We start from the raw sequence: 228644 nt of genomic DNA, 5'->3' as shown, positions 1-228644 counted from the left end.
CCCGCTCCAGGGCCTTGGCGCTGTCCTTGACCCGCAGCGCAGTGGCGCACAACGACGGCCCGTGGGCTTCGAAGAAGTTGTGTGCGAAGGAATAGGGCTCGCAGTTGAGGATCAGGTTGATATCGCCCTGGCGCAGCAGGCTCACGCTCTTGGAGCGATGCTGCCCGGCCTTGACGAAGCCCAGGCGCTCAAGCCAGTGCGTGAGTTTGGCGCCGAGGCTTTCGTCCACGGCGAACTCCAGGAATTCGATGCCGTCGTACTCGCTGGCGGCTGGGGTATCAAACAGTATCTCCACCGCTTGCGCGGGAGCCTCCTGTTTCAGGCGCTCGCGGGTCTTCTCTTCCAGATACAACAGGGAGCGCAAGCCATCCGCCGCATTCGCCCGGGTGGGCGCGGCGCGAAAACCATCGTTGAAAATTTCCAGGGACAACGGCCCGGTATAGCCGCTCTTGATGATCGGTGCGAGGAACCCCGCCAAGTCAAATTCGCCCTGGCCGGGAAAGCAGCGAAAATGCCGGCTCCACTCCAACACGTCCATGGCCAGGATTGGCGCGTCGGCCATCTGCACAAAAAAGATCTTGTCGCCGGGGATCTCGGCAATGGCGCTCGGGTCGCCCTTGAGGGACAAGGTATGAAAGCTGTCCAACAGCACACCAAGGGCGGGATGATCGACCTGGCGCACCAGATTCCACACCTGTTGCCAGGTGTTCACATGCTTGCCCCAGGCCAAGGCTTCATAGCCAATGCGCAGGCCACGGCGGCCGGCGTGCTCGGCGAGCAGGCTGAGATCATCGAGCAAAACAGACTCGTCGCCCACGCAATCGGCCGACGCATTGCTGCACACCAGCACCAGGTCGGTGCCCAGTTCCTGCATCAAATCGAATTTGCGCTCGGCGCGCTCAAGGTTGCGCGCCAGGCGGTCGCGGCGGCAGCCTTCGAAGTCGCGAAACGGCTGGAACAACGTGATGGCAATGCCCAGGTCGGCGCACATCTGCTTAACTTCGCGCGGGCTGCCGTCGTAATACAACAAGTCGTTCTCGAAGATTTCAACCCCGTCGAACCCGGCGGCGGCAATGGCTTCGAGCTTTTCCGGCAGGGTGCCGCTCAAGGAAACGGTGGCAATGGAACGTTGCATGGGCGACTCCCGGCAATTGTTGTTTGCAGCAAATTATTCGCCCCCAAGCCTACACGCAGCAATTAAAATGTACGAACCGGTTAGTTTTTGGTGCGATTATCGAACACTAAGCCGGTTTGGCGAATTGACGATTTTTTAGCCACTGCGCACCATCGGTCACGCAAAGAAGACCCAAAACACACCATAAAAATTTCAAAAAACGGGTACGACCTCATGCCTCTGCAAAACTCCGTCCTGGCCGATCGCCCAGGCAACCCGCACGCCGGCATCGGCGACAAAATCCGCGGCGCCCTGGCCGTGGGTAAAACGCGCTGGGGCATGCTGGCCCTGGTGTTTTTCGCCACCACCCTGAACTACATCGACCGCGCCGCCCTGGGCGTGATGCAACCGATCCTGGCCAAGGAAATGAGCTGGACGGCGATGGACTACGCCAACATCAACTTCTGGTTCCAGGTCGGCTACGCCATCGGTTTTGTGCTGCAAGGCCGCTTGATCGACCGGGTGGGCGTGAAACGCGTGTTCTTCTGCGCCGTATTGCTGTGGAGCCTGGCGACCGGCGCCCACGGCCTGGCCACGTCGGCGGTGGGCTTTATGGTGTGTCGTTTCATCCTCGGGCTGACCGAAGCGGCCAACTACCCGGCGTGTGTCAAGACCACACGCCTGTGGTTCCCGGCGGGCGAACGTGCGGTGGCCACCGGCATCTTCAATGCCGGCACCAACGTCGGCGCAATGATGACGCCGATGCTGTTGCCCTTGATCCTGCACGTGTGGGGCTGGCAAGCGGCGTTCCTGTGCATGGCATCGCTCGGCGCGATCTGGCTGGTGTTCTGGGGGTTGAAGTACTACAACCCCGAAGAGCATCCGACGGTTAAACAATCCGAATTGGACTACGTGCAACAGCAGGTCGAGCCGGAACAACCTGGCGTACCGTTCAGCCGCATCCTGCGCATGCGCGGCACCTGGGCGTTCGCCATCGCCTACGCGCTGACCGCACCGGTGTTCTGGTTCTACCTGTATTGGCTGCCGCCGTTCCTGAACCAGCAATACAACCTGGGCATCAACGTGACCCAGATGGGTATCCCGCTGATCATCATCTACCTGACCGCGGACTTCGGCAGCGTGGGGGGCGGGATTCTGTCTTCATTTCTGATCGGTCGCGGGATGAATTCGATCAAGGCGCGGCTGCTGTCGATGCTGCTGTTTGCCTGCTGCATCGTCGGCGTGATCATGGCCGCCGGCTCCAGCCAGCTGTGGGTCGCGGTGTTTGCCATCTCCCTGGCGATTGGCGCGCACCAGGCCTGGACCGCCAACATCTGGAGCCTGGTGATGGACTACACGCCCAAGCACATGATGAGCACGGTGTTTGGTTTCGGCGGCATGTGCGCGGCCATCGGCGGCATGTTCATGACCCAGATCGTCGGTCACATCCTGACGGTGACCAACAACAACTACACGGTGTTGTTCACCCTGATCCCGGCGATGTACTTCATTGCGCTGACCTGGATGTACTTCATGGCGCCGCGCAGGATTCCCGCCGTAGACGCCTGACCTACCTGCGCCGCTGCTGCCAGGCAGCGGCCAACCCGCTCATGCAGATCACCCCGATGCCGACCACGGTGGTCATATCGGGGGTATGGCTGAACACCAGCCAGCCCAACAAGCCCGCGAATACGATCTGGCAATAGCCGAACGGCGCCAGCAAGGCCGGCGCCGCGAAGCGGAAGGCCTGGGTCAGCATCAAGTGCGCGGTCATCCCGCACGTGCCCAGCGCCAGCATCAACACGCCGTGCCACAGGCTCGGTACTTGCCAGAAGAATGGCACCATCGCACTCATCACCAGCGTATTGCACAGCCCGGCGAAGAAGTTGCTGGTGGTCGGCGTGTCGAATTTACTCAGGATGCGCGTGAGCAATTGGTAGAAGCAGAAAAACGTCGCCGAACACAGCGGCAGCAGCACCGCCGGGGTAAACAACTCGCCGCCGGGGTGGATGATGATCAGCACGCCGACAAACCCGCAGATCACCGCCAGCCATTGGCCACGCGTCACGTGCTCGCCGAGCAGCGGCACAGAGAGCGCTGTCACCAGGATCGGCGCGAGGAAGTTCACCGCCGTGGCTTCGGCCAGCGGGATGTAATGCAGCGCCGCCGTGAAAAACAGGCTGGTGCCCAACAGGCACAGCGCCCGCACCACCTGCATGCCAGGCCGTTTGCTGCGCAGTACGCGCAGGCCTGATTGCGGCAGGAAAATGCCGGCCATCAACAGGGTATGCACCATGTAACGTGCCCACACCACCATCACGATCGGGTAGAACCCGGCCAGGTATTTGGACAACGCGTCGTGGCTGGAGAACAGAAACGTCGCCAGCACAATCAGCAAAATGCCTTTGAAAGGATGGTTGACGCCGGAAAGGGGGGTGCTGAGTGTCATTGAATCCTCGTGTGGGAAGCGCGATGGCGTTCAACCCGATAATCTAGCAGTTGGGCCAGAGTCTGCCCCAAGAGCATAACCAAACACCGTGGGAACAGCGCACTAAATCACGGGATTCGAGTCCAACGCTGCACATTGATCTCCGCGCTGTACATTTTTTTAACCAAGGCCCTGCCACTATGAAAAAAATACTCTTCGCCTTGTCTGCCCTTGCCCTGCTCACCGCGTGCAATCAAGAAGCCAAGGACGCGCCTAAACCCGCGCCGGCCTCCGTGCAGGCCACCCTGGTGCCGCAAACCCCGCCCACCGACAAATGGGTCGGTAAATGGATCGGCGTCGAAGGCCTCTACCTGACCATCGCCAAGAACGACAGCGTCGGCCGCGGTCACTACCTCCTCACCATGCAATACGGCCTCGATGCCGACGACTCGGGCACCTTCAAGGGTGAGGCCGCCGAAGACGGCATCGCCTTCAATCGCCCGGACGGCCCGCAGCTCTTGCGCGCCGGTGACGGTGAAGCCACCGGGCTGAAATGGCTGGCCGACAAGAAGGACTGCCTGATTGTCGATACCGGCGAAGGCTACTGCCGCTAATAACGACCATACTCAAACACTGTCATCACCCAGAGGATTGCCCACATGCTATGGAAAAAAGGCCGACGCAGCGACAACGTGGTGGATGCCCGCGATGGCGGCAGCGGTGGCGGTGGTGGCATGCGCTTCGGTGGCGGCAAGGGCCTGAGCCTCACGGCCATTGTGCTGATCGTCGGCATCGGCTGGCTGACCGGCCAGGACCCGATGCAGATCCTCGGCCAACTGACCGGCCAGATGGAACAGGCGCCGTCGGTGAGCACACAGTCGCGCCAGGCGCCGCCGGCCAACGATGAGCAGGCTGATTTCGTCCGCGCCGTGCTGGGCGATACCGAAGACACCTGGGGCCAGGTGTTCCAGGAAAACGGGTTGGCCTACAAGAACCCCAAACTGATCCTGTTCCGTGGCCGGGTGAATTCCGCCTGCGGCGGCGCTACCTCGGCCAGCGGCCCGTTCTACTGCCCGGCTGACCAGCAGGTGTACCTGGACCTGGATTTCTTCCGGGAAATGTCGCAACGCTTCCAGGCCGCCGGCGACTTTGCCCAGGCCTACGTGATCGCTCATGAAGTCGGGCATCACGTGCAGACGCTGCTGGGCATTTCGTCGAAGATCCAGGCCGCGCGCCAACAAGGCCGGCAGATGGAAGGTGACGGCGGGCTGTTGGTACGCCAGGAACTGCAAGCCGACTGCTTCGCCGGGGTGTGGGCCAACCGCGCGCAAAAGCGCTTGAACTGGCTGGAACCCGGCGACATCGAGGAGGCCCTGAATGCGGCCAACGCCATTGGCGACGACCGTCTGCAGCAACAGGGCCAGGGCCGCGTGGTACCGGACTCGTTTACCCATGGCACCTCCGCGCAACGGGTGCGCTGGTTCAAGACCGGTTTTGCCCAGGGCCAGATCTCGCAATGCGACACCTTTGCCGCCAAGAGCCTTTAAATGAAAACACGATGGGGATGGCTGCTGGCGGTGTTATTGGCGTGTCCCACCATGGCGGCCGAGCATGGCGTGAAGGTGGTCAGCCCCGATCGCTTTCACCTGCAGGCCGGCGACCTCAGCCTGGGCATGAGCCAGGACTGGCGCCAGCCGCTGCCGAACGTCACCCGCGTGCTGATCATCGTGCATGGCCGCCTGCGTAACGCGCAGACCTATCTGCAAAGCGGTGAGGCTGCGGCTGCGCACGCGAAGGTTGGCGGCACCACGCTGGTGATTGCGCCGCAGTTTCTCAACGACGCCGACATCAAGCGCAACCACTTGGGTAACCAGGTGTTGCGCTGGAACGGCAACGACTGGATGGCCGGCGAGGCATCGACGGGGCCCGGCCATATCAGCTCCTTCGGGGCCCTGGACCAGATCATCAAGCACCTGGGCAACCGCAGCTTATTCCCGGCGCTCAAGGAAATCGTGGTGGCGGGTCATTCCGGCGGCGGCCAGGTGGTGCAACGTTTCGCCCTCATGGGTCACGACCACCCTGCCCTGCACAGCGAAGGCATCAGCCTGCGTTATGTAGTGGCCAACCCTTCGTCCTATGCCTACTTCAACCCACAACGCCCTGTAGAATTCGCCGTGGCCGATTGCCCGAGTTTCAACGACTGGAAGTACGGCATGCAGACGTTGCCAGCCTACGCCGAGGGCCACGGGCCCCAGCAGTTGGAACAGGCTTATGTGTCACGGGATATCACGTACCTGCTGGGGCAGCAGGACACCGACCCGAACCACCCGGCGCTGGATAAAGGCTGCGAAGCCGAGACCCAGGGCGCGTATCGGTTGATTCGAGGGCATAACTATTTTGACGCCCTGAAGCTGCGGCATCCGCAGTTGAGCCACAGGCTGGTGGAGGTACCGGGCGTGGGGCATGACGGGAATAAGATGTTTACATCGCCGGAGGGGCAGAAAGTACTGTTTCCTCAATAACCCCTGAAGAAACCCAATTACCCTGTGGGAGCTGGCTTGCCTGCGATGACGGTGTGTAGTGAGCGGGCTTGTCCCGCGCTGGGTGGCGAAGCCGCCCCAAACCAGGCCACTCGGTTCTACCTGGAGGTCGGCGGTGTTTTTATTGGGGCCGCTTCGCAGCCCAGCGCGGGCGGTGCGACGATTCGACAAGCCCGCTCACTACACTCTGCATTCGCAGGCAAGCCAGCTCCCACATGTGATAGTCATCGCCTGGGGTTTAGATCATCCGGCGCAATTGCGCGCAATCCTCGGCATGCCAATCCACCAATTCCGGCCACGGGTTTTCCGGCAGGTTGACCAACACCGTCCGCGCCCCCGCTGCCCGGCCGCAATCCAGGTCGAAGCGGTAATCCCCCACCATCACCATCTCGCTCGGTGCCACATCCCAGGCCGCCGCCAGTTTCAGCAAGCCGCCGGGGTCGGGTTTGGGAGGCGCATCCTCACGCCCCAGCACATCGTCGATGGCAAAACAGTCCGCCAGGCCGATTGCCTGCAGCGTGACATGCGCCAACTCCCGCGCGTTGCGCGTCAGGATCCCCAAGCGATACCCGCGCCCGGCCAGCTCGCGAACCAGCTCAACCGCGCCTTGCGCCGCGACCGAGCCCAGCGCCAGCTCACGCTCGTGCTCCAGCAACCAGGCATGCTTGGCCGCCGCGATATCCGCCGGCAATGCGGCCAGGTGCGTGAGGATGTCGTCCTCGTTCGGGATCTCCAAGGCCACGCGAATGGCGGCAAAATCATGCACAGCCACCGTGAGGGTGCCGTCCATGTCGAACACCCAATGCTTGACCGCACTCAGGCTCATGCCCAGTCCTTGCGATGGCGGACCAAGCCTTCCTGGGTCACCGAAGCCACCAGTTGCCCGGCGCGGTTGTACACGCTGCCACGGGAGAAACCCCGGGAATTGCCGGCCCATGGGCTGTCCATGGCGTAAAGCAGCCAGTCATCGGCACGCAGGTCGGCATGAAACCACAGCGCGTGGTCCAGACTGGCGACTTGCATATCTTTTTGCCACACGGTCTTGCCATGGGGCAGCAAGGACGTGGTCAGCAGGCCGAAATCCGAAGCGTAGGCCAGCAAGTACTTGTGCAGCGCCGGCGCGTCGGCCAAGGCGCCGTCGGCCCGAAACCACACGTACTTGACTGGATCGGACGGCTGCGGGTTGAACGGGTCTTTTTCGGTGACCGGGCGCACTTCGATCGGCTTGGGGCACAGCAACTTGTCACGCATGTGCTCGGGGATCAGGTGCGCGCGCTGCTTGGTCAGCTCCAGTTCCGACGGCAGGTTTTCCGGGCCGACCACCACGGGCATAGTGGTCTGGTGCTCGAAGCCTTTTTCGTCGTACTGGAACGAGGCGCTGCACGTGAAGATCGGGTGGCCCTTCTGGATCGCCGTTACCCGGCGGGTGCTGAAACTGCCACCGTCGCGCACTCGGTCCACCGAGTACACCACCGGCAACGCCGCGTCACCCGGGCGCAGGAAATAACCGTGCAGGGAATGCACGTGCCGCGCTTCTTCCACGGTCTGGCTGGCCGCCGACAGCGACTGGCCGAGCACCTGGCCGCCGAACAGTTGACGAAAGCCCAGGTCCTGGCTGCGGCCGCGAAAGAGGTTTTCCTCGATCGGCTCCAGGGTCAGCAAGTCCACCAGATCTTCCAATACTTGGCTCATAGAGCAACTCCTACAATCTACGGGGCATTCCGCGCTGCTTATCCGTGCAGCGTGTCCAACCATTGGGCGCGGGTGATGCGGTACAAAACGTGATGGCGCAGCGGGTCATCGGCTGCGACCTTGGGGTGTTCAAAATCTGCCAGCGGATCGTAATGCATACCGATGGCCTGCATGACTTTTTGTGATGGCAGATTGGCTTCGGTGGTGAAGGCAATCATTTCGTCCAACTGCAGGCGGTCGAACCCACAGCGCAGTGCGGTCCAGGCGGCCTCGCTGGCGTAACCCAGGCCCCAATGCTCACGGGCCAGGCGCCAGCCGATTTCCACCGCAGGCGTGAAGCCGGCTTCAAAGCTGACGTTCTGCAGCCCGGTCAAACCGATGAATTCGCCGGTGTCCTTGCGCTGCAAGGCCCAAAAGCCAAAGCCGTATTCGGCGAAGTGGCCGCGAATACGGCCGATCAACGCGGCGCTTTCCAGGTGGCTCAATTTGGCCGGGAAATAGCGCATCACCTGCGGGTCCGCGCACATGCGCGCAAAGTCCGGCAGGTCGCTGTCGCGCCATTGGCGCAGCACCAGGCGTGCGCTTTCCAATTGCAGTATCGGCTCCATGGGGCCCCTCTCCTTGCCATGTGCGTGAGTGTACAGCGCTGGTAAGATCCGTCGCAGGTTCCCGTCAGAAAATCCCATGCCCTTGCCTTTGATCTACCACGATGACTACAGCCCCGAGTTCCCGGCGGACCATCGCTTCCCCATGGACAAGTTCCGCCTGTTGCGCGACCACCTGATAGACAGCGGCCTGACCGAAGACAGCCAGTTGCTGCGCCCAAACCTTTGCCCGCCCGAGATTCTGGCGCTTGCCCATGACGCTGGGTATATCGAACGCTACATGGGCGGCGAGTTGTCCCGCGAAGACCAACGGCGCCTCGGCCTGCCCTGGAACGAGGCCCTGGCGCGCCGCACCGTGCGTGCGGTCGGCGGTTCCATCCTGGCGGCGGAACAGGCGCTGGAGCACGGCCTGGCGTGCCACTTGGCGGGCGGCACTCACCACGCGCACTACGACTATCCAGCGGGCTTTTGCATCTTCAATGACCTGGCCGTGATCAGCCATTACCTGCTGGCCAGCGGCCGGGTCAACCGCGTGCTGATCTTCGACTGCGACGTGCACCAGGGCGACGGCACCGCGCGCATCCTCCACGACACACCGGACGCCATCACCGTGTCGCTGCACTGCGAAAAGAACTTCCCCGCGCGCAAGGCCCAGAGCGACTGGGACATTCCGTTGCCCATGGGCATGGGCGATGCCGATTACCTCAAGGTGGTGGACGACGCGCTCAACTACCTGCTGCCACTCTATCAACCTGACCTGGTGCTGTACGACGCCGGCGTCGATGTGCATAAAGACGACGCTCTCGGCTACCTCAAGCTGACAGACCAAGGCGTCGCCGCCCGCGACGAAAGCGTGATGCGCCACTGCCTGGGCCGCGACATTCCGGTGATGGGCGTGATCGGCGGCGGTTACAGCAAGGACCGCCCGGCCCTGGCGCGCCGCCATGGCATCCTGCACCACAGTGCGCAACGGGTATGGACGTCATCAGGTTGTCATTGAGGTGTGGGCGTTACCCACAATGGCTGTGGAACGGCCTGTGGATAACTTGAGCGTAAGCGGCTGAGCGCAAGCCGCTGCAAGGCTTGTAGGAAAGTGTACATTTTTTGATCAGGCAGGCGCCGCTCTGTCCGGTAGAATGTTCGGCCTATTCACAGCACCGTAGCCCTGCCCATGCCTCAGACCCAACCTCACCGCGTCACCGTTATCGGCGGCGGCCCAGCCGGGCTGATGGCCGCCGAAGTCTTGAGCCAAGCCGGGGTACGCGTGGACCTGTATGACGGCATGCCCTCGGTGGGGCGCAAGTTTTTGCTCGCGGGCGTGGGCGGCATGAACATCACTCACTCCGAAGCCTACCCGGCGTTTGTGTCGCGCTACGCCGAGCGCGCAGCGCAGATGGCGCCGTTGCTGCGAGCGTTTGGGGCCGAGGCGTTGTGCGAATGGATCCATGGTTTGGGCATCGACACCTTTGTCGGTACCTCCGGCCGCGTTTTTCCTACCGACATGAAAGCCGCCCCGCTGCTGCGCGCCTGGCTCAAGCGCCTGCGTGACCAGGGCGTGATTATCCACACCCGGCATCGCTGGACCGGCTGGAATGCCGAGGGCGATTTAGTTATCCACAGCCCGGACGGCGAGCAGACCCTGCGCAGCGATGCGGTATTGCTGGCCCTCGGCGGTGGCAGTTGGTCGCGCCTGGGCTCCGATGGGGCCTGGCTTAACGTGTTCGAAGGCAAAGGCGTGCCCTACGTGCGTTTGCAGCCGAGCAACTGTGGCTTCGAGGTGTCGGCCTGGAGCGACCTGATGATCGACAAATTCGCCGGCGCGCCGTTGAAAAACGTCGCCATCGGGCTGGGGGATGACAAGCCCCGGCTGGGCGAATGCGTGATCACCGCCACGGGCATCGAAGGCAGCCTGATCTATGCGCTGTCGGCGCCGATACGTGAAGCGATCAATCGCGACGGCTCGGCAACGGTGCATATCGATTTGCTGCCGAGCAAGCCGCTGGACAAGGTGCAGGCGGCACTCGCCAAACCGCGTGGCTCGCGCTCGATGAGCAAACATCTGCACAGTCAGTTGGGGCTGGACGGGGTCAAGGCCGCGTTGTTGCGCGAAGTGACGCCGGCCGGACACTTTAACGACCCGGCGCAATTGGCGGTGGATATCAAGGCATTGCCGTTGACACTGGTGAAGACGCGGCCCATCGACGAAGCCATCAGCACCGCGGGCGGCGTGCCGTTTGAAGCGCTGGATGAACGGCTGATGCTCAAGCAATTGCCTGGGGTGTTTTGTGCGGGCGAGATGCTCGATTGGGAAGCGCCAACCGGGGGGTATTTGCTGACCGGGTGTTTTGCCAGTGGCAGAGCGGCTGGGCGGGGGATGTTGGAGTGGCTTAAGCGCTGAGTCTTGCGGTGAATTTAAGATCGCATCGCAGGCAAGCCAGCTCCCACATTTTGATGTGTAAACACCGTCAATGTGGGAGCTGGCTTGCCTGCGATAGCGCCCGCACAGGCGCCGAAAATCCTACTTCTTCTTACGCGGTCCCGTGTTGAACACCGGCACCTTGCGCACCGGCTTGATCGAAGGCTCCGCCGGCGCAACCTCACCGCTGTCCACCCACTTGCCCAGGTTACGCTTACCGCCCCCCCCCGACGATTTAGGCTTCTTCGGCTTTTTCGGTTTCTTCACCACCTGCCCACTGGCATCGGTGTCCGGCACGCGGTGCTCCGGTTCAAAATCCTGCTCCATGTGCCGGGCCAAGGTCTGACGCGTGAGCATCTCGATGGCCGACAGCATGTTCACCTCATCGGCGCACACCAGGGAAATCGCTTCACCGGTATTGCCCGCACGCCCGGTACGGCCGATACGGTGGATGTAGTCTTCCGCCACGATCGGCAAATCGAAATTAACCACCAGCGGCAGGTCTTCGATGTCCAGCCCGCGCGCGGCCACATCGGTGGCCACCAGGATCTGCACGTCACTGGACTTGAAGCGGTCCAGCGCACGTTGGCGCGTGGCTTGCGGCTTGTCGCCGTGAATGCCGTCGGCATTGATGCCCAGGCCCTGCAACTTATCCACCAGCGCGTCCACGCCGTTACGGGTCTTGGCGAACACCAGCACCTGCTTCCAGCGGCCTTTGCGCATCAGGTGCACAAACAGCTCCGCCTTGCGCTTCTTGTCCACGGGCACCACCCACTGCTTCACGGTGTTGGCGGCGACGTTGCGCGGGCTGACTTCGATGGTCAGCGGGTCGTTGAGCATCTGCCCGGCCAGCGAGCGGATTTCATCGGAGAAGGTCGCGGAGAACAGCAGGGTCTGGCGCTTTTTCGGCAGCATGCGGTAGATGTTCGCCAGCTCCTCGGAAAAGCCCAGGTCGAGCATGCGGTCGGCTTCATCCAGCACCAGGGTTTGCAGCTGATTGAGCTTCAAGGCGTTCTGGCGGAACAGGTCGATCAGGCGGCCAGGCGTGGCGACCAGGATGTCGACGCCCTTGCGCAGCTTCATCATTTGCGGGTTGATGCTCACGCCGCCGTACACCGCGTAGGTGGTCAGCGGCAGGTTTTGTGCGTACTCGGCGACACTGGCATGAACCTGCTCGGCCAACTCGCGGGTCGGGCACAGGATCAGCGCGCGCGCCGAATTGGCGGCGACTTTCGGCCCTTCCAGGGTCAGCAGTTGCAGGAGCGGCACGGCGAAGCCGGCGGTCTTGCCGGTGCCGGTCTGGGCCGCGGCCATCAGGTCGCGGCCGGCCAGCACCGCGGGGATGGCCTGCGCCTGCACCGGCGTCGGGGTCTGGTAGCCAAGCGTCTCAAGGGCGCGCAGCAAGGGTTCGATCAGGCCAAGGGTGGCGAAAGTCATGTGTTTACCGTAGGAAAAGTTCAGCGCACGTCGCAATTGCGCGGCAGTTTACCTTATTTCCGGTTTTGGCTTTCGCCATTGGGGCAGGCTGATCAACAGCACGGCGCTGATGATCACCAGCATGGCCAAGGCTTCTTCCAACCCAATGGTCTCGCCGACGAACACGATCCCCAGCAACACGGCTACTGCGGGGTTGACGTAGGCATAGCTGGTCGCCGCCGCCGGGCGTACGTGCTTGAGCAGGTACATGTAGGCATTAAATGCAATGATCGATCCGAACACCGTCAGGTAAGCCAGGGCCAACCAACCTTCCAGCGGCGGCATGGCCTGCAGGTGCTCGCCGGACGCCGCGCTGCCAATCAACAGCGCCACACCGGCCACGAGCATTTCCGCCGCGCTGGCCATGGCGCCCTGGGGCAACGGCAAGTGCCGGCTCCACACCGAACCGAACGCCCAGGATGCCGCCGCAAACAACAGCAACGCCGCGCCCATCGGGCTCGATTGCAGGGTGCTGCCCATGTTGAGCATGGCGATGCCGATAATCCCCAGGATCACCCCGGCCCATTCCAGGCGAGTATTGCGCGCGCCCCAGAAATACCCGCATAACAAGGTAAACAGCGGCACCGTCGCCACCGCCAGCGCCGCCACGCCGGACGACACGCCCGTGTGTTCCGCCACGCTCACGCCGCCATTGCCGAAGGTGAGCAGCAAAATACCGATCATTCCCGCCGCCTTCCATTGCGACCAGGTCGGCGCCGGCACACCGCGCCACCTCAGGTAGCCGTACATCAACGCGCCTGCCGTGCAAAACCGAATCCCCGCCAGCAACAGCGGCGGCCAGTACTCCACGCCGATACGAATCACCAGGTAGGTGGAACCCCAGATTACATACAACGCAAAAAAGGCGGCGATCAACGGTAAGGGAAAGCGACGTGGGCCAGGCATTGGGTGGCTCTTTGGCAGTAAATGGGAGGCTTATTCTAGAAACGAAGAGGAATAAACATAAGTTACAAAACCTGTTTAAACCGCCCATACACTTTTCAAAGCATGGTTGTGAAGGCTATAAACCAAGCTTTCGAAAGCCACGCGCAACCGGAACCTTATCATGGACAAATACGACCGCATGCTCCTCAGCGCCCTGCTCGAAGACGGCCGCGCCTCCTACGCGCAGCTGGCCCGCACGGTAAACCTCTCCGCCCCCGCCGTGGCCGAACGCGTGGCCAAGCTGGAGGCCAGCGGGGTGATCACCGGGTATCAGGCCAAGGTGGACCTGTCCAAGGTGGGTTTGCCGATTCAGTGTGTGATCGAACTGAGGTTGACCAATCATGGCAGCCAAAAGGTATACGACGCCCTGGCCGAGATTCCCGAACTGACCGAATGCCACCGGGTGACGGGCGATCCGTGCGTGATCATGCAAGCGGCGGTGGGCTCGATGCCGGAGCTGGAAGACTTGATCAATCGGATCGCGAAGTTCGGGTTCAGCAAGACTTCGATCATCTTGTCGAGTGCGATAGAACGGCGGGTGCCGTTGGGGCAGTTGGAGGGGAATGGGAAAAGTGCTGGCTGATCTACCTAATCAAAAGTCTATTCAGGATTTCCTCTAGTAGCTACGCTGGGCGTTGGTCAACAGGTAGACTAGGACTTTAGGCGCCGGTCTGGAGATCTCATGGGCACGCAGGAAAATATGGCGAGTGCCGGAAAAAAATCGCTTCGGCTTTCGCGGTTGCGGCTACGTGATTTCCGCTGTTTCGAAACAATGGATATAGACTTTCATCCGCGGTTGACCGTGCTGGTTGCGGCCAACGGTACGGGGAAGACGTCCATCCTCGACGCTATCGCTGTCGCCTTCGGCCCCTACGTGGGTGCGTTCGACGAGGCGGTGGGCAAACACCTTGAACCTAGCGACATCCGCCAGTTTCGTGCCAGACGAACCACAACCAACGAAATGGAATACGCGCCCCAAGGTGCGCGGATCGAGGCAACAGGAATCATTCCTGGAAGCTTGATTGATCAGTTGTCCGATGATCTGTTGCCCACCATTTGGCGCCGTCATTTATCAAGCACGACCAAGACCAAGACCTCAATCAAGGATGCCAAGGAGCTGGTGAGCTACGGCAAGCGCATGCAGGAAGCGGCGCGCACTCCGGACACTGAAGTTGTTTTGCCACTAATCGCGTACTACGGCACGGGGCGGCTCTGGCAGCAGAAGAAACTGACAGACGCAAAGAACATTCAACGCACATCCAGAACCGTGGGCTATACCGACTGCCTGGATCCGGCCTCCAGCTATAAATCGTTTGTGCAGTGGTTTCGCTACTGGAGCCTGAATGCCAAGGAGGCCCAGCTTAAAGCTCTTGAAGCTGGGGTCAGCGTTGTCAAAACTGAATTCGACGACTACATCCAGTCAGTTAGTCGCGCGGTGAATGCTTGTATCCAACCAGCAGGTTGGAGCGGCATTCAATACTCGTTTACTCGTGATGCATTGGTCGCTCGCCATGAGCAGTTTGGAGAGTTGCCGGTCGAGTGGCTTAGCGACGGCATTCGCAACATGATTGGCATGGTCGCCGATATCGCGTTTCGCGCGACCAAGCTCAACGGGCACCTTGGTGCACAGGCAGCTCAGGCGACTCCAGGCGTGTTGCTGATAGACGAAGTCGACATGCATCTGCATCCGGAATGGCAGCAAGTGGTGTTGCTCAACCTGACCGAAGCATTTCCGGCCATGCAGCTTATCGTTACCACCCACAGTCCTCAGGTGTTGAGCACAGTATCCTCGGACAGCGTTCGAATCTTGCGTACCGAAATCGATCCTGAGACCTCTAGTCGAATTACCAGTGTCAGCGAGCCACAGTGGCAGACCCGAGGGGTAGCCAGTTCCGACTTGCTCGCTCGTATAATGGGTGTGGACCCTGTTCCTGATGTGCCTGAGGCATCATGGGTTTCTGACTATCAGGCGCTGATTCAGCAAAACCTCCACGAGCAGGCTGCCGGACTCGCGTTGAGAACAAAGCTGGAATCTCATTTCGGCGCTGACCATCCAGTTATTCGCGAATGTGAGCGGCAAATTCGGTTGCAGGTCATCAAGCAGCGTCTTCCGCGCGATCTCGGCAACCGGGAGTATTGAGATGCGTCGTCTACATCGGCAGGATGAAGCGCCCTCGGGGCTGAGGCGTTACCGACACGGCCGAGATAAATGGACTCGCACATGCCCAACGCAAGAGGAACGCGACGGTATTTGGGCATCTTTAGAGCTTATGCAAGGTCCGCGGTGTGCCTACTGTGAAGGACCGACTAGCCCAGGAAACCGTCATATCGAGCACTTTCGCCAACGGGATCGGTATCCGCAAGGCACTTATGACTGGAACAATCTGTTCGGCTCATGCGAGCGCGCCAGCACCTGCGGGAAGGCTAAGGACCGATGTGGAACCTACCCACCGGAAGTTCTGATTAAACCCGACATAGAAGACCCCGACGCTTTCCTAGTGTTCACACCCGGTGGAACGGTGGAACCAAGGGCAGGCTTGAGCGCACGCGATCATCTTCGTGCAAGCGAGACGATCCGTATTCTTGGGCTGGACGGCGCGCTGAATGAAATTCGGCGCGCGGAACTTAGCGGCTACCTCCAGACCTTGGAGTATTTTGTTGAAATCGCCGACACATTTCCCGAAGAGGAATGGATACAGGAGTTGCAGCAGGAGGTGAGCAACGCTGCGCATTTACCGTACGCGACGGCGATCAGACATGTTCTTACTCGACAGAGTGAGTAATGGGAAACGCTGTGCAAATCAGAAGGGTCTGACGAAGTGACAAGACTCAACCTACGGACTGCTCTGAGCATTTGTAAACTCCCTCTAAAACACCTGACTTTTATGTGGCCAGCAAGACCCATCCCTTTCATTTGCGGGAAGTTTCCGAGAGAATCCCACGGCCTTGTTTCCGTCGGATTGGGTAGCTAGTCTCGCTGCGTCATCGAATGTTCGGTGACCGGACGTGCAAGTCCGATCAAACATAGGCTTTACAGATGCTCCGCAAATCAGCGCCCAGTCACTGCGACCAGGCCTGATCTGTTATGGCAGCTGTGCGCGGGAGATCTTCGGATCTGCTGGGTTTGCCTTTTGTCCCGGTCTTGCACACCCGCGTGCCGCTGCCACCCTAATCGCGTGCAAGCGAATAGACGCAGCTCCTGCTTTACAAGAGGAGTTTCACCATGATCAAAGTCACCCCCGATCCACCCCGTTTCCTTAGCGAAGACGCCCTGCTCAATCGCCGAGCCATTGACTACTACCTCAAGGCATCCGCCCCGGATGCGCCCACCTTTATTCTGAACGACAACCTGAGCTTTGAAGACGCCCTCGCCCATGCGGCAGATCTGCTGCACTGCGCGGTCGAGACGGCGCATTCATCCGTTGAAGCGATGAGCGTGCAGCAGCGGGCGGTGATGCATTTGGTGGAGATGGCGAAGGGGGTGGTGGATCGGGCGCTGGAGTGTGTGCAGCCTCAATAGGCACCGCATAACCCATGTGGGAGTCGGGCTTGCCCGCGATAGCGGAGGGTCAGGCGAAAAATGACTGACTGATACACCGCTATCGCAGGCAAGCCCGCTCCCACATTTGGATCTTCGATGTTTTTGGGATTGCTGAAGGCTCAGAACCCGCGATGTTTCTTCAAATGCTCATTGATCTTCGCCGCCGGCACTTTCTGCAAGGTGCACAGCAAATCGTGGGACAACTCGCGCAAGCCATGTTTCTGGCGCAGTTCATTGGCCAGGTGCGCCGTGAGGTTCGCCGCCATCTCCGCATCCGCCAGCGCCCGGTGAGCCTTGCCGGTGTGGGGCAGTTGCGCGAACGTGTTCAGCGTGCCGAGCTTGTGGTTGGGCGCCGAAGGCATCAACCGTCGCGCCAGTAATAAGGAACAGGCGAACTTCTGCAGACGGGTTCGGCGGATCAAGCCCAGCTCAAAGTCCCAGAACTTCTGGTCGAACGCGGCGTTGTGCGCCATCAGCGGCGTGGTGCCGACGAATTCATTGACTTCGTTCATCACCCGCTCCGCCGGCGGCGCGTTGCGCAGCATGGCGTTACTGATGCCGGTGAGCTGCTCGATGAAACCGGGGACGCGCACGCCGGCATTCATCAGGCTCTGGTAGCGGTCGACGATTTGCCCACGCTCAAGGATAACCACGCCGATTTCCGTGGCCCGGCAGTGGCTGCTCGGGGTGATACCGGTGGTTTCAAAGTCGATGACCGCTATACGTTCCAAACCTGTTTCAACTCCGTTTAAGCATTTATTTGAGCAACAACGCGCCTTCGATCGGCACGTAGCGGCTGGCGGCGCGTATCAGCGAGTTGGCCGTCAGCCCCGGTACGCCGTAAGCCACAGCTTCAACGCCGTGCTTGTGGATAACGCGATCGAGCAGCATGTCGAAGTCGCCGTCGCCCGAGGCCAATACGATTTCGTCGACGTGGTCGGCGGCGTCCATGATGTCGAGGGTGATGCCCACGTCCCAGTCGCCCTTGGCCGAGCCGTCGCTGCGCTGGATGTACGGCTTGAGTTTAACCGTGAAGCCCAGGTTGCGCAGGATCTGCTGGAATTGCTGCTGCTTGCTGTCGCCACGGTCGATGGCATACGCGTACGCCTCGACGATTTGCCCGCGCGCGCTGATATCAGCCCACAGGGCGGCGTAGTTGAAGTGGCAGCCATAGGCCTGGCGAACGGTGTAGTAGAGGTTTTGCACATCGGCGAACACTGCAATTTTCTTCACCGCACTTCCTCATGACAGCCAGGCGCCAGGGCCCGGAAAGGGTGCAAGTATGCCAGCCACGAGGATGTTTCCGGGAAAAAATCAGACCGGGGCGACGTTGCGCCCCGATCCGGGAAGGTCAGACGAAGGAATCATCGTCGCCGAAAGAGGAGGAGTCGTCGGAATAATCGCTGTCGGCGAAGCTGTCCGAATTGTTGCTGCCCCAGCTGTCATTGCCGGCGAATTTCTGGTCGTCATTGCCCCAGCCGCCTGTGTCGCTGGCCGGTGCCGGTTGCTCGATGATTTCCTCCACCACCTGCGGCTGCTGATTGTGGTGGAACAAACTGCTGATACCTTCGGCCAGCAAAACACCACCGGCCACGCCGGCAGCGGTTTTCATCGCGCCGCCGAGGAAGCCGCCGCCCATTGGCGCTGCGGCGGCAGCTTGTTGTGGCGGCTGCTGATAGTTCTGCTGCGGCGCAGGCTGGCCAAACGCAGGCCGCGCCGGTTCACGCCAGCCATTGTTCGACGATGCCGGTGCGTTTTGGGCCGGTTGCGGGTCACGCGAACCGCCACCGCCAAAGATGCTCGACAAAAAACCACCGCCACCCGAAGCGGCAGGCTGCGTGGCTTTGGCCCGTTGCAGCTCATCCTGCAATTGCTGGATCTGCTGCGCCTGTTGCTTGTTCTGCGCGTCGAGACTTTTGAGCGCGTGTTCCTGCACCAGGATCGACTGGGTCATGTAGTACCCGGCGGCCGGTTGGCGAGTCATGTGCTCCTTGATACGCGCTTCGGCCTGGGCGTCGCGGGGGGCTGAGTCCGTTTCGGCTTGTTGCAACCGTGAAAACAGTCCATCGATCAGGGTTTGCTCTTCGCTGTTCATGGCGACCTCGTTAGATTGCCGTTGGAAATCGTGATTTCGCCTGGTATCCAGGCGCCGTTCCAGTTATGGGGGTGTTACGAGTTGTTTCAATGGTCTTTACTCAAGGTTTACGTTTGCTCACCGCCGGTGCTGATCGGTTAAAGTGTTGCCCTTGCTCTCAGGCCTGCGATGAACTTGATGAATCCGTTAGACGTATTGCGTGACTCCTTGCGTTTCACTCGGCACAACCTGGGCGCTATCGTCCAGTTGTGTTTGCCGTTGGTGATCTTCGAAGCCCTGCTGCAACAGGTGCTCAACCACGTCGTCGGCCCGGATGCGTTTGCCGGATACAGCGTGATGGTGGGGCTGCTGGTGTACCCGCTGTACACCGGCGCCCTGATCCTGTTTCTCGACGCCCGCACCCGTGGCGAGTCGCCGCGCACCCAGGACGTGTGGGCGATGGCACTGACCCTGTGGCCGCGCTTCGCCCTGCTGACGGCCATGAGCACGCTGCTGATTTTGCTGGGGCTGTCGCTGTATTTCCTGCCGGGCCTGTGGCTGATGGTGGTGCTGGCCTTCGCCGAGTACCTGTTGGTCCTGCGCGGGATGCCGGCGCTGGAGGCGATGAAGGAAAGCTTTCGCCTGACCCGTGGGCATTTCTGGCGGATCCTGGTGTGCCTGCTGTGCGTGATGACGCCGCTGTGGTTGCTCAAGGGTGCCAGTGTGGCGGCGTATCCCACGCCTGCGCCGCTGGTCGGGTTGTTGCTCGACAGCGCTCACAGCTTTTTGCAACTGTTTACCAGCGTGGTGCTGTTCCGTTTATTCATGTTGATCGGTGGCGACGCCGACGCGCGGTGATATGCTCCGCTCCACTCCTGAAACGCCATAAGCCGAGCCGATGACCCGTTTATTGCGCATCACCTTGCTGGGCCTGTTGATCATCGCAGGCCTGCTCGCGACCCTGATCTATAGCGCGACCTGGCGCCCCGAGGCCAAGGAAACCCTGCCGGTGAGCTGCGTCGCGCCGCGTGCGCCGACGCTGTTGCCGGGCCAGGCGCTCAAGGTCATGACCTGGAACGTGCAATACCTGGCCGGCAAGAATTATGTGTTCTGGTATGACACCCCCGACGGCAGCGGCCCCGACGACCGCCCCACGGTCGAAGACATGGCCGCCAGCCTCGACGAAGTGGCGCGGGTGATTCGCGACGAACAACCGGATATCCTGCTGCTGCAGGAACTCGACGAAAACGCCAAGCCCTCCCACTACCAGGACCAGCTCGCACTGCTGCAGGAACGCCTGGTTGATCTTTACCCGTGCAGCGCACAAGCCTTCGACTGGAAAGCCGACTTCGTGCCAGACCTGCACATCTTCGGCAGCGTCGGCCGCAAACTGGCGACCCTGAGCCGCTACCAGATCGAACACGCCGAACGCCTGCAATTGCCGGCGCCCGAGGCCAACTTTGTCAGCCGTCAGTTCCAACCCAAGCCGGCCTTGCTGCTGACCTACCTGCCGCTGAGCGACGGCGGCCAACTGGCGGTGCTCAACACGCGCCTGGACGGCGATGCCCCTGGGCGCAACGCGGTACAGGAGCAGGTCAAAACCACGGTCAAGCTGCTGGATAAATTCGAAGGGCGTGGCACGCCCTGGCTGATCGGCGGGGATTTCAACCTGCTGCCCCTGGGCCAATTCCTGCGTCTGGACGCCGGCAAGCGCGGGCAGTACTCACCGGACAGCGAACTGCATTTGCTATGGGACAAATACCCGATGATCCCGAGCAATAGCCAATCCAGCGGGATTGACCGTGAAAAATGGCTGACCCACTTCCCGAATGACCCAAGCGTGGACGGGCCGGATCGTACGCTTGATTACCTGTTCTACAGCCCGCGGATCAAGCGGGTGGAGGCGAAGGTGCGGCAGGAAGATACGCTGCGCATCTCAAATCATCTGCCGGTGATTGCGCGGTTCCTGCTTCCCGCCGCGCAATAACCCACACCACAAAACCCATGTGGGAGCTGGCTTGCCTGCGATGCAGACGACGCGGTTTGTCAGTAACACCGCAGCGATATCATCGCAGGCAAGCCAGCTCCCACATTTGACCTCTGTCGCGGCTACTTGCGCGGTTTGATCCGGGCCGTCGGCTCGGCGATCAACGGATCATCCGGCCAATAATGCTTGGGGTACCGCCCCTTCAAATCCTTCTTCACCTCGGCGTAGGTACTGCGCCAGAAGTTCGCCAGGTCCTGCGTCACCTGCACCGGCCGCCGTGCCGGGGACAGCAGGTGCAGCTTGACCACCTGGCGCCCACCCGCGATGCGTGGCGTATCCGCCAGCCCGAACAGCTCCTGCAAACGCACCGCCAGGATCGGCGGCTGTTCGCTGTAATCCAGGCGCACCGACGAGCCAGACGGCACTTTCACATGCTGCGGCGCCAGTTCGTCGAGGCGCTGGGGCAGCGGCCAGGGCAGCAGGTTGTGCAGGTAGCTGGAAATATCCAGATTGGCGAAATGACTCAGCCGCGAGACTTTGCCCAGGTAGGGCATCAGCCAGTGCTCGAGGCTGGCGAGCAAGGCGCTGTCGCTGACGTCGGGCCATTCGCTGGTTTTACCGGCGTCCAGCTGGCGTAGCAGCATCACGCGCGCCTGCCATTGGCGCAGTTCGGGCGTCCACGGCAGGAGCTCCAGGCCTTTGCGGCGCACCAGGTTGACCAGCGCCTGGCTGCGCGCGGATTCGTCGAAGCCGGTCAGCGGTTCGCGGCTGAGCACCAATTCGCCGACCTTGCGCTGGCGCTCGGCGCGCAGTACGCCTTCGCGTTCATCCCAGTCCAACTGGTCGACGTTGCGCACTTGTTCAGCGAGTACCGTGTCGAACAATGCCGGATCAAATTCCGCCGCCAGGTAGATGCGTTCTTCGCGCTGGCCCTGGCGGCTGCCCAGGTCGGCGATGACCAGCCAGGCTTGCTTCATCAGGCTGTCCGCCTCGGCGAACAGCGCGGCGCGGCCGTTGGCCAGGCGGTATTCGGCGCCACCGGGGCGGCGTTGCTGGGCGACGCGGTCCGGGTACGCCAGGGCGAGCAAAGCGCCGAGCCAGCGCGGGTGGTCGGGGTCGCCAACCGGTTGCGTGGCCTGGCCTCTCAGGTAGCCGCGATATTGCCGGGCCAGCTGCTTGGCGCGCTGTACGCCGCCTTGAGTCCCGCGCGCACGTTCTTCGCCGGACAGCAGCGCCAGGCGGCTGTGCAGGTCCGCGCCGCCGCCGCGCAGGATATCGCGCTCACCCAACAGCGCGGCGACCTCGCACGCCATCGCCGCCAACCCCAGGTCCTGCCCGCGCAACAACAAATGGGCGATGCGCGGATGGGCCGACAACTCGGCCATCTTCTGCCCATGGGCGGTCAGCTTGTCTTCCTTCAATGCGCCCAGGCGCACCAGCAAATCCTCGGCCTGGGCATATGCAGCGGCCGGCGGCAGATCCAGCCACACCAACTGCATGGGCGTGACGCCCCAGCGCGCCAACTGCAAGGCCAGGCCGGCTAGATCTGCCGCGAGAATTTCGGCACTGCCATAAGCGGCCAGGCCTTCGTGCTGGTCTTCGGACCACAAGCGATAGCACACGCCCGGCTCCAGGCGCCCTGCCCGGCCGGCGCGCTGGGTGGCGCTGGCGCGGGAAATGCGCTGGGTATCGAGGCGGGTCATGCCGCTGCCCGGGTCGAAACGCGGCACACGCGCCAAGCCGGCATCGATCACCACGCGCACGCCGTTGATGGTCAGGCTGGTCTCGGCGATGTTGGTGGCCAGCACCACTTTGCGTTTACCGGCGGGCGCGGCGTCGATGGCGGCGCGTTGGGCATGGAGGTCCAGTTCGCCATGCAGCGGGCACAGCAGCACATCCGGGCGGTTACCCAGAGCGTCGGCCAGTTGCTGATTGACCCGGCGAATTTCCGCCTGGCCCGGTAGGAAAACCAGCACGCTACCGGTTTCATCATGCAGCGCTTCAAGGATGGTCTGCACCACCCGCGGCTCGATAAATTCCCCAGCCTGGTACGGCCGCCCCCAGCGCATCCGCACCGGGAACATGCGCCCTTCGCTGCGCAGGATCGGCGCGTCGTCCAGCAAACCGGAGAGGCGCTCGCCTTCCAGGGTGGCGGACATCAGCAGGATTTTCAGCGGCTGCTCATCACGAAACAGATCGCGACCGTTCAGGCTCAGGGCCAGCGCCAGGTCGGCATCGAGGCTGCGTTCGTGGTACTCGTCAAAGATCAGCAGCCCCACGCCGTCCAGCGCCGGGTCATCCTGCAGGCGGCGGGTGAGAATGCCTTCAGTGACCACTTCGATGCGGGTGTTGGGGCCGACTTTGCTGTCGAGGCGAATGCGATAGCCGACGGTTTCACCGACCTTTTCGCCCAATTCGCTGGCCAATCGCTCCGCTGCGGCGCGGGCGGCCAGGCGCCGGGGTTCGAGCATCAGGATGGTCTGCCCGGCCAGCCACGGCTCGTTCAATAAAGCCAGGGGCACGCGGGTGGTTTTACCCGCGCCGGGTGGCGCTTCCAGCACGGCTTCATGGCGGTTGGCCAAAGCGTCACGCAGGGCAGGTAAAACTTCATCAATCGGCAACGAATTCATACTGGCTCCAAAGCAGAGCGGCGAGTATAACGGCGAACTGCCGGATGCCGGTGCAGGTCTGTATAGCACCTGCGAATGCGGTCCAATGTGGGAGCTGGCTTGCCTGCGATGGCGGTGGGTCAGTCAGCTATTCATTAACTGACCCACCGCCATCGCAGGCAAGCCAGCTCTCACATGGGAACAGCGTCGCCTGATAGATCTGGCTTATAGTCACCTTTCAAACGAGTTCAGGAGAATTTTATGCGTATCGCTTCCCGTGTCATCGGCGGTGTCCTCGCCGTCACCCTGCTGAGCCAGTTGACGGCCTGCGGCTCGATCTTCTACCCCGACCGCCGCGGCCAGATCGACGGCAAGATCGACCCGGCCATCGCTGCGCTCGACGCCATCGGCCTTTTGTTCTACGTGATCCCCGGCCTGATCGCCTTTGGCGTGGACTTCGCCACCGGCGCCATTTACTTCGAACCGGGCAAGACCGCCCAGGTCGCCCCGGAAAAACTCCACGAAGCCATTGGCGCCGACGGCAAGGTCGACAACGCCAAGCTGCAAAGCATCATCCAGAAAGAAACCGGCCGTACCTTGCCGCTGGACGATCCGCGCATGATCCAGTTCAAGGGCAGCGTGCAGCAACTCGCGGCCCTGGGCCTGCAGCCCGCCGCCTAAGGACCGCTTATGACCAGCAGTGCCGAACACGCCAGGCTCTTGCGCCTGGCCACCCGCGCGTCGGTGGGCGTGGCCTGTGTGCTGATTGTCACCAAGGCCATCGCCTGGTGGTTCAGCGGCTCGGTGAGCATGCTCGCCGGGCTGACCGACTCACTGCTGGACGGCGTGACCTCGCTGCTGAACCTGGTGGCGGTGCATTACGCGCTGCGCCCGGCCGATGACGATCACCGCTATGGGCATGGCAAGGCTGAGTCGCTGTCGGGCATGGCCCAGGCGTTGTTTATCGGCGGCAGCGCGGTGCTGATCGCGTTCCAGGCCTACGGGCGCCTGCAACACCCGGAACCGGTGGGCGCGCCGTGGTTGAGCATCGGCGTGATCGTCTTCTCCCTGGTGCTGACCGTCGCGTTGTTGATGCTGCAACATCGGGTAATTCGCGAAACCGGCTCCAACGCCGTGCGCGCCGACTCGCTGCACTACCGTTCGGACCTGATGCTCAACGGCAGCATTCTGGTGGCGCTGATCCTGGCCGGCCTTGGCTACCATCAGGTGGACGCCTGGTTCGGCCTGGGCATCGCCGCCTATATCTTGTGGAGCGCGATCCAGATCGCCCGCGAAAGCTTCGCGGTGCTGATGGATGAGGAACTGCCGCCGGATGTGAGCCAGCACATGCTGGAACTGGCACGTGGCGTACCGGGGGTATTAGGTGCCCATGACTTGCGCACGCGCGTGTCGGGCAACCATTGGTTTGTGCAGTTGCACCTGGAGTTACCGGGCGAGTTGACGCTGTCCGTCGCCCACGGCATCAGCGACAAGGCCGCCGATGCCATCCACCAAGCCTACCCGCGCGCCGAAGTGCTGGTGCACGCCGACCCGCGGGAAGTGGTCACGGGCAATAAGACCTAGTACTGCACCTGATAGCCGCGGCTGCTCAGGCAGTTGCCTTGGGCCTGGCGGTAGGTGCGCACCACGGCCGGGTCGGGGGCGTAGGTGACTTGCTGGGGGTCGAAGCCGCTTTGCTGCACCGCCCAGCGATAACAGTCATTGCCGTCCTGCTGCACCTGGGCCGGTGACTGGCCGTTGGCGGGGTACGCCACCACGTCATAACCGTTGCCCTGGGGCGCGGGCGGCGGCGTGGGCACAGCCGCCGGTGGTTGCACCACCACGTACTGCTGGGTGCTTTCTTCGTAGGCGTAGTAAGCGCCGGCGGCGAGGAACAACAGCGAGCCGCCCACCCATACTTCCCGGGCATAGTCCGGCAAGTAATGCACGCGGATGCCATACGGCGGTGCTACGACGACATAGCGCGGGCCTTGCGGGCGATACCAGTAGCCACCCGAGAAAAAGTAATCCTGGCCGCGATAGGGCACGCGGTAGTTACGGTCCGGGAAGCGGTCGACGATATAGCCGGGGCGATACTGCGGGCCCGGGCCCCAGCCATTGCCGTGGCCGTCGGGACGGCCTGGCCAGCGGTTATCGTTGGGATGGCCGTTGTAGCCGGGGCGCGAACCGGGGCCGCCCGCCTCCCAGTGCCGGTTGTCGTCGTTGCGCCGGGGAATGTCGCGGTAGTAGCCCTGGCGCGGTTCCTGGGTCTGGCGCACGGTATCGGGCCGGCCCTGGATCGGCAGGTTGTTCGCCGGCTGGGGCTGCGGCGCCGGCCGAGGCTGCTCATTGTTTTGCGGACGGCTTTGCCATTGGCCGCCGCCGTCAGGGCCGCCACGTTCAAAATGCTGATTCTGCGGGCGTGGCTGATTGTTCTCGGGTCGCGGCGGATTATTTTCGGGCCGCCCGCCTTCAGGACCACGCTCATGCTGCCCACCACCGCCCTGCGGCCGCTGCCCCTGATTCGGTGAGTTATCGCGCTCATCGGCCACTACCTGCGTGCCGACACTGACCACCAGCAAACCAACACCTGCCATACGCCAGATGCGCTTCATGCTATTCCTCACTGCGGATTAGGGCCTGTCCATGAGACTGGAAAAGCGAGGCCCGGTTCTGACACAGGTTATCAGCAGGCAAAAGAAAAGGGGCGACCCGTCGGCCACCCCTTGAGAACTTCGTCCTGGCTCAACGCTTTTGGCGTTGGCTCACCTCACGCCGTCTTGTGGACAGTGTGCAGCCTGGAGGCCGGCTCAACCCTGCTGGGGTGGCGGCCGCAGCGCACCTGATTGGGCGGACTGCTGTGGACTGGTGTCCAGGCGGTGATTCTGTTGATAACGATACCCGCCCGCGCCCGACAGATGATTGCGAAGATTGCGTCAATAAACAGTGCTTGCGCAATTTTTAACCCTTCATGGATAATTCACCGCAATAGTTACTACAAAGGTTAACCCGATGAGCAAGCTTGACCGATACGACCTGAGTATTTTGGCGGAATTGCAGCGTGACGCGAGGATCTCCAACCAGGAGTTGGCCGAGCGAATCGGCCTGTCGCCTTCGCCGTGCTCGCGCCGGGTTAAGCAATTGGAAGACGACGGCTACATCGCCCGCCAGGTCGCGTTGCTCGACCGCAAAATGCTCGGCCTGAGCCTCACGGCTTATGTGCTGATCGGCATGGACCGCCACACCCCCGAGCGTTTCGAGAATTTCGAAGCGGCGATCCGCACCCTGCCCCAGGTGCTGGAGTGCAGCCTGGTGACGGGAATGGATGCCGATTACCAGTTGAAAGTAGTGGTGCCGGACATGGACCACTACCAGAAACTGCTGCTGGGGCATTTGACCCGCATTGAAGGCGTGACCAGTGTGCGTTCCAGTTTTGTGCTGAACCAGGTATTGAATAGCACCGAACTGCCACTGACCCACCTGCGTACTTAAAGGCAGCGAAGTTCAAATGTGGGAGCTGGCTTGCCTGCAATAGCCATAGGTATCTACACAACTCTCAACGACTGAAAAGTATCCCTGTAGTGAGCGGGCTTGTCCCGCGCTGGGTGGCGAAGCCGCCCCAATAAAGGCATCGCCGAACTTCAGGTAGAATCCGGTCGCCTGGTTTGGGGCTGCTTCGCAGCCCAGCGCGGGACAAGCCCGCTCACTACAAAGATGTGTAGATACCTATGCTGCGATGGCGGTCTGTCAGTCACAGTGAGGCTGACTGGTCCACCGCTATCGCAGGCAAGCCAGCTCCCACATTGACCGCGACCGACTCAGGTCAATATTGCACCTGTGACCCTGCCGTATACTGCTCGCTTGTCTTGTCGGAACAGCCTCATGAACAACATCGACCCCGTCCTGTTTGAAGAATGGATGATGACCGGCCTGGTCACCCTCCTGATCATTTTCATGGGCTTTATCGTCTGGGACCTGGCGAAGAAGTCCAAGGCCGGGCGCTTTGGCTCGTTCATCCTGTTCTTCGTGCTGGGGCTGGGCGTGGCCGCGTTCATCATCAAGAGCGTGGTGATCGGCCTGATCGAGTCCGGCGCCTTATAAACGCGCCGGTACTTCCCGCCATTGGCCTTGATCCAGGCCATCGAGTGTCCAATCGCCAATTCGCACACGCACCAGCCGCAACGTGGGCAAGCCCACGGCCGCCGTCATACGCCGAACCTGGCGGTTACGCCCTTCCCGAATCACCAGCTCCAACCAATGGGTGGGCACGCTTTTGCGAAAGCGTACCGGCGGGTTGCGTGGCCATAGCTGCGGCTCATCCAACTGCCGGGCTTCGGCGGGCAAGGTTTTACCGTCGTTGAGCGCCACGCCGTCGCGCAGGCGTTGCAGTTGTTCTTCGCTGGGCTCGCCTTCGACTTGCACCCAGTAGGTTTTCGCCAGCTTGTGCCTGGGGTCGGCAATGCGCGCCTGTAACTGGCCATCATTGGTCAGCAGCAACAGGCCTTCGCTGTCACGGTCCAGACGGCCGGCCGGGTAGATGCCGGGAATATCGATAAAGTCCTTGAGGGTCGCGCGCCCGCCTTCGTCGCTGAACTGGGTCAGTACGTCGAACGGCTTGTTGAACAGAATCAACTTCGGCTCGGCCGGCGGCGCCTTGGCGACGCGACGTGCAGCGGAATGCGGGAGCTTCACGCCAGGGCGGCGCGAATCGGGACGGGTGGGACGAGACATGGCAAAGGAACATCTAACGGTCAGGACCGACAATGCTAGTGGCCTGACCGTTAAATGACCATCCCCAACGCTTAGCGGAACGGCGGTTCGTCGAAGCTGCGCAGTTTGCGCGAGTGCAGCGAGTTGAGTTCGGTGCGCAGCAGGTCGACCGCCTCGATGCCGATCTTCAGGTGCTGGCTGACCGCGCGCTCATAAAACGCGTTGGCCGAGCCCGGCAGCTTGATCTCGCTGTGCAGCGGTTTGTCCGAGACACACAACAACGTGCCGTATGGCACGCGCAAACGATAGCCCTGCGCAGCGATGGTGCCGCTTTCCATGTCCACCGCCACGGCGCGGGAGAGGTTGATCAACGGCCGTTCCTGGGCCCAGCGCAGTTCCCAGTTGCGGTCGTCGTAAGTCAGCACGGTGCCGGTGCGCAGGCGTTTTTTCAGCTCTTCGCCCTTTTCCCCGGTCACGTGCGCCGCCGCTTGCTGCAGCGCCAGCTGCACTTCGGCCAGGGCCGGAATCGGGATGTTCGGCGGTACCACACGGTCCAGAATCCCGTCGCGACGCATGTAGGCGTGAGCCAGTACGTAGTCGCCGATGGTCTGGGATTGGCGCAGGCCGCCACAATGGCCGATCATCAGCCAGCAATGCGGACGCAGCACGGCCAGGTGGTCGGTGATGTTCTTGGCGTTGGACGGGCCGACGCCGATGTTCACCAGCGTCACGCCGTGGCCGTCAGTGGCTTGCAGGTGGTAGGCCGGCATCTGGTAGCGGTGCCAGACCACGCCGGCGGCAATCGCCGACGCTTCGCCATGGTCCATGCTCTTGTCGATGATCACATTGCCCGGCAGTACCATGCGGATGAACCGTGGGTCGCTGCGCAGTTGTTCCAGGCCATGCAGGATGAACTGGTCGACATAGCGGTGGTAGTTGGTCAGCAGGATCCACGGCTGCACATGGCGCCAATCGCTGCCGGTGTAATGCACCAGGCGGCGCAGGGAAAAGTCCACGCGCGCCGCATCGAACAACGCCAGGGGCAGCGGGTCGGTGTTTTCCCAATCATACAGGCCATCGGCGATGCCATCGGTGGCGGCCGACAGGTCGGTGCTGGGGAACACGCGGGCCAGGGTCGCGGCGGTCACGCCGGAGCCGGCCAGCTCGTCGCCCTGCTCCACTACATACGGATACGGGATGTTCTGCTGGCTGACGCCCACTTCCACCGTCACGGTGAAGTCGTGCATCAATGGCACCAATTGCTCCAGCAGGTACTTACGGAACGCCGCAGGATGGGTGACGGTAACGCTGTAGGTTCCCGGCAACTGGACCTTGGCATACGCCCGGGTGGTCTGTGGGACTTCGCCGTGGCAGTGGTAGGTCAGGCGCAGTTCCGGGTAGCGAAACAGCGCGCGTTGGTCGGCGTCGGGCTCGACGCGGTCCTTGAGGTATTGCTTGAGGGCTTGATTGAGCGCGCCGGTGGCCCGCTCATGCAGAGCCGCCAGCCGATCCACGGCTTCTTCGGCGGTTTGAACGACAACAAAAGCTTCGGTCACGGTAAGCATCCTGTGTACTGAGTTGCAGGTCTTTATCTTGCCTGTATCGAAGCTTCACTTAAACAGCGGGATTGGAATGCGGTAAATAATGTGGGAGCGGGCTTGCTCGCGAATGCTATGTATCAGCTACATATTCATCAACTGACAGACCGCATTCGCGAGCAAGCCCGCTCCCACATTGTCCGTGTTTATTCAGTCAGGTTTGGCGTAGACCTTGCGACAAGCGCCTGCACATCCAACCCGCGCGGCAAGGTGCCGTAGACCCGACCGGACGATTCTCCCAACCGGCTGGCAATAAACCCATCGCTGACCGCCGCATGCCCCGCCTCCAGCAACAATTTGGCCTGCAACGCCACGGCAATATCCTCGGTGAGCTGTCGTGCGCGGTACTGGATGTCCTGGGTGTCCATGAATGCCGACTTCAGCTGTTCAATCCGCCGCGCCAGTTGCCTGTCCCCATGGCCGTCCCCCAGCTCGACAAACAACGCCTCCAGCACGCCCGGCTCCTTCGACAACGCCCGCAGCACGTCCAGGCATTGCACGTTGCCGGAACCTTCCCACGTCGAGTTCACCGGCGCCTCACGGTACAGACGCGGCAGGATGCTGTCCTCGACATACCCAGCGCCGCCCATGCACTCGGCGGCCTCGTTGATCATCGCCGGGGCGCGCTTGCAGATCCAATATTTGCCCACCGCGGTCACCAGCCGGGCGAACTTGGCTTCCTGCTCATCGCCCAAGTGGTCCAACGCGCGGCCCATGCGCAGGCTCAAGGCCAGGGCGGCTTCGCTTTCCAGCGCCAGGTCAGCCAGCACGTTTTGCATCAGCGGTTGCTCGCTGAGCATGCGGCCGCCAACTGAACGATGGGCACAATGATGGCTGGCCTGGGTCAGCGCCTGGCGCATCAGGGCGCTTGAGCCGACCATGCAATCGAAGCGGGTCATGGCGACCATTTCGATGATGGTCGGCACCCCCCGGCCCTCTTCGCCGACCATCCAGGCCAGGGCGCCACGGAACTCTACTTCGCTGGAGGCATTGGAGCAGTTGCCGAGTTTGTTTTTCAGGCGCTGGATGTAGAACTCATTGCGTGTGTCGTCCGGCCGGTGCCGGGGCAGCAGAAAACAGGTCAGGCCCTTGTTGGTCTGGGCCAGGGTGAGAAAAGCGTCGCACATCGGTGCCGAGCAGAACCATTTGTGGCCCACCAGTTCATAGGCCTGGCCCGGACCGCCGGCGCCCACCGGATAGGCACGGGTGGTGTTGGCGCGCACATCGGTGCCGCCCTGCTTTTCGGTCATGGCCATGCCGATGGTGGCGCCGCTCTTGTGGGCGATGCCGATATTGCGCGGGTCGTAGTGGGTGCTGAGTATTTTCGGTAGCCAGGTGTCTGCCAGCTCCGGCTGCAAACGCAGGGCTGGTACGCAGGCGAAGGTCATGGTCAGCGGGCAGCCGGTGCCGGCTTCGGCCTGGCTGTGCAGGTAAGTCATGGCGGCGCGCGCCACATGGGCGCCGGGCTGCGGATGGGCCCACGGCAGCGACGGCAAGCCGTGCTCGACGGCGGTGCGCATCAGTTCGTGATAGGCCGGATGAAACTCCACCAGGTCGATGCGGTGACCGTAGCGGTCATGGCTGCTGAACACCGGTTTGTTTTGGTTCGCCAGGAACCCGGCCTCCATCAGCGGCCCGCCGGCCAGCGCGCCGTAGGCATCGATGCGCGGTTGCGCCCAGCCGGCGCCAAAGCGGCGCGACCATTCTTGCAGGGGCACATCGATACGGTACAGGTTGGTGCCGTCCAGGGACGGGGGCTGGTTGGTGACGTCGTGGGTTTCGGCGAACTGATGCAGGTTCATGACGGGCCTCCAGTAAAAGGCCAATGTCGCTCACGCCTCCTGTAGGAGCGAGCTTGCTCGCGAAGAACATCAACGATAACGCGCTCATTCTAGATGAACGCGTTATTCTCAGGTTTTTCGCGAGCAAGCTCGCTCCTACAAGGGCATGCCGAGAGGCCGGTCTTTTCAGTTAAGCACCGTCAACCCGCTTAAAAAAGTGGTAAACCTGCCGAATACGCGGCGCTTTTGCCCTCTGCTGGACACAACAAGCGGCGTTCCAACACCGCTTGCAACGCCTCGAACCGCACCGGCTTGGCCAGGCGATCAGAAACACCGACACCATGGCAACCCTCACGCTCCGACACATTCAGCGAAGTGCTCAAGGCGATCACCGGCAACTCACCACAGCCAGGCAGTGCCCGAATCTGACAGCACAATGAGAACCCGCCTTCGGGAATATCCAGTAGTACCGCGTCAAAATCCCCACCCTGCAAGGCCGCCAACGCGCTCGGGCCAGTGTCGACGGTTTTCACCCGGTAACCCAGCTTGAGCAGCATGCCACGCACCACCAACTGGCCGACGCTGTTGTCATCGACCAACAGCACCGCGCACTCCTGGGGCGAACGTTGCCGCTCTGGCGCAGGCTTCGCTTCGGGCGCAACCGGGCTGAGTGTTACGTCCAGCTGAAAGCGGCTGCCCTTGCTCGGTTCGGAATGATGGGTAAGGCGCCCGCCCAGCAACTCGATCAATTGACGGCAAATCGCCAGCCCAATACCCAGGCCGCCGTACTCGCGCGTCATGGAACCATCGAGCTGGAAGAACCGCTGATACAGCGTAGCCTCGTCGAGGGAAGCAAAGCCGATACCGGTGTCGGTGACGATAAAGCTCATGTGCAGGGCACCGTCGCTCTGGGGCACGCCGACCACACGCAGGCGCACTGAGCCCGCGTGGGTGAATTTGAAGGCGTTGTCCAGCAGGCAATCCAGGCACTGCAGCAGTTTATCGGCATCGCCCAGCACGCGGTCCGGCAGCTCGTCCGCCACGTCGACGGAAAACGCCAGGCCTCTGCCCTGGGCGATGGGGTTGAACTGCTGGCGCAAGGTGTCGAGCGTGCCGCGCAGGCTGAACTCCTGAGGCTGGGCACTCAAGCGTCCAGCCTGCAATTCGGTGAGGGTGAGGATGCCGTTGACCATGCGCATCATGTCCCGCGCCGAACCGGCGGCGGTTTGCTGGTAGCTCGCCAGGTCCGCGTCCAGCGGCATGGTTTGCATCAGTTCAAGGGAACCGATCACGCCGTTCATGGGGGTGCGCAGTTCGTGAGTCAGGGTGGCGAGGAATTCATCCTTGAGGCGGTTGCTGCGGGCCAATTGCTGATTGAGCACTTCGAGCTTCTGGCTGGCGTCGAACAGAATCTGCGCCTGTTGCTCGCGCATGGCGTTGATGCGATCGGCCAGGGCCAGGGATAACAACGCCACTTCAATCGCCGAGCCGATCTGGCTGGCGTACATGGTCAGGAACACATTGGGCAGGTAGCCCAGCACCATCAATGTATTCACCACCCCACCGAGCAGGAACGCCGACCAGGCGATGATGAAATAGCGCGCCACGCGCTGACCGCAATACCAGGCCTTGATGGCCGCCACAAAGATAGTCACGGTGAACACCAGCGCCAACCCGGTGGCCAGGCGCAGCGCCAGGGCATAGCTGGTCATCAACGACAGCAGCATCACCACGCCACCGCAGGCCACCAGTGTCAGCAGCAAGCGGTTGATCCAGCGACTGTGCTGGGCCGTGTGCAAAAAGCTGCGCGCAAACAGGCTGCCGAACAACGCCGACGCACCAATCAGAAACGGCGTCGCGGCATTCGCCCACCAGGGGTTGTTCGGCCAGAAATATTCCACCGCCGCGCCGTTGACCGACAGCTGGTACATGCCGAACGAAGCGATATAGAAGATGTAATAGAGGTAGCTGGTGTCGCGCACGCTGAGGTAGATAAACAGGTTGTAGACCAGCATCCCCAGCAACACGCCATAAATCAGCCCCAATACGTACAGGCGCAGCGGTTGCTCCTCCAGGTAGGCGGTGCTGGACCAGAGCGTCAATGGCGCCTGGATCGAGCCTTCGCTTTGCAGACGCAGATAGACGGTCTTCGCCTCCCCAGGGGCAAAGTCGACCTTGAACAGGTAGTTGTTCTGCCGGATTTCGCGGGCGGAAAACGCCAGCGCATCCCCGGTTCGCCCGACCAGGCGATAGGTGCCGGTGCTGTCGGGCAAGTAGAGGTCAAGATGATCGAGCGGCGGGTAGGCCAGTTCCAGCAACCAGGTGCGTTGCGCGTCGGAATGATCGGGCTGGTAGCGCAGATTGACCTTCAGCCAGAACACTGAGCGTGAGTAGCCCGCATTCAGGGTGTCTTTATCGTGGGGTTTGAACTGCACGGCGGCGGAAGGCGCGCTGACATCATCGATGGTCAAGGCATCGGTCGGGTCTTCGAGCACTTGCATGGCCCGGCCCAACGGCAGGCTTCGCGTGTCCTGGGTGAACTCAACGGCGCCGGCGAGCATCGGCAGCCCGCACAACAGTAACATCAGCAAATAGCGCATAGAGCCCCAGCGTGGCCTGTCCGGTTATGTCAAAAAGCCCCCCATCCTTTTGAGAAGACGTACACCGGCAATACAGTTAGTCGTTTGGATCCACTCTAGCATAGCCGCTAAAGGCAATTAGACACCATTGAAATAAAATTTCGAAAGGCTCTAGAACAGGGGTTACAGCGCGTTCTACCGCATCCGGCAAATACTAGCAAACCGCCATAAACCGCGATAAATACGTCTAACATTCAGGCATCGTCGGAAGACCCCGCCAAAAGCGTTTGGTGGTAAGCTCGCGCACCATGAATATCTACAGCTCTCGCCCCGTTGTCCTCTGTCTCTCCGGCCATGATCCCAGTGGTGGCGCCGGCTTGCAGGCAGATATCGAAGCCCTGCTCGCCCAGGGTTGCCACGCGGCCCCGGCCGTCACCGCCCTGACCGTGCAGAACACCGTCAATGTCAGCGATTTCCGCGTGCTCGACCGCGAGTGGGTACTGGCCCAGGCCAATGCCGTGCTCGGCGATTCCGAGGTGGCGGCGGTCAAGCTGGGCATGCTCGGTTCCACCGCGATGGTCGACACCGTGGTTGAACTGCTGCAGGCGCACCCGCAGCTGCCGGTGGTGTGCGACCCGGTACTGCGCGCCGGTGGTGGGGGCAGCCTGGGCAAGGACGAAGTCGGCTTCGCGATGCGCGAGCGGCTGTTGCCGTTGTCGCTGATCGCCACGCCGAACCTGCCCGAAGCGCGCATCCTCGCAGAACTGCCTGAAGGCACGGCGGATGAGTGCGCCGAGAAGCTGTTGCCGTACATCAAGCATCTGTTGATCACCGGCGGCCACGGCGACGAGCACGAAGTGCACAACCGGCTGTACAGTCGCGACGGCACGCGCCAGACCTTTACCTGCCAGCGCCTGCCCGGCAGTTATCACGGTTCGGGCTGCACGTTGGCCAGCGCGTTGGCCGGGCGAATCGCCCAGGGCGAAGGCCTGGTCAGCGCTGTGCAATCGGCGCTCAACTACACTTGGCGCACCCTGCGTGATGCCGAACAACTCGGCCAGGGCCAGTTTGTACCGCGCCGGTTACCGCTGGATTTCTGTTCGTAACGCCCAGAGGCTCGCCCGATGAAACTACGTGGCCTTTACGCCATTACCGACAGCCAATTATTGGCCGGCAAATTCCTCGCCTACGTCGAAGCGGCGCTGGACGGTGGCGTGACCCTGCTGCAATACCGCGACAAAAGCAGCGACGAAGCCCGGCGCCTGCGTGAAGCGGAAAAACTGCGGGAACTGTGCTCGCGCTACAAGACTCAACTGATCATCAACGATGACGCTGAACTGGCCGCTCGCCTCGGCGTCGGCGTGCACTTGGGCCAGACCGACGGCCCGCTGACCCCGGCCCGTGCGCTGCTCGGCTCCAAGGCGATCATCGGCGCCACCTGCCACAGCCAGATCGAACTGGCCGAACAGGCCGCCAAGGAAGGCGCCAGCTACGTCGCCTTCGGCCGCTTTTTCAATTCCAGCACCAAGCCCGGTGCACCGGCCGCCACCGTTGAGATGCTCGCCGACGCGCGCAAGCGCCTGCACCTGCCAATCTGCGTGATCGGCGGCGTCACCCTGGAGAACGCCGAACCCCTGGTGGCCCACGGTGCCGACCTACTGGCGGTGGTGCACGGCCTGTTCGGTGCCGACAGCACCCAGGAAGTCACGCGTCGCGCCCGTGCGTTCAATGCCCTTTTCAAGATTTGATTTCAGAGATCCCATCATGTCCCGTTCCGAAACCCTGTTTGCCAATGCCCAGAAACACATCCCCGGCGGTGTGAACTCCCCCGTGCGTGCGTTCAAGAGCGTGGGCGGCACGCCGTTGTTCTTCAAGCATGCCGAAGGCGCCTACGTCACCGACGAAGATGACAAACGCTACGTCGACTACGTGGGTTCCTGGGGCCCGATGATCCTCGGCCACAGCCACCCGGACGTGCTGGACGCGGTGCGTCAGCAACTGCACCACGGCCTTTCCTACGGCGCGCCGACCGCCATGGAAACCGAGATGGCTGACCTGGTGTGCAGCATTGTGCCGTCGATGGAAATGGTGCGCATGGTCAGCTCCGGCACCGAAGCCACCATGAGTGCAATCCGCCTGGCCCGTGGTTTCACCGGCCGCGACAGCATTATCAAGTTCGAAGGCTGCTATCACGGCCACTCCGACAGCCTGCTGGTAAAAGCCGGCTCCGGCGCGCTGACCCAAGGCGTACCGAGCTCGGCCGGCGTGCCGGCGGCGTTTGCCAAACACACCTTGACCCTGCCGTTCAACGACATCGGCGCCGTCGAGCAGATGCTCAGTGAAGTGGGCCAGGACGTGGCATGCATCATCGTCGAACCGGTGGCCGGCAACATGAACTGCGTACCGCCGGCGCCAGGCTTCCTCGAAGGGCTGCGCGCGCAGTGCGACAAGCACGGCGTGGTGTTGATTTTCGACGAAGTGATGACCGGTTTCCGCGTCGCCCTTGGCGGCGCCCAGGCCCACTACGGTGTGACGCCGGACCTGAGCACCTTCGGCAAGATCATCGGCGGCGGCATGCCGGTGGGCTGCTTCGGCGGCAAGCGCGAAATCATGCAGCACATCGCGCCGCTGGGCCCGGTGTATCAGGCAGGCACTTTGTCAGGCAACCCGCTGGCGATGGCCGCCGGCCTGACCACCCTGCGCCTGATCAGCCGCCCAGGCTTCCACGCCGAGTTGACCGACTACACCACTCGCCTGCTCGATGGCCTGCAACTGCGCGCCGATGCGGCCGGTATCCCGTTTGTCACCACCCAGGCGGGCGGCATGTTCGGCCTGTACTTCAGCGGTGCCGACGATATCGTCACCTTCGATGACGTAATGGGCAGCGATGCCGATCTGTTCAAGCGCTTCTTCCACCTCATGCTCGAAGGCGGTGTATACCTGGCGCCGAGCGCTTTCGAAGCCGGCTTCACCTCGATTGCCCATGGCGACGCCGAGCTGAAACTGACCCTCGACGCCGCCGAGCGGGCCTTCGCTGCACTGAAGTAATCGGCCGCAGCCAACAGGCACCGCGCAAACGGTGCCTGATGACTACTTTACTGACAGACATTTCCGATTTTTTTCGAGAAATTACCTGCAATCCGGCAGATAACTTGCCCAACCAGCAGAAAAACGAGTAAAGACTTTGTAAGCAGGGGCCTGCTTATTTCATAATGCGCGCTTATTGGATCCCTCGAGGGTCCGCGCGCCCCGTCAGAGGTAAGTCGATTCCCATGAAACGCACCGGCCGCACCCTGGTTCTGGGCTGCCTGTTGCTCCTTCAGCCGCTGCTGGCGCATGCACAAGCAGGCGGCAACTCGTTGTTAATCCCAGCGATGGGTCGCTGCACCCTCAATACCCAGCCAGACAGCCAGGCCGAGGCCCTGAGCGCGTGCCAGAAACAGGCCGACGGCGGCGATGCGCAGGCGCAATACGAGTTGGGCGAGTACTTCCACGACAGCAAAAACCCGGCGCGCGACCTGAACAAGGCCTTGAGTTACTTCGAGAAAGCTTCGTTGCAGGGCCACGCCCAGGCGCAGTTTCAGCTGGGCAGCATGTTTTTCAAAGGCGAAGGCGTGCCGGCCAACAACGTGCAGGCGTACATCGTGCTGAAAATGGCCGCAGTCAACGGCGCCGAAGACGCACTGGACACGGCCGATGAAGTGGCCGAGCACATGCAGCGCGATGAGCTGGAAGTGGCGACGCAGGTGCTGGGGCAAATCTTTCGCAATTATTTGCAGGAATTGCAGAGTGCCGATGGGCGTTCGCCTTTTTCGCCCTTGCCCTGATTTCAGCTAAACCCTTCTACCGCCATCGCAGGCAAGCCAGCTCCCACAGTTCAATGCATTCCAAAGTTGGAACTCGATCGACTGTGGGAGCTGGCTTGCCTGCGATGGACGCGACGCGGTCTAACGCCCTACTTCTCAGGCATCGGCATCGGAAACGGCATCACATTGCTGGTGCCCCGCGCCTCGCTGATCTTCGGCGTGCCCATACGCTCGACTTCGTCGATGCGCACAATCGAATGCATCGGCACAAAACTGCGCACCACGCCTTCAAACTGCGCCTTGAGCTTCTCTTCGCCCGGGTCGACGACCAACTGGGTGCGCTCGCCAAAGACGAACTCTTCCACCTCCAGGAAACCCCACAGATCGCTTTGATAGATCTGCTTGGCGTACATTTCGAACACCTGGCCCTGGTTGAGGAAAATCACCTTATAGATTGGAGCTTCACGTTTGGTCATGGTGGGCGGATAACACATCGGGGATATAAAAGAGGGCGCGAACTATAGCATGGCACCCGATGCACAGCGCTAGGAACCAATGGGCATGCCCCCTATAATGCGCGGTTCTTTACCACCAGTTGACGATTCCCATGGCCAAGAAGCTTTACATCGAAACCCACGGTTGCCAGATGAACGAGTACGACAGCTCGCGCATGGTCGACCTGCTGGGCGAACATCAGGCCCTGGAAGTCACCGCCCGCGCCGAAGATGCCGACGTGATCCTGCTCAATACCTGCTCGATCCGCGAGCGGGCCCAGGACCGCGTCTACTCGCAGCTGGGCCGCTGGCGCGAACTGAAACTGGCCAACCCGGACATGGTGATTGCCGTCGGCGGTTGCGTGGCCAGCCAGGAAGGTGCCGCGATCCGCGACCGCGCGCCCTATGTCGACGTGGTCTTCGGCCCGCAGACCCTGCACCGCCTGCCGGAAATGATCGACGCCGCGCGCCTCACCAAGCTGCCGCAGGTCGACGTGTCCTTCCCGGAGATCGAAAAATTCGACCACCTGCCCGAACCGCGCATCGACGGGCCGAGCGCCTACGTGTCGGTCATGGAAGGCTGCAGCAAGTACTGCACCTTTTGCGTGGTGCCTTACACCCGTGGCGAAGAAGTCAGCCGGCCGTTCGACGATGTCATGTCGGAAATCATCCACCTGGCCGAAAATGGCGTGCGTGAAGTGACCCTGCTGGGCCAGAACGTCAACGGTTATCGCGGCCTGACCCACGACGGCCGCCTGGCCGACCTGGCGGAGCTGATCCGCGTGGTCGCCGCCGTGGACGGGATCGAGCGCATTCGCTACACCACCTCGCACCCGTTGGAGTTTTCCGACAGTCTGATCCAGGCCCACGCCGAAGTGCCGGAGCTGGTCAAGCACCTGCACTTGCCGGTGCAATCGGGCTCGGACCGCATCCTGGCGGCCATGAAGCGCAACCACACCGCCCTGGAGTACAAATCCAAACTGCGCAAATTGCGCGCGGCGGTGCCGGGTATCTGCATCAGCTCGGACTTTATCGTCGGCTTCCCCGGCGAGACCGAGAAAGACTTCGAGCAGACCATGAAGCTGATCGAGGACGTCGGTTTCGACTTCTCCTACTCGTTCGTCTACAGCCAGCGCCCCGGCACCCCGGCGGCCGACCTGGCGGATGAAACCCCGGAAACGCTGAAAAAAGAGCGCCTGAATGCGCTGCAACATCGCCTGAACCAGCAGGGTTTCGAGATCAGCCGACAAATGGTCGGTTCGACCCAGCGCATCCTGGTCACCGACTACTCGAAAAAAGACCCCGGCGAATTGCAGGGCCGTACCGAGAACAACCGAATCGTCAACTTCCGGTGCGACAATCCGACCCTGATCGGCCAGTTTGCCGATGTGCATATCGATGCGGCGCAACCGCACTCGTTGCGGGGGTCGCTGATCGCATAAACGTGAACGCTGTAGGAGCGAGCTTGCTCGCGAGGAACCCGGGAACGCCGCGCTCATCCAGAATGACCCGCGTCATGGTTGACGTTTTTCGCGAGCAAGCTCGCTCCTACAGTATTGATGCGCTGTTTAAGTGCTTTCGCACACGGGCAGCTGGCGTTATTCTCTAATCCACCTCAACAGCCAAAGGGCGGCTAAAAGCGACCTTGAACGCACCTATAGTAGAACCCCATCGTTTCACTCTCGAGCCGTTTGAGGCTCGCCGTTTCGCCAACCTGTGCGGACAGTTCGACGAGCACCTGCGCCTGATCGAACAACGCCTGAGCATCGAGATCCGCAACCGCGGCAATCAGTTCGAGCTCATTGGTGAACCTCAACACACGACGTCTGCAGAAAACCTGCTGCGCCGCCTCTACCGCGAAACCAAGGGTAGCGAGCTGTCGCCGGAAACCGTGCACCTGTACCTGCAGGAATCGGCGGTCGAAGACCTCGCCAACAACCCCGTGGCCGAAGCCAGCGTGGCGTTGCGTACCAAAAAAGGCATGATTCGCCCGCGCGGCTTGAATCAGCAGAAGTACGTCAAGGAAATCCTCGGCAACGACATTAACTTCGGCATCGGCCCCGCCGGTACCGGTAAGACCTACCTGGCCGTGGCCTGCGCGGTCGACGCGCTGGAGCGCGAGCAGGTGCGTCGCATCCTGTTGGTGCGCCCGGCGGTCGAGGCCGGCGAGAAGCTCGGCTTCCTGCCCGGCGACCTGGCCCAGAAGATCGACCCGTACCTGCGCCCGCTCTATGACGCGCTCTACGAGATGCTCGGCTTCGAATACGTGGCCAAGCTGATCGAACGCCAGGTGATCGAGATCGCTCCGCTGGCTTACATGCGCGGACGCACCTTGAACAACAGCTTCATCATCCTCGACGAGAGCCAGAACACCACCGTCGAACAAATGAAGATGTTCCTCACCCGCATCGGTTTCGGCTCCACCGCCGTGATCACCGGGGACGTCACCCAGGTTGACCTGCCCAAGGGCACCAAATCGGGCCTGGCCCAGGTGATCGAGGTGCTCAAGGACGTGCCGGGTATCAGCTTCACGCACTTCATGCCCAAGGACGTGGTGCGCCACCCGCTGGTGCAGCGCATTGTCGAGGCCTATGAGCGCTTCGATCATCGCGACGACGCACCGGCCAAGGACGCGCGCCGCGATGCTTGAGCTTGACCTGCAGCTGGTCACCGAAGCATCCGTCCCCAGCGAAGCACAGTTTCGCCAATGGTGTGAGCTGGCCTTGCGCCAGCGCAGCGCCGATTCGGAACTGACCATCCGTCTGGTGGATGAGCCCGAAGGTCGAGCGCTGAACCACACCTGGCGTCAAAAGGATTACGCGACCAACGTGTTGTCCTTTCCCGCTGACGTACCGGACGAACTGCTGGATATCCAGCTGCTGGGCGACCTGGTGATCTGCGTCGAGGTGGTGGAACGCGAAGCGAAAGAACAGGGCAAGGCAATTGAGGCCCATTGGGCCCATCTGGTCATCCACGGCTGCTTGCATCTCTTGGGTTACGACCACATAGATGATGACGAAGCCGAGGAAATGGAAGCACTGGAACAAACGTTGCTTGCAGAACTGGGCCATCCGGACCCGTATGCAGACGACGAAGTTTAAAAACACTCAACTGTCACACTAAAGGATTCAGAGTAATCGCTATGAGCGAAGACCGATCGAGCAACGGGCAGAAGTCATGGCTGGGGAAACTGACCCAGGCTTTTGCCCACGAGCCGAAAAACCGCCAGGAGCTGCTTGAGCTGCTGCGCGAGGCCCACCAGAACAAGTTGCTGGACAGCGAAGCGCTGGCCATCGTCGAAGGCGCCATTCAGGTGGCTGACCTGCAAGTACGCGACATCATGGTCCCGCGCTCGCAGATGATCAGCATCAAGGCGACCCAGACCCCACGGGAGTTCCTCCCGGCCGTGATCGACTCGGCGCACTCGCGCTACCCGGTAATCGGTGAAAGCCATGACGACGTCATGGGTGTCCTGCTGGCCAAGGACCTGCTGCCGCTGATCCTCAAGGAGAACGGCGACAGCTTCAACATCAAGGACCTGCTGCGTCCGGCCACCTTCGTGCCCGAATCCAAGCGCCTGAACGTGCTGCTGCGTGAATTCCGCGCCAATCACAACCACATGGCGATTGTGATCGACGAATACGGCGGCGTGGCCGGCCTGGTGACGATTGAAGACGTGCTGGAGCAGATCGTCGGCGACATCGAAGACGAGCACGACGTCGAGGAAGACAGCTACATCAAGCCACTGCCCAGCGGTGATTTCCTGATCAAGGCGCTGACGCCGATCGAGAACTTCAACGAGTTTTTCGACAGCGAGTTCTCCGACGACGAGTTCGACACCGTGGGCGGCCTGGTGATGAGTGCGTTCGGGCATCTGCCAAAACGTAACGAAACCACCGAGATCGGCGCGTACCGGTTCCGCATCCTCAATGCGGACAGCCGTCGTATTCACCTGATCCGTCTGACCCCTATTGCCCGCTAAGGATTGACATGCGCCGTCTCACCACACCCGGCTGGCCCGGTAATCTGCTGGCCGTGGTGGCCGGCGCCATCACCACCCTGGCGTTGGCGCCGTTCGATCTGTGGCCGCTTGCCCTGGTGGCGGTCGGATTGTTTTATGTGGGGCTGCGGGAACTGAGCCCTCGCCAGGCCTTAGGCCGTGGCTGGTGTTTCGGTTTCGGCCTGTTTGGCGCCGGCACCAGCTGGATCTACTACAGCATTCACCACTTCGGCGGCGCTTCGGTGCTGCTGGCGGGCTTCCTGATGCTGCTGTTTACCGCCGCCATCGCCTGGTTCTTCGCCCTGCCCGCCTGGCTGTGGGCGCGCTGGCTGCGTCGCAATGAGGCACCGCTGGCGGATGCGCTGACATTCGCTGCTTTGTGGGTCGGCCAGGAAGCGTTTCGGGGCTGGTTCCTTACTGGCTTTCCGTGGTTGTACTCCGGTTACAGCCAGCTTGACGGCCCCCTCTCGGGCCTGGCGCCGGTGGGCGGCATGTGGCTGATTTCGTTTGCCCTCGCACTGACCGCCGCGCTGCTGTGCAACCTGCCGCGCCTGCTGGCAGGCAAGCGCAACGCGTTCATCGGCGCAGGCCTGGTGCTGCTGGTGGCGCCCTGGGCGATCGGCCTGGCACTCAAGCATCACGCCTGGACCAGCCCGTCTGGCGCGCCGCTCACCGTGGCCGCCCTTCAAGGCAATGTCGAACAAAGCATGAAGTGGGACCCGGAGCAGCTCAACGCGCAGCTCGCGCTGTACCGCGACATGAGCTTCGCTTCCAAGCGCGTCGACCTGTTGGTGTGGCCGGAGACCGCCGTGCCCGTTCTCAAGGAGTCCGTCGAAGGCTACCTGGACATGATGGGCAAGTTCGCCGCCGACCGGCATACGGCGCTGATTACCGGCGTGCCGATCCGCCAGGAAGTGCATCACCAGAAGCGCTACTTCAACGGCATCACCGTGGTCGGCGAAGGCGACGGCACCTACCTCAAGCAGAAGCTGGTGCCCTTCGGTGAGTACGTGCCATTGCAAGACATGCTGCGCGGCCTGATCGCCTTTTTCGATCTGCCGATGTCGGACTTCGCCCGCGGCCCCGCCGACCAGGCGATGTTGCAGGCCAAGGGCTACCAGATTGCGCCGTTCATTTGCTACGAAGTGGTGTACCCGGAATTCGCCGCCGGCCTGTCGGCCCAGAGCGACCTGTTGCTGACCATCAGCAACGACACCTGGTTCGGCCGCTCCATCGGCCCGCTGCAACACCTGCAAATGGCACAAATGCGGGCACTCGAGGCGGGCCGCTGGATGATCCGCGCCACCAACAATGGCGTGACCGGCCTGATCAACCCATTCGGGCAGATCACCGCGCAGATCCCGCAATTCGAGCGCGGCATTCTCTACGGTGAAGTGGTGCCGATGCACAACCTCACGCCGTACCTGCAATGGCGGTCGTGGCCGTTGATCATCCTGTGCCTGGCACTGTTCGGCTGGGCGCTGTTGGCGGCCCGCATGGCCAAAACCGTCTAACCGGCAAACACAAAACCTTGTGGGAGCGGGCTTGTGTGGGAGCGGGCTTGCCCCAATCGCCCTCTGTAGGAGCGAGCTTGCTCGCGAAAAACGTCAACGATAACGCGTGCATCCTGGATAAACGCGGTGCCTGTGAGTTCTTCGCGAGCAAGCTCGCTCCTACAAAAAGCCCGCGCGCACATTTTTGCCCGGCGGTGTTATCTATAGAACAATCGATACCCCACCTGCCCCACCGCTTCATTGATCAACTGCCCGCTCTGCCATACCGACTTGAACTCCGGCATCCAGCCGCCCAGCGGCCTGGCATTATCCACGCCGAGGAACCCCATCGGCGCCGGCACAACCGTGAAACCGGCCTTCTCAAAACTCCATACCGCCCGCGGCATGTGCCAGGCCTGAGTCACCACGACCACCCGCTTGATACCCTGTGGCAGTAGAATCTCGGCACTCATCTGCGCATTTTCCCAGGTAGTGCGGCTGCGCTCTTCCTTCCAGCGCACCGTTACGCCGAAATCATCGCGCATCGACACCGCCATCAACTCCGCCTCGCTGGGCGGCGTGCCGTAATGCAGGCCGCCGGTGGTCAGCACCGGCAGACCGGACGCCTTGGCCAAGCGCGCGGCATAACGCTGGCGTTCCAGGCCGATACCGGTGGGCTGGTCGGTGCCCCACGCCGGGTCCCCACGCTCGCGTCCCGACCCCAGCACCACAATGGCGTCGGCGCGCCCGGCCAGGGTCGACCAATCTTCCCGTGCCAGCGGCGGTTCGGTTTCCAGGGCCCGTGCGCCCCGCTCCACCACTGCGGGCAGGCTGATCAGCCACATCCCCCCGAACCCCAGGGCAAAACAACACGCCGCCAGGCGTGGGCGGCTGCGACGAAACCACCAGGCAAGGGCCAGCAACAGCAAGAGAATGCCGGGCGGCAGGAGCAGTTGTTTGATGAAATAACGAATAGGCATCGAGCATCTCCCTAGATGCCCGAAGCCTAAGGTGTAACGGGGTTAAGCGACAATCTTTACGGTGAAATGGCGCGGTGATGCGGTACAGGAGAGCGGTTGACTACGTATAGCGGGCGGACCGGAGTTTTTCCGGGCCACGACCGGCAGACAAGTCCTTGAGCCACACCACCTTGGCGGAGTGAGCAGGCCCCTTGGCCGGCGGTGCCGCCGACCTGGGAGGCTCGGTACGCCTATTGCGTTCCAGGTAAGCCTCTATCAGCTCCAGCTCCGCGCGGCTCAAACCGCGCAACTCCAACTCAACGGGCCGTTCATCACGCAATCGGCCCGCCGTCCTCGCTGCATCCAGTGCACGACCCAAACGGTCGATCAATCCTTCGTAGATATCCGGTTTCGATACGATTCGCTGCGATTCAACCATCCCCTCACCTCATTGAAGAAAGACTTGCTCCCCAATAAACAGCGTAGTCCCCGTTGCTGCGCCTGCCTGGCGCCGCGACAGACGGACTGGCCTGCGCAATCAGGGTTTCCCTCGATAGAGTGGGGTCATGTATGCTACGGCGCTTCCTGTCACTCCACTTCCCGCAGGGTTTGGGCACGGACGCGCCGCTTTCCGGTGTCGATCAACCTGAACGTTTGTACCGAAGAGGATTAGGCCACCCCTATCCAGTTCAAAAGTAGCCATGCACGAACACTATCAGCCCCGTGAAATAGAAAATGCCGCCCAGACATTCTGGGACGAGCAAAAGTCCTTTGAAGTCAGCGAACAGCCAGGCAAGGAGACTTTCTACTGCCTGTCGATGTTCCCTTACCCCAGCGGCAAGCTACACATGGGGCATGTGCGCAACTACACCATCGGCGACGTGATTTCCCGCTACCAGCGCATGCAAGGCAAGAACGTCCTGCAACCCATGGGTTGGGACGCCTTCGGCATGCCGGCGGAAAACGCCGCGATGAAAAACAACGTGGCGCCCGCCAAGTGGACCTACGAAAACATCGCCTACATGAAGACCCAGCTGCGCAGCCTGGGCCTGGCGGTGGACTGGTCCCGCGAAGTGACCACCTGCAAGCCGGACTACTACCGCTGGGAACAATGGCTGTTCACTCGCCTGTTCGAAAAAGGCGTGATCTACAAGAAGAGCGGTACCGTGAACTGGGACCCGATCGACCAGACCGTGCTGGCTAACGAGCAGGTGATCGACGGTCGCGGCTGGCGCTCCGGCGCGCTGATCGAGAAGCGCGAAATCCCGATGTACTACTTCAAGATCACCGCCTACGCGGATGAACTCCTGTCGAGCCTCGACGACCTGCCGGGCTGGCCTGAACAGGTCAAGACCATGCAGCGCAACTGGATCGGCAAGTCCAAGGGCATGGAAGTGCAGTTCCCGTACAACGTCGATTCGATCGGCGAAGCGGGCGCGCTCAAAGTCTTCACGACCCGTCCGGATACCCTGATGGGCGCGACCTACGTCGCCGTGGCCGCCGAACACCCGCTGGCCACCCAGGCCGCACGCAACAACCCTGAGCTTCAAGCGTTCATCGCCGAATGCAAAGGCGGCAGCGTGGCTGAAGCCGACGTCGCCACCCAGGAGAAAAAAGGCCTGCCGACCGGGCTGTTCGTCGAGCACCCGCTGACGGGCGAGAAATTGCCGGTATGGGTCGCCAACTATGTGCTGATGCACTACGGCGATGGCGCCGTAATGGCCGTGCCAGCCCACGACGAGCGCGACTTCGAATTCGCCAGCAAATACGACCTGCCGATCAAGTCTGTTGTGCGCACAAGCGCGGGCGACACTAACCCGGCCCCGTGGCAAGACGCCTACGGCGAACACGGTGAGCTGATCAATTCCGGCGAGTTCGACGGCCTGGATTTCCAGGGCGCCTTCGACGCGATTGAAGTTGCCCTGATCAAGAAAAACCTCGGCGCCTCACGCACTCAGTTCCGCCTGCGCGACTGGGGCATCAGCCGCCAGCGCTACTGGGGCTGCCCGATCCCGATCATCCACTGCGAAAGCTGTGGCGACGTGCCGGTGCCGGAAGACCATCTGCCGGTCGTCCTGCCGGAAGACGTGGTACCGGACGGTGCCGGTTCGCCACTGGCGCGCATGCCCGAGTTCTACGAATGCAGCTGCCCGAAATGCGGCCAGCCTGCCAAGCGTGAAACCGACACCATGGACACCTTCGTCGAGTCCTCGTGGTACTACGCCCGCTACGCCTCGCCGCACTATGAAGGCGGCCTGGTAGAAAAATCCGCAGCCGACCACTGGCTGCCGGTGGACCAGTACATCGGCGGTATCGAACACGCCATCCTTCACCTGCTGTACGCGCGCTTCTTCCACAAGCTGATGCGCGACGAAGGCCTGGTCAGTTCCGACGAGCCGTTCAAGAACCTGCTGACCCAGGGCATGGTGGTCGCCGAGACTTACTATCGCCGTGAAGCCAACGGCGCCTATACCTGGTTCAACCCGGCCGACGTCGAGCTCGAGCGCGACAGCAAAGCCAAGGTCATCAGCGCCAAGCTGATCGCCGATGGCCTGCCGGTGGAAATCGGCGGCACCGAGAAGATGGCCAAGTCCAAAAACAACGGCGTCGACCCTCAGTCGATGATCGATCAGTTCGGCGCCGACACCTGCCGCCTGTTCATGATGTTCGCCTCGCCGCCCGACATGAGCGCCGAATGGTCCGACTCCGGCGTCGAAGGTTCGCACCGTTTCCTCAAGCGCGTCTGGCGCCTGGCGCACGCGCACATCAGCCAGGGCCTGCCGGGCAAGCTGGACGTGGCGGCCTTGAACGACGAGCAGAAAGCCATTCGCCGCAGCACTCACCTGGCCATCAAGCAGGCCAGCCAGGATGTGGGCCAGCACCACAAGTTCAACACCGCCATCGCCCAGGTGATGACACTGATGAACGTGCTGGAAAAAGCGCCGCAAGCCACTGAACAGGATCGCGCACTGGTGCACGAAGGCCTGGAAACGGTCACCCTGCTGCTGGCCCCGATCACGCCGCACATCAGCCATGACCTGTGGAACCGTCTGGGCCACAGCGAAGCGGTCATTGATGCACGCTGGCCGGTGCAGGATGACAGCGCCCTGGTACAGGACACGCTGCAACTGGTAATCCAGGTCAACGGTAAACTGCGTGGCCAGATCGACATGCCGGCCAGCGCCAGCCGCGAAGACGTCGAAGCCGCCGCCCGCATCAACGAGAACGTGCTGCGCTTTACCGAAGGCCTGACGATCCGCAAAGTGATCGTGGTGCCTGGCAAACTGGTCAATATCGTCGCTAGCTAATCGGATCGGGCGCGGGGCTTGAGCCCTGCGCCGAACAAAGCCTTCAGGGCCTCGATAAGGCCCACATGGTTTCAAGGGGAGCAACAAAATGATCAAACGCAATTTGCTGGTTATGGGTCTTGCCGTGCTGCTGAGCGCTTGCGGCTTCCAATTGCGTGGCACCGGCACTACCGAACTGGCGATCAAGGAGCTGGACCTCAGCGCCCGCGACGCCTACAGCGAAACGCTGACCCAGCTGCGTCAGGTCTTGGAAAACAGCGGCGTTCACGTCTACACCGGCGCGACCTACAAGCTGTTCCTGGCCAACGAACGGGAAACCCAGCGCAACCTGAGCTACGCCAGCGCCGGGCGTGCGTCCGATATCGAACTGAGCACTGTGCTGAGCTTTGAAATCCAGGGCCGCGATAAACTACCGTTGATGAGCGACGACCTCCAGGTTCAGAAAGTCGTCAGCCACGACGGCAACAACCTGGTGGGTTCGGACTCCGAAATAATCCAGGTGCGCAAGGAAATGCGTCGCGAGCTGGTACAGCGCATGATGGTGCGCCTGTCGATGATTACGCCGCAACAGCTGGAGGTAATGCAGCAAAAAGCTGACGACAAAGCCAAGGCCGACGCCGATGCGCTCAAGGCTGCCCAAGAGTACGAAGACAACACGCCGAAACAATCGCCTGTTGAAGTCCCTGTCGAGTAAGCCAGACGGGGCGCGCCAAGCGCCCCGTTCGCCCTGCCTATGAAACTCGCCCCCGCCCAACTCGCCAAGCACCTGCAAGGTGGCCTTGCGCCTGTGTACATCGTCAGCGGAGATGATCCGCTGCTGTGCCAGGAAGCCGCCGACGCCATCCGCGCCGCCGTGCGTCAGCAGGGCTTCGATGAACGCCAGGTATTCAGCGCCGACGCCAGTTTCGACTGGGGCACGTTGCTGCAAGCCGGCGCGAGCATGTCGCTGTTTGCCGAAAAACGCCTGCTGGAACTGCGCCTGCCTTCAGGCAAGCCCGGCGACAAGGGTGCGGCAGCCTTGATGGAATATTGCTCACGGCCTGCCGAAGACACGGTGCTGTTGATCAGCCTGCCCAAGCTCGATGGCAGCGCGCAGAAGACCAAATGGGGCAAGGCCCTGGTGGAAGGGGCGCACACCCAGTTCATCCAGATCTGGCCGGTGGACAGCAGCCAACTGCCGCAGTGGATTCGCCAGCGCCTTTCCCAATCGGGGTTGTCGGCCACCCAGGACGCGGTGGAGTTGATCGCCGCGCGGGTCGAAGGCAACTTGCTGGCCGCAGCCCAGGAAATCGAAAAGCTCAAGCTGATGGCCGAAGACGGGCAGATTACCGTCGAAACCGTTCAGGGTGCCGTGGCTGACAGCGCGCGCTTTGACGTGTTCGGGCTGGTGGACGCGATCCTCAACGGCGAACCCGCCCACGCCCTGCGCATGCTCGAAGGCCTGCGCGGCGAAGGCGTAGAGCCCCCGGTGATTCTGTGGGCCCTGGCCCGGGAACTGCGGGTACTGGCCAATATTGCCTTGCAATACAGCCAGGGCACGCCACTGGACAAATGTTTCAGCCAGGCTCGGCCGCCGGTCTGGGACAAGCGCAAGCCCCTGATGGGCAAAGCCCTGCAACGGCACTCGGCGCAACGCTGGGCGCAGCTTTTGCTGGAAGCGCAGCGGATCGATGCGCAGATCAAGGGCCAGGCAGCCGGTTCGCCGTGGATGAGCCTGAGCCGTTTGTCGCTGTTGATGTGCGGCCAGCGCCTTACCCTCCCCGCCGAATAACCCTCACAAGAACACCGCGTTCCCCTGTGGGAGCTTGATATTGTGAAACAGCCTACACATCGCCAGGCTTTACAATTGCCAAACTTAGGCAGAAAATTTGCCCCGCTTCCCCTCACCTATCGAGCGTACGAACATGAGCAAAAAGCCATCCAAGCATGGCCCAAACAAGGCCAAATCCATCATCGCCCAGCCACTGTTCCGCAGCCGTCAGGAACGTGCCGGCAAGGGCAAAGGCAGCTACCGCCGCGAAGCCTTCCAGTCTAATAGCTGGGAGGCTTCTTACTTTCTGGCTGCCTGAAGGCAAGCGACCCTCCGGCATGATAAGGTCTGCTTCTGATTTGTAATCCCTGGACCTGTGCATGCCCTCTAGTCTTTCCCGTCGTTGGCACCTTCGCCAATTGATCGCTGCCTCCAGCCTCATTCTGCTTGTCGCCTGCGCGGAGAAACCAACCGCCGCCGACGCTCAACCACTGCCCAAACTCCAGACCGCCCCCGTGGCCGCGCCTGCCGTAGTGGCCCCGCTGGCCGTGGACAATCTTGATATCCAACCCACCCAGACCTTTGCCGAATGGCAGGCCGGCTTTCGCGCGCAAGCCCTGCAGGCCGGCATCACTGCCGCGGTGTTCGACAATGCCTTCGCCAATGTCACGCCCGACATGGCAGTGATCCGCGCCGACCGCAGCCAGCCGGAATTTTCCCGCCCGGTGTGGGAATACCTCGACGGCGCCCTCTCGCCGGTGCGCGTGCGCAATGGCCAGGCCTTGCTGGTCAAATACGCCGATATCCTGCAAAGCATCGAGCAACGCTACGGCGTCGACCGCCAAGCGCTGGTGTCGGTGTGGGGAATGGAAAGCAACTTCGGCCAGTTCCAAGGCAATAACTCGGTGATCCGCTCGCTGGCGACCTTGGCCTACGAAGGCCGTCGACCGGCGTTTGCCCAGGCACAACTGCTGGCGGCGTTGCAGATCATCCAGCACGGCGACATCCAGGCCGACCAGATGAAAGGCTCCTGGGCCGGCGCCATGGGCCAGACCCAATTTATTCCGACCACCTACAACACCCACGCCGTGGACTTCGATGGCGACGGTCGCCGTGACATCTGGAACAGCCCGGCCGACGCCCTCGCTTCCACCGCGCATTACCTGCAAAGCTCCGGCTGGCAGAAAAGCCAACCATGGGGTTTCGAGGTGAAACAACTGCCGACGAACTTTGATTACGCCCTCGCCGATGGCGGCATCCGCAAGACCGTCGCTGAATGGTTGAAACTCGGCATTCAACTGCCACCCGGCGCCAGCCTGCCGCCAAACGTCGACCAACTGTCCGCCGCGCTGCTGTTGCCGGCGGGTTACCGTGGCCCGGCGTTCCTGGTCCTGGACAACTTCCGTGCAATTCTCAAGTACAACAACTCATCGTCCTACGCGCTGGCGGTTGGCTTGTTGTCGGAACGCTTCGGCGGTGGCGGCGTGATTCGTGGCGATTGGCCAAAAGATGAGCTGCCGCTGAGCCGCTCGCAGCGTATCGATTTGCAGACGGCGCTGAGTGCCAATGGCTATGACGCAGGCAACCCGGACGGGATCATCGGCGCCAATACGCGCAAGGCGATCCGCGCGGCGCAGCAGGCACTGGGCTGGCCGGCGGATGGGTATCCGACGGTGAAGCTGCTGGAATCGTTGCAGAACCGCTGACACTGATCGTTCCCACGCTCTGCGTGGGAACGCCGCCTTGGACGCTCTGCGTCCGCTTGAAGTCGTGACGCGGAGCGTCACAGGATGCATTCCCACGCGGAGCGTGGGAACAATCAGTGCAGGACCACATCCTGCTCCAGCACCACCCGCTGCTCCCCCGCATCCAACCGTACCAGCGCACCCATGGGCAGCGTCAGGTTCGGGTCGCAATGCCCGCTGCGCCAGCCGGACAACACCGGGATGCACAGCGGCTCGAAGGTCTGCTTCAGCAGCCGCTCCAGGGCAACAGCTTCCACACCCGCCACATCCCCCACCAGCACGCCGGCAACCTGGGCCAGCTTGCCCGCTAGGCGCAAATGCGTGAGCAGGCGGTCGATGCGGTAGATCGGCTCGTTGATGTCTTCGATAAATAGGATGATGCCGTCGGCGTCGATCTCGTAAGGCGTGCCCATCACTGCCGCGATCATCGACAGATTGCCGCCCAGCAAGCGCCCACAGGCGATGCCAGGCTCAAGGGTGGTCAATGGGAAGGCGGCGGGGTGAGCCAGCACACTGTCGGCGCCAAGGTCGCCGCGCAGCAGGCTGAGCAGCGACGACTCGGTAGGCGGCTGCTTGCCGCCGAGCAAGTCGGCATTGAGCATGGGGCCGTGGAACGTCACGAAACCGGCATAGCGGTTGATCGCCAGGTGCAAGGCAGTGATGTCACTGTAGCCGACGAAGGGCTTGGGGTTGGCGCGCAGCAGTTCGAAATCCAGGCTGTCTAGCAGGCGTGGCGTGCCGTAGCCGCCGCGCAGGCAGAAGATGGCGTCGATGGCAGGGTCGGCGAAGGCGCTGTGCAGGTCGTTGAGGCGGACTTTATCGCTGCCGGCGAGGTAGCCGTCTCGCTCATACATGCCAGGGAAGATTCGCAGGTCATAGCCGCGGGCGCGCATCCATTGGCCGGCTTTTTCGACGTCCAGCGCGGCGGGGCCGGCGGGCGCGATCAGGGCGATGGTGCCTTCGGGGCGAAGAGCAGGTACGGCAATGGTCATCCACGATTCTCCCTAAATTAACGCAGAACGAACTGTGGGAGCTGGCTTGCCTGCGATGGCATCTCCTCGGTACATCTGTCGTACCGAGGCGTCTGCATCGCAGGCAAGCCAGCTCCCACATTGGATCAGCGGTGTTGTCCATCTCTGTATTAAGAGACCAAACTCGCCTTGACCAGCTTGGCCTGCTCGTCCGCATGGTACGAGGAGCGCACCAGCGGGCCGGACGCCACGTTCTTGAAGCCCATCTTGTAGCCTTCCTCGGCGAACCAGGCGAAGGTGTCCGGGTGCACGAAACGCTGCACCGGCAAGTGGCTGCGGGACGGTTGCAGGTACTGGCCCAGGGTCAGCATGTCGATATCGTGTTCGCGCATGCGCTTCATGACCTCGATCACTTCTTCGTCGGTCTCGCCCAGGCCCAGCATCAAGCCGGATTTGGTCGGAATGTGCGGCATCATTTGCTTGAATTTCTGCAGCAGGGTCAGCGACCACTGGTAATCCGAACCCGGACGCGCGGCCTTGTACAGGCGCGGCACGGTTTCCAGGTTGTGGTTGAACACATCCGGCGGCTCGGCGGCGGTGATGTCCAGCGCCACATCCATACGGCCGCGGTAGTCCGGCACCAGGGTTTCGAGCATGACGTTCGGCGACAGTTTGCGGATTTCGCGGATGCAGTCGGCGAAGTGCTGGGCGCCGCCGTCACGCAGGTCGTCGCGGTCGACCGAGGTGATCACCACGTATTTGAGTTTCAGGTCGGCGATGGCGATGGCCAGGCTTTGCGGCTCGTTGACGTCCAGAGGCTTCGGCCGGCCGTGGCCCACGTCGCAGAACGGGCAACGACGGGTGCAAATGTCGCCCATGATCATAAAGGTGGCGGTGCCGCCGGAGAAGCACTCGCCCAGGTTCGGGCAGGAGGCTTCTTCGCACACGCTGTGCAGCTTGTGCTTGCGCAGCAGGGCCTTGATACGGTCGACTTCCGGCGAAACCGGGATGCGCACGCGGATCCAGTCGGGTTTCTTCGGCAGTTCGGTGGTCGGAATGATTTTCACCGGGATGCGTGCAACCTTCTCGGCGCCGCGCAGCTTGACGCCGGCTTCCACCTTGGCACGCGGGGCCGGGGCCGGACGGTCGGTCACGTCGACCGTCGGGATCATGGTTTGCACTGCATCAGTAGTCATAGTCAGTCGATTCCGCCCGTAAGGGTCGTCTGCTCAGCATAGTCGAGGTGTTTGACGAGCTGCGCACGCAGCCGGGCACTTACCTCGGCAAATTTAATCGGTGTGGCGTGGTCACTCAGTTGCGTCATCGCCAACCCGGCATAACCGCACGGGTTGATCCGCCGGAACGGCGCCAGGTCCATATCCACGTTCAGGGCCAGGCCATGAAAGGAACAACCGTGGCGAATGCGCAAGCCGAGGGACGCGATTTTCGCGCCTTCCACATACACACCGGGCGCATCGGGCTTGGCCGCGGCGGTCACGCCGTAACTGGCCAACAGCTCGATCAGGCAAGCCTCCATGCGGCTCACCAGGTCGCGTACGCCAAACCCAAGCTTGCGCACGTCCAGCAGCAAGTAAGCCACCAGTTGACCCGGCCCATGGTAAGTCACTTGGCCACCTCGGTCGACCTGCACCACCGGAATATCCCCCGGCAGCAACAGATGCTCGGCCTTGCCGGCCTGGCCCTGGGTGAACACCGGCGGGTGTTCCACCAGCCAGATTTCATCGGCGGCGGTGCTGCCGCGCTCGTTGGTAAAGCGCTGCATGGCATGCCAGACGGGCTCGTAGGCCATCCGGCCGAGCTCGCGAAAGCCCAATACCTGTGGCATCACAGCACCATGTGCACGAAGCCGGTGGCCCGCAGTTCACTGTTGATGTCGTAGAGCTGGTCTTGCCCGATTGCAACGATATGCAATTGGATTGTGGTGTATTTGCCTGTGGAGCTGGATCGCTCGTCCACACGCTGATCATTGATCGTCGCGTGCTTACGCACAATCTCGAGGATCAAATCTTTGCGGCCTACGCCGGTATCGCTGATGATCTTGATCGGATAGTCCACCACCGGGAATTCGATCTTTGGCGCCTTTACTTCGGTATCGGTCATGGCGTAACGGCCTCGTAAGCGGTAAGCCGTGGCGACGGCAAAGCCCCGCGTCGGATCAACGCGGGGCTTTGCAGGTGCACACAATCAGTTGAACAAGCCGTAGAAGAATAGACGGATGCTATCCCACACGCGGCGGAAGATACCACCTTCGTCGACGGCGTCCAGGGCGATCAGGTCGGCGCTGTGCACCACCTTGTCGTCCAGCTTGACTTCGACTTTACCAATCACGTCGCCCTTGGCGATCGGCGCCACCAATTGCGGGTTCATGCTCATGCTGGCCGCGAGCTTTTTCAATTGGCCCTTAGGCATGGTCAGGGTCAGGTCTTCAGCCAGGCCGGCCTTGACTTGTGAGGTTGCGCCTTTCCATACCGGCGCGGTCGCGAGCTCCGCACCCTTCTGGTAGAAGGTCTGGGTTTCGAAGAAGCGGAAACCGTAGGTCAGCAGTTTTTGCGTCTCGGCCGCACGGGCCTGCTCGCTGTTGGTGCCGAAGACCACGGCGATCAGGCGCTGGCCGTCACGCACGGCGGACGACACCATGCAGTAGCCGGCTTCTTCGGTGTGGCCGGTCTTCAGACCGTCGACGGTCTTGTCGCGCCACAGCAGCAGGTTGCGGTTAGGCTGCTTGATGTTGTTCCAGAAGAATTCCTTCTGGGAGTAGATCGCATAGTGCACCGGGTCGACGCGAATGATCGCGCGCGCCAGGATTGCCATGTCGTGAGCCGACGAGTAGTGCTCAGGGTTCGGCAGACCGGTCGGGTTCATAAAGTGGCTGTTGGTCATGCCCAGGTCGGCCACGGTTTTGTTCATCATGTCGGCGAACGCGTCTTCGCTGCCGGCGATGTGCTCGGCCAGGGCCACGCTGGCGTCGTTGCCGGACTGGATGATGATGCCGTGCAGCAGGTCGCTCACCGTGACCTGCGAACCGACCTTGATGAACATCCGCGAACCGCCGGTACGCCAGGCGTTTTCGCTGACGGTCACCGGGTCGTTCTCGCCGATCTGGCCACGACGGATTTCCAGGGTCGCGATGTAGGCGGTCATCAGTTTGGTCAGGCTGGCCGGCGGCAGGCGCTGGTCACCGTTGTTCTCGACCAGCACGTTGCCGCTGGCGGCATCCATGAGGACCCAGGCCTTGGCGGCCAGTTGCGGGGAGGCCGGCACCATTTCAACCGCCCAGGCGGCCGGGGTGATGATCAGCGAAAGAAGCAGGCACGTGCGTTTGGCTAAGGTGGTGATGTTCATCCGTCTCTCGAAATTGCTTATGGAAACTTGCCCTCGCGGGCAAAACTTATTCAGACAGCCCGTTGCCAGACTGTCGCGTGTTCGGTTGCCCGCTCACCCCTTGCCCCTGGGTTTTTATTGTTCAACGAGCCAGCAACCACAGCCCAGGCCCCACGAGCCAGAGCCATCAATTCTTTATTATTCAGCCGTGACGACGCTGGGTTGCCCCAGGTTGGCCAGGCGCACGCTGTTCTGCACTTGTGCGACCTCGCTCGGCGAGCCGATCGGACCCATGCGCACCCGGTGCAGGGTCTGCTGGTTACGCACGATGGAGCTGATGAAGACCGGCGCGTTGACCATGCCGCTGAGTTTGGACCTTAACAGTTCTGCCGCGTCGGGGTTGGCGAAAGCGCCGACCTGCAGGTATTGACCACCCGCTGCCGCTGCGCCCGGCGCAGCCCTGGGCACGACGACCGTGTCCGGCGCGTGCTGCTGTGGTGGAGGCGTCCATTGCTCGATCTTGCCCGTAGAGGCGGTCACTTGCGGCTGCTGGGTCGGCGGCTCATTGAGCATTAACGGCGCCGGCTTGCCACGCTGGGCCCAATACTGCGCAGGGTCGATACCTTCGACCTTCACGCGCGCGGTACCGGTTTCGGCGTAACCGAGCTTCTTAGCGGCCGCGTAAGACAAGTCGATAATGCGGTCCGAATAGAACGGCCCACGGTCGTTGACCCGCAGGATCACGGTGCGGTTGTTGTCCAGGTTGGTCACGCGGACATAGCTGGGCAACGGCAAGGTCTTGTGCGCCGCGCTCATGCCGTACAGGTCATACACTTCGCCGTTGGCGGTGTTCTGGCCGTGGAACTTGGTGCCGTACCAGGACGCCGTACCCGATTGCACGTAGGTCTTGGAATCCTGCAGCGGAAAATAATTCTTGCCCAGCACGGTATAAGGATTGGCTTTGTACGGGCCGGTGTGCAGGGTCGGTGTGGCGTCCGGGATCTTCGACACGTCGACGTCCCACCACGGCGCGCCGTCTTTGTGCGCGCGGTTGATGTCCAGGCCCGGCTGGGCACGGACCACCGCGCCCCCGGATTTCTGCTGCACCGGCCCGCGGCTGGTGGAACAACTGACGACCAGCAGGGACAACGCGGCGAACGCCACCAGCTTGAGCGGTTGATTGAACAGCGATGCCCGCATTACTTGTTGCCCCGTGCTTGGACCAGCATGTCTGACAGCTGATGCACGGCCATGGCGTACATCACACTGCGGTTATAACGCGTGATTGCGTAGAAATTCTTCAGGCCCATCCAGTATTCCGGGCCATTTTCGCCTTCAAGGCGGAACGCCGTCACTGGCATATCGTCAGGCAGCGCATTCTGACTCGACCAGCCCAGCGCCCGCAACTCCCCGACCGTCTTCGCCGGCTCGATGCCCTGGGTCAGGCCCTCGTCGGCACGATCGCCGGCGACCTCTGCACGGGCCACCACCGGCTCGCCGGCCATCCAGCCGTGGCGCTTGAAGTAGCTGGCTACGCTGCCGATGGCGTCGTCGGGGTTGCTCCAGATATTGATATGGCCGTCACCGTCGAAATCCACCGCATAGGCGCGAAAGCTGCTCGGCATGAACTGCGGCAGGCCCATCGCACCGGCGTAGGAGCCCTTGAGGGTCAGCGGATCGACCTGTTCTTCGCGCGCCAGCAGCAGGAATTCGCGCAGCTCCTTGCGGAAGAAGTCGGCGCGCGGCGGGTAATCGAAGCCCAGGGTCGACAAGGCGTCGATCACCCGGTAGCTGCCGGTGTTGCGCCCGTAGAAGGTCTCGATGCCGATGATCGAGACAATCACCTGCGCCGGCACGCCGTATTCCTGCTCGGCGCGGGCCAGTACCGCCTCGTGCTGGCGCCAAAAGTCCACACCCCGAGCCACGCGGGCGTCGGTCAGAAACATCGGACGGTATTCCTTCCACTGCTTCACGCGTTCGGCAGGGCGGGAGATGGCGTCGAGGATCGCCTGCTTTTTCTGGGCTTCGCGGAACACGCCCATCAGCTGTTCGCCGGCGAACCCATAGTCGCGGGTCATTTCACCGACAAACTCGGCGACCTGGGGTGAACCATCATAGTCACCGGCCTGCGCCTCTTGCGTGGCGCCCAGCAGCCCGATCAGGCCCATCCAGGACGCGTGCCGAGTCGCCCAGCCGCGCATTACTTGCATTGACATCTTCACCTTATTCAAACCTGTGCGATCCATTTGCGATGCGTATGAATCGACATCAAAACCCCAAACGCTGACATCAACGTCACCAGCGAAGTTCCGCCATAGCTAATGAACGGCAACGGCACCCCCACCACCGGCAACAGGCCACTGACCATACCGATGTTGACGAAAACATAAACAAAAAAAGTCATGGTGAGCGCGCCGGCCAGCAGTTTGCCGAATAACGTCTGCGCCTGCGCGGTAATCACCAGGCCGCGACCAATCAACAGCAGGTAAATCAGCAGCAGCGCGCAGATGCCCACCAGGCCGAACTCTTCGCCCAGCACCGCAATGATGAAGTCGGTGTGGCTTTCAGGCAAAAAGTCCAGGTGCGACTGCGTTCCCAGCAGCCACCCCTTGCCGAATACGCCGCCGGAACCGATCGCGGCCTTCGACTGGATGATGTTCCAGCCGGTGCCGAGCGGGTCGCTTTCCGGGTCGAGGAAGGTCAGGATCCGCTGCTTCTGGTAGTCGTGCATGAAGAAGAACCACATGGCCACGGCCACTGGCACGGCGGCGGCCAGCACGCTGAGGATCCAGCGCCAGCGCAAGCCGCCCATGAACAGCACGAACGCACCGCCCGCCAGGATCAGCAACGAGGTACCCAGGTCGGGCTGGCGCACGATCAGGATGAACGGTATGCCAATCAGCAGCAGGCTGATGCCCACGTGCTTGAGCTGCGGCGGCAAGGTGCGCTTGGACAGGTACCAAGCAATGGTAGCCGGCATCAGTATCTTCATGAATTCCGACGGCTGGAAGCGGATCACCCCAGGAATGTTGATCCAGCGGGTCGCGCCCATGGCGTTGTGGCCCATCACGTCCACCACTACCAGCAGCAACACGCCGGCCACATAACCCAACGGCACCCAGCGCGCCATGAAGCGCGGTTCAAGTTGGGCGATGACGACCATCGACAACAGGCCCAGACCGAACGACGACGCCTGCTTGATCAGCAGGTCCCAGTTCTTGCCGCTGGCCGAATACAGCACGAACAGGCTACCGGCCGCCAGGGTCAGCAGCAGGATCAGCAACGGGCCATCGATGTGCATGCGTTGCAGCAACGTTGCACGGCGACGCATCACATCTTCACTGGAAAGGATGCGGTCAAAATTACTCTTCATCGGCCGTAACCTCAGTGCTTGTAGGGGGGCCGCCATATTCGGGCTTGAGCCGGCCGTCGCTCGCCAACAGCCAGGCGTCCATGATCTGGCGCACCACAGGGGCCGCGACGCCGGAACCGGATTCGCCGTTCTCGACCATCACTGCCACCACGATCTTGGGGTCGTCCGCCGGCGCGAAGCCGACAAACAAGGCGTGGTCGCGGTGGCGCTCCTGCACCTTGGAGCGGTCATACTTCTCGCCCTGCTTGATCGCGACCACCTGAGCCGTACCACTCTTGCCGGCGATGCGGTATTGCGCGCCGATGGCCGCCTTGCGCGCGGTACCGCGGGCGCCGTGCATCACTTGCTGCATGCCGTGATTGACCTTGTTCCAGTCGGACGGGTCGCGCAACACGATATCCGGGATCGGGTTCTCATCCACCGGCTTCTCGCCTTCGATGGTCCTGGCCAGGTGCGGACGGTTCCACACACCTTTGTTGGCCACCAGCGCCGTGGCCTGGGCCAACTGCAGTGGCGTGGCCTGCATATAGCCCTGGCCGATGCCCAGGATCAGGGTTTCGCCCGGAAACCAGGCTTGCCGGCGGGTGGCACGCTTCCATTCCCGCGACGGCATCAGGCCAGGGGACTCTTCGAACATGTCCAGGGAGACTTTCTGACCCAGGCCGAACTTGCCCATGTAGGCAGACAAGCGGTCGATGCCCAGCTTGTGGGCCAGGTCATAAAAATAGGTGTCGTTGGAACGCATGATGGCGGTGTCGAGGTCGACATAGCCGTCACCGGTGCGGTTCCAGTTACGGTATTTGTGATCGTAGTTGGGCAGCATGTAGTAACCGGGGTCGTACACGCGACTGGAGGCAGTGACCACACCGGCGTCGAGCCCGGCAATCGCGACCGCCGGCTTGATCGTCGAACCCGGCGGATACAGGCCGCGCAGCACGCGGTTGAACAACGGCCGGTCGATGGAATCGCGCAATTCGGCGTACGCCTTGAAGCTGATCCCCGTCACGAACAGGTTGGGGTCGAAGCTCGGCTGGCTGACCATCGCCAGCACTTCGCCGGTTTTCGGGTCCAGTGCTACCACCGCGCCGCGACGACCGCCCAGGGCCATCTCGGCGGCTTCCTGCAACTTGATGTCCAGGCTCAGCACGATGTCCTTGCCCGGCACCGGGTCGGTGCGCTTGAGCACCCGCAGCACACGGCCACGGGCGTTGGTCTCGACTTCTTCGTAACCCACCTGCCCGTGCAGTTCCGGCTCGTAGAACCGCTCGATGCCGGTCTTGCCGATATGGTGGGTGCCGCTGTAATTGACCGGGTCGAGGGTTTTCAGCTCTTTCTCGTTGATCCGCCCCATGTAGCCGACCGAGTGGGCAAAGTGCGGCCCCTGCGGGTAATGCCGCACCAACTGCGCCACCACTTCCACCCCCGGCAAACGGAACTGGTTCACCGCGATCCGTGCGATCTGCTCTTCGGTCAGCTCAAACAGGATCGGCACCGGCTCGAATGGCCGGCGCCCTTGCCGCATGCGCTTTTCGAAGATCACGCGGTCTTCCGGCGTCAGCTGCAGCACCTCGACGATCACGTCGAGCACCTGCTGCCAGTCGCCGGAACGTTCCCGGGTCATGCTCAGGCTGAAGCTGGGCCGGTTATCTGCCACCACCACGCCATTGCGGTCGAATATCAGCCCACGGGTCGGCGGAATCGGTTGCACATGCACCCGGTTGTTTTCCGACAGCGTGGAGTGATAGTCGTACTGGATGACCTGCAGGTAATACAGGCGCGCCACCAGCACACCGATCAAACCCACCACCATAAAGGCGCCAAACACCACGCGAGCGCGTACCAGACGTGCGTCTTTCTCGTGGTCCTTGATGCGGATCGGCTGGGTCATCGGCAGGGGCGCAGATTATTTGTGGTAAGGGTGCCCGGACAGAACTGTCCAGGCGCGATACAGCTGTTCACCGATCAGGATCCTTACCAACGGATGCGGCAGCGTCAGCGCAGACAACGACCAACGCTGGTCCGCCCGCGCACAGACTTCCGGCGCCAGCCCTTCGGGACCGCCCACCATGAAATTGACGGTACGCGAGTCCAGGCGCCAGCGATCCAGTTCCACCGCCAGTTGCTCGGTGCTCCAGGGTTTGCCGTGCACTTCAAGGGTGACGATGCGCTCGTTGGGGCCGACCTTGGCCAGCATGGCTTCGCCTTCCTGACGGATGAAGCGCGCCACATCGGCATTCTTGCCCCGGGTATTGAGCGGTATCTCTACCAGTTCCAGCGACAGCTCGGCGGGCAGACGTTTGGCATACTCGTGCCAGCCTTCTTCCACCCACTTGGGCATGCGTGAACCGACAGCAATCAGACGCAGGCGCACAGCCGTTCCTTATTCCTGGTCTTTGTTGAGCTTGTCGAAGTGCGCGTGGCCCACTTCCGGGCTGTGGTGCTTGCCATCGGCGGCACGGCTCTGTTCGGCGCCTTTCCACAGGCGCTCCAGGTCGTAGAACTGGCGAGCGTTGGAGGTCATCATGTGCACGATCACGTCGTCCATGTCCAGCAGCACCCAGTCGCTGTCGCCCTTGCCTTCTTCACCCAGCGGCTTGACGCCCTGGGCCTTGACGGCTTCGCGCACCTTGTCGAGCATCGCGCCGATCTGGCGGTTCGACGTGCCGGTAGCGATGATCATGTAGTCGGTGATGCTCTGCTTGTCGCGCACGTCCAGCACCTGGATGTCCTGGGCTTTCACGTCTTCCAGGGCCGCCACGGCGACTTTTACCAGCTCTTCGCCAGCCAGTTCAGGACCAACGTGGGCTTCAACCGGCAGCGGGGCGCTTTTGAACGTGCCTTTGCGCTTAACTTTGCTTACGTCTTTGTTCGTCATATAAAACCTGTTTTGCTCGTATGTTCGGGCGCTCGCGCTACGACTGTGCGTAGATTCAAGCGCGCCTTTTCAGTTCGACGCACGGTAAAGCCCGTGCGCATCGATGTAGGCCAGGACCGCGTCAGGCACCAGGAAACGTACCGACTTCCCGCTGGCCAGCAGTTGACGGATCTGGGTGGCGGACACCGCAAGCGGGGTCTGCCAGACGAATGCAATATTCCCGTTCGGCCCGGTCAGGGCCAAGGGGTCACTTACCGACCGCGCGGCCAGCAGGTTGCGCAAGGCATCCGGCGGTTCGCTGTCGGCATCCGGGCGTTGCAAAACCAGGATGTGGCAATGCTGGAGGAGTTCCTCCCAGCGATGCCAAGAGGGCAGGCCGCAAAATGCGTCCCAGCCCAAAAGCAGAAACAACTGGTCATCGGCACCCAACTCGGCGCGCATCAGCTCCAGGGTGTCGACAGTGTAGGACGGTTTGTCGCGCTTGAGCTCGCGATCGTCCACCACCAGCGGCGCAATGCCTTCAACCGCCAGGCGCACCATTTCCAGACGTTGTTGCGGCGCCACCTGCGGCGTGTCGCGGTGCGGCGGCCGGAAATTGGGGATCAGGCGCAGTTCGTCCAAGGCCAGCGCGTCCGCCACTTCCAGGGCACTGCGCAGATGGCCGATGTGCACGGGGTCGAAGGTACCGCCGAGCAACCCGATGCGTTTAGCCATCAAGTGCGCACATGACCGTCGCCGAACACCACGTACTTCTCGCTGGTCAGGCCTTCCAGCCCAACCGGGCCACGGGCGTGAAGCTTGTCGGTAGAGATACCGATCTCCGCCCCCAGGCCGTACTCGAAGCCGTCGGCAAAGCGCGTCGAGGCGTTGATCATCACCGAAGCGGAATCCACTTCGTTGAGGAAGCGCCGCGCATCGCTGAAATGCTCGGAAACAATGGCGTCGGTGTGCTTGGAGCCGTAAGTGTTGATGTGTTCGATGGCCTCGTCCAGGTCGTCGACAATCTTGATCGACAGGATCGGTGCCGTGTATTCGGTGTACCAGTCCAGCTCGGTCGCCTCGATCACGTCCGCGCCCAGCAATGCGCGGGTGCGCACGCATCCGCGCAGCTCCACGCCCTTGTCGCGGTAGATGGCGGCCAGCGGCGGCAGCACGCGCTCGGCAATACCGGCGTGCACCAGCAGGGTTTCCATGGTGTTGCACGGGGCGTAGCGATGCGTCTTGGCGTTGTCGGCGATGCGGATCGCCTTGTCGATGTCGGCGGCGACGTCGATGAACACGTGGCACACGCCGTCCAGGTGCTTGATCACCGGCACCTTGGCATCACGGCTGACGCGCTCGATCAGGCCCTTGCCGCCGCGCGGCACGATCACATCGACGAATTCCGGCATGGTGATCAGCGCGCCGACGGCCGCGCGGTCGGTGGTTTCCACCACCTGCACCACTTCAGCGGGCAGTTCGGCCACGGCCAGGCCTTGCTGGATACACGCAGCAATGGCTCGATTGGAATGGATGGCCTCGGAACCGCCACGCAGGATGGTGGCGTTGCCGGACTTGAGGCACAGGCTCGCGGCGTCGATGGTCACGTTGGGGCGCGACTCATAAATGATGCCGATCACGCCCAGGGGCACGCGCATCTTGCCGACCTGGATGCCGGACGGCAGGTAACGCATATCGCGGATTTCACCGATGGGGTCAGGCAGCTTGGCCACCTGACGCAGGCCTTCGATCATGTCGTCGATACGTGCCGGGGTCAGCGCCAGGCGGTCGAGCAGGGCCGGTTCCAGGCCATTGGCGCGGCCGTTGGCCAGGTCCAGCTCGTTGGCGGCCGCGAGCTCTGCGCGCGAAGCATCCAGAGCATCGGCGGCGGCCAGCAGGGCACGGTTCTTCTGCGCGGTGCTCGCACGGGCGATCAACCGCGAGGCCTGACGGGCAGCGCGACCCAGGCGGGTCATGTAGTCAAGAACGGACTCAGTCATTGGGTCGGGAAGTCTTGGCAAAGAGGAAAGCGGCAGATTATAGCTGTGACGCCGCCTGACTGACAGCGGTGAGGGGCGGATGGTCGAAATGAACTGTAAAAACCTTGTGTTCAGCCGTAATTAAGGCGGGACTTGTTATGATTCCGTCACATTTAGCCGTATTTACCCTGACCGCCATGCCCAGCTCATCGCCGCAACTCCCCGCCAGCGCCCTGCCCGACAGCTTCTTCGACCGCGATGCGCAATTGCTTGCCCAGCAATTGCTCGGAAAAGTCATCCGCCATCGTGTCGGCGAAACCTGGCTTTCGGCGCGAATTATTGAAACCGAGGCGTATTACGCGGCCGAAAAAGGCAGTCACTCTTCATTAGGCTACACAGAAAAGCGTAAGGCTTTGTTTCTGGATGGCGGCCACATCTACATGTACTACGCCCGCGGCGGCGATTCCTTGAACTTCAGCGCACACGGGCCCGGCAATGCCGTGCTGATCAAATCGGCGTATCCGTGGGTCGACGCATTGTCCGGCCCGGCCAGCCTGGCGCAAATGTTGTTGAACAACCCGAATGCCGACGGCAGCCCGCGCCCGTCCCATAAGCTGTGCGCCGGCCAGACCCTGTTGTGCAAAGCCCTGGGGCTGAAGGTGCCGATGTGGGATGCCAAGCGTTTCGATCAGGAGTTGCTCTACGTCGAGGATGTGGGCCAGACACCGGCCCAGATCATCCAGACGACGCGCCTGGGTATTCCAATCGGTCGGGATGAACACCTGATGTACCGCTTCGTCGATGCAAGCTATGCGCCTTATTGCACGCGGAACCCGTTGCGCAGGGGCCAGGTCGAAGGCCGCGACTATTTTTTGATCTGAGTGAACATTGAGCCCTGCAGCACGGCAGATCCCATGTGGGAGCCCGCTCCCACAATTGGATCTTCAGTGCTCTAAAGAATGTATTGCATTGATGGAGTGGATTGTATGGGCCAATGGCTCGATAGCATTACCGGCTGGTTGACCCAGAATCCCGAATGGCTGGCGGTGGCGGTATTTATCGTCGCCTGCGTGGAATGCCTGGCCATCGCCGGCCTGATCGTGCCGGGCACGGTATTGTTGTTCGCCATTGCGGCGCTCGCCGGCAGCGGTGCGCTGTCGCTCAGTGAAACCTTGCTACTGGGCTTCCTCGGCGGGTTGTTGGGTGATGGGGTTTCCTATTTCCTGGGCCGACATTTCCATCAGAACATCCGGCGCCTGCCCGGTCTGCGCCAGCACCCGGAATGGATGAACGGCGCCGAAACCTACTTCCACAAGTACGGCATCGCCAGCCTGCTGGTAGGCCGTTTCATCGGCCCGCTGCGGCCCATGCTGCCGATGGTGGCCGGGATGTGCGACATGCCCTTCCCACGCTTCGCGATCGTGAGCATCGTGGCGGCGGCGGGCTGGTCGGTGGCGTATCTGTTACCGGGCTGGGCGACCGGCGCCGCGTTCCGCCTGCCGCTGCCCGAAGGGTTCTGGCCCGAGGCGGCGGTGGTCGCGGGGTGCCTCGCGGTGGTGATCGGGCTGAGCCTGAACAGCAGCCTGCGCGGCCACCGGCGCGCCACCTTATGGATTGGTTGCGCCAGCCTGACGCTGTTGATCGCGCTGTTTATCGGCTATCACTCGCTGGATAACTTCGACCACGGCCTGAGCGCCCTCGTGCAGGAACACCGCAGCCCCTGGCTGGACGAAGTGATGGTGCGCATCACCCAGCTGGGCGAATTCAAGAAGATGTTTGTAGCCAGCGCCCTGTTCACCGGCTTGCTGCTGCTGGCGCGGCAATGGCGTCATGCGCTGTTTGTCGGCGTGACGCTGGCCGGGGCTGCGGTGATCAACACCGGGACCAAGCTGTTTTTCGCGCGTGGCCGACCGGAAATCCTGACAGACCCCTTGACCAGTTTCAGCATGCCCAGCGGCCATGCGTCCGGCGCGTTTGCGTTTTTCCTGGCCCTCGCGGTTCTGGCCGGGCGCGGCCAACCCACGCGGCTGCGCCTGACCTGGATGCTGCTGGGGTGTATTCCCGCGGCATTCATCGCGCTGTCGCGGGTTTACCTCGGCGCCCATTGGCCCACCGACATTCTCGCCGGCACACTGCTGGCAATGACGGTGTGCGCGTTCAGCCTGGGCATCAGCGAATACCGCAGCCCGCTGCCGGCCATGTCGCAAAAAGTTTGGTGGCTGCTGCTGCCGGCGTTGGTGGCGGTGCTGAGCTTTATCGCACTGGTCGGCACATCGCACGCGCTGCTGCGCTACGCCTACTAACTTGTAGTGAGCGGGCTTGCCCCGCGCTGGGGGGCGAAGCAGCCCCAACCCAGGCAACCTGGTTCTACCTGGAGTTCGGCGGTGCCTTTATTGGGGCGGCTTCGCCACCCAGCGCGGGCGGTGCGACGATTCGACAAGCCCGCTCACTACAAGATATCCATCAGGTAAACAGCTCGCCTTGCAGCTCATCAAGCAGCATCTGGATCGCATCCAGGCGCTGCTGCGGGTCGTCGAGTTGCAGCAGGTCGATCTTGTCGGCCTCGGAGAAGGGCAGCAGGTACGCCAGCTGATTACCGAGGGCTTGCTGCCCTTCGGCATGGGCGTCCATGTCCAGCGACGCCACCATGGGGTGCTCGGCCAACGCCTGGAGCAGTGCCAGCAGGTCGGCGTCCTCTTCGTCCAATGGCCGGTCCGGCAGCTCCTCAAGCCATTGCACCTCGGCCACCAGTAATTGATCCTTCTGCACCCCCGCATCCCGCACGCGAAACCGGCGGCCGCCTTCGACGCGAATCCCCAGCAGGCCGTTGTCCTGCTGCTTGAAGTCGCGAATCAGCGCTTCACAGCCCACCAGCGCATAGCCGTCCGGTGCCTGACCCACTTCCGTGCCGTCGAGGATGCACACCACGCCGAAGCTTTCGCCCTTTTTCATGCAGCGGCTGATCATGTCCAGGTAGCGGGCCTCGAACAATTGCAGGTCGAGGGTGCAGCCAGGGAACAGCACGGTATTGAGCGGAAACAGCGCCAGACTCATAAAGGTTTCCTTAAACCCGGTTTAAACAATCACCGACACGGCCAGCGGTAGGAACACCGCTGTGGCCACGCCCATCAGACTCATCGCCAGCGCCGCAAAGGCGCCGCACTCTTCGCTTTCCTGCAGGGCCACCGAGGTGCCGACGGCATGGGCGGTCATGCCCAGGGCCATGCCGCGCGCCTCAACGCTGTACACCCCCAGGCGCGAAAGCAGCGCCGGGCCGACCATCGCGCCCACCACCCCGGTGATCAGCACAAACACCGCCGCCAATGCCGCGACGCCACCGATCTGCTCGGCCACCAGCATGGCGATCGGCGACGTGACCGACTTGGGCGCCATGGTCATCAGCATCCTGTGTTCGGCGCCGAACCACCAGCCCAGCAACACACACAGGCCGGTAGCCAACACCCCGCCTACCGCCAGCGTAGTAAAAATCGGCCAGAACAATTGCCGAATGCGTCGAAGGTTCAGATAGAGCGGCACGGCCAGCGCCACCGTCGCCGGGCCCAGCAGGACGCCCATGATCTCGGTGCTCTTGCGGTATTCGGCATAGCTCAGGCCACAGGTGAGCAGCACGCCGATCACCAACAGCATGGAGACCAGCACCGGTTGCAGAAAGATCCAGCGGGTTTTCTCAAACCCAGCCAGCACCAGTTGATAGGCGCCGAGGGTGATGCCAATGCCGAACAACGGATGATGAATCACCGCCGTCCACGCACCCTGCCAGTCGAAGATCATTGATCACCCTCCTTGCGCTTGACCAGATGCTGCATCAGCACACCGACAAAGCCCATGGCAATCACCAGCGACAGGACCAGGGCGCCGACAATGGCCCAGAAGTCTGCGGCAATGTCCTTGGCGTACACCATCACCCCGACCGCCGGCGGCACCAGCAGCAACGGCAGGTAACGCAACAGGCTGCTGGCCGCCAGGCTCAAGGGCTCGCCGACTTCGCCCTTCCAGACCAGAAAGCCCAGCATCAATAGCAGGCCGATGATCGGCCCCGGCAATACCGGCAACAGCAAATGATTGATCGCCGTGCCGATCAGTTGAAACAGCACCAGCCAGGTCAGGCCACGTAACAGCATCCGTCATTCCCCCTCAAGACTCGCCCGCATTATAAGCACGCCCGACCTATGCATCGGCATTCGCCAAAAGCATGGTGGGTTGACCGGCCCCAATGGCCATGATGATCTACATTGGTTCTCTGTCACCCATAACAACTGATGAACCAAGGAGAGACGCAATGCCCTCTGTACCCGTAGCGCAGCTCAAAGATTACGTCGGCAAGGAACTGGGACGTTCCGAATGGCTCACCATCGACCAGGCACGCATCAACCTGTTCGCCGAAGCCACCGGCGATCATCAGTTCATCCACGTCGACCCGGTCAAGGCCGCGCAGACGCCGTTCGGCAGCACCATCGCCCACGGTTTCCTGTCGCTGTCGCTGATGCCCAAGCTGATGGAAGACATCCTTATCATGCCTGAAGGCCTGAAAATGGCGGTCAATTACGGCCTGGACAGCGTGCGCTTCATCCAGCCGGTGAAGGTTGACTCAAAGGTGCGCCTGAACGTGACGCTCACCGACGTGACCGAGAAAAAACCTGGCCAATGGCTGTTCAAGGCCACCGCCACCCTGGAGATCGAAGGCCAGGAAAAACCCGCTTACATCGCCGAGTCGTTGTCCCTCTGCTTCGTGTAGGGCCGTGCCTGTGGCGAGGCAATAAACCTTGCCACAGCGTATGTAAATTTATGTATGAAACTCGCAGCTGCGGCATACTCGGCGCTCAATTATCCGGATCCCGCTATGCGCCCACTCGCTCCCCTTGCCCTTGCCCTGTTGCTCACCGCTTGCGGAGACGGCGAATCGCTGTTGCCGCCCGATGCGCGCCTGCCTGATGGCGGGCGCTACCGGGGCGACGTGGTCGATGGCTTGCTGCAAGGCCAGGGTCGCGTGGACTATCCCAATGGCAGTTGGTACGCCGGGCAATTCGACAAGGGCCAATGGCACGGCCAGGGCGAGTGGCATGGCAGCAACGGCGAAGTCTACAAGGGCCAGTTCAAGCAGGGCCTGTTTGATGGCCAGGGCAGCCTGACCACCGCGGGCAGCCAGTATGTCGGCGGGTTCAAGAACGGGCGACGCAACGGCGAAGGCACCCTCAAAGAGGGGAAGATGACGTATCGCGGCGAGTTCAAGGACGACCAGTACTCCGGCCTCGGTCGCCTGGAACTGGCCGACGGCAGCCAGTACCAGGGCCAGTTCGCCCACGGCAAACCCAATGGCGAAGGCCAGCGCAACGACGACAGCGGCAACCAGTTCAGCGGCCATTTCGTCGATGGCCAACTGGAAGGCAACGGCACGTTCAACAGCGCCGATGGCGACATCTATGTCGGCCAGTTCAAACAGAACCAGCTCAACGGCAAAGGCCGCTATGAAAACGCCGACGGCGACGTGTGGATCGGCCAGTTCAAGGAAGGCGCGCTCAGCGGCAAGGGCGAGTTGATTGGTATCGACGGCAGCCACTATGTCGGTCAGTTCAGCGATTGGCGCTTCAGCGGCGAAGGCCGCCTGAACCTCACCGACGGCAGCTTCTATATCGGCGGCTTCGACGGCGACAGCTACCAGGGCAAAGGTACCCTTGTCCTTACCGACGGCACCGTACAGGCCGGCACCTGGGTCAACGGCATGCGCGTGCGTGACGCCGACGGCAGCTTGTTGCCCGACCCACTGGAAATCGGCGTGCTGGCCCAGGGCCGCCTGCTGGACGCGGCCCTGACCGCCGTGCCCGCGTCCACCTCTGCCGTGGAGCTGTACACCCTGGCCGTGGCCGGCGACGGCAAGCAAAGCGTGTTCCTGCGCGAGGCCGATTACGTCAGCAACCTGCTCGCCACCCGTTTCGGCGCGCGCGGGCAGGTTCGCCTGGTCAACCACCGCGACCACATCACCGACCGTCCGCTGGCCACCCGCGAAAGCCTGCGTCGCGCCGTGCAAACCCTGGCCGAACGCACCGGGCCGGAAGACTTGGTGTTTATCTACATGACCAGCCACGGCACCCACGAACACGAATTGGTGCTGGACCAACCGCGCATGGAACTGGCCGACCTGCCCGCCGATGAGCTGGCCGCCGTGCTGGCGCCGCTGAAGAACCGCGACAAGATCGTGGTGATTTCGGCCTGCTACTCCGGCGGTTTCATCCCCGCCTTGAAAGATGAGCGCACCCTGATCATGACCGCCTCCCGGGCCGATCGCGTGTCGTTCGGCTGCTCGGAGGAAGCCGATTTCACTTACTTCGGCGACGCCCTCTTCGCCCAGGCCTTCAACCAGACCGACGACTTGCAGCAAGCCTTCAAACTGGCCCAACTGCAGGTGGCCGAACGCGAACAGGCGGACAACTTCGAAGCCTCTGAACCGCAGATCTGGGCCCCCAAGGGCGTCATCGCCCACTGGCAATTATTACGCAAGCAGCAGGCACGAAAGGCGCTCGAAAGCGTCTCAATGAATAGCAAGGAAGCCAAAGGCAACTAAGCTGTAACGTGTAACGAGGGGGGAAACACCATGTACCTGACGCCTCAGCATATCCTGCTGGCCGGAGCCTCCGGCCTTACCGGCGAACACCTGCTCGATCGCCTGCTCAACGAACCCACCGTGACCCGCGTACTTGCACCGAGTCGCAAACCGCTGGCCGAACACCCGCATCTGGAAAACCCCGTCGGCGACCCGGCGGTGATCCTGCCGCAACTGAGCGGCCGGGTGGACATCGCCTTCTGCTGCCTGGGCACCACCATCAAACAAGCGGGCTCCGAAGCCGCCTTTCGCGCCGTCGACCTGGACCTGGTCGTGGCCTTCGCCAAGCGCGCACGGGACATGGGCGCGCGGCACCTGATCGTGATCAGCGCAATCGGCGCGGATCCAAAATCGTCGATCTTCTACAACCGCGTCAAAGGCGAAATGGAAGAGGCGCTCAAGGCCCAGTACTGGCCACAACTGACTATCGTACGGCCTTCGCTGTTACTGGGGGAACGGCTGGAACCGCGCTTGGCCGAGCAACTGGCCGGGCCGTTGTCACGATTGATTCCGGGCAAGTATCACGGCATTGAAGTGTGCGAGCTGGCCCGGGCCATGTGGCGCCTGGCGCTGGAAGAGCAGGATGGGGTGCGGGTGGTGGAGTCGGATGAGTTGCGCAAGCTGGGCAAATGATTTTGAGGTGGCTGTGCTGGCCTCATCGCGGCATAGGTATCTACACAACGTTCAAAGGCTGACAAATCTCCCTGTAGTGAGCGGGCTTGTCGAATCGTCGCACCGCCCGCGCTGGGTGGCGAAGCAGCCCCAAACCAGGCGAATTGGGTTTGTCTGAACTGCGCGGTGTCTTTATTGGGGCGGCTTCGCCACCCAGCGCGGGACAAGCCCGCTCACTACAAAAATGTGTAGATACCTACGCTCATCGCGGGACAAGCCCCGCTCCCACATTTGATCGGGTTCACACAGCTCCAAATGTGGGAGCTGGCTTGCCTGCGATGAAGCCAGCACAGGCAATACACTTCTATAGACCGCCAGTGGCGTTGAAGCCCACCCCAATCACCGTCAACACCGACAGTGGCAACAGCAAGGTATCGAGCAACGCACTCGCCGGCAGGTCAAGACCCGGATAGCTCGGCGCCTCGGCGCCAAACCTGTCCTTGGCGCAGCAACCGCCATTCATGGCATACAAATCCAGGCGCGTGCCGGCATACACCACTGGCGCGTTTGGCTGTGCTGCGTCCAGCGTGCGCACAGTGGCACAGCCTGTTAAATGCAACGCCAGCACCACCAACAGGACCTTATTCATCATCGCTCAAATGGTGTTCGCCCCAGCGCGGCAGCATGTCCTGAGGGATGTTCAGCAGGTTGAGAATGCGCGCCACCACAAAGTCCACCAGGTCATCGATGGTTTGCGGCTGGTGATAAAACCCAGGCGAGGCCGGCAGGATCGTCACGCCCATGTTCGACAACTTGAGCATGTGCTCAAGGTGAATGCTCGAATACGGCGCTTCACGGGGCACCAGGATCAACTGGCGGCGCTCCTTCAAGGTCACGTCCGCCGCGCGTTCGATCAAGTTGTTACAGGCTCCGATGGCAATTGCCGACAAGGTCCCGGTGGAACACGGCACCACCACCATCGCCGCCGGCGCACCGGAACCGGAGGCTACTGGCGACATCCAGTCCTCCTTGCCGTACACCTTGATCTGCCCCGCCGCCGCCCCGGTGTATTCGGTCAGAAAGGCCTGCATCATCTGCACCTTGGACGGCAGCGCCACGTCGGTCTCGGTCGCCATCACCAACTGCGCGGCCTTGGAGATCAGGAAGTGCACCTCACGGTCTTCACGCACAAGGCAATCGAGCAGGCGCAAACCATAGGGCGCGCCGGATGCACCGGTCATCGCCAGGGTGACCCGTTCCGGGCCGCTCATTTGAGCGCCTCGGCCAGCTTGCCATGCAGGCCGCCGAAGCCGCCGTTGCTCATGACCACCACATGCGTGCCGGGCGTGGCCAAGCGCTTGACGTGCTCGATGATGCCTTCGATGGAATCACACACGGTGGACGGCACCGTGCACAATGCGGCAATCGCCGGCAGATCCCAGCCGAGGTTGGCCGGCGCGTACCAGACCACTTGGTCGGCATCGTTGACGCTTTCCGGCAAGCCATCGCGGTGGGCGCCCAACTTCATGGAGTTGGAACGCGGCTCGACAATCGCAATGATGGGCGCATCGCCGACACGCTTGCGCAGGCCATCCAAGGTAGTAGCGATGGCCGTCGGGTGGTGGGCAAAGTCGTCGTAGATGGTAATCCCGTTCACGTCGGCGACTTTTTCCATGCGCCGCTTCACGCTCTTGAAGGCGCTGAGCGCGGCAATGCCCATGGACGGCACCACGCCAACATGCCGTGCGGCAGCCAACGTGACCAACGCATTGGCAACGTTGTGCTGGCCGGTCATGTCCCACTCGACAATGCCTTGGGCTTGGCCTTCGAACAGCACTTCAAACCGGGAGCCGTCCTCGCTGAGCAGGTTGACCTGCCACTGCCCGCCCACGCCGGTGGTTTGCACCGGGGTCCAGCAGCCCATCTCGATCACGCGCTGCAAGGCGGGCTCAGTGGTGGGGTGGATCACCAGGCCCTCGCTTGGAATGGTGCGCACCAAGTGGTGGAACTGACGCTCAATTGCTGGCAGATCGGGGAAAATATCAGCGTGATCGAATTCCAGGTTATTCAGGATCGCCGTGCGCGGGCGGTAGTGGACGAACTTGGAACGCTTGTCGAAAAAGGCACTGTCATACTCATCCGCCTCGATCACGAAGAACGGCGTATCGCCCAGGCGCGCCGACACCGAGAAGTTCTGCGGCACGCCGCCGATTAGGAAACCCGGAGCCATGCCCGCATGCTCCAGCACCCAGGCCAACATGCTGCTGGTGGTGGTCTTGCCGTGGGTGCCGGCAACAGCGAGCACCCAGCGGCCTTGCAACACATGGTCGGCCAGCCATTGCGGACCGCTGACATAGGGCAAGCCTTTATTGAGCACATACTCGACGGCCGGGTTGCCACGGGACATGGCGTTGCCGATCACCACCAGGTCGGGGACGGGGTCGAATTGCGCCGGGTCGTAGCCTTGGGTCAGTTCAATGCCCTGGGCCTCGAGTTGCGTGCTCATGGGCGGGTAGACATTGGCGTCGGAGCCCGTGACGTGATGGCCCAGTTCTTTGGCCAGAACCGCCATCGAGCCCATGAACGTGCCGCAAATACCGAGAATATGAATGTGCATAGTTGACCTCGTAAAACATCGAGGCAGGTTAGCGCAGGGAGGGGCAAATCGCACTCTATTATGCGTGAGCGTGCCGAGCGAAGTGCGTCGATGCAGGTCGCTCGGCAACGCTGTACTCAGGCGAGAGTTGAGGTGTGTTCTTCGCGTTCACTGTGCTTGATAGCACCCAGGATTCGCAGCTTTTCATACGACTGCGTCATGCGTTCAAGCTTCTTCTCAATCAGGTCGAGGCGCCCTTTCGCATCGTCAGGGATTTTTTCGCCAGGCTTGTAGGGTTTGAAAACAATTTCGTTCTGCCGCGCGGCTTTCTTGAAGTGCTGCTCCGAAGTGCTGAGCAACTTTTCCAGGTTATTCAAACGCCCGGCGTCATCCGTTGGCCAACTTTCATTTTTGGTGAATACACGGCTGGTATCGCCGAGCATAAACATCACCGCTGACGCCATGCCCAGTAACGTGCTTTCCACTTCGTTCAAACGCGTGCCGAGCGAGTCCGAAGCTGTTACCGCGTCTGCAGGCGTCGGCTTGGACTGAGCGGCGGCACCCGGCAAAAACGGCGGCGGCAACACCCCCGGTGCATAGTTCGCCTTGATTGACTCGCCCGTGGCCACGGAACCGGCATAGGCGGCCACATTGACCGGCGCACTCACCAGCCCGGTAATGCCGGCACTGATAAAGGCATCACGGGCCACGCGGCTGGCAGTGGGCCCCGTTGAAATGACGCCGGCCTTTACCAGGCTTTCGGCGTCGATCAGTCGCTTGGTGGCCTCGGCCACACTGATCGGCGCCTGCTTGCGCAGGTTGGCCATTATCAACTCGTCATTCGCCTTGACCTTGTTGGCGTGGATGACCGTCTGCCCGACATCTTTGAACGTGCTGCCCGACGGCGTCAGCGCTGAGCCTGGCTTGAATGAAGGGCCGGGCTTGGGCTTGGGAGCGGAAGGAATGCTGGCGGGAGGTTTGTTTCCAAACCCGAAAGACAGGCCTTTGCCCTTGCCAAACAGCCCTCGTTTGCCGCGCATCAAAGGTGGGTCTACAGGCGCCGTCTGTGCCGAGCGCTCTTGTAAATCCGCAGGTTGTTGAAAAACGAAAGAGACAGCTGAAGGACTGATGTTCATTATGTTCACCCGAGTGATTGTTGTTGTTCGAAACACCGTAGTAGTTGCGCTTAATGAGTGAACAACTACCGATAAGGGGTTCCGCCAGAACAATCCACCGCGACGCGTATGAAAGTCGCGCTATCACGCCAAGGAGCGCTGGCATGCCCTGGAATAAAAAGCGCCAGAACGTACACACTACGAGTGTGTCGACGCAGCCCTGCCGCTCGCCCCCATCGCCGCCTTTTTTGCCTGTATCTCTTTAACCGTTATGCTCACCTCGGCCATCCGTTTCTCGATTGCATTTAATCGTTCACTTAGTGAGTTTTCGCCGTCAGGATCAATCGGAGGCGAAATATGGCGGTAGAACGGTACGTGAAAGGCTGTCGAGCCTTCGGCAGCCTCTTGTTCGAGTTGATCGAGCACCTCTTCCATCTTATCCAGGCGATCGAACAGATCGCTCCCCGCCTCAGGTGCGCCGTCCGGACCTTGTGCTTCCAAGCCTTGAAGCGCCGCAAGGTCTTTCTTCAGCTGCTGGATTTCCAACCTGAGTGTCTCTGCCCGAGCGGCCTGTGCTTGATAGGCAAGCCGGCTCGCCGCGCTTTGTTGTTCCGATTCGATCTGCGCGGAATTCTGAGGTGGCTCAAACCGATGCGATAGCTGACGTGGCCGCAGGTGCCGAAACGCCAGGCCTGCGCCAAAATCAATGGCCGCATCGACCGCCGCATCGGCAGCGGCCGAGGCGATAAGCCGACCTGAATCCCACCCAGCATTAGGCGTGAAGCCTTTCAGTGGCGCGCCGTAGGCGAGCATTGTCTTTTGATCATAGGCATACCATTTACCGTTGCGTTGCACCGCCACTACGGGGACAGGTTCGGCATTTGCGCGCACAGGTCGGTAAATGCCTTCGGCGATAGGCTCGCTCCTTGCGGCATGAGGAATATCAAAACTTCCACTGCGACCACGGGCGTGACGCAACTTATCCACCATGGAAAACTGAGTGCTTCGCAACTGCTTGAAACCCTTGCGGCCCAAGCTGAATACCCCACGCCCGATATCGAAAATACCCGCGAGCGGGTTGACAGCCTCCAAACCGGCCTTGGTAAACCCCTTGAGAAAACTCAAGGCCGCGCCCAGTCCCCTAGAGCCGACTTTGATCGCCTGACTTCCGCCTTTTACACCAGGCACAACGAATCCGATCACATCAAGAACTGCATAAAGAAGGCCCATCGCTACGTTGCCTTCCTTAAAGTTTTTGATCGCGTCATAAAAGGGGATGAAACTCAGCAAAAACTGCCCGGCGGCCTTGTTAAACCGCTCATCCCTTTCCTGAGGCGTTTCACCTTTGGCGGCCGTTTTCAGGTCCTCAAGACCACGGCAATAATAAGCCCCGACTGTTTCACTCAGCTCATTGATCCTCGGCGACGGAACATCCGCTCGAGGCATCGAATGGGGCCCAGGCAATGGTGTCTCCAGTGACTTGGATGGGTAAATGGAGAGCGCTGCAAAATCGACTTTATCTTTACTGGGCCATGGAGTTCCCAGCGTCTGCCAAAGAATAGTCACCGTCTCTTCCTGTTCACCAGGGCGGCCAGGTCGTTCCATGGAAAAATATAGCCGCGACTGTGGAAACTGCAGCCCCGGCCTGCTGGGGTCGGCGTCCTTGATGATTTTCCCTTGAGACGGCGAATATAAATAGTGACAGGTCTTACCGTCCAGTTCGGCCCTGATGATAATCGCGTCGCTGTTCACATACTTGAACATCGGATGGTCGGGGCGAACCGGTCCGGCATTGCGATCCGGTATTCCGAGACTGAACGTGGTTACTTTGCCGCGCTCAATCATCAACCGATCTTCAACCGGCAATTGCGAAACCTGGTATTGAAAAAGCCCCCCCGACGCTTTTTTCAATCTGTCGACATAGGCACTGAACTGCTCATCAAACGTTGCCTTTATATCCGGTAACTTGGAGATTCCCGCACGGAAAACGGCGGTTGAAAAATCGTTGCGGGCCGATGTCCAGTCATGCTTTTCCAGCTCTCCGGACATGTAAATATCCAGTAACGAGTAGGTTCCCCGCTTGCGTGAACCGGACGGAAGATCACCGAGCAGGGTTTTGTCTTCAAAAAGATGCTCGTACTCGCTGCCGTATACACGCCTCAATTCAGCCAACGCTAACTCCCGGCGAGTCGGCATAGGCGTCGTCAGCGTTTGCGCGGCCTCAAGCACCCCGTCAGCCTGCTTTTGCAGGGCCACAGCTGCGCGGTCAATGGCCTGCGGGCTGTAGGTGTCGTCGGCGCTTTGCTCAATGACACCATTGGCAATACCCCAGTCGATCACGGCCCTCATAGCCGAGAGTTCCAATTCGCTTTGACCTTGCTCTGTGATAGGGCTCAGAACATCGTCTTGCATGATTTGCGCATAGTTACGCCCCGCCGAGCCTCCCGGACTAGCCTGCTCGATGCGCGTTACTGCCGCGCTGAACGAAGCCCATTGCTGAGAGCCATAAACCATTGAAGGCGGAACATCCTTGACCAAAAACTCAGGTGCCGACATGGCCAGCAACTGATAAGCCACCATTTTTGCTATTTGCGGGCCAAAACGTGCTTCCAAGTGTTGTTCGAAACGCCGGACAATCTCGGCCGGCGACCGGCCCCAATTGTCTTTTTGACGCAGGTCATAGCCGGCCAAATTATTGCGTTGCGCCCCACCGCCAGGGTCTGCCTCCAAACCTAAGGCGGCAAGGAGCGCCTCCCGGGCACTGTTTTGCGTAGGCAATGCGCCGATCGCTTCTTGCAGTTGCTTGCCCAAGGCCAGAGCCTGAGGCGTATTGATCAAGCGCTTGAGAAGGGCTTCGGGGGCATCGCCGACTTGCTGCCTTAGCTCGACAGGCACATAGCGCAACAGATAGTCGAAAAGACTGGCCCCCTTGGTTGGCACCTGCGATTGACGCGTTTTCCAAACGTTAACCGCCTCGATTAACTTTTTTTGACCTTCCTCGTCCAGCGGTACGTCTTTGGTTAACAGACCGCCAAAATCTGCCTCAATCGGCGCGTTCAAGGGCGGTGCAGACAGTACGCGCTCAAGGTTGATAAGGTCATCCCGAGTGAGCGGAACCTTCCATCCATGATGGGTGATGAACGCTTTAAGGCTAATGGTAACGGGTTGTTTTAAGTGCTCACGCCACAAATCCGAGTGGGGCGCGATTTGTACGACGATGGCGTCAACATCCACATTCGCGTCATTCTTCTCAATCTGCTCTCTCATGAGTATGAGCATGTTATGCAAGGTTTGAGCGTTGCCCACCCTGCGTAAAATCTGCTCGAGGTGACTATCATCTGGAAGACCACCTTGACCTTTGAAAACCGGATGATGTTTAAGCGCTTTCACTCGTTCATCCTGCTGTTCCGGCCTCAGGTGCGGCGTTTCGCCGTAGAATCGTTGGACATCATTCATCGCGACCGTGTCGTCTTTAAAGTAGCCAGGAATGCTAAGCACGCCATTGGGGGTCAGCACTTTAGCGGCGGCGATCAGAGCATCAAAAATGTCTGAACCACCGGGTATATCTGCCAACGCCACTGTCTTGTTATCCCGCGTTCCTCGATAACGGACGCTTATTTCACCTTTGACTGGGTCAACATTAATGTCTGTCAGCTCCGCACCCATTAATTCTGCCATTTGCTTGAGCACTGGAGAGTTCAATATCAACTTAAGGGCTTCAAGCCAGCGCCCCAATGTTGACGCGTGAGAAACGTGCAGGCGTACAGCCTTTGAAGAAAGTTGCTCAGCATAGGCTTTCGCCAAATCAGCATCACTTTGGCGCCGGGACATGTCCGGATCAACCGAGGGTGTTTGAGATATCTTGGCTTTAGACGCAGCCGACGTTTCAGGGAGTAATGGAGGCTGGTCACCATCCACCCTACTGCCGCGCGCAGTATTTATATAAGGCACCGATTCACCCCTATTACTATGTTAAACATGGTTGGCGCAGAACGGCCGGAGAAGACTACCTTGACTAAGCTTCACTGTAGAAAATAATGGAAGTCAACGACCGCCCCACATGACCGTTGACTGGAACAAAGAAGCTCTTAATTTTTTACAGAAGAAGACCCAAGAGTGTTTTTAATATTTCCAACTACCTTTTCTTGCGCGGTCTGTACTTCAGCAAGTCTTTTTTCGAGTATTTCTATCCGTGCTGGTAGGCCTGCGCTGCCCTCTACTGGCTCAGTCTCAGGCAAGTAACGATTAAAAAACGCCCTATGTTGTTGTGCAAGAACACCGGTGTGCTCCTCTGCTTCATCCAACATGTCTTCGAGTTGAGTCATGCGTTTAACCGGATCACTCGACCAGCCCTCACCCGGGACCAACTCGTTCTTGCTGTGCCCAAACCTCAATATCAGTGCTTCGTTGGTAGCCAAAAATATCCGGTCTTGAGCGGTATCCATTCTAGCTTTAAGTACCTGCTGCTCAGGTGAGTCAGTGGCGGACGCGCTCGTCGAAGCCAGTGGTTGAGGCACGTACTTCGCTTTGATCGCTTCCGTCGTCGACGTGGTGGCTGCAGAGCTTGCGGCATTAGTCGGTATCGCCACCACACCCCCCGCCAGAGCTGTGATTGCCGCGTCACGTGCCGTTCTAGCGGCCGAGGACTTCGGCTGGATCACCCCGCTTTCGGCCAATCGAAGAACATCGTTAGAGTTCCTGGCCACTTGTTCAGGGGTCTTTAAACTCACCGGGGCCGGCGTGGCCCCCCAGTCCGCGGTATTTCCGAGCGGTTTTTTAGTGCCCCCTATATCCTTGTGAGGTTCATTATCTCCCAGCGCGGCAGATTGCTTGGACCTTGCCACCTTCCCGTCCTTATTCAACAGCCTTCCACTGTCGTCAATACGATAGCCTTCTTTATTAACGCGTGCGCCAGTTTTATCAACATGGTTTCCTTGCGCATCTATCCGGCGCCCGTGCTTATTATAAAGTTCGGGCTGCGCAGGACTCGATGAACCTCCATTGGCACTTACCGAGGTGGATTGCCCCTGCGAAATTGGTTTTTGGCCTTTCACCGGTTTTTGCGGTGCCTGATGAGGTCCACTGCCACCCACATTATGAGAGGTGGCGTAGTGGTGATTATTAAGGGGCTTGGGAACGGGCTTATTATTACCACCCACATTAAGGGGCGCACTGTAAGGCTTGAAACTGGTAATTTTGGGCATAACTTAGAACCTGGACAATAGTTTTAATACACGATTGAGACGCCCTCCATGCTCTCTATTACTTACGTGGCCCTCATCGAATATGTAGTTCCACGCCCACCAGCGTCCACCCATACTTTATCGATTGAAAATAACTAACAGCTCAATAGCCCCACCCTATCAAGCGTATTTAACCTGTTAACTATATTCCTGCCTTTAAACTTAATGACTGCGCCCTTCCATCACAATATTATGCTTGCGCAACTTGCGGTACAGCGTATTGCGGCTGACCCCCAGTTGCTCAGCGGTCCGGGTCATGTGCCAGCGCTGCTCTTCCAGAGCGTTCAGCAACGTTTTACGCTCAGCCTCGTCCAGGGGCGAGGTACTCACGGGGATGACGGGTGTACGCACATTCGCAGGTAAATCGCTGACTGCAATGCGGCCGTCTTCCGTCAACGCGACCAATGTGCGCAACACCATGCGTAATTGCCGCACATTGCCCGGCCACGCATACGCGAGCAGGGCCTCCCGCGCTGCGGCCTCCAATGTGACGGCCTGCCCTGTGGCCTCTTGATCCAGTAAAAATTCCAGCAATTGCGCTTTATCTGTGCGCTCGCGCAGCGCAGGCAGTTGCACCTCCAACCCATTGAGCCGGTAGTACAAATCTTCACGGAAGCTGCCGGCCTGAACGCGCTCCAGCAAAAGACGGTGAGTGGCGCTGATGATTCTGACATCCACCGCCTGCGGCGCGCCGCCGATGGGTACCACCAGGCGATCTTCCAGCACCCTTAACAGACGGGTTTGCAAGGCAAAGGGCATGTCACCGATTTCATCCAGAAACAACGTACCGCCATGCGCCTGCTGTAACTTGCCGCGCATGCCTTCTTTGAGCGCGCCGGTAAAACTGCCGCCGCGATAACCGAACAGTTCACTTTCAATCAGGTTTTCGGGAATGGCGGCGCAGTTGAGGGCCACGAAGGCATTGTCGGCGCGCGAACTGGCTTGATGCACTGCCTTGGCGAAGGCCTCCTTGCCACAACCGGTTTCGCCATTGATCAGCAGCGGCACATCACGCTCGAACACTTTGAGCGCCCGTCGAAAATCGACCTGCAGCGCGGGATCGCCCAGGCAGATGCCAGGCAGGCGCGCCGGCGCGCCAACCCCCTTGGCCAGAGACACCGCCACGCTGCGCGGCTGCCCACGCAAGGCCGCGAATAGCGGCCGGCCGTCACGGGTGCGCAACGGCCAACTCGCGGAGGCCTGGGCGCTGGCGCGGCCGAGCAACTGGTCGAGGGAACTGTCGAAAAACGCCTCCACCGACTGCCCGATCAGGCCGCTCCGGACCTGCCCCAGCAGGTTCAGCGCGCTCTGGTTCACCGCGCAGATGCGTCCTTCGCCATCAAACGCCAGCAGGCCTTCGCTGAACAGGCCCACCGATTCGGCCTGCAGGTGAAAGCGCAACAGCCAGTGCTGCTCAAAATGACGCAAAAAGTAGCAACTTTCGATCATCTTCGCCGACAGGTTCACCAGCGCCATGGTGTGGAACTGGCTCTGGCGCGACACCGCTTCGCGCGCCGAGGACACGTCGAGCACTGCCAGCAATTGACCATGGGGATCGAACACCGGGCTCGCCGAGCAGGTCAACCCGGTATGGCGGCCGCGGAAGTGCTCATCGCGGTGAATGGTCACGGACTGGCGCTCCACCAGGCAGGTGCCAATGCCGTTGGTGCCCTCACAGGCTTCGCTCCAGTCAGCACCGAGCCACAACCCGGCGCGCTCGAAAATCCTGCGCTCGGAGGGCGCCGTCACACAATTGAGGATCACCCCGCGCGCGTCCGTCAGCAGCACCGCGTGACCGGCGCCCGAAAGTTGCTGATGCAGGCTGTTCATCTCATTGCCGGCAATCTGCAGCACCTGCTGCAAACGCTCGCGGCTTTCCAGCAGGCGGCCATGTTCGAGCACGGTAGGGGCGATGCTCAGTGCCGGATCAAGGTGATAATCCTGCAGGCAACGCCGCCAGGAGCGCGCGATGGACGGGTCACTGGCCGGGCCCTGGGACGGGTTCTGACCTCGGGTGACGGTCAAGACTTGCTGGGCATGGCGACTGAACTGATCGTTGTGCATGTTCTTATTATTCTCCCTGCGTGAGAACGGCCAGCATCCCCCACGCACCTGACCATTGCAACCCGGAGCGACTCGCCGGTCATGGGCTGTACCGTTTATGGCACACACTGTCACCCGCACTGTGTCAGGCGTGCTACAGCAACGCCTTGCAACAAACCCCAACCCCTTGATTTACCGAGCGCTCGACGCAGTGGCCCAACCTTTGCTCTACGCTTTATCAAGCGCTTTGCGCTGCGCTCCCAATAAACATAAAAGCCAGGAGATACCCACCATGCGTTACGCACACCCCGGCACTGAAGGCGCCATCGTTTCGTTCAAGGCCAAGTACGGCAACTTCATCGGCGGCGAATTCGTTGCGCCGGTCGATGGCAACTATTTCACCAACACTTCGCCGGTCAACGGCAAGCCAATCGCTGAATTCCCGCGCTCTACCGCCAAAGACATCGACAAGGCCCTCGACGCGGCCCATGCCGCCGCCGACGCCTGGGGCAAGACCTCGGCCCAGGACCGCTCGCTAGTGCTGCTGAAAATCGCCGACCGCATCGAACAGAACCTCGAACTGCTGGCCATCACCGAAACCTGGGACAACGGAAAGGCTGTGCGCGAAACCCTCAACGCCGACATCCCGTTGGCCGCCGACCACTTCCGCTACTTCGCAGGCTGCATCCGCGCCCAGGAAGGCACCAGCGCCGAGATCAACGAACACACCGCGTCTTACCACTTCCATGAACCGCTGGGCGTGGTTGGCCAGATCATCCCGTGGAACTTCCCGCTGCTGATGGCCGCATGGAAACTCGCCCCGGCCCTGGCCGCCGGCAACTGCGTGGTGCTCAAGCCGGCCGAGCAAACCCCGCTGGGCATCAACGTGCTGATGGAGTTGATCGGTGACCTGCTGCCACCAGGCGTGCTCAACGTGGTGCACGGTTTCGGCAAGGAAGCTGGCGAAGCGCTGGCCACCAGCAAACGCATCGCCAAGATCGCGTTCACCGGCTCGACCCCGGTGGGCTCGCACATCATGCACGCGGCGGCCGAGAATATTATTCCGTCCACCGTTGAGCTGGGCGGCAAGTCGCCGAACATCTTCTTCGCCGACATCATGAAAGCCGAACCTTCGTTTATCGAAAAGGCCGCTGAAGGACTGGTGCTGGCGTTCTTCAACCAGGGCGAAGTGTGCACCTGCCCTTCCCGCGCGCTGGTGGAAGAGTCGATCTACGACGACTTCATGAAAGTAGTCATGAAGAAAATCGAGCAGATCAAACGCGGCGACCCGCTGGACACCGACACCATGGTCGGCGCCCAGGCGTCCGAGCAGCAGTTCGACAAGATCCTGTCCTACCTGGAAATCGCCAAGGGCGAAGGCGCGCAACTGCTCACCGGCGGTAAGGTCGAGCAACTCAGCGGCGATATGGCCGGCGGCTATTACATCCAGCCGACCCTGCTCAAGGGCACCAACGAAATGCGCGTATTCCAGGAAGAAATCTTCGGCCCGGTGGTGAGTATCACCACATTCAAGGACGAAGCCGAAGCCCTGGCGATTGCCAACGACACCGAGTTCGGCCTGGGCGCCGGCGTGTGGACCCGCGACATCAACCGCGCCTACCGCATGGGCCGGGCGATCAAGGCGGGCCGCGTGTGGACCAACTGCTACCACCTGTACCCGGCGCATGCCGCGTTCGGCGGTTACAAGAAGTCTGGCGTGGGCCGTGAGACGCACAAGATGATGTTGGATCATTACCAGCAGACCAAGAACCTGCTGGTGAGTTACGACATTAATCCGTTGGGCTTTTTCTAACCAACCTCCCGTCCCACATTTGAAATGCAATTAAAAATGTGGGAGCAGGCTTGCTCGCGAAAGCGGTGTAACAGTCGCCGATTTATTAACTGATCTACCGCTTTCGCGAGCAAGCCCGCTCCCACATTTAGTTCTTCACAAGTACTTGGAAACTTCATTCGGCACACAGAGGCCGAGTTAAAAACAATAACAACGAAAGGTACTTCCCCATGCCTAGCGAACCCACTGGGTCCTCCGTCGACTTCGAAAAAGTCGATTCCCAATACTTCCAACAACGCGAATTGAAAAAAGGCGCCGCCGGCTGGGTGCTGCTGGTTGGCCTGGGTGTTGCCTACGTGATTTCCGGCGACTACGCCGGCTGGAACTTCGGCCTGGCCCAAGGCGGCTGGGGCGGGATGTTCCTCGCCACATTACTGATGGCCACCATGTACCTGTGCATGTGTTTTTCCCTGGCCGAGCTGTCTTCCATGATCCCCACCGCCGGCGGTGGCTACGGCTTTGCCCGCAGCGCCTTTGGCCCTTGGGGCGGGTTCCTCACCGGCACCGCCATCCTGATCGAATACGCCATCGCCCCCGCCGCCATCGCAGTGTTTATTGGCGCCTATTGCGAGTCGCTGTTCGGTATCGGCGGCTGGATGATTTACCTGGCGTTCTACATCATCTTTATCGGCATCCACATTTTCGGCGTCGGCGAGGCCTTGAAGCTGATGTTTGTGATCACCGCCGTGGCCGCGATTGCCCTGGGCGTATTCCTGGTGGCGATGGTGCCGCACTTCAACGTCGCCAACCTGCTGGATATTCCGGTGAGCGAAGCCAAGGGCGCCAGCAGCTTCCTGCCGTTCGGGTATGTGGGGGTGTGGGCGGCGATTCCCTATGCCATCTGGTTTTTCCTCGCGGTAGAGGGCGTGCCCCTGGCGGCTGAAGAAACCAAGAACCCGAAACGCGACCTGCCGCGCGGCTTGATCGGCGCCATTGTGGTGCTGACCAGCTTTGCCCTGCTGATCCTCGTCATCGCTCCGGGCGGCGCCGGCACGTATGCACTGGTCAAATCCGGCAACCCACTGGTGGAAGCGCTGGCCCTGGCCTACGGCGGTTCGACCTGGATGGGCAGCTTCGTCAACCTGGTCGGCCTGGCCGGGCTGATCGCCAGCTTCTTCTCGATCATCTACGCCTATTCGCGGCAGATCTTCGCGCTGTCCCGTGCCGGCTATCTGCCGCGCAAGCTGTCCCAGACCAACAAAAGCAAGGCGCCGGTACTGGCCTTGGTCATCCCCGGCATCATCGGTTTTGGCCTGTCGCTGACCGGCCAGGGTGATTTGCTGATCCTGGTGGCGGTGTTCGGCGCGACCATTTCCTATGTATTGATGATGGCCGCGCACATCACCCTGCGCATCCGCCGCCCCAAAATGGATCGCCCCTACCGCACGCCGGGCGGCATCTTCACTTCGGGCGTCGCGCTGGTACTGGCCTGCGTGGCCGTAGTGGCGGGCTTTCTGGTGGATCCGCGGGTGGTGATTGGCGCCGCGATCATCTATGGAGTATTAATTGCTTACTTTGCTTTCTACAGCCGGCATCACTTGGTAGCGGGCACGCCCGAAGAGGAATTCGCGGCGATCCAGGCCGCAGAGGCCGCCCTGCACTGAATGCCGTAAACCTCGACGCGGGCAGTTGCTCGCGTCGTCAAGGAGACACTGTATGGCAAGCTTTTCCCACGCGGTGGGCGCACAGACCTACCGCTTCGACAGCCTCAAGGACGTGATGGCCAAGGCCAGCCCTGCACGCTCCGGGGACTTTCTCGCCGGTGTCGCGGCGCAGAACGATGGTGAGCGGGTGGCGGCGCAGATGGCGCTGGCGAACATCCCGCTCAAACACTTTCTGCAGGAAGTGCTGATCCCGTATGAACGCGACGAAGTCACCCGACTGATCATCGACACCCACGATAAACGGGCGTTTACCACCGTCAGCCACCTGACCGTCGGCGGCCTGCGTGACTGGCTGCTCAGCGACGCCGCCGATGAACAATCCCTGCGCGCCTTGGCGCCGGGGCTGACACCGGAAATGGCCGCCGCCGTGTCCAAGATCATGCGCGTGCAGGACCTGGTCCTGGTGGCGCAGAAGATCCGCGTGGTCACGCAATTTCGCGGCACGATGGGCCTGCGCGGGCGTTTATCCACACGACTGCAACCCAACCATCCCACGGACGAACCGGCGGGCATCGCCGCGAGCATCCTCGACGGCCTGCTGTATGGCAACGGCGATGCCATGATCGGCATCAACCCGGCCACCGACAGCACCGCCTCGATCTGCGCCATGCTGGAGATGCTCGACGCAATCATCCAGCGCTATGAGATCCCGACCCAGGCCTGCGTGCTGACCCACGTCACTACCTCCATTGAGGCGATCAACCGTGGCGTGCCGCTGGACCTGGTGTTCCAGTCGATTGCCGGCACCGAAGCGGCCAACGCCAGTTTCGGCATCAGCCTGAGCCTGCTGCAGGAAGGCTACGAAGCGGGTTTGAGCCTCAATCGCGGCACGCTCGGCCAGAACCTGATGTATTTCGAAACCGGCCAGGGCAGCGCCTTGTCGGCCAATGCGCACTTTGGCGTCGACCAGCAAACCTGCGAAACCCGCGCCTATGCGGTGGCGCGGCACTTCAAGCCGTTTCTGGTGAACACCGTGGTGGGTTTTATCGGCCCCGAGTACCTGTACAACGGCAAGCAGATCATCCGCGCGGGCCTGGAAGACCACTTCTGCGGCAAGTTACTCGGCGTGCCCATGGGTTGCGACATCTGCTACACCAACCACGCCGAAGCCGACCAGGACGACATGGACACGCTGCTGACCCTGCTGAGCGTGGCCGGGATCAACTTCATCATGGGCATCCCCGGTTCCGACGACATCATGCTCAACTACCAGACCACCTCGTTCCACGACGCCTTGTACGCCCGCCAGACATTGGGCTTGAAACCCGCGCCGGAGTTTGAACAGTGGCTGGCGAAGATGGGCATCTTCACGCAAGCCGACGGCAAGGTGCGCTTCGGCAACAGCCTGCCGCCGGCGTTCCGCCACGCCTTGGCGCAACTGGGATGAAGGAGCCGCCCGTGCAACTCGACCTGCCTGACAACCCATGGCTGGAACTGCGCCGCCTCACCCCGGCGCGCATTGCGCTGGGCCGCACCGGCACCAGCCTTCCCACCAGCGCGCAGCTGGATTTCCAATTCGCCCACGCCCAGGCGCGCGACGCAGTGCATTTGCCGTTTGACCATGCCGGCCTCAGCCGCCAATTGGCCGAACGCGGCCGTGACAGCCTGCTGCTGCACAGTGCCGCCGCCGATCGGCACAGCTACCTGCAACGCCCGGATCTGGGGCGGCGGCTCAGTGATGAGTCGGCCCAGGCCTTGCGTGATCACGCCTGCGCCAATCCCGGCGGCGTAGACCTGGCGGTGGTGGTGGCCGATGGTTTATCGGCGCTGGCCGTGCATAAACATACCTTGCCATTTCTGACGCGCCTGGAGGAACACACCGACGCCGAGGGCTGGTCCCTGTCGCCGGTGATCCTGGTAGAGCAGGGCCGCGTAGCGGTGGCGGATGAAATCGGGCAATTGCTCGGCGCCAAAATGGTGGTGATCCTGATCGGCGAACGGCCTGGCCTCAGCTCGCCGGACAGCCTGGGGCTGTATTTCACCTATAACCCCAAGGTCGGTCTCACCGACGCCTATCGCAATTGCATCTCCAACGTGCGCCTGGAAGGCCTTAGCTACGGCATGGCAGCCCATCGCCTGCTGTACTTGATGCGAGAGGCGTGTCGCCGGCAATTGTCGGGGGTTAATCTCAAAGACGAGGCGCAGGTACAGACTATCGAATCGGATGATCCGGACCTGATGAAAGGTAACTTCCTGCTCAGCCCGCCGCAGGACTGATCGCTGCACGATTGCGCTTTTTCACGCCATTAGGCAGCATCGAGTCACGGCCGCGCGTGTGGTCATACCCATTTGGAAGTTGAGGCCTGGCATGCGGATTACTCAAGCGACCCTGGAACACTTGGACCTGCTGACCCCGTTGTTCGTCAAATACCGCGAGTTCTACGGGGCCCTTCCCTTCCCGGATTCGTCGCGGGCCTTTCTGGAAAAACGCCTGCGCCGCAAGGAATCGGTGATCTACCTGGCGCTGGCGGATGATGACGACAAACGGCTGCTGGGGTTTTGCCAGTTGTATCCGAGCTTTTCGTCGTTGTCGCTCAAGCGTGTGTGGATTCTTAACGACATCTATGTCGCCGAAGATGCGCGACGCCAGTTGGTAGCGGACAACCTGATGCGCACGGCCAAGAAGATGGCCAAGGAGACCCACGCGGTGCGGCTGCGGGTGTCGACCAGCAGCGATAACGAAGTGGCGCAGAAGACGTATGAGTCGATCGGGTTTCGCGAGGACACCGAATTCAAGAATTACACGTTGCCCATCAGCGAAGACTGACCGCACTAGCCCATACACCACAACTCCCCCTGTGGGAGCGGGCTTGCTCGCGAAAGCGGTGGGTCAGTTATAAATTGTCTGACTGAAGCACCGCTTTCGCGAGCAAGCCCGCTCCCACATTTAAACCGCGTGTGCCAAGAGAACCGAGACATCCCCCGCTACAAAACCAACACGCTTTTCACCTCTCAATCCGTATAATGCGGACCTTTCAGGGTTGTAAGAAATGCGGCATACACTTGTAGCCTTATTACCCGAGCTTCCGCACAAGGCCTGCTGAGCCGGGCCATTCACACAGGTGCCATCCATGGATTTCAACCCGCTCGACCTTATCCTGCATCTCGATGTCTACCTCGACCTGCTGGTAACCAATTACGGTCCGTGGATCTACGCCATTCTGTTCCTGGTCATTTTTTGCGAAACCGGCCTGGTGGTCATGCCGTTCCTGCCGGGTGATTCATTGCTGTTTATCGCCGGCGCCGTGGCGGCAGGTGGCGGCATGGACCCGGTCCTGCTCGGCGGCCTGTTGATGCTCGCGGCTATCCTCGGCGACAGCACCAACTACGTGATCGGGCGAACGGTGGGCGAACGCTTGTTCAACAACCCGAACTCGAAGATCTTCCGCCGCGACTACCTGCAAAAAACCCACGAGTTCTACGACAAGCACGGCGGCAAAACCGTGACCCTGGCGCGCTTCCTGCCGATCCTGCGCACTTTTGCGCCGTTCGTAGCCGGCATCGCGAAAATGCCCTACCCGCGCTTCTTCGGTTTCAGCGTGCTCGGCACCGTCCTCTGGGTCGGTGGCCTGGTGACCTTGGGCTACTTCTTCGGCAACGTGCCGTTCATCAAGAAAAACCTGTCGCTGCTGGTGGTGTTCATCATCCTGCTGTCGCTGGTGCCGATGATCATTGGCGTGTTCCGCAGCCGCTTCGGCCGTGCGTCCTCCGAAGCCAAGCAGCAGTAACCTGCGATGTGGTCCCTCAGCGCCTGGCGTCGCCAGCGCTTGCTGGCCAAGCACCCGATTGCCGATGACACGTGGCAGCGGGTGCGCCAGCACCTGACTTTTCTCGACGGCATCAGCCCCGAGCAGGACCAATGGCTGCGCGAAGCCTGCGTGCTGTTCCTCGCCGACAAACACCTCACCGCCCTGCCCGGCGTCGAACTGCACCAGGAACAACGCCTGCTGCTCGCCGCCCAGGCGCAACTGCCGCTGATGCATCTGGGCGACCTTGACTGGTACCAGGGCTTCCACGAAATCGTGCTGTACCCCGACGACTTCGTCAGCCCCCAGCGGCATCGCGACAGCAGCGGTATCGAACACGAATGGGACGGCGAACACAGCGGCGAAGCCTGGCAACAGGGCCCGGTAATCCTGGCCTGGCCCGGCGTACTGGCCAGTGGCAACTGGGAAGGCTACAACCTGGTCATCCACGAACTGGCGCACAAGCTCGACATGCTCAACGGCGACGCCAACGGCCTGCCACCGCTGCACAACGACATGCGCGTGCAGGAATGGGCCAGCGTGATGCAAAGCGCCTACGACGACCTCAATCGCCAACTGGACGCCAACCCGCACGCCGACACCGAGATCGACCCCTACGCCGCGCAAAACCCGGCGGAATTCTTCGCCGTTACCACCGAATATTTTTTCAGCGCCCCAGATCTGCTGGCCAACAGTTATCCACAGGTGTACGCCCAACTCAGCCGCTTTTATCGCCAGGATCCACTGGCCCGCCTCGCCCAACTGCAAGCCAGCGACCCGCGCTATCAGCCACAAGGCGAATGACCGTACGACGTCTGGCGCATGGCATCGGCGTCAGAATATGCCTATAATCGCCGCCACTTTTAGGCCAATCCGGCCATGTCATATGGCCAACTAACGGGGGCAACGCCCAATGAGCTACAGCAAGATTCCGGCTGGCAAAGACCTGCCGAACGACATCTACGTCGCCATCGAGATTCCGGCCAACCACGCGCCGATCAAATACGAAATCGACAAAGACAGCGACTGCCTGTTCGTTGACCGTTTCATGGCGACCCCTATGTTCTACCCGGCCAACTACGGTTTTATCCCCAACACCCTGGCTGACGACGGCGACCCCCTCGACGTGCTGGTGGTAACCCCTTACCCCGTCACCCCAGGCTCGGTCATCCGCGCCCGCCCGGTCGGCATCCTGCACATGACAGACGACGGCGGCGGCGACGCCAAGGTTATCGCGGTCCCCCACGACAAGCTGTCCCAGTTGTACGTGGACGTGAAGGAATACACTGACCTGCCGCCCCTGCTGCTGGAACAGATCAAGCACTTCTTCGAGAACTACAAAGACCTCGAAAAAGGCAAATGGGTGAAGATCGACGGTTGGGGCGACGCAGAAGCCGCCCGCGCCGAGATCATGAAGTCGGTCGCCGCCTACAAAGGCTGATACCCGCTCCTCATTGCACTCGCAATTGAAAAAGCCCCGATCATTCGGGGCTTTTTTGTGGGAAAATTTAAACACCTAGTTCAATACTTTATAAACACCGTTTAACTAGCACGTGAATCTGAAGTATCAAGCTACAACTAAGCAAAAGCCTACACGCGCAACTCAACGCATGGTTTATTTGATCTGTAAATCCCGCCAGTAAACTCTGCGTTTATGAATACATCAGGTGATCGTTTAAAAGCGTTACTGCGGGAAGTTCATCTTTCCGCCTCCGACTTCGCCAAGAACCGTGGTGTCACGCCTCAACACGTGAACAACTGGTTCAAGCGCGGTGTACCCATGGGCCGACTCAACGAGATCGCAGAATTGCTCTGCGTCTCCAGCCGTTGGCTGCGCACCGGCGAAGGCCCCAAACACCCACCGGCCAACTTCCTGCTGGAAGGCCCGGACACCCGAAAAGGACTGCCCACACTGCGCGAAGGAAGCGGCAAATACCTCACAGGCCCCGCCTGTTCTCCAGAAAAAATTGACGTGGAGATCGACCTCCACCCCTCATTCACCTCAACCGAACGCATCCGCATCTCCCTGCACACCTTCGAAACCCTCAACGTAAACCCCGACCGCGCCCTGGGCGCCTACATGGTCGACAACAGCATGATCGACATCATCCAACAAGGCGCCACCCTCGCCGTGGACCGAGGCCGCACCCAAATCATCGACGGCGAAATCTACGCCGTAGAACACGACGGCATGCTGCGCATCAAATACCTCTACAACCGACCCGGAGGTGGCTTGCGTATGCGTAGCCACAATGCTGGCGAACATCCGGATGAATACCTTACGTACGAACAACGCTTTGAGCAGAACTTCCAGATTCTGGGCTGGGTGTTCTGGTGGTCCACGCTGAACAACCGCAGGCCACCGGTGCCGCTGGATGATCACCTGTTGGGCTGGGAAGGCTCTAAATCGGATCCGGAGGTGGGCAACTGAGATGGATGTGGGTATTATGCGCCGCACATTTGGCAGGGGGTGGCTTGAAGCTATTCACCCTGCTCGGCGATGCGGAGGAGTTCCCGCGGATGCCCCTACTATTTCAGCCTGACGTGATGTGGGCTGAGCGATTTGAAGGCTGGTGAGGTTTACCAAAAATAGACTGAACCAGTCCCCGAGAAGCCGGCCACAAGCCGGCTTTTTAATACCTGTAAAAAATCCAATTCAATTTCCAAAAGCTGTTGGACAATTGAATGACCAAAAGCGGGCTGCTTGTAGCCCTTCCCGCGTCTGAGGGTGTTAGCTAGGCTGCATACACTCCACAGCCCGATCCGCCACCATCTTCGCCATCTCCACCAAGTGCATTACCGCCCTCTGCGGCGCACCCAGCGGCTCCCCGAGCATCTGCGACGTCGCCACCGCACACTGCAGGCAGCTCCGCCACACGCACCCAAGCATCCTCGAAGCTCAGTTCCTCATTGACAGCAAACGGCTTGGTCACAGCCGATGACGGCGAATTTGAAAAAACGTTATCCATAGCAAACCTCCAATCGATAATTTGGAGCTGCCACTTCACGCGACTAAACAAAAGGCGGCAGCTGTACGCAGGTTAGTCGACCGGTCGATTGGAAACCCGGCGCACCCGAAGGTGCCCTGCGCACAGCCACCATAAGATGCAGGCGAAGGGGTGCCTGACTCATGAGTTGCTTATGCGCCAATCGAATCCGGGCGACTAAACCCGATCACTGAATGTGCAGTGACAATCCGCAGCCTAGTCACCCAACCCCACTGGCGCAATGCGGTTGAGATTCTCTCGGAAACGTCCTGCAAATGAAAGGGAGAGGCCCTGCTGGCCACTCAAGATCAGGGCCCAAACCAGACAGCAAATCACTCGCTACCTAGAGTTGTGCAACAGGCTGCTGCACAAACCGCCAAATCCAATCGTCCCTTTTAAGTTGACAGTAAGACGCCTTTCAGCCGATTTATCACCCAGCGTCCACCCATTAATCTGTGCCCATGTTGAACGCAACGCCCAACCAACCTAAACAAAAAAGGATTCAACCATGAGCACTGCAACCTACAACCGCCTCAACAAAGACGACGCCGTAGTCTTGCTGGTCGACCACCAAACCGGCCTGATTTCCCTGGTGCAGGACTTCTCGCCCAACGAGTTCAAGAACAATGTGCTGGCCCTGGCCGACCTGGCCAAGTTCTTCAACTTGCCGACCATCCTCACCACCAGCTTCGAACAAGGCCCCAACGGCCCGCTGGTTCCAGAGCTCAAAGAGATGTTCCCAGACGCGCCGTACATCGCCCGCCCTGGCCAGATCAATGCGTGGGACAACGAAGACTTCGTCAAGGCAATCAAGGCCACCGGCCGCAAGCAGATCATCATTGCCGGTGTGGTCACGGATGTGTGCGTCGCGTTCCCGACCTTGTCGGCACTGGCGGAAGGGTTTGAGGTGTTTGTGGTGACCGATGCATCGGGCACGTTCAATACCACGGTGCAGCAGGCGGCGTGGAGCCGGATGACGCAAGCGGGTGCGCAGCTGATGAACTGGTTTTCGGTGGCGTGTGAGCTGCATCGCGACTGGCGCAACGATATTGAAGGGCTGGGGAATTTGCTGTCGCAGCGGATTCCTAACTATCGCAACCTGATGAATGGGTATGCCGCGCTGACGGCTCATCAGAAGTAAGTAAGCAAAGCCGTACGACAAGCCTGCCCTTAGAAGCAGGCTTTCGTCGTTATTTTGCCAGTTCTCGCTCATACCAGGGCAACTGTGCAAGCACCTCTTGCACAAATTCCGCATAAGGCCAGGCCTGCGCAAAAGCACGCATGTACTTGAGATTACGTGGCGAAACCCCTTTCATTTTGGGGAAGGCTGCACGTAAATCCTGAGCGAGGCGCTCATTTACCTTGGTACACGCCCCCCTGTTCGGCCTGGCGGATCAGAATATCGGGGCAAATGCTCGTCAATCAGTATGGTCGCTATTTGAAGTAGCTCTTCAGCGAGAGTTGGCGCTTACTTTTGCAGCCCTTTCGTAAGCCCATTCTGATTTTCCCAACCGTTCATCCAGTAGCTTTTCGCTGCGGCATGCTCCGACGCCTTGCCCCTCGTCGAGACGTCACGGATGACCCACGTTGCCCACATTGCCCTTATCGAATTTGAGCTCAATGGCTTTCATCAGAGCCTGAAGGTTTATCGCCAGCAGATGAACGCCTGGTATTCCCGTGCGCTGGATTCAGTGAGCCATGCGATGGACATGCCGTCATTGCTGGGATGGACCGGGTGTTGCGGGTGGGAGATTCGCAGCGTTCCGTGAGTATTTCCGACTCTGAATTTGCCACCGTGGCCCAGTGCCCGGTGGGCGGCGAGCTGAAGATCGAGAGCCTGTTCGAGTCGGTATATGACGTGCCGATCGGCAATATCCCGGCTGAGGTGATCGGACTGGATGACGGCAGTTCCACCCTGATCATGCTGGATGAACAGGGCAAAGGCTCGCACTACTGCGCGGCGGGCGGACGCTATCAGGTGCGGGTGCAGGGTTCAGTTTCCGAGGAGCAGGTGGACGCGCTGTTCGCCTCCTACACCGGGCTGACTTCAGACCTTGAGCAGTGGCTGCGCAAGCAATGGGCAGGTTTCAAACCGCATTGGGAGCAGTCCACCGCGAGTGCGATTGGCAGCGGCGTGCTGGCAGGCAGTTGGGCCGCGATTCGCGATGTGTGGGACAGCATCAAGCTGGTGCAGGCGATTCTTGAAGACCCGTTGAAATTCGTCGAGCAATTGGGTGATCAGGCCGCCCAGTTGGCGCGGATAGCGATTGATACGCCCAAGGTCATGGAACAGGCGATGTTGCTGGCCAGTGATGAAGCGGCGCTGTTCCTGATGGTGCGCACGGCGATGATCTGGTTGGACGCGTTGCCGCCCAGTGAGATCGCCGAGGTGGCCGCCGGTTTTTTTGTGTCGGTGCTGATTGATCTGGTAATTGGCGCGGTGCTGACCATCGCCTTGCCAGCGGCGGGTGTGGCGTATTTGAGTTTGCGGCTGGTCAAGTATGGCGCGCGGACTCTTGAGGCTGCGGTGGGCTTTGTTAAGGGTCTTTTAGGGATACTGACGCAGTTCATGCAGGCAGTGGATCGCTACAAGGCGGTCGCGGTGCGCGGGGTGGTTGGCGGGCTGAAGCAAGGCACGCTGCAGATGCGCTGGAAGGCGCGGCAGAACGCGGTGCTGAAGCAGACAGAGCATGTGGATGACGTGCCTGCTGTTGCTAAGAATCCGGCCGGGGATGCGGCGGTGGCTTCGGACAAGACCGTCACCAATGGTTGCCCGGTGTCGATGGTCACCGGGGAGGAATTGCTGACGCTGACCGATGGTGTGCTGGACGGGGTTTTGCCGTTCGAGTGGACACGGTTGTACCGCACCAGTGCCGTGGAAGTGGATGGCGGGTTGGGGTTTGGCTGGAGTCATTCTTTATCGCATCGGCTGAGTGTTTCCGGTGATTCGGTGGTGTGGGTCGATCATGAGAACCGGTCGACCATCCTGCCCTTGCCGACTATTGCTCGGCCGGCGATTACCAATAGCCTTGCCGAAGCGGCGATTTATTTGGGTTCTTTGCCGGATGAGTTGGTGCTGGCCCAGGCGTCACGGTTCTACCACTTCCGCGACGGTGTACTGACGGCGATCAGCGATGCGTATGACAACCGGTTGCGCATTTCCCGGGACTTTTTGGGGCGCATTGAGCGGGTTGATAACGGTGTCGGGCGGTCGTTGTTTTTGCGCTATGCGTCGGGCCGCATTGTGGCGGTGGATTACCAGATTCAACGCGCCGAGGACGACGGTCCTTTTGTCTGGACTACCGAGCAGAACATTGTTTCCTACGCCTATGACGACCTTGGACGGCTGGTTTCGGCGACCAATGCGGTAGGCGAAAGCGAGGTTTATCGGTACGACGAGCAGCACGTCATTCTTGAGCGTGGGTTGGCCGGTGGGGCGAGCTTCTATTGGGAGTGGGAACGGACTGGCAAGGCGGCGCGGTGTGTCCGGCATTGGGCGAGTTTTTCGCAGATGGACACGCGGTATGTCTGGGGCGATGACGGCAGCGTTGTCGTTCATAACGCCGATGGCAGTCAGGAAGTCTATGTCCATGATGATCGGGCGCGCTTGGTGCAACGCATCGATCCGGATGGCGCCCAACACTTCAAATCCTACGACGACAAAGGTCGGCTGACGGTTGAGCAGGACCCGCTCGGTGCGATCACGGCGTATCAGTACGACGAAGCCGGGCGTTTGGTTGCGTTGTTTCCAGGGGATGACGAACCGACTTCCTACGAGCACGACAACGGTTTCGTGCGGGTGGTGCGGCGTGGTGAAGCGGTCTGGAAATATGAGCGTAATGATCAGGGCGACTTAACGCGCAAGACCGATCCTGAAGGCAATTGCACCTACTACACCTACAACAAACACGGCCAACTGATTGGCGTTTGGTACCCTGATCACAGCTGTCATCGCTTGGTGTGGAATGCGCGTGGTCAGTTGCTGGAAGAGCAATTGCCAAACGGCGGGACCAAACGCTATCGCTATGACGACCTCGGGCGAAAAATCACCCAAGAGAATGAGCTCGGCGCGCTGACGCAGTATCAGTGGGATGCCGCAGGCCGTTTGCTGAAACTGACTCAGCCCGGTGGTGCCACGCGGGAATACAGCTAAAACGCTTACGGCAAAATCACCTCCGAACGCGACGAACTGGGCCACGTCACCCGCTACGAATACGCTGACGGCCTGCACCTGATCAGCCGCCGCATCAACGCCGACGGCACCCAGGTCAACTACCGCTACGACAACGCCCGGCTACTGCTGACCGAAATCGAAAACGAAGCCAGCGAAACCTACCGACTCGATTACCACAACAACGGCCTGATCCAGCAGGAAATCGGCTTTGACGGCCAGCGCACCGCCTATGCCTACGACCTCAACGGCAACCTGCAGGAAAAAACCGAACACGGCGACGACGGCAGTCAGCTAATCACCCGTTACGACCGCGATCACGCCGGGAGACTCGTACGAAAAACCCTGCCCGACGGCAACATCATCGATTACGCCTACGACCGCCGAGGCAATCTCCTCAGCGTCGACGACGGCCATTGGTTTTTAGCCTACGAATACGACCCACAAAACCGCCTCACCGCCGAACACCAAGGCTGGGGCACCTTGCGCTACGGCTACGACGCCTGCGGCCAATTAAAGAACCTGCGCCTGCCGGACAACAACCGCCTCGCCTTCAACCACAGCAAAGGCGGCCACCTCGCCACCGTCGAACTGAACGGTGAAACCCTCACCTCACACCGGTTCAAATGCGGCCAGGAACACCAACGCCAACAAGGCCTGCTCCTCAGCCACTATCACTACGACGATCAACAGCGCCTCCACACCCACGCCGTCACTCAACAGCACAACTACTTCTACCAACGCCACTACGACTACGACAAATCCGGCAACCTCACCCGGCTCAACGACACCCGCAAAGGCGAAAACCATTACCACTACGACCCACTCAACCACCTAACCCGCGCCGACCACTCCTACGGCGAACAGGAACGCTTCGCCCACGACCCGGCCGGCAACCTGTTCATGCAAGACCGCCCCGGCCCCGACATCGTCGCCGGCAACCGCCTGCTGATCCAGGGCGACCGCCATTACGACTACGATGCCTTCGGCAACCTCATCCGCGAACGACGCGGCAAAGCCCCTCCACTCGTCACCGAATACCGCTACGACTGCCAGCATCGGCTGATCAACCTCACCCAACCCAACGGAAAAACCGCCAGCTACCGCTACGACCCGTTTGGTCGCCGCATCAGCAAAACCGTCGACGGAATCACCACCGAGTTCTTCTGGCAAGGCGACAAACTCATCGCCGAACACCATGCGGAGCGGCACCGCAGTTACCTCTACGAACCGGACAGCTTCCGTCCGCTGGCCCTGCTGCAAGGTTTCGGTCCAGAAGAAACCAAGCCCTACTACTACCAGCTCGACCACTTGGGCACGCCACAGGAACTCACCGCACCGGATGGCGAAATCGTCTGGTCCGCGCAGTACCGCGCCTACGGCGAAATCACCCGCCTGGACGTCAATAAAATCGACAACCCGCTGCGCTTCCAAGGACAGTACTTCGATCAGGAAAGCGGCCTGCACTACAACCGCCATCGCTACTACAATCCGGACATTGGTCGCTACCTGACGCCGGATCCGGTGAAGTTGGCGGGTGGGATCAATTCGTACCAGTACGTGCCCAACCCGACCGGGTGGGTGGATCCCCTAGGTTTGAACTCTTGCCCTGGCGGAGACGGGTGTAAACCAGAGGCGATTGCCAAGGATCCGGCCAAATCGCCAAAAGTTAATGAAGGAGAAGCTGAACTACCAAAAACTGGAGGAGCTCAGCGAGCAGCAAAATATTCCTCAAACTGGAAAACAGCCAGCCTGGATGAAAACGTAATCAAATTTGCCAGCGCTAACCCAATCGTGACGACGACAGATAAGGGCAAGAAGATATACAAAAACCCTACCAACGGCATTGAAATTGTAGAGGACCTCAATGGAGCCTACTTCAGGATCTATGATCCATCACTGCCAGGTAAACGACGCTATTTAAGTCTTGAAGGCATAGTCACTAATAACAAAATATCTCATTCTGGAAAGCAAATAGGCAGAACGAAAAGCGAATACAATGAAGCTACCCATTTCAACAAAGGAGATTACAAAAAATGAAAATAATTTGTACACCTCTTACGTTGGAGGCCATGAATTTATTAGACATAAACGACTGCCCGGACTCCTTACTCGAAAGCGTCACCCTCACCGACGATGAGTACGAGCAGTTTCTTGAATCAGGCGCACTGGAAGCTATAAACAATACGCTTGGAAAAATGATTGATAACTACGAAGACGAAGCAATCGACAACATTGATGAGCTCAACAAAAGCTTAGCGATACTCAAAGACCATCTGACGCCTGGGAACTCCTTAACAATGAAAAAGCTGATCAACCTGAACACCCTTGCGATCAAAAACCGTACAGGCCTTTTTTTCTACTTTTAACGTATTACAAATACTCTAGTGCTCTAGCGGACACAGGAACCGTATCCTGCATAGAGCAGTAAGTTCTGGGCACAGGGTAATCCGACCTTCGTCCTTGAATACCTAAGCATGAGCGAAAAATACTCATAGGCGATGAGCCGGATAGCATACGCAATCGGCTCACAGAATGAGCCGAATACCCTGCTTAATCGGCTCACACCAAGGCAGTTCCCCAATCGACCACCCCAACCGAAGCTCGACCCATTGAGATGAATGTGCTCAATCGTCTGCTAGACGGCAGGGACAAGGACTTTGGACATGACATCAGCGCCGCGCAGTATCAAACGGTAGCAAAGGTGTCCAAGGCCACCGCGACGCGTCACCTGGACGACATGCTGGAAAAGAACCGCCTTATGCGCTTGCGCGGCGGCGGCCGCAGCACGCGTTACACGCGTTATAAGGTCAATACAGCGCGTGAGTAATGCCCCCGCTCATTTGCCCAGAATCCGCATGTCTGCTAGTGTCGCGCGGGTTTACCGTCTACCGGAATAGCCGCCATGGTCCGCAAAAAAGTTGCACTCGATTTCGAACAATCCCTCGCCGACCTGCAAACCCTGGTCGAGCGTCTGGAGAACGGCGAGTTGTCACTGGAGGACTCGCTGACCGCGTTTGAGCAAGGCATCGGCCTGACCCGTGACTGCCAGAGCGCGCTCGCGCAGGCGGAGCAGAAGGTGCAGGTGTTGCTGGAACGTGATGGGGAGTTGGCCGAAGAACCTTTCGATGCGGAACAACCCGAATGATCGACGCGTATCAGGCCAGTAGCCAAGCCCGGGTGAATGCGGCGCTGGAACCCTTGTTTGTTGCGCCAAGCCCGCAAATGCAGCGCCTTTACGACGCCATGCGCTACAGCGTGATGAACGGCGGCAAGCGTGTACGCCCGTTGCTGGCGTATGCGGCGTGTGAAGCGCTGGGCGCGCCAGCCGAAGAAGCGAATGGCGCGGCGTGCGCGGTAGAGCTGATTCACGCCTATTCCCTGGTACACGACGACTTGCCGGCGATGGACGACGACGATCTACGTCGTGGCCAGCCGACCACCCATAAAGCTTTTGATGAAGCCTACGCGATCCTGGCCGGTGATGGCCTGCAGAGCCTGGCGTTCAGCGCCTTGCTGGACCCGCGCTTGAACAGCGTCAACGCCGAGATCCGCTTGCGCATGGTCACCGCCTTGGCATTGGCCGCAGGCCCGGCGGGCATGGTCGGCGGGCAAGCCATCGACATGGGTTCGGTCAGCCTCAAGCTGGATCAACAGGCCCTGGAACACATGCACCGGCACAAGACCGGCGCACTGATCGAAGCGGCCGTGCACCTGGGCGCCTTGGCCAGTGGCCGTGCCGAAGCGGCGCAATTGGCCGCGTTGCAGGCTTATTCACGGGCCATCGGCCTGGCGTTCCAGGTGCAGGACGACATTCTCGACGTAGAAAGTGACACCGCGACCCTGGGTAAACGCCAAGGCGCCGATATCGCACGGGACAAACCGACTTATCCTGCGCTGCTCGGGCTTGCCGCGGCCAAGGCGTATGCCATTGAGCTGCGCGATCAGGCCCTGGACGCCCTGCGACTTTTCGACGCGGCAGCCGCGCCATTGCGTGACCTGGCGCGGTATATCGTCGAACGCCGACACTGATAACAGCGGCCATTAAGGCCACCTATCCGTCAAGTTCGGCGCTCGGCGTGCGCAGTTTGCGATGCTTGAGGTAAACTGCGGCCTCTTCTATACCTATAACGATTCGCCTGATGCCCACGACGTTTCAAGAGATTCCCCGCAAGCGCCCGTCCACGCCCCTGCTTGACCGTGCTGTCACGCCGGCCGGCCTGCGTCGACTGGCTGAAGCCGAGCTGGAAACCCTGGCCGATGAGTTGCGCCTGGAATTGCTCTACACGGTCGGCCAGACCGGTGGGCATTTTGGTGCCGGCTTGGGCGTCATCGAGCTGACCATCGCCCTGCATTACGTGTTCGACACCCCGGACGACCGGCTGGTGTGGGACGTGGGCCACCAGGCGTACCCGCATAAAATCCTCACCGGGCGCCGCGAGCAAATGGGCACGCTGCGCCAGAAGGACGGCATTGCCGCCTTCCCGCGCCGCGCCGAGAGCGAGTACGACACCTTTGGCGTCGGCCACTCCAGCACCTCCATCAGCGCCGCGCTGGGCATGGCGATTGCCGCCCGCCTGCAAGGCAGCGAGCGCAAGGCGATTGCCGTGATTGGCGACGGTGCGCTGACCGCCGGCATGGCCTTCGAAGCGCTGAACCATGCGCCGGAAGTGGACGCCAACATGTTGGTGATCCTCAACGACAACGACATGTCGATTTCGCGCAACGTCGGCGGCTTGTCGAATTATCTGGCAAAGATTCTTTCCAGCCGTACCTATGCCAGCATGCGCGAAGGCAGCAAGAAGGTGCTCTCGCGCCTGCCCGGCGCGTGGGAAATTGCCCGTCGTACCGAAGAATACGCCAAGGGCATGCTGGTTCCCGGCACCCTGTTCGAAGAGCTGGGCTGGAATTACATCGGCCCGATCGACGGTCACGACCTGCCCACCCTGATCGCCACGCTGCGCAACATGCGTGACCTCAAGGGCCCGCAATTCCTGCATATCGTCACCAAGAAAGGCAAGGGTTTTGCCCCAGCAGAAGTCGACCCGATTGGCTACCACGCGATTACCAAGCTCGATCCCCTGGACGCCCCGGCTCCGGCCGCCACGCCGAAACAAGCCAGCGGGCCGAAGTATTCCGGCGTGTTCGGCGAATGGCTGTGCGACATGGCCGCCGCCGATTCGCGCCTGGTAGGCATTACCCCGGCGATGAAGGAAGGCTCCGACCTGGTGGCGTTCAGCGAGCGTTTCCCGCTGCGCTACTTTGACGTGGCGATTGCCGAGCAACACGCCGTCACGTTTGCGGCCGGCATGGCCTGTGAAGGCGCCAAACCGGTGGTGGCGATCTATTCGACGTTCCTGCAACGCGGTTACGACCAGCTGGTGCATGACGTGGCGGTGCAGAACCTCGACGTGCTGTTCGCCATCGACCGCGCGGGCCTGGTGGGCGAAGACGGCCCGACCCACGCCGGCAGCTTTGATCTCTCTTACCTGCGCTGCATCCCCGGCATGTTGGTGATGACGCCGAGCGATGAAAACGAACTGCGCAAGATGCTCAGCACCGGCCACCTGTACAAAGGCCCGGCGGCCGTGCGTTATCCGCGCGGCAATGGCCCGAATGCGCTGATCGAGAAGGACCTGGAGCCTATCGAGATCGGCAAGGGTGTTGTGCGTCGCCAAGGCAGCAAGACCGCGTTTCTGGTGTTTGGCGTGCAACTGGCCGAAGCGCTGAAGGTGGCCGAGAAGATCGATGCGACCGTGGTCGACATGCGTTTCGTCAAACCCATGGATGAAGCCTTGGTTCGCGAAATCGCCGGCAGCCATGAGTTGCTGGTGACCGTCGAAGAAAACGCCATCATGGGCGGTGCCGGTGCGGCCGTCAGCGAGTTCCTGGCGCGGGAGAATATCCTCAAGTCGGTGCTGCACCTGGGCTTGCCGGATAAGTACGTCGAACACGCCAAGCCGGCGCAGATGCTGGCTGAATGCGGGCTGGATGAGGCCGGGATTGAGGCAGCTGTACGTCAACGCATGACACTGCTCGCCCTGTAGAAACCCGATCAAAATGTGGGAGCGGGCTTGCTCGCGAATGCGGTGGTTCAGTTAACTATGCATTGACTGATACACCGCATTCGCGAGCAAGCCCGCTCCCACATTGGTTTTGTGTCAACCTTGAAAGCTATGGACAGCCCATGAATCGCCTTCGCCTGGCCCTGCCCTTGCTGCTGCTGACTTCCCCGGACCTGCGCGCAGATAATCGCGACGACGCCCTCAAACTCCCCGACGTAGTCATCAGCGCCAACCGCCAGGTCCAGGCACGCAACGACAGCAGCGCCGCCAACAGCGTGTTCACACGCGACGACATTGACCGCCTGCAACCCACCAGCCTCACCGATCTGCTCAGCCGCGCTCCCGGCGTGCAAGTGGCACCAACCGGTGGCCGAGGAAGCCTGCCGGGGATCTATATCCGTGGCACTAAATCCGCCCAGAGCCTGGTGCTGGTGGACGGTCAACGCATCGCCAACACCACCTCCGGCGACAGCGGCCTGCAATACCTGAACGTCGACCAGATTGAACGGGTGGAAGTACTGCGCGGCTCACGCTCGGTGATCTACGGCAGCGATGCAATTGGCGGGGTGATCCAGGTCTTCACCCGCCGCAATGCCGAGCCAGGCCTGCAACCGCGCCTGAAACTGGGCTTTGGCAGCCACCAGGCCTGGGAGCGCAGCCTCGGCCTCTCCGGTGGCGATGAACACACGCGCTTCAACCTTGGCGTCAGTCTGGATGAAACCGCAGGCATTAACTCGACGCACACCTCATTCCCCAGCGATGGCGACCATGACGCCTATCGCAACCAGTCCCTGAGCGTGAACCTCAGCCACGCTTTCACCGATGGGCTGGAGGTGGGCTTCAACCTGTTGGATAGCCGTGGCAAGTCAGAGTACGACAACAGCTTCGGCCGCTATGACGTCGCCAGCGGGCAAACCGTCGGGCAAACCGTCGGGCAAAAGCCTTACACCGACTACACCGTCAGCAGCGCCAGCGGTTATGTCGATGCCAGGTTCAACGAGCGCTGGCAATCGCGCCTTGAGTTGGGCCACAGTGAGAACCGCGATACCAAGCGCGACACCCTCAGCGATGACTTCAGCGTGTTCAACACCTACCGCGACTCGGTCAACTGGCAGAACGAGCTGACGCTGAACGAGCGGAACAGCCTGATCCTCGGCGGCGACTGGTACGAAGACCGCTTCCACGGCTCCACGACCTTTACCGAAAACAGTCGCTGGAACCGCGCGGCGTTTGTGCAGCATCGCTTCCACGGCGACGGGTTTTCCACGGAGCTTGGGCTGCGCCGCGACCAGAACCAGCAGTTCGGCGGCCAGAACAGCTGGAGCGGCACCGTCACCTTGCCGCTCAACCCGGACAATGACCTGCTGCTGAGTTACAGCGAAGGCTTCCGCGCGCCGACCTTCAACGACCTGTATTACCCCGACACCCAGTACAGCAACCCCAACCTGCAGCCTGAAACCTCGAAGAGCTACGAGCTGCAATGGCGTAGCCAGTTGAGCGACAGCACACGCCTGGAAGCCTCGCTGTACCGCACCGATTTGAGCGACGCGATCATCCTCGACCGCGCCGGCAAGCCGCAGAACGTGGCGACCGCGCGCATCAACGGCTTCGAAGCCGCGCTCAAGCAGGAGCTGTTTGGCTGGCAAGGCAACCTGGGACTGTCGCTCATCGACCCACGCGACCGCGACAGCGGCCACACCCTGGCCCGTCGGGCACGGCGTACGCTGAGCCTGGATCTGGACCGGCAGTTCGACAAGCTGGGGGTGGGCGCAAGCTGGCAGGCGATCAGCGGCAGCTATGACGATGAAGACAATACCCACCGACTGGGCGGGTATGCGTTGCTGGGGTTGCGCAGCAGCTGGGCGCTCAGTCGGGAAGTGGCGTTGTCGTTGAAGGTCGATAACTTGCTGGGCAAGACTTATGCGCGGGCGCGTTACAGCTATGACGATCCGGCGTTCCTGAATAATCAGGATTACAGGGAAGAAGGTCGAGTGTGGATGATGGGAGTGACCTGGACACCGGAAATTTAAGGGTCGCCTGTGCTGGCCTCTTCGCGGGCAAGCCCGCTCCCACATTTGATTGGCGACCACATTCAAAAGGTGGGAGCTGGCTTGCCTGCGAAAGCGGTGTCACAGGTTCGGAGCAATCACCTGACACAACCGCGCCACCGCCTCCAACATCTGCCCGCTCGGCCGCTCCAGGCCTTTGTCCGGCACGACCCTTACCCGCGCAGCCATCGTCGGCCAGACGTTCCAGGCCTCCTTCTGCGCCTGGTCGCCTACCAGAATCATCTCGGGATCACGCTGCAACACTGCTTCGATACTCACCTGCGGCGCCGGCAACTTGAGGTCATCGAATACATTGCGCGCGCCGCACACACGCAACGCATCGCTGATGATCTGCCCACCACCTACCGTATACAGCGGCGTGTTCCACACCTGGTAGAACACCCGCAACGGCTCGGCACGCTGATAGCGCCGGCGCAGCTCGGCCAGGCGTTGGCGCAACTGCGTGGCGAGCTGACGACCGGCTTCAGCGCGGCCCAACTGCCCGGCGATGGCCTGGACCTGGGTAGCGAGTTGTTCAAGGTCGTGGGGCTCGGCGATATACACCGCAATGTTCAGGCGCTGCAATTGCTCACGCTGCGCCGGGCCCACACTGCCGGGCCACAGCAGGATCAGGTCGGGTTGGAGGCTGAGCAGGCGCTCCATGTCCAATTGGCCGTAACGCCCCACCGACGGCACTTGCGCCAGGGCGGGCGGGCGATCGCCGCCGTCGAGCAGGCCCACCAGCAAGTCGGCAGCGTCCAGTTCAACCACAATTTCAGAGAGGGACGGCGCCAGGCTGACGACCCGCTCGGCCGCCAATGCCTGGGCGCTCAATGCCAGCAGCAGGAGCGCCAGCCAGCGACGCATCATCCCAGCTGACGCGGGATGCGATAGAGGTAAAACAGCACCGTGGTCGACAGCGCCAGGAGAAACAGCGGCACCGCTTCCAGGCCGACGAACACCGCCAGCGCACCGATCCAGGCGGGGATGCCGGCCACCAGCAAGGCCGTGCGCCGACGCGCCGCCAGGGTGATCCAGGCGGCCGGTTCTTCGGGTGTATCGAGGGCTTTGGAGGTGGCGATCAACGCGTGTTTATAGCCGTTGAAGTAGCGCAGGCTGAGAAACATCGAGGCCACGCCGGCAATGAAGAACGGCATGGCCAGCACCGGCAGCAGTGATTCGCCGCGACCAAATACCAGGTTGATCACGAACAATGGCAGCAGCGCCAGCGCCAGGTATTGCCACCAACTGAAGGACAGTCGCCGTTTCACCTGGCCACGGGTCACGCGCGGTCGACCTCGCCCTGGTGCTCGTTGCCCATCATGTGGTCGAGCTTGCTGGCCTTGGTGGCCAGGTAGAGTTTGTTGTGCGGATTGTGCCCGGTGTGCAACGGCACGCGCTCGGCCACGGTGATGCCCATCTCGGTCAAGGCTTTGACCTTGCGCGGGTTGTTGGTCATCAAACGCAGGGACTTGACGCCCAGATGCTCGAGCATCGGCAGGCAGATCGCGTAGTCACGCTGGTCGGCGGCAAAGCCCAGGCGCTCGTTGGCCTCGACGGTATCGGCGCCGCCATCCTGCAGCTCGTAGGCGCGGATCTTGTTCATCAGGCCAATGCCACGGCCTTCCTGGCGCAAGTACAGCAGCACGCCACGGCCTTCGCGGGCGATGGCACGCATGGCGGCTTCCAGTTGCGAACCGCAGTCGCAACGCTGGCTGAACAGCGCGTCGCCGGTCAGGCACTCGGAGTGCACCCGCCCCAGCACCGGCGCGCCGTCAGCGATATCGCCGAGGCTGAGCACAACATGTTCACGCCCGGTGCCTTCTTCGAGAAAGCCGTGCATGGTGAACGTGGCAAAAGGGGTAGGCAGCTTGGAAGCGGCGACGAAAACGACGGGCACCGTGTGCTCCTGATTTCAGTTTTTACAAAGGCGGCCATTGTAACAGCAGGTTCCTACAGACGCTTAAGCTGAATGATCGCTGATAAAGATCAATCGGTTCGATTGGTGTTCGCTTCGGTTCTATGCAAGCCGCGTCCGGGCGCATCGCTAAAAGTGCTGGTAGCCCCGTACCGCCGGGGTGATGTCCTGGCCGTTGGCATCCAGTAACGTCACGCCCTGCCCCACCTGCACGCGGCCGACCACGTGGATTGGCCAGCCCTCGGCCAGCAACGCCGGCAATTGTGCAGCCGGCAAGGTGAAGGCCAGCACGTAATCGTCGCCACCGCTCAATGCGGCCACGCGCGCGGCGTCATCACCGACAAAGGCCAGCAAGGCTTTTGACAACGGCAGCTTGCGGTGTTCGATCAGCAGGCTGACCTGCGACGCCTTGGCGATATGCCCGCAATCGGCCAGCAGCCCGTCGGAGATATCCATGGCCGCTGTGGCCCTGCCGCGCAGCGCCAGGCCCAGGGCCAATTGCGGTTGCGGCGACCAGTAATGGGCCAGCAGCGGGTCGGCGATGGCGGCTTCGGCGCAGCGCTGGCCCAATACCAGCGGCAAGGCGCCGGCCGCATTGCCCAACTCGCCACCGACACAGAGCAGATCGCCCGGTTGTGCGCCGCTGCGCTTGAGCGCCTGCCCGGCCGGTATACGGCCGAACACTGTGAGGGTCAGGCTCAACGGCCCGCGCGTGGTATCGCCGCCCACCAGGCCGACGCCGCAGCTCTGCGCCATAAGGTTTAAACCCATGGCATAGCGCTGCAGCCAATCGGTATCGACCGTCGGCGTGGTAAGGGCAAGGGTAAACGCGAGCGGGTGGGCGCCCATGGCGGCCAAGTCGCTCACCGCCACGGCCAACGAGCGCTGGCCGAGCAGGAACGGGTCGCAGGGGTCGACAAAATGCACCCCGGCCACCAGCGTATCGGTAGAAATTGCCAGTTGCTCCCCGGCAGGGAGCGCCAGCAAGGCGCAGTCGTCGCCGATCCCCAGGGCAATGCCTTCGCCGCCTTGCGCACAGGGCGCGGCGGCAAAATATTTGCGGATCAGCTCGAACTCGCCCATTCGGGAGTCAAGCGCGGATTAGCGCTTGTACGCCTTCACTTCGGCTTCCCGCAGACGCGGGGCCAGCTTGTCGAGCACGCCGTTGACGAACTTGTGGCCGTCGGTCGAACCGTAGACTTTCGCCAGTTCGATGCCTTCGTTGATCACCACGCGATACGGCACGTCGACGCGCTTGAGCAGCTCCCAGGTGGACAGGCGCATCACGCACAGCTCGACCGGGTCCAGCTCTTCGAGGGTCAGGTCCAGGCAGGGCGCCAGCGCCGTGTCGATCTCGGTCAGGTTGGCATGCACACCGTGCAGGATGTCATGGAAGTAAGGCAGGTCAGCGAAGGTAAAGTCGTTGTCGACACGAAACTGTGCTTCGATTTCGTTCAACGACGTACCCGCCATTTGACGCTGATACAACGCCTGGGTCGCCAACTGACGAGCCGCGCGGCGCTTCTCGTTCTTGGATGGCTTGCCGGCGTCCGCCGGGCGTGGTTCGCGCGGGTTGAAGTTGTCGCTCTCGTCGGAAATCACTTGGCCTCCAGCTGCGACAGCAGGCTGACCATTTCCAGGGCGGACAGGGCAGCTTCAGCGCCTTTGTTACCAGCCTTGGTGCCGGAACGCTCGATGGCTTGCTCGATGGAATCCACGGTCAGTACGCCAAACGCGACCGGCACGCCGAACTCCATGGACACCTGGGCCAGGCCCTTGGTGCATTCGCCAGCCACGTATTCGAAATGCGGCGTACCGCCACGAATGACCGCGCCCAGGGCGATGATTGCCGCGTATTCGCCCTGTTGAGCAACTTTTTGCGCAACCAGTGGAATTTCGAAGGCGCCAGGGGCACGGATAAGGGTGATATCGCTTTCGCTCACACCGTGGCGAACCAGGGCATCCACGGCACCGCTTACCAGGCTTTCAACCACGAAACTGTTGAAGCGGCCAACTACCAAGGCGTAGCGGCCTTTGGGGGCGATGAAGGTACCTTCGATGGTCTTCAGGGTCATTCGACAAATCTCTTAAAGAGCCGGGACGCGCGTAAGACGCGCCCCTTAGTGATATTTGAACCGCGAACAAGGGCGACAATCGCCGGCCTTTATTCGGAGGGCACGTATTCTACTACTTCCAGGTCGAAACCGGATATCGCATTAAATTTCATTGGCGCACTCATCAGGCGCATTTTGCGCACGCCCAAGTCACGCAGGATCTGCGAGCCGGCACCGACGATGCTGTAGGTGGTCGGTGTCTTCACCTGGGTCTGCTCGGCGGTTTCACGGATATGCGCCAGCAGCACATCGCCATCGACCGGGTTGCCCAACAGCAGCACCACGCCACTGCCCGCCTCGGACACCGCCGCCATCGCGGCGCGCAGGCTCCAACGGCCCGGCTGCTTGACCATCAGCAGGTCGCGCAGCGGGTCCATGTTGTGCACGCGCACCAGGGTCGGTACGTCGGCACTGATGGTGCCCAGGGTCAGCGCCATGTGCACGTCGCCTTCCACCGAATCACGGTAGGTCACCAGGTTGAATTGGCCCAGTTCACTGTCCAGCGGCTGCTCGGCAATCCGCTGAACGGTACGTTCGTGGATCATCCGGTAGTGGATCAGGTCGGCGATGGTGCCGATCTTGATGCCGTGTTCGGCGGCAAAGGCTTCGAGCTCGGCGCGACGGGCCATGGTGCCGTCGTCGTTCATCACTTCGCAGATCACCCCGCTCGGCTCGAACCCGGCCATGCGCGCCAGGTCGCAGGCGGCTTCGGTGTGGCCGGCGCGGGCCAGGGTGCCGCCCGGTTGGGCCATCAGCGGGAAGATGTGGCCGGGGCTGACGATGTCTTCGGCCTTGGCGTCTTTCGCGGCGGCGGCCTGCACGGTGCGCGCGCGGTCAGCGGCGGAGATCCCGGTGGTGACACCCGTCGAGGCTTCGATGGACACGGTGAACTTGGTGCCGAAGCCCGAACCATTGCGCGGCGCCATCAACGGCAGCTTGAGCAGCTCGCAGCGCTCGCGGCTCATGGGCATGCAGATCAGCCCACGGGCGTGCTTGGCCATGAAGTTGATGTGCTCGGCCTGGCAGGCCTCGGCGGCCATGATGATGTCGCCTTCGTTCTCGCGGTCTTCGTCATCCATGAGGATGACCATCTTGCCTTGGCGGATGTCTTCAACCAGTTCTTCGATGCTATTGAGCGCCACGCGGCACCCCCTTGGTCAGGATTTGAGGTAGCCGTTGGCGGCTAGAAAACTTTCAGTGATGTTCCCTGATGCAGGCTCTGCGGCCTTATCGCCCAACAGCAGGCGCTCCAGGTAACGGGCAAGCAAGTCGACTTCCAGGTTCACCCGGCGACCTGGCTGGTACGAGGCCATGATGGTTTCGCTGAGGGTGTGGGGAATGATGGTCAGTTCGAATTCGGCGCCATTCACGGCGTTTACGGTCAGGCTGGTGCCGTCGACGGTGATCGAACCTTTGTGGGCAATGTACTTGGCCAGTTCTTTCGGCGCACGGATGCGAAATTCCACGGCGCGTGCGTTTTCGCTGCGGGCAACCACTTCACCGACGCCGTCGACGTGGCCGCTGACCAGGTGACCGCCCAGCCGTGTAGTCGGCGTCAGAGCTTTTTCCAGGTTCACTGGGCTGCCGGCCTTGAGGTCGTTCATTGCGGTGCAGTCCAGGGTTTCCCGGCTGACATCGGCGGCAAAGCCGTTGCCCGACAACTCGATGACGGTCAGGCACACGCCACTGACGGCGATGCTGTCGCCCAGCTTGACGTCGCCCAGGTCGAGCTTGCCGGTTTCAACCAGCAGGCGCACGTCGCCGCCTTTGGGGGTCATGGCGCGGATGCTGCCGATGGATTCGATAATGCCGGTGAACATTTCGTTCTCCTGAAAACGGGGGCTGACGCGCAAAGCGCAGGCCGGGAATTATACGCTCGCTGCGGGTAGCGGGATGGCAGTGACTCGCCAGTCGTCGCCCACGGCGCGCATTTCAGTGATCTTGAGTTGGGGGGCGTCGGCCAGTTTCTCAAGCGGCCAGTCCAGCAGAGGGCGGGCGGCGGAGCCGAGGAACTTGCCTGCGATGAAAATCACATATTCATCCACCAGGCCTTGTTGGGCAAATGCGCCCGCCAGGCTCGGGCCGGCTTCCACCAACACTTCGTTGACGCCACGGGCGGCCAGCGCGACCAGTGCCGAGCGCAGGTCGACCTGGCCCTCGACGCCCGGCACCACCAGGCACTCGGGCCCCCGGGGAAACTGGTTTTCCGGCGTGACGCAGGTGATCACCAGCGCCGGGCCGGCCTTGAAGAATGGCGCGTTGAGCGGCACGCGCAGACGCCCGTCGATCAGCACGCGCAACGGCGGGCGCGACATGGCCAGGGCCGTGGTGGCTTCGTCCAGGCCGAGCTCGGCGGCGCGCACGGTCAGGCGCGCACCGTCGGCCAGCACCGTGTCGGCGCCGGTCAGCACCACGCTGGCTTCGGCACGCAGGCGCTGCACGGCGGCGCGGGCGGCGGGGCCGGTGATCCACTGGCTTTCGCCGCTGGCCATTGCGGTGCGACCGTCCAGGCTCATCGCCAACTTGACCCGCACGAAAGGCAAGCCGTGTTCCATGCGTTTGAGGAAACCGGGGTTAAGCGCCCGCGCTTGGGCTTCCAGCACACCGCTGCGCACCTCGATCCCGGCTTGCGCCAGGCGCTGCATGCCGCGCCCGGCCACTTCAGGGTTCGGGTCCTGCATGCCGGCCACGACGCGGGCGACGCCGGCCGTGACCAACGCATCGGCGCAGGGCGGCGTATGCCCATGGTGACTGCACGGTTCAAGGGTCACGTACACGGTGGCACCACGGGCCTTGGCACCTGCGGCGCGCAGGGCATTGGGCTCGGCATGGGGCTGGCCGGTGCGCTCGTGCCAGCCTTCGCCGACGATCTGCCCATCGCGCACAATCACACAACCTACCCGTGGGTTGGGATGGGTGGTGTACAGGCCCTTGCGCGCCAGCTCGAGGGCGCGGGCCATGTAATGGGCGTCGAGGACAGCCAGCTCTGTCATGGAAGGTGGATTCATTCTTTGATCGGCTCACGGGCCAGGCGGTCGATCTCTTCGCGGAACTCATTGAGGTCCTGGAAGCGTCGATACACCGAAGCGAAACGGATGTAGGCGACTTCGTCGAGCTTTTGCAGCTCGCCCATCACCAGCTCTCCAACCACCAGGCTCTTGACCTCGCGCTCGCCGGTCGCACGCAGCTTGTGCTTGATATGCACCAACGCCGCCTCCAGCCGCTCGACACTCACCGGGCGTTTTTCCAGGGCGCGCTGCATACCGGCGCGCAGTTTGTCTTCGTCGAAAGGCTGGCGGCTGCCGTCGGACTTGATCAGACGTGGCAGCACCAGCTCGGCGGTTTCGAAGGTGGTGAAACGTTCACCGCAGCCAGAGGCCAGGCATTCGCGCCGGCGACGTACTTGATCGCCCTCGGCGACCAGACGTGAGTCAATGACCTTGGTGTCGTTGGCACCGCAGAAGGGACAGTGCATGGTTGGCAGGCAACAAATAAAGGGAGGGCCATGGTAGCGCATCCCTGTGGCAAGACAAGCCATAGCCTTTACGGTATATAGGCAGGCTTATATGTTTCATATTATTCAAGCCACGGATTTTGTCCTTTCTGGAGCCGTATATGCAGTTACGACCACTTGTTTTACTCACCTTGTTCAGTGTTCTGGTCGCCTGCAGCAGCGAAGCCCCCAAGCCTTCCGCGCCACAACCCACGCCCGTGCAGGAGAAAAAAGTCCCGGGCCTTGAAGACCTTGGCCCGTTGCCGGCCTACCAGCGCGAGATCAACGGCAGCCTGACCAACGTGCCGGCCGGCGCTGAAGTCGAGATGGCGTTGCTGGTGATCGACGACAGGTCGCGTCCGCAACAACTGCTCGCCAGCAGCGTACTGACCGGCAACGGCAAGCCCCTGGCCTTCCGCCTGCGCTTCAACCCCGAGGCGTTCCCGGCCGGTGCGCGGGTTGAATTGCGCGGCCGCGCCAGCCAGTCCGGCCAGTTGATCCTGCACCTGCCCGCCGTACGCATCACCCAGGCGATCACCCAGACCACCGGCCCCCTGGAACTTGTCAAGGCACCATGACGCCACCGTTGGACTTGCAGCACGCCTTGAGCGAGCTGATCGGCGACGCCCACCTGGTGCCCTGCCCGCTGCCGGGCACCGCGCTCTCGCTGTGGCTGCTGGATGCGGACAACATGGACCGCGCCTTCAGCCCCGAGGAAACCCGACGCATCTTGCACGAACCACCCTACTGGAGTTTCTGCTGGGCCAGCGGCCTGGCACTGGCGCGGTACCTGGCGGCGAACCCTGAATGGGTCGCGGGCAAGCGCGTGCTGGATTTTGGCGCTGGCTCCGGTGTCGCCGCGATTGCGGCGCTCAAAGCCGGCGCATCGGAAGTGGTCGCTTGCGACCTGGACCCGCTGGCGCTGGCAGCCTGCCGGGCCAATGCCCAACTCAATGCGGTGGAACTGGGTTATTCGGCGGACTTTTTTGCCGAAGCCGACCGCTTTGACCTGATCCTTGTCGCCGACGTGCTCTATGACCGAGCGAACCTGCCGCTGCTGGATCAATTCCTGACACGGGGCCGTGAAGCGCTGGTGGCGGACTCTCGGGTGAGGGATTTTCAACACCCGGATTATCAGCGCCTGGAGGTACTTGAGGCACTGACCTTGCCGGACCTGGCCGAGCCTCGGGAGTTTCGCAAGGTGAGCCTGTACCATTCGCGGCGCGCTTGAGGCCATCGCGGGCAAGCCCGCTCCCACATTTGACCGCGCTCCTCTTTGGAAGCGGGCTTGCCTGCGATAGCGATCTAAAGCCCGACATGCTTTCAGCCAACCGCGCCAGCCCTTATAGTTGCCCCATTCCCGCTTTATTCGAGATTCCCCATGAGTGAGCCCACGCCCTACATCTTCGACGTCACCACCGCCAACTTCGAACAGGCTGTGATCCAGAATTCTTTCGAAAAACCCGTGCTGGTGGATTTTTGGGCCGAGTGGTGCGCGCCGTGCAAGGCGTTGATGCCGATGCTGGCGCAGATCGCCGAGAGTTATCAGGGCGAGTTGCTGCTGGCCAAGGTCGATTGCGAGGCCGAGCAGGATATCGTCGCGCGCTTTGGCATCCAAAGCCTGCCGACGGTGGTGCTGTTCAAGGACGGCCAGCCGGTGGACGGGTTTGCCGGGGCGCAGCCGGAGTCGGCGGTGCGGGCGATGCTCGAACCCCATGTGCAGATGCCGCCACCGGCCGCGGCAGATCCATTGGAGCAGGCCCAGGCGTTGTTTGCCGAAGGCCGCATCAGCGATGCCGAGGCGCTGTTGGTGTCGCTGTTGGGCGAAGACAATACCAATGCCGCCGCGTTGATCCTGTACGCGCGCTGCCTGGCCGAGCGCGGTGAATTGGGTGAAGCCCAGACCGTGCTGGACGCGGTAAAAAGCGACGACCACAAAGCTGCCCTCGCCGGGGCCAAGGCGCAAATTACCTTTCTGCGTCAGGCCGCCGAGCTGCCGGACGCCGCCGACTTGAAAAGCCGCCTGGCGCAAAACCCGCAGGACGACGAAGCAGCCTACCAATTGGCGATCCAGCAACTGGCGCGCCAGCAGTACGACGCAGCGCTCGAAGGCTTGCTCAAGCTGTTTATCCGCAACCGCGGCTACAGCGAAGGCCTGCCGCACAAAACCTTGCTGCAGGTATTCGAACTGCTGGGCAACGATCACCCGCTGGTGAGCGTGTACCGTCGCAAAATGTTTGCCGCGCTGTACTAATCGCCAATCCAGCTGTACAGCGGCGTATCCCCGCCGCTGGCCACTTTCACCTGGGCGCTGTGGCGCAGGCGCACCAGCAGGCGTTTGCCCGCCGAGGCGTCACCGGTCAAGCCTTCCAGTTGGTCGAGCAGCTCAAGGCCACTGAGTTGCCCGGCCTTGCGCAGCAGGTCCTGGGCGTTCTGCCACAGGTCATCATTGTGTTTGACCGGCGCCACTGGCGCGGCGGCCGTGCCGGGCATGGGCGTTGCCTGCAATTGCGCGCCCAGCCGCGCCCAATCGCCGTCGTCCAACTCCAGGGTCAAGTCCACCGGCAGGTCGCCGACGGTTCCACGAATTCGCAACATCGTCCTACTCCTGCACTTTTTTCTGACGGGCATGCTCCCATGTGGCTTGCGCAACGCCAAGCGGGCGGTCAAACTCTCGACACCATTTGTTATAAGATCACATAACAAAACTTTCATGTCCTGGAGCTTTCCCATGCGCCGTCTGCTGCTTGCTTTGCCGTTTGCCCTGCTGCCACTGGCCATTGCCCATGCGGCCGATGAACACGACCACGATCATGACCATGAACACGGCAGCCTCGGCGCCCACGAACACGGCGTCGGTCGACTGAACGCTGTACTCGATGGCCAGGCCCTGGAGCTTGAGCTGGACAGCCCGGCGATGAACCTGGTGGGCTTTGAGCACGTAGCTACCAGCGCCGCCGACAAAGCCAAGGTCGCCACCGCGCGCAAACAGCTGGAGAACCCGGCGGCCTTGTTCAACCTGCCCAAAGCCGCCGGTTGCGTGGTCAGCTCCCAGGAACTCAACAGCCCATTGTTCGGCGACAAGCCTGAAGCCGACCATGACGATGATGATGACGCAAAAGACGCTGCCCACGAGCACCATCACGACCACAGCGAAATCCACGCTCACTACCAGTTCACCTGCGCCACGCCGACGGCCCTGAGCAATCTTGACCTGACCCAGGTGTTCAAGACCTTCCCCGCCACCCAGAAAATTCAGGTACAACTGATCGGCCCGAGCGGTCAGCAGGGTGTTGATGCGACGGCCAAAGCGGCCACCCTGAAGTTCTAAATGCGGTCAATGTGGGAGCTGGCTTGCCTGCGATACAGGCACCTCGGTGCATCAGTGATACCGAGGTGATGCTATCGCAGGCAAGCCAGCTCCCATATTGGATCGGCGCCATTTCCCATAACCAGGCGACACTGATTTCACATGACTGCCTCCCTGATCGAACTGTCTGACCTGGGCTTCAACTGGCCCGGTCACCCGCAGTTGCTGGACATTCCCGCGTTCCGCCTGGGAGCGGGCGAAACCCTGTTCCTCAAGGGCCCCAGCGGCAGCGGCAAAACCACGCTGCTGGGCCTGCTCGGCGGTGTACAGAAACCCAGCCGAGGCAGCATTCGCCTGCTGGGCCAGGAATTGACCGAACTCTCGGCCGGAGCCCGCGACCGTTTTCGCGTCGAACACACCGGCTACATCTTCCAGCAGTTCAACCTGCTGCCGTTCTTGTCGGTGCGGGAAAACGTCGAATTGCCGTGCCATTTTTCCAAGCTGCGCGCGCAACGGGCGAAGCAGCGCCACGGCAGTGTCGACCGGGCCGCCGCGACCTTGCTGGCGCATCTGGGCTTGAACGACAACAACCTGCTGGAACGCCGCGCCGACTCGCTGTCCATCGGCCAGCAACAACGGGTAGCCGCCGCCCGCGCACTCATCGGCCAACCGGAACTGGTGATCGCCGACGAACCCACCTCGGCCCTGGACTACGATGCCCGCGAAGCCTTCCTTCAGCTGTTGTTCGCCGAATGCCGCGACGCGGGCGCCAGCCTGTTGTTTGTCAGCCATGACCAAAGCCTGGCCGGCCTGTTCGACCGCAACCTGTCGCTGGCCGAACTCAATCGCGCCGCCACGCCCGCAGAGGTTTGAGATGTATCTGTTCCGTCTAGCCATGGCCAGCCTGGCTAACCGCCGCTTTACCGCGATCCTCACCGCCTTCGCCATCGCCCTGTCGGTGTGCCTGTTGCTGGCGGTGGAGCGCGTGCGCGTTGAGGCGCGCAACAGCTTTGCCAGCACCATCAGCGGCACCGACCTGATCGTCGGCGCCCGCTCAGGCTCGGTGAACCTGCTGCTGTACTCGGTGTTTCGCATCGGCAACGCCACCAACAACATCCGCTGGGACAGCTACGAGCATTTCGCCGCCAACCCTCAAGTGAAGTGGGCCATCCCGATTTCCCTCGGCGACTCCCATCGCGGCTACCGCGTCATGGGCACCAACGCGTCCTACTTCGAACACTACCAGTACGGACGCAAGCAGAACCTCGAACTGGCCAGCGGCCGCGCCTTTGCCACCGACCCGTTCGAAGTGGTGCTCGGCGCCGAAGTGGCCGACGCGCTGCACTACAAGCTCGGCGACAAACTGGTGCTGGCCCATGGCGTGGCGGTGGTCAGCCTGGTCAAACACGATGACAAACCCTTCACCGTGGTCGGGATTCTCAAGCGCACCGGCACGCCGGTGGACCGCACGCTGCATATCAGCCTGGGCGGCATGGAAGCGATCCATATCGACTGGCACAACGGCGTGCCGGCCCAGGGCAAAGGCCGGATCAGTGCCGACCAGGCGCGCAATATGGACCTCACGCCGCAGGCCATCACTGCGTTCATGCTGGGCCTGAACAACAAGATTTCCACCTTCGCCCTGCAACGAGAGATCAACGAATTCCGTGGCGAGCCGATGCTGGCGATTCTGCCCGGCGTGGCGCTGCAAGAGTTGTGGAGCATGATGGGCACCGCTGAAAAGGCGCTGTTCGTGATCTCGCTGTTCGTGGTGCTCACCGGTTTGATCGGCATGCTCACGGCGATCCTCACCAGCCTCAACGAGCGCCGCCGCGAAATGGCGATCCTGCGTTCGGTGGGCGCCCGCCCGTGGCATATCGCGACGTTGCTGATCTTCGAAGCGTTCGCCCTGGCGTTGTCGGGTGTGGTCGCGGGCGTGGGTTTGCTCTACGTGTGCATCGCCGCCTCGCGCGGGTATTTGCAGGCCAACTACGGGCTGGACCTGCCGATGTCGTGGCCCAGCGAATATGAATGGACGCTGCTCGCCGGTATCCTGGCCGCCGCGCTGTTGATGGGCAGCGTGCCCGCGTGGCGCGCCTACCGGCAGTCTTTGGCCGATGGCCTGTCCATTCGTTTATGAGGAAGGTTTCGATGCGCCGTGCCCTGTTTGCCCTGTTGCTGCTGATCGCCCTGCCCGCCTGGGCCGCCGAGCCCAAAGAGCTGACCTGGTCGGAGCTGATCCCGCCGGACGCCGAGCCGGAAGTGCCGAACATGCAGCCGCTGCACAATTTGTCCGGCATGGCCGATGCGCTGGAATCGGCGCCGGCAGCCAAGCAGGAGATGCCCCACGCGCCCGTGGTGCCGGCCCTTGACGGCAAGCACATACGCCTGCCGGGTTATATCGTGCCGTTGGAAGTCGGCGAGAACGGCCGCACCACCGAGTTTTTGCTGGTGCCGTATTTCGGCGCCTGCATCCATGTGCCGCCGCCACCTTCCAATCAGATCGTGCATGTCACCAGCGAAGTCGGCGTGAAGCTTGATGAGCTGTATCAGCCGTACTGGATCGAAGGCGCGATGCAGGTCAAGCCGTCGAGCAGCGAACTGGCCGACGCCGGTTACCAGATGGAAGCCGAGAAGATTTACATGTATGAGCTACCGGAATAGAGCTGATGAAGCTTTCATTGAGCTGAGTCAAAAGACCGGGCGGAACGATCTTTACCATTGGACGTACAACTTTTAAACGTCCTTTGGAGCTCCCATGAACAAGTCTCTGCTCGGCGCGTCCCTTTTCGCGCTCGCCCTCGTCGCCCCTGTCGCACACGCTCACGAAGCCGGCGACATTCTGGTTCGCGCCGGTGCAATCACCGTGAACCCGAAGGCGGACAGCAGCCACGTCAAAGTCGACCAGGGCCCCTTGGCGGGCACCAACCTGGGCGGCAAGGCGACCATGAGCAGCGACACCCAACTGGGCCTGAACTTCGCCTACATGCTGACCAACCACGTCGGTATCGAACTGCTGGCCGCTACACCGTTCGAGCACGATGTGAAGATCAAGGGCACCGCACTGAGCCCGGCCAACGGCAAGCTCGGCACCCTCAAACACCTGCCGCCGACCCTGAGCGTTGTCTACTACCCACTGGACAACAAGTCGGCCTTCCAACCCTATGTGGGCGCCGGTATCAACTACACCTGGATCTACGACGAACACGTCGGCAGCCGTGCCCAAGGCGCCGGTTTCAGCAACTTCAAGGCTGAAAACTCCTGGGGCTGGGCCGCGCAGATCGGCGCGGACTACATGATCAACGACAAGTGGATGATCAACGCCCAGGCACGCTACATCGACATCAGCACCAAGGCCACCGTGGAAAACAACGGCGTGGCGCCCGGCACTCGCGCCAAGGTGAATGTGGACGTGGACCCGATGGTTTACATGGTGGGGATTGGCTACAAGTTCTGACCCGGTTTTAACTGCCACTACATAACTAATGTGGGAGCGGGCTTGCTCGCGAATGCGGTGGATCAGTCATGAATCTGTTGACTGACACTCCGCCTTCGCGAGCAAGCCCGCTCCCACATTTGTTTTCAGGTGTGTCAGCTATGGCGATAGAAGCGGTCCAATAACGCCGGCAGCCCTGCCCTCCAAGCCCGTGGCTTGATGCCGAAGGTGTGGAGGATTTTCTTGCAGGCGAGCACCGCGTGTTGCGGTTCTTCACCGGCATCCGGCCGGGCCGCGTGGGCCTGGGCGGTGGGGGATTCGATTGCCAGCGGGTGAAAGGTGCGCGCTTCGGTGAGGATCGCCTGACCCAGCGCCAACGGTGTGGTCGCTTCCTGGCCGGCATAGTGATAGGTGCCCCACAACGGCGCCGCGCAATCGAGTTGCTTGAGCACCGAGATGATCACCCGCGCGGCATCGTCCACCGGCGTCGGGTTGCCGCGACGGTCGTCCGCCATCAGCAATTCGTCCGGTTTCTCGGCCCGGGCCAGGAAGCGCCCGAGCGTTCCGTCAACACTGTCATCCAGCAACCAGCCAAACCGTAGCAGCACATGTTGCGGGCACGTGGCGCGCACGCTCTGCTCGATTCGCCACAACGCCTGGCCGCGCAGGCCCAGGGGTACCGGCTCGTCCTTTTCGCTGTAGGCGGTGGCGCGGGAACCATCGAACACGCGGTAGCTGGAGGGTTGCAGCAAGGTGATGTTGTGGTGCTGGCACAGCTCGGCCAGACGCTCGATGGCGAATTCCTGGGAGGCCAGGCGCGTTTCGCTGACCGCTTCGGCCTGGAACCAGTCGAAATAGTAGGCGAGGTTGATCAAGGCATCGGGACGGGTGTCGTCGAGCAATTGGGTGAGGCTCGCGGCATCCCAGCCGTCTTGGGGCGGTTTGGGTGCGAGGAAACCGATGTCTTCCTCTGCACCCAGGCGAATCAGCGCCTGCCCGAGGGCATTCCCGCCGCCCAGTAACATAAGGCGCATTCGCATAGATTGAGCAGGCCCGGTCAGTGTGGAACGAAGGTAGTTCAGGTATTTGTCAGAATCGTTGCATTTTGCGGGTTTGTAGCGCAACCGTCACGGATAAACTGCGCGATTGCAACTTGTTGGATCGGGCAGTATCAATCACTACATGAACCGACCCGAATCCACCGACAGCGCCTTGAACGGCTTCCACCCCGCCGTCAGTGCCTGGTTTGCCAGCACCTTCCCTTCGGTAACAGGCGCCCAGGCCCAGGCCTGGCCGTTGATCCGCCAGCGTCAATCGACACTGATCGCCGCGCCTACCGGCTCCGGCAAGACGCTGACGGCCTTCCTGGCGGTGCTCGATGACCTGGTTCACCAGGGCCTGGCCAACGGCGGGCAACTGCCGGATGAAACCCTGGTGGTCTATGTGTCGCCGCTCAAGGCGCTGTCCAACGATATCCAGATCAACCTGCAAAACCCGCTCGCCGGGATCACCGAGCACTTGCAGCGCCTGGGCCTGCCGCCGCTGGCCATCCGCACCGCCGTGCGCACCGGCGACACACCGCAAAAAGACCGCGCGCAGATGCGCAAGCGAGCGCCGCACATCCTGGTGACCACTCCGGAATCGCTCTACGTGCTGCTGGGCTCGGACTCCGGCCGGCAGATGCTCGCCAGCACACGCACGATGATCGTCGACGAGATCCACGCCATCGCCGCCGGTAAACGCGGCAGCCATCTGGCGTTGAGCCTGGAGCGTCTGCAGGGGCTGTGCAGTGAACCGCTGACGCGCATCGGCCTGTCGGCCACGCAAAAGCCCATCGAGGCGGTGTCGCGGTTCCTGGTGGGCAGCGGCCGCGATTGCGCGATTGTCGACATCGGCCATGCCCGCCCGCGCGACCTGGATATCGAGGTGCCGCCGGTGCCGCTTTCGGCGGTCATGGCCAACGATGTGTGGGCGCTGGTCTATGACCGCCTCGCCGACTTGGCCCGCGAACACCGCACCACATTGGTCTTCGTCAACACCCGCCGCCTGGCCGAACGCCTGGCCCGGCATTTGAGCGAGCGTCTGGGCAAAACGGCGGTGGCCGCCCACCATGGCAGCCTGGCCAAGGAGATGCGCCTGGATGCCGAACAACGTCTCAAGGCCGGCGAGCTGCAAGTGCTGATCGCCACCGCATCCCTGGAGCTGGGGATTGATATCGGTGATGTGGACCTGGTTTGCCAGATCGGCTCGCCCGGTTCGATCAATGGTTTTTTGCAAAGAGTCGGACGTTCCGGACACCAGGTCGGCGGCACGCCCAAGGGGCGCCTGTTCGCCACCACCCGCGACGACTTGATCGAATGCGCCGCGCTGCTCGACTGCGTGCGCCGGGGCGAATTGGACACCCTGCACATACCGGTCGCGCCGCTGGACGTACTGGCCCAGCAGATCATCGCCGAAGTCAGCGCCCAGGAATGGTCGGAACAGGCGTTGCTGGATCTGATCCGCCGCGCCGCACCTTATGCAGAGCTGGATGAGCATCACTACCAGGCGTTGTTGCAGATGCTCGCCGACGGCTACAACGGGCGCCAGGGCATCCGCAGCGCCTACCTGCACCGCGACGCCCTCACCCGCACGCTGCGCGGCCGCCGAGGCGCCAAACTCACCGCCGTGACCAGCGGCGGCACCATTCCCGATAACGCCGACTACAGCGTGTTGCTCGAACCCCAGAGCCTGAACATCGGCAGCGTCAACGAAGACTTCGCGGTGGAAAGCATCGCCGGGGATATCTTCCAGCTGGGCAACACGTCGTACCGGATCCTGCGGGTCGAAGCCGGCAAAGTGCGGGTCGAAGACGCCCATGGCCAGCCACCGACCATCCCGTTCTGGCTCGGTGAAGCGCCGGGGCGTAGCAACGAATTGTCGGCGGCGGTGGCGCGTCTGCAGGGCCTGTTGGACGCACTGCTCAGCGCCACGCCCGGCGACTTGCAACCCGCATTGGACTGGCTCACCGACACCCTGCGCCTGAACCACGCCAGTGCTGAACAAATCCTCGATTACCTGGCGCGTACCCGCCTGGCCCTGAGCGCCTTGCCGTCCCAGGACACCTTGATCATGGAACGCTTCTTCGACGCGTCCGGCGGCACCCAACTGATCATCCACACGCCGTTCGGCAGCCGCGTCAACCGCGCCTGGGGCCTGGCGCTGCGCAAGCGGTTTTGCCGCACCTTCAATTTCGAATTGCAGGCGGCGGCCAGCGAAAATGCCATCGTGCTGTCGCTGTCCACCAGCCACAGTTTCGAGCTGGACGAGGTGTGGCGTTACCTCAATAGCAACAGCGCCGAACACCTCCTGATCCAGGCGGTGCTGGATGCGCCGCTGTTCGGCGTGCGCTGGCGCTGGAATGCCGCCGTGGCCCTGGCGCTGCCGCGTTATACCGGCGGACGCAAGGTGGCGCCGCAGATCCAGCGCATGAAAAGCGAAGACCTGATCGCCAGTGTGTTTCCCGACCAGATCGCCTGCCTGGAAAACCTCGCCGGCGAACGCGAAGTCCCGGACCATCCGTTGATCGAGCAGACCCTCGACGACTGCCTGCACGAAGCCATGGACAGCGACGCCTGGTTGGCCCTGCTGCTGCGCATGGAGCGCGGCGAAGTGCGCCTGATCAGCCGCGACCTGCCGGCGCCCTCGCCCATGGCCGCAGAAATTCTCAGCGCGCGACCCTACACCTTTCTCGATGACGCGCCACTGGAAGAGCGTCGCACCCAGGCGGTGTTCAACCGACGCTGGAGCGACCCGCAGAGCACCGACGACCTCGGCGCCCTGGATGCCGATGCCATCGCTGGCGTGCGCGAAGAAGCGTGGCCGGCGCCCAACGGCGTGGATGAGATGCATGAGGCGTTGATGAGCCTGGCGTGCATCGCCGACGCTGAAGTCTCGCCGCAGTGGCGCGAGTGGCTCGACGCCCTGGCCAAGGGTGGCCGCGCCTATCAATTGCACAACGGCGTGTGGGTCGCGGTCGAGCGCCTGGGTTGTTTGCAGGCGATCTACCCCAGCAACTTGCCACTGCTGCCGGGTTTCGATGAACCCTGGACCTTTGATGAGGCCGTGGTGGAAGTGCTGCGCGCGCGCCTCGGTGGGTTCGGCCCCCTGACGTTGACCGAAATCGCCACACCGCTCGCGTTACCGCTGGCGGATGTCACTCAAGCGCTGGCCCGCCTGGAGCAGGAAGGCTACGTGCTGCGCGGCCATTTCAGCCCCGACGCCACCGAAGAGCAATGGTGCGAGCGTCACCTGTTGGCGCGCATCCACCGCTACACGATCAAGCGCCTGCGCCGCGAAATCGAGCCGGTGGCGTTGCAGGATTTCATGCGTTTTCTGTTCGATTGGCAGCACCTGTCCGACGGCACGCGCGGCCAGGGCAGCGCGATGTTGGCGCAGATCGTCGGCCAGTTCGAAGGTTACGCCGCCGCCACGTCCGCGTGGGACAGTGACTTGCTCAGTGCACGGCTCAAGGATTATTCGTCCACTTGGCTGGATGACCTGTGCCGCAGTGGCAAGCTGGTGTGGACACGCTTGAGCAACAAGGCCGGCGCCATGGCCTTGCGCAGCACGCCGGTGGTGTTGTTGCCACGTAGCCAGGTGGGAGTGTGGAGCGGATTGACCGAACTCACCGACATCGCAACGCTGTCGCCCAAGGCGCAGAAGGTGTACCAAACCCTACGCGATCAAGGCGCGTTGTTTTTTGATGAGCTGGTGCACGAAGCCCACTTGCTGCGCAGCGAACTGGAAACCGCCCTGCAGGAATTGGTGGGCGCCGGGCTGGTAAACGCCGACAGCTTCGCCGGGCTGCGCGCGCTGACCACCCCAGCGAGCAAACGCCAGGCGCGCAGCAGTCGACGTGGGCGCGGTGCGTTTATCGGCGGCATGGACGACGCCGGGCGCTGGGCCCTGGTGCGGCGTTCATCAACCGCCGCCGGCCCGCATTCGGCCGAGACCCTGGAGCATGTGGCGATGACGCTGCTGCGCCGCTATGGCGTGGTGTTCTGGCGCTTGCTGGAGCGCGAGGCGGATTGGTTGCCGAGCTGGCGCGAGTTGTTGCGCACCTTCCATCGCCTGGAAGCGCGCGGGGATATTCGCGGCGGGCGCTTTGTCAGCGGCTTGGCGGGGGAACAGTTTGCGCTGCCGGAGGCGATTGCATTGCTGCGTGAAGTGCGGCGTCGGCCCCATGATGGGAGTTTGATTGCGGTGTGCGGGGCCGATCCGTTGAATCTGGTGGGCACCTTGTTGCCAGGGACCAAGGTACCTGCACTGAGTGGCAACCGGATCGTGTACAGGGATGGAGTACCTGTGGCGGTGATGGTGGCCGGCAAGCAGCAGGTGTTACTGGAGGCGGACCAGCTGGCGGCGCAGGAGAAGCTGATCAGGCACTGAACTTGGGGTGACTTTGAGGGCCTCTTCGCGAGCAGGCCCGCTCCCACAGTTTGACCGGGTACATCCTTGGAATACGGTCCAACTGTGGGAGCGGGCTTGCTCGCGAAGGCGTCAGCCCAGGCACCGCAGATCATTGGGTGCGTGGCTGCTCGGTAATCACCACAGCCTCATCCTGCGCCATCCGCTTGGGCAACAGCACCTGCTGTGGATAAGTCTGCGCAAAGTGCACCTCATCACAGTTATCCACAAGCTTCTTCAACCGCTGGTTAAACGCACGACTCACCGCGTATTGCCCGCCCGACACCGTACGGAACTGCGCCGTCAGCACCACACCGTTCAGGTCCATCTTGTCGACACCAAACACCTCCAGCGGGCCTTGCAGGTTGTACTTGAGGAACACATCATCACGAATCGATTGCCCGGCTTCCTGGATCAGTTCCACAGCCTTGTCCACGTCGGTGTCATAGGTGAACTGCACCGAGAAAAACGCGTAGGCAAACTGCCGTGACTGGTTAGTGACGGCCTTGATCTGCCCGAACGGCACCGAGTGCACAAAGCCCTTGCCGTCGCGCAGGCGCAGGGTGCGGATGGTCAGGCCTTCGACGGTGCCGGCGTGGCCGGAGTCGAGCACCACCCAGTCGCCGATCGACAGGGTGTCTTCGATGATGATGAACAGGCCGGTGATCACGTCCTGCACCAACTGCTGGGAGCCGAAACCGATCGCCAGGCCCACCACCCCGGCGCCGGCCAGCAGCGGGGCGACGTTGATGCCGAGGTTGGCCATGGTGGTGATCGCGCAGATCACCACCAGGATGATCTTCACCGCATTGCGCAGCAGCGGCAGGATGGTCTTGATTCGCGTGCTGGGCTGGCGGCTGGAGCGTTTGTTCACCGGCGGCTTCAGCGCTTCCTGGATCGCGGTGTCGAGCACCACCCAGAATAGCCAGGTCATCAGCAGGATCAGGCCGATGCTGCTGAGAGAATCGCTGATCGCCCGGCCAATGGAGTTGCGCTCGGCGAACTCAAACAGCGACACGCCCCAGATCCGCCCAAGCACTTCAATGAACGCAACGGCCATGACAATGCGCAGGATCGCATGCAACAGGCTGAGGAAGCGTTCCTTGTAGGCACTGCTGCGCTGGATCGCCACCTGGCTGCGCGACTTGAACAGGTGCTGCAGCACGGTGCTCAGGAACACAGTGCCGATCAGCAGGATGGTGGTGAACAACGCGCAACGCAGCGCCTTCTGGTTATCGTCACCGGCGCCGATCAGGTTGATCACCGAGACCAGCACCATCAACAGAATCGGCCAGTACCACAGCCCGGAAAACACACGCAGCGATTGCTGCAACGCCGGGTGTTTGAGGCGTTGGGCCAATGGCCGGTTACGGATCAGATGGGCCACCGGGCGGCGCAGGCGCACCACCAGCACGCCGAAGATCACCGCGGCGAACAGACCGGTGAACACGGCGATGCTACTGGTGATATTGCCGCCCAACTGGCGGGCGATCTGCGGGCTGGTCAGGGCATCGCTTAAGGCCGCGAGAAAGCCGATCAGGAACAGCGGTTTGGGGCAGTAGCTGCGAATGATCTGCACCGCCGGGCGCTTGTGGCCGACGTTGAACATGACGATCACGCAGAGCAGCATTGAGGTGGAAAAGATGCCGCTGCTGGTGGCGTAGGCAAAACACAGCGCCAGCGCGCGGCCCACGGAGGTCGGCAAAAAGTGGCTGACGTAAAGCGTCAACGGCAGGCACACCAGCGCAGGGATCGTGTAGGGCACCACATACCCGAGCACCGCCAGCAAGCGTTCGCGTTTTGCAAAGAAGGTTCGACGCCCCAGGCGCTGTACGATAAATCGCCCGAGCAAGGTCAACCCCACAAAAGCGCCAACCCACACGCCCGACAGCAGCAGGAAGTCGCCCGCCACGCTCCAGGGCGAACGCGCAGCGGTCTGGTCGACCAGGCGCCCCACTTCATCCGCCGCCCGATCCGCGCGCAGACGCCATTGATCAACAAGGCCCTGATTGAGATCCAGCTTTTGCTGCACGTCATCAATGCTGGAACTGATGGCCCCCAGCAATCCGCCTTCCACCAGCAATTCCGGCTTGGCCGGCGCATCCGGTTCTGGCGCGGTCGCGGCCGCTTGCAGGGCGCCACTGCCGCAAAACAGCAGCGCACCCAGCAATAATGCAGTCTTTGGATTCAGCAACACACCGAGCTCCCGCAAAAGGTTCTGTAAGGAACTGACGGGTTTGATGCCTGATCGTTCCCGAGAAAGTGCCGTCTGTAGGAAGCGCGAAACTTTCAGACGCCTACCGCAGTCATCCAAAAACGGAGGTCAACCGACCCTTTTTGACGGGAGCATTCATGGCGGCGATTCACATCGGCATTTCCGGCTGGCGCTACACGCCCTGGCGCGGGGACTTCTACCCCGAAGGGCTGACCCAGAAACGCGAGCTGCAGTTTGCGTCACGCGCCGTCAACAGCATCGAGATCAATGGCTCGTTCTATGCGCTGCAAACCCCCAAGCGTTACGCCGAGTGGTATGCCGACACGCCCGAAGGCTTCGTGTTCAGCGTCAAGGCGCCGCGCTTTATTACCCATATCCTGCGGTTAAGGGACGTGCATGCGCCGATGGCCAACTTTTTTGCCTCCGGGGTACTGGAGCTGAAGGAAAAGCTCGGCCCGATCCTTTGGCAGTTCCCGCCCAGCTTCAAGTTCGACCCGCCGCTGTTCGAAGCCTTTCTGCAGGAACTGCCCACCGACACCCAACAGGCGGCCGCCCTCGCCCGTCAGCATGAACCGCGCCTGAACGGCAAGGCGAGCATGCAAGCCCATGGCAAGCGCGCGCTGCGCCACGCGGTGGAGATCCGCCACAAAAGTTTTGCCGTTCCGGAGTTTGTGCAGATGCTGGACAAGTATGGGGTGGCGCTCGTGGTAGCGGACACCGCCAGCAAATGGCCTTACCTGGAAGATGTCACCGCCAACTTCATGTACCTGCGCCTGCACGGCGACAAGGAGCTGTACGCCAGTGGCTACAGCGACGAAGCCCTCAAGCGCTGGGGTGATCGCATCGAGCGTTGGAGCCAGGGCAAGCAACCTGCCGACGCCAAGCTGGCCGACCCGCACCACAAGCCCCGCGCCCGCAAACAGCGGGACGTGTTCTGCTTTTTCGACAATGACATCAAGGTGCGTGCGCCCTTTGATGCACGCCAATTGCTGCAGCGTTTCGGGCTGGATAAACACCTCGCCACCGAGCCCGGAAAACTGCCTGCGCCGGGGGTATTGCCGTGACCCATCCGGAATTGATGCCCACCCCGCCCACCACCGCCATCAAGCGCTTCACGGTGCTGACGGTGAATATCCATAAAGGCTTCACCGCACTGAACCGACGTTTCATCCTGCCTGAGTTACGCGAAGCGGTGCGCAGCGTGGGCGCCGATATCGTGTTCCTGCAGGAAATCCACGGTACCCACGAACGCCATCCGCAGCGCTACAGCGACTGGCCGAAAATGCCGCAGTACGAGTTCCTCGCTGACAGTATCTGGCCGCAATTCGCCTATGGGCGCAATGCCGTCTACCCCCACGGCGACCACGGCAATGCGTTGATGTCGAAATTCCAGATTGTGAGCTACGACAACCTCGACATTTCCCAAAGCGGCCACGAAAACCGTGGCCTGCTGCATTGCGTGCTGCGCCTGCCGAGCACCGGCCAGGAAGTGCACGCGATCTGCATGCACCTGGGCTTGCGCGAGGTGCATCGCCAGCAACAACTGCGCCTGCTGGAGCAACGTATCAGCGAGATCCCGGCCGATGCGCCACTGGTGGTGGCTGGCGATTTCAACGACTGGCGCCAGCGCGCCGACCTGAGCCAGAGCGGCCTGAGGGAAGTGTTTTTCGAAGCCGACGGCAAACTCGCGCGCACCTTTCCGGCGCGCTTGCCATTGCTGGCGCTGGATCGCATTTACGTACGCAATCTGACCGCGCATAACCCCAGGGTGCTGAACACGCGCCCCTGGTCCCATTTATCCGATCATGTGCCGCTGTCGGTGGAGGTCGAGTTATGAACGTCGCGGTAGAACACATTTCCACCGACCAGCCGCCGGATGAAACCAAGGCCCGTGACTTGGATTACGGCTGGCAGAGCGGCAACCAGATCGAGTTGCTGGAGAACGGCGAGGCGTACTTTCCCAGGGTGTTCGAGGCCATGCGTCAGGCCCAGCGCGAGATCCTGCTGGAGACCTTCATCCTTTTCGAAGACAAGGTTGGCTATGAGCTGCAAGGCATCTTGATCGAGGCCGCGCAGCGCGGCGTGAAGGTGGTGGCGAGCCTTGACGGTTTTGGCTGCGGCGAGCTGAGCCCGTCGTTCCTGCGTGAGTTGGCCGAGGCTGGCGTGATGGTGCAGATGTTTGACCCTGCGTCCAAGACCCTGGGCATCCGCACCAACTGGTTTCGTCGCCTGCACCGCAAGATCGTGGTGGTGGACGCCAGCGTGGGGTTTATCGGCGGGATCAATTTTTCCGCCGATCACCTGGGCGATTTTGGCCCCGAAGCCAAGCAGGATTACGCCGTGCAAGTGACAGGGCCGGTGGTGGCCGACCTGCATCATTTCGCCTTGGCACAAAGCGGGCGCCAGGTGCGCACGCGACGCGGCTGGCGGCGGCGCCAGCAACGGCCTACGGCTTGGTCGAACGAGCAAGGCGACGGTCTGGTTCGCCTGATCTATCGCGACAACCTGCAGCATCGCGACGACATCGAAGAGGCGTATATCCACGCATTGAGCAAGGCGCAAAAACGCGCGGTGATCGCCAATGCCTACTTCTTCCCCGGCTATCGCCTGCTGCGCGAGATTCGCAACGCCGCGCGCCGTGGCGTGCACGTGCAACTGATCATGCAGGGCCAGCCCGACGTGCTGCTGGCCAAACTGGCGGCACGCATGCTCTACGACTATTTGCTCAAGGATGGCGTGGTGATTCATGAATATTGCCAACGCCCGCTGCACGGCAAAGTGGCGCTGGTGGATGACGACTGGAGCACCGTGGGCTCGAGCAATCTGGACCCACTGAGCCTGGCGCTGAACCTGGAAGCTAACGTGTTGATTCGTGACCGAGGCTTCAATCAACAGCTTTATGACAGCCTGGAAGCCCTGGCCAGGAATCATTGCCAGACCATGCCGGAAAAGCGCAAGCCACGCCTGTGGCTGTGGCGTCTGACCGTGGGTTTTCTGGTGTTCCATGTGATGCGCCACTTCCCCGCGCTGACCGGCTGGCTGCCTGCGCACAAGCCACGATTGAAACCCTTTGAGGCCCAGCCCCATGACGTCTGAAACCAAAGGCTCGCGGTTCCAGCGCTGGAAGAAACCGCTGACTGTCGTCTTCTTCCTGCTGCTGATCGTACTGTTCACGATGCTCGCGCGGCGCATCGATTGGAGCGAAGTGCTGCAGACCCTGGGCGAATTCAAGGTGCGCACCCTTCTGATCGCGGGCGCACTGACGCTGTGCAGCTTTCTGGTGTACGCCAGCTTCGACTTGATCGGCCGTGCCTACATTCGCCAGAACCTGAGGTGGAAGCAGATCCTGCCGGTGGGGATCATCAGCTATGCGTTCAACCTCAACCTGAGTGCGTGGGTCGGCGGTATCGCCATGCGCTATCGGCTGTATTCTCGGCTGGGGGTGAGCACCGGCAATATCGCCAAGATCCTCGGCCTGAGCCTGGCCACCAATTGGTTCGGCTACATGGCCATCTCGGGGGTGATTTTCAGCAGCGGCCTGGTCACCATGCCGCCGGGCTGGAAGGTCAGCACCACGGCCTTGCAAGGCATCGGCGCGTTGCTGGTGCTGGCCAGCCTGGGTTACTTGGCGGCGTGCCAGTTTTCTAAAAAGCGTGCGTGGACCATTCGCGGCATGGAAATCAACCTGCCGTCGTTGCGCATGGCGTGTCTGCAGTTGATGCTGGGCGCGTTGAACTGGTCGCTGATGGCGGCGGTGATTTTCACTCTGCTGCCGTCCAAACTGGACTACCCACTGGTGCTGGGGGTGTTGCTGATCAGCGCGATTGCCGGAGTGCTCACACATATCCCGGCCGGGCTCGGCGTGCTGGAGGCGGTGTTTATTGCGTTGTTGCAGCATGAGGCGTCACGGGGCAGTTTGCTCGCCGGGTTGATCGCGTACCGGGCGATCTACTTTATTTTGCCGCTGCTGATTGCGCTGGTGATGTACCTAGGGGTGGAGGCGAAGGCCAAGGCGTTGCGGGTGAAAAAAACACCGGCTTGAGGCTGTAGGGGCTGGTCGATCGCCTTCGCGAGCAAGCCCGCTCCCACATTTAACCGTGTACATCCTTTGGAACGCGGTCGAATGTGGGAGCGGGCTTGCTCGCGAAAGCGGTCTAACAGAGCACCGAATTATCTGGACTGGATGATGCTCAACCGCTCCCCCACCACCATCTCGGTAATCCAGTCCACCAGGATCGAGGTGTAGGCCTGCTGGGACACCGGATCGCTGAGAGAGTGGTCGGCGCCGTCAATGATGCGATGGGTCAGCGAGTGCGTCTGCTGGCACGCCGCGCGGTAACTCATGATGGTGGCGTGGGGCACGTGATCGTCCGTCTCCGACTCCACGATCAGCACATCGCCGGTAAATGCCGAACAGGCGTGCAAGGCGCGATTGGTTTCGGCATGCACCAGGGTGCTGCGGTAATCCATCAGGTCCATCTTGTCCAGGTCGCGCTTGGGCTTGAGCCATTCTTCATCGCGGTACAACGCCGGCACGCGCAGCGCCAGCCAGCGCACCGGGCGCAATGAGGTGAGGATCGCCGCCAGGTAGCCGCCGTAACTGGTGCCCACCACCGCCACCGCCGAGGTGTCGATGGCCGGGTGCGCCAGTAAGCGGTCGTAGGCCGCCAGCAGGTCGCGCAGGTTGTCTTCACGGGTGACGCGGGATAACGGAATACCGGCACCCGCGTGGCCGCGCAGGTCGAAGGTCAGGCACACGCAGCCCAACCCGGCGATGCCTTTGGCTCGCTCCAGATCGCGCTCCTGGCTGCCGCCCCAGCCATGCACGAACAACACACCCGGCACTTTGGATTTGGGGCTCAGGAACGTGCCGCTCATCTGTTCGTCGTCGATGTCGATCGCAATGCTTTCGCTTCTAGCCGTCATAAGATTCAACCGTCACGTACTTGAGAAGAAAGTCGCTGTTTTCCGCCGGGCCGCGGTACACCTCAATGGCGTTGGCCGGCAGCGCCTGGTCTTGGTAGGTTTCCACCGAAGCGACCCGAATGGCCTTGAGGCCAGGGTCGTTGACAAAGCTCTGCAGCGCCGCGACCTCTGCGCTGCTGGCCCCGCCCATGCGCCAGGATTGTTCGAGCACGCCGCTGCGACGTTGCCCATCGCTGTCCAGGCCTTGGGCGATGTCGTAGTTGCGCCGCGACGCATAGAAACCGGGGTAGGCTTCATCAGCGGCGCTGTCGAATACCTGGGCTTGTCCGATGGCTTCGCGCACATCGTCGGGCAGTTCGAGCTTCAACAGATCAGCGTAGCCGCCAGGCACGACCAACAGGCTGGAACCGCCATAGACCTCAGCGCCCTGCCCGTCTTCAGTCAGGTATTGCTCGCCGCAGTAGCTGAACACATGGGCGCCGATAAAGCTCTGGCCGACACTGTGTGTGACGACATCCTTCAGGTCTTGTTCCAGCACCACGCCTTCGTTGAAGAGTGTGGCGGCATCGGGCCGAGCCAGCACGGCATCGAGTTCGTCGAGGCTGCGGATAATTTCCTGGCCGCGGCCCGCGCAGGCATGCACCGGCTTCAGGCGGATAGGCCCGCTGTAAAGCAAACGTGTGGCGGCGGCTCGTGCGTCCTCCAGGGCGAAAACGCTCAAGCCATCCAGTACGACGTCTCGCACCCGCTCGCAGAACAATGCCGACCAGCCCTCGGGCGCTTTGGCCTGCGGGCCGATCACGCCATGGGTGATGGCTTTGGTGCAGATGAAGTCGTGGTCAACGTAGCCACCCCACAGATCCTCTGGCCCTCGAACATTGAACGCCCGCGCCTGGTCCGGGCCGACCAGGGTCTGCGTGGGCAGCAGGTACAACGCTCGTCCCGCGTGCAGTTCGGGGTCGTAGCTGCCGCCGAATTTGAGCCCCAGTATCTGCGCCAGCCAGCGCGCCAAGGCTCGGTTGGTTTCGATCTCATGCGTTGGCGCGCCGACTCGCGTGGAGTGGGCGACTACCAGCTTCGTGCGCTGAGTCGGGGTCATGCATCCTCCTTGGCCATCCCGCAGTGGTGAGGCAAGAGGGTTGCAGGGATCAGGCCAAGGCCTATTCAGCACGGAGGGTTTTACAAATCAGCCGGTTGACGAAGAAGGGATGGCAGTTGGCCTGTTTTATTCTGCACGACGCCGCGTTGACGTTGCGGCGTTCTGCACGATTCAAACTCCAAATCGGCGGCGATAGTCACTTGGCGCCAAGCCGGTAATTCTCTTGAAGAGGGTGCGAAACGCGCTGGGGTCCTGATAACCCACGGTCCAGGCAATATGGTCGATAGTGCCATTGGTAAACTCCAGCATCTGCCGCGCTTTGCCCACTCGCAGGTGTTGGCAATATTCGGTGGGTTTCAAGCCCGTGGCATTGCGAAACCGCCGCAGGAAGGTGCGCTCTTCCAGGCCCGCTTCCTGCGCCATCGCCGCCAGGGAAACATCCACCGCACCGCTCGCCTGCAACCCGTGCTGGACCTTGAGGATCGCAGCGTCACCGTGGCCGAGGATCGGCGCGAAATTGCTGCCGCATTGGCTAGCGCTGTCACTGTGTTCAATCACCAGGAAGCGTGCGGTATCGGCCGCGAGGCTTGGACCCATCAGGCGGTCGACCAGGCGCAGGCCAAGTTCGGACCAGGCCATCAAGCCAGCGGTGGTGATCAGGTCGCCGTCATCTACGATGGGCTTGTCCGCCTCCAGGCGTACGGCCGGGTAACGGGCGGCGAAGGATTCGGCGGAAGACCAATGCGTGGTGGCGCTGCGCCCGTCGAGCAATCCGCTACGCGCCAGCATGACCGACCCGATGCACACGCCGCCGAGCACGGTGCCTGCAGCGTGTTGCTGGCGAAGCCACTGCAGCAACGCAGGGGGTGCTTGCTCTTCGGTGAACTCACCCATTGACGGCGGCACCAGAACGGCCATCATCGGTTGAGCCGGGCCGGGATGGCTGCTGAATACCCGCACCGGCTGGCCGGTCGCGTCCACCTGCCAATGGCTGACGCGCAGCAACGGCAGTTGTGCCGATTGATGCTCGGCGGCAATGCGGTTAGCCACGCCGAACAAATCAGTCAAACCATGCACGGCGGCCAATTGCGCGCCCTGGTAGATCAATACGCCCAGCTCAACTACGGCCATTGTCAGTTTTCCCTCTGTTATTGTCGGTGCAGCCAATCCCGGAGTCAGGCGCCAGCTAACATACTGGGCCCATCACCCCATCACGAGGCAACACACATGGCCAAGCAAGCGCTCATCCTAATCGATATCCAGAACGACTACTTCCCCCAGGGCAAGTGGCCACTCGACGGTGTGGAGGCCGCGGCAGACAAGGCCGCGCACGTGTTGCAAGCGTTTCGCCAGGCGGGCCACGCGGTGATTCACGTGCGTCACGAGTTCACTTCCGAGGACGCGCCGTTCTTCACGCCGGGCTCCGAGGGTGCGCACCTGCATGCCAAAGTGCTGAACGAAGCCAATGAACCGGTGGTGCTCAAACATTTCGTGAATGCGTTTCGTGAGACCAACCTGCGTGCGGTGCTGGAACAACGCAGCATCACGGAACTGGTCGTGGTCGGCAGCATGAGCCATATGTGCATTGATGCCGTGGCGCGAGCGGCGGCGGACCTGGGTTACACGGTGACGGTGATTCATGACGCGTGCGCGACGCGCGATCAGGAATTTAATGGGCAGGTGATTCCAGCGGCGCAGGTGCACGGGGCTTACATGGCGTCGCTGGCGTTTGGTTACGCAAGCGTGGTCTCGGCAGATGAATACCTGAAGGCGCAAGCGGCAGCCGCTTGACCCCACTCGAGTATCAACGTGCAGCGATGATGAACAAGCGCGGAAAGGGCAGCAACACGGTGCCATCGTCCAGGGCGGGATAAGCCTGGGTAATACGCGCTTGATATTCACGTAGGAAGGCGGTCTTTTCAGCCTCACTCAACGGAGCCAGAAAGGGCCGCAGCGCCGAAGCCTTGAACCATTCCACCACGGCGGCGTGATCCGCCAGCGGGTGCAGATAAGTGGTGCGCCACACATCGACGGTGCCGCAGTGTTTAGCCAGCAGCTCGTAGTAGTAGCTCGGCGTGTGGCGCTCATTGTGTTTGACCGCGCCGATTTTGGAAGACCATGGCCCATCAGCCGCCACTTCGCGGGCAAGCCGGTGAGCGGGTTCATCGAGGTTGTCAGGCGTCTGCACCGCCAGTGTGCCACCGGGGGTCAACTGATGGACCAGGTGCGGGTAAAGCGTGGCGTGATCCGGCAGCCATTGCAGGGACGCATTGGCCAGGATCACATCGAAGGTTTGCGCAGGGTTCCAGGCACCGATATCCGCCAGCTCGAAGCTGAGCGCCGGCAGGCGTTTGCGCGCGTCGGCCAGCATATCGTCGGAACTGTCCAGGCCAGTGACGTGGGCGTGCGGAAAGCGTTCGGCCAATACCTCAGTGGAATTGCCGGGGCCGCAACCCAGGTCGACGGCGTTACGCACCTCGGTGTTTGGAATGGCCGCGACCAGGTCACGGACAGGACGGGTGCGCTGCTGTTCGAACAGGATGTATTGCTGGGCTGACCAGGTCATCACGGCGCTCCTTCTTTTTGAGGTGGGCTACAGCCTAATTTTTGTTAGCCATGAGAGCAAATGCCAGGACTCGGCGGGACTTGGCGGTGCTGCGCCGGTTCGAGGATGGCGGCGGCAGCCATGCAGGACGGCTGTTGCGCAGCGTACACAGCGTTATTTCATTCGCGTCAGAACACTCATGTACGGGTCGCCATTGAGGACGAAGTCCTCGCGCAGGCTACCGCCGGGCATCGGTTCAAGACTGGTCGGGGTTTGTAGCTTGTGCCTGGGATGGGGAAATGACGCTTCATTGTCCGAGTAGGTATAACGTTGAAAGTGCAGCACATTGCCCACCCAGTGGACGTTGTTATAGAGGTAATGCCAGTTTTTGTCACTGGGCATACTCAGGTAAAAACCCCCGTGTACATCCCGGGCGATCTTGACCGTCACTACGTTGTCAGAACCCCATGTACCGATGTAGCGATCCATGTCCGGATGGTCGGGAATGCTCGGGGCCGCCACGAAATCACTGTCTTTATAGGGGGTGTTGCGGGCCCGCTCCGCCTTTAGGTCAGGGTAGCGATCACACACCGAATCGACCTTGTCGACTTTTTCGTAGTCGTATCTGACCTGCATTCCCCCGCTCCAACTGGTGAATTGCATGAACTCGGGTGAAAAAGACAAGACTTTCAGCTCGACGGTGCTGCTCGGCAATATCATATTGATTACTTGGCCATCATCGGCGACGGAATAGCTCAGCACGTCCGTGGGTTCCTGGATGGATTTCACGCAGTTGAACGAGTGCAGCAACAATTGGCCGTCGGGTCTGAATTCAGCCACATTCGTTTGACCTTCGTTCAAAGCCCGCATGGCCCAGAGCCCAACAATCAGGGTTTTGTCATCGGCCAGGGAAACCGGAGGCTTAGTGTCGGCCTGCCGCGCAGTGCAACCGCTGATCAAAATGGCGCTCAATACGCATAAGAAAACCTTGCTAGACATGATGTTCATCCCTGTTTGTGTCAGTCGCGTGCTCTTGCGAGGTCAATAAAAAGCCCCTGGAGCGTGGCTCAGGGGCTTTCAGGTGACGCTCTACAACCCAGATTCGAAATTATCCTAGAACGGAATATCGTCATCAAAGCTGTCGAAATCCGGAGCCGGCTGCGGAGCGGCCTGTTGTGGCGCTGGACGCGACTCACGCTGTGGCTGCTGGCTTGGCTGCGGACGCGACTGCTGCGGGCGCGGTGCCGAGTTGGACATGCCGCCCTGGCCTTGTTGGTCGCCCTGTGGACGGCCGCCCAGCAACTGCATGGTACCTTGCATGTCGACCACGATTTCAGTGGTGTAACGCTTGATGCCGTCTTTTTCCCACTCGCGGGTTTGCAGCTTGCCTTCGATGTACACCTGCGAACCCTTGCGCAGGTACTCACCGGCGATCTCCGCAACCTTGCCGAACATCGACACACGGTGCCATTCGGTCTTCTCGACTTTCTGGCCAGTCTGTTTGTCGGTCCATTGCTCGCTGGTCGCCAGACTCAGGTTGGTCACGGCGTTACCGTTAGGCAAGTAGCGAACTTCGGGATCCTGGCCGCACGTACCGACCAATATGACTTTGTTAACCCCACGGGCCATAACGTTCTCCTAAGCTGGGCGCGCTGTCGGCACTGGGTTGACCAGTTGCTCGAGCGTCGCGCGATCCAATAATTCGGTGTCTAGTTTGATGTAGATGGCGGCTTCTTCAGCGACAACCACGGCATCGGTAACCCCGGTAACGGCCTTCAGGCGCTCGGCCAGGCCAGCTTCGCGCATCGCGTCGGGCGATAACGGCAAGCGCAGACTCGTCACATAGGGAGGTTCGCGCATGGTAACAGCAAAGGCCAGCCAAAGTGCAGCCAGCCCGGCGCATCCCAGGAAAACAACCGACAAACCGCCATGCTGGAACATCCAGCCACCCATGATGCCGCCCAGCGCAGAGCCCAGGAACTGGCTGGTGGAATACACCCCCATCGCCGTGCCCTTGCCGCCGGCCGGTGAAACTTTACTGATCAGCGAAGGCAATGAAGCCTCCAGCAGGTTGAACGCGGTGAAAAACACCACCGTGCCGGTTACCAGCGCCCGCAGGCTGTCGCCGAACTGCCAGAAGAATAGCTCAGTGAGCATCAGCGTCGCGACGGCGCCGAGCAAAACTCGTTTCATTTTGCGTTTTTTCTCGCCATAGATGATGAACGGGATCATGGCGAAGAATGAAATCAGCAACGCGGTCAGGTACACCCACCAGTGCTGTTCCTTGGGCAGCCCGGCTTTTTCCACCAGCGCCAGTGGCAAGGCGACGAAGCTGCACATCAGCATTGCGTGCAACACGAAGATACCTAAATCCAGGCGCAGCAGATCGGGGTGCTTGAGCGTCGGCAAGAGCGCCTGGCGCGCGACGCCCGACTCGCGATGCTGCAACGTGCCGGTGGAGCGCGGCACCATGAAGGCCACTATCACGATGCCGAACAACGCCATGCCGCCGGTTGCCAGGAACAGCCCGTGCAGGCCGAACGCGCGGGTCAGCAAGGGGCCGACCACCATGGCCACGGCAAACGACAGACCGATGGTCATGCCAATCATGGCCATGGCCTTGGTGCGATGCTGTTCGCGGGTCAGGTCGGAAAGCAACGCCATGACCGCGGCGGAAATCGCACCGGCGCCTTGCAGAATGCGCCCGGCAATCACGCCCCAAATGGAATCGGATTGAGCCGCGAGCAAACTGCCCAGGGCGAAGACAATCAACCCGAGGTAGATCACCGGGCGGCGGCCGATGCGGTCGGAAATGATCCCGAACGGAATCTGGAAAATCGCCTGGGTCAGACCATAGGCGCCAATCGCCAGGCCGATCAATGCGGGGGTCGCGCCTGCGAGATCCATTCCATAGGTCGCCAGCACCGGTAACACCATGAACATGCCAAGCATACGGAAGGCAAACACCAGGGCCAGACCGCTTGCCGCTCGGGTCTCGCCGCTACTCATGCGTTCGCTGTGGGGATCGTGCATGGAAAAACCTCGTGTGAACCGGCGGCGATTCTACCAGTCCCATCGATTGAGAGGGTATATGCGGCGCTTTGCCGCGCAGCTTTCATCCAAGGCTGCAAGCGGCCTTTTGACAGTGTATATTCATCCAGTCTTTAGCCGTATACTCCGGCATTATTTAAGCCCGCCGTGCGAGGCCATCTTGGACAAGATCCTGATTCGTGGGGCTAGAACCCACAACCTGAAGAACATCGACCTGACCCTGCCCCGGGACAAACTGATCGTCATCACCGGCCTGTCCGGGTCTGGCAAGTCATCGCTGGCGTTCGACACGCTGTATGCCGAAGGCCAGCGTCGCTATGTGGAATCCCTGTCGGCCTACGCCCGCCAGTTCCTGTCGATGATGGAAAAACCCGACGTCGACACCATTGAAGGACTGTCGCCGGCGATCTCCATCGAACAGAAGTCGACCTCCCACAACCCGCGCTCCACCGTGGGCACCATTACCGAAATCTACGACTACCTGCGCCTGCTGTATGCACGGGTGGGTATTCCGCGTTGCCCGGACCACGATATTCCCCTGGAAGCCCAGACCGTCAGCCAGATGGTCGACTTGGTGCTGGCCCAGCCGGAAGGCGCCAAGCTGATGCTGCTGGCGCCGGTGATTCGTGAGCGCAAGGGTGAACACCTTTCCGTCTTCGAGGAGCTGCGTGCCCAAGGTTTTGTGCGCGCGCGGATCAACGGCAAACTCTATGAGCTGGACGAAGCACCCAAGCTCGACAAGCAGAAGAAGCACTCGATCGATGTGGTGGTCGACCGCTTCAAGGTGCGCGCCGACCTGCAGCAGCGCCTGGCCGAATCGTTCGAAACCGCGCTGAAGCTGGCCGATGGCATCGCCCTGGTGGCGCCGATGGATGACGAGCCGGGCGAAGAGATCATCTTTTCCGCGCGTTTTGCCTGCCCGATCTGCGGCCATGCCATCAGCGAGCTGGAACCCAAGCTGTTTTCCTTCAACAATCCGGCCGGCGCCTGTCCGACCTGTGACGGCCTGGGGGTGAAGCAGTTTTTTGACATCAAGCGCCTGGTCAACGGCGACCTGACGCTGGCGGAAGGGGCGATTCGTGGCTGGGACAGGCGCAACGTCTACTACTTCCAGATGCTGGGGTCGCTGGCGTCGCATTATAAGTTCAGCCTCGAAGTGCCGTTCAACCAACTGCCAGCAGACCAGCAGAAGGTCATTCTCAACGGCAGCGGTTCGCAGAACGTCGACTTCAAGTACCTGAACGACCGTGGCGATATCGTCAAGCGCTCCCACCCGTTCGAAGGCATCGTGCCGAACCTTGAGCGCCGCTACCGCGAGACCGAATCGGCCAGCGTGCGTGAAGAGCTCGCGAAATTCCTCAGCACCCAGCCTTGCCCGGATTGCCGCGGCACGCGCCTGCGTCGCGAGGCGCGGCATGTGTGGGTGGGCGAAAAGACATTGCCTGCGGTCACCAACCTGCCGATCGGCGACGCCTGCGAGTACTTTGGTGTGCTCAAGCTGACCGGCCGCCGCGGCGAAATTGCCGACAAGATCCTCAAGGAAATTCGCGAGCGACTGCAGTTCCTGGTCAACGTCGGCCTGGATTACCTGTCGCTGGATCGCAGTGCCGACACGTTGTCGGGCGGTGAGGCCCAGCGGATTCGCCTGGCCAGCCAGATCGGTGCCGGCCTTGTGGGTGTGTTGTATATCCTCGATGAGCCGTCGATTGGCTTGCATCAACGGGACAACGATCGCTTGCTGGGTACGTTGAAACACCTGCGCGATATCGGCAACACGGTGATCGTGGTCGAGCACGATGAAGACGCAATTCGCCTGGCGGATTACGTAGTCGACATCGGCCCGGGCGCGGGCGTGCATGGCGGACATATTGTCGCCCAGGGCACGCCTGCCGAAGTCATGGCGCATCCGGACTCGCTGACCGGCAAGTACCTGTCGGGCCGTGTGAAAATTGCGGTGCCGGCCAAGCGCACGCCGCGTAACAAGAAGATGGCGCTGCACCTCAAGGGCGCGCGTGGTAACAACCTGCGCAATGTCGACCTGGAGATTCCGCTGGGCCTGCTGACCTGTGTGACCGGTGTTTCCGGCTCGGGCAAATCGACGCTGATCAACAACACGTTGTTCCCCTTGAGTGCCACCGCCTTGAACGGCGCGACCACCCTTGAGGCGGCGCCCCACGACAGCATCAAAGGCCTGGAACTGCTCGATAAAGTCGTTGATATCGACCAGAGCCCAATCGGCCGTACGCCGCGTTCCAACCCGGCGACCTACACCGGGTTGTTCACACCCATCCGTGAACTGTTTGCGGGTGTTCCGGAATCCCGCTCGCGGGGTTACGGGCCAGGCCGTTTCTCGTTCAACGTCAAGGGCGGGCGCTGCGAAGCGTGCCAGGGCGATGGCTTGATCAAGGTGGAGATGCACTTTCTGCCGGATATCTACGTGCCATGCGATGTGTGCAAGAGCAAACGCTATAACCGCGAGACCCTGGAGATCAAATACAAGGGCAAGAATATCCACGAAACCTTGGAGATGACCATTGAGGAAGCGCGGGTGTTCTTCGACGCGGTTCCAGCATTGGCGCGCAAGCTGCAGACATTAATGGATGTAGGCTTGTCGTATATCAAACTGGGCCAGTCGGCGACCACGCTGTCCGGTGGTGAGGCGCAGCGGGTGAAGCTGTCCCGCGAGCTGTCCAAGCGCGATACCGGCAAGACCTTGTATATCCTCGATGAGCCGACCACCGGCCTGCACTTCGCGGATATCCAGCAACTGCTGGACGTTCTGCACCGCCTGCGTGACCACGGCAATACCGTGGTGGTCATCGAGCACAACCTGGATGTGATCAAGACCGCCGACTGGCTGGTGGACCTTGGGCCGGAAGGCGGTTCCAAGGGTGGCCAGATCATTGCGGTGGGCACACCGGAGCAGGTTTCCGAAATGCCGCAGTCACACACCGGCTACTATTTGAAGCCGCTGCTGGAGCGCGACCGGGCCTGACTTTTCCGGGCCCAATGAAAAGCCCCTGTCACTTTGCAGTGACAGGGGCTTTTTTGTCGCCGGGGATCAGAACTGCGATTGCAGGTAATTCTCCAGGCCGATCAGCTTGATCAGGCCCAACTGCTTTTCCAGCCAGTAGGTGTGATCTTCTTCAGTGTCATTCAACTGCACCCGCAGGATTTCCCGCGTGACGTAGTCATTGTGCTGCTCGCAGAGCTCGATGCCCTTGCAGAGCGCGGCACGCACCTTGTACTCCAGGCGCAAGTCGGCAGCGAGCATGTCAGGTACCGTGGTGCCCACATCCAAGTCATCCGGACGCATACGCGGCGTGCCTTCGAGCATGAGGATACGGCGCATCAGTGCGTCGGCGTGCTGTGCCTCTTCTTCCATCTCGTGGTTGATACGTTCGTAGAGCTCGGTAAAGCCCCAGTCTTCGTACATGCGCGAATGGATGAAATATTGGTCACGAGCAGCCAGTTCGCCCGTCAGCAACGTGTTGAGGTAATCGATTACGTCGGGGTGACCTTGCATCGCCCTACATCTCCCTGCTTTAAAGGCTGTAGTTTGAACCATGCCGACTCGAAGGTCACGGGACCAACGGCAGAAAAGTGAAGGTTTTCGGAGAAAAGTAGCTGAAATAACGCAAAAACCGCCCAAATGAGGGCGGTTCTGCTTATCGTTTAGAGTTAGTTAAGCGATACGCCCAGTGCCTTTGCGATTGCTTCTCCATAAGCAGGATCTGCCTTGTAGAAGTGCTGCAACTGACGCTGGACTACATCGCTGGACACTCCACTCATCGCACCGGCGATATTGCTGGTGAGCAGCGCTTTTTGCTCGTCGTTCATCAGGCGGAAGAGCGCACCGGCGTGGCTGTAGTAATCGGTGTCTTCACGGTGATCATAACGATCTGCGGCACCGCTCAAGGCCAAGGCCGGCTCTGCATACTGAGGTGCTTGCTTCGGCGCATCGGCGTAGCTGTTCGGCTCATAGTTGGGCGCCGCGCCACCGTTGCTGCCGAACGCCATCGAGCCGTCGCGCTGATAGCTGTTCACTTGATTGCGTGGGGCGTTCACCGGCAGTTGCTGGTGATTGGTGCCCACGCGGTAGCGGTGGGCATCGGCGTACGCGAACACACGACCTTGCAGCATGCGGTCCGGCGACAGGCCCACACCTGGAACCATGTTGCTCGGGCCGAAAGCCGCCTGCTCAACTTCAGCGAAGTAGTTTTGCGGGTTGCGGTTGAGTTCCAATTCACCGACTTCAATCAACGGAAATTCTTTCTGCGACCAGGTTTTGGTCACGTCGAACGGGTTCTCGTAATGAGCATTCGCCTGGGCTTCGCTCATGACCTGAATGCAGACGCGCCATTTCGGGAAATCACCACGCTCGATCGCACCGAACAGATCGCGCTGGGCGTAATCGGGATCGGTACCCGCCAGGCGCGCTGCTTCGGCCGGCGCCAGGTTCTTGATGCCTTGCTGGGTCTTGTAGTGCCACTTGACCCAGTGACGCTCGCCGTTGGCGTTGATCAGGCTGTAGGTGTGGCTGCCAAAGCCGTGCATGTGACGATAGCCGTCGGGAATGCCACGGTCCGAAAACAGAATAGTGACCTGGTGCAACGCTTCCGGGGAGTGCGACCAGAAGTCCCACATCATCTGCGCGCTTTTCAGGTTGCTTTGCGGCAGGCGCTTCTGGGTGTGGATGAAGTCCGGGAACTTCAATGGGTCGCGAATGAAGAACACAGGAGTGTTGTTACCCACGATGTCCCAGTTGCCTTCTTCGGTGTAGAACTTCAACGCAAAGCCACGTGGATCACGTTCGGTGTCCGCTGAACCGCGCTCACCACCTACGGTTGAAAACCGCAGGAAGGTCGGGGTTTGCTTGCCAACAGCTTCAAACAGCTTGGCGCTGGTGTATCGAGTGATGTCTTGGGTGACGGTGAAGGTGCCGTAAGCGCCCGACCCCTTGGCGTGCACACGACGCTCGGGGATGTTCTCGCGGTTGAAGTGCGCGAGCTTCTCGATCAGGTGGAAGTCATCGAGCAGCAATGGGCCGCGCGGGCCGGCGGAACGGGAATTCTGGTTATCCGCAACGGGGGCACCGCTGGCGGTGGTAAGGACTTTATTCTGGCTCATGCGCAATTTCCTTAGGTCGGGCTTGGAACTGCCGGCTAATCGGCTTGGGGAGGAGTATTGACCATCAACATGACGGCCACAAATTTATTAAATTGTCGGCATCAATAGAAAATAACTAACAATAATTCCACCCCCCATAGTGCCAAGCGCAACCCTGGGAAACTTGTACGCATCACGCCTTTATTGCGCACACAAAAAACCGGGCGCTAGGCCCGGTTCTTCGATACAGCTTATCGGCTTACTCGGCGCTTACAGCTTCGCCAGCAGTAGCACGATCAACCAACTCGACGTACGCCATAGGCGCGTTGTCGCCAGTGCGGAAACCGCACTTGAGGATGCGCAGGTAGCCACCCTCACGGGTAGCGTAACGCTTGCCCAGGTCGTTGAAGAGCTTACCAACGATAGCTTTCGAGCGAGTACGGTCGAAAGCCAGACGGCGGTTAGCCAGGCTGTCTGTCTTGGCCAAAGTGATCAGCGGCTCAGCAACGCGACGCAGTTCTTTAGCTTTTGGCAGTGTAGTTTTGATCAGCTCGTGCTCGAACAGCGACACCGCCATGTTTTGAAACATGGCCTTGCGGTGCGAGCTGGTACGGCTCAGGTGACGACCACTTTTACGATGACGCATGGTTCATTCCTTACCAAACTCACGTTCGGTGATTACGACGATCAGGCAGTCGCCTTGTCGTCCTTCTTAAGACTTGCAGGCGGCCAGTTGTCGAGGCGCATGCCGAGGGACAGACCGCGGGAGGCCAGAACGTCCTTGATTTCAGTCAAGGATTTCTTGCCCAGGTTCGGAGTCTTCAACAGCTCTACTTCGGTACGCTGAATCAGGTCACCGATGTAGTAGATGTTTTCCGCCTTAAGGCAGTTAGCCGAACGTACAGTCAGTTCCAGATCGTCAACCGGGCGAAGCAGGATCGGATCGATCTCGTCTTCCTGCTCGATTACCACTGGTTCGCTATCACCTTTGAGGTCGACGAACGCAGCCAACTGCTGTTGCAGAATGGTTGCAGCGCGGCGAATAGCCTCTTCAGGATCCAGGGTACCGTTGGTTTCCAGATCAATAACCAGCTTGTCCAGGTTAGTACGCTGCTCGACACGGGCGTTTTCCACCACGTATGCGATACGGCGAACCGGGCTGAACGAAGAGTCAAGCTGCAAGCGACCAATGCTGCGGCTTTCGTCTTCATCGCTCTGACGCGAGTCGGCCGGTTCATAACCACGACCACGAGCTACGGTGAGCTTCATGTTCAGGGCGCCGTTAGACGCCAGGTTAGCGATTACGTGATCGGGGTTAACGATCTCGACATCATGATCCAGCTGAATATCGGCAGCGGTAACCACCCCCGAACCCTTCTTCGACAAGGTCAGCGTAACTTCGTCACGGCCGTGCAGCTTGATAGCCAGACCTTTAAGGTTCAACAGGATTTCAATTACGTCTTCCTGTACACCTTCGATGGCGCTGTACTCGTGGAGCACACCGTCAATCTCGGCCTCGACTACTGCACAGCCGGGCATTGAGGACAACAGGATGCGGCGCAGCGCGTTGCCCAGGGTGTGGCCAAAACCACGCTCGAGAGGCTCGAGAGTGATCTTGGCGCGGGTTGGACTGACAACCTGCACATCAATGTGGCGGGGTGTCAGGAACTCATTTACCGAAATCTGCATGGATGCACCTATTTTCTAGCCCTTACTTGGAGTAGAGCTCGACAATCAGGCTTTCGTTGATGTCGGCGGACAGATCACTGCGAGCAGGAACGTTCTTGAAAACGCCCGACTTCTTCTCAGTGTCTACTTCTACCCATTCTACGCGGCCACGTTGGGCACACAGATCGAGAGCTTGGACAATGCGAAGTTGGTTTTTAGCTTTCTCGCGAACTGCAACCACGTCACCAGCACGAACCTGGTAGGACGGAACGTTTACGGTTTGACCGTTAACGCTGATCGACTTGTGCGATACCAGCTGACGGGATTCGGCACGAGTCGAACCAAAGCCCATACGGTATACAACGTTGTCCAGACGGCATTCGAGCAGTTGCAGCAGGTTTTCACCAGTTGCACCTTTCTTGCCAGCAGCTTCTTTGTAGTAGCCGCTGAATTGACGCTCGAGAACGCCGTAGATACGACGGACCTTCTGCTTTTCACGCAGTTGGGTGCCGTAATCGGACTGGCGACCGCGGCGTTGGCCGTGGATACCAGGTGCTGCTTCAATGTTGCACTTCGATTCGATCGCGCGCACGCCGCTCTTCAAGAAGAGATCGGTGCCTTCGCGACGAGCGAGTTTGCATTTTGGACCAATGTAACGAGCCATTCTTTACAATCTCCTGGATTACACGCGGCGCTTCTTCGGCGGACGGCACCCGTTGTGCGGGATTGGCGTCACGTCGGTGATGCTGGCGATCTTATAGCCACAGCCGTTCAAAGCACGGACAGCAGACTCACGACCTGGACCTGGACCTTTGACGTTAACGTCGAGGTTTTTCAGGCCGTATTCCAGCGCAGCTTGGCCAGCACGTTCAGCAGCTACTTGAGCAGCAAACGGGGTGGACTTGCGGGAACCGCGGAAACCCGAACCACCGGAGGTAGCCCAAGAAAGCGCGTTACCTTGACGGTCGGTGATGGTCACGATGGTGTTGTTAAAAGATGCATGGATGTGGGCGATGCCATCAACCACTGTCTTTTTAACTTTTTTACGAGGACGAGCAGCAGGTTTTGCCATGATAATTTTCCTGTCGATTCGCGTGGGCGATTACTTGCGGATCGGCTTACGCGGACCTTTACGGGTACGCGCGTTAGTCTTGGTACGCTGACCGCGTACTGGAAGACCACGACGATGACGCAGACCGCGGTAGCAACCGAGGTCCATCAAACGCTTGATTTTCATGTTGATTTCGCGACGCAGGTCACCTTCAGTGGTGAACTTCGCCACTTCGCCACGCAACAGCTCGATCTGCTCGTCGCTCAGATCCTTGATCTTTGCGGCTGGGTTTACCCCAGTGTCTGCGCAAATTTTCTGCGCAGTAGTGCGACCAACACCATAGATGTAGGTCAGCGAGATAACAGTGTGCTTGTTATCTGGAATGTTAACGCCTGCAATACGGGCCATTCAGTGGGACTCCAATTGACAGCTACCTACGCCCCGGAAGCCAAGAAATAGGGCGCGAGATAATATCGCTGTAATAACAAATAATCAACCCGGCAGCGCACTAGCTGCCGGGCTTCAAGCGGATCACATTCAGCCTTGGCGCTGTTTGTGACGCGGTTCCGCGCTGCAAATTACTCGAACAACACCTTCGCGGCGAATAATCTTGCAGTTACGGCACAGCTTTTTCACCGATGCACGAACTTTCATCACCAACTCCTCGAACCTTATGGGGTACTCAGCGCAACATGCCGCTGCCGTAGCCCTTCAGGTTGGCTTTCTTCATCAGGGATTCGTACTGGTGCGAAACGAGGTGCGATTGTACTTGGGACATGAAGTCCATCACAACCACGACCACGATCAGCAACGAGGTCCCGCCAAGGTAGAACGGAACGTTTGCTGCAACCACCAGGAACTGGGGAAGCAGACACACGGCCGTCATATATAGAGCACCGAACAGGGTCAAACGAGTCAGAACGCCATCAATGTAGCGCGCAGACTGCTCACCTGGACGAATACCCGGAATAAAGGCACCGGACTTCTTCAGGTTTTCCGCTACGTCTTTCGGATTGAACATCAACGCCGTATAGAAGAAGCAGAAGAAAATAATCCCTGCACTAAACAGCAGAATATTCAACGGCTGACCAGGAGCGATCGACTGAGAGAGGTCCTGCAGCCAGCCCATATTTTCAGACTGACCAAACCAGGTACCCAACGAAGCCGGAAACAGCAAAATGCTGCTCGCGAAAATTGCCGGAATAACGCCGGCCATATTCACTTTCAGCGGCAAGTGGCTGGTCTGCGCAGCAAAGACCTTACGGCCCTGCTGACGCTTGGCGTAGTGAACAGCAATACGACGCTGGCCACGCTCAATGAACACCACAAAACCGATAATCGCTACTGCCAGCAAACCGATGGCAACCAGGGCGAAGATATTGATATCACCCTGTCGTGCAGACTCGAAAGACTGCCCGATTGCTCTCGGAAGACCGGCGACGATACCTGCGAAAATCAACATCGAGATACCGTTGCCAACACCACGTTCAGTAATCTGCTCACCCAGCCACATCATGAACATCGCACCAGCCACAAAAGTGGATACTGCGACGAAATGGAAGCCAAAGTCACCAGTGAACGCAACGCCCTGCCCGGCCAGGCCAACGGACATGCCGATAGCTTGAACCAGGGCGAGGACGACAGTGCCGTAGCGGGTGTACTGGCTAATCTTGCGACGACCAGCTTCACCTTCCTTCTTCAACTGCTCCAGCTGCGGGCTGACGGCGGTCATCAATTGCATGATGATCGATGCCGAAATATACGGCATGATCCCCAGCGCAAAAATGCTCATCCGCTCCAACGCGCCGCCGGAAAACATGTTGAACAAGCTAAGAATGGTCCCCTCATTCTGTCGAAACAGGTCTGCGAGTCGGTCCGGGTTGATACCTGGAACCGGGATGTGTGCGCCTATTCGGTAGACGATAATCGCCAGGAACAGAAAACGCAGACGAGCCCAAAGTTCAGACATACCGCCTTTGCCGAGCGCTGAGAGAGCACCTTGCTTAGCCATTTATTCCTCGAACTTGCCGCCAGCTGCTTCGATAGCCGAACGCGCACCTTTGGTGGCGCCGATTCCCTTGCCGATAGTGACAGCGCGAGTCACTTCACCGGACAGCATGATTTTCACACGCTGTACGTTGACGTTGATCACGTTGGCATCTTTCAGGGTCTGCACAGTAACGATGTCGCCTTCCACTTTAGCCAGCTCGGACAGACGCACTTCTGCGCGATCCATGGCCTTCAGGGATACGAAACCGAACTTAGGCAGGCGACGATGCAGCGGCTGTTGACCGCCTTCAAAGCCTGGAGCGATGGTGCCACCGGAGCGGGAGGTTTGACCTTTGTGGCCACGGCCACCAGTCTTACCCAAACCGCTACCGATACCACGGCCCGGACGATGCTTTTCGCGACGGGAACCCGGCGCTGGACTCAGATCATTGAGTTTCATCGATTAACCCTCTACACGCAGCATGTAGTAAGCCTTGTTGATCATCCCGCGATTCTCGGGAGTATCCTGGACTTCTACAGTGTGACCGATGCGACGCAGACCCAGACCTTTAACGCACAATTTATGGTTAGGGATGCGGCCGGTCATGCTTTTGATCAGCGTTACTTTAACGGTAGCCATGATCAGAAGATCTCCTTGACAGTCAAGCCGCGCTTGGCAGCAATGGACTCAGGAGATTGCATAGCTTTCAGACCCTTGAAAGTGGCGTGAACCACGTTTACAGGGTTAGTCGAGCCGTAGCACTTGGCCAGAACGTTCTGGACGCCAGCAACTTCGAGGACAGCACGCATAGCGCCGCCAGCGATGATACCGGTACCTTCAGAAGCAGGCTGCATGTACACCTTCGAAGCGCCATGGGCGGACTTCATTGCGTACTGCAGCGTGGTGCCGTTCAGATCAACCTGGATCATGTTGCGGCGAGCAGCTTCCATTGCCTTCTGGATCGCGGCAGGCACTTCACGTGACTTGCCACGGCCGAAGCCAACACGCCCCTTACCATCACCCACCACGGTCAACGCGGTGAAAGTGAAGATACGGCCGCCTTTAACGGTTTTGGCTACGCGGTTAACTTGAACCAGCTTCTCAATGTAGCCTTCGTCGCGCTTTTGGTCGTTATTTGACATAACTTAGAACTCCAGCCCAGCTTCACGAGCAGCATCAGCCAGCGCTTTAACGCGGCCGTGATACTTGAAGCCAGAGCGGTCGAAAGCCACTTGCGAGACGCCGGCGGCCTTAGCACGCGTAGCGACCAGCTGGCCAACCTTAGTGGCCGCGTCGATGTTGCCGGTGGCACCATCACGCAGTTCTTTATCCAAAGTCGAGGCGCTTGCCAGGACCTGGTTGCCGTCGGCCGAGATGACCTGGGCGTAGATGTGCTGCGACGAGCGATACACGCAGAGACGCACGACTTCGAGTTCGTGCATTTTCAGGCGTGCTTTGCGAGCGCGGCGCAGTCGAGTAACTTTTTTGTCGGTCATTTGCTATGCCCTACTTCTTCTTGGCTTCTTTACGACGGACGACTTCGTCCGCGTAGCGCACACCTTTGCCTTTGTACGGCTCTGGTGGACGGAAGTCGCGGATCTCAGCGGCCACCTGACCTACCAGCTGCTTGTCGATGCCCTTGATCAGGATATCGGTTTGGCTAGGGGTCTCAGCGGTGATGCCTTCCGGCAGTTCGTAATCCACTGGGTGCGAGAAGCCAAGGGCAAGGTTCAGAACCGTGCCTTTTGCTTGCGCTTTGTAACCAACACCGACCAGCTGGAGCTTGCGCTCGAAGCCTTGGCTTACGCCTTGGACCATGTTGTTTACCAACGCACGCGTGGTACCGGCCATTGCGCGAGTTTGTTGATCGCCATTGCGAGCAGCGAAACGCAGCTCACCAGCTTCTTCAACGATCTCAACGGACGAATGGATGTTCAGTTCAAGAGTGCCCTTGGCACCCTTCACCGAAAGCTGTTGGCCTGCGAATTTGACTTCGACACCGGCTGGCAGCTTAACGGGGTTCTTAGCGACGCGTGACATGCTTATCCCCCCTTAGAACACAGTGCAAAGAACTTCGCCGCCGACACCGGCAGCGCGCGCAGCACGATCCGTCATCACACCTTTGTTGGTGGAGACGATAGACACGCCCAGACCGCCACGAACTTTCGGCAGATCTTCAGCGGACTTGTACTGACGCAGGCCTGGACGGCTAACGCGCTTCACTTCTTCGATGACCGAACGGCCTTCGAAGTACTTCAGCTCGATGGACAGCAGAGGTTTGATTTCGCTGCTGATCTGATAACCCGCAATGTAGCCTTCGTCTTTCAGGACTTTGGCAACAGCTACCTTCAATTTGGAAGATGGCATGCTTACGACGGACTTTTCAGCCATCTGGGCATTACGGATACGAGTTAGCATGTCCGCTAACGGGTCCTGCATACTCATGGCTAGACGCTCCTAATACAAAAAAATTAGCCTTGCGGCTACATATGTCGCCGAGAATCTCCGAGCATAAAACACACGGGCTCAGGCGAGCCGCGTATTTTAGACACACTGCGGAAATGAAACAAGCCCCAAAAGGGGCTTGTTCCAGATTCAAGGTCACCGGCGGTCAGTATCTTGCGATACCAACTGCCTTGACGCTGAAAGTACTTACCAGCTGGCTTTAACCAGACCTGGTACGTCACCACGCATTGCCGCTTCACGCAGTTTGTTACGGCCGAGGCCGAACTTGCGGTAAACGCCGTGTGGACGACCGGTCAGGCGGCAGCGGTTACGCATGCGCGAGGCGCTTGCATCACGTGGCTGCTTCTGCAGGGCAACTGTAGCTTCCCAACGTGCTTCTGGACTTGCGTTCAGATCAACGATGATCGCTTTCAGTGCTGCACGCTTCTTGGCGTACTTGGCAACCGTGAGCTGACGCTTCAGCTCGCGGTTTTTCATGCTCATCTTGGCCATGGTCCTACTCCAATCAGTTGCGGAACGGGAATTTGAAAGCACGCAACAGGGCGCGACCTTCATCATCGTTCTTGGCAGTGGTGGTCAGGGTGATGTCCAGACCGCGGAGAGCATCGATCTTGTCGTAGTCGATTTCCGGGAAGATGATCTGCTCTTTAACGCCCATGCTGTAGTTACCACGACCATCGAAGGACTTGGCATTCAGGCCGCGGAAGTCGCGAACCCGAGGCAGGGAGATCGACAGCAGACGATCCAGGAATTCGTACATACGCTCACGGCGCAGAGTCACTTTGACGCCGATCGGCCAGCCTTCGCGGACTTTAAAGCCAGCGATGGATTTCCGAGCGTAAGTCACAACGACTTTTTGACCGGTGATCTTTTCCAGGTCAGCAACAGCGTGCTCGATGACTTTTTTGTCACCGACCGCTTCGCCCAAACCCATGTTCAGGGTGATTTTGGTAACGCGTGGAACTTCCATCACGTTCGAAAGCTTAAGTTCTTCCTTAAGCTTCGGTGCGATTTCTTTCCAGTAAATCTCTTTTAGTCGTGCCATGGTCTTCTACCTAGCAGTGTTCAAGCATCAACCGCTTTTTGGGTCGACTTGAAGACACGAATTTTCTTGCCATCTTCTACTTTGAAACCAACGCGGTCAGCCTTGTTGGTTTCGCCGTTGAAAATGGCGACGTTAGAAGCGTCCAGCGGAGCTTCTTTTTCGACGATACCGCCCTGCACGCCCGACATCGGGTTCGGCTTGGTATGACGCTTGACCAGGTTCAGACCGCCGATAACCAGACGGTTATTAGCGAGAACCTTAAGCACCTTACCGCGCTTACCTTTGTCTTTGCCGGCGATCACGATGATCTCGTCGTCACGACGAATCTTTTGCATGTCGGATCTCCTTACAGCACTTCTGGGGCGAGCGAGACGATCTTCATGAACTTCTCAGTACGAAGTTCACGGGTCACTGGCCCAAAGATACGGGTGCCGATAGGCTCTTGCTTGTTGTTCAGAAGAACAGCAGCGTTGCCATCAAAGCGGATAATGGAGCCATCAGCACGACGTACGCCGTGACGAGTGCGGACTACAACAGCAGTCATCACTTGGCCTTTTTTCACTTTACCGCGAGGAATTGCTTCCTTGACAGTAACCTTGATGATGTCACCGATACCAGCGTAACGACGATGGGAGCCACCCAGCACCTTGATGCACATAACGCGGCGAGCGCCGCTGTTATCGGCCACATCGAGCATGGATTGAGTCTGAATCATATAATTTCTCCGACCCCTAGTCCTTAGACTTCCACAGCGCGTTCGAGAACATCAACCAGTGCCCAAGACTTGGTCTTGGCCAGCGGACGAGTTTCACGAATAGTGACTTTGTCGCCGATGTGGCACTGATTGGTTTCGTCGTGCGCGTGCAGCTTAGTCGAACGCTTAACATATTTACCGTAGATCGGGTGCTTAACGCGACGCTCGATCAAAACGGTGATGGTTTTGTCCATCTTGTCGCTGACAACACGGCCAGTCAGCGTACGGACAGTCTTTTCGGCTTCAGCCATGATCACTTACCTGCCTGCTGGTTGAGCACAGTCTTCACGCGAGCGATGTCACGCTTAACTTGCGAGAGCAGATGAGACTGCCCCAACTGGCCAGTTGCTTTCTGCATACGCAGATTGAACTGGTCGCGCAGCAGGCCGAGCAGTTGCTCGTTCAGCTGCTGTGCGGATTTTTCACGAAGTTCATTCGCTTTCATCACATCACCGTCCGTTTAACAAAGGCGGTGGCGAGCGGCAGCTTTGCAGCAGCCAGGGCAAAAGCCTCACGCGCCAGCTCTTCAGTTACACCCTCGATTTCATACAGGACTTTGCCTGGCTGAATCTGGGCTACCCAGTATTCCACGTTACCCTTACCTTTACCCATACGAACCTCGAGAGGTTTTTTGGAGATCGGCTTGTCCGGGAATACACGGATCCAGATCTTGCCACCACGTTTTACGTGACGGGTCAGTGCACGACGCGCTGACTCGATCTGACGAGCGGTGAGACGACCACGAGCTACAGACTTCAGCGCGAACTCGCCGAAGCTGACTTTGCTACCGCGCTGAGCCAGACCACGGTTGTGGCCTGTCATCTGCTTGCGGAACTTCGTACGCTTTGGTTGCAACATTTGGCGTACCCCTTACTTAGCAGCTTTTTTACGAGGCGCTGGTGCTTGTGGTTTCAGTTCTTCTTGGCGACCACCAATTACTTCGCCTTTGAAGATCCAAACCTTTACACCGATCACACCGTAAGTGGTGTGAGCTTCGTAGTTGGCATAGTCGATGTCGGCACGCAGGGTGTGCAGTGGCACACGACCTTCGCGATACCATTCAGTACGTGCGATTTCAGCACCGCCGAGACGACCGCTCACTTGGATTTTGATGCCTTTGGCACCAATGCGCATGGCGTTCTGTACGGCGCGCTTCATAGCGCGACGGAACATGACGCGACGCTCCAGCTGCTGAGCTACGCTCTGCGCAACCAGCATACCGTCGAGCTCCGGCTTGCGGATCTCTTCGATATTGATGTGCACAGGCACACCCATTTGCTTGGTCAGGTCCTGACGCAGTTTCTCAACATCTTCACCTTTCTTCCCGATAACAATACCTGGACGAGCGGTGTGGATGGTGATACGTGCGGTTTGCGCCGGGCGATGGATATCGATACGGCTTACGGACGCGCTTTTTAGTTTGTCTTGGAGATACTCACGCACCTTCAGATCAGCGAACAAATAGTCCGCATAAGTCCGGCCGTCTGCATACCAGACGGAGGTGTGTTCCTTGACGATTCCCAGGCGAATGCCAATGGGATGTACTTTCTGACCCATCTCTTCGACTCCGTTACTTGTCAGCAACCTTGACAGTGATATGGCAAGACCGCTTGACGATGCGATCAGCACGGCCTTTGGCACGTGGCATGATTCGCTTCAGCGAACGCCCTTCGTTGACGAAAACGGTGCTGACCTTAAGGTCATCAACGTCTGCGCCTTCGTTATGCTCGGCGTTGGCTACGGCCGACTCCAGCACTTTCTTCATGATCTCGGCGGCTTTCTTACTGCTGAAAGCCAACAGGTTGAGCGCTTCGCCCACCTTCTTCCCGCGGATCTGGTCGGCGACCAAGCGGGCTTTCTGGGCGGAGATTCGAGCGCCCGACAACTTAGCGGCTACTTCCATTTCCTAACCCCTTAACGCTTGGCTTTCTTGTCTGCCACGTGCCCACGATAAGTGCGGGTACCGGCAAACTCGCCTAGTTTGTGGCCGACCATGTCTTCGTTCACGAGAACTGGGACGTGCAAGCGACCGTTGTGTACAGCGATGGTCAAACCGACCATTTGTGGCAGGATCATCGAACGACGCGACCAGGTTTTAACTGGTTTGCGATCGTTCTTTTCCGCCGCCACTTCGATCTTCTTCAGTAGGTGAAGATCAATAAAAGGACCTTTTTTCAGAGAACGTGGCACTGTCGTATCCCTCTATTTACTTGCGACGACGGACGATCATTTTGTCGGTACGCTTATTACCACGAGTCTTCGCGCCCTTAGTCGGGAAGCCCCATGGCGATACCGGATGACGACCACCAGAGGTACGACCTTCACCACCACCGTGTGGGTGGTCAACCGGGTTCATGGCAACACCACGAACGGTTGGGCGAACGCCACGCCAGCGTTTGGCACCAGCTTTACCCAGCGAACGCAGGCTGTGCTCGGAGTTCGAGACTTCGCCCAGGGTCGCGCGGCATTCAGCCAGCACTTTACGCATCTCACCAGAACGCAGACGCAGGGTCACGTAGACACCTTCACGAGCGATCAGCTGAGCCGAAGCACCAGCGGAACGAGCGATTTGCGCGCCTTTACCTGGCTTCAATTCGATGCCGTGTACGGTGCTACCAACTGGAATGTTGCGCAGTTGCAGAGCGTTGCCCGGCTTGATCGGCGCCAAAGCACCTGCAATCAGCTGGTCACCAGCACTCACGCCTTTAGGGGCAATGATGTAGCGACGCTCGCCATCTGCGTACAGCAGCAGAGCGATGTGAGCAGTACGGTTTGGATCGTATTCAATACGCTCGACAGTGGCGGAGATGCCATCTTTGTCGTTGCGACGGAAATCGACCAGACGATAATGCTGCTTATGGCCACCACCGATGTGACGAGTGGTAATACGACCATTGTTGTTACGACCACCAGTCTTCGATTTTTTCTCGAGCAGCGGTGCGTGAGGAGCGCCTTTATGCAGCTCCTGGTTGACCACCTTGACCACAAAACGGCGGCCAGGGGAAGTCGGTTTGCATTTAACGATTGCCATGATGCACCCCTTCCTTACTCAGCACTGCTGCTGAAATCGAGATCTTGGCCTGGCTGAAGGGAGATAACTGCCTTCTTCCAGTCATTACGCTTGCCCAGACCGCGAGCAGTGCGCTTGCTCTTACCCAGAACATTCAGGGTAGTAACACGCTCTACTTTCACGCTGAACAGGCTTTCGACGGCCTTCTTGATTTCCAGCTTGGTTGCGTCAGTTGCAACCTTGAAAACGAACTGGCCTTTCTTGTCAGCCAGAACCGTAGCCTTTTCGGAAACGTGCGGGCCAAGCAGAACTTTAAATACGCGTTCCTGGTTCATCCCAGCAGCTCCTCGAATTTCTTCACGGCCGACACGGTGATCAACACCTTGTCGTATGCGATCAGACTAACTGGATCGGAACCTTGCACGTCACGTACATCGACGTGTGGCAGGTTGCGAGCAGCCAGGTACAGGTTCTGATCAACAGCTTCGGACACGATCAAAACGTCGGTCAGGCTCATGTTGGTCAGTTTGCCCAGCAGTTCTTTGGTTTTTGGACTTTCAACAGCGAAGTCCTGAACCACGACCAGACGATCGGTACGCACGAGTTCAGCAAGGATGGAGCGCAGAGCTGCGCGGTACATCTTCTTGTTGAGCTTCTGCGAGTGATCCTGTGGACGAGCTGCGAAAGTGGTACCGCCGCCGCGCCAGATTGGGCTACGGATAGTACCGGCACGAGCACGGCCAGTGCCTTTCTGACGCCAAGGGCGCTTACCGCCACCACGTACGTCGGAACGGGTCTTTTGCTGCTTGCTACCTTGACGGCCGCCGGCCATGTAGGCCACGACTGCTTGGTGAACCAGCGTCTCGTTGAATTCGCCGCCAAATGTCAGTTCGGAAACTTCGATCGCTTGAGCGTCATTTACATTTAATTGCATGTCAGCTTCCCCTTAACCGCGAGCCTTGGCCGCTGGACGTACAACCAGGTTGCCGCCAGTAGCGCCAGGAACAGCACCCTTGACCAACAACAGATTGCGTTCAGCGTCGACGCGCACTACTTCGAGGGACTGCACGGTCACGCGCTCAGCGCCCATATGACCGGACATTTTTTTGCCCTTGAATACACGACCAGGAGTCTGGCACTGGCCAATAGAGCCCGGGACGCGGTGGGAAACGGAGTTACCGTGAGTGTTGTCTTGGCCACGGAAATTCCAACGCTTGATCGTACCCTGGAAGCCTTTACCCTTGGACTGACCGGTTACATCAACCAGTTGACCAGCGGCGAAGATTTCAGCGTTGATCAGATCGCCAGCCTGGTAGTCGCCGTCTTCAAGACGGAACTCCATGACGGTGCGACCAGCTGCAACGTTTGCTTTAGCGAAGTGACCTGCTTGAGCAGCAGTCACGCGCGAAGCACGACGCTCGCCGACAGTGACTTGCACTGCACGATAGCCATCGGTTTCTTCAGTTTTGAACTGGGTGACGCGATTCGGCTCGATCTCAATGACCGTGACCGGAATGGAGACACCTTCTTCGGTGAAAATACGGGTCATACCGCATTTACGACCGACTACACCAATAGTCATGTTGTAAACCTCATGAGTGTACGGGGCTTTCACCCGCTATGGCCGCCCATTTCAGAGCGTTACACGACTAAGACCCAAGTCTTAGCCGAGGCTGATCTGTACTTCCACACCGGCCGCCAGATCGAGCTTCATAAGTGCATCAACGGTTTTATCCGTTGGCTGGACGATGTCCAGTACGCGCTTATGAGTACGGATCTCGTACTGGTCACGCGCGTCTTTGTTGACGTGCGGGGAGACCAGAACGGTGAACCGCTCTTTACGGGTAGGCAGTGGAATTGGACCACGCACTTGAGCACCAGTACGTTTCGCGGTTTCCACGATTTCCTGGGTGGATTGGTCGATCAGGCGATGGTCAAAAGCCTTCAACCTGATACGGATTTGCTGATTTTGCATTGGATTTCAGACTCCGGCTGCTATTCCCAGCGAGCGCAATACGCCCGTTAAAAGGAGGCGCAATTCTATAGACGGCCCTGATAGGTGTCAACCCAATAAAAAAGGCCCCCGCTGAGCGGGGGCCTTTTCAAAACATCAGAACTATCTCAGAAGAGATAATTACTCGATGATTTTAGCTACAACGCCAGCACCAACGGTACGGCCGCCTTCACGGATTGCGAAACGCAGACCGTCTTCCATAGCGATGGTTTTGATCAGGGTGACAACCATTTTGATGTTGTCGCCTGGCATTACCATTTCTACGCCTTCCGGCAGTTCGCAGTTACCAGTCACGTCAGTAGTACGGAAGTAGAACTGTGGACGGTAGCCTTTGAAGAACGGAGTGTGACGACCGCCTTCTTCTTTGCTCAGCACGTACACTTCAGCTTCGAACTTGGTGTGCGGCTTAACCGAACCTGGCTTAACCAGAACCTGGCCACGCTCAACGTCGTCACGCTTGGTACCACGCAGCAGAACGCCGCAGTTCTCGCCAGCACGACCTTCGTCGAGCAGCTTACGGAACATTTCAACACCGGTGCAGGTGGTGACGGTAGTGTCACGCAGACCAACGATTTCCAGTGGATCTTGAACCTTGACGATACCGCGCTCGATACGACCAGTTACAACAGTACCGCGACCGGAGATCGAGAATACGTCTTCGATTGGCATCAGGAACGGCTTGTCGATAACACGGACTGGATCTGGGATGTAGCTATCCAGAGTCTCAACCAGTTTACGAACGGACGTGGTGCCCATTTCGTTATCGTCTTTGCCTTCCAGAGCCATACGAGCAGAACCGATGATGATCGGAGTGTCGTCGCCTGGGAAGTCGTAAGTGCTCAGCAGATCGCGCACTTCCATCTCAACCAGCTCCAGCAGCTCAGCGTCGTCTACCAGGTCGGCCTTGTTCAGGTAAACCACGATGTACGGAACGCCAACCTGACGGGACAGCAGGATGTGCTCACGGGTTTGTGGCATCGGACCATCAGCGGCCGAGCAAACCAGGATCGCGCCGTCCATCTGGGCAGCACCGGTGATCATGTTCTTCACATAGTCAGCGTGACCTGGGCAGTCAACGTGAGCGTAGTGACGGATCAGCGAGTTGTATTCAACGTGCGCGGTGTTGATGGTGATACCACGAGCTTTTTCTTCTGGTGCGCTGTCGATTTTATCGAAATCAACGATTGCAGAACCGAAAACTTCGGAGCAAACGCGAGTCAGAGCAGCAGTCAGAGTGGTTTTACCGTGGTCAACGTGACCGATGGTGCCAACGTTGACGTGCGGTAGGGAACGATCAAATTTTTCTTTAGCCACGACAATTAACTCCTTGCCTAAAGGACTGAATCAGCCTTGTTTTTTGGATACAGTTTCAGCGATGTGCGCCGGAGCTGTGTTGTATTTTTTGAATTCCATAGAGTAGCTTGCGCGACCCTGAGACATGGAGCGAACGTCAGTCGCATAACCGAACATCTCACCCAACGGAACCTCGGCGCGAATCACTTTGCCGGAAACCGTGTCTTCCATACCCAGAATCATGCCGCGACGACGGTTAAGGTCGCCCATGACATCACCCATATAGTCTTCAGGTGTAACAACTTCTACCGCCATGATTGGCTCAAGCAACTCACCACCGCCCTTCTGGGCCAGTTGCTTGGTTGCCATGGAGGCAGCCACCTTAAACGCCATCTCGTTGGAGTCGACGTCGTGGTAAGAACCGTCAAAAACGGTTGCTTTCAGGCCGATCAGCGGATAGCCGGCAACAACACCGTTTTTCATCTGCTCTTCGATACCCTTCTGGATAGCAGGGATGTATTCCTTAGGAACCACACCACCTACTACTTCGTTCACGAATTGCAGACCTTCCTGACCTTCGTCAGCAGGAGCAAAACGGATCCAGCAGTGACCGAACTGACCACGACCGCCGGACTGACGAACGAACTTGCCTTCGATTTCACAGTTCTTCGTGATGCGCTCACGATAGGAAACCTGAGGCTTACCGATGTTGGCTTCGACGTTGAACTCACGGCGCATCCGGTCAACCAGGATGTCCAGGTGAAGCTCGCCCATGCCGGAGATGATCGTTTGACCAGTCTCTTCATCAGTCTTGACGCGGAAAGATGGATCTTCCTGAGCAAGCTTGCCCAGAGCGATACCCATTTTTTCCTGGTCATCCTTGGTCTTAGGCTCTACGGCAACCGAAATAACCGGCTCCGGGAAGTCCATGCGAACCAGGATGATTGGCTTGTCAGCGTTGCACAAGGTTTCACCAGTGGTGACGTCCTTCATGCCGATCAGGGCCGCGATGTCACCAGCGCGCACTTCCTTGATCTCTTCGCGGGCGTTTGCGTGCATTTGCACCATACGACCCACGCGCTCTTTCTTGCCTTTAACCGAGTTGATCACGCCGTCGCCGGAGTTCAACACGCCCGAGTAAACGCGGACGAAGGTCAAGGTACCCACGAATGGGTCAGTGGCAATTTTAAATGCCAGAGCGGAGAACGGTTCTGCGTCGTCTGCATGACGCTCCAGCTCGATAGTCTCGTCATCCGGGTCGGTACCCTTGATGGCTGGAATATCAACCGGTGCCGGCAGGTAGTCGATCACAGCATCGAGAACCAGAGGAACGCCCTTGTTCTTGAACGAGGAACCGCAAACAGCCAGGACGATTTCGCCAGCGATAGTACGCTGACGCAGAGCGGCCTTGATTTCCACGTTGGTGAGCTCTTCACCTTCGAGGTACTTGTTCATCAGCTCTTCGTTGGCTTCGGCCGCAGCTTCAACCATGTTGTTGCGCCATTCGTCAGCCAGTTCCTGCAGTTCAGCAGGGATAGGCTTGCGAACAGGAACCATACCTTTGTCGGCATCGTTCCAGTAGACAGCTTCCATGGTCAACAGATCGATCTGACCCTGGAAATTATCTTCGGAACCGATAGCCAACTGGATTGGCACCGGAGTATGACCCAGACGCTGCTTGATCTGACCGATCACGCGCAGAAAGTTCGCACCAGCACGGTCCATCTTGTTGACGTAAACAAGACGTGGAACGCCGTATTTGTTGGCTTGACGCCATACGGTTTCCGACTGCGGCTCAACACCCGAGGTGCCGCAGAACACAACGACAGCGCCGTCGAGCACGCGCAGGGAACGTTCAACTTCAATGGTGAAGTCTACGTGGCCCGGGGTATCGATTACGTTGAAGCGGTGTTCATCTTTGTACTGCTTCTCGGAACCTTTCCAGAAGGCGGTAATAGCAGCAGAAGTAATGGTAATACCACGCTCCTGCTCCTGAACCATCCAGTCTGTGGTCGCGGCGCCGTCATGCACCTCGCCCATCTTGTGACTTTTGCCGGTGTAAAACAGTACGCGCTCGGTGGTGGTGGTTTTGCCAGCATCCACGTGAGCAACGATACCGATGTTACGGTAGCGGCTAATCGGAGTAGTACGAGCCATAAAGCCCTCGCAAAATTAGTGAAGCTAAGATTAGAAGCGGTAGTGCGAGAAAGCTTTGTTGGCTTCAGCCATACGGTGCACGTCTTCACGCTTCTTAACAGCAGCACCTTTACCTTCAGCAGCGTCCAACAGTTCGCCAGCCAAACGCAGGGCCATAGACTTCTCGCCACGCTTACGGGCGAAGTCTACCAACCAGCGCATTGCCAGAGCGTTACGACGGGACGGACGAACTTCGACCGGAACCTGGTAAGTAGCACCGCCTACACGGCGCGACTTCACTTCGACCAGCGGAGCGATGGCGTCGAGAGCTTTCTCGAAGATTTCCAGGGGGTCGCTGTTCTTGCGTTCTTTAACCTTTTCCAGCGCGCCATAAACGATACGCTCGGCAACGGCTTTCTTGCCGCTTTCCATCACGTGGTTCATGAACTTGGCCAGGATTTGGCTTCCGTATTTTGGATCGTCAAGCACTTCGCGCTTGGCTGCTACGCGTCTTCTTGGCATGGATAAGCCCTCAAACGGTCTTCAGGTTCGTTCGGAATTAGCGCCCTTTCGGGACGGCTCCGACCTTACTCTTATCGACTCAGAAAATAAGATGATTCAGTTTTTACAAAAAGCCGCTACTACTTAGGCTTCTTGGTACCGTACTTCGAACGACCCTGGTTACGACCTTTAACGCCGGAAGTATCCAAGGAGCCGCGTACGGTGTGGTAACGAACACCTGGCAAGTCTTTTACACGACCGCCACGGATCAGCACCACGCTGTGCTCTTGCAGGTTGTGACCTTCACCACCGATGTACGAGGAAACCTCGAAACCGTTGGTCAGGCGCACACGGCATACTTTACGCAGTGCCGAGTTAGGTTTTTTCGGCGTGGTGGTATACACACGGGTGCATACGCCACGACGTTGCGGGCAGTTCTGCAGCGCAGGCACGTCGGATTTCTCGACGATACGCTTACGCGGCTGACGTACCAGCTGGTTGATAGTTGCCATCTACTAGCTCCACTGTTGTCTTGCGACGCTATTGTCTTGCAAGAAAAGCAAAATGGCAGGAACGAATTCCCGCCAAATTTAGGGGTACAAGAGTCTAAAGAGGATCTTGTCCCCAGTCAAGGCAAGGCCCCGACATCCCCGCTCATCGAACCGGGGCAAATTTGCCTCGATCCGACGAATGGGACTGCCAGGGCCCGGACTCATCTACTGCAGAACTCAGTTACCGCTTGAGTTCAGTGCTTCGGTCAGTGCAGCTTCCACTTCACTGGCGCTTACGCGCAGCGGCTTGTCAGCATCACGGCGGCGCTTGCGCTCGCTGTGGTAAGCCAAACCGGTACCCGCCGGGATCAAACGACCCACGACTACGTTTTCTTTCAGGCCGCGCAGGTAATCGCGCTTGCCGGTTACCGCTGCTTCGGTCAGTACGCGAGTGGTCTCCTGGAAGGAGGCCGCCGAGATGAACGACTCAGTGGACAACGACGCCTTGGTGATACCCAGCAGCACGCGAGTGAACTTGGAGACAAACTTGTCTTCCGCGCCCAGACGCTCGTTCTCTACCAGTACGTGAGTCAGTTCCATCTGGTCGCCCTTGATGAAACTGGAATCGCCGGATTCAGCGATTTCAACTTTACGCAGCATCTGACGCAGGATGGTCTCGATGTGCTTATCGTTGATCTTCACGCCTTGCAGACGGTAAACGTCCTGGATCTCGTTAACGATGTACTTGGCCAGCGCACTCACACCCAGCAGACGCAGGATGTCGTGTGGATCGCTCGGGCCGTCGGAGATAACTTCGCCGCGGTTTACCTGTTCGCCTTCGAAGACGTTCAGGTGACGCCACTTCGGAATCAGCTCTTCGTACGGATCGCTACCGTCGTTCGGGGTGATCACCAGACGACGCTTGCCTTTGGTTTCTTTACCGAACGCGATGGTGCCGCTGACTTCAGCCAGAATCGACGCTTCTTTCGGACGACGCGCTTCGAACAAGTCGGCAACACGCGGCAGACCACCGGTGATGTCACGTGTCTTCGAAGTCTCTTGCGGGATACGCGCGATAACATCACCGATCGCGATCTTCGCACCATCCGCTACACCGACCAGGGCGTTGGCTGGCAGGAAGTACTGAGCGATTACGTCAGTGCCTGGCAGCAACAAGTCCTTGCCGTTGTCGTCGACCATCTTCACGGCAGGACGGATGTCCTTACCGGCAGCTGGACGATCTTTCGCGTCGAGTACTTCAATGTTGGTCATACCGGTCAATTCGTCAGTCTGACGCTTGATCGTGATGCCTTCTTCCATGCCCACGTAGGTCACGGTACCTTTCATTTCGGTAACGATTGGGTGGGTGTGCGGATCCCACTTGGCCACGATTGCGCCAGCGTCGACCTTGTCACCTTCCTTGACCGAAATCACAGCACCGTACGGCAGCTTGTAACGCTCACGCTCACGACCGTAGTCATCAGCGATTGCCAGCTCACCGGAACGGGACACGGCAACCAGGTGGCCATCCACTCGCTCAACATGTTTCAGGTTGTGCAGGCGGACGGTACCACCATTCTTCACCTGAACACTGTCGGCTGCGGAGGTCCGGCTTGCCGCACCACCGATGTGGAACGTACGCATGGTCAGCTGGGTACCTGGCTCACCGATGGACTGGGCAGCGATAACGCCGACCGCTTCACCGATGTTCACCTGGTGGCCGCGAGCCAAGTCACGGCCGTAGCACTTGGCGCAGATGCCGTAGCGGGTTTCGCAGCTGATCGGCGAGCGAACGATCACTTCGTCGATGCTGTTGAGTTCGATGAACTCGACCCACTTCTCATCTACCAGAGTGCCGGCAGGAACGATGATTTCCTCGGTACCTGGCTTGAATACGTCACGGGCGATCACTCGACCCAGTACGCGTTCACCCAACGGCTCTACAACGTCGCCGCCTTCGATGTGCGGAGTCATCAGCAGACCGTGTTCGGTACCGCAGTCGACTTCAGTCACAACCAAGTCTTGTGCAACGTCTACCAGACGACGCGTCAGGTAACCGGAGTTGGCGGTCTTCAACGCGGTATCCGCCAGACCTTTACGAGCACCGTGAGTGGAGATGAAGTACTGAAGTACGCTCAAACCTTCACGGAAGTTCGCGGTAATCGGCGTTTCGATGATGGAACCGTCCGGCTTGGCCATCAGGCCACGCATACCGGCGAGCTGACGGATCTGCGCAGCAGAACCCCGTGCGCCCGAGTCGGCCATCATGTACATCGAGTTGAACGACTCTTGATCGACTTCCACGCCATGACGGTCGATAACCTTCTCTTTCGAGAGGTTAGCCATCATCGCCTTCGACACTTCGTCGTTGGCCTTGGACCAAAGGTCGATCACCTTGTTGTACTTCTCGCCCTGAGTTACCAGGCCGGAGGCATACTGGCTTTCGATCTCTTTCACTTCATCGGTAGCAGCGGCGATGATCTGGGCTTTTTCATCCGGGATAACGAAGTCGTTAACACCGATGGAAACGCCGGAAATGGTCGAATAGGCAAAACCTGTGTACATCAACTGGTCAGCGAAGATCACGGTCTCTTTCAGACCAACCACGCGGTAGCATTGGTTGATCAGCTTGGAGATCGCCTTTTTCTTCATCGGCAGGTTGACGACGTCGTACGACAGGCCTTTTGGCACAACTTGATACAACAGCGCACGGCCAACAGTAGTGTCGACGATACGAACGTTGCTCACGCTGCCGCCATCACGGTCGTTCACGGTTTCGTGGATCCGCACTTTGACCTTGGCGTGCAAGGCGGCTTCACCGGCACGGAACACACGGTCAACTTCCTGCAGGTCAGCGAACACACGACCTTCGCCCTTGGCGTTGATCGCTTCACGGGTCATGTAGTACAGACCCAATACAACGTCCTGCGATGGAACGATGATTGGCTCACCGTTGGCTGGCGACAGAATGTTGTTGGTCGACATCATCAACGCACGCGCTTCCAACTGGGCTTCCAGTGTCAGCGGTACGTGCACGGCCATTTGGTCGCCGTCGAAGTCGGCGTTGTACGCAGCACAGACCAGAGGGTGCAGCTGGATAGCCTTGCCTTCGATCAGTACCGGTTCAAACGCCTGGATACCCAGACGGTGAAGGGTCGGTGCACGGTTGAGGAGAACCGGGTGTTCACGGATCACTTCAGCGAGAACGTCCCAAACCTCTGGCAGTTCGCGCTCGACCATTTTCTTGGCCGCTTTGATGGTGGTCGCCAGACCGCGCATTTCCAGCTTGCCGAAGATGAATGGCTTGAACAGCTCAAGCGCCATCTTCTTGGGCAGACCGCACTGGTGCAGACGCAGGGTCGGGCCTACGGTAATTACCGAACGACCGGAGTAGTCAACACGCTTACCGAGCAAGTTCTGACGGAAACGACCTTGCTTACCCTTGATCATGTCAGCCAGGGATTTCAGAGGACGCTTGTTGGACCCTGTGATCGCGCGGCCACGACGGCCGTTGTCGAGCAAGGCATCGACCGCCTCCTGCAACATACGCTTTTCGTTGCGCACGATGATGTCCGGAGCGGACAGATCGAGCAGGCGCTTCAAGCGGTTGTTACGGTTGATCACGCGGCGGTACAGGTCGTTGAGGTCGGACGTCGCGAAACGACCACCATCCAACGGTACCAGCGGACGCAGGTCTGGCGGCAGAACCGGCAGAACGGTCAGCACCATCCACTCTGGCAAGTTGCCGGAACCCTGGAAGGCTTCCATCAACTTCAGACGCTTGGACAGCTTCTTGATTTTGGTTTCGGAGTTGGTTTGCGGAATTTCTTCACGCAGACGGCCAATCTCGTGCTCCAGGTCGATAGCGTGCAGCAGCTCGCGGACAGCTTCGGCACCCATGCGGGCATCGAAATCGTCGCCGAACTCTTCCAGCGCTTCGAAGTACTGCTCGTCATTGAGCAGCTGACCTTTTTCAAGGGTGGTCATGCCTGGATCGATAACGACATAGCTCTCGAAATAGAGAACGCGTTCGATATCACGGAGGGTCATGTCCATCAGCAAGCCGATACGGGACGGCAGCGATTTCAGAAACCAGATGTGGGCAACCGGCGAAGCCAGCTCGATGTGAGCCATGCGCTCACGACGAACCTTGGCCAGTGCGACTTCAACGCCGCACTTCTCGCAGATCACACCACGGTGCTTCAAGCGCTTGTACTTACCGCACAGGCACTCGTAATCCTTGACCGGGCCAAAGATCTTGGCGCAGAACAGGCCGTCACGCTCGGGTTTGAACGTACGGTAGTTGATGGTTTCCGGCTTTTTAACTTCACCGAACGACCACGAACGGATCATCTCAGGCGATGCCAACCCAATACGGATGGCGTCGAACTCTTCGACTTGACCCTGGTTTTTCAGCAAATTCAGTAGGTCTTTCAAGGCCTTTCCTCCTGGCGGAGCAGAGAGCGGACCAAACGGCCCCGCTCTCGATTCGCGTCACGTGTTATTCGGTTTCCAGATCGATATCGATGCCGAGGGAACGAATTTCTTTGATCAACACGTTGAAAGACTCGGGCATGCCCGGCTCCATACGGTGATCGCCGTCCACGATGTTTTTGTACATCTTGGTCCGACCGTTCACATCGTCCGACTTCACTGTGAGCATTTCTTGCAGAGTGTAAGCAGCACCGTATGCTTCCAGTGCCCAGACCTCCATCTCCCCGAAACGCTGACCACCGAACTGAGCCTTACCACCCAGCGGCTGCTGGGTAACCAGGCTGTACGAACCGGTAGAACGAGCGTGCATCTTGTCGTCTACCAAGTGGTTCAGCTTCAGCATGTACATGTAGCCAACGGTAACCGGGCGCTCGAACTTGTTGCCGGTACGGCCGTCGAACAGCTGCATCTGGCCGCTTTCCGGCAGGTCTGCCAGTTTCAGCATGGCCTTGATTTCGCTTTCCTTGGCACCGTCGAACACCGGGGTAGCCATTGGAACGCCGCCGCGCAGGTTCTTCGCCAGGTCCAGGATTTCCTGGTCGGTGAAGGTATCAAGCTCTTCGTTGCGACCGCCGATCTCGTTGTAGATCTCGTGCAGGAACTTACGCAGGTCCGCGACCTTGCGCTGCTCTTCGATCATACGGTTGATCTTCTCGCCCAGGCCTTTGGCCGCGAGGCCCAGGTGGGTTTCGAGGATCTGACCAACGTTCATACGCGAAGGTACGCCCAGCGGGTTGAGGACAACGTCGACCGGGGTGCCATTGGCATCGTGCGGCATGTCTTCAACCGGCATGATCACGGAGACCACACCTTTGTTACCGTGACGACCGGCCATCTTGTCGCCCGGCTGGATGCGACGACGGATTGCCAGGTAAACCTTGACGATTTTCAGCACGCCTGGAGCCAGGTCATCGCCCTGCTGCAGTTTGCGCTTCTTGTCTTCGAACTTGTCGTCCAGCAGACGGCGACGATCAACGATATAGGCCTGGGCCTTCTCGAGCTGCTCGTTCAGAGCATCTTCAGCCATGCGCAGTTTGAACCACTGGCCGTGCTCAAGACCGTCGAGGACTTCGTCGGTGATGTCCTGACCTTTCTTCAGACCTGCGCCGCCTTCAGCCTTGTGGCCTACCAGAGCGGAACGCAGACGTTCGAAGGTCGCGCCTTCAACGATACGGAACTCTTCGTTCAGGTCCTTGCGGATCTCGTCGAGCTGGGTCTTCTCGATGGACAGTGCACGAGCATCACGCTCAACGCCGTCACGGGTGAAGACCTGTACGTCGATGACAGTACCCTTGGTACCGGTTGGTACACGCAGGGAGGTGTCTTTAACGTCGCTGGCTTTTTCACCGAAGATGGCACGCAGCAGTTTTTCTTCCGGCGTCAGTTGGGTCTCGCCTTTCGGAGTGACCTTACCGACCAGGATGTCGCCTGCGCCAACTTCAGCACCTACGTAAACGATACCGGCTTCGTCCAGCTTGTTCAGTGCAGCTTCACCCACGTTAGGGATGTCTGCAGTGATTTCCTCTGGCCCAAGCTTGGTGTCACGTGCCACACAGGTCAGTTCCTGGATGTGGATCGTGGTAAAGCGATCTTCTTGAACAACCCGTTCCGACAGGCAGATGGAGTCTTCGAAGTTGTAACCGTTCCAGGCCATGAACGCGATGCGCATGTTCTGACCCAGCGCCAGTTCACCCATGTCGGTGGACGGGCCGTCGGCCATGATGTCGCTACGCTGAACGCGGTCACCCTTACGCACCAGCGGACGCTGGTTGATGCAGGTGTTCTGGTTCGAACGGGTGTATTTGGTCAGGTTGTAGATGTCGACGCCGGCTTCACCGGTTTCGACTTCGTCATCGGCAACACGAACCACGATACGGCTGGCATCAACGGAGTCGATCACGCCGCCACGACGAGCTACGACGCAAACGCCGGAGTCACGGGCTACGTTACGCTCCATGCCGGTACCTACCAGCGGCTTGTCAGCGCGCAGGGTTGGTACAGCTTGACGCTGCATGTTGGAACCCATCAACGCACGGTTGGCGTCATCGTGTTCCAGGAACGGGATCAGCGACGCTGCAACCGAAACTACCTGCTTGGGCGAAACGTCCATCAAGGTGACGTCTTCCGGCGCCTTGACGGTGAACTCGTTCAAGTGACGAACCGCTACCAGTTCGTCGATCAGGACTTTCTTGTCGTTCATCGTGGCCGAAGCCTGGGCGATCACGTGATCAGCTTCTTCGATGGCGGACAGGAATACGATCTCGTCGGTAACCAGACCTTCCTTCACCACACGGTACGGGCTCTCAAGGAAACCGTACTGGTTGGTGCGCGCATAAGCGGCCAGGGAGTTGATCAGGCCGATGTTCGGACCTTCCGGCGTTTCGATCGGGCAAACACGACCGTAGTGCGTCGGGTGTACGTCACGAACTTCAAAGCCGGCACGCTCACGAGTCAGACCGCCCGGGCCCAGCGCGGAAACACGGCGCTTGTGGGTGATCTCGGAGAGCGGGTTGTTCTGGTCCATGAACTGCGAGAGCTGGCTGGAACCGAAGAACTCTTTCACCGCGGCAGCCACTGGCTTGGCGTTGATCAGGTCTTGCGGCATCAGGCCTTCGCTTTCAGCCATCGACAGACGCTCTTTGACCGCACGCTCAACACGTACCAGGCCAACGCGGAACTGGTTCTCGGCCATTTCGCCTACGCAGCGAACACGACGGTTACCCAGGTGGTCGATGTCATCGACGATGCCTTTGCCGTTACGGATGTCGACCAGGGTCTTCAGTACCGCAACGATATCTTCCTTGCACAGCACGCCCGAACCCTCGATCTCGGTACGACCGATACGACGGTTGAACTTCATCCGGCCGACCGCAGACAGGTCATAGCGCTCAGGGCTGAAGAACAGGTTGTTGAACAGGGTCTCGGCAGCGTCTTTGGTTGGTGGCTCACCAGGACGCATCATGCGATAGATCTCGACCAGCGCTTCCAATTGGTTGCTGGTGGAGTCGATCTTCAATGTGTCGGAGATGAACGGGCCGCAGTCGATGTCGTTGGTGTACAGGGTCTCGATGCGAACGACCTGAGCCTTGGCGATCTTGGCGAGGATCTCGGTGTTCAGCTCGGTGTTGCACTCGGCCAGGATTTCGCCTGTCGCCGGGTGAACGATGACCTTGGCGGTAGTGCGGCCCAGAACATAGTCCAGAGGCACTTCCAACTCTTTGATACCGGCTTTTTCGATCTGGTTGATGTGGCGCGCAGTGATACGGCGGCCGGCTTCAACAATGACCTTGCCCTTCTCATCCTGGATGTCCAGGACGGCAATTTCACCACGCAGACGCGAAGCAATCAGCTCCAGCTTGAGGGTTTCATCCTTCAGGCTGAATACGTTGGTGGTGTAGAAGGCGTCCAGCACTTGCTCGGTGGTATAGCCGAGCGCGCGCAGCAGTACCGAGGCCGGCAGCTTGCGACGACGGTCGATACGCACGAACACGCAGTCTTTCGGGTCGAACTCGAAGTCCAGCCACGAACCGCGATATGGAATGATCCGCGCGGAGTACAGAAGCTTACCGGAGCTGTGCGTCTTGCCGCGGTCGTGGTCGAAGAACACGCCCGGGGAACGGTGCAGCTGGGAAACGATTACACGCTCGGTACCGTTGATAACGAAGGTACCGTTTTCAGTCATCAGTGGGATTTCGCCCATGTAGACTTCTTGCTCTTTGATGTCCTTGATCGCTTTGTTCGACGATTCTTTGTCGAAAATGATCAGGCGGACTTTTACCCGCAAAGGTACGGCGTACGTAACACCGCGCAACACGCATTCTTTGACATCAAATGCCGGTTCGCCCAGGCGATAACCGACGTACTCCAGCGCAGCATTGCCGGAGTAGCTGATGATCGGGAAAACGGATTTGAAGGCCGCATGCAGGCCCACGTCGCGGAACTGATCTTTGGTCGCTCCCGCCTGCAAGAATTCACGATACGAATCCAGCTGGATAGCCAGAAGGTACGGGACATCCATGACGTCCGGCAACTTGCTAAAGTCCTTGCGGATACGTTTTTTCTCAGTATATGAGTAAGCCATCAGCGTTCCCCAGCTTGGTCACCTGCTTGTTTGGCCCTCCCGACGGGAGCAGCCAGAAAATCTTGCAAACCCCATGGTTTGCACCACCGCATCGGGTGGCTACAGCGCGTTAATGGCGGCGACCGAGTCGACAGCCAAGAACGGAAAAAGGCCGGTGGCAAGAGCCACCAGCCATCAGCCTTCAGCTTAAAGCTTGGGCTGGAGACGCAAGGTCGATGCTTACTTCAGCTCGACTTTAGCGCCTGCTTCTTCCAGAGTAGCTTTGGCTTTGTCAGCGGCGTCTTTCGACACAGCTTCCAGAACCTGGGCAGGAGCGCCGTCAACTACAGCCTTGGCTTCTTTCAGGCCCAGACCGGTCAATTCACGTACTGCCTTGATCACGTTTACTTTCTTCTCGCCAGCTTCCAGCAGCATGACGTTGAATTCGGTTTGCTCTTCAGCAGCGACAGCAGCAACAGCTGGGCCAGCGGAAGCAGCGGCAGCGGAAACGCCGAATTTTTCTTCGAAAGCTTTGATCAGCTCAACAACCTGCAGAACCGACATTTCAGCTACGGCGTTGAGGATATCGTCTTGAGAGATAGACATTGCTGTATTTCCTGAATTGGGGGACGGCCTACGCGGCCATCGAAATAAACAAAAATACGCGAGAGAATTTGCTCAGCCTTAGGCTGCGGCAGCTTCTTTTTGCTCGCGAACTGCAGCCAGAGTACGAGCCAGCTTGCTGGTAGCGCCTTGAATCACGCTCATCAGCTGCGAAATAGCTTCGTTACGGGTCGGCAGTGTTGCCAGTACGTCGATTTGGTTAGCTGCGAGGAACTTGCCCTCGAACGCAGCTGCCTTGATCTCGAACTTGTCCTGACCCTTGGCGAACTCTTTGAACAAACGGGCAGCAGCGCCCGGATGATCGGTGGAGAACGCAATCAGGGTCGGGCCGGTGAACACGTCGTTGAGGACACTGTATTCAGTGTCAGCAACAGCGCGCTTGAGCAGGGTGTTACGTACAACACGTACGTATACGCCAGCTTCACGAGCCTCTTTACGGAGTCCGGTCATAGCGCTTACTGTCACACCACGGGCATCAGCCACGACAGCGGACAGAGCAGCTTTGGCAGCCTCGTTGACTTCAGCGACGATGGCCTTCTTGTCTTCGAGATTAATTGCCACGGGTTTAACTCCTGCTTGTTACCGTTTCATCTGGCCTAGGCCTGATGTCGTTTTGGTGTCTGATTCGGTAAGGAACCGGGAGCACCATCTGCGTAGGCTTGTGGTTTAAGACTTGCGTCGCCTACGGTCTTGGATAGCCCCCGCCAGGCAGGGACCCCAATTTTTTGATTGGCGCAATCTCTTGCGCCAATCTGTGTCTTATACGTCCAGCGAGCCTTGGTCGATGACCAGACCTGGGCCCATAGTGGTGCTCAGGGTAACGCGCTTGACGTATATACCTTTCGAGGAAGCAGGCTTGATACGCTTGAGATCAGCGATCAGGGCTTCAACGTTTTCCTTCAGCTTGACGGCATCAAAACCGACTTTGCCAACGGAGGTGTGAATGATGCCGTTTTTGTCGGTGCGATAACGAACCTGACCAGCCTTGGCGTTTTTAACCGCGGTGGCTACGTCAGGCGTTACGGTGCCGACTTTAGGGTTAGGCATCAGACCACGAGGGCCGAGGATCTGACCCAATTGACCTACAACGCGCATTGCATCCGGGGAAGCAATAACGACGTCATAGTTCAGGTCGCCGCCTTTCATTTCGGCAGCCAGGTCGTCCATGCCAACGCGATCGGCGCCGGCGGCCAGGGCAGCTTCAGCTGCAGGGCCTTGGGTGAAGACAGCTACACGTACAGTCTTGCCAGTACCGTGCGGCAGCACAGTTGCGCTACGAACGACCTGGTCGGATTTACGTGGGTCTACACCCAGGTTTACAGCAACGTCAACGGACTCGCTGAACTTGACAGTCGACAGCTCGGTCAGCAGGGCAGCAGCGTCTACAAAGTTGTAGGCCTTGCCTGCTTCGATTTTACCGGCGATAGCCTTTTGGCGCTTGGTCAGCTTAGCCATTACACACCCTCCACGTTAAGGCCCATGCTACGAGCAGAACCGGCGATGGTACGCACGGCTGCATCCATATCAGCTGCAGTCAGATCCGCGTTTTTGGTTTTCGCGATTTCTTCCAGCTGAGCACGGGTTACGGTGCCTACCTTAACGGTGTTCGGACGAGCGGAACCGCTGGTCAGACCGGCAGCCTTCTTCAGCAAAACAGAAGCCGGAGTCGACTTGGTTTCGAAGGTGAAGCTACGGTCGCTGTATACAGTGATGATCACTGGAGTCGGCAGACCAGGCTCAATACCCTGGGTACGGGCGTTGAAGGCCTTGCAGAATTCCATGATGTTCACGCCGTGCTGACCCAGAGCTGGACCGACGGGTGGGCTAGGGTTGGCCTGTGCGGCCTTCACTTGCAGTTTGATGTAAGCGGTAATCTTCTTGGCCATGAGGCACTCCAATTACGGGTTCAAACGCCTCGAAAGGCTCCCCGGCTACTTGCGCGTTTATCCCAGTGACGACAAAACCCCACAGCCTAGGGCTGCGGGGTTGGGATGCTTTCTCAGCTAGACCTTCTCGACCTGGCTGAACTCCAACTCTACCGGAGTAGAGCGACCGAAAATGAGCACCGCCACTTGGATCCGGCTCTTTTCGTAGTTAACTTCTTCGACAGTGCCGTTGAAATCAGCAAACGGACCATCTGTAACACGAACAACCTCACCCGGCTCGAAAAGGGTCTTCGGCTTAGGCTTGTCGCTACCATCAGCAACACGACGCAGAATTGCTTCCGCCTCTTTGTCGGTGATAGGAGCAGGCTTATCAGCGGTACCGCCGATGAAGCCCATCACACGAGGAGTGTCCTTGACCAAGTGCCAAGTACCTTCATTCATGTCCATCTGTACCAGCACGTAGCCAGGGAAGAACTTGCGTTCACTTTTGCGCTTCTGGCCATTGCGCATTTCAACCACTTCTTCAGTGGGAACCAGAATTTCGCCGAAGCCATCTTCCATGCCTGCGAGCTTCACGCGCTCCAGCAAAGAGCGCATAACATGCTTCTCGTAACCCGAGTAAGCATGCACAACGTACCAACGCTTAGCCACGAGACACCCTTAGCCAACAATCAAGGAAACAAGCCAGCCGAGCAGGGAATCAAGCCCCCACAACAGCAACGCCATAACCAGAACAACAGCCACAACGATCAACGTGGTCTGCGTGGTTTCTTGGCGAGTCGGCCAAACGACTTTACGTATTTCGGTGCGAGCTTCCTTCACCAGGACCGCAAAAGACTTGCCTTTGGCAGTCTGCAGGCCAACAAAGGCAGCTACAGCAGCGAGGGCGAGCAAAGCGAGGACACGGTACAGGATCGGCGAAGCAGAATAGTACTGATTGCCGACAACGCCTACGACCACCAAGGCGACTACTGCGAGCCACTTGACCAGATCGAAACGAGAGCTTTGAGCTTCAGCCTTAGGAGTCATCTATGAAGATCCTGTGAAAAGAAAGCCAGACACACCACGTGAATCTGGCAGGTCAGGAGGGAATCGAACCCCCAACCTACGGTTTTGGAGACCGTCGCTCTGCCAATTGAGCTACTGACCTAAAACAAAATCAGGCCGACCATTATGCAGGCCTGAAAAAGACTTTACAACAGCCAACCCCAAGAGACTTGATCACCCAGCAATATCAGGCAAAACACAATCAAGCCAAGGCGACCGTTAAAACAAAGGCAGATATTTTCATATCTGCCTTGTTATATGGAGCTCTTGAGCGGATTTGAACCGCTGACCTCACCCTTACCAAGGGTGTGCTCTACCAACTGAGCTACAAGAGCAAAACACACTGCACAACCTGCAAACTTGGAGCGGGTAGCGGGAATCGAACCCGCATCATCAGCTTGGAAGGCTGAGGTTCTACCACTAAACTATACCCGCGGAGCTTGCAGCTCACGCTAAAATGGTGGAGGGGGAAGGATTCGAACCTTCGAAGTCGTAGACGTCAGATTTACAGTCTGATCCCTTTGGCCGCTCGGGAACCCCTCCTAAGCGAGCCGGCATTCTACATCACGCCGACCTTCTGTCAAGCATTTTCTCATAAAAAATATGAGGTTAGCTGCGTTGACCTACGCTTTGCACCTTAGACCTTAAAGGTCTTCACTGCGAAGCGGGCGCCATTCTATGCAAACTATCCGAGAGTTGCAACGCCTTCGCACAACATTATTTTGTGTTTTAACTCGTTGAATTCCTTAGCAAGGTTTTCAAAGGACAGATCGTCAGCCAGGCGCCTGCTTTCAGGGGCTATGCGAAGCCAATAGCCGGAAGCGTCAGCAGTATTCAGCAACTGAACCTTGACCTTTATATCCAGGCTGGTAAGCCGTTGCTCAAGGACCTGCGCTTGACGCTCATCTGCAAAGCCGCCGATGTATAGGCAGGTATTTTGCGCATCAGCCCCGCGCGCGCGATCTCGACGCACCACAGCATCAGATGACTCGCTCAGCAGGCGAATATCTTGCTGGGAACCCTTGTAAAGGCTCAAAGGCGTGACATCCTTGGCGCGCAGTGGTGCTTCTTGCTGATGCCAAATGTAATAGAAGGCGTTAAGGACCAGTAAAAGCAGAAACAGCCAACGCATAATCACCTCAGGATAAAGGGCACGCCATCGCCAAACCGACGAACACCAGGTCAGGAACGAGTCGTGCCTGGGGCACTGCATCCGACACCAATTCAGCATCTCCGCCGGTAAGGAATACGGTGAAGTCACCCCCCCAGTAACTTCGGGCCAACTCCAACTGCGTCAGCACAAACCCCCTGAGCATCAGCGTACAGCCCCGCTCTACCGCCTCTACCGTCGTGCGACCCGGAGAGAGGCGCTCCAAGGCTCTTTCCGCAGACGCGTCGTCGTAGCGTATCTTACGCGTGTGCGTTCGCAGCTGGTTGCGCATGAGAGGCATACCCGGACAAATGAAGCCGCCCAAGTGCTCACCATCTGCCGCAATAAAGTCTGCAGTTGCCGCCGTACCAAAATCGAGCACCAGACAAGCACCTTGCGCCAGCTTGAATCCACCCAGCATCGCTAACCAGCGATCAAGACCCAAGCGCTCGAAGTCTTCGTAGCCGTTACGCACTCCAGCCACCTGTCGCGCCGGAGCCGCGCAGGAGACGGTCACGCCGAATGCCTCATGCAGCGCCGCCACCAGTTTGCTTGTTTCTTCCAGCGCACGAACACTTACCAACCGGCAGCGTGTCAGCAGCAATCCAGGAAGCGCGACCAGGCTTTCAATCAATGCCAGATCGGAACCTACGATGCCCTCTGCCGAGGCACTCCCCTTTTCCGAATCCAGCACACGCCATTTGATAAAGCTATTCCCACAGTCGAGCTCAAGAATCATCACGCAACCTCAGGCTTAACTCACCACCACTGTATATTTTCTCAACACCATTCACGCTCAAACGCAGTGCACCCTGATGATCTACGCCCAGCACAACCCCATCAATCTGGTTGACACCCGCAATGAGGGATACCGATCGTCCCTGCCACGCGTGGTTTTGCTCCCACTCTTCCTGGAGCGAGACAAAACCATTCGTCTTATGGCGTTCTAGATAGGCCTGCAGCTGCATGCTCAGTTTTGCCACTAAAGCATTCCGGTCAACGGGAGAACCCGTTTCAAGCTGTACCGAAGTCCATTGCTGGTCTACCTCGTCAGCCTTGCGCATATTCACGTTGATACCTATTCCGATGACAACGTGACAGATGTCAGCAGGATCTCCCACCAATTCGAGCAAAATTCCGGCAATTTTTTTCTGCCCTACCAAAACATCGTTTGGCCACTTCAGTGCCGCCCCTTGCACACCCGACTCGCGCAATGCCCGCATGACGGCCAAGCCCACGACAAGGCTCAGGCCTTCCAATTGGCTAAGACCCGATTCGATACGCAAGATGAGGCTGTAGTAGACATTCTGTGCGTAAGGACTAACCCACTTTCGTCCTCTCCTGCCTCGCCCTGCTGTTTGCTGCTCCGCAAGTACTAGAAATGGCGCTGGACATCCTGAATTCGCCAGGCGCAAGCCTTCGGTATTCGTGGAGTCAATCGAGTCAGAGATATGTATAGGCCATTCCAAGGAGGGCGCATTCAGCGCTATGTTCTCGGCATTCAAAAACACCAGCGGCGATGCCAATTGATACCCCTTGCCACGAACTTTATGGATGGGCAAATTCAATTCAGCCTCGAGATGCTGGAGCTGCTTCCAGACAGCACTGCGACTGACGCCCAAGGCGGCGCCAAGTGCTTCTCCGGAATGGAATCGGCCATCTTTCAAAAGTTTTAACAACGTCAGCATGCAAGTATCGCCTCACAATGAGGCACGCATGATAGCCATGCGCAGGGGCATTGCATAGAAAGGCCGAAGGTTAACCTCAAGACGACTGCGATGAATTCACTCATGTTTTCCGACCGCCCAAAACAAAACCCCATCTGCTTTCGCAAATGGGGTTTCGGAATTTAATCTTGACGATGACCTACTCTCACATGGGGAAACCCCACACTACCATCGGCGATGCATCGTTTCACTACTGAGTTCGGGATGGGATCAGGTGGTTCCAATGCTCTATGGTCGTCAAGAAATTCGGGTACTGAGTCGTGGCCGGATGGCCTCGCTTCAGCAAATTGGGTATGTGACAGCTTTCGGTGTTTTGTGAGCGTCGAACTTTCGGTTCATCTCGTCTTCACACACCGCAATCTGATGCTCGTTAGAGTAGTCAAATTGCTTGGGTGTTATATGGTCAAGCCTCACGGGCAATTAGTATTGGTTAGCTCAACGCCTCACAGCGCTTACACACCCAACCTATCAACGTCGTAGTCTTCGACGGCCCTTCAGGGAACTCAAGGTTCCAGTGAGATCTCATCTTGAGGCTAGTTTCCCGCTTAGATGCTTTCAGCGGTTATCTATTCCGAACATAGCTACCCGGCAATGCCACTGGCGTGACAACCGGAACACCAGAGGTTCGTCCACTCCGGTCCTCTCGTACTAGGAGCAGCCCCTCTCAAATCTCAAACGTCCACGGCAGATAGGGACCGAACTGTCTCACGACGTTCTAAACCCAGCTCGCGTACCACTTTAAATGGCGAACAGCCATACCCTTGGGACCGGCTTCAGCCCCAGGATGTGATGAGCCGACATCGAGGTGCCAAACACCGCCGTCGATATGAACTCTTGGGCGGTATCAGCCTGTTATCCCCGGAGTACCTTTTATCCGTTGAGCGATGGCCCTTCCATACAGAACCACCGGATCACTAAGACCTACTTTCGTACCTGCTCGACGTGTCTGTCTCGCAGTCAAGCGCGCTTTTGCCTTTATACTCTACGACCGATTTCCGACCGGTCTGAGCGCACCTTCGTACTCCTCCGTTACTCTTTAGGAGGAGACCGCCCCAGTCAAACTACCCACCATACACTGTCCTCGATCCGGATAACGGACCTGAGTTAGAACCTCAAAGTTGCCAGGGTGGTATTTCAAGGTTGGCTCCACGCAGACTGGCGTCCACGCTTCAAAGCCTCCCACCTATCCTACACAAGCAAATTCAAAGTCCAGTGCAAAGCTATAGTAAAGGTTCACGGGGTCTTTCCGTCTAGCCGCGGATACACTGCATCTTCACAGCGATTTCAATTTCACTGAGTCTCGGGTGGAGACAGCGCCGCCATCGTTACGCCATTCGTGCAGGTCGGAACTTACCCGACAAGGAATTTCGCTACCTTAGGACCGTTATAGTTACGGCCGCCGTTTACCGGGGCTTCGATCAAGAGCTTCGCGTTAGCTAACCCCATCAATTAACCTTCCGGCACCGGGCAGGCGTCACACCCTATACGTCCACTTTCGTGTTTGCAGAGTGCTGTGTTTTTAATAAACAGTCGCAGCGGCCTGGTATCTTCGACCGGCATGAGCTTACGGAGCAAGTCCTTCACCCTCACCGGCGCACCTTCTCCCGAAGTTACGGTGCCATTTTGCCTAGTTCCTTCACCCGAGTTCTCTCAAGCGCCTTGGTATTCTCTACCCAACCACCTGTGTCGGTTTGGGGTACGGTTCCTGGTTACCTGAAGCTTAGAAGCTTTTCTTGGAAGCATGGCATCAACCACTTCGTCGTCTAAAAGACGACTCGTCATCAGCTCTCGGCCTTAAGATCCCGGATTTACCTAAGATCTCAGCCTACCACCTTAAACTTGGACAACCAACGCCAAGCTGGCCTAGCCTTCTCCGTCCCTCCATCGCAATAACCAGAAGTACAGGAATATTAACCTGTTTTCCATCGACTACGCTTTTCAGCCTCGCCTTAGGGACCGACTAACCCTGCGTCGATTAACGTTGCGCAGGAAACCTTGGTCTTTCGGCGTGGGTGTTTTTCACACCCATTGTCGTTACTCATGTCAGCATTCGCACTTCTGATACCTCCAGCAAGCTTCTCAACTCACCTTCACAGGCTTACAGAACGCTCCTCTACCGCATCACTTACGTGATACCCGTAGCTTCGGTGTATGGTTTGAGCCCCGTTACATCTTCCGCGCAGGCCGACTCGACTAGTGAGCTATTACGCTTTCTTTAAAGGGTGGCTGCTTCTAAGCCAACCTCCTAGCTGTCTAAGCCTTCCCACATCGTTTCCCACTTAACCATAACTTTGGGACCTTAGCTGACGGTCTGGGTTGTTTCCCTTTTCACGACGGACGTTAGCACCCGCCGTGTGTCTCCCATGCTCGGCACTTGTAGGTATTCGGAGTTTGCATCGGTTTGGTAAGTCGGGATGACCCCCTAGCCGAAACAGTGCTCTACCCCCTACAGTGATACATGAGGCGCTACCTAAATAGCTTTCGAGGAGAACCAGCTATCTCCGAGCTTGATTAGCCTTTCACTCCGATCCACAGGTCATCCGCTAACTTTTCAACGGTAGTCGGTTCGGTCCTCCAGTTAGTGTTACCCAACCTTCAACCTGCCCATGGATAGATCGCCCGGTTTCGGGTCTATTCCCAGCGACTAGACGCCCTATTAAGACTCGCTTTCGCTACGCCTCCCCTATTCGGTTAAGCTCGCCACTGAAAATAAGTCGCTGACCCATTATACAAAAGGTACGCAGTCACCCAACAAAGTGGGCTCCCACTGCTTGTACGCATACGGTTTCAGGATCTATTTCACTCCCCTCTCCGGGGTTCTTTTCGCCTTTCCCTCACGGTACTAGTTCACTATCGGTCAGTCAGTAGTATTTAGCCTTGGAGGATGGTCCCCCCATATTCAGACAAAGTTTCTCGTGCTCCGTCCTACTCGATTTCATGACTAAGAGATTTTCGCGTACAGGGCTATCACCCACTATGGCCGCACTTTCCAGAGCGTTCCGCTAATCTCAAAGCCACTTAAGGGCTAGTCCCCGTTCGCTCGCCACTACTAAGGGAATCTCGGTTGATTTCTTTTCCTCAGGGTACTTAGATGTTTCAGTTCCCCTGGTTCGCTCCATACACCTATGTATTCAGTGTAAGGTAACCATCTTATGATGGCTGGGTTCCCCCATTCAGACATCTCCGGATCAAAGTCTGTTTGCCGACTCCCCGAAGCTTTTCGCAGGCTACCACGTCTTTCATCGCCTCTGACTGCCAAGGCATCCACCGTATGCGCTTCTTCACTTGACCATATAACCCCAAGCAATCTGGTTATACTGTGAAGACAACATTCGCCGAAAATTCGAATTTCTCGTTTAAGAGAACTCACAAATTTTACCTTAGCCTGAGCCGTTACCAGTGAAAGTAACGTCCAGTCTATCTTTCTATCACATACCCAAATTTTTAAAGAACGATCTAATCAAAGACTAGAAATCAACATTCACCATCATCACGATGGAATGCTCATTTCTAAGCTTTCATAACGTCAGAAGCAGTAGTGGTGGAGCCAAACGGGATCGAACCGTTGACCTCCTGCGTGCAAGGCAGGCGCTCTCCCAGCTGAGCTATGGCCCCGTATTTCTACAGGCGTTTCCCACACAAAATTGGTGGGTCTGGGCAGATTCGAACTGCCGACCTCACCCTTATCAGGGGTGCGCTCTAACCAACTGAGCTACAGACCCAATTTCGGGCTGCTTCTTTATCGTCTTCTTCAATGAATCAAGCAATTCGTGTGGGAACTTATGGAGCAGCTGATGTCGTCGATTAAGGAGGTGATCCAGCCGCAGGTTCCCCTACGGCTACCTTGTTACGACTTCACCCCAGTCATGAATCACACCGTGGTAACCGTCCTCCCGAAGGTTAGACTAGCTACTTCTGGTGCAACCCACTCCCATGGTGTGACGGGCGGTGTGTACAAGGCCCGGGAACGTATTCACCGCGACATTCTGATTCGCGATTACTAGCGATTCCGACTTCACGCAGTCGAGTTGCAGACTGCGATCCGGACTACGATCGGTTTTGTGGGATTAGCTCCACCTCGCGGCTTGGCAACCCTCTGTACCGACCATTGTAGCACGTGTGTAGCCCAGGCCGTAAGGGCCATGATGACTTGACGTCATCCCCACCTTCCTCCGGTTTGTCACCGGCAGTCTCCTTAGAGTGCCCACCATAACGTGCTGGTAACTAAGGACAAGGGTTGCGCTCGTTACGGGACTTAACCCAACATCTCACGACACGAGCTGACGACAGCCATGCAGCACCTGTCTCAATGTTCCCGAAGGCACCAATCCATCTCTGGAAAGTTCATTGGATGTCAAGGCCTGGTAAGGTTCTTCGCGTTGCTTCGAATTAAACCACATGCTCCACCGCTTGTGCGGGCCCCCGTCAATTCATTTGAGTTTTAACCTTGCGGCCGTACTCCCCAGGCGGTCAACTTAATGCGTTAGCTGCGCCACTAAGAGCTCAAGGCTCCCAACGGCTAGTTGACATCGTTTACGGCGTGGACTACCAGGGTATCTAATCCTGTTTGCTCCCCACGCTTTCGCACCTCAGTGTCAGTGTTGGTCCAGGTGGTCGCCTTCGCCACTGGTGTTCCTTCCTATATCTACGCATTTCACCGCTACACAGGAAATTCCACCACCCTCTACCACACTCTAGTCAGTCAGTTTTGAATGCAGTTCCCAGGTTGAGCCCGGGGATTTCACATCCAACTTAACAAACCACCTACGCGCGCTTTACGCCCAGTAATTCCGATTAACGCTTGCACCCTCTGTATTACCGCGGCTGCTGGCACAGAGTTAGCCGGTGCTTATTCTGTCGGTAACGTCAAAATTGCAGAGTATTAATCTACAACCCTTCCTCCCAACTTAAAGTGCTTTACAATCCGAAGACCTTCTTCACACACGCGGCATGGCTGGATCAGGCTTTCGCCCATTGTCCAATATTCCCCACTGCTGCCTCCCGTAGGAGTCTGGACCGTGTCTCAGTTCCAGTGTGACTGATCATCCTCTCAGACCAGTTACGGATCGTCGCCTTGGTGAGCCATTACCTCACCAACTAGCTAATCCGACCTAGGCTCATCTGATAGCGCAAGGCCCGAAGGTCCCCTGCTTTCTCCCGTAGGACGTATGCGGTATTAGCGTCCGTTTCCGAACGTTATCCCCCACTACCAGGCAGATTCCTAGGCATTACTCACCCGTCCGCCGCTCTCAAGAGAAGCAAGCTTCTCTCTACCGCTCGACTTGCATGTGTTAGGCCTGCCGCCAGCGTTCAATCTGAGCCATGATCAAACTCTTCAGTTCAAACATCTTTGGGTTTTTAAGAAACCCTAAACTTGGCTCAGCAATCGTTGGTTACATCTTTGATTTCTCGCGGAGTAACTTGTGATGCTGATAATCTTGTTGACTATCAGTCTGACTCCACAAGCACCCACACGAATTGCTTGATTCAGTTGTTAAAGAGCGGTTGGTTAAGATCTTTCGTCTCAACCGAGGCGCGCATTCTACAGCAGCCTCATTTGCTGTCAAGTGATTATTTTCAGAAGTTTTCGAAGAATTCTTCAACAACTTCAACCACTTGCGCTTCCGATCTCTCGTTAGCGGGAGGCGAATTCTACAGCGTTACACGCTGCTGTCAACACCTCTTTTTCTCCGCTTTCGACCGAGAAGATCGAAACGTTAATAGAGCCAAACAACACCGCCCTACCAACTCCTTCTGGGCTTCGATGAACTGAAGCAAGTCGCTGTCGAATCTCGCATAACTCTTTGTTTATCAAGGAGTTTTCCGTTTCGACTGCGCCGGAAGTGGGGCGAATTATAGACAGATATAATTCGCCGTCAACACTTAATTTCAGGTTTATTCGGGTTTGAGCGTAATACGCGCAAATGCCTTCTTCCCAGCCTGGCAAACGTGGGTAGCACCCAGCTCGTATATAAAGGTGCGATCCACCACCTCACCATCTATACGCACACCGCCAGAACCCAGAAGGTCACGCGCGACTGCAGAGTTCTTGACCAGGCCCGCCTTATTTAGGACAGCAGCGATCGGCATCGCTTCAGCAGCAGACAACTCAATCTCCGGTAGATCATCCGGCAGTTCGCCATCCTTCATACGATTACCCGCAGCACGATGGGCGCTGGCGGCAGCCTCTTCACCGTGGAAACGCGCGACGATCTCTTCCGCCAGCTTGATTTTCACGTCACGCGGGTTAGCGCCAGCCTCTACATCAGCACGCAGTGCATTGATCTCTTCCATCGAGCGGAAGCTCAGCAGCTCAAAGTAACGCCACATCAATACATCAGGAATCGAAACCAATTTGCCGTACATCACGCCCGGCGCCTCCTGGATACCTACATAGTTACCCAGGGACTTGGACATCTTCTTGACGCCATCCAGTCCCTCCAGCAACGGCATGGTCAGAATGCACTGGGCCTCCTGGCCATACGCCCGCTGCAACTCACGCCCCATCAGCAGGTTGAACTTCTGGTCGGTACCGCCCAGCTCAACATCGGCACGCAATGCAACCGAGTCATAGCCCTGAACCAGCGGATAGAGAAACTCATGAATCGCGATCGGCTGGTTAGTGGAGTAGCGTTTATCGAAGTCATCACGCTCAAGCATGCGCGCAACGGTGTACTGGGAGGTCAGGCGGATGAAATCGGCGGGCCCCATCTGATCCATCCACGTGGAGTTGAACGCCACTTCGGTCTTGGCCGGATCGAGAATCTTGAATACCTGCGTTTTGTAGGTCTCGGCGTTATCGAGAACCTGCTCTCGGGTCAGCGGCGGACGCGTGGCGCTTTTGCCACTCGGATCACCGATCATCCCGGTGAAGTCACCTATAAGGAAGATGACCTGATGGCCCAGCTCCTGGAACTGACGCAGCTTATTAATAAGCACGGTATGACCCAGGTGCAGATCCGGCGCCGTCGGATCAAAGCCGGCTTTAATACGCAGGGGTTGGCCACGCTTGAGCTTTTCGATCAGCTCGGCCTCGACCAACAGTTCTTCCGCACCACGTTTTATCAGCGCTAGCTGCTCTTCAACCGACTTCATAACAGACCCGCAAGGCTCAGATTCAAAAGGGAACCAACCATACAAGATCAGGGACTAATTACAAGTTTTGCCCTGCGAACGGACACCGTTCAGCAAGCCCAGCGTTCGCGAGCTTGCGCCACAGATGATTTGGTTATATTTTATACAGTTATTTCATCTTCATCATGTCATTCATCTTTTCCATTTCATCTTCAAAGTCAAATTACCTATGACCACTGAACCGTCTAAAGCGCCACCGCTTTACCCGAAGACCCACCTGCTCGCCGCAAGTGGTATCGCCGCCCTTCTCAGCCTGGCACTCCTGGTCTTCCCTTCCAGCGACGTAGAAGCCAAACGAACATCCCTGAGCCTCGACCTGGAAAGTCCAGTTGAACAACTGACACAAGATCAAGACGCTTCCGACGCACAACAAGCCACAAACGCTCCAGCCGATTCGCCGTTTGCCCAGATAGAAAACAGCCCGGAAGATACGCAGCAAGCCGCCCAGGCCCAGCCTGCGCCAGCTGTGGACGCGGCCAAGAGCCCCCAGCACCGCGAAGTGATCGTCGGCAAGGGCGATACGCTTTCGACCTTGTTCGAAAAAGTCGGCCTGCCCGCGGCCACCGTCAACGAAGTCCTCGCCAGCGACAAACAAGCCAAGCAATTCACCCAGCTCAAGCGCGGCCAGAAACTTGAATTTGAACTGGCGCCCGACGGCCAGCTCAACAATCTGCACAGCAATGTCAGCGATCTTGAGAGCATTGCCCTGACCAAAGGCGCCAAAGGCTTCGCCTTTAACCGCATTACCACCAAGCCGGTGATGCGCTCCGCCTACGTACACGGCGTGATCAACAGCTCCCTGTCGCAATCCGCCGCGCGCGCGGGCTTGTCCCACAGCATGACCATGGACATGGCCAGCGTATTTGGCTACGACATCGACTTCGCCCAGGACATCCGCCAAGGTGACGAATTCGACGTGATCTACGAGCAGAAAGTCGCCAATGGCAAAGTGGTCGGTACCGGCAACATCCTCTCCGCTCGCTTCACCAACCGCGGCAAGACCTACACCGCGGTGCGCTATACCAACAAGCAAGGCAACAGCAGCTATTACACGGCTGATGGCAACAGCATGCGTAAAGCCTTCATCCGTACGCCAGTGGACTTCGCCCGTATTAGCTCGCGTTTTTCCATGGGTCGCAAGCATCCAATTCTGAACAAAATCCGCGCCCACAAAGGCGTCGACTACGCCGCGCCACGTGGCACGCCGATCAAGGCCGCCGGCGACGGCAAGGTGCTGCTGGCCGGGCGTCGCGGTGGTTACGGCAACACCGTGATCATCCAGCACGGCAACACCTACCGTACGCTATATGGCCATATGCAAGGCTTCGCCAAAGGCGTGCAAACCGGCGGTACGGTGAAGCAAGGCCAAGTGATCGGTTATATCGGCACGACCGGCCTGTCCACCGGCCCGCACTTGCACTATGAATTTCAGGTCAATGGCGTGCACGTCGACCCGCTTGGCCAGAAACTGCCAATGGCCGACCCGATCGCCAAGGCCGAACGCGCGCGCTTCATGCAGCAGAGCCAGCCGTTGATGGCCCGCATGGACCAAGAGCGCTCCACCCTGCTGGCTTCGGCGAAGCGTTAAGGTATGCCGCTCTATATAGGCGTGATGTCCGGGACCAGCCTCGACGGCCTGGATATCGCCCTGATCGAACAGAGCAAGACGGTCAAACTGATCGCCACGCACTACATCCCCATGCCAAATACCCTGCGCGGCGAGTTGCTCGCACTGTGCGCCAGCGGCCCGGATGAAATCGCCCGCTCAGCCATTACCCAACAGAACTGGGTGACCCTTGCCGCACAAGGCATTCACGCTCTGCTCAACCAACAACAGCTCAAGCCCCAGGACATTCGTGCGATTGGCAGCCACGGCCAGACCATCCGCCATGAACCCGCTCGGGGCTTTACCGTACAGATCGGCAACCCGGCCTTGCTTACTGAGCTGACAGGCATCACCGTGGTCAGCGATTTCCGCAGCCGCGATGTGGCTGCAGGTGGCCAGGGCGCCCCGCTGGTACCCGCATTTCACGAAGCGTTGTTTGCTGAGCACACCGGTAACCGTGCCGTATTGAATGTGGGAGGTTTCAGCAATCTCAGCCTGATCGAGACCGGCAAACCGGTAGCCGGCTTCGACTGTGGCCCAGGCAATGTTCTGCTGGATGCCTGGATTCACCAACAACGTAGCGAACACTTTGACCGCGATGGGCAGTGGGCTGCCAGCGGCAAGGTCGAGCCGCAGCTACTCAACGCATTGCTCAGTGACCCATTCTTCGTGACCAAGGGCCCCAAGAGCACCGGCCGCGAGGTGTTTAACCTGCAATGGCTGCACCGCCATCTTGGCGGTTTACCTGCATTCGAGCCTCAGGATGTACAGGCGACGCTGCTGGAGCTGACCGCCCTGACTATCGTCGAGTCGCTGCAGTCCGCCCAACCCCAGACAGAGACCCTGCTGGTCTGCGGCGGCGGCGCTCACAATGCCACGCTGATGAGCCGACTGGCCGCCCTGCTACCATCAACCCACGTCAGCAGCACCGCCAACTACGGCGTAGACCCCGACTGGGTTGAAGCGATGGCGTTCGCGTGGCTAGCCCATTGCTGCCTCGAAGGCATTGCCGCCAACCGCCCCAGCGTCACAGGCGCACGCGGGCTTCGGGTACTCGGCGCTATCTACCCGGCCTGACAGGCCCCACCCAAGATCAGCAGACAGCAAAACGCCGCTTGGCCTATGAAAGCCAAGCGGCGTTTTGCGTTGTGACTCAGGTGTCGATCAGATCGAAAACGAAGACCCGCAACCACACGTAGTGGTGGCGTTAGGATTCTTGATCACGAAACGCGAACCTTCCAGACCTTCCTGGTAATCCACCTCGGCACCTGCCAGGTACTGGAAGCTCATCGGGTCCACGACCAGGCTAACGCCCTCGCGCTCAACGATGGTGTCATCGTCAGCTACATCTTCATCGAAGGTAAAGCCGTACTGAAACCCTGAACAACCGCCGCCCGTAACGAATACGCGCAGCTTCAAGCGATCATTACCCTCTTCAACGACCAGGCTCTTCACCTTGTGCGCAGCACCGTGGGTGAATTGCAAAGCCGTGGGGGTGAAGGATTCAACGCTCATGCTGATAATCTCCCGGCGTAGCGCCGCCATATGCGTAATGGCGGGTATTATCCGCTTCTCCTAGAAAATCGGTCAACTATTGTTACGGTATATCAATCTGCGCAGCCGTCATTAAAAAACACAAAAGGCCCGGTCAACGGGCCTTCTGCGCAATACCCTGCGAGCCTTAAGGCAGCATGCCCGCGTGCGACAGCCCCAGCTTTTCATCCAGGCCAAACAGGATGTTCATGTTCTGCACGGCCTGGCCCGATGCGCCCTTGACCAAGTTGTCGATCACCGACAGCACCACGACCAGGTCACCATCCTGCGGACGGTGCACGGCGATCCGGCACACGTTAGCGCCGCGCACGCTACGGGTTTCCGGATGGCTGCCCGCGGGCATCACGTCGACAAACGGTTCGTTGGCATAACGCTTTTCGAACAGCGCTTGCAGGTCTACGGAACGGTCAACCACGGTCGCGTAGAGCGTGGAGTGAATGCCGCGGATCATCGGGGTAAGGTGTGGCACAAAGGTCAGGCCCACCTCTTTACCGGCAGCGCGACGCAGCCCCTGACGGATTTCCGGCAAGTGCCGATGACCTTTTACCGCATAGGCCTTCATGCTTTCCGACGTCTCGGAGTACAGCGAACCCACCGCCGCACCACGACCGGCGCCGCTGACGCCCGACTTGCAGTCGGCGATCAAGCGCGAAGCATCCGCCAGCCCAGCCTCCAGCAATGGCAGGAAACCCAGTTGAGTGGCCGTCGGATAGCAACCCGGCACCGCGATCAGGCGCGCCTGTCTGATCTGATCACGGTTGACTTCCGGCAGGCCGTACACCGCCTCTTCCAGCAGTTGCGGCGCGCCGTGGGGTTGGCCGTACCACTTGGCCCACTCATCGGCGTCCTGCAAACGGAAGTCCGCCGATAGATCGATTACCTTGGTGCCCGCCGCCAGCAACTCGCCGGCCAAGGCATGGGCGACACCGTGAGGCGTGGCAAAGAACACCACGTCGCAAGCGCCCAAGGTCTTGGTGTCCGGAACACTGAACGCCAGGCCGTCGTAATGACCTCGCAGGTTCGGGTACATATCGGCCACGGCCAGCCCGGCCTCGGATCGAGAGGTGATGACCACCACCTCAGCCTGCGGATGCTGAGCCAACAGACGCAGCAATTCGACACCGGTGTAACCCGTGCCGCCGACGATACCGACCTTGACCATAAACCTGCCCTCAACGAACCCACTGGAAAGCGGTCGATAATAGGGGCCGCATCGTCCTGCGACAACCATCAAGGTGACGCGTGGACACCCGAGCCACTACTATCTTCGTTACCGTGAACCTGGGAATAACTAAAAATGCTCTATCTATGGGTCAAAGCCTTCCATATCGTCGCCATCGTCTGCTGGTTTGCCGCGCTGTTCTACCTGCCGCGACTGTTCGTCTACCATGCCCAAAGCGAGGACACCATCAGCAAGGAACGCTTCAGCGTCATGGAGCGTAAGCTGTACCGCGGCATCATGGGCCCGGCGATGATCGCCAGCTTGATATTCGGCGGCTGGCTGATCTACCTCAATCCCGCGATCTTTCAATCCGGAGGCTGGATCCACGCCAAGCTCACCCTGGTGGTGTTGCTGATTGGCTACCACCATATGTGCGGCGCGCAGGTAAAACGCTTTGCCCGTGGCGAAAACACCCGCAGCCATGTCTTTTATCGCTGGTTCAATGAAGTGCCCGTTCTGCTATTGCTGGCAATCGTAATTTTGGTCGTGGTCAAACCGTTCTAACGTCAATTACCCGGGGTTCCTTCAATGTCGCTGCCCGCTCTGCTTGAACAACGTCTGCGCCTGCCCATCGTGGCCGCGCCGATGTTCTTGATCTCCAACCCGCAATTGGTCCTGGCGTGTTGCCGCAATGGGGTGGTCGGGAGCTTCCCGGCGCTTAATCAGCGCGAGAGCAGCGGGTTCAAAACCTGGCTGGAGGAAATCGAAGCGGGCCTGGCGCAACTGCACAACCCTGCGCCCTACGCCGTTAACCTGATCGTGCACAACAGTAACCCGCGCCTGGAGGCGGACTTGGCGATTTGCGTCGAGCACAAGGTGCCGATCGTCATTACCAGCCTGGGCGCAGTTAAAGAATTGGTAGACGCCGTGCACAGCTACGGCGGCCTGGTGTTTCATGACGTCACCACCCGGCGTCATGCTGAGAAGGCCGCCGAAGCCGGCGTGGATGGCTTGATCGCCGTGGCTGCAGGCGCCGGTGGCCATGCTGGCACCTGGAGCCCATTTGCTCTGATTGCCGAAATCCGCCAGTTCTTCGACAAAACCCTGCTGCTGGCCGGCTGCCTGAACCACGGTCACGAGATTCTCGCCGCACAACTGCTCGGTGCAGACCTGGCCTATTTCGGCACGCGCTTTATCGGCACCACCGAAAGCCACGCACCGGATGCGTATAAAGAGATGCTGCTCACAGCGCGCGCCGCCGACATCGTGCACACTCCCGCTGTCTCCGGCGTACCTGCGAGCTTTATGCGCCAGAGCCTGGAAAATGCCGGTTTCGACCTCGCCGCCCTGCAAGGCAAAGGCGACGTCAACGGCGGCTCCAAGCTCAAGCCGTTGAGCGACGAGGCCAAGGCGTGGAAGACTGTATGGTCTGCCGGCCAAGGCGTCGGTGACATTGATGATTTACCCAGCGTCGATGAACTGGTGGCACGCCTGGATGCCGAATACCGCAAGGCGCGCGAACAGGCGACTCAACTACGCTGGCCACGCTGACCCAACCGCAAGGCCTGCCAAATGTGCAGGCCTGCACAACCTCCCTGAATATCTGACAAGGATGCCCGCATGAGCGACAACCGTTTCAAGATCGTGTTTGATGGAGCCTTGCTCCCGGGTGTCGAAAGCACCACGGCCAAACTGAACCTGGCCGAACTGTTCAAGAGCGAAGTCGAAGCCATCGAGAAGCTCTTCACCGGCCGCCCGGTCGCGCTCAAACGCGACCTGTCCCGGCCGGACGCAGAGACCTACCTCACCGCGTTGAAGAACGCCGGTGTCGATGCACGCATCGAAGCCGAACAACCGGTAGCCTTCAGCCTCGCCGAAACCCACGAAACAGATGCCGCCGCTTCTGATTTCTCCCACTCGGCCGCTTCGCCGTACGCACCGCCGCGCGCTGCCGTGGGTGAAAACCTGCCGGAGTACGCCACGCTCAAAGTCTTCACGATCAATGGGCGCATCGGGCGTCTGCGGTACCTGGCATGGACGCTGGTGCTGACCCTTGCAATGCTGGTGGCGGCAGGCATCATCAGTACCGTGTGCTTCGCCATTGCGACCGCCTCGCCCACGATCGCCATTATTCTTGGCTCGTTACTGGGCTTCGCACTGTTCGTCGCGCTTGTCGTCGTGAGTGTGCAAATCGGTGTGCAGCGCCTGCACGACTTGGGCTGGTCAGGCTGGCTGTACCTGCTGAACCTGGTACCGCTGGTGAACAGTATCTTCCCGCTGTTGCTGCTGGTCTTGCCAGGTAATTCGGGCGCCAACCAATACGGCGCGCCACCACCGCGCAATTCCACTGCCGTGAAGGTCCTGGCCTCGCTGTGGTTGGCGTTTATCCCATTGATGCTCATCATCGGGCTGACCCTGGGCATGAACGGTTACCTGAACCAACTCGAAGCCAACATGGACAGCAGCTACGAGAGCAGCGCCACCACCTCCGATGAAGACCTTGACCAGAGCGCGACCACGGAAGAAGACGAAGCGCAAAGTGCTGAGGACGCGGGCGAACCTGTAGACTCTCCAGAACAGTAAAAAAACGCCCCCGGCCTGTGATGCCTTTGTCACAGGCGCGGCGGTGTTGCGATGGAGAAAGGCATGACCCGTTACGCTCTGATCACCGGCGCCTCAAGCGGCATCGGCCTGGCCTTGGCCGAAGCGCTGGCCCGTCGCGGCCGCAGCTTGATTCTGGTGGCACGCCAGCGTGATCAGTTGGAAGGCATTGCAATCGAATTGACCCAACGCTTTGGCGTCGAGGTGCTGTTCCGGGCGTGCGACCTGGGCGAGCCGCTGCGCTTGTCCGGGTTTCTGCTGGAGCTTGAAGAAGGCGAGCGGCAGATCGATCTGCTGGTGAACTGCGCCGGCATCGGCACCAGCGGGCCGTTCCTGGCCCAGGACTGGATGACCGAACAAGACCTGATTGAGGTCAACATCCTTGCCCTGACCCGCATATGCCATGCGCTTGGCAATACCATGGCGCTGCAGGGCGGCGGGCAAATTCTTAACGTGGCCTCCATCGCGGCGTTCCAGCCCGGCCCTTGGATGAGTTCCTACTACGCCAGCAAAGCCTATGTACTGCACTTCTCCGAAGGCCTGCGCGAAGAGCTGAAGAGTTGCGGCATCAAGGTCTCGGTCCTCTGCCCCGGCCCAACCCGTACGGCATTCTTCGGCACCGCACAAATGGACACCGCCAAGCTCGATCGCAGCCAACAGCTGATGAGCCCCGAAGAAGTGGCGCTCTATACCGTGCGCGCCCTGGAAAAGGACAAAGCCATCATTATTCCCGGCCGGCGCAACCGCTGGATCGCCTTCGGCCCACGCCTGGGCCCGCGCTGGCTGACCCGCAAGATCGCCGGTGCCATCAACAAGGCCTATTGCCCGCGCTGACGGGCTCAGTACACTTAACCTGCCTACTCATAATGGAGAAACAGCTGTGGATACTCTGTTCACCAAGATCATCAACAGAGAAATACCCGCGAAGATTATCTACGAAGACGACCAGGTGCTGGCCTTCCACGATATCGCTCCGCAAGCCCCTGTGCATTTTCTGGTCATTCCGAAGAAACCTATCCGCACCTTGAACGATCTGACGGAAGACGATAAAGCCCTGGCCGGCCATATCCTGTTCACCGCCCAGCGCCTCGCCGTCGAGCAGGGCTGTGAAAAGGGTTTTCGTGTGGTGATGAACTGCAATGAAGACGGCGGGCAGACCGTTTATCACATTCATATGCATGTGCTGGGTCAGCGTCAGATGAATTGGCCACCGGGCTGATAAGCCCTCTGGCAAAGGTCGCGGCCCAGCTGCGAGCGCATGCCCTGACTCAACGCAAACGCTTGCCCCTCTCATGCGGTAAACTGGCCGCCGAGATTCTTTCCGGAGGTCAGCATGACTACCCAACGTCACTACTCGCCGATTGACCGTCTGTTGCTGCAAGCCGACATGGCCATGCGCACACTGCTGCCATTCAGTGGCCAGCCCTACCGCCCCTCACCCGCCATCGTGCAACCCGACGCACAGATGAGCCAGACCGAGACTCGCCACGTCGCGGGGCTGATGCGCATCAACCACACCGGCGAAGTCTGTGCCCAGGCGCTGTATCAAGGCCAGGCACTGACCGCCAAGCTGCCGCAGGTGCGTGCAGCCATGGAGCATGCCGCCGAGGAAGAAGTCGACCATCTGGCCTGGTGCGAGCAGCGCATTCACCAACTCGGCAGCCATACCAGCGTGCTGAATCCGCTGTTTTACGGCTTGTCGTTTGGGATCGGCGCCGCTGCCGGCCTGATCAGCGACAAGGTCAGCCTGGGGTTTGTCGCCGCCACCGAGCATCAAGTGTGCAAACACTTGGACGAGCATCTGGAGCAACTGCCGGTCGAGGACGAAAAGTCGCGGGCGATCCTGGAGCAAATGCGCATCGACGAAGCCCATCACGCAGAAAGCGCATTGGGTGCGGGCGGCTTCCGCTTTCCGGCACCTGTGCGGTTTGGTATGAGCGTACTGGCCAAGGTCATGACCAAAAGCACCTATCGTATCTAGATGCATCGAATCCCAAACGTAAAAAAGGGCGCTATCACAGCGCCCTTTCTTCTGCCCACCGATTGAGCGATCAGCCCAATTCGATAATCTCGTAATCATGGGTGATGGCCACACCCGCCGCGCCGAGCATGATCGACGCCGAGCAGTACTTCTCGGCCGACAGCTCGATAGCACGCTTGACCTGCGCTTCCTTCAACGCCCGGCCCTTCACCACGAAATGCATGTGGATCCTGGTGAATACCTTGGGGTCTTCAGTGGCGCGCTCCGCTTCCAGGAAGGCTTCGCAACTTTCCACGGCCTGGCGGGACTTTTTCAGGATGCTGACCACGTCGAAATTGCTGCAACCGCCTACACCCAGCAGAAGCATTTCCATCGGACGTACGCCCAGGTTGCGGCCACCAGCTTCAGGCGGTCCGTCCATGACCACCACATGGCCACTGCCCGACTCACCGAGGAACATGGCTTCGCCCGCCCATTGGATGCGTGCCTTCATCGCCCAGACTCCACTGCTAAAAAAGGGTCGCCAGCTTAGCACAGGGCCCGCCTGCGTCAGCGTTTCGCACAAAAGCGATCAATAACAGGGTTTACCGGGAAAATTGGCTAATCGAGACAGAATGTGTCTGTTAAGCTGGCGCCAAATCGATGGCGTATTGCCACCGTTCATACAACCTGTATCAGTGCCGATACCGGTGAACACAACAACTCTAACTACTTCGCGCAGTCTTTTCGGGACACAACCATGGTTGCCCTTACTCCCCTACCCAAGATCAAGAATCTCGACAAACTGTTGATGCATTGCCAGCGCCGCCGCTACCCGGCCAAGCACAACATCATCTGCGCCGGGGAACGCTCCGAAACGCTGTTCTTCATTATCAAAGGTTCGGTCACCATCCTGATCGAGGATGAAGACGGTCGAGAAATGATCATCGCCTACCTCAATACCGGGGATTTTTTTGGCGAACTGGGGCTGTTCGAGCAAGCCGGCAAGGAACAAGAGCGAAGCGCCTGGGTGCGGGCCAAGGTCGAATGCGAAGTGGCAGAGATCAGCTACACCAAGTTCCGCGAACTGGCCCAGCAAGATCCCGACATTCTCTACGCGCTCAGCGGGCAGATTGCCCAGCGCTTGCGGGACACCACGCGCAAGGTCGGCGACCTGGCCTTCTTTGATGTCACCGGCCGGGTAGCCCGTTGCCTGTTGGAATTGTGCAAACAACCCGACGCCATGACTCACCCCGATGGCATGCAGATCAAAGTCACACGCCAGGAAATCGGGCGCATTGTCGGCTGTTCACGGGAAATGGTCGGCCGCGTGCTCAAGGATCTGGAAGAGCGCAGTCTGGTGCACGTCAAGGGCAAGACGATGGTGGTGTTCGGCACTCGTTAAACCGGCAGGAAGCTGGCCAACATTTGCCGATACAAAGTGTCCAGGCGGCTGATCGCATCCGGCGCGGGGAAGGCTTCGTGCAGCGCGATATGGCTGTCGGCGCGAACGCGCTGCTGCAGGCCACAGGCCTCGTTGAAGCGATTGACCGCAGCGATCAGTTCTTCGCGATCGTTATCCAGCAGCAGCGCACCGTGCACCAGGCCTACCGGGCGGCCGCCACTTTGTCGCCAACGCTGGGCGGTGCCGACCATCTTGCGGCCGTTGAGGTTGACGTTGTAGCGACCGTCACAGAACGCCCCATCAATTTCGCCAACGGACGCATCGCCACCCAACTCGATCAGCAGGTCGCAGATTGGCTGGCATAAACGCAAGTAACCGGTTTCGATACGATTCTGGTCGCCCTCACTGCGCGGCGGCGCGTAGACCAGGGCGATATTGACCGTGGCGCTCGACTGCGGCACCGGTTCACCGCCGGTCTCCCGCAGCAACACCGGCCAACCGGCGTCGGCCGAGACCTGGCTGGCGGTTTGGAACGCCGGCAGGCGACTCAAACGACGCGGCATTACCAAGGCTTGGTCGTTGGGTTGCCAGAACAGCAGGCCATATTCCTGCTCACCGGCGCAAACGGCGGCGAGCAAGTCCTGCTCGGCGGCAAGGCCAGCCTCAACAGTCATCGACACCGGCTTAGTCATCAAACACCTGCCTATCTGAGTCACACAAAATCAAATGTGGGAGCTGGCTTGCCTGCGATGCTGGCGCCTCGGTTTTCAGTCACACCGAGGTGATGCCATCGCAGGCAAGCCAGCTCCCACAGAAGCCTGCTTTCTGCCGTGCCTTGGAATTAATCCAGGGTCGAACCACTGACCGCCACGCCACGCTCCGGGAAGAACAGGCGCTGCAGTTCCGTGCCGGGGTTTTCAGCGCGCATGAAGGCCTCGCCCACCAGGAATGAATACACGTCGCTGATTTCCATCAGTTCCACATCGGCGCGATTGAGGATGCCACTCTCGGTAATCACCAACCGGTCGCGCGGTATGCGCGGCAGCAGGTCGAGGGTGGTCTCCAGGCTGACTTCGAAGGTGTGCAGGTTACGGTTGTTGACCCCCACCAGCGGTGTATCGAGGGTTTTCAACGCGCGCTCCAGCTCATCGCCGTCGTGCACTTCCACCAGTACGTCCAGGCCGACGCTCTTGGCCACGGCGGCCAGCTCAGCCATTTTCACATCATCCAGTGCCGAGACGATCAGCAGCACGCAGTCGGCGCCCAGGGCGCGGGCTTCGATGATCTGGTACGGGTCGACCATGAAATCCTTGCGGATCACCGGCAACTTGCACGCGGCGCGGGCTTGCTGCAGGAACAGGTCGCTGCCCTGGAAATAATCGACATCGGTCAGTACCGACAGGCAGGTCGCCCCGCCCTTTTCGTAGCTGACGGCAATTTCGTGCGGCACGAAGTGCTCGCGAATCACGCCCTTGCTGGGCGAAGCCTTCTTGATTTCAGCGATGACAGCCGGCTGCTTGAGCTTGGCCTGGGCGATCAACGCATTGGCAAAACCACGCGGCGCGTCAGCCAGCTTGGCCTGGCTTTCCAGCTCGGCCAGGCTCACACGGGCGCGGCGCTCGGCCACTTCCTCAGCCTTGCGGGCCAGGATTTTTTCCAGAACGGTCGGCACACTCATCCTTCATTCTCCATCTTGAATACCGCGGTGAATGCTCCCAGCTCTTCGAGCTTCTCGCGAGCCAGACCGGTGTGCAGTGCATCGTGGGCCAAGGCGACACCCTCTTTAAGACTATAGGCATGGTCGGCCGCATAAAGTGCGGCGCCGGCATTCAAAACAATCATCTCAGCGGCTTTTTGACCGTTCTCGGTCTTGCGACGCCCCAGGGCATCGCGAATCAACTCCAGGGACGCCGCCGGGCTTTCCACCGCCAGGCCGTGCAGGCTCTGGCTCTTCATGCCCAAATCTTCCGGCTCGACCCAATACTCGGTGACCCGGTCATCCTTAAGCTCGGCCACAAACGTCGGTGCCGCCAGGCTGAATTCGTCCAGCCCGTCTTTGGAGTGCACCACCAGCACATGCTTGCTGCCCATGCGCTGCAGCACTTCGGCCAACGGCCGGCACAACGCCTGGCTGAACACGCCCACCACCTGATGCTTCACACCGGCCGGATTCGTAAGCGGGCCGAGCATGTTGAACAGGGTGCGCAGGCCGAGGTCCTTGCGCGGGCCGGCGGCGTGCTTCATCGCACCATGGTGGGATTGGGCAAACATAAAGCCGATGCCGACGTTATCGATGCAGCGCGCCACTTGCACCGGTGTCAGGTTCAGGTAGATCCCGGCCGCTTCCAGCAGATCGGCGCTGCCGCTCTTGCCGGATACCGCGCGGTTACCGTGCTTGGCCACGGTGCAACCCGCCGCCGCCACGACAAACGAAGCCGCGGTCGACACGTTGAAAATATTGGCACCGTCGCCGCCAGTGCCCACCACATCCACCACGCCGTCGAGGGTCTTGAGTTCGACCTTGTCCGCCAGCTCACGCATCACCGACACGGCGCCGACGATCTCGTCGATGCTCTCGCTCTTCATGCGCATGGCCATCATGAACGCACCGATCTGCGCGTCAGTGCATTGGCCGGTCATGATCTCGCGCATCACATCGCTCATTTCAGCGGTGCTCAGGTCCAGGTGGCCGACGATACGGCTCAGGGCAGTCTTGATATCCATGAAAAGTCCTTAGCGCGTGCCGCCGCTCTGCTTGAGAAAGTTGGCGAACAGCTCGTAGCCCTGCTCGGTCAGGATCGACTCGGGATGAAATTGCACCCCTTCGATATTCAGTGTCTTGTGGCGCAGGCCCATGACCTCGTCGACGGAGCCGTCTTCCAGTTGGGTCCAGGCCGTCAGTTCCAGGCATTGCGGCAGGGTTTCGCGCTTGACGACCAGCGAATGGTAGCGAGTCACCGTGACCGGCAGGTTAAGCCCGTGAAATACGCCCATGTCCTTGTGAAATACCGGGCTGGTCTTGCCATGCATCACCTGGCGCGCGCGCACCACGTCACCGCCAAAGGCCTGGCCGATGGACTGATGGCCCAGGCACACGCCCAGGATCGGCAACTTACCGGCGAAATACTGGATGGCTTCCAGGGAAATACCCGCCTCGGTCGGCGTGCACGGGCCGGGCGAAACCACGATGCGCTCCGGGTTCAGCGCAGCGATCTGGGCCACGGTCAGTTCGTCGTTGCGCACCACCTTGACCTCGGCACCCAGCTCGCCCAGGTACTGCACAACGTTGTAGGTAAAGGAATCGTAGTTATCAATCATCAGCAACATGGGAGCTAATACCTCTTGAACTCACTGATTTTTTTGGCGGCCTTCAAGGGAAATCCCGCTGCCATACGCACTTTCCGATTGCCGGCATCGCAGGCAAGGAACGTCAAGCAGGGGTAAAGAAGGCAAATCGGGACAGGTCCGGCCGGGCCGGTAAAGAAAAAGTCAGGCGCGCCAACGCCAACGGGCGTGTGCCTTGACTACGCGCATCAAGAGTTTGCTGATGATCAACACAGGAAGGGTCTCATTCATACGTTCAGGCACAGTAACGTAGCCTCGACAGCGGTGCAATATGGAGCAGTAAATACGGGGCAACCGCCGTCGAGCGGTTTGTAGCCGGAAGCTGTTTTGAGTTGCAGAAAAAACCCACTATTTTGTTACTGTCTCTTCCCGATACAAAAACAACGAAATGGATTTTTCTTATGCTCAGACCCGCGTTCTTCGCCCCCCTTGCCGGCTGTCTCCTCTCAGTGGCCTGCGCCCAGGCGGTGGCGGCCTCCTCGCCCTATTCCACCATGGTGGTATTTGGTGACAGCCTGGCGGATGCCGGCCAGTTCCCCGACGGCACCAACGGTTCGACCTTACGCTTTACCAACCGTACCGGCCCTGGTTTCCAGGGTGATTTCGGCCTGGTGTCGTCAACCTTGCTCGGCGCAAGGTTGGGTGTTGCCGCCGATGATTTGAATGCTTCCACCTCCCCCGTGCGTGCGGCCCAGGGCCTGCCGGACGGGAATAACTGGGCCGTGGGCGGCTACCGTACGGACAATATCCTCGACTCCATCACTACGGTTTCCGACGCGGCGATCCCACCCGGAAACCCCGGCGGCGGCACGGTGTTGCGCAGCCGCCAGGGTTATCTGCCGGCCAATGGCGGACGAGCCGACCCCAATGCGCTGTATTTCCTATCCGGCGGCGGCAATGACTTCCTGCAAGGACGCGTACTCAGCCCCGGCCAGGCAGTCGCCGCCGGCGGGCGCCTGGCCGACAGCGCCCAGGTGCTGCAGCAAGCGGGCGCGCGGTACATCATGGTGTGGATGCTGCCCGACCTCGGCCTGACGCCGGCCATCAACGGCACACCTTTGCAAGCGCCAAGCACTGCCCTGAGCAGCCTGTTCAACCAGGCGCTGGTGCAACGCCTGTCGCAGATTGACGCCCAAGTGATCCCGCTGAATATCCCGCTGCTCCTCCAGGAAACCTTCGCCGACCCCGGCCGCTTCGGCCTGGCAATCGGCCAAAACCTCACGGGAACCTGCTTCAGCGGCAACGGCTGCACCGCCAACCCGACGTATGGCATCGGCGGCACCGCCCCCGACCCCGCCCGGCTGATCTACAACGATGCGGTTCACCCCACCATCGCGGGGCAACGACTGATCGCCGACTACGCGTATTCGCTGCTGGCTGCGCCCTGGGAATTGACGTTGTTGCCGGAAATGGCCCAAGGCACCTTGCGTGCCCATCAGGATGAGTTGCGTAACCAGTGGCAAGCCGATGATGGCCACTGGCAGGCGGTCGGCCAATGGCGCGCGATCGTGGCCGGCGGCGGCCAGCGCCTGGATTTCGATGCCCGGGACAGCTCGGCAAGCGGGGACGGCCAGGGCTACAACCTGAATATCGGTGGCAGCTACCGGCTCAACGAGGCGTGGCGCGTCGGTGTGGCCGCCGGTTTGTATCGCCAGACACTTGAAGCCGGCGCCAGCGACTCAGACTACAAACTCAACAGCTACATGGGGACAGCCTTCGCACAGTATCAGCAGAATCACTGGTGGGCCGATGCGGCGTTGAGCGGCGGCAAGCTGGATTTCGACAGCCTCAAGCGCAAGTTCGCTTTGGGTGTCAGCGAAGGCTCCGAAAAAGGCGACACCGATGGCTGGCTATGGGCCTTGAGCAGCCGCGTGGGTTACGACATCGCCGCACCGGGCAGCGACTGGCACCTGTCACCGTTCCTCAGCGCCGACTATTCACGCGTAGAAGTTAAGGGCTACTCGGAAAAGGACAGCCGCTCCACCGCGCTGACCTTTGATGACCAGAAGCGCGACTCCAAACGTCTCGGCGTCGGCCTTCAGGGCAGCTACCGTGTCACACCACAGACCCAAGTGTTTGGCGAAGTGGCTCACGAACATGAATTCGAAAACGATACGCAGAAGGTGAATATCTCGCTCAACAGCGTGCAGGGGATCGATTTCAAGCTGGACGGTTATACGCCGCGCAGCAACTCGGATCGTTTGAGCCTGGGTGTCAACCACAAGCTGACGCAGGCGCTGGCGCTACGCGCGACGTATAACCTGAGGAAAGATGACAACCTGACCCAGCAAGGGGTCAGTGTCGGGGTAAGCCTGGACTTCTGATAGGGCTTCAGCCTCCATGAAACCTAATGCGGGCTTGCTCGCGAATGCGGATATCAGTCAAAACACCTGTGATTGAACTACCGTTTTCGCGAGCAAGCCCGCTTCCCACATTTTGGTCGACGTTAGCCTTCAGTCCTGCGGGGTTTGCTCGGCCAGCGCCACCGCACGGAACATCGCGCGGCGCTTGTTCAGGGTTTCTTCCCATTCGAGGGCCGGCACCGAGTCAGCAACAATCCCGCCGCCGGCCTGCACGTGCAGCTCTCCGTCCTTGATCACGGCCGTGCGGATCGCAATGGCCGTGTCCATGTTGCCGTTCCAGGCGAAATACCCCACGGCGCCGCCGTAGACACCGCGCTTGACCGGCTCCAGCTCGTCGATGATTTCCATCGCGCGGATCTTCGGCGCGCCCGACAACGTGCCCGCCGGCAGGATGGCGCGCAGGGCGTCCATCGCGGTCAAGCCGGCTTTGAGCTCGCCGGTGACGTTGGACACAATGTGCATCACGTTGGAATAGCGCTCGATCACCATCTTTTCGGTGAGTTTCACCGAACCGATTTCCGAGACACGCCCGGTATCGTTACGGCCCAGATCGATGAGCATCAGGTGTTCGGCGATTTCCTTGTCGTCGCTCAGCAGGTCTTCTTCCAGCGCCAGGTCAGCCTCTTCAGTCGCACCACGCGGACGAGTACCGGCGATCGGGCGCACCGTGATCAGGTTGTCTTCGACGCGCACCAGGACTTCCGGCGAGCTGCCCACCACGTGGAAGTCACCAAAGTTGAAGAAATACATGTACGGCGTCGGGTTGAAGCAGCGCAGCGCCCGGTACAGATCGATCGGCGCGGCCTTGAAGTCGATGGACATGCGTTGCGACGGCACCACCTGCATGCAGTCACCGGCGAGGATATATTCCTTGATGGTATCGACGGCGCGCTCGTAGTCATTCTGGGTAAAGCTGGAACGAAACACCGGATCGGCCGCCGGTGGACGGCTGAGGTCCAGGCCGCGACGCGGGGTGATCGGCTGGCGCAGTTTGTCCAGCAGGGCTTCGAGGCTCGCCCGGCCGTTGTCAAATGCGTCGGCCTGGGACGGGTCGGCGAGCACAATCGCGTGCATCTTGCCGGCGAGGTTGTCGAACACGACGACCGCGTCGGAGACCATCAGCAGAATGTCCGGCACACCCAATGGATCCGGGTTCGGGCATTTGCCCAGGCGTTTTTCCACGTAGCGCACGCAGTCGTAACCGAAATAACCCACCAGTCCGCCGTTGAAGCGTGGCAGGCCAGCAATGGTTGGCACGTTGTAGCGCGCCTTGAACGCCTCGACGAACGCCAACGGGTCTTCCACATCATGGCTTTCGATCTCGACGCCAACATGGGTGATGCTCACATGATGATCGTGAACGCGCATCACCGTGCGGCATGGCAGGCCGATGATCGAGTAACGGCCCCACTTCTCGCCGCCCTGCACCGATTCGAGCAGGTAGGAATTGGGTTTATCGGCCAGCTTCAGGTAGATCGACAGCGGCGTGTCGAAGTCGGCCAGGGTTTCGCAGGCCAGGGGAATGCGGTTATAGCCAGCAGCGGCCAAACGCAGGAATTCTTCGCGGGTCATGATGTGCCTCGTGGCTTGAGGGTCTACAGTCAGGTATGCAAACGCGCCGCGCAGCGCGGCCAGGATCAGTCAGGCGCGCCAACGCCAGCGGGCCAGGGCCTTGATGACTTTCATCCAGAGCTTGCGAGTGACCACCACGATGGGATTTCCAGAAGGGGACGGATCGATATCGGGCAACGTTATCTCAGCGCCAGCTCCCAAGCAACCGGGGATTAGCAGCCGCAGGTCATCAATGACCAGAGAAGGCGATTCTTCGGCGATCGGCCGCCCATGGTTGTAGCCGTAGCTGAGCGCCACGCACTGCACGCCCGCGGCCTTCGCCGCTTGCACATCACTGCGCGAATCGCCGACGAACAACGACTGCGAGGCCGGGATATTGGCCATTTTCATCACGAAAAACAGCGCCGCCGGGTCGGGTTTTTTCTGCGGCAGGGTATCGCCGCCGATGATCCAGCGGAAATAACGGCCGATTTTCATCTGGTCCAACAGCGGCGCGACGAAGCGCTCCGGCTTGTTGGTGATCAAGGCCATTTCCACGCCCTGCTTGTGCAGCCATTTGAGGGTGTCGCGCACGCCGGGGTAAACCACGGTCAATTCGTGGCTGTTTTCATAGGCGGCGTTGAACAACTCCAGGGCGTGCTCGGCTTCGACCTCATCGACACCCTCGGCATCGATATGATTGGCCAAGGCCCGGCGCACCAGCATCTGCGCGCCGTTGCCGACCCATTCACGCACCGACTCGATCCCGGCCGGCTTGCGCCCCAGCTTGAGCAGCATGGCGTCCACCGCCGCCGCCAGGTCAGGCACCGAGTCGATCAAGGTACCGTCCAGATCGAACATCACCAGCCGTGGCAACTTGCCGGGGAACAGCTGCTCAAAGCCGCTCATGGACGCGCCAGCGCCAATTCGGCGCGCATCTTCGCGATGACTTCCTGGTAGTCCGGCGCGTTGAAGATCGCCGAGCCGGCCACAAAGGTGTCGGCGCCGGCGGCAGCGATTTCGCGGATATTGTTGACGTTGACCCCACCGTCGATTTCCAGGCGGATATCACGGCCCGAGGCGTCGATCAGCGCACGCGCTTCGCGCAGCTTGTCGAGGGTGCCGGGGATGAACTTCTGCCCGCCGAAACCTGGGTTGACGCTCATCAGCAGGACCATGTCGACCTTGTCCATCACGTACTTGAGCACGTCCAGCGGCGTGGCCGGGTTGAACACCAGGCCCGCCTTGCAGCCGCCTTCGCGGATCAGTTGCAGGGTGCGGTCGACGTGCAGCGAGGCTTCCGGGTGAAAGGTGATGTAGGTCGCGCCGGCGTCAACGAAGTCACCGATGATGCGGTCCACCGGGCTGACCATCAGGTGCGCGTCGATCGGCGCGGTAATGCCGTACTTGCGCAGTGCCGCGCAGACCATCGGGCCGATGGTCAGGTTGGGCACGTAGTGGTTGTCCATGACATCGAAGTGCACGAAGTCGGCACCGGCGGCCAACACCTTGTCCACCTCTTCACCCAGGCGGGCGAAATCGGCGGAGAGAATCGATGGAGCAATGACGAAGGGCTGCATGACGCACCTTTTTTGAGCTAAATCACGATGGCGCGCATTGTATACCTCATGCTTTGCCGCGCGCACCGTGACCTGGCCTAATGGCTAGTAGGCTGCCCGATAGATTTTCTCGATGTCGGCCGCGCTGAGCTTGCGCGGGTTGTTGCGCATCAGCCGCTCGATACCCGCCGCTTCGATAGCCATGGCAGGGATGCCGTCTTCGGGAACCCCGAAACTGCGAAGGCCTGCCGGAATTTCGACGGCCGCACACAGCCGCGTCATCGCCTCCACAGCCTGGTCGGCGGCATCGTTGAGGCTCAAGCCGCTGACATTCACACCCATGGCCTGCGCAATGTCCTGCATGCGCTCCACACAGGCCAGCTTGTTCCAGTGCATCACATAAGGCAGCAACAGCGCGTTACTTACGCCATGAGCAATATTGAACCGTCCACCCAGCGGGTACGCCAACGCATGCACCGCACCGACCCCGGCGTTACCGAATGCCATGCCGGCCATCAGGCTGGCAGTGGCCATATCGTCGCGGGCCTGCAGGTTGGCCGGGTTGGCGTAGGCCTTGGGCAACGCATTGGCGATCAGCTTGATCGCGCCAATCGCCAAAGCGTCGGTGATCGGCGAAGCGTTCAGTGACAGGTAAGACTCGATGGCATGCACCAGCGCATCCACGCCACTGGCGGCCGTGACGCTGCGCGGGCAGGTCAGGGTCATTTGCGGGCTGATCAGCGCCACATCCGGCAGCAGGAAATCGCTGACGATGCCTTTTTTAAGCTGCGCGGCCTTGTCGGAGAGAATCGCCACGTTGGTCACCTCCGAACCGGTGCCGGCTGTGGTGGGGATGGCGATCAGCGGCGGGCCCTTGCGCGGCACCTGGTCGACGCCGAACAAATCCGCCAGGGCGCCGTGGTAGCCGGCATAGGCGGCCACGCTTTTGGCGATGTCGATGGCACTGCCGCCGCCCAGCCCGATCAGGCCGTCGTGCCCGCCCTCGCGGTAAACCCGCATGCAGTCTTCGACGATGGCGATCTCCGGGTCGGGCAGCACGCGGTCGAAGATTTCATAGGGGCGTTCCCCCAGGTATTCAAGCGCCAGCGCCACCGTGCCGGACTTGACCAGCGCTGCGTCGGTGACAATCAGCGGGTTATCCACATCCAGGCGCGTGAGCTCAGAGGCCAGTTGTTCGATGGCACCTTCGCCGGTCAGCAGTTTGTGGGCGATCTTGAATGAGGAAGTACTCATGTGCGCGGCCTCTTATTGATAGATGGGCTGGCACAAGAGTAGCTGATGCAGATGGGTTGTCTGCCATTCAGCGGCTGAATGGTTATTTCGGGTTCAACACAGCTCCCCTGTGGGAGCGGGCTTGCTCGCGAATGCGGTGGGTCAGTCAGTACATGTGTAGCTGAACCACCGCTTTCGCGAGCAAGCCCGCTCCCACATTTTGATCTCCGTTTGGCTTCAGGCCTGCGCAGTACGCAGTTTCTCGCTACGCCCGCGCAACCATTCCAGGGTCAGCAACAGCAGCACCGAGAAGGCAATCAGCAGGGTCGCCGCGGCGGCAATCGTCGGGCTGAGGTTCTCGCGGATGCCGCTGAACATCTGGCGCGGCAAGGTGGCTTGCTCGGGGCCGGCGAGGAACAGGGTCACCACCACCTCATCGAACGAGGTGGCAAAGGCAAACAGCGCCCCAGAGATTACCCCCGGCGCGATCAACGGCAAGGTCACCCGGCGAAACGCGGTCAGCGGCGAAGCACCGAGACTGGCCGCCGCCCGCACCAGGTTGTGGTTGAACCCCTGCAAGGTCGCCGACACGGTGATGATCACAAATGGCACGCCCAGCACCGCATGCACCACGATCAGCGAGAAGAAGCTGTTGCCCAGGCCCAGTGGCGCAAAGAACAGGTAACTGGCTACGCCGATGATCACCACCGGCACCACCATCGGTGATATCACCAGCGCCATTACCAACGCCTTGCCGGGGAAATCGCCGCGGGTCAGGCCGATAGCTGCCAGCGTGCCGAACACCATGGCCAGCAGCGTGGCGGCCGGCGCGACGATGATGCTGTTCTTGAGTGCACGCATCCATTCGGCGGAGGCGAAGAAATCCTGGTACCAGTGCAGCGAGAAGCCTTGCAGCGGATACACCAGGAAACTGCCGCTATTGAACGACAGCGGGATGATCACCAGCACCGGCAGAATCAAAAACAGCAGGATCAAGCCGCAGAGGATCCGCAAACTGTAGAACCACACCCGCTCAACGGGCGACATATAAGGGCTCAGCATCGCTAGGTCTCCTTAGCTCAGGCGCAGGCGACTGGCGCCTACCAGCCGGTTGTAGATCAGGTACAGCACCACGGTGGCCAGCAGCAGCAAGCCGCCCAACGCCGTTGCCATGCCCCAGTTGATGCTGGTGTTGGTATAGAACGCCACGAAGTAACTGACCATCTGGTCGTTCGGGCTGCCCAGCAATGCCGGGGTGATGTAGTAACCAATCGCCAGGATGAACACCAACAGGCAACCGGCGCCCACGCCGGCGTAGGTCTGTGGGAAATACACGCGCCAAAAGCTGGCGAACGGATGACAGCCCAGGGAAATCGCCGCGCGCATGTAAGTAGGCGAGATGCCCTTCATCACGCTGTAGATCGGCAGAATCATGAACGGCAACAGGATGTGCACCATGGAGATGTAGACCCCGGTGCGGTTGAACACCAGTTCCAGCGGTGTATCGATCAGCCCTAAGCCCATCAGTGCGCTGTTGATCAGCCCACCGGACTGCAGCAACACGATCCACGCCGCTACCCGTACCAGGATCGACGTCCAGAACGGCAATAACACCAGGATCATCAGCAAGTTGCTTTTACGCGCCGGCAGGTTGGCCAGCAGGTACGCCAGGGGATAGGCCAGCAGCAGGCAGATCGCCGTGATCACCAAGCCCATCCAGAAGGTGCGGGCGAAGATGTCCAGGTAAATCGCCTGGTCCGGCGTGGCCGGTGCGACCTCGCCGAGGTCGTCGATGCGGTGATCGACCGCCGCCAGCAGGTAGAACGGCGTCACGCTGCTGGTGTTGCGCCGGATCGCCTGCCAGTACGCCGGGTCGCCCCAGCGTTCGTCGAGGTTTTCCAGCGCTTCTTTATAGGAGCCGGGCACTTCACTGAATGGCAGCGCCCGCGCGGTTTTGGTCAACAGGCTGCGATAGCCGGCCAGTTCCATGTTCAAGCGCTTGGACAGATCGCCCAGGGTCTGGTTTTTGCGCGCTTCGCCCAAGTCTTCGGTGAGTGCCTGGTACACCGGCTCGCCCGGCAAGCCACGACCATCCCAGGCCGTCACTGCCACGACGGTACGCGGCAAACCGGCCACCACCTCCGGGTTGCCGACACTCTTGAAAAGCAGTGCAACGATCGGCACCAGGAACACCAGCAGCAAAAACAGCACCAGCGGCGCGATCAAGGCCTGGGCCTTCCAGCGATTAAGCCGTTCGGCACGCGCCAGGCGCTGCTTGAGGGTGGGAATGGCGATGGCCATGGCAAGCTCCGGATATAAAAATAAATGCAATCTGCTCGACACAGCAGATCTCATGTGGGGCGGGCTTTTTGTGGGAGCGGGCTTGCTCGCGAATGCGGTATGACAGTCAATACATAAGCAGACTGGTCCACCGCTTTCGCGAGCAAGCCCGCTCCCACAGTTACCGGTTCCCACAGATGCTCAGAGGCGCTCCCGGTTACTTGGCCGCCCACGAATTGAAGCGCTGCTCCAACTGCTCGCCGTTGTCCGCCCAGAAGCTCACGTCGATCTGCACCTGGTTGGCGATGTTTTCCGGGGTGGTCGGCATGTCCTTGAGGATGTCCTTGGCCAGCAGCGGCACGGCTTGAGTATTGGCCGGGCCGTAGGCGATATTTTCCGAGTAGGTTTTCTGCTGCTGCGGCTGCACCGAGAAGGCGATGAATTTCTTCGCCGCCTCGGCACGGTCCTTGGCCAGGCCCTTGGGAATGGCCCAGGCGTCAAAGTCGTAGATACCGCCGTTCCACACTACTTTCAGGTTGCTTTCTTTCTGCACGGCGGCGATGCGGCCGTTGTAGGCCGAGCTCATCACCACGTCACCCGAAGCGAGGTATTGCGGCGGCTGTGCACCGGCTTCCCACCACTGGATCGAGGGCTTGAGTTCGTCGAGTTTCTTGAACGCGCGGTCCTGGCCATCCTTGCCGGCCAGCACTTTGTAGACGTCCTTGGGCGCTACACCGTCCGCCATCAGCGCGAATTCCAAGGTGTACTTGGCGCCTTTACGCAGGCCGCGCTTGCCCGGGAATTTCTTGGTGTCCCAGAAATCCGCCCAGCTGGTCGGCGCGCTGGTGAGTTTGTCGGCGTTGTAGGCCAGCACCGTCGACCATACGAAGAAGCCCACGCCGCATGGCTGGATCGCGCCTTTCACATAGTCGGCGCTGTTGCCGAACAGTTTCGGGTCCAACGGCTCGAACATGTCTTCGTCACAACCACGGGACAGTTCCGGTGATTCCACTTCCACCAGGTCCCAGGACACGCTCTTGGTGTCAACCATGGCCTTGACCTTGGCCATTTCACCGTTGTACTCCCCGGCGACGATCTTGCCGTTGCCAGCGCTTTCCCACGGTGCATAGAAAGCCTTGACCTGGGCCGCCTTGTTCGCGCCGCCAAAGGACACGACCGTCAGGTCCGGGCCGGCCATGGCCTGGGTCGCGCCGATCAGGCCAAGCGCCAGCGCTGAATACTTAAGGGATCTCAACATTGTTGTGCTCTCCACGTGCAGGGTTGGTGAAGCCAGGGGGGCGATCAATTCGCCTCTAGAAGTGGGTCGAGTGCGCGAACGTGCTCGACTTGCCAGCCAATCGGTACCACGTCGCCGACCGCCAGGGCTGGATCCAACTCGGCAATCGGTTGTTTCACAAAAAAATCGGCCTTGCCGCAGACTTCCAGGCGTACGCGCACGTGGTCGCCCAGGTAGATGAACTCCGCCACACGTCCCGAAAACCGATTGACGCACGCTTCGCTCGAACCATTCAGGCTGACGCGTTCCGGGCGCACCGACAGGGTCACCGGGCCGCCGACCTGGCCGACGTTTACCGCCAGCGCCTCGACCTTCTCGCCGCGCGCCAACGCCACCACGCAGCGCTCGCCGGTGTGGCTGTGCAGGCGGCCATTGAGGCGGTTGTTCTCGCCGATAAAGTTGGCGACAAAGGTGTTTTTCGGCTCTTCGTACAAAGTGCGCGGTGCGGCGATCTGCTGGATCTCGCCCTGATGGAACACCGCCACGCGGTCGGACATGGTCAACGCTTCGCCCTGATCGTGGGTCACGTACACCACCGTCACGCCGAGGCGCTGGTGCAGGTGCTTGATCTCCATCTGCATGTGTTCGCGCAATTGCTTGTCGAGGGCGCCAAGGGGCTCGTCCATCAGTACCAGCTGCGGCTCGAACACCAGCGCCCGTGCCAGGGCCACGCGCTGTTGCTGGCCACCGGAGAGTTGCGCCGGGTAACGCTGGGCGAAGGCGTCGAGCTGGACCATGCTCAGCACGCGTTTGACCCGTTCGCTGATATCGGTCTTGCTCAAACCGCGTACCGAGAGCGGGAACGCCAGGTTCTCGGCGACGGTCATGTGCGGAAACAATGCGTAGTTCTGGAACACCATGCCGATGTCGCGTTTATGCGGCGGCACGTTGTTGATCGAGCGCCCGGCCAGCTGGATTTCCCCGGCGGTCGGCGTCTCGAAGCCGGCGAGCATCATCAGGCTGGTGGTCTTGCCCGAACCGGAAGGCCCGAGCAGGGTCAGGAACTCGCCCTTGCGAATCTCCAGGTTGAGGTCTTTGACGATCAGGTTCTCGCCGTCGTAGCTTTTTTGCACGCCACGAAAGCTGACCAGCACATCATTTGAATCCACCTCGCTCATACCCGCACCTTTGTGTTTTGGACTGCTGTGGCACAAGCGTAGCCCACGCCCAAGCCCCCGGAAATCGGGGGCCAGGAGAGAATGGCATCAGCCGGATGGAAGGTTCGGGGTAGGGATCGCCCTACACGGATGGCGGGGATGGAACAGTGCCACGAGCAAGCACATACAAACGGGCACCTATAGCAGGTCGTAAATAGATATGCCCCTTGTAGGAGCGAGCTTGCTCGCGAAAATCGTTAACGAAAACGCAGCGCGTCAGGGTTCACGCGGCGCTCTCTGGCTTTTCGCGAGCAAGCTCGCTCCTACAAGAGTTTGTGTTCCATGGCGTACTTCACCAGTTCAGCCAGGGACGTGATATGCAGCTTTTGCATCAGCCGCGCCTTGTGGGTACTGATGGTCTTGCTGCTCAGCGCCAGTTGCTGGGCGATGTCGTTGACATTGGCGCCTTGGGCCAGGCGCTCGAACACCGAGAACTCGCGCTCCGAGAGCAATGAATGCAACGGCCGGGCATCGGTGAGGCCGACTTCGAAGACCATCCGGTCGGCCAGGTCAGGGTCGATATAGCGCCCGCCCGCCGCGACCTTGCGAATCGCCGTCAGCAACAGCGCCGGATCGCTGTCCTTGGTGGCGTAGCCGGCGGCGCCGACCTTCAAGGCGCGGGCGGCCATTTGCGCTTCGTCGTGCATCGACAGCACCAGGATCGCCGGCGGGTGGCTCAGTGCACGGATCCGCGCGATGGCTTCAAGGCCGTTGACGCCGGGCATCGAGATATCCAGCAACACCACCTCGCAAGGCACGTGGCGCAGGGTCTCCAGCAGTTGCTCGCCATTGCTCGCTTCGCCGACCACTAACAGGTCTTTGGCCAGGCCTATCAATTGCTTGATGCCTTCACGAACGATGGTGTGGTCTTCGGCTACCAGTACGCGGATCACAGGGACTTCCTCTTGGTGTTATGCATCCAATGGCACCGTGACACTCAGGGTGGTGCCCTCCCCCAACTCGCTGTCCAGGCTCAACTGCCCGCCCATGATCAACACCCGCTCGCGCATGCCCACCAGGCCGAACGACACCGGACGGCCCTGGGCCGGCACAAACCCTGCGCCATCGTCGCTGATGGTCAGCCGCAGGTCCGTGCCCTCCACGGCAAGGGTCAGTTCCACAGTATGCGCCTGGGCATGACGCATCACATTGGTCAGCGCCTCCTGCAGAATCCGGAACAGGCCAATGGCCTTGGCATCGCTCAAGGCCGGCAGGTTATCCGGAACCTGCACTAGGCAGGGAATGTGCGTGCGCGCTTCGAAGCGCCGGGCCTGCCACTCGATGGCCGAGGCGATTCCGGCGTCAAGAATTGGCGGGCGCAGCGCTGTCGCCACGTCCCGCACCAATTGGAAAAGCTGGGCGATCAAGCGCTTCATGCTGTTCAAGCGTTCATGCAAGCCGGGATCAAGCTGCGCATAGGCCAGCTCGCACATTGAGGTCTCGAGCTTAAGCACCGTGAGCATTTGCCCCAGCTCGTCGTGTACCTCACGGGCGATGCGCGCCTTTTCTTCTTCACGCACAGTTTCCAGGTGGGCGGACAATTCGCGCAGTTGCGCCTCACTTTGCAGCAAGGCCGCCAGGGTGCGGCGCAACTCCGTTACGTCATTGAGGTAGACCACCAGGTATTCGGCCTCGGCAAAGCGCAGGAAGCTCAAGGACACATTGGTCGGCAGGATGCTGCCATCGGCACGCCGACAATCGGTGGCGAAGTTCTGCGGGCCGTCTTCACTGGCCCGTGCGCGTTTCCACAGGTTGAGCCAACGGTCCATGTCCAGGCTTGGGTCAAGGTCGACCAAGGGCCGTTCGATCAGCGCACCGGGCGCGTAGCCAAGCATGCTTTCAGCCGCACGATTGGCGTAGCGCACATGGCTGTCCCAGTTGACCCAGAGGATGCCGACAGTGCTTTGGTCGATGGAAAACTGCGTCAACCGCAGCGCTTCGGCCCCGGCGGCGCGGGCCGCGGTTTCTTCACGCGCGGCCAGCAGACCGTGCTCCAGCACCCGCTGCTGGCGGCGCTGCCAGAACACGACGGCCAGGCTGGCCAGCAGCAACAGGCCCAGCAACAGGCTGAGGTTTTGCCACAGGCCGGGGGATTGCGTCATGTGCGGATATTTGGGCTGCAACCAGCGGTTGTGCAGTTGGTCCAGATCGCGGGCCGGGATGGCGCGCAAGGCACTTTCCATGATGCCGGCCAGTTCCGGCCATTCGCGCCGCGTCGCCACCCGAAGCAATTGCGGCAGGCCGACATCACCCACCACCGCCAGCCCGGCAAATTCAGCTTCGCCAGACAAGCGGCTCAATTGCGCTTCATCCACCACCGCGTACCGCGCCTGCTGGCTCACCAGCAATTGCAGGGCCTGACGCTCCATCGGCACACCTTGCAGGTTGAGACCGGGATAGGTGCTGCGCAGGTAATCGGCCACGGCGCTGGGCATGCGCACAGCGACGCGCGATTGCTCATCGAGCTTATCCAGCTCCACGGCGCCGCCGCCCTCGCGGGTACCGACGATAAGTTGCGGCACGCGCATGTAAGGGTCGGTGAACGACCACAGGCGCAGGCTGGCCGGGGTCTGTTGCAGGCCGGGGGCGATATCCACCTCGCCCTCGCGCACGGCAGCTTCCAGTTGTTCCTGATTGGGGAAGTTGCGCCAGGTCAGCTCGATGCTCAGCGCCTTGGCCAACCCTTGCATCAACTCGACATTGGCCCCGGACAGGCGCTGCAAACGCCGATCGTACTGCGCGTAGGGCGCCTGCAACACCAGGCCCACCCGAAGCTCGGGGTGCCGGGCCAGCCAGTCGCGTTGCTGCGCATTGAGCTGCGCCTGGGGCGCGGCGGGCGCGGGGGCGGCATTTGCCATCAAGGCAAGGCACAAACAGCCGATAACCAGCAGACAGCGAAAACCCATGATCCACGTCTCACATCACTGACAAATACTGACCAACCCATTAGGCTGCTGGAATCACTTCTGGCCGGGAATTAACGATGCCCTTTCTCCACCGTTCAGCACTGCCAGCATTGTGCCTGTCGCTGCTTTTTACCAGTGCCTTTTCTGTACAGGCTGCTGACGCACCCGCACCTGAAGCCGAAAAACCTGTCGAGCGCCAACCCTTGCCCCAGCGCAGCCAGGAAGAAGCCAGTGCCTTGGAACGCAAAATCCCGCAACAGGAACAGCAACAATTGCAGGCCGGCAGCGACTCATTCCTCGCTCTTTGGAAGCCGGCCAACAGCGCCGAGCCCGAAGGCGTGGTGATTATCGTGCCAGGCGCCGGCGAGACGGCTGACTGGCCGCAAGCAATCAGCCCGTTGCGACATAAATTGCCGGATACCAATTGGGGCAGCCTCAGCCTGTCGTTGCCGGATGTAAGCGTTGATACCCTGCCGCCGCGCGTGATGGAAGCGCCCCAGGCCACGGTCGACACCAGCAGCAAGGAAGCCAGTACCGCCGACAAGCCCATCGAGCAGGCCGCCAGCGCCGAGGCCGAAGGGACTGACCCGGCGGTGGTGCCTGGCGCCGACGAGCAGGACAAGACCGACGCGTCGCGCATCTTTGCCCGCATCGACGCTGCGGTCGCGTTCGCCCAGACGCAGAGCGCACGCAGTGTGGTGCTGCTCGGGCACGGCACTGGCGCTTGGTGGGCGGCGCGCTATTTGAGCGAGAAGCAGCCGTCTCAGGTGCAGAAGTTCGTGATGGTCGCGGCAAAGACGCCCAACGCGCGCCATCCGGACGTGCAGCAACTGGCCCCGAGCCTGAAGGTGCCGACCGCTGACATCTACTATCAAGACGACGCTCAATCACGCAAAAGCGCCCTCGCCCGCGCTCAGGCGGCCAAGCGCTTGAAGAATGACGGTTACAAGCAGGTATCGCTGAAGACCGTGCCCGGCAACAGCGCTGCGGAGCAGGAGCAGTTGTATCGCAGGGTCCGCGGGTGGTTGAGCCCGCAGCCGAACTCGGACTAAGGGAACACCGCGAATCCCCCTTGTGGGAGCGGGCTTGCTCGCGAATGCGGTGGGTCAGTCAGCACATTTGACACTGATCCACCGCATTCGCGAGCAAGCCCGCTCCCACAGGGGAATGGGTTATCAACGTGAATAAGTGATCGCTAACGAAAATCCCGCCGTTCACGAATCAACGTATAGGCATTATGCAATTCGCGCGTGCGCTCGGTGGCGTCCCGCACTTGCGCGGGGCTGGCGCCGGTGCCGGCGATCTTGTCCGGATGATGCCGACTGAGCAGGCGGCGGTAGGCGCGCTTGATAGCCGCCGGTTCGGTGGTGGCCGTCACGCCCAGCAAGCGCAACGCGTCCTGATAGGTAACGCTGCGATTGACCAGCGGCTTGCGCTCCGGCGTGTAGTCGGCAGCCAACGCCTGCAGTTGTTGCGGCGTCCACCCCAGCCATTTGCCCCACAGGTCGATCAGGTCACGCTCGGCGTCATCGGCCCTGCCATCCGCCCAGACCATGCGCCAGCACGCGCGCAACACGCCTTCCGCCGCGTGGGGCTGAGCCTTGAGAACACGCAGGTAGTTGCGCACCCGATCGGAGCCGGACTTGCCGCGATTGAAGGCGGCAATCGCGCGGCGCTGGGCTGATTCGGTCATATCCAGCGAGCGCATTTCCTGGCGCGCCTGCTGGATATGTCCATCGACCACTCGCCCATTGCTCTTGGCCAGGCGCCCCAGCAACACAAACAGCAGTTCATCATTGCGCAACGCCGGGCGCCCGCCGAGGCGCTCGCGCAACTGCGCCCAACTTTGCAATTGCAGGCGGCGGTCCAGTGCCTGCCCCAGCAATGCCCCCAACAAAGCCCCCGGAATACTGGCTATGGCAAAGCCAGCCCCGGCGCCGATCAGCGTCCCTGGCCACAGCATGTTACTGCCCCGCTGCCAGCAGGGTTTCGACTTGCGCCAGGCGCTCCAGCGTGCCGACATCGATCCAGCGTCCCGCCATGTGTTCCCCCGTTACCAGACCTTTGGCCATGGCCGCCCGCAACAGCGGCGCCAGCTTGAAGGCACCGGCACTGCAACCCGCAAACAGCTTGGGGTCGAGTACTGAAATGCCACTGAAGGTCAGGTTATCGGCACCGGCCGCCGCATCATGAAGCAAACCGTGATCCAGGTAGAAATCGCCCCCTGAGGGGTGATGCGCCGGGTTATCGACCATCACCAGATGAGCCAGGCCCTTGAGTGGCTGCTTGAGCCGGGTGAAATCGTAGTCGGTCCAGATATCGCCGTTGACGACCAGAAAGGGTTCATCTCCCAGCAACGCCAGCGCCTGGAAAATCCCACCGCCGGTTTCCAGCGGTTCACCCTCGGGGGAGTAGCGGATGCGCACGCCAAACTGCGCGCCATCTCCCAGGTAGCCTTCGATCTGCTGGCCGAGCCAGGCATGGTTGATCACGATATCAGTGAAACCGGCCTTGGCCAGCGCTTCCAGGTGATACTCGATCAGGCGCTTGCCGCCGGCCTGCACCAGCGGCTTGGGCGTGTGCAGGGTAAGCGGGCGCATGCGCTCGCCTTTGCCGGCCGCCAGGATCATCGCCTTCATACGCTTGCCTCGACGGGTTGACGCAGGCTGGCCAGCAGTTCGCCCAACTCGCGCAACTCCGCACGGTCGGCCAGCACCGCTTCTATATAGGCAAAGAAGCGCGGCACGTCAGCCAGATAGCGTGGCTTGCCGTCGCGGTGGCAAATGCGCGCAAAGATACCGATCACCTTGAGGTGACGCTGCACGCCCATCAGGTCGCTGGCGCGCTGGAAGTCGTCAAAGTCCGCCTGCACCGGGATACCGGCTTGAACCGCACGCTCCCAATAGCCACGCTGCCATTCGCGCACACGCGCCTTCGGCCAACTGAGGAAGGCGTCCTTGAACAGGCAGGTAATGTCGTAGGTCACGGGCCCATAGACTGCATCCTGGAAATCCAGCACGCCTGGGCTCGGCTCGCTGATCATCAGGTTGCGCGGCATGTAGTCGCGGTGCACCAGCACTTGGGGCTGCGCAAGGGCGCTGTCGATCAAAAGGTCGCTGGCACGCTGCCAAAGCGCTTGTTGCTGCGCATCCAGCTGGACACCCAAGTGGCGGCGAACGTACCACTCTGGAAACAATTCGAGCTCGCGACGCAGCAAGGCGACGTCATAGCTGGGCAGTGGCGCGTCCATCGGGAGCTGCTGGAAAGCCAGCAAGGCGTCGATGGCATCGGCAAACAATTGATCGGCATTTTGCTCGTCAATCACGTCCAGATAGGTTTTTCTGCCCAGGTCATTGAGCAAAAGAAAGCCTCGCGGCAAATCTTCTGCATAAATTTTTGGCACATTTATGCCTGACTTCGCCAGCAAATGCGCGATATCGACGAAAGGTTTGCAGTTTTCCTGAGGGGGTGGAGCGTCCATCACGACGAGTGTCCGGCCACCGCCTTCCCAACGGAAATAGCGCCTGAAACTCGCGTCGCTGCTGGCCGCGGTCAATGTAGCCGGGGGTACGGAGCCCCAATCCTGAGCGTTGAAAAGAATCGGCAACTGCTCATCCAGCCAGACTTCCAGCTGTTGTAAACGTAGATCTTGCTCGGGCATTACAAGGGTCTCCGACGGCGCTAGCCGTCAAGCGGGGCATGCTTTATTATCACGCATCTTTTTCAGACCATCGAGAGGCGTGCGGCCCAAACCGCGGGCAGATGGCACGCAGGAAGCCCGGACTAATAAGATGGCATTGAAATCCCCCGCGTTTCGTAGAAAATTTCCGTTGCTGGTAACCGGCAGTCTGCTGGCCTTGCAACCCTTCGCCACCTCATTCGTGGTCGCCGCGGAACAGTATGACTGCTCAGTCTCTGCTTCGGGTGCCTGGGATTGCGCGCCGAAAACCGCCGCAGCCCCGTTGCCACCGCGCCCGGTGCATGATGGCGCGGCCGTGAGCTCCGCCAACAGCACGGCGCAAGCCGATGCCGGCGGCAAGGCCGAGGCCGTGCCGCAGACCGCATTGGTCACCGAATCCAAGGGCCGTGGCCTGCGCTCGCGCAGCGCCGACTACAGCCACCTGGACTGGGTACCGCGCGACAAGCTGACCGCCGCGCAGTTGGCCGAAACCGGCCCGTACTGCGGTGGCGCGTACATCGAGCCGATTCGTCCTGGCATGAACGACAAGACGAACAAGAGCGATGCGCCAACCTTCATCGGCGCCAAGGCCTCGCGTTACGAGCAGGAATCGCAAGTCGCGACCCTGGCCGGTGACGTCGTCATGCGCCAGGGCAGCATGCAACTTGAATCCGAAGAAGCCAGCCTGTACCAGGCCGAGAACCGTGGCGAGCTGAACGGCAAAGTCCGTCTGCGCGACAATGGCGCGCTGATCGTGGGCGACCACGCCGAAGTGCAGCTGGACACTGGCGCCGCCCAGATCGACAACGCCGAATACGTGATGCATAAGTCGCGTATCCGCGGTAACGCGCTGTACGCCAAGCGTGCCGAAAACGCGATCATCCGTCTCAAGGACGGTACGTACACCACCTGCGAGCCAGACAGCAACGCCTGGCAGCTCAAGGGCAACAACATCACGTTGAACCCGGCCACCGGTTTCGGTACGGCCACCAACGCGACGTTGCGGATCAAGAACATCCCGATCCTGTACACCCCTTACATCTATTTCCCTATCGACGACCGTCGTCAGTCCGGCTTCCTGCCGCCGAGCTTCAGCACTGGCAGCGAAACCGGCTTTACGCTGAACACGCCGTACTACTTCAACCTGGCGCCCAACTACGACGCCACGTTGTATCCGCAGTACATGACCAAGCGCGGAATGTTGATGGAAGGCGAATTCCGCTACCTCACCAAGTCCAGCGAAGGCCAGTTCGGTGGCGCGTACCTGAACGACGACAGCGACGAGCGGAAGAAGCAGACCGATTACGAGAAAACCCGCTACATGCTCAACTGGCAGCATCAGGGCGGGCTGGATTCGCGCGTAGCGACTCAGGTTGACTATACCCGGATCAGCGATCCCTATTATTTCCAGGATCTGAAGAGCAACCAAATTGGCGTGGAGTCCCGGGACTTCCTCAATCAGCAGGGTTCCGTGACCTATCGCGGCGACTCCTATCAGGCCCGTTTGAACGTCCAGGCCTACCAGCTGGCGACGATTTCCCAGATCACGCCGTATGATCGACTGCCGCAGATCACCTTCAATGGTGCGCTGCCCTATCATCCGGGCGGGTTGAACTTCACGTACGAGACGGAAGCCGTTCGCTTTGAGCGCAGCCTGGAAAAGGGCTCGTTCACGGACGAAAATGGCAATGTGTCCGCTCGATTGGATACAAACGTGAGGGGCCTGACCCGCGCGAACGGCACTCGTTTGAACGTAGCGCCCGCTGTCGATTATCCGATGAACTGGACCTACGGCTTCATTACGCCGAAGCTCAAGTACGTTTACACCAAGTACGATCTTGACCTGGATAACATAGGCAAGAACGACATTGTTGCAGCGCAAGCCGCAGCGGCGTCAGCTGGCACCCAATACGCCGGCGGCACGTTTAATAGCTCGCAAGACCGCGCAGTTCCAATCGCCAGCGTCGACAGCGGCCTGTACTTCGACCGCAACACCAACTGGTTCGGAAAAGAGTATCGCCAGACCCTCGAGCCACGTGCGTTCTACCTTTACGTTCCGAATAAAGACCAAAGCGATATCCCGGTCTTCGACACCAGCGAGTACTCGTTCAGCTATGCGTCGCTGTTTCGCGACAACCGCTTCAGCGGTGCCGACCGCATCGGCGATGAAAACAAGCTGTCCCTGGGCGTAACAAGCCGCTGGATCGAGGAAAACGGCTTTGAGCGTCAACGCGTCAGCGTCGGCCAGGCCGTGTACTTCAAGGATCGCGAAGTTCAGTTGCCGGGCATCCTGGCCGCCGACCGTGCCGATGCACAGTCCGACGTTTCGCCCGTCGCCCTGGACTACGAGTTCCGCTTCAACCGTGACTGGCGCGCCACTGCCGACTACAACTGGGACACCGAGGAACACAGCCCTCGTTCCGGCAGCGCGATGCTTCACTACCAGCCGGAAGACAACCCGAACAAGATCATCAACGTCGGTTATCGCTATCGTAACGACCAGGTGGTTTACAACCAGCTGACCGGCAGATGGCAGTTCGGCGGTGACTTTGGTCGCCCGGGCGATCCGAACTTCGTGAAGGATTACTACAAAATCCAGCAACACGATTTCTCGATGATGTGGCCGATCATCCCTCAGTGGAACCTGATCACCCGCTGGCAGTATGACTACGCTCGCAACCGTACCTTGGAAGCCTTCGGTGGTTTCGAGTACGACAACTGCTGCTGGAAACTGCGTGTCATCAACCGCTACTGGGTGGATAACGACGAATACAGCCAGCTCGCCCCGCAGAACGAAAAGGGTGACCACGGGCTCTTCCTGCAAATCGTCCTCAAAGGACTCGGCGGCCTGACCGGCGCCAAGGTAGAGAGCTTCCTCGACAAAGGCATTGAAGGTTATCGTGAACGTGAAAACCAAGCTTTCTGATTGTCTGCGCCCGTTCGTACTGGGCGCACTGTTCCTGGGCACCGTATCGGCGCACGCCGCGGTTCAACAGCTGGATAAGGTAGTGGCCATCGTCGATAACGACGTGATCATGCAGAGCCAACTGGACCAACGCGTCAAGGAAGTCCAGCAAACCATCGCCAAGCGTGGCGGTGGCGTGCCGCCTACCAGCGTCCTGGACCAACAGGTGCTGGAGCGCCTGATCGTCGAAAACCTGCAACTGCAGATCGGTGATCGCTCCGGCATCCGTATTTCGGACGAAGAACTGAACCAGGCTGTCGGCACCATTGCCCAGCGCAACAACATGAGCATTGACCAGTTCCGCGCCGCCCTGGCCCACGATGGTTTGTCCTATGAGGACGCCCGTGATCAGATCCGCCGCGAGATGATCATCAGCCGTGTGCGCCAGCGCCGTGTGGCCGAGCGGGTGCAGGTGTCCGAGCAGGAAGTGAAGAACTTCCTGGCGTCGGACCTGGGCAAGATGCAGCTGTCCGAAGAACTGCACCTGGCCAACATCCTGATTCCGACACCGGACAGCGCCAACTCCGAGCAGCTCAATGCCGCTGCGGCCAAGACCCAGGCTATCTATGAACGCCTCAAGGCCGGTGCCGACTTCGCCCAGATGGCCATTGCCCAGTCCGGCAGCGACAACGCCCTTGAAGGCGGTGACATGGGTTGGCGTAAAGCCGCTCAATTGCCGCCGCCGTTCGACCGCGAACTGAGTGCCATGGAAGTCGGTGGCATCACTCAACCCGCGCGTACACCAGGTGGCTTCATCATCCTGAAGTTGCTGGAGCGTCGCGGTGGCGAGACCTCGCTGAAAGACGAAGTGCATGTTCGCCACATCCTGGTCAAACCAAGCGAAATCCGCACCGAAGCCCAAACCAAGGAATTGGCCCAGAAGATCTACGACCGCATCGAAAGCGGAGAAGACTTCGCTACCCTGGCCAAGAGCTTCTCGGAAGACCCGGGTTCGGCCCTTAACGGCGGCGACCTGAACTGGATCGATCCGAAAGCGCTGGTGCCGGAGTTCCAGCAGGTGATGGCCGAGACCCCGCAAGGTGTGTTGTCCAAGCCGTTCAAGACTCAATATGGCTGGCATGTGCTGGAAGTCCTTGGCCGTCGTGCCACCGACAACACCAACCAGGCCCGCGAGCAACAAGCGCTGAACGTACTGCGTAACCGCAAATACGATGAAGAGCTGCAAACCTGGCTGCGTCAGATCCGCGACGAAGCCTACGTTGAGAACAAGCTGCCAGGCGCCGAGCAAACAGGCACCGACCAGGCAGTTCAGTGAAACCCAAGCGTTTCGCGGTAACACCCGGCGAGCCGGCCGGCATTGGTCCAGACCTGTGCCTGCTGCTCGCCTCGCAAGCCCAGCCACATCCCGTGATCGCCATTACCAGCCGCGACCTGCTCCTTGAGCGGGCCGCGCAGCTGGGTGTGGCCATCAACCTGCTGGACGTGGCGCCAGGCGGCTGGCCCGACCTGCCCGCCCCGGCCGGCAGCCTGTATGTATGGGACACGTCCTTACAGGCCAAGGTGGTCGCCGGGCAACTGGACAAAGCCAACGCGGCATTCGTGCTGCAAACCCTGGCGCGTGCGGGGCAAGGCTGCATCAACGGCGATTTCGCCGGCATGATCACCGCGCCCGTACACAAGGGCGTGATCAATGAATCCGGCATCGCCTTTTCCGGCCATACCGAATTCCTCGCCGAGCTGACCAACACCGCTCAAGTCGTCATGATGCTGGCCACGCGCGGCCTGCGGGTTGCATTGGTGACCACGCACCTGCCGCTGCGCGACGTTGCCGAGGCCATTACCGCTGAGCGTGTGGAGCGCGTGACGCGCATCCTCTACGCCGACCTGCAACACAAATTCGGCATCGCCCGACCGCGCATCCTGGTCTGTGGGCTCAACCCCCATGCCGGTGAAGGCGGACACCTGGGCCGTGAAGAAATCGACATCATCGAACCAACTCTGGAGCGTCTGCGCCAAGAAGGCATGGACCTGCGCGGCCCATTGCCTGCGGACACTCTGTTTACCCCCAAATATCTGGAGCACTGCGACGCAGTGCTGGCGATGTACCATGACCAGGGGCTGCCGGTGCTTAAATACAAAGGCTTCGGCGCCGCAGTCAACGTGACACTGGGCCTGCCGATCATCCGCACCTCCGTCGACCATGGCACCGCCCTGGACCTGGCCGGCAGCGGCAAGATCGACACCGGCAGCCTGCACGTGGCCCTGGAAACCGCCTATCAGATGGCCGAGACCCGTATATGACTGAGCATTACCAACACCGGGCGCGCAAGCGCTTCGGGCAAAACTTCCTGCACGACGCTGGCGTGATCGACCGCATCCTGCGCTCCATCCATGCCAAATCTTCCGACCGCCTGCTGGAAATCGGCCCGGGCCAGGGCGCCCTGACCCAAGGCCTGCTGGCCAGCGGCGGCCAGCTGGATGTGGTGGAGCTGGATAAGGACCTGATCCCGATCCTCAACCAGCAATTCGCCGATAAGCCCAACTTCAACCTGCATCAGGGTGATGCACTGAAGTTCGACTTCAACAGCCTCAACGCAGCGCCTAGCAGCCTGCGGGTGGTGGGTAACCTGCCGTACAACATTTCCACCCCGCTGATTTTCCACCTGCTGAACAACGCCGGGATCATCCGCGACATGCACTTCATGCTGCAAAAGGAAGTGGTGGAACGCCTGGCTGCCGGCCCAGGTGGCGGTGATTGGGGCCGTCTGTCGATCATGGTCCAGTACCACTGCCGCGTCGAACACCTGTTCAACGTCGGGCCTGGCGCGTTCAACCCGCCGCCGAAGGTCGACTCGGCCATCGTGCGCCTGGTGCCCCACGCCGTGCTGCCTCACCCGGCCAAAGATCATAAATTGCTCGAGCGCGTGGTGCGTGAAGCCTTCAACCAACGCCGCAAAACCTTGCGCAACACGCTCAAGGCGCTGCTGAGCAACGCCGAGATCGAAGCCGCCGGCGTCGACGGCAGCCTGCGCCCCGAGCAACTGGACCTGGCCGCATTCGTGCGCCTGGCCGACCAGCTCGCCATCCAGCCCGCGCCAACATCGGAGTAAGGCTCAACGCAACTCAAATGAGGGAGCGGGCTTGCTCGCGAATACGGTGGATCAGTTAAAACATCTGTGACTGACACACCGCATTCGCGAGCAAGCCCGCTCCCACATTCGCCGCGCCACGAGCCAGCATGTCTGGCCTAGTGCCCTCCTCTTGGCCTAGACTGATCCGCATCTGCTGTCTTCCGCTTTTGCTTTTAAGGCCTCTTGCATGTCCGATCCTCGCTACCAGATCGACGTCAGCGTCGTCACCCGCTTCCTGGCGGACCAATCGCAACCTGAACTGAACCGCTTCGCCTTCGCCTACACCATCACGGTGAAAAATAACGGGCTGGTGCCGGCCAAGTTGTTGTCACGCCACTGGATCATCACTGACGGCGACGGTCAGGTCGAAGAAGTGCGCGGTGCAGGCGTGGTAGGCCAACAACCGTTGATCGACAGCGGCGCAAGCCATACCTACAGCAGCGGCACGGTGATGACCTCCAAGGTCGGCACCATGCAAGGCTCGTATCAGATGAAAGCCACCGATGGGCACATGTTCGACGCGACGATCAAGCCCTTCCGCCTCGCGGTACCCGGAGCCCTGCACTGATGGCGACGTACGCGGTCGGTGACCTGCAGGGTTGCCTGGCGCCTCTCAAGTGCCTGCTTGAGCAGGTCGCCTTCGACCCGGAGAACGATCGCCTGTGGTTGGTCGGTGACTTGGTCAACCGCGGGCCCGAATCCCTGGCGACCCTGCGCTACCTATATGGGCTGCGTGACTCGCTGGTATGCGTCCTGGGCAACCACGACCTGCATTTGCTGGCGGCCGGCAATAACATCGAGCGTCTGAAGAAGGGCGATACCCTGCGCGAAGTCCTTGAAGCGCCGGATCGCGCCGAGTTGCTCGACTGGCTGCGCCGGCAAAAAATCATGCATTACGACGAAGCCCGCAATATGGCCCTGGTCCATGCTGGCATCCCGCCCCATTGGACCCTGAAGAAAGCCCTCAAGTGCGCCGCCGAAGTCGAAAGCGCACTGGCCGATGACAACCTGTACACCGCCTACCTAGACGGCATGTACGGCAACGAACCGGTGAAGTGGGATAACGACCTCACCGGTGTCACGCGCCTGCGGGTAATCACCAATTATTTCACGCGCATGCGCTTCTGCACCGCTGAGGGCAAGCTGGACCTCAAGAGCAAGGAAGGCACCGACACCGCGCTGCCCGGCTACAAACCGTGGTTTGCCCACAAGGAGCGCAAGGCCCGTGACACGAAGATCATCTTCGGCCACTGGGCGGCCCTGGAGGGCAAATGCGACGAGCCCGGCGTGTTCGCCCTCGACACCGGTTGCGTGTGGGGCGGCGCCATGACCCTGATGAACATCGACACCGGCGAGCGCCTGAGCTGCCGATGTGAACCTCCCGTTTCTTTGACACTGCCGGCCGCCAAGCCCTAGGAGCCCGCCATGAGCGAATTCAAACGTATCCCCCCAGAACAAGCCCAGGCACTGCGCGAGCAAGGCGCCGTGGTGGTCGACATCCGTGACCAGCCGACATACGCAGCGGCCCATATCACCGGCGCCCGGCATCTGGACAACGTCAACTTCGCTGACTTCATCCGCGCCGCCGACCTCGACGCGCCGGTGATCGTGGCGTGCTACCACGGTAATTCCAGCCAAAGCGCTGCGGCCTACCTGATCAGCCAAGGCTTCTCGGATGTCTATAGCCTGGACGGCGGCTTTGAGCTGTGGCGTACGACCTATCCTGCGGAAATTTCTTCCGACAATTCGCAATAATTTTTTTCACACCCCGCTACCCCGCGTGACGCTTGGGCTCGCGCCGATTCTGACGAACGGCGCGGCCAAACTAATTGCGCATCGCGCCTTGACCTCTCCGATTCCGAACTATCCTTAAGCGCAGGCCATCCGAATCAGGGGAGAGCCGGTACACCGGCGCGCGGGTCATCGGTAGCGTTTCAGGGTGTTTGGGGGGAAAACAGCCATTGGCATGCGTCAATGTCTGCCAGCATCGACTGATTGACCCGGCGTCGGCTCCACGTATCGAGCGAGGTGACGACGTCATGAGTATCTTTAGCCACTTCCAACAACGCTTCGCGTCCACACAGCAGGAGGAACTCACGCTTCAAGAGTACCTTGAGCTGTGCAAGCAGGACCGCAGCACCTACGCGTCTGCCGCCGAACGCCTGCTATTGGCGATTGGCGAGCCGGAGCTGGTAGACACCTCGAACAATTCGCGCCTGTCGCGTATATTTTCCAACAAAGTGATCCGTCGCTATCCGGCCTTTGAAGACTTCCATGGGATGGAGGAATGCATTGACCAGATCGTCTCCTACTTCCGCCATGCCGCCCAAGGCCTGGAAGAGAAGAAACAGATCCTCTACCTGCTCGGCCCCGTCGGCGGCGGCAAGTCGTCACTGGCCGAAAAACTCAAGCAATTGATCGAAAAGGTGCCCTTCTACGCGATCAAGGGCTCGCCGGTATTCGAGTCGCCCCTGGGCCTGTTCAACGCCACAGAAGATGGCGCAATCCTCGAAGAAGACTTCGGCATTCCGCGGCGCTACCTCAACACCATCATGTCGCCTTGGGCCACCAAGCGCCTGGCCGAATTCGGCGGTGACATCAGCCAGTTCCGCGTGGTGAAACTCTACCCATCCATCCTCAACCAGATCGGCGTGGCCAAGACCGAACCGGGCGACGAGAACAACCAGGACATCTCGGCGCTGGTGGGCAAGGTCGATATCCGCAAACTCGAGGAATTCCCGCAGAACGACGCCGATGCCTACAGCTACTCGGGTGCGCTGTGCCGGGCCAACCAGGGCCTGATGGAATTCGTGGAGATGTTCAAGGCGCCGATCAAGGTGCTGCACCCACTGCTCACCGCAACCCAGGAAGGCAACTACAACAGTACCGAAGGCTTGGGCGCGATTCCGTTCACCGGGATCCTGCTGGCTCACTCCAACGAATCGGAATGGCACACCTTCCGCAACAACAAGAACAACGAAGCCTTCATCGACCGCATCTACATCGTCAAGGTGCCGTACTGCCTGCGGGTCAGCGATGAAATCAAGATCTACGACAAACTGCTGTTCAACAGCTCCCTGGCCAAGGCCCATTGCGCGCCCGACACCTTGAAGATGCTCGCCCAGTTCACCGTACTGTCGCGTCTCAAGGAGCCGGAAAATTCGAATATCTATTCGAAGATGCGGGTGTACGACGGCGAAAACCTCAAGGACACCGACCCCAAGGCCAAGTCGATCCAGGAATACCGCGACACAGCCGGCGTGGATGAGGGCATGAACGGCCTGTCGACGCGCTTTGCGTTCAAGATCCTGTCCAAGGTCTTCAACTTCGACCCTCACGAGATCGCCGCCAACCCCGTGCACCTGCTCTATGTGCTGGAACAGCAGATCGAACAGGAGCAATTCCAGGCGGAAACCCGCGAACGCTACCTGCGTTTCCTCAAGGAATACCTGGCGCCGCGCTACATCGAGTTCATCGGCAAAGAAATCCAGACTGCGTATCTGGAGTCCTACAGCGAGTATGGCCAGAACATTTTCGATCGCTATGTGCTGTACGCCGATTTCTGGATCCAGGATCAGGAATACCGCGACCCGGAAACCGGCGAAATCCTCAACCGCGTGGCACTCAACGAGGAGCTCGAGAAAATCGAGAAACCGGCCGGCATCAGCAACCCGAAAGATTTCCGCAACGAAATCGTCAACTTTGTGTTGCGCGCGCGCGCGAACAACAACGGCAAGAACCCGACCTGGCTCAGCTACGAGAAGCTGCGGGTGGTCATCGAGAAGAAAATGTTTTCCAACACCGAGGACCTGCTGCCGGTCATCAGCTTCAATGCCAAGGCCAGCAAGGAGGATCAGCAAAAACACAACGACTTCGTCACTCGAATGGTCGAGCGCGGCTACACCGACAAACAGGTACGGCTGCTCTCCGAGTGGTATCTGCGGGTTCGTAAATCGCAGTAAGGCAGCGACAGGCATACGCTGCCGGGCCATTGGCCTGGCAGCCGACCGCTTGTCCCTAAGCTTCCAGCTCGCGGCTTGAAGCTTGTAACGTGAAGCTGCCCGGAGGGCTCCCCATGAGCTATGTGATCGACCGCCGCCTCAATGGCAAGAACAAAAGCACGGTAAACCGTCAGCGTTTCCTGCGGCGTTACCGTGGCCACATCAAAAAGGCCGTCGAAGAGGCCGTCAGCCGCCGCTCCATCACTGACATGGAGCATGGCGAACAAATCAGCATTCCCGGACGGGACATCGACGAACCGGTGCTGCACCACGGCCGGGGCGGCAAGCAGACCGTCGTGCATCCGGGTAACAAGGAATTCACCACCGGTGAGCACATCCAGCGCCCCCAAGGCGGTGGCGGCGGCAAGGGTCCGGGCAAGGCGGGCAACACCGGCGAAGGCATGGACGAGTTCGTCTTCCAGATCACCCAGGAGGAGTTTCTCGAGTTCATGTTCGAGGACTTGGAGCTGCCCAACCTGGTCAAGCGCCACCTGACCGGCACCGACACATTCAAGACCGTGCGCGCCGGGATCAGCAACGAAGGCAACCCGTCCCGCATCAATATCATCCGCACACTGCGCTCAGCCCACGCCCGGCGAATTGCCTTGTCGGGCAGCAGTCGCGCCAAACTGAAGGAAGCCAAGGAAGAGCTGGCGCGCTTGAAGCGCGAAGAGCCGGACAATTTCGGCGATATCCAGCAAATCGAGGCTGAAATCGAGAAACTCAGCGCGCGTATTCACCGCGTGCCATTCCTCGATACCTTCGACTTGAAGTACAACTTATTGGTCAAGCAACCCAACCCCAGCTCCAAGGCGGTGATGTTCTGCCTGATGGACGTATCCGGCTCCATGACCCAGGCCACCAAGGATATCGCCAAGCGCTTCTTTATCCTGCTGTACCTGTTCCTGAAGCGGAACTACGACAAGATCGACGTAGTGTTCATCCGCCATCACACCAGCGCCCGGGAAGTGGACGAAGAAGAGTTCTTCTACTCGCGGGAAACGGGGGGCACCATCGTCTCCAGCGCCCTGAAGCTGATGCAGGAGATCATGGCCGAGCGCTACCCCGCCAATGAATGGAACATCTACGCCGCCCAAGCCTCGGACGGTGACAACTGGAATGACGACTCGCCCATCTGCCGCGACATCCTGATCAACCAGGTCATGCCGTTCGTGCAGTACTACACGTACGTTGAAATCACCCCCCGTGAGCACCAGGCACTGTGGTTCGAATACGAGCGCATCGGCGAAGCCTTTACCGATACGTTCGCCCAACAGCAACTGGTCTCGGCCGGCGATATCTACCCGGTCTTCCGTGAACTCTTCCAGCGCAGGTTAGTGACATGACCGCCAAAAAAGAGCTTAAGCGCCAACCAATTTCCACAGGGTCCGAGTGGACCTTCGAACTGATCCAGGCCTATGACCGGGAAATAAGCCGCATCGCGGCGGGTTATGCCCTGGACACCTACCCCAACCAGATCGAAGTGATCACCGCCGAACAAATGATGGATGCATACGCCTCCGTAGGCATGCCACTGGGGTATCACCACTGGTCCTACGGCAAACACTTCCTCAGCACGGAGAAGTCCTACACCCGTGGCCAGATGGGCCTGGCGTACGAAATTGTGATCAACTCCGACCCGTGCATCGCCTACCTGATGGAAGAAAACACCATCTGCATGCAGGCGCTGGTGGTGGCTCACGCCTGCTATGGGCACAACAGCTTCTTCAAGGGCAACTACCTGTTCCGCACCTGGACCGATGCCAGTTCGATCATCGACTACCTGGTGTTCGCCAAGCAGTACATCATGCAATGCGAAGAACGCCACGGCATCGATGCGGTGGAAGACCTGCTCGACTCCTGCCATGCGCTGATGAACTACGGCGTTGACCGCTACAAACGCCCGTACCCGATTTCCGCCGAAGAAGAGCGCCTGCGCCAGAAGGAGCGCGAGGAGCACCTGCAGAAGCAGATCAACGACCTGTGGCGCACCATTCCCAAGCGCGCCGACAAAAACAATGAAAAGGACAATGCGCGCTTCCCCAGCGAACCGCAGGAAAACATCCTCTATTTCCTGGAAAAACACGCACCGCTGCTTGAGCCCTGGCAAAGGGAGATCGTGCGTATCGTGCGCAAGATCGCCCAGTACTTTTATCCACAGCGCCAGACCCAGGTGATGAACGAAGGCTGGGCGACGTTCTGGCACTACACGCTGATGAACGACCTTTACGACGAAGGCCTGGTCACCGACGGCTTCATGATGGAGTTCCTCACGTCCCACACCAGCGTGGTATTCCAGCCCGGCTTCGACAGCCCTTATTACAACGGCATCAACCCGTATGCGCTGGGCTTCGCCATGTACCGCGATATCCGGCGCATGTGCGAACACCCCACCGAGGAAGACCGCCGCTGGTTCCCGGAAATCGCCGGTAGCGATTGGCTGTCCACCATCAAGTTCGCCATGAGCAGCTTCAAGGACGAGAGTTTTATCCTGCAGTACCTGTCACCGCAGGTGATTCGGGACCTCAAGCTGTTCAGCATCCTCGACGACGACCTCAAGGATGACCTGGTGGTACCGGCCATTCACGATGAGCCGGGCTACCGCACCATTCGCGAAACGCTGGCGGCGCAGTACAACCTGGGCAACCGCGAGCCCAACGTGCAGATCTACAGCATCGACGTGCGTGGCGATCGCTCGCTGACCTTGCGTCACCAGCAGCATGACCGCAAACCGTTGGGCGAGTCCACCGAGGAAGTGCTCAGGCACCTGCATCGGCTGTGGGGCTTCGACAT

General features: G+C 60.0%; 214 protein-coding genes, 6 tRNA genes, 3 rRNA genes and 4 pseudogenes (2 of these 227 cut by a window edge). 88 read left to right on the top strand and 139 right to left on the bottom strand.

Translation table 11 applies throughout. The features are described 5' to 3' along the window. Window positions 1-1135, bottom strand: the 5' portion of a protein-coding gene (gene quiC, locus ACLH0H_RS12865) for a 3-dehydroshikimate dehydratase QuiC (protein WP_411382240.1). 767 nt of this gene lie to the left of the window's left edge; the window shows 1135 of its 1902 coding nt (coding positions 1-1135); its start codon is at window positions 1133-1135; its stop codon lies off the left edge, out of view. 213 nt (window positions 1136-1348) lie between these two features. Between quiC and ACLH0H_RS12860 the strand changes: the two genes are divergently transcribed. After that, window positions 1349-2683, top strand: coding sequence for an MFS transporter (locus ACLH0H_RS12860; RefSeq protein ID WP_411382239.1), 1335 nt, complete (start codon window positions 1349-1351; stop codon window positions 2681-2683). Between the two features lies 1 nt (window position 2684). Here ACLH0H_RS12860 and ACLH0H_RS12855 read toward each other — a convergent pair whose 3' ends face one another. Further along, entirely contained in the window at window positions 2685-3563 is an 879-nt protein-coding gene (locus ACLH0H_RS12855; RefSeq protein WP_411382238.1) for a DMT family transporter, read from the bottom strand. 179 nt (window positions 3564-3742) lie between these two features. Here ACLH0H_RS12855 and ACLH0H_RS12850 point away from each other — a divergent pair, with 179 nt between their 5' ends. Genes ACLH0H_RS12850 through ACLH0H_RS12840 form a run of 3 tightly spaced genes read left to right on the top strand, consistent with a single transcriptional unit; the run spans window position 3743 to window position 6064 of the window. Next, entirely contained in the window at window positions 3743-4156 is a 414-nt protein-coding gene (locus tag ACLH0H_RS12850; protein ID WP_411382237.1) for a lipoprotein, read from the top strand. Between the two features lie 45 nt (window positions 4157-4201). Further along, window positions 4202-5089, top strand: a complete 888-nt coding sequence (locus ACLH0H_RS12845) for a neutral zinc metallopeptidase (RefSeq protein WP_411382236.1) — start codon at window positions 4202-4204, stop codon at window positions 5087-5089. Next, a complete protein-coding gene (locus ACLH0H_RS12840; RefSeq protein ID WP_411382235.1) occupies window positions 5090-6064 on the top strand; it encodes an alpha/beta hydrolase in 975 nt (324 codons plus the stop codon). A 256-nt stretch (window positions 6065-6320) separates the two neighbouring features. On the opposite strand, the gene ACLH0H_RS12835 is transcribed toward ACLH0H_RS12840, so the two are convergent. The 3 genes from ACLH0H_RS12835 to ACLH0H_RS12825 are packed head-to-tail and all read right to left on the bottom strand — an operon-like array spanning window position 6321 to window position 8382. Next, on the bottom strand, window positions 6321-6908 hold the full coding sequence (locus ACLH0H_RS12835; RefSeq protein WP_411382234.1) for an HAD family hydrolase: 588 nt from the start codon (window positions 6906-6908) through the stop codon (window positions 6321-6323). Next, window positions 6905-7774: an acyl-CoA thioesterase II gene (gene tesB / locus ACLH0H_RS12830; RefSeq protein WP_076952701.1), complete on the bottom strand. Its 870-nt coding sequence runs from the start codon at window positions 7772-7774 to the stop codon at window positions 6905-6907. Before tesB ends, ACLH0H_RS12835 begins: the two co-directional genes overlap by 4 nt. 38 nt (window positions 7775-7812) lie before the next feature. Next, the gene (locus ACLH0H_RS12825; protein ID WP_076952700.1) at window positions 7813-8382 is read right to left on the bottom strand and encodes a GNAT family N-acetyltransferase; all 570 of its coding nucleotides are present in this window, start codon (window positions 8380-8382) and stop codon (window positions 7813-7815) included. Window positions 8383-8458: 76 nt separating this feature from the next. On the opposite strand from ACLH0H_RS12825, the gene ACLH0H_RS12820 reads away from it, so the two are divergent. Together ACLH0H_RS12820 and ACLH0H_RS12815 are read left to right on the top strand one after the other, a co-directional pair. Continuing rightward, window positions 8459-9379 (top strand): histone deacetylase, encoded by a 921-nt coding sequence (locus ACLH0H_RS12820; protein ID WP_411382233.1) that lies wholly within the window; start codon window positions 8459-8461, stop codon window positions 9377-9379. Between the two features lie 171 nt (window positions 9380-9550). Continuing rightward, the gene (locus ACLH0H_RS12815) at window positions 9551-10777 is read left to right on the top strand and encodes a TIGR03862 family flavoprotein (RefSeq protein ID WP_411382232.1); all 1227 of its coding nucleotides are present in this window, start codon (window positions 9551-9553) and stop codon (window positions 10775-10777) included. Window positions 10778-10897: 120 nt separating this feature from the next. Here ACLH0H_RS12815 and ACLH0H_RS12810 read toward each other — a convergent pair whose 3' ends face one another. Together ACLH0H_RS12810 and yedA are read right to left on the bottom strand one after the other, a co-directional pair. Beyond that, window positions 10898-12232 (bottom strand): DEAD/DEAH box helicase, encoded by a 1335-nt coding sequence (locus tag ACLH0H_RS12810; protein WP_411382231.1) that lies wholly within the window; start codon window positions 12230-12232, stop codon window positions 10898-10900. Between the two features lie 48 nt (window positions 12233-12280). Continuing rightward, window positions 12281-13177 carry a drug/metabolite exporter YedA gene (yedA, locus tag ACLH0H_RS12805; protein WP_186691031.1) on the bottom strand — a complete coding sequence of 299 codons (897 nt, stop codon included), beginning with the start codon at window positions 13175-13177 and terminating at the stop codon, window positions 12281-12283. 160 nt (window positions 13178-13337) lie between these two features. Here yedA and ACLH0H_RS12800 point away from each other — a divergent pair, with 160 nt between their 5' ends. The 4 genes from ACLH0H_RS12800 to ACLH0H_RS12785 all read left to right on the top strand — a co-directional run bounded on the left by ACLH0H_RS12800 (window position 13338) and on the right by ACLH0H_RS12785 (window position 16736). Then, a complete protein-coding gene (locus ACLH0H_RS12800; RefSeq protein WP_411382230.1) occupies window positions 13338-13799 on the top strand; it encodes an Lrp/AsnC family transcriptional regulator in 462 nt (153 codons plus the stop codon). Between the two features lie 99 nt (window positions 13800-13898). Next, window positions 13899-15356 (top strand): AAA family ATPase, encoded by a 1458-nt coding sequence (locus ACLH0H_RS12795; RefSeq protein WP_411382229.1) that lies wholly within the window; start codon window positions 13899-13901, stop codon window positions 15354-15356. A gap of 1 nt (window position 15357) precedes the next feature. Continuing rightward, on the top strand, window positions 15358-15999 hold the full coding sequence (ptuB, locus tag ACLH0H_RS12790; protein ID WP_411382228.1) for a retron Ec78 anti-phage system effector HNH endonuclease PtuB: 642 nt from the start codon (window positions 15358-15360) through the stop codon (window positions 15997-15999). Between the two features lie 440 nt (window positions 16000-16439). Continuing rightward, complete coding sequence (locus ACLH0H_RS12785) at window positions 16440-16736, top strand: DUF6124 family protein (RefSeq protein ID WP_411382227.1); 297 nt, start codon at window positions 16440-16442, stop codon at window positions 16734-16736. A gap of 140 nt (window positions 16737-16876) precedes the next feature. Here ACLH0H_RS12785 and ACLH0H_RS12780 read toward each other — a convergent pair whose 3' ends face one another. The 3 genes from ACLH0H_RS12780 to ACLH0H_RS12770 form a co-directional block, all read right to left on the bottom strand. Beyond that, window positions 16877-17488, bottom strand: coding sequence for a PolC-type DNA polymerase III (locus ACLH0H_RS12780; protein ID WP_076952694.1), 612 nt, complete (start codon window positions 17486-17488; stop codon window positions 16877-16879). A 25-nt stretch (window positions 17489-17513) separates the two neighbouring features. Next, window positions 17514-17990 (bottom strand): NYN domain-containing protein, encoded by a 477-nt coding sequence (locus ACLH0H_RS12775; RefSeq protein ID WP_025858209.1) that lies wholly within the window; start codon window positions 17988-17990, stop codon window positions 17514-17516. Window positions 17991-18108: 118 nt separating this feature from the next. Beyond that, window positions 18109-18852: a DUF2076 domain-containing protein gene (locus ACLH0H_RS12770; protein ID WP_411382226.1), complete on the bottom strand. Its 744-nt coding sequence runs from the start codon at window positions 18850-18852 to the stop codon at window positions 18109-18111. Window positions 18853-19029: 177 nt separating this feature from the next. On the opposite strand from ACLH0H_RS12770, the gene ACLH0H_RS12765 reads away from it, so the two are divergent. Both ACLH0H_RS12765 and ACLH0H_RS12760 read left to right on the top strand, forming a co-directional pair. Continuing rightward, the gene (locus ACLH0H_RS12765; RefSeq protein ID WP_411382225.1) at window positions 19030-19689 is read left to right on the top strand and encodes a YciC family protein; all 660 of its coding nucleotides are present in this window, start codon (window positions 19030-19032) and stop codon (window positions 19687-19689) included. 40 nt (window positions 19690-19729) lie between these two features. Next, on the top strand, window positions 19730-20818 hold the full coding sequence (locus ACLH0H_RS12760; RefSeq protein ID WP_411382224.1) for an endonuclease/exonuclease/phosphatase family protein: 1089 nt from the start codon (window positions 19730-19732) through the stop codon (window positions 20816-20818). A gap of 122 nt (window positions 20819-20940) precedes the next feature. Here the strand turns inward: ACLH0H_RS12760 and hrpB are convergent, their stop codons facing one another. After that, window positions 20941-23448: an ATP-dependent helicase HrpB gene (hrpB, locus tag ACLH0H_RS12755; RefSeq protein ID WP_411382223.1), complete on the bottom strand. Its 2508-nt coding sequence runs from the start codon at window positions 23446-23448 to the stop codon at window positions 20941-20943. A 240-nt stretch (window positions 23449-23688) separates the two neighbouring features. On the opposite strand from hrpB, the gene ACLH0H_RS12750 reads away from it, so the two are divergent. Both ACLH0H_RS12750 and ACLH0H_RS12745 read left to right on the top strand, forming a co-directional pair. After that, complete coding sequence (locus ACLH0H_RS12750) at window positions 23689-24108, top strand: polyribonucleotide nucleotidyltransferase (RefSeq protein ID WP_411382222.1); 420 nt, start codon at window positions 23689-23691, stop codon at window positions 24106-24108. 9 nt (window positions 24109-24117) lie between these two features. Beyond that, window positions 24118-25011: a cation diffusion facilitator family transporter gene (locus ACLH0H_RS12745; RefSeq protein ID WP_411382221.1), complete on the top strand. Its 894-nt coding sequence runs from the start codon at window positions 24118-24120 to the stop codon at window positions 25009-25011. Here ACLH0H_RS12745 and ACLH0H_RS12740 read toward each other — a convergent pair. Next, a complete protein-coding gene (locus ACLH0H_RS12740; RefSeq protein WP_411382220.1) occupies window positions 25008-26042 on the bottom strand; it encodes a DUF6515 family protein in 1035 nt (344 codons plus the stop codon). The genes ACLH0H_RS12745 and ACLH0H_RS12740 overlap by 4 nt on opposite strands. A gap of 397 nt (window positions 26043-26439) precedes the next feature. Between ACLH0H_RS12740 and ACLH0H_RS12735 the strand changes: the two genes are divergently transcribed. Beyond that, on the top strand, window positions 26440-26919 hold the full coding sequence (locus tag ACLH0H_RS12735) for an Lrp/AsnC family transcriptional regulator (protein ID WP_003194418.1): 480 nt from the start codon (window positions 26440-26442) through the stop codon (window positions 26917-26919). A 399-nt stretch (window positions 26920-27318) separates the two neighbouring features. Continuing rightward, entirely contained in the window at window positions 27319-27528 is a 210-nt protein-coding gene (locus ACLH0H_RS12730) for a DUF2788 domain-containing protein (protein WP_065891203.1), read from the top strand. Here the strand turns inward: ACLH0H_RS12730 and ACLH0H_RS12725 are convergent. The 4 genes from ACLH0H_RS12725 to ACLH0H_RS12710 all read right to left on the bottom strand — a co-directional run bounded on the left by ACLH0H_RS12725 (window position 27523) and on the right by ACLH0H_RS12710 (window position 34116). Continuing rightward, entirely contained in the window at window positions 27523-28158 is a 636-nt protein-coding gene (locus ACLH0H_RS12725; protein WP_411382219.1) for a pseudouridine synthase, read from the bottom strand. The two genes, ACLH0H_RS12730 and ACLH0H_RS12725, sit on opposite strands and share 6 nt — an antisense overlap. Before the next feature lie 71 nt (window positions 28159-28229). Continuing rightward, window positions 28230-29702: an AMP nucleosidase gene (gene amn / locus ACLH0H_RS12720; RefSeq protein ID WP_411382218.1), complete on the bottom strand. Its 1473-nt coding sequence runs from the start codon at window positions 29700-29702 to the stop codon at window positions 28230-28232. A 179-nt stretch (window positions 29703-29881) separates the two neighbouring features. After that, a complete protein-coding gene (locus tag ACLH0H_RS12715) occupies window positions 29882-31537 on the bottom strand; it encodes an acyl-CoA dehydrogenase family protein (RefSeq protein WP_411382217.1) in 1656 nt (551 codons plus the stop codon). 188 nt (window positions 31538-31725) lie between these two features. Next, on the bottom strand, window positions 31726-34116 hold the full coding sequence (locus ACLH0H_RS12710) for a 7TM diverse intracellular signaling domain-containing protein (protein WP_411382216.1): 2391 nt from the start codon (window positions 34114-34116) through the stop codon (window positions 31726-31728). A gap of 287 nt (window positions 34117-34403) precedes the next feature. Here ACLH0H_RS12710 and ACLH0H_RS12705 point away from each other — a divergent pair, with 287 nt between their 5' ends. From ACLH0H_RS12705 to ACLH0H_RS12690, 4 genes are all read left to right on the top strand, one after another. Next, window positions 34404-35201 carry a hydroxymethylpyrimidine/phosphomethylpyrimidine kinase gene (locus ACLH0H_RS12705; RefSeq protein ID WP_411382215.1) on the top strand — a complete coding sequence of 266 codons (798 nt, stop codon included), beginning with the start codon at window positions 34404-34406 and terminating at the stop codon, window positions 35199-35201. A gap of 18 nt (window positions 35202-35219) precedes the next feature. Further along, window positions 35220-35843, top strand: a complete 624-nt coding sequence (thiE, locus tag ACLH0H_RS12700; RefSeq protein WP_307388882.1) for a thiamine phosphate synthase — start codon at window positions 35220-35222, stop codon at window positions 35841-35843. 16 nt (window positions 35844-35859) lie between these two features. Further along, the gene (hemL, locus tag ACLH0H_RS12695; RefSeq protein ID WP_411382214.1) at window positions 35860-37143 is read left to right on the top strand and encodes a glutamate-1-semialdehyde 2,1-aminomutase; all 1284 of its coding nucleotides are present in this window, start codon (window positions 35860-35862) and stop codon (window positions 37141-37143) included. A gap of 224 nt (window positions 37144-37367) precedes the next feature. Continuing rightward, window positions 37368-37922: a tetratricopeptide repeat protein gene (locus tag ACLH0H_RS12690; protein ID WP_076952682.1), complete on the top strand. Its 555-nt coding sequence runs from the start codon at window positions 37368-37370 to the stop codon at window positions 37920-37922. 128 nt (window positions 37923-38050) lie between these two features. Here ACLH0H_RS12690 and ACLH0H_RS12685 read toward each other — a convergent pair whose 3' ends face one another. Continuing rightward, window positions 38051-38377, bottom strand: coding sequence for a DUF1820 family protein (locus ACLH0H_RS12685; protein WP_076952681.1), 327 nt, complete (start codon window positions 38375-38377; stop codon window positions 38051-38053). 131 nt (window positions 38378-38508) lie between these two features. Between ACLH0H_RS12685 and miaB the strand changes: the two genes are divergently transcribed. The 5 genes from miaB (at window position 38509) to lnt (ending at window position 43909) form a co-directional block, all read left to right on the top strand. Continuing rightward, window positions 38509-39837 (top strand): tRNA (N6-isopentenyl adenosine(37)-C2)-methylthiotransferase MiaB, encoded by a 1329-nt coding sequence (gene miaB / locus ACLH0H_RS12680; protein WP_411382213.1) that lies wholly within the window; start codon window positions 38509-38511, stop codon window positions 39835-39837. A 203-nt stretch (window positions 39838-40040) separates the two neighbouring features. After that, on the top strand, window positions 40041-41045 hold the full coding sequence (locus tag ACLH0H_RS12675; RefSeq protein WP_411382212.1) for a PhoH family protein: 1005 nt from the start codon (window positions 40041-40043) through the stop codon (window positions 41043-41045). Beyond that, entirely contained in the window at window positions 41038-41496 is a 459-nt protein-coding gene (gene ybeY / locus ACLH0H_RS12670; protein WP_411382211.1) for an rRNA maturation RNase YbeY, read from the top strand. The genes ACLH0H_RS12675 and ybeY overlap by 8 nt, the downstream gene beginning before the upstream one ends. A gap of 41 nt (window positions 41497-41537) precedes the next feature. Further along, window positions 41538-42377, top strand: a complete 840-nt coding sequence (locus tag ACLH0H_RS12665; RefSeq protein ID WP_010206772.1) for an HlyC/CorC family transporter — start codon at window positions 41538-41540, stop codon at window positions 42375-42377. 8 nt (window positions 42378-42385) lie between these two features. Then, a complete protein-coding gene (lnt, locus tag ACLH0H_RS12660; protein WP_411382210.1) occupies window positions 42386-43909 on the top strand; it encodes an apolipoprotein N-acyltransferase in 1524 nt (507 codons plus the stop codon). Between the two features lie 197 nt (window positions 43910-44106). Here lnt and ACLH0H_RS12655 read toward each other — a convergent pair whose 3' ends face one another. Next, a complete protein-coding gene (locus tag ACLH0H_RS12655; RefSeq protein WP_411382209.1) occupies window positions 44107-44868 on the bottom strand; it encodes a YdcF family protein in 762 nt (253 codons plus the stop codon). A 100-nt stretch (window positions 44869-44968) separates the two neighbouring features. Next, a complete protein-coding gene (locus ACLH0H_RS12650; RefSeq protein WP_411382208.1) occupies window positions 44969-45286 on the bottom strand; it encodes a hypothetical protein in 318 nt (105 codons plus the stop codon). A 262-nt stretch (window positions 45287-45548) separates the two neighbouring features. Between ACLH0H_RS12650 and leuS the strand changes: the two genes are divergently transcribed. The 5 genes from leuS (at window position 45549) to ACLH0H_RS12625 (ending at window position 51611) form a co-directional block, all read left to right on the top strand. Beyond that, the gene (gene leuS, locus ACLH0H_RS12645) at window positions 45549-48155 is read left to right on the top strand and encodes a leucine--tRNA ligase (RefSeq protein ID WP_411382207.1); all 2607 of its coding nucleotides are present in this window, start codon (window positions 45549-45551) and stop codon (window positions 48153-48155) included. Between the two features lie 88 nt (window positions 48156-48243). Next, window positions 48244-48849, top strand: coding sequence for an LPS assembly lipoprotein LptE (gene lptE, locus ACLH0H_RS12640; protein WP_411382206.1), 606 nt, complete (start codon window positions 48244-48246; stop codon window positions 48847-48849). A 39-nt stretch (window positions 48850-48888) separates the two neighbouring features. After that, a complete protein-coding gene (gene holA, locus ACLH0H_RS12635) occupies window positions 48889-49926 on the top strand; it encodes a DNA polymerase III subunit delta (protein ID WP_411382205.1) in 1038 nt (345 codons plus the stop codon). Window positions 49927-50059: 133 nt separating this feature from the next. Then, window positions 50060-50224 carry an alternative ribosome rescue factor ArfA gene (arfA, locus tag ACLH0H_RS12630; protein ID WP_003176285.1) on the top strand — a complete coding sequence of 55 codons (165 nt, stop codon included), beginning with the start codon at window positions 50060-50062 and terminating at the stop codon, window positions 50222-50224. 61 nt (window positions 50225-50285) lie between these two features. Beyond that, the gene (locus ACLH0H_RS12625) at window positions 50286-51611 is read left to right on the top strand and encodes a lytic murein transglycosylase (RefSeq protein WP_411382204.1); all 1326 of its coding nucleotides are present in this window, start codon (window positions 50286-50288) and stop codon (window positions 51609-51611) included. A gap of 113 nt (window positions 51612-51724) precedes the next feature. On the opposite strand, the gene ACLH0H_RS12620 is transcribed toward ACLH0H_RS12625, so the two are convergent. The 13 genes from ACLH0H_RS12620 to ACLH0H_RS12560 form a co-directional block, all read right to left on the bottom strand. Continuing rightward, window positions 51725-52642: a S66 peptidase family protein gene (locus tag ACLH0H_RS12620; protein WP_411382203.1), complete on the bottom strand. Its 918-nt coding sequence runs from the start codon at window positions 52640-52642 to the stop codon at window positions 51725-51727. 149 nt (window positions 52643-52791) lie between these two features. Further along, complete coding sequence (gene lipA / locus ACLH0H_RS12615) at window positions 52792-53793, bottom strand: lipoyl synthase (RefSeq protein WP_411382406.1); 1002 nt, start codon at window positions 53791-53793, stop codon at window positions 52792-52794. Between the two features lie 26 nt (window positions 53794-53819). Next, entirely contained in the window at window positions 53820-54467 is a 648-nt protein-coding gene (gene lipB, locus ACLH0H_RS12610) for a lipoyl(octanoyl) transferase LipB (RefSeq protein WP_411382202.1), read from the bottom strand. Then, on the bottom strand, window positions 54467-54742 hold the full coding sequence (locus ACLH0H_RS12605; protein WP_048724650.1) for a DUF493 domain-containing protein: 276 nt from the start codon (window positions 54740-54742) through the stop codon (window positions 54467-54469). The genes lipB and ACLH0H_RS12605 overlap by 1 nt, the downstream gene beginning before the upstream one ends. Before the next feature lie 84 nt (window positions 54743-54826). Beyond that, entirely contained in the window at window positions 54827-55984 is a 1158-nt protein-coding gene (locus tag ACLH0H_RS12600; protein WP_411382201.1) for a D-alanyl-D-alanine carboxypeptidase family protein, read from the bottom strand. A 177-nt stretch (window positions 55985-56161) separates the two neighbouring features. Then, window positions 56162-57163, bottom strand: a complete 1002-nt coding sequence (locus ACLH0H_RS12595) for a septal ring lytic transglycosylase RlpA family protein (RefSeq protein WP_307388853.1) — start codon at window positions 57161-57163, stop codon at window positions 56162-56164. Further along, window positions 57163-58173 carry a lytic murein transglycosylase B gene (gene mltB / locus ACLH0H_RS12590; RefSeq protein WP_411382200.1) on the bottom strand — a complete coding sequence of 337 codons (1011 nt, stop codon included), beginning with the start codon at window positions 58171-58173 and terminating at the stop codon, window positions 57163-57165. Before mltB ends, ACLH0H_RS12595 begins: the two co-directional genes overlap by 1 nt. A gap of 17 nt (window positions 58174-58190) precedes the next feature. Next, entirely contained in the window at window positions 58191-59294 is a 1104-nt protein-coding gene (rodA, locus tag ACLH0H_RS12585) for a rod shape-determining protein RodA (protein ID WP_169376807.1), read from the bottom strand. A 31-nt stretch (window positions 59295-59325) separates the two neighbouring features. Then, window positions 59326-61224, bottom strand: a complete 1899-nt coding sequence (gene mrdA / locus ACLH0H_RS12580) for a penicillin-binding protein 2 (protein ID WP_411382199.1) — start codon at window positions 61222-61224, stop codon at window positions 59326-59328. A 15-nt stretch (window positions 61225-61239) separates the two neighbouring features. Next, window positions 61240-61707, bottom strand: coding sequence for a 23S rRNA (pseudouridine(1915)-N(3))-methyltransferase RlmH (gene rlmH, locus ACLH0H_RS12575; RefSeq protein ID WP_003176297.1), 468 nt, complete (start codon window positions 61705-61707; stop codon window positions 61240-61242). 9 nt (window positions 61708-61716) lie between these two features. Further along, on the bottom strand, window positions 61717-62211 hold the full coding sequence (rsfS, locus tag ACLH0H_RS12570) for a ribosome silencing factor (protein ID WP_003237041.1): 495 nt from the start codon (window positions 62209-62211) through the stop codon (window positions 61717-61719). 69 nt (window positions 62212-62280) lie between these two features. Further along, entirely contained in the window at window positions 62281-62925 is a 645-nt protein-coding gene (gene nadD / locus ACLH0H_RS12565) for a nicotinate-nucleotide adenylyltransferase (protein WP_076952663.1), read from the bottom strand. After that, window positions 62925-64190, bottom strand: a complete 1266-nt coding sequence (locus ACLH0H_RS12560; protein ID WP_411382198.1) for a glutamate-5-semialdehyde dehydrogenase — start codon at window positions 64188-64190, stop codon at window positions 62925-62927. Before ACLH0H_RS12560 ends, nadD begins: the two co-directional genes overlap by 1 nt. A gap of 176 nt (window positions 64191-64366) precedes the next feature. On the opposite strand from ACLH0H_RS12560, the gene ACLH0H_RS12555 reads away from it, so the two are divergent. Together ACLH0H_RS12555 and ACLH0H_RS12550 are read left to right on the top strand one after the other, a co-directional pair. Next, window positions 64367-65050 carry a DNA-3-methyladenine glycosylase gene (locus ACLH0H_RS12555; protein ID WP_411382405.1) on the top strand — a complete coding sequence of 228 codons (684 nt, stop codon included), beginning with the start codon at window positions 64367-64369 and terminating at the stop codon, window positions 65048-65050. A 105-nt stretch (window positions 65051-65155) separates the two neighbouring features. Continuing rightward, a complete protein-coding gene (locus ACLH0H_RS12550; protein ID WP_411382197.1) occupies window positions 65156-66472 on the top strand; it encodes a bifunctional DedA family/phosphatase PAP2 family protein in 1317 nt (438 codons plus the stop codon). 160 nt (window positions 66473-66632) lie between these two features. Here ACLH0H_RS12550 and ACLH0H_RS12545 read toward each other — a convergent pair whose 3' ends face one another. Genes ACLH0H_RS12545 through ACLH0H_RS12535 form a run of 3 tightly spaced genes read right to left on the bottom strand, consistent with a single transcriptional unit; the run spans window position 66633 to window position 68311 of the window. Continuing rightward, complete coding sequence (locus ACLH0H_RS12545; protein WP_411382196.1) at window positions 66633-67223, bottom strand: LON peptidase substrate-binding domain-containing protein; 591 nt, start codon at window positions 67221-67223, stop codon at window positions 66633-66635. 21 nt (window positions 67224-67244) lie between these two features. Next, complete coding sequence (locus tag ACLH0H_RS12540; RefSeq protein ID WP_411382195.1) at window positions 67245-67961, bottom strand: LrgB family protein; 717 nt, start codon at window positions 67959-67961, stop codon at window positions 67245-67247. Next, window positions 67958-68311 (bottom strand): CidA/LrgA family protein, encoded by a 354-nt coding sequence (locus ACLH0H_RS12535; RefSeq protein ID WP_076952658.1) that lies wholly within the window; start codon window positions 68309-68311, stop codon window positions 67958-67960. Before ACLH0H_RS12535 ends, ACLH0H_RS12540 begins: the two co-directional genes overlap by 4 nt. Window positions 68312-68469: 158 nt before the next feature. Between ACLH0H_RS12535 and ACLH0H_RS12530 the strand changes: the two genes are divergently transcribed. From ACLH0H_RS12530 to ACLH0H_RS12520, 3 genes are all read left to right on the top strand, one after another. After that, window positions 68470-68925, top strand: coding sequence for a MaoC family dehydratase (locus ACLH0H_RS12530; protein ID WP_169376732.1), 456 nt, complete (start codon window positions 68470-68472; stop codon window positions 68923-68925). 105 nt (window positions 68926-69030) lie between these two features. Beyond that, a complete protein-coding gene (locus ACLH0H_RS12525) occupies window positions 69031-70749 on the top strand; it encodes a C13 family peptidase (RefSeq protein ID WP_411382194.1) in 1719 nt (572 codons plus the stop codon). Between the two features lie 30 nt (window positions 70750-70779). Beyond that, window positions 70780-71421, top strand: a complete 642-nt coding sequence (locus ACLH0H_RS12520; RefSeq protein WP_411382193.1) for an oxidoreductase — start codon at window positions 70780-70782, stop codon at window positions 71419-71421. Between the two features lie 343 nt (window positions 71422-71764). On the opposite strand, the gene ACLH0H_RS12515 is transcribed toward ACLH0H_RS12520, so the two are convergent. The 7 genes from ACLH0H_RS12515 to ACLH0H_RS12485 all read right to left on the bottom strand — a co-directional run bounded on the left by ACLH0H_RS12515 (window position 71765) and on the right by ACLH0H_RS12485 (window position 82418). Further along, entirely contained in the window at window positions 71765-72049 is a 285-nt protein-coding gene (locus ACLH0H_RS12515) for a YceK/YidQ family lipoprotein (protein WP_076952654.1), read from the bottom strand. Continuing rightward, the gene (gene ubiX, locus ACLH0H_RS12510) at window positions 72042-72671 is read right to left on the bottom strand and encodes a flavin prenyltransferase UbiX (RefSeq protein WP_411382192.1); all 630 of its coding nucleotides are present in this window, start codon (window positions 72669-72671) and stop codon (window positions 72042-72044) included. The genes ACLH0H_RS12515 and ubiX overlap by 8 nt, the downstream gene beginning before the upstream one ends. Then, window positions 72668-74017, bottom strand: coding sequence for a UDP-N-acetylmuramate:L-alanyl-gamma-D-glutamyl-meso-diaminopimelate ligase (gene mpl, locus ACLH0H_RS12505; RefSeq protein WP_411382191.1), 1350 nt, complete (start codon window positions 74015-74017; stop codon window positions 72668-72670). The genes ubiX and mpl overlap by 4 nt, the downstream gene beginning before the upstream one ends. Window positions 74018-74133: 116 nt before the next feature. Further along, window positions 74134-75168: a hypothetical protein gene (locus ACLH0H_RS12500; protein ID WP_411382190.1), complete on the bottom strand. Its 1035-nt coding sequence runs from the start codon at window positions 75166-75168 to the stop codon at window positions 74134-74136. 141 nt (window positions 75169-75309) lie between these two features. Further along, entirely contained in the window at window positions 75310-78942 is a 3633-nt protein-coding gene (locus ACLH0H_RS12495; RefSeq protein WP_411382189.1) for a hypothetical protein, read from the bottom strand. A gap of 257 nt (window positions 78943-79199) precedes the next feature. After that, window positions 79200-80315 (bottom strand): hypothetical protein, encoded by a 1116-nt coding sequence (locus tag ACLH0H_RS12490; protein ID WP_411382188.1) that lies wholly within the window; start codon window positions 80313-80315, stop codon window positions 79200-79202. A gap of 201 nt (window positions 80316-80516) precedes the next feature. Then, window positions 80517-82418 (bottom strand): sigma-54-dependent Fis family transcriptional regulator, encoded by a 1902-nt coding sequence (locus tag ACLH0H_RS12485; protein WP_411382187.1) that lies wholly within the window; start codon window positions 82416-82418, stop codon window positions 80517-80519. 271 nt (window positions 82419-82689) lie between these two features. On the opposite strand from ACLH0H_RS12485, the gene ACLH0H_RS12480 reads away from it, so the two are divergent. From ACLH0H_RS12480 to ACLH0H_RS12440, 9 genes are all read left to right on the top strand, one after another. After that, window positions 82690-84210, top strand: a complete 1521-nt coding sequence (locus tag ACLH0H_RS12480) for an aldehyde dehydrogenase family protein (protein ID WP_411382186.1) — start codon at window positions 82690-82692, stop codon at window positions 84208-84210. Between the two features lie 209 nt (window positions 84211-84419). Next, complete coding sequence (gene eat / locus ACLH0H_RS12475) at window positions 84420-85853, top strand: ethanolamine permease (RefSeq protein WP_076952649.1); 1434 nt, start codon at window positions 84420-84422, stop codon at window positions 85851-85853. 52 nt (window positions 85854-85905) lie between these two features. Then, window positions 85906-87300, top strand: a complete 1395-nt coding sequence (locus ACLH0H_RS12470) for an ethanolamine ammonia-lyase subunit EutB (RefSeq protein ID WP_411382185.1) — start codon at window positions 85906-85908, stop codon at window positions 87298-87300. Next, window positions 87297-88130: an ethanolamine ammonia-lyase subunit EutC gene (gene eutC / locus ACLH0H_RS12465; protein WP_411382184.1), complete on the top strand. Its 834-nt coding sequence runs from the start codon at window positions 87297-87299 to the stop codon at window positions 88128-88130. The genes ACLH0H_RS12470 and eutC overlap by 4 nt, the downstream gene beginning before the upstream one ends. A 91-nt stretch (window positions 88131-88221) precedes the next feature. Next, entirely contained in the window at window positions 88222-88680 is a 459-nt protein-coding gene (locus ACLH0H_RS12460; RefSeq protein WP_411382183.1) for a GNAT family N-acetyltransferase, read from the top strand. Window positions 88681-88984: 304 nt separating this feature from the next. Next, window positions 88985-89641, top strand: coding sequence for a DedA family protein (locus ACLH0H_RS12455; RefSeq protein WP_076952645.1), 657 nt, complete (start codon window positions 88985-88987; stop codon window positions 89639-89641). A 6-nt stretch (window positions 89642-89647) separates the two neighbouring features. Continuing rightward, window positions 89648-90463, top strand: coding sequence for a zinc-dependent peptidase (locus tag ACLH0H_RS12450; RefSeq protein ID WP_411382182.1), 816 nt, complete (start codon window positions 89648-89650; stop codon window positions 90461-90463). A 109-nt stretch (window positions 90464-90572) separates the two neighbouring features. Continuing rightward, window positions 90573-91100: an inorganic diphosphatase gene (gene ppa / locus ACLH0H_RS12445; RefSeq protein ID WP_076952643.1), complete on the top strand. Its 528-nt coding sequence runs from the start codon at window positions 90573-90575 to the stop codon at window positions 91098-91100. A gap of 213 nt (window positions 91101-91313) precedes the next feature. Beyond that, window positions 91314-92090 carry a helix-turn-helix transcriptional regulator gene (locus ACLH0H_RS12440; RefSeq protein ID WP_076952642.1) on the top strand — a complete coding sequence of 259 codons (777 nt, stop codon included), beginning with the start codon at window positions 91314-91316 and terminating at the stop codon, window positions 92088-92090. A gap of 300 nt (window positions 92091-92390) precedes the next feature. Here the strand turns inward: ACLH0H_RS12440 and ACLH0H_RS12435 are convergent. Further along, window positions 92391-92628 (bottom strand): annotated as a pseudogene (locus ACLH0H_RS12435) (hypothetical protein). A 526-nt stretch (window positions 92629-93154) separates the two neighbouring features. On the opposite strand from ACLH0H_RS12435, the gene ycaC reads away from it, so the two are divergent. Next, window positions 93155-93787, top strand: a complete 633-nt coding sequence (ycaC, locus tag ACLH0H_RS12430; protein WP_093514305.1) for an isochorismate family cysteine hydrolase YcaC — start codon at window positions 93155-93157, stop codon at window positions 93785-93787. Between the two features lie 73 nt (window positions 93788-93860). Here ycaC and ACLH0H_RS12425 read toward each other — a convergent pair. Then, window positions 93861-94050, bottom strand: a pseudogene (locus tag ACLH0H_RS12425) (DUF1016 N-terminal domain-containing protein); the annotation flags it as partial. A gap of 173 nt (window positions 94051-94223) precedes the next feature. On the opposite strand from ACLH0H_RS12425, the pseudogene ACLH0H_RS12420 reads away from it, so the two are divergent. The 7 genes and pseudogenes from ACLH0H_RS12420 (at window position 94224) to ACLH0H_RS12390 (ending at window position 104912) form a co-directional block, all read left to right on the top strand. Then, a pseudogene (locus tag ACLH0H_RS12420) lies at window positions 94224-98857 on the top strand (RHS repeat-associated core domain-containing protein). A gap of 32 nt (window positions 98858-98889) precedes the next feature. Further along, a complete protein-coding gene (locus ACLH0H_RS12415; RefSeq protein ID WP_411382181.1) occupies window positions 98890-99186 on the top strand; it encodes a hypothetical protein in 297 nt (98 codons plus the stop codon). 245 nt (window positions 99187-99431) lie between these two features. After that, window positions 99432-99647: pseudogene (locus ACLH0H_RS12410) on the top strand (DUF4172 domain-containing protein); the annotation flags it as partial. A 75-nt stretch (window positions 99648-99722) separates the two neighbouring features. Continuing rightward, entirely contained in the window at window positions 99723-99965 is a 243-nt protein-coding gene (locus ACLH0H_RS12405; protein WP_411382180.1) for an exodeoxyribonuclease VII small subunit, read from the top strand. Next, window positions 99962-100849 (top strand): polyprenyl synthetase family protein, encoded by an 888-nt coding sequence (locus tag ACLH0H_RS12400; RefSeq protein WP_411382179.1) that lies wholly within the window; start codon window positions 99962-99964, stop codon window positions 100847-100849. Before ACLH0H_RS12405 ends, ACLH0H_RS12400 begins: the two co-directional genes overlap by 4 nt. 110 nt (window positions 100850-100959) lie before the next feature. Beyond that, complete coding sequence (gene dxs, locus ACLH0H_RS12395) at window positions 100960-102864, top strand: 1-deoxy-D-xylulose-5-phosphate synthase (protein WP_411382178.1); 1905 nt, start codon at window positions 100960-100962, stop codon at window positions 102862-102864. 140 nt (window positions 102865-103004) lie between these two features. Beyond that, window positions 103005-104912 (top strand): TonB-dependent receptor domain-containing protein, encoded by a 1908-nt coding sequence (locus ACLH0H_RS12390; RefSeq protein WP_411382177.1) that lies wholly within the window; start codon window positions 103005-103007, stop codon window positions 104910-104912. A 99-nt stretch (window positions 104913-105011) separates the two neighbouring features. Here the strand turns inward: ACLH0H_RS12390 and ACLH0H_RS12385 are convergent, their stop codons facing one another. The 10 genes from ACLH0H_RS12385 to nrdR form a co-directional block, all read right to left on the bottom strand. Then, window positions 105012-105800 carry a cobalamin-binding protein gene (locus ACLH0H_RS12385; RefSeq protein WP_411382176.1) on the bottom strand — a complete coding sequence of 263 codons (789 nt, stop codon included), beginning with the start codon at window positions 105798-105800 and terminating at the stop codon, window positions 105012-105014. Then, window positions 105797-106216, bottom strand: coding sequence for a nuclear fragile X mental retardation-interacting protein 1 (locus ACLH0H_RS12380; RefSeq protein WP_186693993.1), 420 nt, complete (start codon window positions 106214-106216; stop codon window positions 105797-105799). The genes ACLH0H_RS12385 and ACLH0H_RS12380 overlap by 4 nt, the downstream gene beginning before the upstream one ends. Continuing rightward, complete coding sequence (gene ribA / locus ACLH0H_RS12375) at window positions 106213-106830, bottom strand: GTP cyclohydrolase II (RefSeq protein WP_411382175.1); 618 nt, start codon at window positions 106828-106830, stop codon at window positions 106213-106215. The genes ACLH0H_RS12380 and ribA overlap by 4 nt, the downstream gene beginning before the upstream one ends. A 147-nt stretch (window positions 106831-106977) precedes the next feature. Further along, window positions 106978-107931 (bottom strand): thiamine-phosphate kinase, encoded by a 954-nt coding sequence (gene thiL, locus ACLH0H_RS12370; protein WP_411382174.1) that lies wholly within the window; start codon window positions 107929-107931, stop codon window positions 106978-106980. An 18-nt stretch (window positions 107932-107949) separates the two neighbouring features. Further along, complete coding sequence (gene nusB, locus ACLH0H_RS12365; protein ID WP_076952631.1) at window positions 107950-108450, bottom strand: transcription antitermination factor NusB; 501 nt, start codon at window positions 108448-108450, stop codon at window positions 107950-107952. Beyond that, window positions 108447-108923, bottom strand: coding sequence for a 6,7-dimethyl-8-ribityllumazine synthase (gene ribE, locus ACLH0H_RS12360; protein WP_003194576.1), 477 nt, complete (start codon window positions 108921-108923; stop codon window positions 108447-108449). Before ribE ends, nusB begins: the two co-directional genes overlap by 4 nt. An 89-nt stretch (window positions 108924-109012) precedes the next feature. Then, a complete protein-coding gene (gene ribBA, locus ACLH0H_RS12355) occupies window positions 109013-110104 on the bottom strand; it encodes a bifunctional 3,4-dihydroxy-2-butanone-4-phosphate synthase/GTP cyclohydrolase II (RefSeq protein WP_411382173.1) in 1092 nt (363 codons plus the stop codon). Window positions 110105-110119: 15 nt separating this feature from the next. After that, entirely contained in the window at window positions 110120-110782 is a 663-nt protein-coding gene (locus tag ACLH0H_RS12350) for a riboflavin synthase (protein ID WP_411382172.1), read from the bottom strand. Between the two features lie 48 nt (window positions 110783-110830). Further along, window positions 110831-111970, bottom strand: coding sequence for a bifunctional diaminohydroxyphosphoribosylaminopyrimidine deaminase/5-amino-6-(5-phosphoribosylamino)uracil reductase RibD (gene ribD, locus ACLH0H_RS12345; protein ID WP_307388789.1), 1140 nt, complete (start codon window positions 111968-111970; stop codon window positions 110831-110833). Then, complete coding sequence (gene nrdR / locus ACLH0H_RS12340; RefSeq protein WP_076952627.1) at window positions 111967-112437, bottom strand: transcriptional regulator NrdR; 471 nt, start codon at window positions 112435-112437, stop codon at window positions 111967-111969. The genes ribD and nrdR overlap by 4 nt, the downstream gene beginning before the upstream one ends. 140 nt (window positions 112438-112577) lie before the next feature. Between nrdR and ACLH0H_RS12335 the strand changes: the two genes are divergently transcribed. From ACLH0H_RS12335 to trxA, 3 genes are all read left to right on the top strand, one after another. Beyond that, the gene (locus ACLH0H_RS12335; RefSeq protein ID WP_411382171.1) at window positions 112578-113033 is read left to right on the top strand and encodes a YbaY family lipoprotein; all 456 of its coding nucleotides are present in this window, start codon (window positions 112578-112580) and stop codon (window positions 113031-113033) included. Further along, on the top strand, window positions 113030-113686 hold the full coding sequence (locus tag ACLH0H_RS12330; protein ID WP_411382170.1) for a class I SAM-dependent methyltransferase: 657 nt from the start codon (window positions 113030-113032) through the stop codon (window positions 113684-113686). Before ACLH0H_RS12335 ends, ACLH0H_RS12330 begins: the two co-directional genes overlap by 4 nt. A gap of 150 nt (window positions 113687-113836) precedes the next feature. Beyond that, on the top strand, window positions 113837-114709 hold the full coding sequence (gene trxA / locus ACLH0H_RS12325) for a thioredoxin (RefSeq protein ID WP_411382169.1): 873 nt from the start codon (window positions 113837-113839) through the stop codon (window positions 114707-114709). On the opposite strand, the gene ACLH0H_RS12320 is transcribed toward trxA, so the two are convergent. Beyond that, window positions 114706-115053, bottom strand: coding sequence for a hypothetical protein (locus tag ACLH0H_RS12320; RefSeq protein WP_411382168.1), 348 nt, complete (start codon window positions 115051-115053; stop codon window positions 114706-114708). The two genes, trxA and ACLH0H_RS12320, sit on opposite strands and share 4 nt — an antisense overlap. A gap of 133 nt (window positions 115054-115186) precedes the next feature. On the opposite strand from ACLH0H_RS12320, the gene ACLH0H_RS12315 reads away from it, so the two are divergent. From ACLH0H_RS12315 to ACLH0H_RS12295, 5 genes are all read left to right on the top strand, one after another. Beyond that, window positions 115187-115786, top strand: coding sequence for a DUF2796 domain-containing protein (locus tag ACLH0H_RS12315; protein ID WP_411382167.1), 600 nt, complete (start codon window positions 115187-115189; stop codon window positions 115784-115786). Between the two features lie 141 nt (window positions 115787-115927). Continuing rightward, complete coding sequence (locus ACLH0H_RS12310) at window positions 115928-116638, top strand: ABC transporter ATP-binding protein (protein ID WP_411382166.1); 711 nt, start codon at window positions 115928-115930, stop codon at window positions 116636-116638. 1 nt (window position 116639) lies between these two features. Further along, window positions 116640-117905, top strand: coding sequence for an ABC transporter permease (locus ACLH0H_RS12305; RefSeq protein WP_076952619.1), 1266 nt, complete (start codon window positions 116640-116642; stop codon window positions 117903-117905). 11 nt (window positions 117906-117916) lie between these two features. Next, window positions 117917-118429: a DUF3299 domain-containing protein gene (locus ACLH0H_RS12300; protein WP_076952618.1), complete on the top strand. Its 513-nt coding sequence runs from the start codon at window positions 117917-117919 to the stop codon at window positions 118427-118429. Between the two features lie 94 nt (window positions 118430-118523). Beyond that, on the top strand, window positions 118524-119222 hold the full coding sequence (locus ACLH0H_RS12295) for an OmpW/AlkL family protein (RefSeq protein WP_411382165.1): 699 nt from the start codon (window positions 118524-118526) through the stop codon (window positions 119220-119222). 134 nt (window positions 119223-119356) lie between these two features. Here ACLH0H_RS12295 and ACLH0H_RS12290 read toward each other — a convergent pair whose 3' ends face one another. Then, a complete protein-coding gene (locus ACLH0H_RS12290; RefSeq protein WP_076952617.1) occupies window positions 119357-120241 on the bottom strand; it encodes a sugar nucleotide-binding protein in 885 nt (294 codons plus the stop codon). Between the two features lie 142 nt (window positions 120242-120383). Between ACLH0H_RS12290 and ACLH0H_RS12285 the strand changes: the two genes are divergently transcribed. Beyond that, complete coding sequence (locus tag ACLH0H_RS12285) at window positions 120384-124631, top strand: DEAD/DEAH box helicase (protein WP_411382164.1); 4248 nt, start codon at window positions 120384-120386, stop codon at window positions 124629-124631. Between the two features lie 130 nt (window positions 124632-124761). On the opposite strand, the gene ACLH0H_RS12280 is transcribed toward ACLH0H_RS12285, so the two are convergent. Then, a complete protein-coding gene (locus ACLH0H_RS12280; RefSeq protein ID WP_411382404.1) occupies window positions 124762-126843 on the bottom strand; it encodes a mechanosensitive ion channel family protein in 2082 nt (693 codons plus the stop codon). 158 nt (window positions 126844-127001) lie between these two features. On the opposite strand from ACLH0H_RS12280, the gene ACLH0H_RS12275 reads away from it, so the two are divergent. From ACLH0H_RS12275 to ACLH0H_RS12260, 4 genes are read left to right on the top strand one after another with little or no spacing between them, the layout of a single operon-like run. Continuing rightward, window positions 127002-127928, top strand: a complete 927-nt coding sequence (locus ACLH0H_RS12275; RefSeq protein WP_411382163.1) for a DUF72 domain-containing protein — start codon at window positions 127002-127004, stop codon at window positions 127926-127928. A 14-nt stretch (window positions 127929-127942) separates the two neighbouring features. Continuing rightward, window positions 127943-128701, top strand: a complete 759-nt coding sequence (locus ACLH0H_RS12270) for an endonuclease/exonuclease/phosphatase family protein (protein WP_411382403.1) — start codon at window positions 127943-127945, stop codon at window positions 128699-128701. Beyond that, window positions 128698-129960 (top strand): cardiolipin synthase ClsB, encoded by a 1263-nt coding sequence (gene clsB, locus ACLH0H_RS12265; protein WP_411382162.1) that lies wholly within the window; start codon window positions 128698-128700, stop codon window positions 129958-129960. Before ACLH0H_RS12270 ends, clsB begins: the two co-directional genes overlap by 4 nt. Beyond that, complete coding sequence (locus ACLH0H_RS12260) at window positions 129950-130906, top strand: lysylphosphatidylglycerol synthase domain-containing protein (protein WP_411382161.1); 957 nt, start codon at window positions 129950-129952, stop codon at window positions 130904-130906. Before clsB ends, ACLH0H_RS12260 begins: the two co-directional genes overlap by 11 nt. Window positions 130907-131034: 128 nt before the next feature. Here ACLH0H_RS12260 and ACLH0H_RS12255 read toward each other — a convergent pair whose 3' ends face one another. The 3 genes from ACLH0H_RS12255 to ACLH0H_RS12245 form a co-directional block, all read right to left on the bottom strand. Next, window positions 131035-131790: an alpha/beta hydrolase family protein gene (locus ACLH0H_RS12255; RefSeq protein WP_076952611.1), complete on the bottom strand. Its 756-nt coding sequence runs from the start codon at window positions 131788-131790 to the stop codon at window positions 131035-131037. Continuing rightward, a complete protein-coding gene (locus tag ACLH0H_RS12250; RefSeq protein ID WP_411382160.1) occupies window positions 131780-132889 on the bottom strand; it encodes a DUF3182 family protein in 1110 nt (369 codons plus the stop codon). The genes ACLH0H_RS12255 and ACLH0H_RS12250 overlap by 11 nt, the downstream gene beginning before the upstream one ends. Before the next feature lie 171 nt (window positions 132890-133060). Continuing rightward, window positions 133061-134020 (bottom strand): GlxA family transcriptional regulator, encoded by a 960-nt coding sequence (locus ACLH0H_RS12245; protein ID WP_411382159.1) that lies wholly within the window; start codon window positions 134018-134020, stop codon window positions 133061-133063. 96 nt (window positions 134021-134116) lie between these two features. Between ACLH0H_RS12245 and ACLH0H_RS12240 the strand changes: the two genes are divergently transcribed. Continuing rightward, window positions 134117-134680: a cysteine hydrolase family protein gene (locus ACLH0H_RS12240; protein WP_411382158.1), complete on the top strand. Its 564-nt coding sequence runs from the start codon at window positions 134117-134119 to the stop codon at window positions 134678-134680. Window positions 134681-134693: 13 nt separating this feature from the next. Here the strand turns inward: ACLH0H_RS12240 and tam are convergent, their stop codons facing one another. The 4 genes from tam to ACLH0H_RS12220 form a co-directional block, all read right to left on the bottom strand. Beyond that, a complete protein-coding gene (gene tam, locus ACLH0H_RS12235) occupies window positions 134694-135455 on the bottom strand; it encodes a trans-aconitate 2-methyltransferase (RefSeq protein ID WP_411382157.1) in 762 nt (253 codons plus the stop codon). Window positions 135456-135608: 153 nt separating this feature from the next. Continuing rightward, the gene (locus tag ACLH0H_RS12230; protein WP_411382156.1) at window positions 135609-136433 is read right to left on the bottom strand and encodes a hypothetical protein; all 825 of its coding nucleotides are present in this window, start codon (window positions 136431-136433) and stop codon (window positions 135609-135611) included. Window positions 136434-136547: 114 nt separating this feature from the next. Continuing rightward, a complete protein-coding gene (locus tag ACLH0H_RS12225) occupies window positions 136548-137063 on the bottom strand; it encodes a single-stranded DNA-binding protein (RefSeq protein WP_003232445.1) in 516 nt (171 codons plus the stop codon). A 9-nt stretch (window positions 137064-137072) separates the two neighbouring features. Beyond that, window positions 137073-138467 carry an MFS transporter gene (locus ACLH0H_RS12220; RefSeq protein WP_411382155.1) on the bottom strand — a complete coding sequence of 465 codons (1395 nt, stop codon included), beginning with the start codon at window positions 138465-138467 and terminating at the stop codon, window positions 137073-137075. 178 nt (window positions 138468-138645) lie between these two features. On the opposite strand from ACLH0H_RS12220, the gene uvrA reads away from it, so the two are divergent. After that, window positions 138646-141480 (top strand): excinuclease ABC subunit UvrA, encoded by a 2835-nt coding sequence (uvrA, locus tag ACLH0H_RS12215; RefSeq protein ID WP_411382154.1) that lies wholly within the window; start codon window positions 138646-138648, stop codon window positions 141478-141480. 66 nt (window positions 141481-141546) lie between these two features. Here uvrA and bfr read toward each other — a convergent pair whose 3' ends face one another. The 55 genes from bfr to tyrS all read right to left on the bottom strand — a co-directional run bounded on the left by bfr (window position 141547) and on the right by tyrS (window position 184096). After that, window positions 141547-142011, bottom strand: coding sequence for a bacterioferritin (bfr, locus tag ACLH0H_RS12210; protein WP_003176400.1), 465 nt, complete (start codon window positions 142009-142011; stop codon window positions 141547-141549). 155 nt (window positions 142012-142166) lie between these two features. Then, the gene (locus tag ACLH0H_RS12205; RefSeq protein ID WP_411382153.1) at window positions 142167-143615 is read right to left on the bottom strand and encodes a catalase; all 1449 of its coding nucleotides are present in this window, start codon (window positions 143613-143615) and stop codon (window positions 142167-142169) included. 238 nt (window positions 143616-143853) lie between these two features. Beyond that, the gene (gene rplQ / locus ACLH0H_RS12200) at window positions 143854-144240 is read right to left on the bottom strand and encodes a 50S ribosomal protein L17 (RefSeq protein WP_007918448.1); all 387 of its coding nucleotides are present in this window, start codon (window positions 144238-144240) and stop codon (window positions 143854-143856) included. A gap of 41 nt (window positions 144241-144281) precedes the next feature. Beyond that, window positions 144282-145283: a DNA-directed RNA polymerase subunit alpha gene (locus ACLH0H_RS12195; protein WP_003176403.1), complete on the bottom strand. Its 1002-nt coding sequence runs from the start codon at window positions 145281-145283 to the stop codon at window positions 144282-144284. A 22-nt stretch (window positions 145284-145305) separates the two neighbouring features. Then, window positions 145306-145926, bottom strand: coding sequence for a 30S ribosomal protein S4 (gene rpsD, locus ACLH0H_RS12190; protein ID WP_003176404.1), 621 nt, complete (start codon window positions 145924-145926; stop codon window positions 145306-145308). An 18-nt stretch (window positions 145927-145944) separates the two neighbouring features. Next, window positions 145945-146334 (bottom strand): 30S ribosomal protein S11, encoded by a 390-nt coding sequence (rpsK, locus tag ACLH0H_RS12185; protein WP_002555466.1) that lies wholly within the window; start codon window positions 146332-146334, stop codon window positions 145945-145947. 30 nt (window positions 146335-146364) lie between these two features. Continuing rightward, the gene (gene rpsM, locus ACLH0H_RS12180) at window positions 146365-146721 is read right to left on the bottom strand and encodes a 30S ribosomal protein S13 (RefSeq protein WP_003210063.1); all 357 of its coding nucleotides are present in this window, start codon (window positions 146719-146721) and stop codon (window positions 146365-146367) included. A gap of 129 nt (window positions 146722-146850) precedes the next feature. Further along, window positions 146851-146967 carry a 50S ribosomal protein L36 gene (gene rpmJ / locus ACLH0H_RS12175; protein ID WP_002555468.1) on the bottom strand — a complete coding sequence of 39 codons (117 nt, stop codon included), beginning with the start codon at window positions 146965-146967 and terminating at the stop codon, window positions 146851-146853. Window positions 146968-146995: 28 nt separating this feature from the next. Further along, window positions 146996-148324: a preprotein translocase subunit SecY gene (secY, locus tag ACLH0H_RS12170; RefSeq protein WP_003194637.1), complete on the bottom strand. Its 1329-nt coding sequence runs from the start codon at window positions 148322-148324 to the stop codon at window positions 146996-146998. Then, window positions 148325-148762 carry a 50S ribosomal protein L15 gene (rplO, locus tag ACLH0H_RS12165; protein WP_003176407.1) on the bottom strand — a complete coding sequence of 146 codons (438 nt, stop codon included), beginning with the start codon at window positions 148760-148762 and terminating at the stop codon, window positions 148325-148327. A gap of 3 nt (window positions 148763-148765) precedes the next feature. After that, window positions 148766-148942 carry a 50S ribosomal protein L30 gene (rpmD, locus tag ACLH0H_RS12160; protein WP_003176408.1) on the bottom strand — a complete coding sequence of 59 codons (177 nt, stop codon included), beginning with the start codon at window positions 148940-148942 and terminating at the stop codon, window positions 148766-148768. Between the two features lie 2 nt (window positions 148943-148944). After that, on the bottom strand, window positions 148945-149445 hold the full coding sequence (gene rpsE, locus ACLH0H_RS12155; protein WP_003176409.1) for a 30S ribosomal protein S5: 501 nt from the start codon (window positions 149443-149445) through the stop codon (window positions 148945-148947). A gap of 3 nt (window positions 149446-149448) precedes the next feature. Beyond that, a complete protein-coding gene (gene rplR / locus ACLH0H_RS12150; protein WP_003176410.1) occupies window positions 149449-149799 on the bottom strand; it encodes a 50S ribosomal protein L18 in 351 nt (116 codons plus the stop codon). A gap of 10 nt (window positions 149800-149809) precedes the next feature. After that, complete coding sequence (gene rplF / locus ACLH0H_RS12145; RefSeq protein ID WP_003176412.1) at window positions 149810-150343, bottom strand: 50S ribosomal protein L6; 534 nt, start codon at window positions 150341-150343, stop codon at window positions 149810-149812. A 12-nt stretch (window positions 150344-150355) separates the two neighbouring features. Beyond that, the gene (rpsH, locus tag ACLH0H_RS12140; protein ID WP_003176413.1) at window positions 150356-150748 is read right to left on the bottom strand and encodes a 30S ribosomal protein S8; all 393 of its coding nucleotides are present in this window, start codon (window positions 150746-150748) and stop codon (window positions 150356-150358) included. Between the two features lie 207 nt (window positions 150749-150955). Continuing rightward, the gene (gene rpsN, locus ACLH0H_RS12135; protein ID WP_003176414.1) at window positions 150956-151261 is read right to left on the bottom strand and encodes a 30S ribosomal protein S14; all 306 of its coding nucleotides are present in this window, start codon (window positions 151259-151261) and stop codon (window positions 150956-150958) included. A gap of 13 nt (window positions 151262-151274) precedes the next feature. Beyond that, window positions 151275-151814 (bottom strand): 50S ribosomal protein L5, encoded by a 540-nt coding sequence (gene rplE, locus ACLH0H_RS12130; RefSeq protein ID WP_003176415.1) that lies wholly within the window; start codon window positions 151812-151814, stop codon window positions 151275-151277. Between the two features lie 20 nt (window positions 151815-151834). Beyond that, complete coding sequence (gene rplX, locus ACLH0H_RS12125) at window positions 151835-152149, bottom strand: 50S ribosomal protein L24 (protein ID WP_003176416.1); 315 nt, start codon at window positions 152147-152149, stop codon at window positions 151835-151837. 11 nt (window positions 152150-152160) lie between these two features. Next, on the bottom strand, window positions 152161-152529 hold the full coding sequence (rplN, locus tag ACLH0H_RS12120; RefSeq protein WP_002555479.1) for a 50S ribosomal protein L14: 369 nt from the start codon (window positions 152527-152529) through the stop codon (window positions 152161-152163). A 23-nt stretch (window positions 152530-152552) separates the two neighbouring features. Further along, the gene (gene rpsQ, locus ACLH0H_RS12115; RefSeq protein ID WP_003176419.1) at window positions 152553-152819 is read right to left on the bottom strand and encodes a 30S ribosomal protein S17; all 267 of its coding nucleotides are present in this window, start codon (window positions 152817-152819) and stop codon (window positions 152553-152555) included. Window positions 152820-152821: 2 nt separating this feature from the next. After that, window positions 152822-153013 carry a 50S ribosomal protein L29 gene (gene rpmC, locus ACLH0H_RS12110; RefSeq protein ID WP_002555481.1) on the bottom strand — a complete coding sequence of 64 codons (192 nt, stop codon included), beginning with the start codon at window positions 153011-153013 and terminating at the stop codon, window positions 152822-152824. Further along, the gene (gene rplP, locus ACLH0H_RS12105; protein ID WP_003232424.1) at window positions 153013-153426 is read right to left on the bottom strand and encodes a 50S ribosomal protein L16; all 414 of its coding nucleotides are present in this window, start codon (window positions 153424-153426) and stop codon (window positions 153013-153015) included. The genes rpmC and rplP overlap by 1 nt, the downstream gene beginning before the upstream one ends. A 12-nt stretch (window positions 153427-153438) precedes the next feature. Continuing rightward, window positions 153439-154125 carry a 30S ribosomal protein S3 gene (gene rpsC / locus ACLH0H_RS12100; RefSeq protein ID WP_003176422.1) on the bottom strand — a complete coding sequence of 229 codons (687 nt, stop codon included), beginning with the start codon at window positions 154123-154125 and terminating at the stop codon, window positions 153439-153441. Window positions 154126-154138: 13 nt separating this feature from the next. Continuing rightward, on the bottom strand, window positions 154139-154471 hold the full coding sequence (rplV, locus tag ACLH0H_RS12095; protein WP_003103908.1) for a 50S ribosomal protein L22: 333 nt from the start codon (window positions 154469-154471) through the stop codon (window positions 154139-154141). An 11-nt stretch (window positions 154472-154482) separates the two neighbouring features. After that, complete coding sequence (rpsS, locus tag ACLH0H_RS12090; RefSeq protein WP_003232420.1) at window positions 154483-154758, bottom strand: 30S ribosomal protein S19; 276 nt, start codon at window positions 154756-154758, stop codon at window positions 154483-154485. A 16-nt stretch (window positions 154759-154774) separates the two neighbouring features. Then, complete coding sequence (rplB, locus tag ACLH0H_RS12085; RefSeq protein ID WP_003176423.1) at window positions 154775-155599, bottom strand: 50S ribosomal protein L2; 825 nt, start codon at window positions 155597-155599, stop codon at window positions 154775-154777. Between the two features lie 14 nt (window positions 155600-155613). Further along, window positions 155614-155913: a 50S ribosomal protein L23 gene (gene rplW / locus ACLH0H_RS12080; RefSeq protein WP_002555488.1), complete on the bottom strand. Its 300-nt coding sequence runs from the start codon at window positions 155911-155913 to the stop codon at window positions 155614-155616. Beyond that, window positions 155910-156512 (bottom strand): 50S ribosomal protein L4, encoded by a 603-nt coding sequence (gene rplD, locus ACLH0H_RS12075; RefSeq protein WP_057014518.1) that lies wholly within the window; start codon window positions 156510-156512, stop codon window positions 155910-155912. Before rplD ends, rplW begins: the two co-directional genes overlap by 4 nt. A gap of 12 nt (window positions 156513-156524) precedes the next feature. Further along, window positions 156525-157160: a 50S ribosomal protein L3 gene (gene rplC, locus ACLH0H_RS12070; RefSeq protein ID WP_003194649.1), complete on the bottom strand. Its 636-nt coding sequence runs from the start codon at window positions 157158-157160 to the stop codon at window positions 156525-156527. Between the two features lie 81 nt (window positions 157161-157241). Then, entirely contained in the window at window positions 157242-157553 is a 312-nt protein-coding gene (gene rpsJ / locus ACLH0H_RS12065) for a 30S ribosomal protein S10 (RefSeq protein WP_003186070.1), read from the bottom strand. A 159-nt stretch (window positions 157554-157712) separates the two neighbouring features. Further along, a complete protein-coding gene (gene tuf / locus ACLH0H_RS12060; RefSeq protein ID WP_003176426.1) occupies window positions 157713-158906 on the bottom strand; it encodes an elongation factor Tu in 1194 nt (397 codons plus the stop codon). A 30-nt stretch (window positions 158907-158936) separates the two neighbouring features. Next, window positions 158937-161042 (bottom strand): elongation factor G, encoded by a 2106-nt coding sequence (gene fusA, locus ACLH0H_RS12055; RefSeq protein ID WP_015886136.1) that lies wholly within the window; start codon window positions 161040-161042, stop codon window positions 158937-158939. A gap of 30 nt (window positions 161043-161072) precedes the next feature. Continuing rightward, window positions 161073-161543, bottom strand: coding sequence for a 30S ribosomal protein S7 (gene rpsG / locus ACLH0H_RS12050; RefSeq protein ID WP_002555493.1), 471 nt, complete (start codon window positions 161541-161543; stop codon window positions 161073-161075). Window positions 161544-161662: 119 nt separating this feature from the next. Continuing rightward, window positions 161663-162034, bottom strand: a complete 372-nt coding sequence (gene rpsL, locus ACLH0H_RS12045; RefSeq protein ID WP_002555494.1) for a 30S ribosomal protein S12 — start codon at window positions 162032-162034, stop codon at window positions 161663-161665. A gap of 216 nt (window positions 162035-162250) precedes the next feature. After that, on the bottom strand, window positions 162251-166450 hold the full coding sequence (gene rpoC, locus ACLH0H_RS12040) for a DNA-directed RNA polymerase subunit beta' (protein ID WP_411382152.1): 4200 nt from the start codon (window positions 166448-166450) through the stop codon (window positions 162251-162253). Between the two features lie 64 nt (window positions 166451-166514). After that, the gene (gene rpoB, locus ACLH0H_RS12035; RefSeq protein WP_307388741.1) at window positions 166515-170588 is read right to left on the bottom strand and encodes a DNA-directed RNA polymerase subunit beta; all 4074 of its coding nucleotides are present in this window, start codon (window positions 170586-170588) and stop codon (window positions 166515-166517) included. A 219-nt stretch (window positions 170589-170807) separates the two neighbouring features. Further along, on the bottom strand, window positions 170808-171173 hold the full coding sequence (gene rplL, locus ACLH0H_RS12030) for a 50S ribosomal protein L7/L12 (protein ID WP_003176432.1): 366 nt from the start codon (window positions 171171-171173) through the stop codon (window positions 170808-170810). 78 nt (window positions 171174-171251) lie between these two features. Then, complete coding sequence (rplJ, locus tag ACLH0H_RS12025; protein ID WP_015886139.1) at window positions 171252-171752, bottom strand: 50S ribosomal protein L10; 501 nt, start codon at window positions 171750-171752, stop codon at window positions 171252-171254. Between the two features lie 198 nt (window positions 171753-171950). Then, on the bottom strand, window positions 171951-172646 hold the full coding sequence (gene rplA, locus ACLH0H_RS12020; RefSeq protein WP_003232403.1) for a 50S ribosomal protein L1: 696 nt from the start codon (window positions 172644-172646) through the stop codon (window positions 171951-171953). Continuing rightward, window positions 172646-173077, bottom strand: coding sequence for a 50S ribosomal protein L11 (rplK, locus tag ACLH0H_RS12015; protein WP_003210097.1), 432 nt, complete (start codon window positions 173075-173077; stop codon window positions 172646-172648). Before rplK ends, rplA begins: the two co-directional genes overlap by 1 nt. Window positions 173078-173194: 117 nt before the next feature. Further along, window positions 173195-173728 (bottom strand): transcription termination/antitermination protein NusG, encoded by a 534-nt coding sequence (gene nusG / locus ACLH0H_RS12010; RefSeq protein ID WP_003176436.1) that lies wholly within the window; start codon window positions 173726-173728, stop codon window positions 173195-173197. A gap of 9 nt (window positions 173729-173737) precedes the next feature. After that, window positions 173738-174106, bottom strand: coding sequence for a preprotein translocase subunit SecE (secE, locus tag ACLH0H_RS12005; RefSeq protein WP_003194658.1), 369 nt, complete (start codon window positions 174104-174106; stop codon window positions 173738-173740). A 45-nt stretch (window positions 174107-174151) separates the two neighbouring features. Further along, window positions 174152-174227: transfer RNA gene (locus ACLH0H_RS12000), tRNA-Trp, on the bottom strand. 156 nt (window positions 174228-174383) lie between these two features. Continuing rightward, window positions 174384-174459 (bottom strand) — tRNA-Thr (locus ACLH0H_RS11995). 26 nt (window positions 174460-174485) lie between these two features. Then, window positions 174486-174559: transfer RNA gene (locus ACLH0H_RS11990), tRNA-Gly, on the bottom strand. Between the two features lie 23 nt (window positions 174560-174582). Next, window positions 174583-174667, bottom strand: a tRNA-Tyr gene (locus ACLH0H_RS11985). 142 nt (window positions 174668-174809) lie between these two features. Next, window positions 174810-175256: a hypothetical protein gene (locus ACLH0H_RS11980; protein ID WP_076952595.1), complete on the bottom strand. Its 447-nt coding sequence runs from the start codon at window positions 175254-175256 to the stop codon at window positions 174810-174812. Between the two features lie 7 nt (window positions 175257-175263). After that, complete coding sequence (locus tag ACLH0H_RS11975) at window positions 175264-176013, bottom strand: pantothenate kinase (protein WP_411382151.1); 750 nt, start codon at window positions 176011-176013, stop codon at window positions 175264-175266. Further along, window positions 176003-176962: a bifunctional biotin--[acetyl-CoA-carboxylase] ligase/biotin operon repressor BirA gene (birA, locus tag ACLH0H_RS11970; protein WP_411382150.1), complete on the bottom strand. Its 960-nt coding sequence runs from the start codon at window positions 176960-176962 to the stop codon at window positions 176003-176005. Before birA ends, ACLH0H_RS11975 begins: the two co-directional genes overlap by 11 nt. 165 nt (window positions 176963-177127) lie before the next feature. Beyond that, a 5S ribosomal RNA gene (gene rrf / locus ACLH0H_RS11965) occupies window positions 177128-177243 on the bottom strand. 157 nt (window positions 177244-177400) lie between these two features. After that, a 23S ribosomal RNA gene (locus ACLH0H_RS11960) occupies window positions 177401-180292 on the bottom strand. Window positions 180293-180540: 248 nt separating this feature from the next. Further along, a tRNA-Ala gene (locus ACLH0H_RS11955) sits at window positions 180541-180616 on the bottom strand. 30 nt (window positions 180617-180646) lie between these two features. Then, a tRNA-Ile gene (locus ACLH0H_RS11950) sits at window positions 180647-180723 on the bottom strand. An 83-nt stretch (window positions 180724-180806) separates the two neighbouring features. Then, window positions 180807-182343: ribosomal RNA gene (locus ACLH0H_RS11945) — 16S ribosomal RNA — on the bottom strand. Together the 16S, 23S and 5S rRNA genes with 2 tRNA genes alongside form the textbook arrangement of a ribosomal RNA operon. 553 nt (window positions 182344-182896) lie before the next feature. After that, window positions 182897-184096, bottom strand: coding sequence for a tyrosine--tRNA ligase (gene tyrS / locus ACLH0H_RS11940; protein WP_411382149.1), 1200 nt, complete (start codon window positions 184094-184096; stop codon window positions 182897-182899). A 208-nt stretch (window positions 184097-184304) separates the two neighbouring features. Here tyrS and ACLH0H_RS11935 point away from each other — a divergent pair, with 208 nt between their 5' ends. Both ACLH0H_RS11935 and ACLH0H_RS11930 read left to right on the top strand, forming a co-directional pair. Beyond that, window positions 184305-185723 carry a peptidoglycan DD-metalloendopeptidase family protein gene (locus ACLH0H_RS11935; protein ID WP_411382148.1) on the top strand — a complete coding sequence of 473 codons (1419 nt, stop codon included), beginning with the start codon at window positions 184305-184307 and terminating at the stop codon, window positions 185721-185723. Window positions 185724-185726: 3 nt separating this feature from the next. Further along, window positions 185727-186818 (top strand): anhydro-N-acetylmuramic acid kinase, encoded by a 1092-nt coding sequence (locus ACLH0H_RS11930; RefSeq protein WP_411382147.1) that lies wholly within the window; start codon window positions 185727-185729, stop codon window positions 186816-186818. Window positions 186819-186905: 87 nt separating this feature from the next. Here the strand turns inward: ACLH0H_RS11930 and erpA are convergent, their stop codons facing one another. Together erpA and argC are read right to left on the bottom strand one after the other, a co-directional pair. After that, entirely contained in the window at window positions 186906-187256 is a 351-nt protein-coding gene (erpA, locus tag ACLH0H_RS11925) for an iron-sulfur cluster insertion protein ErpA (RefSeq protein ID WP_411382146.1), read from the bottom strand. A 166-nt stretch (window positions 187257-187422) separates the two neighbouring features. Continuing rightward, window positions 187423-188457 (bottom strand): N-acetyl-gamma-glutamyl-phosphate reductase, encoded by a 1035-nt coding sequence (gene argC, locus ACLH0H_RS11920; RefSeq protein ID WP_411382145.1) that lies wholly within the window; start codon window positions 188455-188457, stop codon window positions 187423-187425. A gap of 135 nt (window positions 188458-188592) precedes the next feature. On the opposite strand from argC, the gene hemJ reads away from it, so the two are divergent. From hemJ to coq7, 6 genes are all read left to right on the top strand, one after another. Next, window positions 188593-189021 carry a protoporphyrinogen oxidase HemJ gene (gene hemJ / locus ACLH0H_RS11915; protein WP_411382144.1) on the top strand — a complete coding sequence of 143 codons (429 nt, stop codon included), beginning with the start codon at window positions 188593-188595 and terminating at the stop codon, window positions 189019-189021. A 24-nt stretch (window positions 189022-189045) separates the two neighbouring features. Continuing rightward, window positions 189046-190008 (top strand): NAD(P)H-dependent flavin oxidoreductase, encoded by a 963-nt coding sequence (locus tag ACLH0H_RS11910; RefSeq protein WP_411382143.1) that lies wholly within the window; start codon window positions 189046-189048, stop codon window positions 190006-190008. 69 nt (window positions 190009-190077) lie between these two features. Continuing rightward, the gene (locus ACLH0H_RS11905; protein WP_411382142.1) at window positions 190078-191040 is read left to right on the top strand and encodes a DUF805 domain-containing protein; all 963 of its coding nucleotides are present in this window, start codon (window positions 190078-190080) and stop codon (window positions 191038-191040) included. 63 nt (window positions 191041-191103) lie between these two features. Then, window positions 191104-191892 (top strand): SDR family NAD(P)-dependent oxidoreductase, encoded by a 789-nt coding sequence (locus ACLH0H_RS11900; protein ID WP_411382141.1) that lies wholly within the window; start codon window positions 191104-191106, stop codon window positions 191890-191892. A 46-nt stretch (window positions 191893-191938) separates the two neighbouring features. Then, complete coding sequence (locus ACLH0H_RS11895; RefSeq protein ID WP_003194682.1) at window positions 191939-192277, top strand: histidine triad nucleotide-binding protein; 339 nt, start codon at window positions 191939-191941, stop codon at window positions 192275-192277. A gap of 114 nt (window positions 192278-192391) precedes the next feature. Then, window positions 192392-193039 carry a 2-polyprenyl-3-methyl-6-methoxy-1,4-benzoquinone monooxygenase gene (gene coq7 / locus ACLH0H_RS11890; RefSeq protein ID WP_411382140.1) on the top strand — a complete coding sequence of 216 codons (648 nt, stop codon included), beginning with the start codon at window positions 192392-192394 and terminating at the stop codon, window positions 193037-193039. A gap of 70 nt (window positions 193040-193109) precedes the next feature. On the opposite strand, the gene ACLH0H_RS11885 is transcribed toward coq7, so the two are convergent. Beyond that, window positions 193110-193532 carry an OsmC family protein gene (locus tag ACLH0H_RS11885; RefSeq protein ID WP_003210947.1) on the bottom strand — a complete coding sequence of 141 codons (423 nt, stop codon included), beginning with the start codon at window positions 193530-193532 and terminating at the stop codon, window positions 193110-193112. 246 nt (window positions 193533-193778) lie between these two features. On the opposite strand from ACLH0H_RS11885, the gene crp reads away from it, so the two are divergent. After that, on the top strand, window positions 193779-194423 hold the full coding sequence (crp, locus tag ACLH0H_RS11880) for a cAMP-activated global transcriptional regulator CRP (protein ID WP_411382139.1): 645 nt from the start codon (window positions 193779-193781) through the stop codon (window positions 194421-194423). Here crp and ACLH0H_RS11875 read toward each other — a convergent pair. The 4 genes from ACLH0H_RS11875 to ACLH0H_RS11860 all read right to left on the bottom strand — a co-directional run bounded on the left by ACLH0H_RS11875 (window position 194420) and on the right by ACLH0H_RS11860 (window position 197750). Then, window positions 194420-195115 (bottom strand): biotin/lipoate A/B protein ligase family protein, encoded by a 696-nt coding sequence (locus ACLH0H_RS11875; protein WP_411382138.1) that lies wholly within the window; start codon window positions 195113-195115, stop codon window positions 194420-194422. The genes crp and ACLH0H_RS11875 overlap by 4 nt on opposite strands. 149 nt (window positions 195116-195264) lie before the next feature. After that, window positions 195265-196101 (bottom strand): indole-3-glycerol phosphate synthase TrpC, encoded by an 837-nt coding sequence (trpC, locus tag ACLH0H_RS11870; protein ID WP_076953339.1) that lies wholly within the window; start codon window positions 196099-196101, stop codon window positions 195265-195267. Further along, window positions 196098-197147 (bottom strand): anthranilate phosphoribosyltransferase, encoded by a 1050-nt coding sequence (gene trpD, locus ACLH0H_RS11865; protein ID WP_314568943.1) that lies wholly within the window; start codon window positions 197145-197147, stop codon window positions 196098-196100. The genes trpC and trpD overlap by 4 nt, the downstream gene beginning before the upstream one ends. Window positions 197148-197156: 9 nt before the next feature. After that, complete coding sequence (locus ACLH0H_RS11860; protein ID WP_411382137.1) at window positions 197157-197750, bottom strand: aminodeoxychorismate/anthranilate synthase component II; 594 nt, start codon at window positions 197748-197750, stop codon at window positions 197157-197159. A 419-nt stretch (window positions 197751-198169) separates the two neighbouring features. Between ACLH0H_RS11860 and estP the strand changes: the two genes are divergently transcribed. Further along, complete coding sequence (gene estP, locus ACLH0H_RS11855) at window positions 198170-200092, top strand: esterase EstP (protein ID WP_411382136.1); 1923 nt, start codon at window positions 198170-198172, stop codon at window positions 200090-200092. 129 nt (window positions 200093-200221) lie between these two features. Here estP and trpE read toward each other — a convergent pair whose 3' ends face one another. The 10 genes from trpE to ACLH0H_RS11805 form a co-directional block, all read right to left on the bottom strand. Further along, entirely contained in the window at window positions 200222-201703 is a 1482-nt protein-coding gene (gene trpE, locus ACLH0H_RS11850; RefSeq protein ID WP_411382135.1) for an anthranilate synthase component I, read from the bottom strand. 69 nt (window positions 201704-201772) lie between these two features. Beyond that, a complete protein-coding gene (locus tag ACLH0H_RS11845; RefSeq protein ID WP_411382134.1) occupies window positions 201773-202591 on the bottom strand; it encodes a phosphoglycolate phosphatase in 819 nt (272 codons plus the stop codon). Beyond that, entirely contained in the window at window positions 202588-203262 is a 675-nt protein-coding gene (gene rpe, locus ACLH0H_RS11840) for a ribulose-phosphate 3-epimerase (protein WP_024077703.1), read from the bottom strand. The genes ACLH0H_RS11845 and rpe overlap by 4 nt, the downstream gene beginning before the upstream one ends. An 84-nt stretch (window positions 203263-203346) precedes the next feature. Then, entirely contained in the window at window positions 203347-204495 is a 1149-nt protein-coding gene (locus tag ACLH0H_RS11835) for an iron-containing alcohol dehydrogenase (protein ID WP_411382133.1), read from the bottom strand. 216 nt (window positions 204496-204711) lie between these two features. Then, window positions 204712-205536: an ABC transporter permease gene (locus tag ACLH0H_RS11830; protein WP_411382132.1), complete on the bottom strand. Its 825-nt coding sequence runs from the start codon at window positions 205534-205536 to the stop codon at window positions 204712-204714. 12 nt (window positions 205537-205548) lie between these two features. After that, window positions 205549-206775 carry an ABC transporter permease gene (locus ACLH0H_RS11825; RefSeq protein ID WP_411382131.1) on the bottom strand — a complete coding sequence of 409 codons (1227 nt, stop codon included), beginning with the start codon at window positions 206773-206775 and terminating at the stop codon, window positions 205549-205551. Between the two features lie 196 nt (window positions 206776-206971). Then, window positions 206972-208012 carry an ABC transporter substrate-binding protein gene (locus ACLH0H_RS11820; RefSeq protein WP_411382130.1) on the bottom strand — a complete coding sequence of 347 codons (1041 nt, stop codon included), beginning with the start codon at window positions 208010-208012 and terminating at the stop codon, window positions 206972-206974. A 44-nt stretch (window positions 208013-208056) separates the two neighbouring features. Further along, entirely contained in the window at window positions 208057-209169 is a 1113-nt protein-coding gene (locus ACLH0H_RS11815; RefSeq protein ID WP_411382129.1) for an ABC transporter ATP-binding protein, read from the bottom strand. Between the two features lie 302 nt (window positions 209170-209471). After that, window positions 209472-210101 carry a response regulator transcription factor gene (locus tag ACLH0H_RS11810; protein ID WP_076953320.1) on the bottom strand — a complete coding sequence of 210 codons (630 nt, stop codon included), beginning with the start codon at window positions 210099-210101 and terminating at the stop codon, window positions 209472-209474. Window positions 210102-210119: 18 nt separating this feature from the next. Beyond that, window positions 210120-212114, bottom strand: a complete 1995-nt coding sequence (locus ACLH0H_RS11805) for a histidine kinase (RefSeq protein ID WP_411382128.1) — start codon at window positions 212112-212114, stop codon at window positions 210120-210122. 77 nt (window positions 212115-212191) lie between these two features. Here ACLH0H_RS11805 and ACLH0H_RS11800 point away from each other — a divergent pair, with 77 nt between their 5' ends. Beyond that, entirely contained in the window at window positions 212192-213166 is a 975-nt protein-coding gene (locus ACLH0H_RS11800; RefSeq protein ID WP_411382127.1) for an alpha/beta hydrolase family protein, read from the top strand. A 143-nt stretch (window positions 213167-213309) separates the two neighbouring features. Here ACLH0H_RS11800 and ACLH0H_RS11795 read toward each other — a convergent pair whose 3' ends face one another. From ACLH0H_RS11795 to ACLH0H_RS11785, 3 genes are read right to left on the bottom strand one after another with little or no spacing between them, the layout of a single operon-like run. Continuing rightward, window positions 213310-214077, bottom strand: coding sequence for a TerB family tellurite resistance protein (locus tag ACLH0H_RS11795; RefSeq protein ID WP_411382402.1), 768 nt, complete (start codon window positions 214075-214077; stop codon window positions 213310-213312). Window position 214078: 1 nt separating this feature from the next. Then, window positions 214079-214753 (bottom strand): N-acetylmuramate alpha-1-phosphate uridylyltransferase MurU, encoded by a 675-nt coding sequence (gene murU / locus ACLH0H_RS11790; RefSeq protein ID WP_307388694.1) that lies wholly within the window; start codon window positions 214751-214753, stop codon window positions 214079-214081. Next, the gene (locus ACLH0H_RS11785) at window positions 214750-215775 is read right to left on the bottom strand and encodes an aminoglycoside phosphotransferase family protein (RefSeq protein WP_411382126.1); all 1026 of its coding nucleotides are present in this window, start codon (window positions 215773-215775) and stop codon (window positions 214750-214752) included. Before ACLH0H_RS11785 ends, murU begins: the two co-directional genes overlap by 4 nt. A 130-nt stretch (window positions 215776-215905) precedes the next feature. On the opposite strand from ACLH0H_RS11785, the gene ACLH0H_RS11780 reads away from it, so the two are divergent. The 10 genes from ACLH0H_RS11780 to ACLH0H_RS11735 form a co-directional block, all read left to right on the top strand. Continuing rightward, window positions 215906-218719, top strand: coding sequence for an LPS-assembly protein LptD (locus ACLH0H_RS11780; RefSeq protein WP_411382125.1), 2814 nt, complete (start codon window positions 215906-215908; stop codon window positions 218717-218719). Further along, on the top strand, window positions 218694-220034 hold the full coding sequence (locus ACLH0H_RS11775) for a peptidylprolyl isomerase (RefSeq protein WP_307388689.1): 1341 nt from the start codon (window positions 218694-218696) through the stop codon (window positions 220032-220034). The genes ACLH0H_RS11780 and ACLH0H_RS11775 overlap by 26 nt, the downstream gene beginning before the upstream one ends. Continuing rightward, window positions 220031-221020 carry a 4-hydroxythreonine-4-phosphate dehydrogenase PdxA gene (gene pdxA, locus ACLH0H_RS11770; protein ID WP_411382124.1) on the top strand — a complete coding sequence of 330 codons (990 nt, stop codon included), beginning with the start codon at window positions 220031-220033 and terminating at the stop codon, window positions 221018-221020. Before ACLH0H_RS11775 ends, pdxA begins: the two co-directional genes overlap by 4 nt. Further along, window positions 221017-221829, top strand: a complete 813-nt coding sequence (gene rsmA / locus ACLH0H_RS11765; RefSeq protein WP_076953305.1) for a 16S rRNA (adenine(1518)-N(6)/adenine(1519)-N(6))-dimethyltransferase RsmA — start codon at window positions 221017-221019, stop codon at window positions 221827-221829. Before pdxA ends, rsmA begins: the two co-directional genes overlap by 4 nt. A 208-nt stretch (window positions 221830-222037) precedes the next feature. Continuing rightward, complete coding sequence (gene apaG / locus ACLH0H_RS11760; protein WP_411382123.1) at window positions 222038-222418, top strand: Co2+/Mg2+ efflux protein ApaG; 381 nt, start codon at window positions 222038-222040, stop codon at window positions 222416-222418. Next, entirely contained in the window at window positions 222418-223266 is an 849-nt protein-coding gene (locus tag ACLH0H_RS11755; protein WP_411382122.1) for a symmetrical bis(5'-nucleosyl)-tetraphosphatase, read from the top strand. The genes apaG and ACLH0H_RS11755 overlap by 1 nt, the downstream gene beginning before the upstream one ends. A 9-nt stretch (window positions 223267-223275) precedes the next feature. Continuing rightward, a complete protein-coding gene (glpE, locus tag ACLH0H_RS11750) occupies window positions 223276-223605 on the top strand; it encodes a thiosulfate sulfurtransferase GlpE (RefSeq protein WP_411382121.1) in 330 nt (109 codons plus the stop codon). A 284-nt stretch (window positions 223606-223889) separates the two neighbouring features. Beyond that, window positions 223890-225812, top strand: coding sequence for a PrkA family serine protein kinase (locus ACLH0H_RS11745; RefSeq protein ID WP_024077722.1), 1923 nt, complete (start codon window positions 223890-223892; stop codon window positions 225810-225812). Between the two features lie 113 nt (window positions 225813-225925). Next, window positions 225926-227197 (top strand): YeaH/YhbH family protein, encoded by a 1272-nt coding sequence (locus ACLH0H_RS11740; RefSeq protein WP_411382120.1) that lies wholly within the window; start codon window positions 225926-225928, stop codon window positions 227195-227197. Further along, window positions 227194-228644 carry the 5' portion of a SpoVR family protein gene (locus ACLH0H_RS11735; protein WP_411382119.1) on the top strand. The gene runs 112 nt beyond the window's last position, so only the first 1451 of its 1563 coding nucleotides appear in the window; it begins with the start codon at window positions 227194-227196; the stop codon falls past the right edge of the window. Before ACLH0H_RS11740 ends, ACLH0H_RS11735 begins: the two co-directional genes overlap by 4 nt.

The sequence above is a fragment of the Pseudomonas sp. MPB26 genome (assembly GCF_046605355.1).
Lineage (GTDB): Bacteria > Pseudomonadota > Gammaproteobacteria > Pseudomonadales > Pseudomonadaceae > Aquipseudomonas > Aquipseudomonas cedrina.
This window is presented reverse-complemented; position numbering and strand designations above follow the sequence as displayed.

Coding starts and splice junctions, on each gene's coding strand:
- ACLH0H_RS12860 (WP_411382239.1), top strand. CDS start 1,349: ATGCCTCTGCAAAACTCCGTCCTGGCCGATCGCCCAGGCAACCCGCAC.
- ACLH0H_RS12855 (WP_411382238.1), bottom strand. CDS start 3,563: ATGACACTCAGCACCCCCCTTTCCGGCGTCAACCATCCTTTCAAAGGC.
- ACLH0H_RS12850 (WP_411382237.1), top strand. CDS start 3,743: ATGAAAAAAATACTCTTCGCCTTGTCTGCCCTTGCCCTGCTCACCGCG.
- ACLH0H_RS12845 (WP_411382236.1), top strand. CDS start 4,202: ATGCTATGGAAAAAAGGCCGACGCAGCGACAACGTGGTGGATGCCCGC.
- ACLH0H_RS12840 (WP_411382235.1), top strand. CDS start 5,090: ATGAAAACACGATGGGGATGGCTGCTGGCGGTGTTATTGGCGTGTCCC.
- ACLH0H_RS12835 (WP_411382234.1), bottom strand. CDS start 6,908: ATGAGCCTGAGTGCGGTCAAGCATTGGGTGTTCGACATGGACGGCACC.
- tesB (WP_076952701.1), bottom strand. CDS start 7,774: ATGAGCCAAGTATTGGAAGATCTGGTGGACTTGCTGACCCTGGAGCCG.
- ACLH0H_RS12825 (WP_076952700.1), bottom strand. CDS start 8,382: ATGGAGCCGATACTGCAATTGGAAAGCGCACGCCTGGTGCTGCGCCAA.
- ACLH0H_RS12820 (WP_411382233.1), top strand. CDS start 8,459: ATGCCCTTGCCTTTGATCTACCACGATGACTACAGCCCCGAGTTCCCG.
- ACLH0H_RS12815 (WP_411382232.1), top strand. CDS start 9,551: ATGCCTCAGACCCAACCTCACCGCGTCACCGTTATCGGCGGCGGCCCA.
- ACLH0H_RS12810 (WP_411382231.1), bottom strand. CDS start 12,232: ATGACTTTCGCCACCCTTGGCCTGATCGAACCCTTGCTGCGCGCCCTT.
- yedA (WP_186691031.1), bottom strand. CDS start 13,177: ATGCCTGGCCCACGTCGCTTTCCCTTACCGTTGATCGCCGCCTTTTTT.
- ACLH0H_RS12800 (WP_411382230.1), top strand. CDS start 13,338: ATGGACAAATACGACCGCATGCTCCTCAGCGCCCTGCTCGAAGACGGC.
- ACLH0H_RS12795 (WP_411382229.1), top strand. CDS start 13,899: ATGGGCACGCAGGAAAATATGGCGAGTGCCGGAAAAAAATCGCTTCGG.
- ptuB (WP_411382228.1), top strand. CDS start 15,358: ATGCGTCGTCTACATCGGCAGGATGAAGCGCCCTCGGGGCTGAGGCGT.
- ACLH0H_RS12785 (WP_411382227.1), top strand. CDS start 16,440: ATGATCAAAGTCACCCCCGATCCACCCCGTTTCCTTAGCGAAGACGCC.
- ACLH0H_RS12770 (WP_411382226.1), bottom strand. CDS start 18,852: ATGAACAGCGAAGAGCAAACCCTGATCGATGGACTGTTTTCACGGTTG.
- ACLH0H_RS12765 (WP_411382225.1), top strand. CDS start 19,030: ATGAATCCGTTAGACGTATTGCGTGACTCCTTGCGTTTCACTCGGCAC.
- ACLH0H_RS12760 (WP_411382224.1), top strand. CDS start 19,730: ATGACCCGTTTATTGCGCATCACCTTGCTGGGCCTGTTGATCATCGCA.
- hrpB (WP_411382223.1), bottom strand. CDS start 23,448: ATGAATTCGTTGCCGATTGATGAAGTTTTACCTGCCCTGCGTGACGCT.
- ACLH0H_RS12750 (WP_411382222.1), top strand. CDS start 23,689: ATGCGTATCGCTTCCCGTGTCATCGGCGGTGTCCTCGCCGTCACCCTG.
- ACLH0H_RS12745 (WP_411382221.1), top strand. CDS start 24,118: ATGACCAGCAGTGCCGAACACGCCAGGCTCTTGCGCCTGGCCACCCGC.
- ACLH0H_RS12740 (WP_411382220.1), bottom strand. CDS start 26,042: ATGAAGCGCATCTGGCGTATGGCAGGTGTTGGTTTGCTGGTGGTCAGT.
- ACLH0H_RS12735 (WP_003194418.1), top strand. CDS start 26,440: ATGAGCAAGCTTGACCGATACGACCTGAGTATTTTGGCGGAATTGCAG.
- ACLH0H_RS12725 (WP_411382219.1), bottom strand. CDS start 28,158: ATGTCTCGTCCCACCCGTCCCGATTCGCGCCGCCCTGGCGTGAAGCTC.
- amn (WP_411382218.1), bottom strand. CDS start 29,702: ATGCTTACCGTGACCGAAGCTTTTGTTGTCGTTCAAACCGCCGAAGAA.
- ACLH0H_RS12715 (WP_411382217.1), bottom strand. CDS start 31,537: ATGAACCTGCATCAGTTCGCCGAAACCCACGACGTCACCAACCAGCCC.
- ACLH0H_RS12710 (WP_411382216.1), bottom strand. CDS start 34,116: ATGCGCTATTTGCTGATGTTACTGTTGTGCGGGCTGCCGATGCTCGCC.
- ACLH0H_RS12705 (WP_411382215.1), top strand. CDS start 34,404: ATGAATATCTACAGCTCTCGCCCCGTTGTCCTCTGTCTCTCCGGCCAT.
- thiE (WP_307388882.1), top strand. CDS start 35,220: ATGAAACTACGTGGCCTTTACGCCATTACCGACAGCCAATTATTGGCC.
- hemL (WP_411382214.1), top strand. CDS start 35,860: ATGTCCCGTTCCGAAACCCTGTTTGCCAATGCCCAGAAACACATCCCC.
- ACLH0H_RS12690 (WP_076952682.1), top strand. CDS start 37,368: ATGAAACGCACCGGCCGCACCCTGGTTCTGGGCTGCCTGTTGCTCCTT.
- ACLH0H_RS12685 (WP_076952681.1), bottom strand. CDS start 38,377: ATGACCAAACGTGAAGCTCCAATCTATAAGGTGATTTTCCTCAACCAG.
- miaB (WP_411382213.1), top strand. CDS start 38,509: ATGGCCAAGAAGCTTTACATCGAAACCCACGGTTGCCAGATGAACGAG.
- ybeY (WP_411382211.1), top strand. CDS start 41,038: ATGCTTGAGCTTGACCTGCAGCTGGTCACCGAAGCATCCGTCCCCAGC.
- ACLH0H_RS12665 (WP_010206772.1), top strand. CDS start 41,538: ATGAGCGAAGACCGATCGAGCAACGGGCAGAAGTCATGGCTGGGGAAA.
- lnt (WP_411382210.1), top strand. CDS start 42,386: ATGCGCCGTCTCACCACACCCGGCTGGCCCGGTAATCTGCTGGCCGTG.
- ACLH0H_RS12655 (WP_411382209.1), bottom strand. CDS start 44,868: ATGCCTATTCGTTATTTCATCAAACAACTGCTCCTGCCGCCCGGCATT.
- ACLH0H_RS12650 (WP_411382208.1), bottom strand. CDS start 45,286: ATGGTTGAATCGCAGCGAATCGTATCGAAACCGGATATCTACGAAGGA.
- leuS (WP_411382207.1), top strand. CDS start 45,549: ATGCACGAACACTATCAGCCCCGTGAAATAGAAAATGCCGCCCAGACA.
- lptE (WP_411382206.1), top strand. CDS start 48,244: ATGATCAAACGCAATTTGCTGGTTATGGGTCTTGCCGTGCTGCTGAGC.
- holA (WP_411382205.1), top strand. CDS start 48,889: ATGAAACTCGCCCCCGCCCAACTCGCCAAGCACCTGCAAGGTGGCCTT.
- arfA (WP_003176285.1), top strand. CDS start 50,060: ATGAGCAAAAAGCCATCCAAGCATGGCCCAAACAAGGCCAAATCCATC.
- ACLH0H_RS12625 (WP_411382204.1), top strand. CDS start 50,286: ATGCCCTCTAGTCTTTCCCGTCGTTGGCACCTTCGCCAATTGATCGCT.
- ACLH0H_RS12620 (WP_411382203.1), bottom strand. CDS start 52,642: ATGACCATTGCCGTACCTGCTCTTCGCCCCGAAGGCACCATCGCCCTG.
- lipA (WP_411382406.1), bottom strand. CDS start 53,793: ATGATCCCGACGGTCGACGTGACCGACCGTCCGGCCCCGGCCCCGCGT.
- lipB (WP_411382202.1), bottom strand. CDS start 54,467: ATGCCACAGGTATTGGGCTTTCGCGAGCTCGGCCGGATGGCCTACGAG.
- ACLH0H_RS12605 (WP_048724650.1), bottom strand. CDS start 54,742: ATGACCGATACCGAAGTAAAGGCGCCAAAGATCGAATTCCCGGTGGTG.
- ACLH0H_RS12600 (WP_411382201.1), bottom strand. CDS start 55,984: ATGAACATCACCACCTTAGCCAAACGCACGTGCCTGCTTCTTTCGCTG.
- ACLH0H_RS12595 (WP_307388853.1), bottom strand. CDS start 57,163: ATGCGGGCATCGCTGTTCAATCAACCGCTCAAGCTGGTGGCGTTCGCC.
- mltB (WP_411382200.1), bottom strand. CDS start 58,173: ATGCAAGTAATGCGCGGCTGGGCGACTCGGCACGCGTCCTGGATGGGC.
- rodA (WP_169376807.1), bottom strand. CDS start 59,294: ATGCGTCGCCGTGCAACGTTGCTGCAACGCATGCACATCGATGGCCCG.
- mrdA (WP_411382199.1), bottom strand. CDS start 61,224: ATGACCCAGCCGATCCGCATCAAGGACCACGAGAAAGACGCACGTCTG.
- rsfS (WP_003237041.1), bottom strand. CDS start 62,211: ATGACGAACAAAGACGTAAGCAAAGTTAAGCGCAAAGGCACGTTCAAA.
- nadD (WP_076952663.1), bottom strand. CDS start 62,925: ATGGCTAAACGCATCGGGTTGCTCGGCGGTACCTTCGACCCCGTGCAC.
- ACLH0H_RS12560 (WP_411382198.1), bottom strand. CDS start 64,190: ATGACTGAGTCCGTTCTTGACTACATGACCCGCCTGGGTCGCGCTGCC.
- ACLH0H_RS12555 (WP_411382405.1), top strand. CDS start 64,367: ATGCCCAGCTCATCGCCGCAACTCCCCGCCAGCGCCCTGCCCGACAGC.
- ACLH0H_RS12550 (WP_411382197.1), top strand. CDS start 65,156: ATGGGCCAATGGCTCGATAGCATTACCGGCTGGTTGACCCAGAATCCC.
- ACLH0H_RS12545 (WP_411382196.1), bottom strand. CDS start 67,223: ATGAGTCTGGCGCTGTTTCCGCTCAATACCGTGCTGTTCCCTGGCTGC.
- ACLH0H_RS12540 (WP_411382195.1), bottom strand. CDS start 67,961: ATGATCTTCGACTGGCAGGGTGCGTGGACGGCGGTGATTCATCATCCG.
- ACLH0H_RS12535 (WP_076952658.1), bottom strand. CDS start 68,311: ATGCTGTTACGTGGCCTGACCTGGCTGGTGCTGTTTCAACTGATCGGC.
- ACLH0H_RS12530 (WP_169376732.1), top strand. CDS start 68,470: ATGCCCTCTGTACCCGTAGCGCAGCTCAAAGATTACGTCGGCAAGGAA.
- ACLH0H_RS12525 (WP_411382194.1), top strand. CDS start 69,031: ATGCGCCCACTCGCTCCCCTTGCCCTTGCCCTGTTGCTCACCGCTTGC.
- ACLH0H_RS12520 (WP_411382193.1), top strand. CDS start 70,780: ATGTACCTGACGCCTCAGCATATCCTGCTGGCCGGAGCCTCCGGCCTT.
- ACLH0H_RS12515 (WP_076952654.1), bottom strand. CDS start 72,049: ATGAATAAGGTCCTGTTGGTGGTGCTGGCGTTGCATTTAACAGGCTGT.
- ubiX (WP_411382192.1), bottom strand. CDS start 72,671: ATGAGCGGCCCGGAACGGGTCACCCTGGCGATGACCGGTGCATCCGGC.
- mpl (WP_411382191.1), bottom strand. CDS start 74,017: ATGCACATTCATATTCTCGGTATTTGCGGCACGTTCATGGGCTCGATG.
- ACLH0H_RS12495 (WP_411382189.1), bottom strand. CDS start 78,942: ATGTCCCGGCGCCAAAGTGATGCTGATTTGGCGAAAGCCTATGCTGAG.
- ACLH0H_RS12490 (WP_411382188.1), bottom strand. CDS start 80,315: ATGCCCAAAATTACCAGTTTCAAGCCTTACAGTGCGCCCCTTAATGTG.
- ACLH0H_RS12485 (WP_411382187.1), bottom strand. CDS start 82,418: ATGCACAACGATCAGTTCAGTCGCCATGCCCAGCAAGTCTTGACCGTC.
- ACLH0H_RS12480 (WP_411382186.1), top strand. CDS start 82,690: ATGCGTTACGCACACCCCGGCACTGAAGGCGCCATCGTTTCGTTCAAG.
- eat (WP_076952649.1), top strand. CDS start 84,420: ATGCCTAGCGAACCCACTGGGTCCTCCGTCGACTTCGAAAAAGTCGAT.
- ACLH0H_RS12470 (WP_411382185.1), top strand. CDS start 85,906: ATGGCAAGCTTTTCCCACGCGGTGGGCGCACAGACCTACCGCTTCGAC.
- eutC (WP_411382184.1), top strand. CDS start 87,297: ATGAAGGAGCCGCCCGTGCAACTCGACCTGCCTGACAACCCATGGCTG.
- ACLH0H_RS12460 (WP_411382183.1), top strand. CDS start 88,222: ATGCGGATTACTCAAGCGACCCTGGAACACTTGGACCTGCTGACCCCG.
- ACLH0H_RS12455 (WP_076952645.1), top strand. CDS start 88,985: ATGGATTTCAACCCGCTCGACCTTATCCTGCATCTCGATGTCTACCTC.
- ACLH0H_RS12450 (WP_411382182.1), top strand. CDS start 89,648: ATGTGGTCCCTCAGCGCCTGGCGTCGCCAGCGCTTGCTGGCCAAGCAC.
- ppa (WP_076952643.1), top strand. CDS start 90,573: ATGAGCTACAGCAAGATTCCGGCTGGCAAAGACCTGCCGAACGACATC.
- ACLH0H_RS12440 (WP_076952642.1), top strand. CDS start 91,314: ATGAATACATCAGGTGATCGTTTAAAAGCGTTACTGCGGGAAGTTCAT.
- ycaC (WP_093514305.1), top strand. CDS start 93,155: ATGAGCACTGCAACCTACAACCGCCTCAACAAAGACGACGCCGTAGTC.
- ACLH0H_RS12415 (WP_411382181.1), top strand. CDS start 98,890: ATGAATTTATTAGACATAAACGACTGCCCGGACTCCTTACTCGAAAGC.
- ACLH0H_RS12405 (WP_411382180.1), top strand. CDS start 99,723: ATGGTCCGCAAAAAAGTTGCACTCGATTTCGAACAATCCCTCGCCGAC.
- ACLH0H_RS12400 (WP_411382179.1), top strand. CDS start 99,962: ATGATCGACGCGTATCAGGCCAGTAGCCAAGCCCGGGTGAATGCGGCG.
- dxs (WP_411382178.1), top strand. CDS start 100,960: ATGCCCACGACGTTTCAAGAGATTCCCCGCAAGCGCCCGTCCACGCCC.
- ACLH0H_RS12390 (WP_411382177.1), top strand. CDS start 103,005: ATGAATCGCCTTCGCCTGGCCCTGCCCTTGCTGCTGCTGACTTCCCCG.
- ACLH0H_RS12385 (WP_411382176.1), bottom strand. CDS start 105,800: ATGATGCGTCGCTGGCTGGCGCTCCTGCTGCTGGCATTGAGCGCCCAG.
- thiL (WP_411382174.1), bottom strand. CDS start 107,931: ATGGGCGAGTTCGAGCTGATCCGCAAATATTTTGCCGCCGCGCCCTGT.
- ribE (WP_003194576.1), bottom strand. CDS start 108,923: ATGACCCTGAAGACCATCGAAGGTACCTTCATCGCCCCCAAAGGCCGC.
- ACLH0H_RS12350 (WP_411382172.1), bottom strand. CDS start 110,782: ATGTTCACCGGCATTATCGAATCCATCGGCAGCATCCGCGCCATGACC.
- ribD (WP_307388789.1), bottom strand. CDS start 111,970: ATGAATCCACCTTCCATGACAGAGCTGGCTGTCCTCGACGCCCATTAC.
- nrdR (WP_076952627.1), bottom strand. CDS start 112,437: ATGCACTGTCCCTTCTGCGGTGCCAACGACACCAAGGTCATTGACTCA.
- ACLH0H_RS12335 (WP_411382171.1), top strand. CDS start 112,578: ATGCAGTTACGACCACTTGTTTTACTCACCTTGTTCAGTGTTCTGGTC.
- ACLH0H_RS12330 (WP_411382170.1), top strand. CDS start 113,030: ATGACGCCACCGTTGGACTTGCAGCACGCCTTGAGCGAGCTGATCGGC.
- trxA (WP_411382169.1), top strand. CDS start 113,837: ATGAGTGAGCCCACGCCCTACATCTTCGACGTCACCACCGCCAACTTC.
- ACLH0H_RS12320 (WP_411382168.1), bottom strand. CDS start 115,053: ATGTTGCGAATTCGTGGAACCGTCGGCGACCTGCCGGTGGACTTGACC.
- ACLH0H_RS12315 (WP_411382167.1), top strand. CDS start 115,187: ATGCGCCGTCTGCTGCTTGCTTTGCCGTTTGCCCTGCTGCCACTGGCC.
- ACLH0H_RS12310 (WP_411382166.1), top strand. CDS start 115,928: ATGACTGCCTCCCTGATCGAACTGTCTGACCTGGGCTTCAACTGGCCC.
- ACLH0H_RS12305 (WP_076952619.1), top strand. CDS start 116,640: ATGTATCTGTTCCGTCTAGCCATGGCCAGCCTGGCTAACCGCCGCTTT.
- ACLH0H_RS12300 (WP_076952618.1), top strand. CDS start 117,917: ATGCGCCGTGCCCTGTTTGCCCTGTTGCTGCTGATCGCCCTGCCCGCC.
- ACLH0H_RS12295 (WP_411382165.1), top strand. CDS start 118,524: ATGAACAAGTCTCTGCTCGGCGCGTCCCTTTTCGCGCTCGCCCTCGTC.
- ACLH0H_RS12290 (WP_076952617.1), bottom strand. CDS start 120,241: ATGCGAATGCGCCTTATGTTACTGGGCGGCGGGAATGCCCTCGGGCAG.
- ACLH0H_RS12285 (WP_411382164.1), top strand. CDS start 120,384: ATGAACCGACCCGAATCCACCGACAGCGCCTTGAACGGCTTCCACCCC.
- ACLH0H_RS12275 (WP_411382163.1), top strand. CDS start 127,002: ATGGCGGCGATTCACATCGGCATTTCCGGCTGGCGCTACACGCCCTGG.
- ACLH0H_RS12270 (WP_411382403.1), top strand. CDS start 127,943: ATGCCCACCCCGCCCACCACCGCCATCAAGCGCTTCACGGTGCTGACG.
- clsB (WP_411382162.1), top strand. CDS start 128,698: ATGAACGTCGCGGTAGAACACATTTCCACCGACCAGCCGCCGGATGAA.
- ACLH0H_RS12260 (WP_411382161.1), top strand. CDS start 129,950: ATGACGTCTGAAACCAAAGGCTCGCGGTTCCAGCGCTGGAAGAAACCG.
- ACLH0H_RS12255 (WP_076952611.1), bottom strand. CDS start 131,790: ATGACGGCTAGAAGCGAAAGCATTGCGATCGACATCGACGACGAACAG.
- ACLH0H_RS12250 (WP_411382160.1), bottom strand. CDS start 132,889: ATGACCCCGACTCAGCGCACGAAGCTGGTAGTCGCCCACTCCACGCGA.
- ACLH0H_RS12245 (WP_411382159.1), bottom strand. CDS start 134,020: ATGGCCGTAGTTGAGCTGGGCGTATTGATCTACCAGGGCGCGCAATTG.
- ACLH0H_RS12240 (WP_411382158.1), top strand. CDS start 134,117: ATGGCCAAGCAAGCGCTCATCCTAATCGATATCCAGAACGACTACTTC.
- tam (WP_411382157.1), bottom strand. CDS start 135,455: ATGACCTGGTCAGCCCAGCAATACATCCTGTTCGAACAGCAGCGCACC.
- ACLH0H_RS12230 (WP_411382156.1), bottom strand. CDS start 136,433: ATGTCTAGCAAGGTTTTCTTATGCGTATTGAGCGCCATTTTGATCAGC.
- ACLH0H_RS12225 (WP_003232445.1), bottom strand. CDS start 137,063: ATGGCCCGTGGGGTTAACAAAGTCATATTGGTCGGTACGTGCGGCCAG.
- ACLH0H_RS12220 (WP_411382155.1), bottom strand. CDS start 138,467: ATGCACGATCCCCACAGCGAACGCATGAGTAGCGGCGAGACCCGAGCG.
- bfr (WP_003176400.1), bottom strand. CDS start 142,011: ATGCAAGGTCACCCCGACGTAATCGATTACCTCAACACGTTGCTGACG.
- ACLH0H_RS12205 (WP_411382153.1), bottom strand. CDS start 143,615: ATGAGCCAGAATAAAGTCCTTACCACCGCCAGCGGTGCCCCCGTTGCG.
- rplQ (WP_007918448.1), bottom strand. CDS start 144,240: ATGCGTCATCGTAAAAGTGGTCGTCACCTGAGCCGTACCAGCTCGCAC.
- ACLH0H_RS12195 (WP_003176403.1), bottom strand. CDS start 145,283: ATGCAGATTTCGGTAAATGAGTTCCTGACACCCCGCCACATTGATGTG.
- rpsD (WP_003176404.1), bottom strand. CDS start 145,926: ATGGCTCGTTACATTGGTCCAAAATGCAAACTCGCTCGTCGCGAAGGC.
- rpsK (WP_002555466.1), bottom strand. CDS start 146,334: ATGGCAAAACCTGCTGCTCGTCCTCGTAAAAAAGTTAAAAAGACAGTG.
- rpsM (WP_003210063.1), bottom strand. CDS start 146,721: ATGGCCCGTATTGCAGGCGTTAACATTCCAGATAACAAGCACACTGTT.
- rpmJ (WP_002555468.1), bottom strand. CDS start 146,967: ATGAAAGTTCGTGCATCGGTGAAAAAGCTGTGCCGTAACTGCAAGATT.
- secY (WP_003194637.1), bottom strand. CDS start 148,324: ATGGCTAAGCAAGGTGCTCTCTCAGCGCTCGGCAAAGGCGGTATGTCT.
- rplO (WP_003176407.1), bottom strand. CDS start 148,762: ATGAAACTCAATGATCTGAGTCCAGCGCCGGGTTCCCGTCGCGAAAAG.
- rpmD (WP_003176408.1), bottom strand. CDS start 148,942: ATGGCTACCGTTAAAGTAACGCTGATCAAAAGCATGACCGGCCGCATC.
- rpsE (WP_003176409.1), bottom strand. CDS start 149,445: ATGTCAAATAACGACCAAAAGCGCGACGAAGGCTACATTGAGAAGCTG.
- rplR (WP_003176410.1), bottom strand. CDS start 149,799: ATGACCGACAAAAAAGTTACTCGACTGCGCCGCGCTCGCAAAGCACGC.
- rplF (WP_003176412.1), bottom strand. CDS start 150,343: ATGTCACGCGTCGCTAAGAACCCCGTTAAGCTGCCAGCCGGTGTCGAA.
- rpsH (WP_003176413.1), bottom strand. CDS start 150,748: ATGAGTATGCAGGACCCGTTAGCGGACATGCTAACTCGTATCCGTAAT.
- rpsN (WP_003176414.1), bottom strand. CDS start 151,261: ATGGCCAAGATGAGCATGAAAAACCGCGAGCTGAAGCGTCAGCTCACG.
- rplE (WP_003176415.1), bottom strand. CDS start 151,814: ATGGCACGACTAAAAGAGATTTACTGGAAAGAAATCGCACCGAAGCTT.
- rplX (WP_003176416.1), bottom strand. CDS start 152,149: ATGCAAAAGATTCGTCGTGACGACGAGATCATCGTGATCGCCGGCAAA.
- rplN (WP_002555479.1), bottom strand. CDS start 152,529: ATGATTCAGACTCAATCCATGCTCGATGTGGCCGATAACAGCGGCGCT.
- rpsQ (WP_003176419.1), bottom strand. CDS start 152,819: ATGGCTGAAGCCGAAAAGACTGTCCGTACGCTGACTGGCCGTGTTGTC.
- rpmC (WP_002555481.1), bottom strand. CDS start 153,013: ATGAAAGCGAATGAACTTCGTGAAAAATCCGCACAGCAGCTGAACGAG.
- rplP (WP_003232424.1), bottom strand. CDS start 153,426: ATGTTGCAACCAAAGCGTACGAAGTTCCGCAAGCAGATGACAGGCCAC.
- rpsC (WP_003176422.1), bottom strand. CDS start 154,125: ATGGGTCAGAAAGTACATCCCATTGGCATTCGCCTGGGAATCGTCAAG.
- rplV (WP_003103908.1), bottom strand. CDS start 154,471: ATGGAAGTAGCCGCTAAGTTGTCGGGCGCTCGAATCTCCGCCCAGAAA.
- rplB (WP_003176423.1), bottom strand. CDS start 155,599: ATGGCAATCGTTAAATGCAAACCGACTTCCCCTGGCCGCCGTTTTGTG.
- rplW (WP_002555488.1), bottom strand. CDS start 155,913: ATGAACCAGGAACGCGTATTTAAAGTTCTGCTTGGCCCGCACGTTTCC.
- rplD (WP_057014518.1), bottom strand. CDS start 156,512: ATGCAATTAAATGTAAATGACGCTCAAGCGATCGAAGTTTCCGAACTG.
- rplC (WP_003194649.1), bottom strand. CDS start 157,160: ATGACTATTGGTGTAGTCGGTCGTAAATGCGGTATGACCCGTATTTTC.
- rpsJ (WP_003186070.1), bottom strand. CDS start 157,553: ATGCAAAATCAGCAAATCCGTATCAGGTTGAAGGCTTTTGACCATCGC.
- fusA (WP_015886136.1), bottom strand. CDS start 161,042: ATGGCTCGTACTACTCCGATTAGCCGCTACCGTAACATCGGTATCGTT.
- rpsG (WP_002555493.1), bottom strand. CDS start 161,543: ATGCCAAGAAGACGCGTAGCAGCCAAGCGCGAAGTGCTTGACGATCCA.
- rpsL (WP_002555494.1), bottom strand. CDS start 162,034: ATGGCAACTATCAACCAGCTGGTACGTCAGCCGCGTAAGCGTATCGTC.
- rpoB (WP_307388741.1), bottom strand. CDS start 170,588: ATGGCTTACTCATATACTGAGAAAAAACGTATCCGCAAGGACTTTAGC.
- rplL (WP_003176432.1), bottom strand. CDS start 171,173: ATGTCTATCTCTCAAGACGATATCCTCAACGCCGTAGCTGAAATGTCG.
- rplA (WP_003232403.1), bottom strand. CDS start 172,646: ATGGCTAAGCTGACCAAGCGCCAAAAGGCTATCGCCGGTAAAATCGAA.
- rplK (WP_003210097.1), bottom strand. CDS start 173,077: ATGGCCAAGAAGATTACCGCTTACATCAAACTGCAAGTGAAGGCCGCA.
- secE (WP_003194658.1), bottom strand. CDS start 174,106: ATGACTCCTAAGGCTGAAGCTCAAAGCTCTCGTTTCGATCTGGTCAAG.
- ACLH0H_RS11980 (WP_076952595.1), bottom strand. CDS start 175,256: ATGCGTTGGCTGTTTCTGCTTTTACTGGTCCTTAACGCCTTCTATTAC.
- ACLH0H_RS11975 (WP_411382151.1), bottom strand. CDS start 176,013: ATGATTCTTGAGCTCGACTGTGGGAATAGCTTTATCAAATGGCGTGTG.
- birA (WP_411382150.1), bottom strand. CDS start 176,962: ATGCTGACGTTGTTAAAACTTTTGAAAGATGGCCGATTCCATTCCGGA.
- tyrS (WP_411382149.1), bottom strand. CDS start 184,096: ATGAAGTCGGTTGAAGAGCAGCTAGCGCTGATAAAACGTGGTGCGGAA.
- ACLH0H_RS11935 (WP_411382148.1), top strand. CDS start 184,305: ATGACCACTGAACCGTCTAAAGCGCCACCGCTTTACCCGAAGACCCAC.
- ACLH0H_RS11930 (WP_411382147.1), top strand. CDS start 185,727: ATGCCGCTCTATATAGGCGTGATGTCCGGGACCAGCCTCGACGGCCTG.
- erpA (WP_411382146.1), bottom strand. CDS start 187,256: ATGAGCGTTGAATCCTTCACCCCCACGGCTTTGCAATTCACCCACGGT.
- argC (WP_411382145.1), bottom strand. CDS start 188,457: ATGGTCAAGGTCGGTATCGTCGGCGGCACGGGTTACACCGGTGTCGAA.
- hemJ (WP_411382144.1), top strand. CDS start 188,593: ATGCTCTATCTATGGGTCAAAGCCTTCCATATCGTCGCCATCGTCTGC.
- ACLH0H_RS11910 (WP_411382143.1), top strand. CDS start 189,046: ATGTCGCTGCCCGCTCTGCTTGAACAACGTCTGCGCCTGCCCATCGTG.
- ACLH0H_RS11905 (WP_411382142.1), top strand. CDS start 190,078: ATGAGCGACAACCGTTTCAAGATCGTGTTTGATGGAGCCTTGCTCCCG.
- ACLH0H_RS11900 (WP_411382141.1), top strand. CDS start 191,104: ATGACCCGTTACGCTCTGATCACCGGCGCCTCAAGCGGCATCGGCCTG.
- coq7 (WP_411382140.1), top strand. CDS start 192,392: ATGACTACCCAACGTCACTACTCGCCGATTGACCGTCTGTTGCTGCAA.
- ACLH0H_RS11885 (WP_003210947.1), bottom strand. CDS start 193,532: ATGAAGGCACGCATCCAATGGGCGGGCGAAGCCATGTTCCTCGGTGAG.
- crp (WP_411382139.1), top strand. CDS start 193,779: ATGGTTGCCCTTACTCCCCTACCCAAGATCAAGAATCTCGACAAACTG.
- ACLH0H_RS11875 (WP_411382138.1), bottom strand. CDS start 195,115: ATGACTAAGCCGGTGTCGATGACTGTTGAGGCTGGCCTTGCCGCCGAG.
- trpC (WP_076953339.1), bottom strand. CDS start 196,101: ATGAGTGTGCCGACCGTTCTGGAAAAAATCCTGGCCCGCAAGGCTGAG.
- trpD (WP_314568943.1), bottom strand. CDS start 197,147: ATGGATATCAAGACTGCCCTGAGCCGTATCGTCGGCCACCTGGACCTG.
- ACLH0H_RS11860 (WP_411382137.1), bottom strand. CDS start 197,750: ATGTTGCTGATGATTGATAACTACGATTCCTTTACCTACAACGTTGTG.
- estP (WP_411382136.1), top strand. CDS start 198,170: ATGCTCAGACCCGCGTTCTTCGCCCCCCTTGCCGGCTGTCTCCTCTCA.
- trpE (WP_411382135.1), bottom strand. CDS start 201,703: ATGACCCGCGAAGAATTCCTGCGTTTGGCCGCTGCTGGCTATAACCGC.
- ACLH0H_RS11845 (WP_411382134.1), bottom strand. CDS start 202,591: ATGAGCGGCTTTGAGCAGCTGTTCCCCGGCAAGTTGCCACGGCTGGTG.
- rpe (WP_024077703.1), bottom strand. CDS start 203,262: ATGCAGCCCTTCGTCATTGCTCCATCGATTCTCTCCGCCGATTTCGCC.
- ACLH0H_RS11835 (WP_411382133.1), bottom strand. CDS start 204,495: ATGAGTACTTCCTCATTCAAGATCGCCCACAAACTGCTGACCGGCGAA.
- ACLH0H_RS11830 (WP_411382132.1), bottom strand. CDS start 205,536: ATGCTGAGCCCTTATATGTCGCCCGTTGAGCGGGTGTGGTTCTACAGT.
- ACLH0H_RS11825 (WP_411382131.1), bottom strand. CDS start 206,775: ATGGCCATCGCCATTCCCACCCTCAAGCAGCGCCTGGCGCGTGCCGAA.
- ACLH0H_RS11820 (WP_411382130.1), bottom strand. CDS start 208,012: ATGTTGAGATCCCTTAAGTATTCAGCGCTGGCGCTTGGCCTGATCGGC.
- ACLH0H_RS11815 (WP_411382129.1), bottom strand. CDS start 209,169: ATGAGCGAGGTGGATTCAAATGATGTGCTGGTCAGCTTTCGTGGCGTG.
- ACLH0H_RS11805 (WP_411382128.1), bottom strand. CDS start 212,114: ATGGGTTTTCGCTGTCTGCTGGTTATCGGCTGTTTGTGCCTTGCCTTG.
- ACLH0H_RS11800 (WP_411382127.1), top strand. CDS start 212,192: ATGCCCTTTCTCCACCGTTCAGCACTGCCAGCATTGTGCCTGTCGCTG.
- ACLH0H_RS11795 (WP_411382402.1), bottom strand. CDS start 214,077: ATGCTGTGGCCAGGGACGCTGATCGGCGCCGGGGCTGGCTTTGCCATA.
- murU (WP_307388694.1), bottom strand. CDS start 214,753: ATGAAGGCGATGATCCTGGCGGCCGGCAAAGGCGAGCGCATGCGCCCG.
- ACLH0H_RS11785 (WP_411382126.1), bottom strand. CDS start 215,775: ATGCCCGAGCAAGATCTACGTTTACAACAGCTGGAAGTCTGGCTGGAT.
- ACLH0H_RS11780 (WP_411382125.1), top strand. CDS start 215,906: ATGGCATTGAAATCCCCCGCGTTTCGTAGAAAATTTCCGTTGCTGGTA.
- rsmA (WP_076953305.1), top strand. CDS start 221,017: ATGACTGAGCATTACCAACACCGGGCGCGCAAGCGCTTCGGGCAAAAC.
- apaG (WP_411382123.1), top strand. CDS start 222,038: ATGTCCGATCCTCGCTACCAGATCGACGTCAGCGTCGTCACCCGCTTC.
- ACLH0H_RS11755 (WP_411382122.1), top strand. CDS start 222,418: ATGGCGACGTACGCGGTCGGTGACCTGCAGGGTTGCCTGGCGCCTCTC.
- glpE (WP_411382121.1), top strand. CDS start 223,276: ATGAGCGAATTCAAACGTATCCCCCCAGAACAAGCCCAGGCACTGCGC.
- ACLH0H_RS11745 (WP_024077722.1), top strand. CDS start 223,890: ATGAGTATCTTTAGCCACTTCCAACAACGCTTCGCGTCCACACAGCAG.
- ACLH0H_RS11740 (WP_411382120.1), top strand. CDS start 225,926: ATGAGCTATGTGATCGACCGCCGCCTCAATGGCAAGAACAAAAGCACG.